At 31.0% G+C, this 175,219-nt stretch carries 171 protein-coding genes and 5 pseudogenes; 49 read left to right on the forward strand and 127 right to left on the reverse strand.

Features of this window, described 5'->3' with window-relative positions; translation table 11 throughout:
* Nucleotides 1-370: 370 nt before the first annotated feature.
* Nucleotides 371-502 (forward strand): hypothetical protein, encoded by a 132-nt coding sequence (locus CLHOM_RS18845; protein ID WP_278321744.1) that lies wholly within the window; start codon nt 371-373, stop codon nt 500-502.
* 23 nt (nt 503-525) lie between these two features.
* The gene (locus tag CLHOM_RS18565; protein ID WP_175478665.1) at nt 526-672 is read left to right on the forward strand and encodes a CPC_1213 family protein; all 147 of its coding nucleotides are present in this window, start codon (nt 526-528) and stop codon (nt 670-672) included.
* Between the two features lie 60 nt (nt 673-732).
* Here the strand turns inward: CLHOM_RS18565 and CLHOM_RS14170 are convergent, their stop codons facing one another.
* The 15 genes from CLHOM_RS14170 to CLHOM_RS14240 form a co-directional block, all read right to left on the reverse strand.
* Nucleotides 733-1,197: a chemotaxis protein CheX gene (locus CLHOM_RS14170; protein ID WP_052222340.1), complete on the reverse strand. Its 465-nt coding sequence runs from the start codon at nt 1,195-1,197 to the stop codon at nt 733-735.
* Nucleotides 1,188-2,051 (reverse strand): response regulator, encoded by an 864-nt coding sequence (locus CLHOM_RS14175; protein ID WP_052222341.1) that lies wholly within the window; start codon nt 2,049-2,051, stop codon nt 1,188-1,190. Before CLHOM_RS14175 ends, CLHOM_RS14170 begins: the two co-directional genes overlap by 10 nt.
* Before the next feature lie 217 nt (nt 2,052-2,268).
* Nucleotides 2,269-2,997, reverse strand: a complete 729-nt coding sequence (locus tag CLHOM_RS14180; protein WP_052222342.1) for a CoA-transferase subunit beta — start codon at nt 2,995-2,997, stop codon at nt 2,269-2,271.
* Complete coding sequence (locus tag CLHOM_RS14185) at nt 2,997-3,830, reverse strand: CoA transferase subunit A (protein ID WP_052222343.1); 834 nt, start codon at nt 3,828-3,830, stop codon at nt 2,997-2,999. Before CLHOM_RS14185 ends, CLHOM_RS14180 begins: the two co-directional genes overlap by 1 nt.
* A 15-nt stretch (nt 3,831-3,845) precedes the next feature.
* Nucleotides 3,846-5,177 (reverse strand): CoA-disulfide reductase, encoded by a 1,332-nt coding sequence (locus CLHOM_RS14190; protein ID WP_052222344.1) that lies wholly within the window; start codon nt 5,175-5,177, stop codon nt 3,846-3,848.
* Between the two features lie 11 nt (nt 5,178-5,188).
* Nucleotides 5,189-6,331, reverse strand: coding sequence for an extracellular solute-binding protein (locus tag CLHOM_RS14195; protein ID WP_200903916.1), 1,143 nt, complete (start codon nt 6,329-6,331; stop codon nt 5,189-5,191).
* A gap of 28 nt (nt 6,332-6,359) precedes the next feature.
* Nucleotides 6,360-6,614 carry a EutN/CcmL family microcompartment protein gene (locus tag CLHOM_RS14200; protein ID WP_052222346.1) on the reverse strand — a complete coding sequence of 85 codons (255 nt, stop codon included), beginning with the start codon at nt 6,612-6,614 and terminating at the stop codon, nt 6,360-6,362.
* A 16-nt stretch (nt 6,615-6,630) separates the two neighbouring features.
* Nucleotides 6,631-7,275: a phosphate propanoyltransferase gene (pduL, locus tag CLHOM_RS14205; protein WP_082204450.1), complete on the reverse strand. Its 645-nt coding sequence runs from the start codon at nt 7,273-7,275 to the stop codon at nt 6,631-6,633.
* 20 nt (nt 7,276-7,295) lie between these two features.
* A complete protein-coding gene (locus CLHOM_RS14210; RefSeq protein ID WP_052222347.1) occupies nt 7,296-7,571 on the reverse strand; it encodes a BMC domain-containing protein in 276 nt (91 codons plus the stop codon).
* 46 nt (nt 7,572-7,617) lie between these two features.
* Nucleotides 7,618-7,890 carry a BMC domain-containing protein gene (locus CLHOM_RS14215; RefSeq protein ID WP_052222348.1) on the reverse strand — a complete coding sequence of 91 codons (273 nt, stop codon included), beginning with the start codon at nt 7,888-7,890 and terminating at the stop codon, nt 7,618-7,620.
* 34 nt (nt 7,891-7,924) lie between these two features.
* Nucleotides 7,925-8,335, reverse strand: a complete 411-nt coding sequence (locus CLHOM_RS14220) for a BMC domain-containing protein (protein WP_052222349.1) — start codon at nt 8,333-8,335, stop codon at nt 7,925-7,927.
* Between the two features lie 49 nt (nt 8,336-8,384).
* Nucleotides 8,385-8,651, reverse strand: coding sequence for a BMC domain-containing protein (locus CLHOM_RS14225; protein ID WP_052222350.1), 267 nt, complete (start codon nt 8,649-8,651; stop codon nt 8,385-8,387).
* Nucleotides 8,652-8,675: 24 nt separating this feature from the next.
* Entirely contained in the window at nt 8,676-8,999 is a 324-nt protein-coding gene (locus CLHOM_RS14230) for a BMC domain-containing protein (RefSeq protein ID WP_052222351.1), read from the reverse strand.
* 15 nt (nt 9,000-9,014) lie between these two features.
* Nucleotides 9,015-10,574, reverse strand: a complete 1,560-nt coding sequence (locus CLHOM_RS14235; protein ID WP_052222510.1) for an aldehyde dehydrogenase family protein — start codon at nt 10,572-10,574, stop codon at nt 9,015-9,017.
* Between the two features lie 18 nt (nt 10,575-10,592).
* The gene (locus tag CLHOM_RS14240; RefSeq protein WP_200903917.1) at nt 10,593-11,378 is read right to left on the reverse strand and encodes a class II aldolase/adducin family protein; all 786 of its coding nucleotides are present in this window, start codon (nt 11,376-11,378) and stop codon (nt 10,593-10,595) included.
* A gap of 286 nt (nt 11,379-11,664) precedes the next feature.
* Here CLHOM_RS14240 and CLHOM_RS14245 point away from each other — a divergent pair, with 286 nt between their 5' ends.
* Nucleotides 11,665-12,426 (forward strand): DeoR/GlpR family DNA-binding transcription regulator, encoded by a 762-nt coding sequence (locus CLHOM_RS14245; RefSeq protein WP_052222353.1) that lies wholly within the window; start codon nt 11,665-11,667, stop codon nt 12,424-12,426.
* A 50-nt stretch (nt 12,427-12,476) separates the two neighbouring features.
* On the opposite strand, the gene mtnA is transcribed toward CLHOM_RS14245, so the two are convergent.
* From mtnA to aguA, 22 genes are all read right to left on the reverse strand, one after another.
* Entirely contained in the window at nt 12,477-13,535 is a 1,059-nt protein-coding gene (mtnA, locus tag CLHOM_RS14250) for an S-methyl-5-thioribose-1-phosphate isomerase (RefSeq protein ID WP_052222354.1), read from the reverse strand.
* Nucleotides 13,536-13,546: 11 nt separating this feature from the next.
* Nucleotides 13,547-14,770 (reverse strand): S-methyl-5-thioribose kinase, encoded by a 1,224-nt coding sequence (mtnK, locus tag CLHOM_RS14255; protein ID WP_052222355.1) that lies wholly within the window; start codon nt 14,768-14,770, stop codon nt 13,547-13,549.
* Between the two features lie 18 nt (nt 14,771-14,788).
* Nucleotides 14,789-15,778: an ABC transporter permease gene (locus tag CLHOM_RS14260; protein WP_052222356.1), complete on the reverse strand. Its 990-nt coding sequence runs from the start codon at nt 15,776-15,778 to the stop codon at nt 14,789-14,791.
* Nucleotides 15,779-15,780: 2 nt separating this feature from the next.
* On the reverse strand, nt 15,781-17,295 hold the full coding sequence (locus tag CLHOM_RS14265; RefSeq protein WP_052222357.1) for a sugar ABC transporter ATP-binding protein: 1,515 nt from the start codon (nt 17,293-17,295) through the stop codon (nt 15,781-15,783).
* Between the two features lie 79 nt (nt 17,296-17,374).
* Nucleotides 17,375-18,496, reverse strand: coding sequence for a sugar ABC transporter substrate-binding protein (locus CLHOM_RS14270; protein WP_052222358.1), 1,122 nt, complete (start codon nt 18,494-18,496; stop codon nt 17,375-17,377).
* Between the two features lie 356 nt (nt 18,497-18,852).
* Nucleotides 18,853-20,199 (reverse strand): DUF6398 domain-containing protein, encoded by a 1,347-nt coding sequence (locus tag CLHOM_RS18010; RefSeq protein WP_074782888.1) that lies wholly within the window; start codon nt 20,197-20,199, stop codon nt 18,853-18,855.
* Between the two features lie 320 nt (nt 20,200-20,519).
* Complete coding sequence (locus tag CLHOM_RS14285) at nt 20,520-21,548, reverse strand: 3-deoxy-7-phosphoheptulonate synthase (RefSeq protein ID WP_052222360.1); 1,029 nt, start codon at nt 21,546-21,548, stop codon at nt 20,520-20,522.
* A gap of 86 nt (nt 21,549-21,634) precedes the next feature.
* Entirely contained in the window at nt 21,635-22,585 is a 951-nt protein-coding gene (locus CLHOM_RS14290) for a D-2-hydroxyacid dehydrogenase (RefSeq protein ID WP_052222361.1), read from the reverse strand.
* 276 nt (nt 22,586-22,861) lie between these two features.
* Nucleotides 22,862-23,641 (reverse strand): short-chain-enoyl-CoA hydratase, encoded by a 780-nt coding sequence (locus CLHOM_RS14295; protein ID WP_052222362.1) that lies wholly within the window; start codon nt 23,639-23,641, stop codon nt 22,862-22,864.
* A 39-nt stretch (nt 23,642-23,680) separates the two neighbouring features.
* Nucleotides 23,681-24,697 (reverse strand): electron transfer flavoprotein subunit alpha/FixB family protein, encoded by a 1,017-nt coding sequence (locus tag CLHOM_RS14300; protein WP_052222363.1) that lies wholly within the window; start codon nt 24,695-24,697, stop codon nt 23,681-23,683.
* A 16-nt stretch (nt 24,698-24,713) separates the two neighbouring features.
* The gene (locus CLHOM_RS14305) at nt 24,714-25,499 is read right to left on the reverse strand and encodes an electron transfer flavoprotein subunit beta/FixA family protein (RefSeq protein ID WP_052222364.1); all 786 of its coding nucleotides are present in this window, start codon (nt 25,497-25,499) and stop codon (nt 24,714-24,716) included.
* Between the two features lie 76 nt (nt 25,500-25,575).
* Nucleotides 25,576-26,709, reverse strand: a complete 1,134-nt coding sequence (locus CLHOM_RS14310) for an acyl-CoA dehydrogenase family protein (RefSeq protein WP_052222365.1) — start codon at nt 26,707-26,709, stop codon at nt 25,576-25,578.
* Nucleotides 26,710-26,799: 90 nt separating this feature from the next.
* Nucleotides 26,800-27,222 (reverse strand): MaoC family dehydratase, encoded by a 423-nt coding sequence (locus tag CLHOM_RS14315; protein ID WP_423230642.1) that lies wholly within the window; start codon nt 27,220-27,222, stop codon nt 26,800-26,802.
* Between the two features lie 61 nt (nt 27,223-27,283).
* Entirely contained in the window at nt 27,284-28,123 is an 840-nt protein-coding gene (locus tag CLHOM_RS18850; protein ID WP_052222366.1) for a methyl-accepting chemotaxis protein, read from the reverse strand.
* 77 nt (nt 28,124-28,200) lie between these two features.
* The gene (locus CLHOM_RS14325) at nt 28,201-29,769 is read right to left on the reverse strand and encodes an acyl CoA:acetate/3-ketoacid CoA transferase (protein ID WP_052222367.1); all 1,569 of its coding nucleotides are present in this window, start codon (nt 29,767-29,769) and stop codon (nt 28,201-28,203) included.
* Between the two features lie 238 nt (nt 29,770-30,007).
* Nucleotides 30,008-31,444, reverse strand: a complete 1,437-nt coding sequence (locus tag CLHOM_RS14330) for a sigma-54 interaction domain-containing protein (RefSeq protein ID WP_139205650.1) — start codon at nt 31,442-31,444, stop codon at nt 30,008-30,010.
* A 269-nt stretch (nt 31,445-31,713) separates the two neighbouring features.
* Nucleotides 31,714-32,895: an acetyl-CoA C-acyltransferase gene (locus CLHOM_RS14335; RefSeq protein ID WP_052222368.1), complete on the reverse strand. Its 1,182-nt coding sequence runs from the start codon at nt 32,893-32,895 to the stop codon at nt 31,714-31,716.
* A gap of 13 nt (nt 32,896-32,908) precedes the next feature.
* Nucleotides 32,909-35,236 (reverse strand): 3-hydroxyacyl-CoA dehydrogenase/enoyl-CoA hydratase family protein, encoded by a 2,328-nt coding sequence (locus CLHOM_RS14340; protein ID WP_052222369.1) that lies wholly within the window; start codon nt 35,234-35,236, stop codon nt 32,909-32,911.
* A 387-nt stretch (nt 35,237-35,623) separates the two neighbouring features.
* Nucleotides 35,624-37,060 (reverse strand): sigma-54 interaction domain-containing protein, encoded by a 1,437-nt coding sequence (locus tag CLHOM_RS14345; RefSeq protein ID WP_200903918.1) that lies wholly within the window; start codon nt 37,058-37,060, stop codon nt 35,624-35,626.
* 343 nt (nt 37,061-37,403) lie between these two features.
* Nucleotides 37,404-38,789 (reverse strand): GntP family permease, encoded by a 1,386-nt coding sequence (locus tag CLHOM_RS14350; RefSeq protein WP_052222370.1) that lies wholly within the window; start codon nt 38,787-38,789, stop codon nt 37,404-37,406.
* Nucleotides 38,790-39,204: 415 nt separating this feature from the next.
* Nucleotides 39,205-40,083 carry an N-carbamoylputrescine amidase gene (gene aguB / locus CLHOM_RS14355; RefSeq protein ID WP_052222371.1) on the reverse strand — a complete coding sequence of 293 codons (879 nt, stop codon included), beginning with the start codon at nt 40,081-40,083 and terminating at the stop codon, nt 39,205-39,207.
* A 39-nt stretch (nt 40,084-40,122) separates the two neighbouring features.
* A complete protein-coding gene (gene aguA, locus CLHOM_RS14360; RefSeq protein ID WP_052222372.1) occupies nt 40,123-41,151 on the reverse strand; it encodes an agmatine deiminase in 1,029 nt (342 codons plus the stop codon).
* A gap of 273 nt (nt 41,152-41,424) precedes the next feature.
* On the opposite strand from aguA, the gene CLHOM_RS14365 reads away from it, so the two are divergent.
* Nucleotides 41,425-42,942 (forward strand): hypothetical protein, encoded by a 1,518-nt coding sequence (locus tag CLHOM_RS14365; RefSeq protein WP_052222373.1) that lies wholly within the window; start codon nt 41,425-41,427, stop codon nt 42,940-42,942.
* Between the two features lie 40 nt (nt 42,943-42,982).
* Here the strand turns inward: CLHOM_RS14365 and anfO are convergent, their stop codons facing one another.
* The 5 genes from anfO to modB all read right to left on the reverse strand — a co-directional run bounded on the left by anfO (nt 42,983) and on the right by modB (nt 47,890).
* The gene (anfO, locus tag CLHOM_RS14370; protein ID WP_052222374.1) at nt 42,983-43,600 is read right to left on the reverse strand and encodes a Fe-only nitrogenase accessory protein AnfO; all 618 of its coding nucleotides are present in this window, start codon (nt 43,598-43,600) and stop codon (nt 42,983-42,985) included.
* Nucleotides 43,601-43,657: 57 nt separating this feature from the next.
* Nucleotides 43,658-44,617, reverse strand: coding sequence for a hypothetical protein (locus tag CLHOM_RS14375; RefSeq protein WP_242846785.1), 960 nt, complete (start codon nt 44,615-44,617; stop codon nt 43,658-43,660).
* A gap of 532 nt (nt 44,618-45,149) precedes the next feature.
* Nucleotides 45,150-45,977 (reverse strand): molybdate ABC transporter substrate-binding protein, encoded by an 828-nt coding sequence (gene modA / locus CLHOM_RS14380; protein WP_052222375.1) that lies wholly within the window; start codon nt 45,975-45,977, stop codon nt 45,150-45,152.
* A gap of 138 nt (nt 45,978-46,115) precedes the next feature.
* The gene (locus CLHOM_RS18395) at nt 46,116-47,201 is read right to left on the reverse strand and encodes a sulfate/molybdate ABC transporter ATP-binding protein (RefSeq protein ID WP_052222376.1); all 1,086 of its coding nucleotides are present in this window, start codon (nt 47,199-47,201) and stop codon (nt 46,116-46,118) included.
* 2 nt (nt 47,202-47,203) lie between these two features.
* Nucleotides 47,204-47,890, reverse strand: coding sequence for a molybdate ABC transporter permease subunit (modB, locus tag CLHOM_RS18400; RefSeq protein ID WP_052222377.1), 687 nt, complete (start codon nt 47,888-47,890; stop codon nt 47,204-47,206).
* A gap of 335 nt (nt 47,891-48,225) precedes the next feature.
* Between modB and CLHOM_RS14395 the strand changes: the two genes are divergently transcribed.
* Entirely contained in the window at nt 48,226-49,215 is a 990-nt protein-coding gene (locus CLHOM_RS14395) for a substrate-binding domain-containing protein (RefSeq protein ID WP_052222378.1), read from the forward strand.
* A gap of 79 nt (nt 49,216-49,294) precedes the next feature.
* On the opposite strand, the gene CLHOM_RS14400 is transcribed toward CLHOM_RS14395, so the two are convergent.
* From CLHOM_RS14400 to CLHOM_RS14415, 4 genes are all read right to left on the reverse strand, one after another.
* Entirely contained in the window at nt 49,295-50,959 is a 1,665-nt protein-coding gene (locus CLHOM_RS14400; RefSeq protein WP_052222379.1) for a ribonuclease J, read from the reverse strand.
* A gap of 141 nt (nt 50,960-51,100) precedes the next feature.
* Nucleotides 51,101-51,532 (reverse strand): MarR family winged helix-turn-helix transcriptional regulator, encoded by a 432-nt coding sequence (locus tag CLHOM_RS14405; protein WP_052222380.1) that lies wholly within the window; start codon nt 51,530-51,532, stop codon nt 51,101-51,103.
* Between the two features lie 20 nt (nt 51,533-51,552).
* Complete coding sequence (locus tag CLHOM_RS14410) at nt 51,553-52,098, reverse strand: GNAT family N-acetyltransferase (RefSeq protein WP_052222381.1); 546 nt, start codon at nt 52,096-52,098, stop codon at nt 51,553-51,555.
* Nucleotides 52,099-52,166: 68 nt separating this feature from the next.
* Nucleotides 52,167-53,063, reverse strand: coding sequence for a DUF2156 domain-containing protein (locus CLHOM_RS14415; RefSeq protein WP_052222382.1), 897 nt, complete (start codon nt 53,061-53,063; stop codon nt 52,167-52,169).
* Between the two features lie 255 nt (nt 53,064-53,318).
* Between CLHOM_RS14415 and CLHOM_RS18720 the strand changes: the two are divergent.
* The 9 genes and pseudogenes from CLHOM_RS18720 to CLHOM_RS14455 all read left to right on the forward strand — a co-directional run.
* Nucleotides 53,319-53,414, forward strand: a pseudogene (locus CLHOM_RS18720) (lactoylglutathione lyase); the annotation flags it as partial.
* A 10-nt stretch (nt 53,415-53,424) separates the two neighbouring features.
* Nucleotides 53,425-54,135 carry an MBL fold metallo-hydrolase gene (locus CLHOM_RS14420; RefSeq protein WP_052222383.1) on the forward strand — a complete coding sequence of 237 codons (711 nt, stop codon included), beginning with the start codon at nt 53,425-53,427 and terminating at the stop codon, nt 54,133-54,135.
* A gap of 31 nt (nt 54,136-54,166) precedes the next feature.
* Complete coding sequence (nudC, locus tag CLHOM_RS14425; RefSeq protein WP_052222384.1) at nt 54,167-54,955, forward strand: NAD(+) diphosphatase; 789 nt, start codon at nt 54,167-54,169, stop codon at nt 54,953-54,955.
* Nucleotides 54,956-54,986: 31 nt separating this feature from the next.
* On the forward strand, nt 54,987-56,036 hold the full coding sequence (locus CLHOM_RS14430; protein ID WP_052222385.1) for a DNA polymerase IV: 1,050 nt from the start codon (nt 54,987-54,989) through the stop codon (nt 56,034-56,036).
* A 71-nt stretch (nt 56,037-56,107) separates the two neighbouring features.
* Nucleotides 56,108-56,899 carry a 3'-5' exonuclease gene (locus CLHOM_RS14435; protein ID WP_052222386.1) on the forward strand — a complete coding sequence of 264 codons (792 nt, stop codon included), beginning with the start codon at nt 56,108-56,110 and terminating at the stop codon, nt 56,897-56,899.
* Nucleotides 56,900-57,163: 264 nt separating this feature from the next.
* Nucleotides 57,164-57,601, forward strand: a complete 438-nt coding sequence (locus tag CLHOM_RS14440; protein ID WP_052222387.1) for a LytTR family DNA-binding domain-containing protein — start codon at nt 57,164-57,166, stop codon at nt 57,599-57,601.
* Nucleotides 57,602-57,636: 35 nt separating this feature from the next.
* Nucleotides 57,637-58,083 carry a DUF3021 family protein gene (locus CLHOM_RS14445; RefSeq protein ID WP_052222388.1) on the forward strand — a complete coding sequence of 149 codons (447 nt, stop codon included), beginning with the start codon at nt 57,637-57,639 and terminating at the stop codon, nt 58,081-58,083.
* Between the two features lie 51 nt (nt 58,084-58,134).
* A complete protein-coding gene (locus CLHOM_RS14450; protein ID WP_052222389.1) occupies nt 58,135-59,019 on the forward strand; it encodes an ABC transporter ATP-binding protein in 885 nt (294 codons plus the stop codon).
* The gene (locus CLHOM_RS14455; protein WP_052222390.1) at nt 59,020-59,835 is read left to right on the forward strand and encodes an ABC transporter permease subunit; all 816 of its coding nucleotides are present in this window, start codon (nt 59,020-59,022) and stop codon (nt 59,833-59,835) included. It begins immediately after the preceding gene.
* Nucleotides 59,836-59,904: 69 nt separating this feature from the next.
* Here CLHOM_RS14455 and CLHOM_RS14460 read toward each other — a convergent pair whose 3' ends face one another.
* The 3 genes from CLHOM_RS14460 to CLHOM_RS14470 are packed head-to-tail and all read right to left on the reverse strand — an operon-like array spanning nt 59,905 to nt 64,518.
* Nucleotides 59,905-62,376, reverse strand: a complete 2,472-nt coding sequence (locus CLHOM_RS14460; protein ID WP_052222391.1) for a bifunctional diguanylate cyclase/phosphodiesterase — start codon at nt 62,374-62,376, stop codon at nt 59,905-59,907.
* Between the two features lie 16 nt (nt 62,377-62,392).
* On the reverse strand, nt 62,393-63,388 hold the full coding sequence (locus tag CLHOM_RS14465) for an NADH:flavin oxidoreductase (RefSeq protein ID WP_052222392.1): 996 nt from the start codon (nt 63,386-63,388) through the stop codon (nt 62,393-62,395).
* A 2-nt stretch (nt 63,389-63,390) separates the two neighbouring features.
* Nucleotides 63,391-64,518 (reverse strand): DEAD/DEAH box helicase, encoded by a 1,128-nt coding sequence (locus tag CLHOM_RS14470; protein WP_052222393.1) that lies wholly within the window; start codon nt 64,516-64,518, stop codon nt 63,391-63,393.
* Between the two features lie 207 nt (nt 64,519-64,725).
* Here CLHOM_RS14470 and CLHOM_RS14475 point away from each other — a divergent pair, with 207 nt between their 5' ends.
* On the forward strand, nt 64,726-64,962 hold the full coding sequence (locus tag CLHOM_RS14475) for an alpha-crystallin domain-containing protein (protein WP_052222394.1): 237 nt from the start codon (nt 64,726-64,728) through the stop codon (nt 64,960-64,962).
* Nucleotides 64,937-65,068: an Hsp20 family protein gene (locus tag CLHOM_RS18725; RefSeq protein WP_242846786.1), complete on the forward strand. Its 132-nt coding sequence runs from the start codon at nt 64,937-64,939 to the stop codon at nt 65,066-65,068. Before CLHOM_RS14475 ends, CLHOM_RS18725 begins: the two co-directional genes overlap by 26 nt.
* A 99-nt stretch (nt 65,069-65,167) precedes the next feature.
* Here CLHOM_RS18725 and CLHOM_RS14480 read toward each other — a convergent pair whose 3' ends face one another.
* Together CLHOM_RS14480 and CLHOM_RS14485 are read right to left on the reverse strand one after the other, a co-directional pair.
* Entirely contained in the window at nt 65,168-65,986 is an 819-nt protein-coding gene (locus CLHOM_RS14480) for an EFR1 family ferrodoxin (protein WP_052222395.1), read from the reverse strand.
* Nucleotides 65,987-66,171: 185 nt separating this feature from the next.
* A complete protein-coding gene (locus tag CLHOM_RS14485; protein WP_242846790.1) occupies nt 66,172-66,651 on the reverse strand; it encodes a universal stress protein in 480 nt (159 codons plus the stop codon).
* Nucleotides 66,652-67,430: 779 nt separating this feature from the next.
* Between CLHOM_RS14485 and CLHOM_RS14490 the strand changes: the two genes are divergently transcribed.
* The 3 genes from CLHOM_RS14490 (at nt 67,431) to CLHOM_RS14500 (ending at nt 68,733) form a co-directional block, all read left to right on the forward strand.
* Nucleotides 67,431-67,658 carry a hypothetical protein gene (locus tag CLHOM_RS14490; protein WP_052222397.1) on the forward strand — a complete coding sequence of 76 codons (228 nt, stop codon included), beginning with the start codon at nt 67,431-67,433 and terminating at the stop codon, nt 67,656-67,658.
* Between the two features lie 194 nt (nt 67,659-67,852).
* Nucleotides 67,853-68,272 carry a bacteriohemerythrin gene (locus tag CLHOM_RS14495; RefSeq protein WP_052222398.1) on the forward strand — a complete coding sequence of 140 codons (420 nt, stop codon included), beginning with the start codon at nt 67,853-67,855 and terminating at the stop codon, nt 68,270-68,272.
* The gene (locus CLHOM_RS14500) at nt 68,272-68,733 is read left to right on the forward strand and encodes a chemotaxis protein CheX (RefSeq protein ID WP_052222399.1); all 462 of its coding nucleotides are present in this window, start codon (nt 68,272-68,274) and stop codon (nt 68,731-68,733) included. The genes CLHOM_RS14495 and CLHOM_RS14500 overlap by 1 nt, the downstream gene beginning before the upstream one ends.
* A gap of 105 nt (nt 68,734-68,838) precedes the next feature.
* Here CLHOM_RS14500 and CLHOM_RS14505 read toward each other — a convergent pair whose 3' ends face one another.
* From CLHOM_RS14505 to CLHOM_RS14520, 4 genes are all read right to left on the reverse strand, one after another.
* A complete protein-coding gene (locus tag CLHOM_RS14505) occupies nt 68,839-69,207 on the reverse strand; it encodes an MmcQ/YjbR family DNA-binding protein (protein ID WP_052222400.1) in 369 nt (122 codons plus the stop codon).
* 114 nt (nt 69,208-69,321) lie between these two features.
* Nucleotides 69,322-69,660 (reverse strand): hypothetical protein, encoded by a 339-nt coding sequence (locus tag CLHOM_RS14510; protein ID WP_139205651.1) that lies wholly within the window; start codon nt 69,658-69,660, stop codon nt 69,322-69,324.
* Nucleotides 69,661-69,688: 28 nt separating this feature from the next.
* Nucleotides 69,689-70,258, reverse strand: coding sequence for a DUF5643 domain-containing protein (locus CLHOM_RS14515; RefSeq protein ID WP_161803228.1), 570 nt, complete (start codon nt 70,256-70,258; stop codon nt 69,689-69,691).
* A gap of 104 nt (nt 70,259-70,362) precedes the next feature.
* Entirely contained in the window at nt 70,363-70,863 is a 501-nt protein-coding gene (locus tag CLHOM_RS14520) for a sigma-70 family RNA polymerase sigma factor (RefSeq protein ID WP_161803229.1), read from the reverse strand.
* A 170-nt stretch (nt 70,864-71,033) separates the two neighbouring features.
* Between CLHOM_RS14520 and CLHOM_RS14525 the strand changes: the two genes are divergently transcribed.
* The gene (locus CLHOM_RS14525) at nt 71,034-73,178 is read left to right on the forward strand and encodes a DUF5050 domain-containing protein (protein WP_052222404.1); all 2,145 of its coding nucleotides are present in this window, start codon (nt 71,034-71,036) and stop codon (nt 73,176-73,178) included.
* A 124-nt stretch (nt 73,179-73,302) separates the two neighbouring features.
* Here CLHOM_RS14525 and CLHOM_RS14530 read toward each other — a convergent pair whose 3' ends face one another.
* The 9 genes and pseudogenes from CLHOM_RS14530 to CLHOM_RS14570 all read right to left on the reverse strand — a co-directional run bounded on the left by CLHOM_RS14530 (nt 73,303) and on the right by CLHOM_RS14570 (nt 80,673).
* The gene (locus CLHOM_RS14530; protein ID WP_052222405.1) at nt 73,303-74,124 is read right to left on the reverse strand and encodes a Cof-type HAD-IIB family hydrolase; all 822 of its coding nucleotides are present in this window, start codon (nt 74,122-74,124) and stop codon (nt 73,303-73,305) included.
* A 123-nt stretch (nt 74,125-74,247) separates the two neighbouring features.
* Nucleotides 74,248-74,904, reverse strand: a pseudogene (locus CLHOM_RS14535) (nitroreductase family protein); the annotation flags it as partial.
* A gap of 12 nt (nt 74,905-74,916) precedes the next feature.
* On the reverse strand, nt 74,917-75,801 hold the full coding sequence (locus CLHOM_RS14540) for an SPL family radical SAM protein (RefSeq protein ID WP_052222406.1): 885 nt from the start codon (nt 75,799-75,801) through the stop codon (nt 74,917-74,919).
* Nucleotide 75,802: 1 nt separating this feature from the next.
* Nucleotides 75,803-76,429: a GyrI-like domain-containing protein gene (locus tag CLHOM_RS14545; RefSeq protein ID WP_052222407.1), complete on the reverse strand. Its 627-nt coding sequence runs from the start codon at nt 76,427-76,429 to the stop codon at nt 75,803-75,805.
* 69 nt (nt 76,430-76,498) lie between these two features.
* Nucleotides 76,499-77,401 (reverse strand): helix-turn-helix transcriptional regulator, encoded by a 903-nt coding sequence (locus CLHOM_RS14550; protein WP_052222408.1) that lies wholly within the window; start codon nt 77,399-77,401, stop codon nt 76,499-76,501.
* A 114-nt stretch (nt 77,402-77,515) separates the two neighbouring features.
* Complete coding sequence (locus CLHOM_RS14555) at nt 77,516-78,154, reverse strand: NUDIX hydrolase (protein WP_052222409.1); 639 nt, start codon at nt 78,152-78,154, stop codon at nt 77,516-77,518.
* Nucleotides 78,147-78,335 (reverse strand): type II toxin-antitoxin system antitoxin, encoded by a 189-nt coding sequence (locus CLHOM_RS14560; protein WP_052222410.1) that lies wholly within the window; start codon nt 78,333-78,335, stop codon nt 78,147-78,149. The genes CLHOM_RS14555 and CLHOM_RS14560 overlap by 8 nt, the downstream gene beginning before the upstream one ends.
* A 25-nt stretch (nt 78,336-78,360) precedes the next feature.
* On the reverse strand, nt 78,361-79,398 hold the full coding sequence (locus CLHOM_RS14565) for an SPFH domain-containing protein (RefSeq protein WP_052222411.1): 1,038 nt from the start codon (nt 79,396-79,398) through the stop codon (nt 78,361-78,363).
* 165 nt (nt 79,399-79,563) lie between these two features.
* The gene (locus tag CLHOM_RS14570; protein ID WP_052222412.1) at nt 79,564-80,673 is read right to left on the reverse strand and encodes a helix-turn-helix domain-containing protein; all 1,110 of its coding nucleotides are present in this window, start codon (nt 80,671-80,673) and stop codon (nt 79,564-79,566) included.
* Nucleotides 80,674-80,890: 217 nt separating this feature from the next.
* On the opposite strand from CLHOM_RS14570, the gene guaD reads away from it, so the two are divergent.
* From guaD to CLHOM_RS18405, 13 genes are all read left to right on the forward strand, one after another.
* Nucleotides 80,891-82,189 carry a guanine deaminase gene (gene guaD / locus CLHOM_RS14575; protein ID WP_052222413.1) on the forward strand — a complete coding sequence of 433 codons (1,299 nt, stop codon included), beginning with the start codon at nt 80,891-80,893 and terminating at the stop codon, nt 82,187-82,189.
* Between the two features lie 163 nt (nt 82,190-82,352).
* Nucleotides 82,353-83,462 carry a DUF362 domain-containing protein gene (locus CLHOM_RS14580; RefSeq protein ID WP_052222414.1) on the forward strand — a complete coding sequence of 370 codons (1,110 nt, stop codon included), beginning with the start codon at nt 82,353-82,355 and terminating at the stop codon, nt 83,460-83,462.
* Between the two features lie 303 nt (nt 83,463-83,765).
* Nucleotides 83,766-84,767 carry a 2-hydroxyacyl-CoA dehydratase family protein gene (locus CLHOM_RS14585; RefSeq protein ID WP_052222415.1) on the forward strand — a complete coding sequence of 334 codons (1,002 nt, stop codon included), beginning with the start codon at nt 83,766-83,768 and terminating at the stop codon, nt 84,765-84,767.
* On the forward strand, nt 84,764-85,525 hold the full coding sequence (locus CLHOM_RS14590; RefSeq protein ID WP_052222416.1) for an acyl-CoA dehydratase activase: 762 nt from the start codon (nt 84,764-84,766) through the stop codon (nt 85,523-85,525). Before CLHOM_RS14585 ends, CLHOM_RS14590 begins: the two co-directional genes overlap by 4 nt.
* A 22-nt stretch (nt 85,526-85,547) precedes the next feature.
* Nucleotides 85,548-85,979 (forward strand): 6-carboxytetrahydropterin synthase QueD, encoded by a 432-nt coding sequence (gene queD / locus CLHOM_RS14595; RefSeq protein WP_052222417.1) that lies wholly within the window; start codon nt 85,548-85,550, stop codon nt 85,977-85,979.
* Nucleotides 85,980-86,645: a putative 7-carboxy-7-deazaguanine synthase QueE gene (gene queE, locus CLHOM_RS14600; RefSeq protein ID WP_052222418.1), complete on the forward strand. Its 666-nt coding sequence runs from the start codon at nt 85,980-85,982 to the stop codon at nt 86,643-86,645.
* 3 nt (nt 86,646-86,648) lie between these two features.
* Complete coding sequence (gene folE, locus CLHOM_RS14605; protein WP_052222419.1) at nt 86,649-87,236, forward strand: GTP cyclohydrolase I FolE; 588 nt, start codon at nt 86,649-86,651, stop codon at nt 87,234-87,236.
* A 26-nt stretch (nt 87,237-87,262) separates the two neighbouring features.
* Nucleotides 87,263-87,919, forward strand: coding sequence for a 7-cyano-7-deazaguanine synthase QueC (gene queC, locus CLHOM_RS14610; RefSeq protein ID WP_052222420.1), 657 nt, complete (start codon nt 87,263-87,265; stop codon nt 87,917-87,919).
* Between the two features lie 82 nt (nt 87,920-88,001).
* Nucleotides 88,002-88,859 carry a YitT family protein gene (locus tag CLHOM_RS14615; RefSeq protein ID WP_052222421.1) on the forward strand — a complete coding sequence of 286 codons (858 nt, stop codon included), beginning with the start codon at nt 88,002-88,004 and terminating at the stop codon, nt 88,857-88,859.
* 269 nt (nt 88,860-89,128) lie between these two features.
* Entirely contained in the window at nt 89,129-89,470 is a 342-nt protein-coding gene (locus tag CLHOM_RS14620; RefSeq protein WP_052222422.1) for a PadR family transcriptional regulator, read from the forward strand.
* Nucleotides 89,463-90,131, forward strand: coding sequence for a permease prefix domain 1-containing protein (locus CLHOM_RS14625; RefSeq protein WP_052222423.1), 669 nt, complete (start codon nt 89,463-89,465; stop codon nt 90,129-90,131). The genes CLHOM_RS14620 and CLHOM_RS14625 overlap by 8 nt, the downstream gene beginning before the upstream one ends.
* On the forward strand, nt 90,124-90,999 hold the full coding sequence (locus CLHOM_RS14630; protein WP_052222424.1) for a DUF4097 family beta strand repeat-containing protein: 876 nt from the start codon (nt 90,124-90,126) through the stop codon (nt 90,997-90,999). Before CLHOM_RS14625 ends, CLHOM_RS14630 begins: the two co-directional genes overlap by 8 nt.
* A gap of 247 nt (nt 91,000-91,246) precedes the next feature.
* Entirely contained in the window at nt 91,247-91,420 is a 174-nt protein-coding gene (locus CLHOM_RS18405) for a hypothetical protein (RefSeq protein WP_161803230.1), read from the forward strand.
* 245 nt (nt 91,421-91,665) lie between these two features.
* Here CLHOM_RS18405 and CLHOM_RS14635 read toward each other — a convergent pair whose 3' ends face one another.
* The 16 genes from CLHOM_RS14635 to CLHOM_RS14710 form a co-directional block, all read right to left on the reverse strand.
* On the reverse strand, nt 91,666-92,997 hold the full coding sequence (locus tag CLHOM_RS14635; protein ID WP_052222425.1) for a DVU_1553 family AMP-dependent CoA ligase: 1,332 nt from the start codon (nt 92,995-92,997) through the stop codon (nt 91,666-91,668).
* A 21-nt stretch (nt 92,998-93,018) separates the two neighbouring features.
* Nucleotides 93,019-93,612 carry a histidine phosphatase family protein gene (locus CLHOM_RS14640; RefSeq protein ID WP_052222426.1) on the reverse strand — a complete coding sequence of 198 codons (594 nt, stop codon included), beginning with the start codon at nt 93,610-93,612 and terminating at the stop codon, nt 93,019-93,021.
* A 4-nt stretch (nt 93,613-93,616) separates the two neighbouring features.
* Nucleotides 93,617-94,714 carry a DVU_1551 family NTP transferase gene (locus CLHOM_RS14645; protein ID WP_052222427.1) on the reverse strand — a complete coding sequence of 366 codons (1,098 nt, stop codon included), beginning with the start codon at nt 94,712-94,714 and terminating at the stop codon, nt 93,617-93,619.
* Complete coding sequence (locus CLHOM_RS14650) at nt 94,711-95,739, reverse strand: XdhC family aldehyde oxidoreductase maturation factor (protein ID WP_052222428.1); 1,029 nt, start codon at nt 95,737-95,739, stop codon at nt 94,711-94,713. The genes CLHOM_RS14645 and CLHOM_RS14650 overlap by 4 nt, the downstream gene beginning before the upstream one ends.
* Before the next feature lie 17 nt (nt 95,740-95,756).
* A complete protein-coding gene (trsS, locus tag CLHOM_RS14655; RefSeq protein ID WP_052222429.1) occupies nt 95,757-97,070 on the reverse strand; it encodes a radical SAM (seleno)protein TrsS in 1,314 nt (437 codons plus the stop codon).
* A 30-nt stretch (nt 97,071-97,100) separates the two neighbouring features.
* Nucleotides 97,101-97,538 (reverse strand): DVU_1555 family C-GCAxxG-C-C protein, encoded by a 438-nt coding sequence (locus CLHOM_RS14660; protein WP_052222430.1) that lies wholly within the window; start codon nt 97,536-97,538, stop codon nt 97,101-97,103.
* Between the two features lie 12 nt (nt 97,539-97,550).
* Nucleotides 97,551-98,273 carry a DVU_1556 family methyltransferase gene (trsM, locus tag CLHOM_RS14665; RefSeq protein WP_052222431.1) on the reverse strand — a complete coding sequence of 241 codons (723 nt, stop codon included), beginning with the start codon at nt 98,271-98,273 and terminating at the stop codon, nt 97,551-97,553.
* Nucleotides 98,270-98,476, reverse strand: coding sequence for a DVU_1557 family redox protein (locus CLHOM_RS14670; RefSeq protein ID WP_052222432.1), 207 nt, complete (start codon nt 98,474-98,476; stop codon nt 98,270-98,272). Before CLHOM_RS14670 ends, trsM begins: the two co-directional genes overlap by 4 nt.
* Nucleotide 98,477: 1 nt before the next feature.
* On the reverse strand, nt 98,478-100,748 hold the full coding sequence (locus CLHOM_RS14675; protein ID WP_052222433.1) for a pyridine nucleotide-disulfide oxidoreductase/dicluster-binding protein: 2,271 nt from the start codon (nt 100,746-100,748) through the stop codon (nt 98,478-98,480).
* A 101-nt stretch (nt 100,749-100,849) separates the two neighbouring features.
* Nucleotides 100,850-103,579: a molybdopterin-dependent aldehyde oxidoreductase gene (locus tag CLHOM_RS14680; RefSeq protein WP_052222434.1), complete on the reverse strand. Its 2,730-nt coding sequence runs from the start codon at nt 103,577-103,579 to the stop codon at nt 100,850-100,852.
* A 102-nt stretch (nt 103,580-103,681) separates the two neighbouring features.
* On the reverse strand, nt 103,682-104,701 hold the full coding sequence (locus tag CLHOM_RS14685; RefSeq protein WP_052222435.1) for a molybdopterin-binding protein: 1,020 nt from the start codon (nt 104,699-104,701) through the stop codon (nt 103,682-103,684).
* A gap of 239 nt (nt 104,702-104,940) precedes the next feature.
* Nucleotides 104,941-106,869, reverse strand: a complete 1,929-nt coding sequence (locus CLHOM_RS14690; RefSeq protein ID WP_052222436.1) for a sigma-54-dependent Fis family transcriptional regulator — start codon at nt 106,867-106,869, stop codon at nt 104,941-104,943.
* Nucleotides 106,870-107,150: 281 nt separating this feature from the next.
* Nucleotides 107,151-107,411 (reverse strand): Txe/YoeB family addiction module toxin, encoded by a 261-nt coding sequence (locus tag CLHOM_RS14695; RefSeq protein WP_052222437.1) that lies wholly within the window; start codon nt 107,409-107,411, stop codon nt 107,151-107,153.
* Nucleotides 107,404-107,676 carry a type II toxin-antitoxin system Phd/YefM family antitoxin gene (locus CLHOM_RS14700; protein WP_052222438.1) on the reverse strand — a complete coding sequence of 91 codons (273 nt, stop codon included), beginning with the start codon at nt 107,674-107,676 and terminating at the stop codon, nt 107,404-107,406. The genes CLHOM_RS14695 and CLHOM_RS14700 overlap by 8 nt, the downstream gene beginning before the upstream one ends.
* A 122-nt stretch (nt 107,677-107,798) precedes the next feature.
* Complete coding sequence (locus tag CLHOM_RS14705; RefSeq protein WP_052222439.1) at nt 107,799-109,592, reverse strand: ATP-binding response regulator; 1,794 nt, start codon at nt 109,590-109,592, stop codon at nt 107,799-107,801.
* A gap of 42 nt (nt 109,593-109,634) precedes the next feature.
* Complete coding sequence (locus CLHOM_RS14710) at nt 109,635-110,966, reverse strand: FIST signal transduction protein (RefSeq protein ID WP_052222440.1); 1,332 nt, start codon at nt 110,964-110,966, stop codon at nt 109,635-109,637.
* A 288-nt stretch (nt 110,967-111,254) separates the two neighbouring features.
* Between CLHOM_RS14710 and CLHOM_RS14715 the strand changes: the two genes are divergently transcribed.
* Nucleotides 111,255-112,370: an MBL fold metallo-hydrolase gene (locus CLHOM_RS14715; RefSeq protein WP_052222442.1), complete on the forward strand. Its 1,116-nt coding sequence runs from the start codon at nt 111,255-111,257 to the stop codon at nt 112,368-112,370.
* A gap of 4 nt (nt 112,371-112,374) precedes the next feature.
* Here CLHOM_RS14715 and CLHOM_RS18015 read toward each other — a convergent pair whose 3' ends face one another.
* From CLHOM_RS18015 to CLHOM_RS14745, 6 genes are all read right to left on the reverse strand, one after another.
* Entirely contained in the window at nt 112,375-114,561 is a 2,187-nt protein-coding gene (locus tag CLHOM_RS18015) for a M56 family metallopeptidase (protein ID WP_082204444.1), read from the reverse strand.
* Entirely contained in the window at nt 114,561-114,938 is a 378-nt protein-coding gene (locus CLHOM_RS14725; RefSeq protein ID WP_052222444.1) for a BlaI/MecI/CopY family transcriptional regulator, read from the reverse strand. Before CLHOM_RS14725 ends, CLHOM_RS18015 begins: the two co-directional genes overlap by 1 nt.
* A 290-nt stretch (nt 114,939-115,228) precedes the next feature.
* Complete coding sequence (locus CLHOM_RS14730; protein WP_052222446.1) at nt 115,229-115,456, reverse strand: hypothetical protein; 228 nt, start codon at nt 115,454-115,456, stop codon at nt 115,229-115,231.
* A 22-nt stretch (nt 115,457-115,478) separates the two neighbouring features.
* On the reverse strand, nt 115,479-116,375 hold the full coding sequence (locus tag CLHOM_RS14735; RefSeq protein WP_052222447.1) for a cell division protein FtsX: 897 nt from the start codon (nt 116,373-116,375) through the stop codon (nt 115,479-115,481).
* Nucleotides 116,375-117,049 (reverse strand): cell division ATP-binding protein FtsE, encoded by a 675-nt coding sequence (locus CLHOM_RS14740; RefSeq protein ID WP_052222449.1) that lies wholly within the window; start codon nt 117,047-117,049, stop codon nt 116,375-116,377. The genes CLHOM_RS14735 and CLHOM_RS14740 overlap by 1 nt, the downstream gene beginning before the upstream one ends.
* A gap of 23 nt (nt 117,050-117,072) precedes the next feature.
* A complete protein-coding gene (locus tag CLHOM_RS14745; RefSeq protein ID WP_052222450.1) occupies nt 117,073-118,203 on the reverse strand; it encodes a coiled-coil domain-containing protein in 1,131 nt (376 codons plus the stop codon).
* Nucleotides 118,204-118,311: 108 nt separating this feature from the next.
* Between CLHOM_RS14745 and CLHOM_RS18935 the strand changes: the two genes are divergently transcribed.
* Together CLHOM_RS18935 and CLHOM_RS18940 are read left to right on the forward strand one after the other, a co-directional pair.
* Entirely contained in the window at nt 118,312-118,533 is a 222-nt protein-coding gene (locus CLHOM_RS18935; RefSeq protein ID WP_052222452.1) for an NAD(P)-binding domain-containing protein, read from the forward strand.
* Nucleotide 118,534: 1 nt separating this feature from the next.
* The gene (locus tag CLHOM_RS18940) at nt 118,535-118,732 is read left to right on the forward strand and encodes an NAD-binding protein (protein WP_052222454.1); all 198 of its coding nucleotides are present in this window, start codon (nt 118,535-118,537) and stop codon (nt 118,730-118,732) included.
* 86 nt (nt 118,733-118,818) lie between these two features.
* Here the strand turns inward: CLHOM_RS18940 and leuD are convergent, their stop codons facing one another.
* Together leuD and leuC are read right to left on the reverse strand one after the other, a co-directional pair.
* The gene (gene leuD / locus CLHOM_RS14760; protein WP_052222456.1) at nt 118,819-119,415 is read right to left on the reverse strand and encodes a 3-isopropylmalate dehydratase small subunit; all 597 of its coding nucleotides are present in this window, start codon (nt 119,413-119,415) and stop codon (nt 118,819-118,821) included.
* A gap of 15 nt (nt 119,416-119,430) precedes the next feature.
* Nucleotides 119,431-120,834: a 3-isopropylmalate dehydratase large subunit gene (gene leuC, locus CLHOM_RS14765; RefSeq protein WP_052222457.1), complete on the reverse strand. Its 1,404-nt coding sequence runs from the start codon at nt 120,832-120,834 to the stop codon at nt 119,431-119,433.
* Between the two features lie 184 nt (nt 120,835-121,018).
* Between leuC and CLHOM_RS14770 the strand changes: the two genes are divergently transcribed.
* The 4 genes from CLHOM_RS14770 (at nt 121,019) to CLHOM_RS14785 (ending at nt 124,802) form a co-directional block, all read left to right on the forward strand.
* Nucleotides 121,019-121,897 (forward strand): LysR family transcriptional regulator, encoded by an 879-nt coding sequence (locus tag CLHOM_RS14770; RefSeq protein WP_052222458.1) that lies wholly within the window; start codon nt 121,019-121,021, stop codon nt 121,895-121,897.
* 88 nt (nt 121,898-121,985) lie between these two features.
* A complete protein-coding gene (gene gltS, locus CLHOM_RS14775; protein WP_052222459.1) occupies nt 121,986-123,218 on the forward strand; it encodes a sodium/glutamate symporter in 1,233 nt (410 codons plus the stop codon).
* A gap of 201 nt (nt 123,219-123,419) precedes the next feature.
* The gene (locus tag CLHOM_RS14780; RefSeq protein WP_052222461.1) at nt 123,420-124,070 is read left to right on the forward strand and encodes a TetR/AcrR family transcriptional regulator; all 651 of its coding nucleotides are present in this window, start codon (nt 123,420-123,422) and stop codon (nt 124,068-124,070) included.
* A gap of 21 nt (nt 124,071-124,091) precedes the next feature.
* The gene (locus CLHOM_RS14785) at nt 124,092-124,802 is read left to right on the forward strand and encodes a flavodoxin family protein (protein ID WP_052222462.1); all 711 of its coding nucleotides are present in this window, start codon (nt 124,092-124,094) and stop codon (nt 124,800-124,802) included.
* 117 nt (nt 124,803-124,919) lie between these two features.
* Here the strand turns inward: CLHOM_RS14785 and tlp are convergent, their stop codons facing one another.
* Nucleotides 124,920-125,147, reverse strand: a complete 228-nt coding sequence (gene tlp, locus CLHOM_RS14790) for a small acid-soluble spore protein Tlp (protein ID WP_052222464.1) — start codon at nt 125,145-125,147, stop codon at nt 124,920-124,922.
* A 307-nt stretch (nt 125,148-125,454) separates the two neighbouring features.
* On the opposite strand from tlp, the gene CLHOM_RS14795 reads away from it, so the two are divergent.
* From CLHOM_RS14795 to CLHOM_RS14805, 3 genes are read left to right on the forward strand one after another with little or no spacing between them, the layout of a single operon-like run.
* Entirely contained in the window at nt 125,455-126,072 is a 618-nt protein-coding gene (locus CLHOM_RS14795) for a TetR/AcrR family transcriptional regulator (RefSeq protein ID WP_052222466.1), read from the forward strand.
* Between the two features lie 55 nt (nt 126,073-126,127).
* Nucleotides 126,128-126,700, forward strand: coding sequence for a flavodoxin family protein (locus CLHOM_RS14800; RefSeq protein ID WP_052222467.1), 573 nt, complete (start codon nt 126,128-126,130; stop codon nt 126,698-126,700).
* Entirely contained in the window at nt 126,697-127,353 is a 657-nt protein-coding gene (locus CLHOM_RS14805) for a hypothetical protein (RefSeq protein WP_052222468.1), read from the forward strand. The genes CLHOM_RS14800 and CLHOM_RS14805 overlap by 4 nt, the downstream gene beginning before the upstream one ends.
* Before the next feature lie 119 nt (nt 127,354-127,472).
* Here the strand turns inward: CLHOM_RS14805 and CLHOM_RS14810 are convergent, their stop codons facing one another.
* The 19 genes from CLHOM_RS14810 to CLHOM_RS14900 form a co-directional block, all read right to left on the reverse strand.
* Complete coding sequence (locus tag CLHOM_RS14810; protein WP_052222469.1) at nt 127,473-128,078, reverse strand: ABC transporter ATP-binding protein; 606 nt, start codon at nt 128,076-128,078, stop codon at nt 127,473-127,475.
* Between the two features lie 17 nt (nt 128,079-128,095).
* Nucleotides 128,096-128,845, reverse strand: a complete 750-nt coding sequence (locus tag CLHOM_RS14815) for an ABC transporter permease (protein WP_052222470.1) — start codon at nt 128,843-128,845, stop codon at nt 128,096-128,098.
* Nucleotides 128,817-129,842 carry an ABC transporter substrate-binding protein gene (locus CLHOM_RS14820; RefSeq protein WP_052222471.1) on the reverse strand — a complete coding sequence of 342 codons (1,026 nt, stop codon included), beginning with the start codon at nt 129,840-129,842 and terminating at the stop codon, nt 128,817-128,819. Before CLHOM_RS14820 ends, CLHOM_RS14815 begins: the two co-directional genes overlap by 29 nt.
* Nucleotides 129,843-129,989: 147 nt before the next feature.
* Entirely contained in the window at nt 129,990-130,451 is a 462-nt protein-coding gene (locus tag CLHOM_RS14825; RefSeq protein WP_052222472.1) for a redoxin domain-containing protein, read from the reverse strand.
* 185 nt (nt 130,452-130,636) lie between these two features.
* Nucleotides 130,637-131,998, reverse strand: coding sequence for an alanine/glycine:cation symporter family protein (locus CLHOM_RS14830; protein ID WP_052222473.1), 1,362 nt, complete (start codon nt 131,996-131,998; stop codon nt 130,637-130,639).
* Between the two features lie 77 nt (nt 131,999-132,075).
* Nucleotides 132,076-136,512, reverse strand: coding sequence for a coiled-coil domain-containing protein (locus CLHOM_RS14835; RefSeq protein WP_052222474.1), 4,437 nt, complete (start codon nt 136,510-136,512; stop codon nt 132,076-132,078).
* Entirely contained in the window at nt 136,496-137,248 is a 753-nt protein-coding gene (locus tag CLHOM_RS14840; RefSeq protein ID WP_052222475.1) for a DUF6063 family protein, read from the reverse strand. Before CLHOM_RS14840 ends, CLHOM_RS14835 begins: the two co-directional genes overlap by 17 nt.
* A 6-nt stretch (nt 137,249-137,254) precedes the next feature.
* Nucleotides 137,255-138,745 carry a hypothetical protein gene (locus tag CLHOM_RS14845; protein ID WP_052222476.1) on the reverse strand — a complete coding sequence of 497 codons (1,491 nt, stop codon included), beginning with the start codon at nt 138,743-138,745 and terminating at the stop codon, nt 137,255-137,257.
* The gene (locus tag CLHOM_RS14850; RefSeq protein ID WP_052222477.1) at nt 138,745-139,770 is read right to left on the reverse strand and encodes a Wadjet anti-phage system protein JetD domain-containing protein; all 1,026 of its coding nucleotides are present in this window, start codon (nt 139,768-139,770) and stop codon (nt 138,745-138,747) included. The genes CLHOM_RS14845 and CLHOM_RS14850 overlap by 1 nt, the downstream gene beginning before the upstream one ends.
* Before the next feature lie 119 nt (nt 139,771-139,889).
* On the reverse strand, nt 139,890-140,126 hold the full coding sequence (yaaA, locus tag CLHOM_RS14855; protein ID WP_052222478.1) for a peroxide stress protein YaaA: 237 nt from the start codon (nt 140,124-140,126) through the stop codon (nt 139,890-139,892).
* A 26-nt stretch (nt 140,127-140,152) separates the two neighbouring features.
* Complete coding sequence (locus tag CLHOM_RS14860; RefSeq protein WP_052222479.1) at nt 140,153-140,449, reverse strand: hypothetical protein; 297 nt, start codon at nt 140,447-140,449, stop codon at nt 140,153-140,155.
* 523 nt (nt 140,450-140,972) lie between these two features.
* Nucleotides 140,973-141,674, reverse strand: coding sequence for a hypothetical protein (locus tag CLHOM_RS18730; protein WP_052222480.1), 702 nt, complete (start codon nt 141,672-141,674; stop codon nt 140,973-140,975).
* Nucleotides 141,675-142,117: 443 nt separating this feature from the next.
* On the reverse strand, nt 142,118-143,494 hold the full coding sequence (locus tag CLHOM_RS14870; protein ID WP_052222481.1) for a HAMP domain-containing sensor histidine kinase: 1,377 nt from the start codon (nt 143,492-143,494) through the stop codon (nt 142,118-142,120).
* Nucleotides 143,495-143,506: 12 nt separating this feature from the next.
* Entirely contained in the window at nt 143,507-144,172 is a 666-nt protein-coding gene (locus CLHOM_RS14875) for a response regulator transcription factor (RefSeq protein WP_052222482.1), read from the reverse strand.
* 169 nt (nt 144,173-144,341) lie between these two features.
* Nucleotides 144,342-145,142 (reverse strand): GumC domain-containing protein, encoded by an 801-nt coding sequence (locus tag CLHOM_RS14880; RefSeq protein ID WP_052222483.1) that lies wholly within the window; start codon nt 145,140-145,142, stop codon nt 144,342-144,344.
* Between the two features lie 22 nt (nt 145,143-145,164).
* Nucleotides 145,165-145,557, reverse strand: a complete 393-nt coding sequence (locus tag CLHOM_RS14885) for a hypothetical protein (RefSeq protein ID WP_052222484.1) — start codon at nt 145,555-145,557, stop codon at nt 145,165-145,167.
* Between the two features lie 248 nt (nt 145,558-145,805).
* Entirely contained in the window at nt 145,806-147,644 is a 1,839-nt protein-coding gene (locus CLHOM_RS14890; RefSeq protein WP_052222485.1) for a sensor histidine kinase, read from the reverse strand.
* Entirely contained in the window at nt 147,619-148,320 is a 702-nt protein-coding gene (locus CLHOM_RS14895; RefSeq protein ID WP_052222486.1) for a response regulator transcription factor, read from the reverse strand. The genes CLHOM_RS14890 and CLHOM_RS14895 overlap by 26 nt, the downstream gene beginning before the upstream one ends.
* Before the next feature lie 86 nt (nt 148,321-148,406).
* A complete protein-coding gene (locus CLHOM_RS14900; RefSeq protein WP_052222487.1) occupies nt 148,407-148,691 on the reverse strand; it encodes a hypothetical protein in 285 nt (94 codons plus the stop codon).
* A gap of 202 nt (nt 148,692-148,893) precedes the next feature.
* Between CLHOM_RS14900 and CLHOM_RS14905 the strand changes: the two genes are divergently transcribed.
* A complete protein-coding gene (locus CLHOM_RS14905; RefSeq protein ID WP_052222488.1) occupies nt 148,894-149,142 on the forward strand; it encodes a CPF_0552 family protein in 249 nt (82 codons plus the stop codon).
* Between the two features lie 166 nt (nt 149,143-149,308).
* Here CLHOM_RS14905 and msrB (CLHOM_RS14910) read toward each other — a convergent pair whose 3' ends face one another.
* The 10 genes and pseudogenes from msrB (CLHOM_RS14910) to CLHOM_RS14950 all read right to left on the reverse strand — a co-directional run bounded on the left by msrB (CLHOM_RS14910) (nt 149,309) and on the right by CLHOM_RS14950 (nt 157,107).
* A complete protein-coding gene (gene msrB / locus CLHOM_RS14910; protein ID WP_052222489.1) occupies nt 149,309-149,761 on the reverse strand; it encodes a peptide-methionine (R)-S-oxide reductase MsrB in 453 nt (150 codons plus the stop codon).
* Nucleotides 149,762-149,835: 74 nt separating this feature from the next.
* Complete coding sequence (locus tag CLHOM_RS14915; protein WP_052222490.1) at nt 149,836-150,135, reverse strand: DUF1016 N-terminal domain-containing protein; 300 nt, start codon at nt 150,133-150,135, stop codon at nt 149,836-149,838.
* A 466-nt stretch (nt 150,136-150,601) separates the two neighbouring features.
* Nucleotides 150,602-151,177 (reverse strand): RQC-minor-1 family DNA-binding protein, encoded by a 576-nt coding sequence (locus CLHOM_RS14920; protein ID WP_052222491.1) that lies wholly within the window; start codon nt 151,175-151,177, stop codon nt 150,602-150,604.
* Nucleotides 151,178-151,212: 35 nt separating this feature from the next.
* On the reverse strand, nt 151,213-151,491 hold the full coding sequence (locus CLHOM_RS14925; RefSeq protein WP_052222492.1) for a hypothetical protein: 279 nt from the start codon (nt 151,489-151,491) through the stop codon (nt 151,213-151,215).
* Between the two features lie 108 nt (nt 151,492-151,599).
* Complete coding sequence (locus tag CLHOM_RS14930; RefSeq protein WP_242846788.1) at nt 151,600-152,127, reverse strand: DUF4351 domain-containing protein; 528 nt, start codon at nt 152,125-152,127, stop codon at nt 151,600-151,602.
* A 485-nt stretch (nt 152,128-152,612) separates the two neighbouring features.
* The gene (gene hcp, locus CLHOM_RS14935) at nt 152,613-154,316 is read right to left on the reverse strand and encodes a hydroxylamine reductase (RefSeq protein ID WP_052222494.1); all 1,704 of its coding nucleotides are present in this window, start codon (nt 154,314-154,316) and stop codon (nt 152,613-152,615) included.
* A gap of 126 nt (nt 154,317-154,442) precedes the next feature.
* Nucleotides 154,443-154,952: a peptide-methionine (R)-S-oxide reductase MsrB gene (gene msrB, locus CLHOM_RS14940; protein ID WP_052222495.1), complete on the reverse strand. Its 510-nt coding sequence runs from the start codon at nt 154,950-154,952 to the stop codon at nt 154,443-154,445.
* 75 nt (nt 154,953-155,027) lie between these two features.
* Nucleotides 155,028-155,367: pseudogene (locus tag CLHOM_RS14945) on the reverse strand (hypothetical protein).
* Complete coding sequence (locus CLHOM_RS18575) at nt 155,367-155,531, reverse strand: hypothetical protein (protein ID WP_175478667.1); 165 nt, start codon at nt 155,529-155,531, stop codon at nt 155,367-155,369. Before CLHOM_RS18575 ends, CLHOM_RS14945 begins: the two are co-directional and overlap by 1 nt.
* 1,054 nt (nt 155,532-156,585) lie before the next feature.
* On the reverse strand, nt 156,586-157,107 hold the full coding sequence (locus CLHOM_RS14950) for a prolyl-tRNA synthetase associated domain-containing protein (protein WP_052222516.1): 522 nt from the start codon (nt 157,105-157,107) through the stop codon (nt 156,586-156,588).
* A 416-nt stretch (nt 157,108-157,523) separates the two neighbouring features.
* Here CLHOM_RS14950 and CLHOM_RS14955 point away from each other — a divergent pair.
* The 3 genes and pseudogenes from CLHOM_RS14955 to CLHOM_RS18735 all read left to right on the forward strand — a co-directional run.
* Nucleotides 157,524-157,901: pseudogene (locus CLHOM_RS14955) on the forward strand (phospholipase D-like domain-containing protein); the annotation flags it as partial.
* Between the two features lie 227 nt (nt 157,902-158,128).
* Nucleotides 158,129-158,809 carry an HAD family hydrolase gene (locus CLHOM_RS14960; RefSeq protein WP_052222497.1) on the forward strand — a complete coding sequence of 227 codons (681 nt, stop codon included), beginning with the start codon at nt 158,129-158,131 and terminating at the stop codon, nt 158,807-158,809.
* Nucleotides 158,810-158,992: 183 nt separating this feature from the next.
* A pseudogene (locus CLHOM_RS18735) lies at nt 158,993-159,091 on the forward strand (IS982 family transposase); the annotation flags it as partial.
* Between the two features lie 201 nt (nt 159,092-159,292).
* Here the strand turns inward: CLHOM_RS18735 and CLHOM_RS18740 are convergent.
* From CLHOM_RS18740 to CLHOM_RS14975, 3 genes are all read right to left on the reverse strand, one after another.
* The gene (locus CLHOM_RS18740) at nt 159,293-160,366 is read right to left on the reverse strand and encodes an RpnC/YadD family protein (RefSeq protein WP_052222498.1); all 1,074 of its coding nucleotides are present in this window, start codon (nt 160,364-160,366) and stop codon (nt 159,293-159,295) included.
* 447 nt (nt 160,367-160,813) lie between these two features.
* Nucleotides 160,814-161,194 carry a retropepsin-like aspartic protease gene (locus CLHOM_RS14970; protein WP_052222499.1) on the reverse strand — a complete coding sequence of 127 codons (381 nt, stop codon included), beginning with the start codon at nt 161,192-161,194 and terminating at the stop codon, nt 160,814-160,816.
* Nucleotides 161,178-161,441, reverse strand: coding sequence for a hypothetical protein (locus tag CLHOM_RS14975; protein WP_052222500.1), 264 nt, complete (start codon nt 161,439-161,441; stop codon nt 161,178-161,180). Before CLHOM_RS14975 ends, CLHOM_RS14970 begins: the two co-directional genes overlap by 17 nt.
* Before the next feature lie 254 nt (nt 161,442-161,695).
* Between CLHOM_RS14975 and CLHOM_RS14980 the strand changes: the two genes are divergently transcribed.
* A complete protein-coding gene (locus CLHOM_RS14980) occupies nt 161,696-161,887 on the forward strand; it encodes a hypothetical protein (RefSeq protein WP_052222501.1) in 192 nt (63 codons plus the stop codon).
* 146 nt (nt 161,888-162,033) lie between these two features.
* Entirely contained in the window at nt 162,034-162,282 is a 249-nt protein-coding gene (locus CLHOM_RS18745) for a DNA methyltransferase (protein WP_052222502.1), read from the forward strand.
* 306 nt (nt 162,283-162,588) lie between these two features.
* On the opposite strand, the gene brxL is transcribed toward CLHOM_RS18745, so the two are convergent.
* From brxL to CLHOM_RS15015, 6 genes are read right to left on the reverse strand one after another with little or no spacing between them, the layout of a single operon-like run.
* Complete coding sequence (brxL, locus tag CLHOM_RS14990; RefSeq protein WP_052222503.1) at nt 162,589-164,004, reverse strand: BREX system Lon protease-like protein BrxL; 1,416 nt, start codon at nt 164,002-164,004, stop codon at nt 162,589-162,591.
* A 17-nt stretch (nt 164,005-164,021) separates the two neighbouring features.
* On the reverse strand, nt 164,022-166,379 hold the full coding sequence (locus CLHOM_RS14995; protein WP_052222504.1) for a PglZ domain-containing protein: 2,358 nt from the start codon (nt 166,377-166,379) through the stop codon (nt 164,022-164,024).
* Nucleotides 166,380-166,381: 2 nt separating this feature from the next.
* Nucleotides 166,382-170,482 carry a hypothetical protein gene (locus CLHOM_RS15000; protein WP_052222505.1) on the reverse strand — a complete coding sequence of 1,367 codons (4,101 nt, stop codon included), beginning with the start codon at nt 170,480-170,482 and terminating at the stop codon, nt 166,382-166,384.
* Nucleotides 170,475-170,936, reverse strand: coding sequence for an AAA family ATPase (locus CLHOM_RS15005; protein WP_052222506.1), 462 nt, complete (start codon nt 170,934-170,936; stop codon nt 170,475-170,477). Before CLHOM_RS15005 ends, CLHOM_RS15000 begins: the two co-directional genes overlap by 8 nt.
* A complete protein-coding gene (locus tag CLHOM_RS15010) occupies nt 170,927-171,742 on the reverse strand; it encodes a DUF4007 family protein (protein ID WP_052222507.1) in 816 nt (271 codons plus the stop codon). The genes CLHOM_RS15005 and CLHOM_RS15010 overlap by 10 nt, the downstream gene beginning before the upstream one ends.
* A 4-nt stretch (nt 171,743-171,746) precedes the next feature.
* Nucleotides 171,747-175,019 carry an Eco57I restriction-modification methylase domain-containing protein gene (locus tag CLHOM_RS15015; protein ID WP_052222508.1) on the reverse strand — a complete coding sequence of 1,091 codons (3,273 nt, stop codon included), beginning with the start codon at nt 175,017-175,019 and terminating at the stop codon, nt 171,747-171,749.
* Nucleotides 175,020-175,219: the final 200 nt, after the last annotated feature.

Consider the following 175,219-nt stretch of genomic DNA (forward strand, 5'->3'; position numbering starts at 1 on the left):
ATAAAAAGACTGGCTCATCACCAATCTTTTTGTAAACCAGGATGCAACCACCTGGGCATATGTAATTAATCTAACTTTATAGCTTAATTTAAATTCGGAAGGGTTGCATTTCGATTTTCAATTAAGGATAAAATTTATGAAAATACATAAGAATTCCTAAATTACCTATACTATTTGTGAGAAATATAAGAATTTTACGACGTAAAATTCTTAGTGACCAGTAACCAATTCCCAGTAACCAGTTTTATTAATCCTACTGGCAACTGGTCACTGGTTACTGGTTACTGGTTACTGGTTACTGGTTACTGGTTACTAAAGAAAAATGCGTCGCATTTTTCATCTATTGTAAATAAAAAAGGTGGTGATTAAAGTGGGAAACAAGAAGCCTAAAGATAGTAAGGCTATGGATAAAAGGACATCAAAACCACAAATTATCCATGAGGATGAAATGAAAAAACATAAATCTAAAGGTGTAATAAGAGATACTAATGGAACAGTATAAAATATAATTATGAGGAGATAAATATGGCAAATAATAAGTTAAACAAAACCCACAATGATAAAAAAGAAGATGGTAAATTTAAAAAAGTTAATATAAAGCATGGTCAAGCTGAAAGTACAAGGGCAGTATTTAACTCTCGTAGTCCTAAGAATATGGAAGATTTAGATTAAATTAAAGACTGTAAATTAAAAAAATCCTTGCTACAATTATCAATTATAGCAAGGATTTTTTTAAAGCTTCTCAAAGGCAGTATTAATTTCAATTGGAATATCATCTACTAAAATATTAATGCAAATAACTTTATCTGTATTCATTTTAGCCTCAAAATCATTCCCAAATATTAATGTAGGTGTTGATATGTTAATATTAACTCCGCTTTCTGAAAAATTTGTGCTAGCATTTGCTGTAAGCATATTGGAAAGCTCTGATATGGCACTTTGAGCCATATCATCTAATTCAGTTACTGGAAAACCCATCATCATTGTAGAAGCAATTTTCTTAGCACCTTCTATGTCTAAGCAGTAAACTACATTTCCTTTAATATCTCCTACTATACCAATATTCAACATTACTCCTTGGCTTTTTAAGTTTTTCCCCTTTAAACTAACGTTTTGCTTTTTTATTTCTTGAAATCCAAGTTGAGGCATTACGTTTAAGAAAGCATCAACAAATGGATTTATTAGTTTTACATCCATTCTCCTTCACCCCTCTTAAAGCCCACATTTAAGTATACTTGTCCAAAAATAGTTTCTGAAACTACTTCTTTTGATTCCACTATAGTTCTCGATATATTTAAAGAATTACCATGAAAAATACTTGGAGGAGCTACCCTAAATCCAAAGACTTTATTTTTTCTGTTTAAAATAGAGCAGGCATTTCCTGATACTATATTAGAAAACTCTCCCATTACAGCTAATGCTTCTTCTCTACTTTTAATATCTCTTTTTAACACATGCTTCGCTATATTTTCTACTGTTTCATATGAAGCATCTAAAATCATGCTTCCAGAAAATTTACCGATTATTCCTACAACTATCGATACTCCTCTTGAATGATGATTTTCCTTTGTAACCTTTTCTTCTAGACACTTTGGAACAGTTTTGGTCAATCTATTCATATTATCTAAAAATGCTTCTTTAAATACATTAAAATATATTTCTTTTAATTCATTAAATAATTCTTCTCCAGATATTATTCTTTCAATGGCTGTAGTAAGTTCTTCTGGGTCTACTGGTTTTTGTATGTAGCCTGATACTTTGTTTTCTCTGGCTTTTTTAACTATTTCTTCATCCATCATAGAGCTAATAACTAAAACTTTAATATTGGGATCAATAGAGTGAATGGCTCTAGTACACTCTAAACCATCTGTTCCTGGAATAGTCATGTCCATAGTTACCATATCTGGCTTTGTATCTTTAACAACCTTAATGGTTTCTTCTAAGGACCCTGCTTCTCCAACCACATCGTATCCCTTCTCCAATAATATATCCTTAATGATGCTAATAGAAAATGGTGAATCATCAACAATTGCAATTTTAATTTTTCTCATAACAACCCATCCTCTGCATATTAATATTTTTTTATGTAACAATAATTATATTATACCTTAGTTATCCAACTTTATCATTAGTATCCTTAAAAAATTTCAAATTTTAACATTTTTTTAGTATAAGAAGTATAAAAGGTGCCAGTCACCGGAGAAAGGAGAATTTCTTAAATTCTCCTTTCTCCGGTGACTGGCACTTATTTTACCTATTTTACTAAAATTACTTAGATCTTAAGTCATAAGGATCTATTCTTTTCAATGCCTTAAGCTCTTCCTCAGAAGGCATTGGAGTATACTTAACTTCATCATAAACTACCTTAAATTCAGTATTTTCAATAACTTCTTCTAAAGATGAGGTTGGGTGAATGCTATCAAGCTTTAAGCTTCCATTCTTAAATTCGAAAACACATAGGGGAGTAACTATCTTCCACAGATTTCCTCTTGTAGTTACAAAATCAACTTTTTCTACAAAGGTTCTTTTATCGTGCTTAGTTCTCCATATTATTGCTTTTTTTGCTGTTGGTATAAGAACTGCACTTCCAGCACCTCCAGGAAGTCTTACCTTTGGTTTATTGTAATCTCCAATCACCGAAGCATTAACGTTTCCACTTACATCAAACTGAACTCCACTTAAAAATGCTACATCTAATTTTCCTCTCATAGATAAATCAAAAACTTCACTTAAAGGCAAAACAGCCTCTGAACCTTTAAAAAGCTCTTGACCTGCTGAAGAATACTCAGCATCTTTAATGGACTTTGGATTCACTCCTCCAGGTATGTTTAGATGCACAATATTAGGTCCATGAGTAGCTTTAGCTAAAGCAATAGCAACCATAGGCATATGAGAAGATACTCCGTGAAATACATTTTCTCCATCCTTAAGAAGTCGTGATAAAGCACAGGTCATTATGTCGCTTACTCTTGCATTATTATCTATTGATGTCTTCATTACCTTGCCCTCCTTCCAAGAACTTTTCTATCCTTTGCTTCGTAGGACTTTATGTAGCTTTCAATTTCTTCTATTTTCTTCATTGAAGTAAAGCTCTTTAAAACTTTTTTATCAATATCATATTTATTATAGCAAGAACAAGGGGCAGATCCACTAGGCACATGTACAATAGCTTCAACTAATATGTGTGGTATATCTACCATATCAGGATTCATTCTCATTTTACTTTCTGGAACTATTTGTTCAGTTGTTACTATAAGCTTTTTTGAAGCTCTGCTTATAAGTACATCATCAAATTTGGGTCCATATATTCTGCAATTCCCTTTTTCATCACACTCTTGCACATGAATAACTCCAATATCCGGTACAATTGCTTCTACAATACCGACAGTTTCTCCGCTAAAAGGATCCCTTACCATTTTAAAATAGTCATTTGCTTCAATTAAATCTCCATACATTAATCCCTTTACTGGCATGAAGGGTACTCCATAAGCAGCTGCTCTAAGGGCACTTATTACAGTGTAGCAAGCATGCTCATTAGCTTTTACCACTCCTTTTTCAATAGCTTTTCTATAATTATTTGCAAGACCGTATTCTGTTTCATAACTTATGAAGCCAGCATCAACACTTTCTGCACATCCAGCAGCACAAAGCAAATCCACTTCATGTGCTCCGGCAGTTTTTATAAGCTTAAGCTTCCTTTTCTTTTGCCTTGCAAGTTCTCTTGTAAAAGCCATAGGAGCTCTGTGAAGCACATTGCCTCCAAAGGCAACTTTATCTCCATCTGATACTAAACTTACTGCTTCCTCTATAGTTATAATTTTATTTAACATCAAATATCACCACCATTATTTTGCTGCATTACATGCTATATGAACTGCATCCCATACCCCTGCAAAAGGAGGTGCATAGCATAAATCAGTCATACCTAAATCCATTGTTGTCATGTTATTATGAATAGCAATAGCAAACATATCTATTCTCATAACCGCTCCCTTATTACCTATTGCCTGAGCTCCTAATATTCTATTTGTTTTATCTTCATAAATAAGCTTTATCCATATTGGAGTAGGATTAGGGTAATAAGCTGGATGATCCTGAGCCATTACAAATACTGATTTATAATCTAAAGCTAAATTTTTAGCCTCATTTTCTGAAAGACCAGTTCTAGCTAGTTCATAATCTAAAATTTTAATTGCAGCACTCCCTAAGGTTCCCACATATTTTTTGTGTTTTCCAATTATATTTTCTCCAGCTAACCTTCCGCATTTATTAGCGGTTGTACCTAAAGGAATAAAAGAATTTTCTTCTTTCACCTTATGATAAACCTCTGCACAATCTCCAGCTGAATATATATCTTCTATATTTGTTCTCATTTCTCTATCAATTATTATTGCTCCATTCTTAGCTAGCTCAATTCCTGAACCCTTAAGAAAAGCTGTTGCAGGCCTTACACCTATAGCTAAAACTACTAAATCTGCTTCGTAAAAACCTTTGTTTGTCCTTACAGCTTCTATATAACCTGTTCCTACTAATTCTTCTACCTTTTCATTTAAGTACAGATCTACTCCCTTTTCTAACAAGTGCTTTGTTGCAATTTCAGTTATTTCTATATCAAAGGGCTGTAATATTCTAGGTGCAAATTCCACCACCTTAACATTTTTGCCAATATGATTTAAGGTTTCAGCAACCTCTATACCTATGTATCCTCCACCTACAATCACTACATTTCTAACCTGAGGTGAACTTACAGCTTTATTTAATATTAATCCATCTTCTAAGGTTTTAAGTACATAAACTCCCTTTAAGTCTTTTCCTTTTATAGGAGGTATCACAGGTAAAGTACCGGTAGAGATCATGAGCTTATCGTAGGTATCTATGAATAACCTCTCGTTCTCTAAATCCTTAATCATAACTTGCTTTTTATCTGGTACTATTTTAACAACTTCATGTCTTAAGTTTATTTTCATTCCTGTTTTTTCAAATTCTTCTTTTGTTCTTGCAATCATTTTAGTGTAATCATTATTTATGCCAGCTGCATAATAAGGAAGTCCACAAGCACCATAGGATAAAAAAGAACCCTTTTCATATACTACTATCTCTGAATCCTTATCTATTCTTTTTATTTTTGAAGCAGCTGACATACCAGCAGCTACACCACCTATTACTATGACTTTCACCAGTGCACCTCCTATAGCTTTAACATCTTTTCCTCTGCAGTTTTTAATGCTTCTTTTATGGTAACTTTCCCTTCAAAAGCTTTCCATAAAGCTTCATATAAGGCTCCGAATTTCTCTCCTGCATTGTTAATTTGAGGAAGAGGCTTTGCATATTTTTCGATTAACTCTAAATGCATTCTATACCATTTATATTTATCCATATCTGTAATATATGTTGATTTTCTAACTGGTGACCCTGCATAAGCACCAATTACTCTATCTACACTTTTAGAGCTTATATATCTTAAAAATTCGTTTGCTTCTTCTTTTTTATCTGATAACTTATTTATTCCAAAGCTCCAGGTTACATTCCAAGAGGTTTTTAATGCTAAAAATCCCACATCTTCCTTATGTAAACAATCATCATCTAAAACTACTCCTATTTGCCCACCCCAAGTTACAGCAAAAACACATTCATTGTTTTGAAAGGCATTTTTAACTTCATCATTGCCATAACTACTTGTATTTTCAGGTGCAAAGGCTTTAAGTCTCATATATTTTTTTAATGCTTTTTCTCCCATTTCATTATTGAAGGCAGGTTTATGTGTAATTGTATCTACTGCGTCAACTCCTTCATTTCTCAAATAAGGTAAAAAATCTAAAAATATTTCACTCTGGTGAGCCTTCAATACAATTCCCTTCATACCATTATATCCATTACAGGAAGAAGCCATATAAATGAGTTCATCCGTTGATATTGCCTTTTTCTCGCATTTTCCTAAAACATTTTCTACTACTGATTTTCTGTACAATACTACATGCCCATCACAGAAGGATGGATAAAGATATGGTATATTATCTATCTTCACTTCTTCTCTAATAACTGGAAGAATGTCCTCATACTCATAATCCTCATTAAAGCTAGAATCTATTGGAGCTAGATATCCTTTATTTACAAAATCTTTAAGCCACAAATGACCTGCTACCATGACTACATCATAATCTCTTTTACCTTCAAAGGCTGCCATCATTTCTGGATAATATTCTGTAAAGGGTACAATTTTAAATTCAACTGAAAAATCACTTTTAAAGTTTGACAGTATCCCATACTTTTCATCTGTATAAGCGTATACTGCTGGATCTCCTACTGCTAAAACTTTAAGATTTTTACACATAATCATCTCTCCTAACAAAAGCTATTTTTTAAATGCTAGGTTCCCTGTCAAGTATACCAACAACTAGTGCATCTATAGGAGCATCCTTTTCAAGAGCGTATTTGGTTGTATCTCCTGTAGTTATAAGTACTAGTTCTCCAGTCCCCGCTCCTATAATATCTGCTGCTACAAAACATGTTTTATCATCTCCATAATAAGGCTCAATTACAAGGAGCTTTAATCCCTGAAGACTATCATATTTTCTTGAGGATACAACTGTATTTACAACTCTTCCAACTATCATATTAAAAACCTCCAAATTACTTAAGTATTTCTAGCATATCTCCGTTGCTTATATCAAAAGCATTTGCCTCATCTACATCTATATGCATATCTAAAGCATAATCTTCCCTTACTCTTATTACCACATTCATAAAGACTCCTCCACGATGTCCTTCAGCCTTCACATTTACCTTTTGCCCATCTATAACGCCAAAAACTTTGGCATCATGAGAAGTCATATGAATGTGTCTTTCTGCAACCAGGCAGCCTTTATCTATGTTTATCGTTCCTTTTGGACCTATTATTGTAATTCCAGGAGTACCCTCTAGATTTCCGCTTTCACTTATTACTGGTTTAATTCCTAAGGCTCTTGAATCCGTAATACTTATCTCTACCTGAGTTTCTTTTCTTAAGGGACCCAGTACTCTAACATTTTCTATTTTCCCTTTACTTCCAACAAGAGTAACCTTCTCTTCAGCTGCAAATTGACCAGGTTGAGAAATATCCTTTACTTTAGTTAATTTATGATCAGCTCCGAATAAAGCTTCTAAATGCTCTTTGCTTAAGTGAATATGCCTTGCAGATATACTAACAGGAACTTTATTAACTTGGATTTCTCCAGATTTTAATTCTTTTAAGACTAAATCCGTAATTAAACTTACTAAATCATCATTTTCTAGCATATTCATTTACAATCACCTTACTATTTTAATATTGGAAGAATTTTTTCTAAATCTCCATTTGGTCTAGCAATAACATGTGAAGCTACAAGTTCTCCAACTCTTCCAGCTGCTTCTTCTCCCACTTCAACAGCTGCTTTAACTGCTCCAACATCACCTTTTACTATAATAGTAACAAGACCTGAACCTATCTTTTCCATTCCTACGATTTCAACACTTGCTGCTTTAAGCATTGCATCTGCCGCCTCTATTGCTGCTGTTAATCCTCTTGTTTCTATAATTCCTAATGATCCGTTCATTTTATTATCCTCCTTTTAATTTTCATTAATAATTAATCTTTATTTGCTATTTTAAAATAGGTAATATTTTTTCAATATCTGAGTGTGGTCTAGGTATTACATGAGAAGCTACTAACTCTCCAACTCTTCCAGCTGCTTCTACACCAACTTCAACTGCTGCTTTAACTGCTCCAACTTCACCTTTAACTATTACAGTTACAAGACCTGAACCTATTTTTTCTGTTCCAACTATTTCAACATTTGCTGCCTTTAGCATTGCATCTGCTGCCTCTATTGCTGCTGTAAGTCCCTTTGTTTCGATTATTCCTATTGAATTCATTTATTATTCCTCCCTTGAGAATTATTCTATTTACTTAATTTTCATTAACATTTCTTCTTGTTCTATTCTTTTTTGGCTTTTCTTCAGCTTGAACTACTTCTTCTTTAATTACTTCTTGTTGAGCTACTTCTTTTTCATTTTCTAATTTCTCATTTTCCTCATGGTTTCCTATTATAAATTTCATAATTTCCTCATGAGGCTTTGATATCACTATTGCTCCCTTTAAAAGTTGTTCTCTACCTTGGCAGGAAAGCTTTGCAGCTTCAACTGCAGTCTTTACATCTCCAATAGAGCCTCCAACTATAATGGTTACAAGTCTTCCACCAAGCTTTTTTTCACTGGATAAAAAGGTTACCCCTGAGGCCTTACACATATTATCAAGTAATTCTAAAGCTGTGGTAAAATGTTTGGCTTCAACTATTCCTATGGCATCATAATTATTCATCTATAACATCTCCATTTTGCTCACATATTGCTTATGCTAGCGAATTACTTTAAAGCACTTCATGTTTTAAATCTAATAAGGGTTTTGCAATGGAATGTATTCCTATTAATTCTCCTGAACTCCTTGCAGCTTCTGCCCCAACCTCAAGGGCAACCTTTACTGATTCTATATCTCCTTCAATGATTGTAGATACTAGCCCTGAACCTATAGTTTCTATTTTTACTATATCTACGTAAGCCATTTTTAGCATCATATCTGCCGCTATTAAAGCTGCTGTATATCCCAATGTTTCTATAATACCTATAGACTTATTCATAATTCCACCTCAAAGTTTTTTAGTTTACTTTTTATTAACCTTTCCAATCTGAAGAAGCTTTTCAAGTTCTTCATCGTATAATGCTATAGAGGAGGTAACAATATCTTCCCTTGGAATATACTCTAAGGCTGCTTCCTTAGCTATTTCTAGGGCTATCTTAACATCACTTACACTTCCAACAAACTTTACCTGAACCACTAAAGGTATGTTTGCCTTGTCTCCTGCTTTCGGGTTATTGCAGTCAATAGATTTTATTTCAATCTCTGCAGACTTACATGCCTTGTCCATCACTGCTAAAGCTACACTATATCCTTGAACCTCTAACAAACCTAAAGCTTTTTTATTCATAATCTTCACCTGTACCTAAATTATTCTAAAACCGCCTTCAGCAAGTACACATCTACGTTTTCTTGTAAAGTTCTTTGCAGAAGTTAGTCCTTCACCTGTAGGTCCTGCTATAGACATGGTAGTATACCCTTCTCCATTAGCTCCAACTCCAGCTAAAGATGCAGCATTCTTAACAAAAATAGTTGTTCCTATTGCTCTTGCAAACTTAGTAAGATTATCTACATTCTTTGAATGCATCATTGCAGTATGCCTATTTCCGTGCTCAGCTTCAACTGCCATTTCTATTGCTTCATCTATATTGTTAACTCTTACAATAGGCATTATTGGCATCATTTGCTCTAATTGCACAAAAGGATTATTGAAATCTGTTTCAAAAATTAATAATTCAATTGGCTTTTCTGTTTTTACACCTATTTTCTCTAAAAAAAGCTTAGCATCCTTTCCTACCCAATCTTTTGAAACATGGTATTCTCTCTTATTATCTAATGAGCATCCTCTAGCGGCCATGGCAACGTTTTCCTCAAGGGCAAACTGCTTAATCATCTCGATTTCCTTTTTAGACAGCATGTATGCACCATTGTTTAGCATATGGAAAATTAGTTCTTCAGCCACTTCCTTAACTACAAAAACCTCTTTTTCTGCAATACAAAGAATATTATTGTCAAAGGAAGCTCCCTTAATTATTTCCTTTGCTGCATTCTCAAGATCAGCTGTTTCATCAACTATTACAGGAGGGTTCCCTGCTCCCGCTCCAATTGCTTTTTTACCTGATTGAAGCAAGGTTTTAACAAGTCCTGGTCCACCTGTTCCCATTAGCATTCTTATTTTAGGGTGATTTGCTAAATCATTTAAAGAATCCATTGTAGGATCTTTAACCATATTAATTAAATTTGCTGGACCACCAACCTTTATAATTACGTCATTTAACAGTTCTACTATGTATGCACAGGATTTTTTTGAAGAAGGATGTACATTGAAAACAACAGAATTTCCTGCAGCAAGCATTCCAATAGAATTGTTTATTATGGTCTCAATTGAATTTGTTACTGGTGTAACTGCTCCTATAACACCGAAAGGACCCTGTTCAACTAATGTAAGTCCCGCATCTCCTGAAAAAGCTTCTGGTTTTAAATCTTCAGTTCCTGGTGTTTTAGCTACTACTAAGTTTAGTTTTTCTATTTTATGTTCATATCTACCAAGTCCTGTTTCCTCATAAACCATTCTTCCTAAAGTTTCTTTGTCTTCTATTACAACATTTCTTATAGCTGAAATAATTCTTTCTCTATCTTCTAAATTGAAATTCTTAATGTAATTTTTTTGTGCTCTGTCTGCATATTCAATAGCTTCATTTATATCTTCAAATACCCCATTATTTCTTGAAGGTAAATTGCTGTATAAATTTGAAGTTGAATATACAGCATCTTTGACAGCGTTTACTTTTATCTCACTTAAAGTTTCTACTATATTTTTATTACTGAACTTTTCTTCATTAGTATTCTTGGGAATTTCCACTTGAGAAATGTTTTGAATTACTTCTTCTACAATTCGTTTTAAATCCATTTCTGTTATGTCCATTTTCAAGAAGTACACCCCCTATTTGTTCAAATTTTTCATGACTTGTTCTGTTACTTTCTGTACAATTGCTTTAATGAATTCTTCTTTGCTTTCTTCTGTTTCTTCTTTCTTTTCTTCAACTCTACAAGGAGGAATTCCGCCAGTTGTTATACCCATTCTTTTTCTGATTTCAAGCAATTTTCCAACTTGGTTGCAGCTGAGTTCATTTGACTTATTGATTATTTCACCTGTATACATAAGTATAGTAGCGTAATGTTCAAGAGACTCCATTCTATGATATGCTTCTATAGGGTCACTTCCCCAAGTTAAAGCCCCATGATTAGCTAAAAGAACTGCGTTATAATCCTTACAATAAGGTGCTATTGAATCAGGTACTTCTTGAGTTCCCGGGGTTGCATAAGATGCCACCGGTACATTTCCAAGTAGAATTACAGCCTCTGGAAGTACTGCCTTATCTAGTTGAATTCCAGCTATAGCAAAAGAAGTGGCTATTGGTGGATGAGCATGTACAACTGCATTAACTTCTGGATTTTCATTATAAACTCTAAGGTGCATCTTTACTTCTGACGAAGGTTTTAGCTTTCCAGAAATCACATTTCCCTTTAAATCCATTTTCACAAGCATATCTGGAGTCATATAACCTTTACTTACACCTGTTGGAGTACACCAAATTGTATTAGGTCCTGTTTTAACAGTGATATTTCCGTCATTGGCAGCCACATAGTTTCTTGCATACATTCTTTTTCCTATTTCACATATTATCTTTTTTGCTTCAAAATCTGAGTAATATTTATTTTTTATCATTATTACCCCCCTCTCGTTAATATTTTAAGTTGCCTTTTATTTTATTCTCTAAATTTTAAAATTCTATTCTTTAATTTAGAGAATTAGTTTATATCTTATATATTTATATTATTATTTTCCTACTTTTAATTGTATTTGTCAATATTTTTTTGGTTTTACTTTTGTTTTATTGGTTTTAAACAAAAATAAAACCAATAAAAAAAATATTTTATCTGTATTTACTGCTAACATTCAAAAATGATATAATTAAATACAGAATAAATTAAAGATGTAAAGGTGATAAATTATGATACCAATGGCTAGAAGAAACAGAATAAAAGAAATTATTAACGAAAAAAAAAGCGTTACAGTATCTGAACTTGCAAAAACTTTTAAGGTTACAGAAGAAACTATAAGAAAAGATCTACAGCTGTTAGAGGAAGAAGGTATCTTAACCCGTACTTATGGAGGTGCTTACATTTCTTACGGCGTGGAAAATGATGTTGATATAAACTTAAGAGAACATATCTATGTAGAAGGAAAAGAAAAAATAGCTAAAACCTGTTTAAAATATATAAATAGCGGTGATTCAATATTTTTAGACGGATCAACCACCTCCCTTCACATAGCTTCAAATTTAAATGATAAAAGAATTACAGTAACAACTAATTCAATTAAAATCATGGATATTTTATCAAAAAATCCAAATGTAAAATTAATCGTTATAGGCGGAAGAATTGAACATCCTTCTTTATCCGCCTTAGGTAGAAATGCAGAATCTAACATTCGCAATTATTTCTTTGATACTGCTTTTATATCTTGCAGAGCTTTAAGCATGATTAATGGAATCACAGATTCCAACGAGCAGCAAGCTGAGATAAGAAAAATAGCAATGGAGCATTCAAATCATACATATCTAGTTGCAGATTACACTAAATTTGATAGAACTGCTTTTACTAAAATATGCAATTTTGATAAAATCAATTCTCTTGTTGTAGATAAATCAATTTCTCCTGAATGGCATAACTTTTTAGAAAGTTACAATATTAATTTAATTGAATGTGAATAAAATAATTAAGCTGCAAACATCTAAAGTGTATGCAGCTTAATTATTTAAATTTATTTGAATATTTTAGGAAGATTTTTATCATATGGAGGGTAGATAATGCCCTTTTCTGTTACTATTGCAGTAATTAAGTTGTGGTCAGTAACATCAAAACAAGGGTTATAGGTTTTTACCCCTTCTGGAGCCATAGGCTTTTCATACCACTTTGCAGTAATTTCTTCATCCGGTCTAAGTTCTATGTGTATATCATCCCCAGTAGCACATTTTAAGTCTATTGTAGACAACGGCGCACAAACATAGAAAGGTATTCCATAGTGCTTAGCTAAAATCGCTACTCCAGAAGTTCCTATTTTATTGGCAGTATCCCCATTAGCTGCGACTCTGTCGCATCCAACTAATACTGTTTGAATTTTTCCTTCCTTCATAACTATGGAAGCCATGTTATCGCAAATTAAAGTAACATCTATTCCAGCTTCATTCAACTCCCAAGCAGTAAGTCTAGCTCCTTGAAGTAAAGGTCTTGTTTCATCTGCATATACTTTAAAGTTGTAACCTCTCTCAACGCCTAAATAAATCGGTGCTAAGGCAGTTCCATATTTAGCTGTAGCTATGGTTCCAGCATTACAATGGGTTAATATTCCCATTCCATTTTTTAAAAGTGTTAAAGCATTACCGCCAATAGTTGCACAAATTTTTTCATCTTCTTTTCTAATAGCTTCTGCTTCATCTCTAAGAGCATCTTTAACTTTTTGAGCACTTTTGCCTTTTTCATCTAAAAATCTCTTTTCCATTCTATCAAGTGCCCAAAAAAGATTTACTGCTGTTGGTCTTGAGGATGCTAAGTATTCTTTAACCTTTTTAAAATCTTCATATAATTCTTCATAGCTTTCTGCAGTTGATTCCTTTGTTCCTAGGTAAGCTCCATATCCCGCTGCAATACCAATAGCAGGTGCTCCTCTTACTCTTAGAGAGTATATTGCTTCCCAAATTTGATTTTGACTAGTTAATCTTAACAACTTTTTTTCATTAGGAAGTAAGGTTTGATCCAATATAATAAGTGTACTGTTTTCATCATCTAATATTACAGATTGTATTACTTTTTCTTCTGACATGTTTTCCACCTCTATTTTTTAAAAGCTTCTATTAACTCTAAGTAATTCTTTCCTTCTAGCATATTTTCTCTATTCATTATAAGTTCTTTTGCTACATTTAAACAGAATTTTTCAGCTTCAGCTCTCTTAGTTTCATCTTGGATGCTTGTTATATCCTTTACGTGTGCTAGACCAATAATTCTTCTTGCAAGTTCAAGTCCAGTAACTGCAGCTGTATCTCTTAAAACCCCATTTAAGTAGTATTCTTTAAAGCCTTCATATTTTGCAACTCTTTCAGTTGCTTTTTCTTCCCACACTTTATTAAATTTTTCTTTGAACATATCTATTACATTTGCAATGGTTTCTTCAAGCCAAGATATATATTCCTTCTTTTCTTTTTCTTCTGTAATTGTAGCGTTTCCATTTGCTAATGCAAATATGCAATGAGCAACAACATTTCCTATATCATACCCAGCAGGACCATAGAAAGCAAATTCAGGATCTATAACCTTTGTAGAATTTTCTGCAACAAAAATTGAACCGCTGTGTAAATCTCCATGAATTAAACATTGAGCATTTGTCATAAATTCAAACTTTAATTTTGCAGTTTCTAGAATAAACTTTTTATCATCCCATAATAGTTCTTTTGCAAAAGCTTTTGTAGCTTCAAATATATCATTTCTTTCACAATCATAGAATGGTTCAGTATAAACTAAATCCTCTGATATCTCACAAAGCTCAGGATTTATAAAGGTTTTTACTAGTTCCTTCTTTTCTTTGTGTTCCATAACTACATCAGTTGTTAAAAGAAGTGTGTTTACTAAGAAAGTTGTAATGTGATCAGCAAGTAAAGGAAATTCTTTATGTTCTAAAAGTGCTGTTCTAAGTATTGTGTGATCAGATAAATCCTCCATTGAGCAGCAGTTCATAATTGAATCATATTTATATACCTCTGGAACTAACCCTGGTGCTAAAGTTCCTTGAATCTTTAAAATTTCACTTTCAATTCTATTTCTATCTGGTGATAATTTAAATTCATCTGAAATTCTAGCTACTGGTCCAGCTTGCTTTATTATAACAGATTTTCCACTTTTCTCGTCGAAAACTTTAAATACATAGTTTAAGTTTCCATCTCCAATTTCTTTGCAATTTAATTCTGCACTTTCATCGAAGAATTTTAGAACTGTTTTTGCATATTCTATAGCATGTTCTTCCTTCATAGAAAAATATTCTTTAGTAAAATCTGTATTTGACATAAAATAACCTCCTTTAAGCTAACGTTTTTTATAATAAGTTAATGCAAGTGCAAAGGCAAGTACTGTACCCTTAACTATATCCATTGCATAGTAAGGAACAGAAAGCATTACAAGTCCATTTTGAAGTATTCCTATTAATATAGCTCCAACTAAAGTACCGATGGCATTAGCTTTACCAGCCCCTCCTACAGAGAATCCTATATAAGCTGCAGCAACAGCATCCATTAGGTAAGGTGCTCCTGCATTAATTTCTGCTGTCATTACACGAGAACCAAGAACTATTCCACCAATACAAGCAAATAATGCTGATAGTAAATATGCAAGCACTCTATATCTGTCAACCGGTATACCTGATAACCTAGCAGCTTCCATGTTTCCACCGATAATATACATATATCTTCCGTGCTTTGTATAAGTTAGAAAAACATGAACAATAATAACAACAATTATCATGATGATGATGATTAATGGAACTTTACCTATTTGCGCAAAACTTTTACTAATAACTCCTTGAGCTGTTTCTCCATTTGCCATAACCATATTTTGAGATATAACCGCACCCCTTGTATAAGTTAAAGCAATACCTTGGAATACAAACATAGTTGCAAGAGTCATTAACATGTCCTGAATTTTTATTTTAACTATCATGAAGGCATTAATTGCCCCTGCAACTAAAGCTATAACTAATGCTACAGCAATAGCTACAAAAGTATTTTGCTGATACCAAACGAACATTGATATTACCACAGCAACTGAGACAGATGCAACAGAACCAACCGAAAGGTCAAAGCCACCTACAGATAATGAAATTGTTATTCCTATAGCAATAATAGTAACAATTGAGATAGACCTCAAAATATTTATAATATTTGTATGAGTCAAGAATCTGTCTGAGGAAGCACTAAAAAATACAAGTAGTATTATTATTGTTAACACCGTGCCATATTTATATAAAAAATCAAATAAACTAAAATTGGTTTTCTTTTTAATTTCCTCCTGTTTTGACATGCTTATTTACCTCCTGTGGAATAATAAAGTATTTCTTCTTCACTGGTTTTTGATGTTTCAAGTTCTTTCGAAATTTTACCATCGTACATAACATAAACTCTATCAGTAACTCCTAATATTTCTGAAAGTTCACAGGAAGCGTAAATTACTGCCTTTCCTGCCTCAGCTAAATTGTTTATAAGTTGAAAAATATCTTTTTTTGCACCTACATCTACTCCTTTTGTAGGTTCATCAAAAATATACACTTCTGAATCGGTTACTAGCCATTTACCTATAGCAACCTTTTGCTGATTTCCTCCCGAAAGATTTTGGACCTTAGTTTCATGACTAGGAGTCTTTATGCCTAGACTTTCTATCATCTTTTTAGCTTGATTTTTCTCACCCATAAAGTCTAAAAATGATCCTGCTTTACAAAATCTCTTTAGATTAGAAACAGTTATATTTATAGCAACGGATTCACTGACTAATATCCCTTCTTTTCTTCTTTCTTCTGGAACAAGAGCAATAGCTTGTCTCACCGCATCATAAGGGTCTTTTACATTAAGAATTTTATCCTTTAATATTCTTTCTCCAGTAACATTTTGAGTTACTCCGAAGATAGCTTTACATAATTCAGTTTTACCTGCACCAACCAATCCTGTAATTCCTACAATTTCTCCTGCATTAACATGAAAATTCACTTCAGATACTAAATTTCCATCACTTAAATTTTTTACTTCAAACAACTTATCTCCAATCTTACTATCTCTTGGAGGAAATTGTTCATCCATCTTTCTTCCTAGCATATACTCAACAACTTCGTTTTGATTTGTTTCTTTTATGTCTTTTTTTATTACGTACTGTCCATTCCTCATTACTGTAATCTCATGGCATACTTGAAATAGCTCTGGCAGCCTATGAGAAATAAATATTACTCCTACATTTTTATCTTCTAATTCTTTTACTATTCTGAAAAGTTCCTCAGTTTCAGCATTACTTAAAGGAGCAGTAGGTTCATCTAATATTAAAAATTTACACTCCTTTGAAATAGCTCTAGCTATAAGAACCATTTGCTTTTCTGCTAAGGTAAGTTCACTAACAAGCTTTCTTGAAGAAATTTTTACTTTCATACCATCTAGTATTTCTTGTGCCTTCTTATACATAGAACCCCAATTAATAAAGGTCCTTTTATCTTCTGATTCCACCATATCATTAAGCATTATGTTTTCTGCAACTGTAAGGTAGTGAATAAGAGCTGTGTCAACTTCCTGATACACAATTTGCACTCCATATTGCTTAGATTCCTTCGGAGATCTTATATTCGCTTTTTGTCCATTAAAATATATGTCCCCAGTATAATGGTTGTAAGCTCCTGATAAAACCTTCATTAATGTTGATTTACCAGCACCATTTGCACCAATTAGAGCATGAGACTTTCCAGTTTCCGTAGTAAAACAAACATCATCTAGTGCTTTTACTCCAGGGAACTCTATGGATATATTTTTCATTTCTAATACTGTTTTTTCCCTAAAATCCATCACAATCACCTTACCTTGGGATAATTTACAGAGAACACATTTTATTGTGTTCTCTGTATTGTAATATTGCTATTATGATTTATTTTTTAAATAATCCTTTTAATTCAGTCATCCAAGCTTCTTGGAATGCATCTGATTTTCCCCAACCTGGAACTATTTCAGAAAGGCTTTCCATATTTACAGCTTTTCCAGCTTTCTTTAATTGTTCTTGGGTAATTAAGCTAGCTTCCAATTTATAAGTTGCTGGTGTTTCTTCTCCAGCTATCTTTTTAGCTAATATTCTTAAATCAACTGCACCAATAAGTTTAGGATCTACAGCAGCTGTAGCAACCCATGGACTATTTTCTTCTTGCATTATTTGAAGGTCAGCATTAGAAACGTCTATACCAACAATCTTAATGTCATCTCTGTTTGCTTCTTTAACTGCACGAGCAGCTCCAATAGCGAAAGCATCCCATGTTGCAAATACTGCATTTAATTTACCTTTTGGATATTTAGTTAACATTGCTGATACTGCATTTTGAGTTTGAACAGAAGTATCTGCAGCAGCTACTCCGAAACGATCCACTTCTTTTATTCCTGTATTATCTTTTAGGAATTGTTGATAAACTTTGTTTCTAGATACCATTGGAGGGAATCCATCAACCCAAAGATATGCTAAATTTCCTTGTCCAGCTGTAACCTTCTTTAATTCATCTAAAGCTAATTTTGCTAATAATTCATCATCTTGAGAAGTCATTGTAACTCCTTGAACATTTGCTATTCCAGCATTTGAGTCGAAAGTTACTACCTTAATTCCTTTTTCAGTTAGCTTTTTAACATCGTTAACTGTAGCTTCATCATCACCATGAGAAATTATTACTCCATCATAGCCTTTTTCAATAGCTTGACTTATAGCATCATGGAACTTTGCTGTATCTCCATTAGCACTGAAGGTATCTACAGTAAAGCCCATAGCTGTGCCTTCTTGTTTTGCACCTGCTAAGAATTGAGCTGTATGGTCGTCTCCTCCGATCTTACGGATAACCATAATCTTTACTCCATCTTTGTCAGTCGCAATTTTTTCTGGGATGTTCTTAGAGTATTCTACTTTTTTATTTTCTGAACTTGTTTTTGACCCAGAATTAGAAGAGCAACCAGTTAACCCAATTACTAGAGACATAGTAACTGCTAAAGTGAGAGTTAAAAATCTTTTTTTCATAATTGTTCCCCCTTATTTATTATTTTTTTGTATTTTATGTAATTGTTACACATTTATTGGTATTTGTTTGTATTTTTATAACTATATGTGAATTAATAACGTTTACATACAGAATAACAATAAAACAAATTTGAAATAGAATTAAAACAAAAAACATATCAATAAAAATCAATTTTTATATACTCATAATATCATATAACCATATTTATTTCAATATTAATTTGGTTTTTAACTTGATTTATTTTGTTTTATTTTTGTTTTGGTTTGTTTTCAATATTGTTCAACTTAAAATAAATATAAAACCCGGAATTAAATGTATGCAAAGCTATTTTTATACATTTAATTCCGGGTTCATTTTACGTTAATTCTTTATGAAATTTTTCATCTAACCATTCTATAGCCCCTGGAATACCATACCACACTTGAAATGCATCATATACGTAAGCAATAGCCTCATTTTCATCTCCGAATCCTACATATTCAGGTAAAACCTCAGGCATATCTTTAAATTGCAATAAATATAAAGGAACAAATTTGTTTTTCTCTATTGCTTCTTCCAAAGCTTTTGAAGCTTTTTGGAAATCACCTTTTCTAAATAAAAATAAAGCTTTGCTATATGCCATACTAGAAAGAAAATCATCTTTATAGTCATTTAATAGTGTTTCAGCCTGTTTACATCTGTTCCTAAGAATTAACCAATTTATCAAAATACCTCTTACCCCTTGGTCATCATTAGGATTAAGCTGAATCATTTCTTGACAATGTTTTATAGCTTCCTCAGTTTCTCCCATTTCCCAAAGCATATTAGCCAGTTGAAATTTAGCCCTCATATAAGGCCTGGTTTTAGGAATTTCCCAAAACTTGCCTTTACATTTTTTTAAATCTCCTCTGCCAATAATATCTTCTCCAGCTTTAAGTGCCTTTTCATACAATTCTTTTTTATCTTCATCACATAGGTCAGACTCCTGAGCAATTAAAATATATGCATCTGCACAATACTTAGATAAACCTATAGCTTTTCTAGCAAGTTCTATTCTCTTTTTTGGATTTATGGTCTGCCATGCCTCAAACATTAAGGCTTGAGCCATTTTATACTTTTCTTTCCTATCAATTGTTTCATTTTCTATTTTATTTGCTCTTTTAAATGGAATTACATTTCCATAGATGCTATAATCTATTTCCTGTTCTTCTTCTTCCTCTTCCTCTTGATCCGGAATATATGGTATTAACCCTTTACTAAAGGCTATTTGTTGCATCTCTCTAGTGGCATGGCGAATATCTATAGGTGTGCCATTTAAGTTAACTATCCAAGCCAAAGGATTTTCATTCATTTTACTTGGTATTGTCCATTCAGTGTCTAATACTGTCATTTTCATCATATCCCTAATCTCCTTAGACTTTGATGATCCAGTATTATTACACACTCCAAACCTCTCATAAAGTTCTCCTGCCTTCATATGCGGTGTTTGAGTTGAATCAAATAAAAAATTTACCATACCTATTGCGTGAATAATTCCACATGCCCATATATTACTTTTACCCTTTAAAAGAGGAGAAGGTCTTTTCCTGCTTAAAGCAGCAGTAAGCTTTGAACTCATTTCAATATATTCTTCATTTAAATATCTCTCTGAAAAATCCACAATCAATTTCATTATTTCTTCATACTTTTGATTCATAGTCTTCGGAACTTTATGCTGGTTCATTTTTCGACTCCCCATTAATACTTTGTAATAAATCCCCATTTATTTCTCGATTATTTATTATCTTTATTATACACTTTATTTTTATTTATATAAAGGTGCCAGGCACCGGATAAAGGAGAATGTATTCTCATTTATCCGGTGCCTGGCACCTTTTTTATACTGCATCTTCATTTTCTATATTTTTTATAGATAAATACGCAGCAAACAATCCTAAAATTTCTAAAATTATTGGTACTATTAATATTGTTCCAAAGGAAAATCTATCAAAATAGGAACCTATAAAGTTACAATTAATATAAATAACATTTTTTATTATATAATTAACAATTATCAGCACAGAAATATATAAGCTTTTCAGTATCCTCCCACCCAATACATGGGTCTGTAATAGATTTACCGAATATATTTTCGCTGGCATCTTGTTTGCCATCTAAAAGATAGCTTTCAATCATTAAGCCCTTTATTATTTTCTTTAAATCACTGTTATATTTTCTGCTCATTAAGACTTCTCTCGAAATTCTTGGTTGCTCATAATGCTTCTTAAGTGAATTAGCATGATTGCAATCTATAATTAACGTAGGATTTTCTAAATTCAGATTATTGTATTCAGCCATTACATTTACTAAATCTTCATAATGATAATTAGGGATATTCCTTCCATAGGAATCAACTGCACCTCTAAGTATTCCATGAGCCAGAGGATTACCACTGGTTTCAACTTCATAGCCATTGTATATAAATGAATGGCTTAGCTGTGCTGCTTTTATAGAGTTAAACATTACTGATATGTCTCCACTAGTAGGATTTTTCATGCCAACTGGTACATCTAGTCCACTTACTGTTAACCTGTGTTGTTGATTTTCTACTGAACGCGCCCCCACAGCAACGTATGCAAGCAAATCAGACAAGTAGATGTAGTTCTCCGGATATAGCATTTCATCTGCAGCTGGCATATTATAATCAGTTACAGCTTTTCTATGTAATCTTCGGATAGTTTTTATTCCCTCTACTACATCTGCTTTTTTATTTGGGTCTGGCTGCAGCATCATACCCTTATAACCCTCTCCAGTTGTTCTTGGCTTATTTGTATATATTCTAGGAATAAGTATTAGCTTATCTTTTACAATCTCTTGCATTCTAGCAAGCCTTTCTAAGTATTCACAAACTGGTTCCTCACTATCAGCAGAACAAGGTCCTATAATCAATATAAATTTATCACTTTTCCCTGTAAAAACATCACTAATTTCTTTATCTCTTCTTTTTTTTCTTTCCGCTGCTTCACTGTCTAAAGGTATAGATTCTAAAATTTCCTCAGGACTTGGAATTTTCTTTATATATTCAATACTCAAATTAATCCCTCCACTATAATTATAATATTATTTTGTTTTTAAACTTTACTCGAAACCTCTTTTCTCCGGTGCCTGGCACCTTCTAATTATACTAAATTAACAGGCTCCCCTTTTAAAAAGGCAATAAGATTATTAACTGCAATATTCATTAGTCTTTGTCTTGCTTCTTTAGATGCCCAAGCTATATGAGGCGTTATGAAGGCATTTTTGCATTTAAGCAAAGGATTGTCTTCTTTAATTGGCTCAGTTGACACGACATCTATCCCTGCTGCATATACTTTACCGCTAATTATGGCTTCAGCTAAATCTTCTTCGTTAATTAATGGGCCTCTTGAAGTATTTATTATTATAACCCCATCCTTCATCTTAGCAATGGTATTTTTATTTATAATTCCCTTTGTGTTTTCAAATAATGGACAATGAAGACTTATAATATCTGATTTTTGTAATAGCTCGTCTAAACTAGTGTATTTCATTGTTTCACTTTCAAATTCCTTATTTTCATGGTTAGCATAAGCAAGAACCTTCATGCCAAAAACCTCAGCTATTCTTCCAGTTGCTCTTCCTATTCTGCCATAGCCTATTATTCCAATGGTTTTACCTACAAGCTCAATTTGTGGGTAGTTCCAAAAACAAAAGTCCAAATTATTTGTCCATTGTCCTTCTTTTATAGCTGTATTATGTTCAGAAACATGATGACAAATATTTAGAATATGTGCAAAAACCATTTGAGCTACTGTATCTGTACCGTAGGTTGGTATATTTGTAACAGATATACCCTTTTCCTTTGCTGCACTTATGTCTACAACATTATAGCCAGTAGCAAGCACCCCAATATATTTTATATTAGTTTTCTTTAATATCTCTTTAGTTATCTGAACTTTATTAGTAAAGATAATTTCTGCATCTCCTATTCTCTCAATGACCTTATCTTTCTCTGTTCTATCATAAACCTTTAACTCTCCAAGTTTTTCAAGGTCTTCCCAAGATATATCTCCTGGGTTTAAAGTGTACCCATCTAGCACTACAATTTTCATTTATTCACGCCCCTTATACTTTTCTATTTTTTATATTTTATCATTTTTATTCTCTTTTACCAAACATAATAATTTGGAAATTAGATATATATAAGAAATTATATGCACTTTCTTTTTGCTTTTCATTTCTATGTCTATCCAACTGAAGCATATGGCAGAATAAATAAAGTAGGTTCACATTATAGCGACTCCCATTACCGCTACTAGTGAACCTACTTACAATACTCTATTTTATACAAATAAACATTCCCTACAAAAATACCCTATAAAATATTCTTATTCCCCAATAAAGTGAGCTTTTCTCTTTTCAACAAAAGCAAACATTCCTTCTTTTTGGTCTTTTGTTGAGAAACACATTCCACAGAAATTTGATTCCATACTTAAAGCTGTATCCATGTCAACTTGCATTCCTCTGTTAATTACCTCTTTGCCGTATGCTACAGCTATCATACTATTTTTAATTATTCTAGAAGCTAAAGTTTTTGCCTCATCCATTAAATTTTCAGGTTCAACAACTTTATTTAGAAGCCCTAAGCTTAAAGCTTCTTCAGCACCAATAATATCACCTGTATAAATTAATTCCTTAGCCTTTGTAACTCCAATTATCCTAGGCAATCTTTGTGTTCCGCCGTGCCCTGGTATAATTCCAAGACCTACTTCTGGTTGACCAAATTTAGCCTTAGTCGAAGCAATTCTTAGATCACATGCCATAGATAGCTCGCAGCCACCCCCAAAGGCAAATCCATTTATAGCTGCAATTACTGGCTTATTTAGTAACTCAATTTTTCTAAAAACCCTATTGCCGTGTGCAGAAAATGTAGCTCCTTCTCCAGCTGTCATCTTGCTCATTAACACAATATCAGCACCTGCAACAAAGGCTTTTCCTTCTCCAGTAAGTATTACAACCTTTACACTAGAATCATTTTTGATGTCATCAAAAATCCACTCTAATTCACAAAGTACCTCTTCATTAAGTGCATTCAAACTTTTAGGCCTATTAATTTTTATAACACAGATTCCCTCATTTTTTTCTACTATCAAATTATTATATTCCATATTAACGTACCCCCTAAATTAAATATGGCGTACCCTTAATTATTTAGCACTTTTATATTTCTTTATTTCTTCTGTTAAAGCAGGTACTATTTCAAATAAATCTCCAACTAAACCATAATCAGCAATATCAAATATTGGAGCATCTTCATCTTTATTTATTGCAATTATAGTATCTGAAGATGACATTCCAGCTAAATGTTGAATTGCACCAGAAATACCACAAGCAATGTATATTTTAGGTCCAACTGTTTTACCTGTTTGACCTACTTGATGTGCATGTGGAATCCAACCAGCGTCAACTGCAGCTCTTGATGCTCCTACTGCTGCCCCAAGTGCATTAGCAAGTTCTTTTATAATTGCAAAGTTTTCAGGTTTTCCTAGTCCACGTCCTCCTGATACTATTATTTCTGCTTCTTCAAGGTTAACAGCATTATCTCCTACTGTTTTAACAACCTCAAGAATTGTTGTTCTTATATCAGCTGCTGGAGTAGATATATTTTCTCTTATTATTTCAGCTTTTCTATTTAAATCTAGCTGAATTTTCTTAAATACGCCTGGTCTTACTGTACCGATTTGTGGTCTAGTATTAGGACATAATATTGTAGCCATAAGATTTCCACCAAATGCCGGTCTGGTCCATGCTATATTTCCTGATTCTTCATCTATACCAAGGGCTGTACAGTCTGCTGTTAAACCAGTTTTAAGCCTGCAGGATACTCTAGGTCCAACATCTCTACCATTATTTGTTGCACCTATCAAAATAACTGAAGGCTTATATTTTAATGAAAGCTTAGTTAAAGCATTGGCATATGCATCTGTAGTATAATCCTTATATTCTGGTCCTTCAACCAAAAGCACCTCATCTGCACCATAGGCAATTGCTTTCTTAGCTACTTCCTCAACATTTTGGCCAATTACAACAGCTACTAATTTTTCTTTATTAGCATCTGCTAACATTCTTCCTGGATTGAGAAGCTCAAGTCCTACACTTTTCGCTGCTCCATTTTCTGTTTCAATATAAACCCAAAGGTTTTTATATTCTTCAAATGTATTCATTTTCTACTCCTCCTCCCTATATAAGCTTTGCTTCATCAAGCAAACTTACTAATTTAGCAGCAGATGCTGCACCTGTTGCCTCTTTAATTTTAACACCTGACTTCTTAGCTGAAGGTGTAAAGCTCTTTTTAACTTTAGTTGGTGAACCCTTTAATCCTGCTCTTGATAGATCAAGTTCAATATCTGCTGATGTTAATGTAGGAATTACTGCTTTATTAGCAGCCATTTTGCTCTTTATTGTTGCATATCTAGGCTCGAATTGAGTTTTTACTACAGTTACAAGAGCTGGAATTTTAGTCTTTATCATCTCATAGCCTGTCTCGGTTTCCCTCTTAACGATAACATCTCCATCTTTAACATCTATATCAAGAGCATATGTAACCTGAGGTAAACCTAAATGTTCTGCTATTTCAGGTCCAACTTGAGCAGTATCACCATCAATAGCTTGTTTACCGCATAAAATTAAATCAAATTTTCCTAATTTTTTTATTGCAGATGAAAGTATATAGCTTGTTGCTAATGTATCTGAACCACCAAATGCTCTATCACTTAATAAAATTGCCTTGTCAGCACCTACTGAAAGACACTCTTTTAGAGCTGCCTTAGCTTGTTCTGGTCCCATTGATAATATTGTAATTGTTCCCCCATATCTTTCCTTAAGCCTTACTCCAAGCTCAAGGGCAAAAGCATCAAATGGATTAACAATACTTGGCACCCCAGCCCTAATTAATGTATTTGTTTCTCTGTCTATTTTAATTTCTGTTGTATCAGGTACTTGTTTTACGCATACTAAAATATCCATAGGATTACCTCATTTCCTTTAAAATTTTTATGTGAGGAAGCTTTGGGCACTTCCTCACAAAAGTGGAGAGTAGGTTTTATTTCAAGAGACTTCCCGAAATAACGATTCTTTGAACTTGGTTTGTTCCTTCAAAGATTTGGAATATCTTTGCATCTCTAAGTAATTTTTCAACAGGATACTCTCTGCTGTAACCGTATCCTCCTAATATCTGAATTGCATCTAATGCAACTTTAACAGCAACATCACCAGCGAAGCATTTTGCAATTGCTGCTTCTCTTGAGTATGGTAAACCTGCTTTAACTAAATTAATAGCATAAACTACTGCTTGACGAGCAGCCTCTATTTCAATATCCATATCAGCTAGCATAAATTGAATAGCTTGGAAGTTAGCAATTGGTCTTCCAAAAGTAACTCTTTCCTTTGCATATTTTACAGCTTCATCAAGAGCTCTTTGAGCTATACCAATAGCACAAGCACCAACAAATGGTCTTGATAAATCAAGAGTCTTCATTGCTATTTTAAAGCCTTCTCCTTCTTTTCCAAGTAAATTGCTTGCTGGTATTCTTACATTATCAAAAACTACATCTGTAGTATTTGATAATCTAATTCCCATTTTATCTTCTTCTTTACCTACAGAGATACCGCCTCTGCTCTTTTCAACTATAAATGCTGATAATCCTTTTATTCCTTTACTCTTATCAACAGTTGCAAAAACAACATAAATATCAGCAACTCCACCATTAGTAATAAAGCATTTTGATCCGTTTATTACATATTCGTCTCCTTCTTTAACTGCAGTTGTTCTTACTGAAGCAGCATCTGATCCTGCATTAGGTTCTGTCAAACAGAATGCTGCGAAGTTACCAGGTATTACTATATCAGCAAACAACTTCTTCTGTGCTGCATTTCCAGCTATTAGAACAGGTTTTAATGCTAAGCTTGATGCTGTTATTCCAGTTGCATATCCAGCATCAGCTTTAGCCATTTCTTCTGAAATAGCTGCAACTGTCATATAGTCAACTCCGCCGCCACCAAACTCTTCAGGAATATCAAGGCAGTGTAATCCCATTTCAAATCCTTTTTTATAAAGTTCTATAGGGAATTCGCCAGTTTTATCGTATTCTGCAGCATAAGGTTTTACTTCTTTTTCTACAAAATCTTTTACCATTGCTACTAATTCTTTTTGATCTTGATCTAATAAATATCCCATTTTAGTTACCCCCTAATAATTGTTATAATTTTTATTTTGCATTTATAGACTTAATAGACTTATATGAATTTTATTTATTTTATATGAATTTTATTTCTTTGGAGGCATTCCTGTAGCTTCTCCATCGATAACCATCTTTCCATGTTGATTAAAGCATCTAGTGCTTAATTTAACTCTATTTTTTTCTACATTTATCTCAGTAACTTCTACTTCAGCAGTAATTGTATCTCCAAAGTGAACAGGAGCAGTAAACTTTAGATATTGATCAACATATATAGTTCCTGGTCCTGGAAGCTGCATTGCCATACAAGCTGAAAGAAGTCCTGAAACTAAGATTCCATGTGCAATTCTTCCCTTGAACATTGTCTGCTCTGATTGTTTTTGGTTAACATGAGCTGGATTTAAGTCTCCTGTAATTCCAGCAAATAAGTATACATCTGATTCAGATATGGTTTTTTCGAAAGAAGCTTTATCTCCTACTTTAAGTTCATTAATTGATTTTCCTATTATCATTTTAATACCCCCTTAATTAATAACTCTTTTAATTATTTGCTTATGTGAAAATAGCATTTAATTACTGATTAATGTTTTCTGCAAGCTGTTGGAGTTTAGATGATAATTGACTAAGTCTTTCACTTCCGTGAGCAATATGTTCAGCTTGTGAAGCTTGATTTTCACTTGTAACAGTAAAATCTTTTATAAAACTTATTATATTATTTACATCTTTTCTTACAGCCTTTAGCTTTTCATTAATCTGACTTACGGACTGTTTACTATCAGTTGCAAGTTTTCTAATTTCACCTGAAACAACTGCAAATCCCCTTCCATGTTCTCCTGCCCTTGCCGCCTCTATTGCAGCATTTAGACCTAGTAAATTTGTTGTATCTGCAATACTTTTAACATACCCAAGTATATCATTCATACCATTAATTCCCGTTTCGGTATTAATTATTAGCGAATTAACACTTTGAGTATTAGCGGATAGCTCTTCTGTAGAACTTGCTAATTCTTCTGATGATGCTGCTAAATCCTCTGAAAAATTTTTTAATTCATCAGCCATCTCAATTACGGCATTTTCTTTTTCTAAAGATACGGTATATGAGATTGTACCTAATATATTACTAGTATAATTGTTGATAATCGGCACACTATATGCCATAACAGGATGTCCAAACTCCTCCTTGGAATAGCGTTTCATATGCTTTTCCTTAGTTTTTATTGTTTTCATAGCTGCACTATTAGGATCTAGCAGCTTTCCTTCCCATACGTTCACTTGAAAGGCTCTAGCTTGCTTTACCAAGACATATTTTTCTTTATCAGTTATAGTAAATGCTACTTCCGAAACAAATAAACATGGTAGTATATCAAATACTGCTTTAAGTGCTGAAAAATATTCTTTATCATTTAAGCCCATTTTAAATCCACCTTGTAATGAAAATATATATTTCTTAATTTATTTAGTTTCACGTTTATGTCAATTGTTAACTCACGCTACTTCAAAATCTTTTCTTTTAAATTTATTAATCCATCAGAGAAAATTGATGCATCCATAGGTTTAATGTCTTTAGATAATATAGGTCTAAAATCCATGTTAGCTAATATATCTTTTTCCAAATCTATTCCTGGAGCAACCTCAGTTAACATAAGCCCATCTTTAGTTAATTGGAATACTGCTCTTTCAGTAATATATAATACTGTTTGTCCAGTTTCAGCTGCATATTCACCGCTGAATGTTACCTGCTCAACATTTTTAACAAATTTCTTAACTTTACCTTCTTGTAAAATCTCAAGTTTTCCATCCCCAATTTTTAATTTTAATCCTCCTGCAGTAAAGGTTCCGCAGTAAATTACCTTTTTAGTATTTTGAGAGATATCTATAAATCCGCCACATCCAGCGATCTTTGGACCAAACTTACTTACGTTTACGTCTCCTTTTTGATTAGTTTGAGCTAATCCAAGGAAAGTAACGTCTAGCCCTCCTCCATTATAGAAATCAAATTGTGAAGTCTGATTAAGAATAGCCCAAGAGTTTATTCCAGCTCCAAAACTAAGTCCAGGTGCTGGTATTCCTCCAGTTGGTCCAGCCTCTACTGTAAGAGTTAACTGATCTCCCATACCTTCTTCTGCAGCTATACTTGCAACACTTTCAGGCATACCAATACCAAGATTAGTTATTGCTCCTGGTACTAATTCCATAGCAGCCCTTCTTCCAATAACCTTTCTTTCTCCTAATTCCATTGGTTTTAGTGAGTCTACTGGAACTTTTATGTGACCTGCATATACTGGACTATAGTATTCTAACCATGTTTGACGATGATATTTTTCAGGATCACTGCATACTACTATTGCATCTACAACAGTGCCAGGAATTCTAACTTCTTGAGCATCTAATGTTCCTGCTTTAACAAAGTTTTTAACTTGAACTATTACTTTTCCGCCAGTTGCTTTTGCAGCTTGAGCTAATTCTAAGCCTTCTGAATATATAGCTTCATCTTCCATTGTTATATTTCCTAGTTCATCAGCAGTTGTAGCTCTTATTATGGCAATATCAATCTTCATAGATGGATATAATAACCATTCTTCATCGTTAATGTGAATTAATTTAACTAAATCTTCCTTAGTAACATTATTCATCTTTCCACCTTGTAAACGTGGATCAATATAAGTTTTTAAACCAACCTTGGTAATTTCTCCGGGTTTTTTAGCTGCAATTGCGCGATACAAATGACATATTACCCCTTGTGGAAAGTTGTAAGCTTCTAATTTATTTTCATTCATTAACTTTACTAATCCTGGACAAGTATCAAAATGTCCACCGATTACCCTTTTCAATAAACCTTCATGAGCAAAGTGCATAATAGCTCCATCTTTCCAGTTTCCTTGCCCTGCAGCAAAAAGACTAGTTAAATCCTTTGGTTTTCCTGTTTCTAAAAACTTCTTTTCAATAGCAATTAGTATTTCTTCAGGAACACATGCTCCCGCAAAACCTGTTGTTGCTACTGTATTACCGTCCTTAATCATTTCAACCGCTTGTTCAACTGTTATTAACTTTGAATTCATTTTATATCACCCCTAAACTATAACTTATAATTAACCCATAACCATCGCCCATACACTCTTTTATAAAAGCAATAACTATGCCAACGTTTACAACCAACTTAGTTATATATAAAATCAAGCATTAGAGTCATTTTTATTAAATTTGAAAATATAAGAAAACGCATGTGAACCAATTATAGTTCACATGCGTTTTCTTATATTTGTAAAGTCATATAAATAGAGTCACTAAAATGATTTATTAATGGTTCTCTTGAACCAACTTTGGTTCAAATTTAAATTTGCTTTCAGCCTCTTTAAACTTTCTTACTACAGATGTCTGACTAATGTTCAAAGCCTTAGCAGCTTCTCTTGTTGAATTACACTGCTCCATGGCTAAGTTAATTAATTGAGTTTCTACCTCATCCATAAGCTCCTTTAGAGGAACAATCTCTTTTATAATAATATGAAATTTATGATCACATTTTGCACTAGAAATAAATTCAGGTGGTAAATCTTTCTCAGTAATTAAATCATTGGGGGTAATAACTATTAATCTTTCTATAACATTTTTTAATTCTCTTACATTTCCCGGCCATTCATATGCCTCAAAGCATTTTAGTGTATTTACAGAAATCTCTTTCTTCCTATCATATTTTTTATTAAAATATTTTAAATAATGCATTACTAGTGGAATTATATCTTTTTTCCTTTTTCTAAGAGGTGGAATATATAGGGGAACTATTCTAAGTCTGAAATACAGATCTTGCCTAAACAGTCTATTATCTATCATCTCTTGAAGATTTTCATTTGTAGCTGTAATTAGCCTAAAATTTACTTTATGCGATTTTACTGAACCTACCCTTGAAACCTCAAGAGTTTCAATAACTCTCAAAAGTTTACCTTGTAAGTTCATAGATAATGAGTTAATTTCATCTAAAAAAAGGGTACCTCCATCTGCTAATTCAATTTGACCAGCCTTTCCGCCTTTTCTTGCCCCTGTAAAAGCCCCTTCCTCATATCCAAAGAGTTCAGCTTCAAGTAAGTTTTCCGGAATTCCTGCACAGTTTATACATATAAATGGGCCATTTCTTCTTGGACTCATTTCATGAATAAACCTAGTAAACACCTCTTTACCAGTTCCAGATTCTCCTTCAAGTAATACCGTAGAATCAACTTGAGCCATACGGTATGCAAGCTGCATTAACTGCTTTGTCCCTTCACTCTCAGCAATTATTTTTTCCTTAATATTTTTCTCCATAAGTAACTGAGAATAGTATTGCTTAGAAAGTAATTTAGCTTTGCAGCACTCATTTTCTAAATGAATTAAATCAGTCATATCTCTTAAGTTTGCTACAACATACTCTACTTCTCCGTCTTTATTTAATATAGGTGTTGCTGTAACCATGACTTCTTTTATTCTGTCTGCTTTTATTCGTTGGTTTATAGTAATTCGTTCTTTAGCTTCAATTGCCATCTTCACAACTGAACGGTCAATAATTTCATTTTCTACTAAATCCGTAGTATAGACACCAATTAAGTCATCTTTTTTTAATCCAGTTATCCTTTCTACTCCTTTATTTACATTTAAAAATAGCCCTTTCCCGTCTGTTATGTAAATTCCATCATAGCTAGATTGTAAAATTGCGTTTAATTTGGCATTTACAATTTCAAATTTCTTTTCTTCATCTACCACCATATTATCTCTCCTCTTACTTTTTAATATGTAATCATTTTCATTTATAGCAAGATATATACGATGAAGTTATATTTTTATAATATAAGTTTGTTTTTTGTTATTATAAAAAATATTTTGTCTATTATAATTATTTTAAATTATTAAATTTATTGTGTCTATATCATATTAACTAAATTAGTATAGTATTTAAATTTAATAAATATAAAAAGATTCAGGCAGTAATTTCTTACCTGAATCCTCTTATATTTTAATTTTTCTTTAATCTTCTATTAGTAAAGTAATTCAAATACAGCTGCGGCTCCCATACCGCCACCGATACACATACTTACTATACCGTATTTATTATTTCTACGTCTCATTTCAGATAGAAGTTTGGCTGTTAAAAATGAGCCTGTACATCCTAGTGGATGCCCTAATGCAATAGCTCCTCCATTTGGATTTACTTTTTCCTTATCAAGACCTAGTTCATTAATGCAAGCTATTGCTTGTGCAGCAAAAGCCTCATTTAATTCTATTAAATCTATATCATCCTTCTCTAAACCTGCAATTTTTAAAGCCTTAGGAATGGCTTTAATTGGTCCAATTCCCATAACTTCAGGTGGTACACCTGCAACTGCAAAGGATCTGAATACAGCTAGAGGTCTTATTCCTAATTCTTCTGCTTTTTCTCTTGACATTAGTAATACTGCTGCTGCACCATCACTCATTTGTGATGCATTTCCTGCTGTTACAGTTCCCTTCAATTTAAAAACTGTTTTTAGCTTTTCTAAATTTTCTATAGTTACATTTGCTCTGACTCCCTCATCTTTACAAAATATGAAAGTTTCATTTTTTACCATACCTGACTCATCTGTAACAGGTCTCACTGCTTCTATAGGAATTATCTCATCATCAAATTTACCTTCTGCTTGTGCCTTTGCAGCCTTTTTATGACTTTCTACTGCAAATTCATCTTGCATCTCTCGTGTTACATTATATCCTTTTGCAACCTCTTCAGCTGTTAATCCCATGGCCATGTAAGCTTCTGGCTTATTTTCCATAAGATATGGATTTGGAGTAATAATATTTCCTAGCATTGGAACTGTACTCATGAATTCCAAACCACCAGCTAATACCACATCTGTTTGACCAGCCATAATACTATTTGCTGCAATAGCAATAGTTTGTAGTCCTGATGAACAAAATCTATTTACAGTTTGAGCTGGAACAGAGTCTGGCAATCCAGCTCTCATAGCAACAATTTTGCCTACATTGAATCCCTGCTCTGCTTCTGGGAATGCACATCCTAGAACAAAGTCTTCAATCTCTTCAGTATTTAATTGTGGAACCTTTTGTAGAACCCCTTTAATAACTTGAGCTGCAACATCCTCTGGTCTTGTATACATTAATTTTCCTTTTGGAGCCTTTCCAATAGGTGAACGTCCAAAAGCTACAACAACTGCTTCTCTCATCTTAACACCTCCATTAATTCCTTAGTTGTTTTCCATTACACAACATATATTGTATTCTCTGTTTAGTTTTTTCTTCTCCACATAGGCTTAAGAAAGCTTCTTTTTCTAGTTCAAGAATCTGTTCCTCAGTAAGTATCACTCCCTTAGAAACATTTCCTCCAGTAAGAACATACGCAACTTTATTAGCAATGTGAGCATCGTATTCAGTGATAAATTCACCCTTTAGCAAGGAGTATGCATCAGACTCTAATGCCGCTCTTCCTGTGACTCCTAGAACAGTAATTCCCTTCTTTTGTAATGGCCTAAATCCTATATCAGCAAGATAAATTACCATTTTCTTAGCTTCGTCAATAAGATAATCTTTGTTCATTACTATCAAATCAGAATTTTTTATATATCCTTTTTTCATTGCATCATGTGCACTTCCTGATACTTTCTTCATAACAATTGTATTCCATGCTTTACGTAAACTAGATAGTATTTCTCCTATTGACGCATTACCTGCTTCCTGTATACTTCGAGTTAGTAGTTCCTTAGTACCTCCACCTGCTGGAATAAGACCAACTCCAAGCTCAACTAGCCCCATGTATGTTTCAGCATGAGCTGCAATTTTATAAGTATGCATAGTTATCTCAGCTCCACCGCCTAAAGTCATTCCATATGGCGCGGCTACTACTGGCTTACTACAGTATTTCAATGCCATATTAGCCTTTTGAAAAGCATCACACATATTTTCTATTGATTTCCATTCTTTATTAGAAATCCACTTTTCTATATCTGCAAGATTTGCACCTGATGAAAAATTCTTACTTTGATTGCCTATAACCAATCCTTTGTAACTTTCCTCTACTTCTTCTACAGCTAAATTAATCATTTCAATTACATCATCTGTTATTGTATTACCTTTAGTTTTGAATTGAAGACATGCAACTTCTTCACCAATATCAACTAAAGCTGCACCTTTATTTTCTTTTACTACTAAATTCTTAGGAGAAGAAATTAGTATATATGGAATATCAAATTTATTTGAATCATAGAATTTAAATTTACCATTATCTAATCTTTCTTGAATCCATTTAGGAATATTATCTCCTTCTTGTTTCATTCTTTTAATTGATTCTTGAAAACCTATAGTATCCCAAATAGCAAAAGGTCCAAATTCCCAGTTAAATCCCCACATCATAGCATTGTCTATTTCTCTATAATCATCTGCTATTTCTGGAACTTTTCTAGCACTATATAATAAAACATTTTTTATTAATTCCCATGCGAATTTATTTTCTTCAGTCTCTCCGAAAACTAGAGCTTTAAGCTTATTATCTTCCTGCATAGCTTTTTCTATAGCTTCAACCTTATCCTTAATTACAGGAACATAATCCTCTTTCTTTACATCCCAAACTAAAGTATGTGCTCCATTTTCTGTCTTCACCTTCTTATAAAATCCTTGTTTTGTTTTATCGCCTAAGTATCCCTTTTCAATTAGTTCTTCAACAAATTTAGGAATAATTAGTTGTTTTTTTTCTTCTTCATCATCAATATTATTAATAACATTGCCAACTACATGATAAAAAATATCTAATCCAACCATATCTATAGTACGGAAAGTGGCACTCTTGGGTCTTCCTATTATTGGTCCAGTTAATTGGTCAAGTTTAGGTATATCGTACCCATGCTTGTCCATTAGTTGTATTACATTTTCTAAAGCATAGGTTCCTATACGATTTGCTACAAAATTTGGAGTATCCTTAGCTAAAACTATACCTTTACCTAATCTCTCAGTTGCAAAATCAGCCATAAATTGCACTATTTCAGGTAAGGTATCTTTCCCTGGTATAAGTTCAAACAATTTCATATAACGAGGTGGATTAAAAAAATGTGTTCCTAAAAAATATTGTTTAAATTCTAAAGGCATATCCTCTACAATCTTGTCTATTGATACTCCAGAAGTATTAGAACTTACAATACTGCCTTTTTTTCGGTATTCATTAATCTGCTTCATAAAATTCTTTTTCACTTCTAAATCTTCAACTATAACCTCAATAATCCAATCGCATTCTGTAAGCATATCCATATTATCAGCAAAGTTGCCAACTTCGATCATATCTCCTAAAGTTTTGTCATAAATGGATTTGTTTTTAGGATCAGTTACTCTTTCTTTCCCTGCAATAGCAAAACGATTTCTAACTCCAAAACTATCTAAAGTTAATCCTTTGGCTTTTTCTTTTTCTGTTAACTTTTTTGGTGCAATATCTAAAAGACATACTGGGATTCCTGCTCCAACTATATGTGCAGCTATTCCTGCTCCCATGGTTCCTGCGCCAAGTACACATACCTTTTTCATATTAATTAACCTCCAAAAATTATATTATTTCCTATTATCTAATGATCTAATGGTTTAGGTTATGTCTTAGAATACAGCTCATCCATAGAAGTTGCTTATTCTTCATATGATGCTACTTTATTTTCCATCTTACTATTTCACTATATTTTTATCTCCTCCCTAAATAATAATTTGAAATTTGCACACCTAAACTGCATTTACAAACTATAAGAAGAGCAATATCCGTGCCAACGTTTACATGTAATTTGTGTTGGCTTAAAGCCAAAATATACTCCATTTAATGTCAATTTATTAAATATAAAAAAACGCATATGAACTAATTACGGTTCACATGCGTTTACATTAATGTCATAGGCCTTATATATACATAGTTTTTAATATGATTTGCTATAGATTCTTTTGAACTAAATTTGGTTCGCGCTTAAGTTTACTTTCAACCTCTTTAAATTTTCTTACCACTGATGTTTGACTAATATTCAAAGCCCTAGCAGCTTCCCTTGTAGAACCGCATTTCTCCATAGCTAAATCAATTAACTGAGTTTCTACCTCTTCAATTAGCTCTTTTAAAGGAACAATTTCCTTTATTATAATATGGAATTTATCATCACTTTTTATACTAGTTATGAATTCATGCGGCAAATCCTTCTCAGTAATTAAATCATTAACTGAGATAACTACTAATCTTTCTATTACATTTTTTAATTCTCTTACATTTCCTGGCCATTCATATGCTTCAAGGTATTTTAATGCATTTATAGAAATTTCCTTTTTATGATTATACTTTTTATTAAAATATTTTAAATAGTGCACTATTAGCGGTATGATATCTTTCTTTCTCTTTCTAAGAGGTGGAATATACAAAGGAACTATTCTTAATCTAAAATATAAGTCTTGTCTAAATAACCTATTATTTATTAATTCTTGGAGATTTTCATTTGTAGCTGTAATTAATCTAAAATTTACTTTATGCGATTTTACTGCACCTATCCTTGTAACCTCTAATGTTTCAATAACTCTTAATAGTTTCCCTTGTAAATTCATAGGCAATGAGTTAATTTCATCTAAAAATAAAGTTCCTCCATCTGCCAGCTCTAATAGGCCAGCTTTACCTCCTTTTTTTGCTCCTGTAAAAGAACCTTCTTCATACCCAAAAAGTTCAGCTTCAAGTAAGTTTTCTGGAATTCCTGCACAGTTTATGCATATAAATGGGCCATCCCTTCTTGAACTTATTTCATGAATAAACCTAGTAAATACCTCTTTTCCAGTACCAGATTCTCCTTCTAGTAGAACACTAGAATCTACTTGTGCTATACGATATGCCAGCTGCATTAACTGTTTAGTCACTTCACTCTCAGCAATTATTTTTTCCTTGAAATTTTTCTCCATAAGTAACTGAGAATAATATTGCTTTGAAAGAAGTTTAGCTTTGCAACACTCATTTTCTAAATGGATTAAATCTGTCATATCTCTTAGGTTTGCTACAACATAATTCACTTCACCTTCTTCGTTCAGTATAGGTGTAGCTGTAACCATGACCTCTTTTAGTTTTTCAGCTTTTACATTTTGGTTAATTGTAATACGTTCTTTAGATTCTATAGCCAGCTTCACTACAGAACGATCAATTACTCCTTTTTCTACCAAATCTTGAGCATAAGCACCTAACAAAAATTCCCTCTTTACTCCGGTAATTCTTTCAACTCCACTATTTACATTTAAAAATAACCCATTTCCGTCCGTAATGTATATACCATCATAGCTTGATTGTAAAATTGCATCAAGTTTGGCATTTACAGTTTCAAACTTTTTATCTTCCTCTACCATCATAGTATCTCTCCTCTTAAATTCAATCTAGCGTATTAATTTTCATCTATTGTTAGAAATATACGATGTAGTTTTATTCTCGCCATTTAAAGATGCTTTTTATATATTTAAGTACTATTTTAAATTATTAAACTTACTGTGCCTATATCATAATTAACCGAAAACAATCTATAACATATTATATAATCATTCATCTTGAAATTAGTAAAAAAGTAGATATATATCATAATTTGATTTATACCTACTTTTTAATTGGTGATATTTAAATGAATTTTGAATTACATATCAATCTTATTAATTGCCTAGAAGTTAGTACATATTATCCACAGAATCTAATCGATAAACCCTATACTACTCCCATAGTCGCTAATATAAGTACAATAACAAGCGTACATATTGGGATTACAACTGTTATACAACCAAGATCTGCGTAGGACTCCTTATGAGTTAATCCGCAAATACCTAGGGTTGTTATAACCGCTCCATTATGTGGTAATGAATCAAGACCACCGCAGGCTATAGTTGCTATTCTATGAAGAACTTGAGGATCAATTCCTTGTTGTATTGCAGCATCTAAATATGTCTTACCTAATACTCCAAGTGCTATTGACATACCACCAGAAGCTGAACCAGTAATACCTGCAAGGACATTAACTGATATTGCTTCAGAAATAAGTGGGTTACTTGAAACTCCGAGTATTGCATCTTTTATTACTATGAAACCAGCAAGGCTTTGGATAACATTTCCATATCCAACCTCTGAAGAAGTATTAACTACTGCAAGAAGTGAACCTATTGCACCTTGATTGATACTCTTCTTAGCATCTGATAACCTCTTTTTATTAAGTATAATTGTAATTACGATTGCGATAACAAGGGCTATAACTAAGCTCCAAGTTCCTCCAACAGATGATAGCTTTGTACCATAATCTTTTAAATAATCCCCATTATATTTTCCAGCAACATAAACAAATTTTGAAAGTATAAAGTTAATAACAAGTACTAATATTATTGGTATTAAGGCAGATCCAAATGACGGAAGATTACTTTCATCTAATTGAACTATATTTTCATCAGGGTGATTTCCATAGCCTTCACCTTTTGCCATAGCTTTTTTAGATCTTGTAGTTAACCATAACAAGCCACCACCAAACATTATTACAGATGCTATTAAACCAAGTACAGGAGCTGCATAAGCATCAGTTCCAAAGAAAGGCATTGGGATAGCATTTTGAATTTGTGGTGTACCTGGAAGAGCTGTCATTGTAAATGTAAATGCTCCTATACCAATATTTCCTGGTATAAATCTCTTAGGTATACCTGCTTTTTTATATAATTGCACTGCTATTGGGAGTAATGCAAAAGTAACAACGAATAGAGATACTCCACCATAGGTTAAAATAGCACCAGCTATTGCAATTGATAATATTTCTTTACCTTGTCCTGCTTTTTTAGAAATAGTAATAGCGATTGCCTTTGCTGACCCTGAATCGTCCATCAACTTTCCAAATATTGCTCCAAGCAAGAATATTGGGAAATAAGACTTACAATATCCTGCAAAAGCTTTCATGAATATTTCAGTATATGTAGCCATTAAATGGGCATCTCCGCCCCCTCCAACTAATGCTGCAAATAATGCTAAGATTGGTGCTAAAACTAAAACTGTAATACCTCTGTATGCAAGGTACATTAAAAGACCAAGTGAAATTATTATACCTATTACTCCTACCATATTATTACCCCTCCATCTTTTAAAAAATTTATATTTTTAGCTAATTATTTAAATCGTTTACAATTCCACCTCCTCATTATTTATTTTTTATATCTCATTCCCCCTTACTTTGAATTTCTTTGATATATGTATTAAGCAACTACTATGCCAACTGATTTTATGCTCTCAACATATTGATTTTACTTAAAATTCATAATTTCTAGCTAATAAAAAAATAAGTCGAACCTATTTAGGTTCAACTTATTAATGTTCAGTTAAACGTTATCATACTAAACTAATATATACTGTTGATTTATAAAAAACTCACCCTGATTCAAAAATGAATCGTCCCTTTTCTCCTTTCTCCGGTGCCAGGCACCTTAGAAAAATAAAAAATGGCAGATAAATGAAATCACTTATCTGCCATTCTAATTATTTATCTTTGCCTTTTTTCTCCATCATAAGTCAAAATTACCCCATACATATCAGGTCTTCTGTCTCTAAATATTCCCCAAGCTGAACGTTTCACATCTATTGCATCTAGATCAAATTCATGTACAAGAACAGTTTCTTCTGTTCTGTCAGCTTCCTTTACTTTAGCGCCAGTACAATCAGCAATGAAAGAGGAACCATAAAAAGTTATAGTTGAATCATCAATGGTTTCAGTTCCTATTCTATTGGAAGCTATTACTGGAACTAAATTTGCTGCAGCATGGCCTTGCATACATCTTTGCCAATGATCCTTTGAATCAATACTAGAATCCTGCGGCTCAGATCCTATAGCTGTAGGATAGAATAGCAATTCAGCACCCATTAAAGCAAGACATCTAGCTGTTTCAGGATACCATTGATCCCAGCATATCCCTATACCAATTGTTGCGTATTTAGTTTTCCATACCTTAAAACCTGTATCTCCATAATTAAAATAATATTTTTCCTCATATCCTGGTCCGTCAGGAATGTGAGTTTTTCTGTAAACTCCAAGAATTTCTCCATCTGCATCTATAACAGCTATTGAGTTATATTTAGCCTTATTTTTCTTCTCAAAAAAGCTAATAGGAAGTACTACATCTAATTCCTTAGCAATTTCTCTAAAGTGCTTAACTGCCTTATTATTTTCCAATTCTAAAGCATAGTCAAAGAAATCTGGTTTTTCTTTTTGACAAAAGTACAAAGTTTCAAAAAGTTCCTGTATGAGAATAATGTTTGCTCCTTGAGCTGCTGCCTCTCTAACAAGTTTTTCAGCTTTAGCAATATTTTCTTCTATATTAATACCACAACTCATCTGAGTTGCTGCTACTTTCACTTTTCTCATCAATTTTTCTCCTTTTTTTTATTGGTTTTATTTATTTTATTATACTGTAAATCCTTTAGGCATCTGCTGAGTTATACAATGTACATTTCCGCCACCTTTAATAATAGTTGTTCCATCTACCGCAACTACCTTTCTATACGGATAAATTTCTTGCAGAGTTTCTATGGCTTTTTTATCCGTTTCCTCAGCATCACCGCCAAAAACTGGCAGTATTACTCCTCCATTTACTAAATAATAATTAAGGTAGCTTAAGGTTAATCTCTCTCCATTTAAGTATCTCACAGGAGGCTGCTCAATATGTATCACTTGTATCTTTCTTCCCTTTGCATCTGTCATATTTTCTAAAAGCTTCAAATTGTCTTGTGTTATTTCATAGTTAGGATCTTCCTTATCATTACATACTTGAAGAACTATTACTCCTGGCTTTGCAAAGCATGCTACATTATCCACATGACCATCTGTTTCATCACCATAAAGTCCTTGCTTTAGCCAGATAATTTTTTCTACTGATAAATAATTTTTAAGAGCTTCTTCTATTTCTTCTCTTGTCATTTCTTTATTTCTATTTTTATTAAGTAAGCATTCTTCTGTTGTTATAAGAGTCCCTTCGCCATCTACATGTATAGAACCACCTTCAAGTATTAAAGGAGCATTAAAACTCTTTACATTATATAAATCTAGAACTATTTTAGCTACTTCATTATCTTTATCAAAGGGTTTATACTTCTCCCCCCAAGAATTGAATTTCCAATTTATTCCTGCAATTTCCCCTTCATCATTAATTATAAATGTAGGCCCATTATCTCTCATCCAAGAATCATCGTGCTCTATAGAAATGACCTTTACCTTAGTACCACACATTCTTTTTGCTTCTTCTACCATTTCAGGCTTTGCAATCATAACAATTTCCTCAAAATCTGAAATTGCTTTTGCTACATTTGAATATCCCTTTTTAGCGTCCTCTAAGCCATCTGGCCATATTTCTTCTCTTACTGGCCACTCCATAAAGGTTCTTTCATGCTTCTCCCATTCTCCTGGCATTCTATAGCCTAATTCCTTTGGTAACATTAACTATGTCCTCCATCCCTTTGAAATATAAAAACTTCTATATAATTTATAACATCTTTTTATGATTAGTTGTATACTATTTTTTATATTTTTTGTATCTTTTTTATTATTTCCTTTTGAAATTAATGTATTCTAAAAAATATTGTCTATTCTCTAATAATAAGCTTCTTTTCTCCTTTCTCCGGTGCCTGGCACCTTATACTTGTAATAAATCCTTTGGGATATTATAATTAACATTATCTAGCAAACCTTGTGTAGAAGAGGTGTTTACAAATGAATATTGAGACTTTTTCTAAATTGATTAGTGAAAAGTGGAATACAAGCCCTGATATTATTAAAAATTATATTTTGGCGAATATAAGCATTGGATTAACTAGAAACAATGAAATGAAAAAAGATATAAATAAATTATATCTTATGGACAAATTAAAATATTATAATGCAGTTTCTAATTCTAATTGTATAAATCATGTTATTATGACTAAAGGTTCTCTTGAGCAGGAAATATATGCAAGAAAAGCATTGGGTATACTTTTGATTGCAGAAGTTGATGCTAATTTAAGAAACACTGTTATTTCTTTATTACGTAAGCATAATCCTTTAGTTTTTAATGCAGTAAAAAAATGTGATAAGAAATTTTTGATAAAAAAATATACACAATTAGATGAAGTGACCAGAAGAATAGAGGCTCGATTAGATGCAGCTGTATATTTTTATTTTAGCATGTATCGTTCTGCTGATTCAGTAGATCAAGGTTTTATAAAATCTATTATGGAAGATATAAAAAACTTCGAATTTTATGATCCTATGTCAATAGATATTACTAAAGAGCTAGAAATGAACAAATCCAAAATACAAGAAATTAAAGCTGTAATTAAGAGAGATTATGGTAAAATAAATAACTTTAAAGATGTTTTAAACAGCGATAATGAACATATAGAAGAACTAGGAGTTATACTACAGAATCATTTCATTATAAATAAATTTGATATAAACAACCTCTTCTATAATTCTGATTTTTTGAATATCGATGAAATAATTCTCTCTTATTTAAAGCTAAACTATAAAAGTTTAGATATTGACTTAATAATTCAAAGCCTTATTACAGGTATTTTTATTAAATCACTAATTAATGAATATAAGAAAGCAAAAAGCCAATATTTTGAAAACAATCAAGAAACTTTATTTTTCAAAATAGACTCTTTAGAAGAAGATTTAAGCAAGCTACAAAACGAAACCAAGCAATTGCATATTAACCTCGATATACTTGAGAAAGAAAAATCCATGTTTAATGAAACTCTAGAGAGCAATATAAATAAATTAAATAAAAATCATAAACTAGAAATTAATAATCTTCAAAATAAAATAAAGGAACTTGAAAATCAGTTACTTGAAGAAAAAGAATATAGAAGTGAATTAAATGCTTTAAGAGAATACATTTTTAAAGTCAATAATAACTATGTTCCTAGTATTTGTACCGAAAAATTAGAAGACTACATTTCCAATATGCAAATATTAATCATCGGCGGGCCTAGGGAGTGGAGAAGAAAATTTAGAGAAAAATATCCTGATCTAAAAACTTTAAATGGCTTTAATGAAAAATTTGAAATAAGTATTTTAAAAAATGTAGATTTTATTTTTTTCTACACTGGCTTTATGAATCATGCAACTTATACTCGAGCTATGAATTTCATTAGACTAAATAAAATTAAATTTGGATATATAGGAAAAACAAATATTGAACTTGTAGAAGAGGAAATTATTGAAGAAATAAAAAAATATAGTGAGTAAATCACATTACACACTATATTTTTTATTACTTTTTAAGTAATTAATAATTAGAATATACCTTAATATTTAATTCATTCTTATTTATATTTTCAATCTCCCATCGAAATCCTAATTTTTTAAATTCTCCTTCAAACCACTTTGGTACATGTCCACATCGAATTTGCAGTTCATTAAATTTAGTCTTATGAAGGAAAGGCAATAAAATTTGTTTTGAAGTTACCATTTCATTGCTTTCTAATATTATTTTTAAATCAATATGATAATTTCCATTCTCGTCGTTTTTTACTGGCATTGGTACTGTTTTATTATTTTTGTTAAGATTATTTATTCTTTCTTGTTCTTCATTTTCTAATACATGATCTAAAAATTCTGAAGGAACTCCTTCTATCTTCCAGAGGTTAAAGCCCATACTTTCAAAAATTGTATATGGTATTCCAATCATTTCCGCTGCTACAAATACTCTACATTTGTTCAAGTTATCAGCCATCTTCCTAATAGCTTCACGAATTTCTTTTAAGCTTTTTAGATGATTAATTCCAAAGGGTATTTCCTTTATTACTTTCCATTCTGTATCATCCTTTAAATAAACTCTAACTATTCCATTCTCATTAAATGTTGTGGTTTCACCTTTATAATTTAAAAATACTGCAATCTCCATACTTATACTTTAATTATCAGATACCACTAATATTCTGATAATCTTACCCTCCCTTCCTTAACATCCTGAACAACTTGAACAACTTGAACAGTTGGTACATGCTTTCTCAGCTTTCAGAGAAAACTTTGATATTTTAAATTCACATTTGCTAATATTATACTCATCTTCCTCATTATTAAATCTTACTTTATTATAATTAAACTCTATTTTCATTGGAATTATATCAATAGCCATCTCATCTATTTCACTTCTTCTTATTTGTGGTTTATAAATTCGCTTAACTCCATCTTTATTTACTACTTCAACTTCATTTAAAGAAGTCTTTAAAATTTCCAATTTCCCACTTTCTGAAAACTTCAAAGAATTAGAATCTGCATGAATACCTATTGCTTGATTATCATAAGCCATTATTAAACCTATAGGGGTTTCTAATTCAATAGGTTTAAAAGGTTCAAAAGATTTTATCTTTCCGCTAGAATACATTGAAAATCCTATTCTTACCTCTGCAGAACCTACAGGAGTTTCTAAGACTACTTTATCTTTTGGCCATAGAGTAATGCTTTTTGCTTCTCCACTTTCATAAAAGCTAATTCCAATTACTTTCTCTCTAAATTTACCGAAAGAAAAATTAAAATCATACTTTTCTGCGAGTTTATATTCATCTTCTTCACTCCAATAGCCAGTAATCTTACCATTTAGGGGAAATAAACGTTTGATATTGCCTGTTTTATAAAAGGTTAAATATTCTGCTTGGAATACTCCTAAATTAGTCTCTATACTGGTCTTTTCCTGTAAGGAAATACTTTTTAAACATCCATCATTGTAAAAGGACAGTGATATATTACACTTTCTTCTCTCTCCGCTATCTTCATACTGTGGTATTAAATATCCATACTTTGTTTTAATTATATTTCTCTTGTTTAAAACGCAATCTCTAATATTTCCATTGGAATACTGGTCCATTAGATATATCCCTTTGATGGTTTTATATTCTTTTGTTATTTCATTCATATCCATACCACCTCCTAAAAATACCTTTCTTTATGAGAAACTATATCATATCAAATAAGAATTTTCAACTTTTTATTAACAGTTTAATAATATTATATATTATTTTTTAATAATATGCTAATAAAAACACTGTAATATTAATGATTTCTTAATGTAGCATTTCATTAACCTTTTTGTATAAAAATAAAACAAGTAGATTTTATGATTAAATCTACTTGTTTCATTGTGTGTGTGTATTTATATAAAATTTAAGGGTCTGCTAATTATTATTTAATTTTATAACTACACCTGAATAAACTATATCCTTATAAGAAACTATATCATATTCTGAACGAATTTTCAACTTTTTATTATCAATTTAATATTATTATATAGACTTTTTTGATAATTTGTCAAATATGCTATTATTTTTTTATCAAATATTTATTTTTTTATTTTCACACATCTTATTTAGTCCAAAAATAAAACAAGTAGATCTTGTGATTCAATCCACTTGTTTCATTGTGTATACATATAAGATTTAATGGTATATTAATTACTATTTAGCTATATCAAATCCGTATTTTTCAAATATTTTAGTTGCTTCTTCTCCAGATAAAAATTTAAGAAATTCCTTTGAAGCCTCTATATTTTTGCTTGCTTTAATAACTGCTCCTGGATAAACTATATCCTTATGAGACCCTTTTGGTGCTTCAGCTGCCACTTTTACTTTATCTGAGACCTTAGCATCAGTTTTATAGACAATACCTGCATCCACATTTCCTGTTTCAACCCAAGCTAATACCTCGCGCACATCCTTTGCATAAACTGATTTAGAACTTATTTTATCAAAAATTTTTAAAAATGCTAGAACTTCTTTTCCGTATTGTCCTGCTGGAACACTTTCAGGTTCCCCAAGACCTATTTTCTTAACTTTTGCCTCTGCTAAATTCTCAAAGTTTATATTATCTTTAGAATCCTTAGATACTACTAAAACAACTTCATTTTCAAGTAAATTTTTATATGTATCTTCAATTATTAATCCTTTTGTTTTTAATGCATCTACCTGCTTTTTTCCTGCAGATAAAAATACGTCTGATGGTGCCCCCTGTTCAATTTGTGTTTGAAGAGCTCCTGATGAACCAAAATTATAATTAATTGTTACATTACTCTTTTCTTTTTTATAAAGTTCTTGAATTTCTGTAAGAGCATCTTTTAAGCTGGCTGCAGCTGATATTGTTAAGTTTACAGCTGCTTCTGATTTTGTGTCTGAAGCTGATTTTTCACTAGTGGAAGGTTTTACCGCTTCTGTTTTTCCACAAGCAGTAAATACTACTACAAGAAATAAAGATAATAAAATAGCACAGTTTTTAAATAGCTTTTTCATATAATCTCCCCCTTATTTAATAGACTCCTCGACTACAAATTTACATTATGTCTTGTAATGTTTTGTTAAGTTACGTTTATTTTTGTTAAGTATGATTATATTTCAATTTTGTTAAAAATACAATATATTTTAATGAATTTATTTTTCCATTAAAATTAATCTTTCTTTATTAAGCTTTACCGGCAGCATAAAATAACCGTTTTTATACGCATAATTATCTTTTATTTTGTCCCATTTTTCTTTTCTCATTTCCAATTGAATATCATAACTAATAGAGTTAATTAGAGGTTCTTTAAAACTTATATACAAAGTAATTTTTTGTGGACTTATAAGTGTGTCTACTACCCATCCTCTAAACACATTTTCTTCATAAAAACTTTCTGCACAATCAATATGATCTTCTCTAATACCAACATATTTTAATTCCTTATTACATTTTGTAGACATATTTAATCTACATCCCCATTCAATTGCTTCAATTTCATAATCATCAACAATTTTTAATAAAGATATATTTTTACATCCTGTTAATCTTGCAGCAGTCCTTGTATGAGGATTATTAAAAATTTCTTCTTTTTCACCTTCAGCCTCCACCTTTCCTTCTGATAAAATAACTAATCTTTTGCAAACTCTATATACTTCCTCCATGTTATGAGAAACAAAAATACTTATTCCATTATAATCACTCAAAGTTTTAATAAGCTGTTTTTCAAGATGATTTCTTAAATGATTATCTAATGCTGAAAAAGGTTCATCAAGAAGCAACACTTCCGGTTCAATAGCAAGAGCTCTAGCAAGGGCTACTCTTTGTTGTTGACCTCCCGAAAGCTGATAAGGATATCTATTTTCAAGGCCCTCTAATTGGATCATACTAATTTTTTCCGCTACTTTTTCCCTTAATCTATCTTTTGAAATATTGTTTAGAGCAAAACCTATATTTTCTGCTACAGTCATATTAGGAAACAAAGCATAATTTTGAAATAAAAATCCTACCTTTCTTTTTTGACAAGTCAGATTAATACGTTTTTCAGAATCAAACAATACTCGTCCATTTAATACAATTCGTCCTCTATCCGGCTTTTCAAGACCAGCAATACATCTAAGAGTCATACTCTTTCCTGAACCTGAAGAACCTAAAAGTCCAAGGGTATTTTCATCAGCTGTAAAGGCTACTTTATAATTAAAACCCAAAAATTTTTTTTCTATATCTACTAAAAGGTTCATATTTAATCCCTCCTAGAATTTGATGTAAATTTTAATTGATAATCTGACCACAGGTTAGTCAAAACTATTACTATCATAGAAATACCTACAATTAGTAGTACTAATTTAAGTGCCTTATCCATTTCACCATTTGCCACAGCAAAATATATAGCAATAGGTATGGTTTGAGTTTTACCTGGAATATTCCCTGCTACCATTAAGGTTGCACCAAATTCACCTAAGGCACGTGTAAAAGCAAGAATTCCACCAGCTGCCATTCCTGGCCAAGATAAAGGTATCATGATATTGCAAAAAATTCTCCATTCAGCAACTCCTAGGGTCCGTGCCGCATTAATTACATTTTGATCTATTTGTTCAAAGGCTCCCCTAGTAGTTTTATACATTAGCGGGAAAGCAACTACTGTTGCAGTTATTACCTCTGCCTGCCAAGAAAAAATAAGGTTTTTATCAAACTTAATTAAAAATTCTCCTATAGGTCCATTTCTACCTAATAAAATCAACAAAAAAAAGCCAATTACAGTAGGTGGAAGTACAAGAGGTAAAGTAAGAATAGCATCCAATATTCCTTTCATTTTTCCTTTATAATCAGTAATCCACTTTGCAGCTAAAATTCCTAAAATCACCGTGATAATTGTTGCTATAAAAGATACTTTTAAGGATATCCATATAGGTGAACTATAAAATTCCATATCTAGCCTCCCAAAAACTTTTCTACTATATATTAAATTTAAATTCCTATTCTTCATATTTTACATAATAACTTGACATTTTTTAACACCAATATTACTATATAGTATAGTGTATATTTGAATACTCTTTTATCATCATTCATTATCTTATATTTGTTTTTATATGGTTTAATTTAGTTTTATTTATTTATGTTGTGTTTTATTATATATAATACTTATTTAAAAATCAATGCAATGAATAATTTTTTATATAATACTCTTATCACTATTGTCAGAGGAGTAAACCAATATCACCCAATATTTTGGATACATGATTAGGAAAGGAGGATTTATTAATGAATAACAATACTACTTTAACTCCCCAAGAAGTTGCAGACATATTAAAAATAGCAAAAAATACTGTATACGAATTAGTAAAACGTGGAGAGCTAAATTCATATAAAGTAGGGCGAAAATTAAGAATAGATCTTCAGGATGTAGAAAACTATAAAACTAAATCAAAAAATAAAACTGTGCACATTAATTCAGTAGTTGATCCTGTTATTACCACAACTAAAATTGAAAATCCAATAATTTCACCAATGCCTAGGACTATTATGGCAGAGGATATTAAATATAGTAAAGGCTTTGTAATTTGTGGGCAAGATATAATTTTAGATATTTTATCAAGCCACTTAGAGCATAAGCTTAACGGAATACCTGCTTTAAGATCCTACGTTGGAAGCTACAATGGATTATATGCACTATATCAAGGTACCGCTCAATTAGCTACAACACATCTATGGGATGGAGATACAGGAAAATATAATATTCCCTATGTTAGAAGGATGCTCCCTGGAGTTCCATCAGTTATAATTCGTCTAGTTTCTCGTATGCAAGGTTTTTACGTTAAAAAAGGAAACCCTAAAGGCATTACTGATTGGAAAGACTTATTGCGCTCAGATATTTCTATAATAAATAGAGAAAAAGGCTCAGGTACTCGTGTTCTTTTGGATGAACGCTTACGTCTTATGGGAGTATTCGGCTCATCTATTCAAGGCTACTCTCGTGAAAGCTTCTCACATTTTGCTGTTGCAAGCACAGTAGCTAGAGGTGGAGCAGACCTATCTTTAGGTATCGAAAAAATTGCTCTTCAAGTACAAGGAATTGATTTTATACCTATGCAAGAAGAACAATATGATCTCGTAATAAAAAAAGAAGATATAGAAAAGCCAGAATTTGAAACTGTACTAAAAATCATAAATTCCAAGGAATTTAAAATGGAACTTCAAGGTATAGGCAGTTATAATATAACTGAAACCGGCAAGGTTATTTCAGAAATATAAAGCTAGTAAGAACCAGCTGACTAATCAGCTGGTTCTTACTAGCTTTATGCAAAAATTTTATATACTTAGAAAATAAATCTTAAATTTCCATTATAATAGGAAGAATAATAGGCCTTCGTTTTGTGTTTTCATACACAAATCTTTCTACTGCCTTTTTCATGTTTGTTTTCAATATATACCATTCAATTATTCTATTATCTAAGCAATTATCAAGTTCTCTGCGAACAATTGCTTTTATTTCATTTATCAATTCTTCTGATTCCTTTGCATACACAAAACCTCTGGTAATAATATCCGGTCCTGCTAAAATACTATAGGATTCTCTTTCTAAAGTAACTACAACAGTTAACATACCATCTTCTGCTAAGTACTTTCTATCTCTAAGAACTATATTACCAACATCTCCTACTCCAAGTCCATCCACATATACAGATCCAGTAGGAACACTTCCTGATATACTAGCTTCATCTTCTGAAACTTCTAAGACCTGACCTGTTTCGAGAGTAAATATATTTTCATCTTTCATACCCATCTTCTGAGCTAAAGCAGCATGGTGTTTCAAATGTCTATATTCGCCGTGAACTGGCATAAAAAATTTTGGATGAACTAATGTATGAATCAGCTTTAATTCTTCCTGGTAGGCATGACCTGATACATGCACTTCTTCCAAATCATCATAAATTACCTTTGCATCTTTTTTAAATAATTCATTAATTACCCTAGAAATAAGCTTCTCGTTTCCTGGGATTGGAGATGCCGAAATAATAAACAAATCCTTTGGCTCAATTTTAATTTTTTTATGAGTAGAGAATGATATTCTAGCAAGAGCAGCCATTGGCTCTCCTTGACTGCCGGTGGTTATAATAGTAATCTGTTCATTAGGATAATTTTTAATTTCATCTACACAAATAATCTGTCCATCTGAGATATGGAGGTAGCCTAATTCCATTGCTACTTGCGAAATATTCTCCATACTTCTACCGCTAAAGGCAACTTTTCTTCCATACTTTATAGAAGCATTTATTATTTGCTGCATTCTATGAATATTCGAAGCAAAAGTAGCTACAATAACTCTTCCTTCTGCCCCTAAAAAAATCCTATCTAAAGTTTCTCCTATAGCTTTTTCAGATATGGTATGCCCTTGTCTTTCCACATTTGTGCTGTCTGCTAAAAGTAAAAGCACACCAGACTTACCTAAGCTGGAGATTCTCTCTAAATCCATTACTAATCCGTCAATAGGAGTATAATCTATTTTAAAATCACCAGTATGTAAAATAACACCTACAGGAGTATGTATAGCAAGGCAGCAAGAATCGGCTATACTATGTGTACATCTAATAAATTCAACCTTAAGGTTTTCTATGGTCACTGTTTCTCCAGCCTTTACACAATTGAGAGTACAATCTGATACCATATTTTCCTCTTTCAACTTATTTTCTATTAATCCTAAGGTCAACTTTGTTCCATATACGGGCACATTTAATTGCTTTAAAATATAAGGTAATGAACCAATATGATCCTCATGTCCATGGGTTATAAATATTCCTTTTACCTTATCTTTATTATTTATTAAATAAGTTATATCAGGAATTACTAAATCCACTCCATACATATCCTCATCAGGAAATGCAATACCACAGTCAATAACTACAATTTCATTCTGATATTCAATTGCTGTCATGTTTTTTCCTATTTCTCCAAGTCCCCCAAGAGGTATAACCTTTACTTTATCTGCGTTTTTCATCAAATTCTCCCCTTTTTATTTAAAAATATATTATTAGAGCTACTTCTTTATTTTGCCTAATTTTTATAATTTTAATACTTTATGCCGGGAAAATTGTTTATTTTGAGAAGATTTAACTTAAAAGTGCTTCATATTTCCCAATTATTCTTTCTCAAGTCTTTTAATAATTTCATTAAGTTCAGTGATAATTTTATTTCCTTCTTCGCAGCTAATTTTCTTTGAATATCTCTTATAAAGATTGTCCCATGCTTTATCTATACATGTTTGAACTTCTCTTCCTTTTTCTGTGGAATATATATAAGAATTTTTCCCATCTATTTTTCTCTTCACTAAATCTTTACTTTCTAGCTTATCTATAAATCTTGTTATGGTTGATGGAGTCATGTGAAGAGCCTCTCCTATCTCTTTTTGACTTGCACCCTCTTTCTTATTTACAATAGTCACTAAGAAAGCATAAGTTGGAGATATTCCTGTTATCTTAAATTCCTCTTCAGCTATTTTACCCATTATCCTTGATAGTTTATTTGCTGTGAAATAAAGGCAATCACATAATAGTTCATTTATATCTTGCATATATCCTCCTCCTGCTTTTGCTATTCCCTTTCAATCCATTCTTTTTTTAGAATTCCGTACAAATACAAATCAAATCTTTTATTATCTCTATTAATAAATTCTCTTTGAGTACCTTCCCTTATAAAGCCTAAGCTTTCATATAACTTTATTGCCGGAAGATTATATTCTATAACAGTTAAGTAAATCCTATGAAAATTAAATTCTTCAAAGCCAAATTCCATAGTTAGCTGCATAGCTTCTTTTCCTATGCCCATACCTCTATATTTTTCATTACCTATTCCAATGTATATTAGTGCTGTACCATTATTCCAAAGTATGTTTTCAAAGCCTGTAACTCCAATGAATTCTCCACTCTCAATATCTCTAATTGCAAAAATGTATTTATCTCTTGCTCCTTTTATTTCCTTTATCATATCTTCAATTTGTTCATTATTCATAGGTACTGCACTTATTACATCATAGTTTCTCATAAAGCTTGTGTCATTGTACCATTTGGTAAATTGAGGTATATCATCTTTTTCTATAGCACTAAGTCGTACTCTTTTTCCTTCCAATAATTTTTTCATAATATCATCCTTTTTTATAACAAATTAACCTTCAAACAGAATTTCAATTCCATTTGAAGGCCATATTTTTAGCAACAGACTATAAATTTCTTTTCTAATCTAATTGGGTGATAAGAAAGTTTAACTTTTCTAAGACCTTCTATACCTAGATCCTGTTCTCTATTTATTATTTTTACATCACTAAAGCACATGTCTATAAATGTTCTATTTATAAAACTATAAACTCCTCTATAATTTGTATCGCCTTTTTCTATATGAATAACAGCTAATTTATCATTTAATTTTTCCCCTAAACTAAAAGCAACTACTTCATTGTCAACATAAACTGCTATTCCTTTTAAATTGAATAACTCCATATTTTCTACAAGCTCTTTGATAGCTTTCATTTCATGATAAATTATTCTATCATTTTTGCCATTTTCTATATACCATTTTTCAGCGGCTACTATTACATCCTTTATAACATCTTCTCCCTGTATTTCTTTAACTTCATAATCATATTCACGAACAAAATAGTTGTAGTGATTCTTTTGTCCATGAAGCTTTTTGCCTGAAAGTTTAATAAGCTTTTCTGCCTCGTACAAGTAGTCAAAATTATCTCTATCTTCTTTGATATAAATTTCCTGATCTTCAATTGATAAGGACTTTATTTTTTCTATAAAGTCTTCTTCTAAATCTTTAAATACATATCTCATATTGTTTTCACTTTTATACTGCCAAAGATGATCTAATATTTCCTTAAGGTCTTCTTCCTTATACCCTAACGGCTGCATGAAGTGATAATTTCCTTCAAAATCCATTTTCTTAATAATTAATGCGTCTTTATATAATGCGTACTGAATATCACAAAGATCTTTCCATATATATAATGTAGTAAAAGAATATTCACAACTTAAAAATTTATAAGGATGTATATATTTATTTATCAGCTCTCTATCCTCTAAGGTAAGCTTTCTAAAAATCATTTTATCAACCTTTCATATATTATTTCATATACTTGATTATTACATTTAAATATGATATTTGTATATACAAATAATATATCATATTAAGCAAAAAGTCAATATCGCCAATTTTAATTATTATTTAATAATTATTATGATTTGACTTAAGATTATTTTTATGTAATTCTATTATTAAAATATTTATTTTATATGATGAGGAGTGAATCATTAATGCATTTTACATTCGTTCACAATAACATTAACGTTTTAGATTTAGAAAAGAGCTGCATTTGCTATGAAAATAAGGAAATGGGCTTATATTTTATAGTTGATCCAGATGGATACTGGACAGAAATATTACCTGTAAGATAGGGGTGAATTTATGAGTAAAATAAATATACATTATTTTTTGCATAGTGGTTTTTCTGTAGAAACTACTGATTGTATTTTAATTTTTGATTTCTATAAAGAAGTTCTTTGCAATAATGAAAACTCTACTAACCTAAAGCAATTACTTTTAAAAGGAAAGCCAGCTTATGTTTTTGTGTCCCACAGCCATCCTGACCACTTTAATAAAAAAATACTTACTTTGGAAGACAGCAATATAAAATATATAATAAGCGATGACATAAAGTTAAAGGAATCCAAATCTAACTACACTTTCGTTAAAAAGAATGATGTATTCACTTTAGACAATTTGGCTATAAAAGTTTTTGGTTCAACAGATGCTGGAGTTTCTTTTTTAGTAAGTGTTGACGATTTTAATATATTCCATGCTGGAGATCTAAATTGGTGGCATTGGAAAGAAGATAGTGATGAGGATAATCTAAATGCTGAAAAATGGTTTAAAGAAGAAATTTCATTAATTAAAGGCGAAAAAATAGATTTGGCTTTCTTCCCAGTGGATACAAGATTAGAAGAAAACTTTTATTTAGGCGGAAAATATTTCATCGAAAATGTGCATGTAAAATATTTTATTCCAATGCATATCGGTAATAGCTCCGTAGCGAAAGTCATTGAAGCATTTAAAAATGAAATTCAAAGCTCTGATGTGATTTTAATTGATGCTTCAGAAAAAGATATTGAATTATAATTATTACTACTTATAGAAAAGATGTGAATATATGAACGATAATAAGATCTATTTAATTTTTAACGAAGACCGTATACTAATAAAATTATCCAGTGAAAAAGTATTATTTCCTAATGAGGATGATGTACAATTTCTTAATCTGTCCTTAAAAAATATTGATACTTTAGCTGTAAAGGATAATATAGAATTTATGTACGGGAGAGTTTATGAAACTAATGAGCTGCCAGATTCTTATAAATTATTGCACATAAGATCTTTAATAGGCAGCTTAGACGCAGAAACCTTTAATTTAGCAGCAAAAGCTTTTCATTTAATGAATTGGAATGAAACTCATAATTACTGCATAAAGTGCGGAACTCTCGTAAATTTTAAAAGAGATGAACAGGCTAAAATTTGTCCTAGCTGCAGTCATATTAGTTATCCAGCTATTTCTCCTGCAATAATAACAGCAATAATTAGGGATAATAAGATACTTCTTGCTCATAACTCTCAATTCCCAAAAAATTTATTTAGTGTTATTGCTGGATTCTTAGAACCTGGAGAAACCTTTGAAGCCTGCGTCAAAAGAGAAGTTTATGAAGAAATCGGCATTCAGGTTAAAAATATAAAGTATTTTTCAAGCCAACCTTGGCCTTTCCCAAATTCCTTGATGGTAGCTTTCACATGTGAATATGAAAGTGGTGAAATTTCTGTAGATGGAGCTGAAATTGAAGAAGCTAACTGGTACTCCCCATCAAGTATTCAGAATGTACCTAGTATTCCTGTTAAGGGCACTATTGCTAGGAGGCTAATCGACTGGTTCTTAGAGAGCCATAAATAAAGTTTCAACACAACATTTTGGAGGAATAAGTTTGGAAAAAGTTATAATGCACGTAGATATGGATGCCTTTTTTGCAGCAGTTGAAGTCCATGATAATCCAAAGCTAAAGGGAAAACCTGTAATAGTTGGAGGTACTTCCGAAAGAGGAGTTGTATCCACCTGTTCTTATGAGGCAAGAAAATACGGTGTAAAAAGTGCTATGCCAGTTTATATAGCTAAGTCAAAGTGTCCTAATGGAATTTTTCTTCCACCTAGAATAGGCAGATACAAAGAAGTATCTAAAGAAATATTCAGTATTTTGCGCAGCGTAACCCCCTATGTGGAACCTCTAAGCATTGACGAAGCTTATCTGGACATTACAAATTATACAAAGAATTCTGTTTCTACATCTAAATTTATTAAAGAGGCCGTTATGAAAAAAACCGGTCTTACTCTTTCAGTAGGTATATCTTACAATAAATTTTTAGCTAAGCTAGCTTCCGATTGGGATAAACCTAATGGACTAACTATAATAAGAAAAAATATGATGCCACAAATTCTTTTTCCATTACCTATTAGTAAAGTCTATGGTCTTGGAAAAAAATCTGTTAAAAAACTTAACGACATAGGTGTATTTTCAATTGAGGAGCTTTACAAGCTTCCAAAAGATATTTTAATAGAATTTTTCGGCAAGTACGGTATTGAAGTTTATGACAGAATAAGAGGAATTGACAATAGAACTGTGCAAATCCTAAGGCAGACAAAATCAATTGGGAGAGAAAACACTTTAAAAAGGGATACGGATGATAAGAATGAGCTAAAAGAATATTTAAAAGCCTTTTCCATTTCAATCTCCAAACAGTTACTTAATAAAGGCTTTAGCGCTAAAACTGTAATACTAAAAACAAAAACCTCCTCCTTTGAAAATCACACCAGAAGCAAAACCTTGCCTTCCTATATTTATAAACCTGAAGATATATATCAGGAGGCTTGTGAAGTACTAATGGAAATAACATTAACAGAAAAGGTACGACTTATTGGCTTGTCTGTCTCTTCTTTAAAAGAGAATAGCCTTAAACAAATAAGTTTATTTGATTCTTAATAATTTACGTATTTATTTTTCTAAGCTTTTGTTCATAATATAATTACAAAAGGGAATTTAGGAGTAGAGAAATGAATTATATAATATTTGATTTAGAATTTAACCAAAGCTATGATTCTACTAAAAGAAGATCCATAATCAAGAAAGCCTCAAATAAAGAATGTCCATTTGAAATAATTCAAATTGGAGCAGTGAAATTAGATGAGAAGCTTGAATTAATTGACAAGATGGATAGATTAATAAAGCCAGTAATCTACCCAGAAGTTAACCCTTTTGTTCAAGAACTTACTGGCATTACTACAGAAATGCTAAAACTTGCAGCTCCCTTCTATGAAATTTATAATGAATTTACTGAGTTTTTGAAAAGTAATAGAGCCATTCTTTGTGTTTGGGGTAAAGCAGACATAAAAGAGCTGTTTAGAAATGTTAAGTATCATAAACTTGATCTATCCTTAATTCCAAAAGAATATATAAATCTTCAGAAGCATGCCTCAAAACATTTAAATTGCCCAAAGGGTACTAGTATTGGTCTTAGCAACGCGGTAAATTTATTAAACATTCCCTCAAAAGATGAATTTCATAATGCTTTTATGGACGCTTATTATACTGCAGAGATCTTTAGGAAGATTTATAATGATAGTATGAAACCTAAAATATATAATATAAATGAAAATAGAAGTTCAAACAAGAGAAACTCTAGGATGCCTTCCATTGATACTGAGGGGTTATTTAAGCAATTTGAAAAAATGTATAATAGAGAAATCACTGAAGAAGAAAAATCCATGATTAAGCTATCCTATATGATGGGCAAAACTAGACAATTCCAAATTGAAATTCCTGATAATAAACCAACTATACAGTAAATCCAGCAGTTTAAATTTTCACTGCTGGATTTATTATTTTATGAGTATCCTATATTAGTTTTTTTCTTTTCTCAGGTGCCTGCCACCGGAGAATTAAAAATTCTCCTTTCTCCGGTGACAGGCACCTGAGTATAATTAAAATTTTTGTAACTTAGTATATAAAATTTGCAACTTAGTATTAACAATATTTACATTATTTTGTTGTTAACATATAGTTAAAGTATAAGAAATTAAATAGCATTTTCACCATGGGGGTGTATAGACTTGAAAATAACAATTGATGAGTCTTCTGATAATAAAGAAACTGAAATTGTAATTAAATGCAGTGCTTTAGATGATAATCTAAAAAGGCTAATAGAAATTATTAAAAATAGTGATGAGAGAATTATTGGAATTATTAATGGTACATCTAACTTAATTTCTCCAACGGATATCTACTACTTTGAAAGTGTAGATAAGAAGACCTTCATCTACACAGAAACTCAGGTTTTAGAGACATCAATGCGTTTATATGAGATAGAAGAAAAGTTGTCCAAGTATGACTTTTTTAGAGCAAGTAAATCAACAATAATAAATATTTCAAAGATAAAAAAACTATCTCCTAAATTCAATGGCAGATTAGATGCCTTATTAGAAAATGGTGAGAAATTAATAATTTCAAGACAATACGTACCAGTTATAAAAGAGATATTAGATCTATAAATAATTCTTTAATTAACATAGAGAGGAGTAATTTAATGAAAAAAGCTATGGAAGTTATAGTTCAGGTAAAATTCGTATGGGGTCTATTCTTTGCTGCATCAGTTATTATATATACTATTATAAATATGTTACTTGGTAATACTTCGATTGAATTAATTGCAGTATGGCAGCTTTTATTACTAACCATTGTTATTGTATTTATTCATTACTTAATTTTTGGAGAGTTCATCCTCACAGACTTATCAATCAAGAAAAAAATATTCATCCATTTTCCTTTATGTTATTTAACTATTCTAGTATTTATAAATCTTTATGGATGGATTAACATTACTAGCTTCAATACAATATTAACATTTTCTGGAATATACTTATTTTTCTATCTATCAATAGTAAATTCACTATACTTGTACTATAAAATAACTGGAGAAGAATTAAATGCTAAGCTTGCAATATATAAGCAAAATAAAAAATCTTCAAAATAGATATTTATTTAATAACTATTAAATATAAGAAATATACAAGGAGGCATTTCCATGAATATTATTGAAATTAAAAATCTTACAAAAACTTATGGAAAAAATCGAGGAATCGACAATGTAAATCTTACAATAAATGAAGGAGAAATTTTTGGTTTTATTGGTCCTAATGGTGCTGGTAAATCTACTACTATCAAAACTCTATTAAATCTCATTTTCCCAACTAGCGGTGAAGCAAAAATCTTTGGTCTCGATTGTGTTACAGAAACAACTAAAATAAAAGAAAATATAGGTTATGTACCTAGTGAAGTTAGATATTATGATGATATGACTATAAAAGAAATAATAGATTATGCAAAATCCTTTAAGAAAAACATAGATGAAGAATATGTAGATAGATTAATCAAGCTTTTTGACATGGAACTTTCAAAGAAAATTTATCAACTTTCTCTAGGAAATAAAAAGAAGGTATCAATTATACAAGCCTTGATTCATAAGCCAAAATTATTGATTTTAGATGAGCCTACAAGTGGTCTTGATCCGCTAGTTCAAAAGCATCTGTTTAATGAATTAACAGCTCTAAATAAACAAGGATCAACAATATTTTTATCCAGTCACAACCTAACAGAAATTGAAGAGTTTTGCCATAGGGTTGCAATTATAAGAGAAGGTAAAATTATTGAAATTAAAAAATTAGATGACTTTGCACACAGAACCTTAAGAAAAGTATCCATAACTGTGGATAAAGATATTGCAAAAGAAATAAAATCTCTGGGTGGCTTAATAGTAGGACATGAAGAAAATACAATTATATTTAATTATGATAAAGATATAAATGAATTAATTTCACTAATAAGTAAATATACCATATCTAATTTAATTATTGAAGAAAGAAGATTATCAGAAGAATTTATGACTTATTACGAAATGGAGGAAAAATAAATGAATATTTTTAAGATGGAAGTTAAAAAAGGTCTTAAATCTTTATCAGTTTGGAGTATTGTTTGTGTAGCTTTAACCATTTTATTTATGTCAATGTTTCCTTCCATGAAATCTAGCGGAATGCAAGAACTAGTTAATACAAAAATGGATGCATTACCTCCTGCAATTTTAGAAGCATTTAACTTGAAAGATATGCCTGACTTTACTAAATTAAATCAATACTTTGCATATGTATTTCAATATATCGTAATCGCCGGTTGTATTTATGCAGGTATGCTTGGTGCTAAATCTCTAATAAAGGAAGAAAGCGAAGGAACTATAGAGTTTCTTTATGCTCAACCTGTAAGCAGAGCAAAAATTGTAACAATGAAGATATTATCTTCTCTTGCTCTATTCTATATATTTATTATGATCATGTCCATAGCTTCCATCTTAATATCTTTAATTGTAAAACCAGAGGATTTAGAATTAATTGACATGATAATGGACATAAAGATGTTATGTGGCGGATTTTTCTTAATAGGTCTTGTATATATGGCAATTGGCTTCTTACTTTCAGTATTGATTAATAGCTTGAAGCTTGCAATGCCATTATCAACAGGAATCTTCTTTATTACTTATCTTTTGGGTATTTTTGCAAATATGATAGATAAACTTGAATTTTTAAAATATTTTTCACCTTTTCATTATGCAGTCCCTGCAGATTTACTTAAGACTGGACTTGATAAAGTAAATATAGTGTTATCAATTGTAATAATTATCATTAGTTTAATTTCAACATATATAATTTATAATAAGAAAGACTTTAACATCTAGTTTTGAAAAGTGACAGGCACCGGAGAATAGAGGTAATAAAACCTCTATTCTCCGGTGCCTGTCACCTTATTATAGCTTAGCCTTAGGTTCTGAAAAATAGTAACCTTGAGAAAAATCTATATCAATGCTCTTTACCTTATTATAGATTTCCTCTTCAGAAACAAATTCTGCAATAGTTCTAATTCCAAGCTCCTTTGCAAAAGTAACAATTGTCTTTGCTACTACTTCCGCTGCCCTATCCTTACGTACATCTTTTATTATAGAACCATCAATTTTTATATAATCTACGTTTAATTTCATAAGATAACTAAAGTTTGAATATCCTGTTCCAAAATCATCAATGGCAACCTTAGCTCCCATTTCTTTAACTTTATCAATAAACTTACTTACTTCATCAAATTTTTCTATTCCCTCTGATTCAACTATTTCGAATACTACCTTATTGGGATTTTTTGCTTCTTTAAGCTTTTGAAAAATAAGGTTTCTTGTTTCTTCATTATCTATATCCTCTAATAAAAGATTTATAGAAAATTCGTAATCTGAATTTTTAAAAGCATTAAAAGTCTTTTCAAGCATTATTTTAGTTAATTGACTATATAAATTTGATTTTATTGCTTTGTCTAGAAAGTAATATGGTGCAATTGCTCGTCCATCTTCATCAATCATTCTAATTAAAGCTTCGTATTTTTCCACATTTCCACTGTGATTGTTTACTATTGGTTGAAAAAATGGTGCTATTCTATCTTCATTTATAGCATCTTTTATTTTCTTTATCCAAGTTAAATTTTCTTCTATATCCTTAGATAAATCAGAATTTTCATTATAGATTTGTATAGATTTCTTATTTCTTTTTGCATAATTTAATGCCATTTCAGCTTTTTCTAATAACCTTTCTTCATTTATTGCTACACCGATTGTACTGCTTAGAAAAATTTTAAACTCTCTATAGTAAAAACACTGTTCGTCTATTATTTTATGCAAAATTTCTATTTTCTCTAAAAAATCTAAATTGAACTTCTCTCTTTCTAATGCCACTGCAAATACGTCAGAATTTAGTCTAAAGCATTGTAAACTTACTTCATCACTATAGATCTTAATTATTCTCCCAAGTTCAGCTAATACACTATCCCCTACGTTGTTTCCATAAAAATCGTTTATTCCTTTAAAATAATTGATATCTATTAAAGCAAGCTTGCTATATTTATTATTACATAAATCTTTTGTCAGCTTGTTTCTATTCTGTAAACCTGTTAGGGAATCTGTGAAATACTGAGATTTTAACTCTTTAGTCTTCTCGAGCACTTTCTCTTCAAGTCGTAAATTTATTTCCGTTAATTCTTCTCCTGTAGTCTTTATTAAATTATATAGAATAGTTTTTTCGGTACACGAAGAAATAAGAGCCCTTTGGTTTATTGCGCTATGTATTTTTATCCTTTTATCTTTATTTTCAGAGAGAGTAAGTATGGTCATTGTATCAGTAAAAAGCATATTAGCATTATTTATATTATTAAATTCTCCCTTCATATAAAATCCGCTGGTAGAAGAAGAACTACATAAAGGTGATATTTCTACATCAGCTGTCTTTTTAAGAAAGAATCTTCTTGAAGTTGAAGAATAAATAAATAAACTTTCCACTGGTGTATTATTTATGCTTTCATATAAGGTATCAGAACCTTTGATAATTTCCGACATGTCTCCATATCCTAATCTAATTTTTTCACCAGTATTAATTTTAGATGTTAGAATTATTCCTTGATCTTCAGTAAATCTTACTACAGTTCTTGATAAATAAATATTTTTTTTCTTTACCATTAGAGGAAATCTAGCACCTATTCTGCTCACTTTATTTTTATTTGTAATACCTATATACTTTTTATAAAAATCTGTTGCAGGAATATTATCTATGGATTTTATAATTTTCCCTTCAGCCTCTGTAACTACATATTCTTTTCCAATTGGTATCCAATTAAAATTACTGAAGTTATTTACCCATAATTCTTCTCCCTCCAAGGATATAGCTACTACAGCTTTGCTTTCTATTCCCTCTTCTGTAAAAACATACTCCTTATCCTTAAACTTTGCTCGTCCAGCTACTCCTCCTGCAACTACAACCTCACTATTTACAGAATTTATTCCATCCAAAAACTCTTCTCCGTCAATTTTTGAACTTATGAAAGAAATTATTGCTTTAACCTTAGGTGATATTAATTTTTTTCCAAGAAGTAAGCCCTTACTGTAATCAGAAATATCTTCTTTTATAATAATGGATTTTACTTTTGTTTTCTCAAATACAGTTATTGATAAAATCAAGCTTTCTCCAACAGTTTTTCCATCTAATATTCCTGCTGAAGATGTAGCGCCTATAATTTTAGCTTGCGGTAATATTTCTTTTAAACTTTTAATTACTTCTGATAAGAGCTTTTTATTAGATATATCCGAAAAAATCTGAATTAAAATATTTCCATTTTTATCAATTTCATTTTCTCTAATGTACTTATCTAATGCATCATAATCTGAGTATCTTGTATTATAAGTCTTCATAAATGCACCTCATGATTTAAGATAAATTTTCTATTGCCTCTCTTGCCCATGTAGAATCCTTAAGTATAGCTCTTGCAACTCCAATAAGATCTGCCTTTCCTTCAGCTAATAGACTTTTAGCCGCTTCCGGTTCCTTTATTCCGCCTGTTAGGATAACTGGAATAGAAATAACTTTCTTTATAGCCTCAGTTAGTTCTCTAAAATATCCTTGGCTTTTATCTCCTGGTTTAATAAACCCAAATAAACCACCGGTGATATCTAGAATATCTATTCCTGCTTTTTCAAATTCTACTGCTGCAATTAAACTATCTTCAATTGTACTTCCGCCTTCTTTATAATCACAGGCACCAAGCCTCAATAATATTGGAAAATCTTCTCCCACTGCCTCGCGTACAGCTTTGATTACTTCAAGATGAATCCTTATTCTGTTGTGCACATCTCCACCATACTGATCATTTCTCTTATTTGTAAGTGGAGAGAAAAATTGATTTAAGAGATATCCATGAGCAGAATGAATTTCCACTCCGTCAAAGCCTGCTGCTTTAACACGTAAAGCTGCATTTCTGAATTCTTCTACTATTCCTTTTATTTGTTCTACTGTAAGTTCTTCTGGTATAACATCTCCTTCTCTAGGATTTACTACAACTGAAGGAGCAACAACAGCTTTTCCGGTGATCTCAGTTCTTGCTAAACTTCCGGCATGATTAATTTGCATAATAGTCTTAGAGCCATTTTCATGAATCAAATTAGACAACTTATTTAATCCTTCAATTAAACTATCCTGTGCAACTGAAAGCTGATTTTCACTTGCTTTTCCCTGCATACTAATGTAGCTGTGTTCAATAATTACTAGTGAAATATACCCGCCTTTGGTCTTTTCATCATAATAATCTAAAATAGCTTTACTAACTGAACCATCTTTCTCTGCCTTTGCAGTAGCCATAGGGGGCATTATTAAACGATTCTTTAATTTCAACTTACCTGTTTCTAATGGTTTAATTAGATTATTCATAATTAACTCTCCTCCCTGACTTCAATGGGTATTTTCCTTGTAATCTTTAATTTTATTTCATTTTCTATAAGTTCTAAGGTTTTCTTATCCTTCGGGTCCACAAATAAATATGCATATCCTTTTCCTCCAGCTCTACCAGTTCTTCCTATGCGATGAATATAGGCTTCAGAATTTTCAGGAATATCATAGTTATATATATGAGTTACTCCAGTGATATCAAGACCCCTAGCAGCTACATCAGTAGCAATTAAGTATTGAATATCACAATTTCTAAATGACTTCATTATTCTTTCTCGTTTTGATTGAAGTATATCCGAATGAAGCTTTTCACAATTGTATCCTCTTCTGTGTAATGCCATATCTAGATCATCAACTCTTCTTTTAGTTCTACAAAAAATTATAGCCATAAATGGATTAGTCTCATCCAAGATTCGACATAGATCATCCTGTTTCCTTCTATCAGTGGTCTCTATAAGATATTGTTCAATATTTTTGAGAGTTACTTCTTCTTTTTGAATCACTACTATTTTTGGATCATTAGTATATCTATATGCAAGTTTTTTTACATCTGAACTAATAGTTGCCGAAAAACAAAGGGTTTGCCTATTTTTCGATGTTTCTTTAATAATAGTCTCAACTTCATTTTTAAAACCCATCAAAAGCATTTGGTCAGCCTCATCTAAGACTAAAATTTTTAATTTGCTTAAGTTAATTGTGCCTCTTTTCAAATGATCTAATAGTCTTCCTGGAGTTGCTATTATTAAATGAATATTCCCTTTTAGTTTTTTTAGCTGCCCGCCTATATCTTTACCACCATAGGCAGCTAATATATTTAAATCTTTTGCTTCTTTTAACTTAATAGCTTCTTCAGTTATTTGAATAGCCAGCTCCCTTGTAGGTGTTACAATTAATCCTTGAATTGCATCCACATGAGGTGACATCTTCTCAAACATTGGTAGAAGAAATGCAAGGGTTTTTCCAGTTCCTGTTTGTGCTTCTGCAATAACATCTTTCCCATCCATTATCAAAGAAATACTTTCCTGCTGGATTGGAGTTGGCTCACTAATTCTTTGTGCTTTAAGAATACTTAATATTTCATCACTAAGTCCTAAATCTTTAAATTTTTTCATTTTGTTTACCTTTCTACTCTAAAATATCCCAAATATTTAGTAGGTCTTATAAGTATATCAAAGATTTACTTCTATAAAAAGCATTATCCATTAAATATAAATTTATACTAAATAAAATAAAAAAACTAACTTATATAAACTTATAAATTAGTATTCTTTATGTGAAGATTCTAATTTAAAAATTTAATATAAAAGGAGTTGTCGACAATGGCTGGATTAGTACCTTTCAATAAGAAAAAAGGTGACTTACTAAACACAGGTTTCAAGGACTTCTATAATATGCTGGATGACTTTTTCACAGATAATTGGCCATCTAGAAGGAGTCTGGAAAGAGATACCTTTAAAGTTGATGTGCAGGAAAAAGATAATGAATATTTGATTGAAGCAGAACTACCTGGAGTTAAGAAGGAAGAAGTAAATGAGCAGAAGCATTTACTTAGCTGATGCAAAGACAGAAGATATTAAAGCAAAACTTGATACCGGAGTTCTTTCTATAAACATACCAAAAGTTCCAAGCACAAGTAATGCTAAAAAAATTGATATTGAATAATGTTTCTAATTTGCATTTTGCATTGCATATATTAGAGCACATGGGAAATCCCACGTGCTCTTTATTATAGAAATCAACAATCTCTTAAAACATAGCTATTTAAACAAATAATTCTGGTTCTCTTCTATCAGCAAATTCAATTTCTAATTCAACTTTATGTCTTAAGTAATCTTCATCATCGTAATACTTTGCATTAGTTGGACACTTTTTAACGCAAGCCCCACATTTAATACAAATTCCATCTAATTTAGTTACATCATCATAGTTTATAGATCCCATAGGACACACCTTAACACATAACTTACAATCAGTACACTGACTATTTGTCTTAGGCGTAACCCTCCTAATATCAACAGGAATACCTTCTTCATTTTTAGGCACATAATATTTCATGTATGGCTTGTTTCCTTTTACAATAATAGCATCAAGCTTATGTTCAATTTCAATTTTATTATATATTTGATCCCCAAAATTAGCTACAATGGACATGTCTTTTTCGTCAGGTCTGTTTTTAGCAAGAATTTTAGAAAATGAGTGTTCTCCAATAAATGCTCCTGCTGCAATAACCTTAAAGCCATCCAATTCAAGAATATCTTTTAATTCTATTAAGGCGTCATCATAATTTCTATTACCATAAACAACTACAGCTATTGCTAAAGCTCCATTTCCTCTAATAAAATTCAAATACTTTAATAGTACATTTGGAACTCTACCTGCAATAACAGGTGTCCCTAAAACAACTATATCTTCTTCAGTAAAAGCAAGTTCTTTTTCTCTTTCATGTGGCAAAGTAAAATCAAATTTACTAATTTCAGTTCCAGCCTTCATATCCTGTGCAATTTTTTCTGCAATTCCCTCTACTACTTTTCTAGTTGTATCAGTGGCACTAAAATATACTGCATTTATTTTTTTATCCATAATTATGTAGCCCCCTAATATATAAGTTACAAATACAATTTATTAAATACATTATATCATAAATTTTATGTATGTATAAATAAAAAAAGAGCACCTATATGGGTGCTCCTGCAAATACTACGCTAATCATTTTATATAAAATTTATTGTTTACTTCCTACAGTGCTCCTATCTATCTAAATATTTTTAAGGAACAACAAGTACTACAGTTTCTGCATCTTTAACTACCTTACTTGTTACTGATCCTAACATCCTTGATAATCCTTTTTTATTTGACTTAGACATAATTATCATGTCAAACTTATCCTTCTTTGCTTTTTTCACAATTCTATCTGCAGCATAGCCTATGTCAATAAATTTTTCCACATTAAAGTCTTCAATTTCTTCTAATGCCTTATCTAATATTGGCTCATATCCTTCTTTTAGAGCTTTAATTGATGAGACTGTGGTGCTGAAATCTTGATTTATTACAATCTCTCTAACCTCATCACCATTAGCATTTCTAGCCTTAGGCATATCATCTTGCTCTAACATTTCACCAGTGATAATAATTTCTGCTACATACATCAAAGTGACATCAACATTATCTGCATTGAAAAGCTTCTTTAACTGTCGAAGTGAGTGCATACTAGTTTCTGTTCCATCAATTGGTACAAGAACCTTCATTTTTTTCAATTATAACACTTCCTTCCACTATACTAGCATTAGTTTTATAGATCTAATACTATATAGTATATCTTCGACAAATTATGTTTTTTTCCTTCTTTTTTTAGAGCTATTTTTATATTTTCTCCATAAGAAAATCCTGATACCTTATTAAATAAAGTACCAGGATTTCCGGTTTTACAGATATATATTTGTATCTGTTTTATAACATAGGTCTTCCTAAAGATACTACCTTTATAGAACAAATGTTAAATTCAAAGAACATAACAATCTAAGTTGCACTAATATAGATAGCTTATTACCTTATTATAATCTTTCGACTATAATAAAGCAGGTCACAACCTATAATAATGGTTTCCTCGACTATATAGCATATATGATAAACCTTATAAAATCTTTCGACCTTATAAAACCTATTTCAATACATTATATAATCTTAACTCGACCCTATACCATAAGTTTCAACCTCATTATAATAAGCTTATTTTTCAAAGCCTACTATAATAAAGCTTTACCTCACAGTATACGATCTTCTCTCTGACCTTATATAAACCTGCATAGATCTATATAAGATCTTTGACCGACTTATATACACCCTAAAACCTTAAGAGCATATATAAATCTTGGCTCAACTGTCATGTCCCTTATGCTATTATTGTGTCTTTTTGTAGAAATGTTATTCAATAATTCAGTAAATAATTTTGGATTAAAATTTTGTAATATTACCAATATTTCATCATAGTATTTATTAATAATAATTAATATTGGAGGATGAAATAATGGACTATGAAAATATTATGCAGGCCATAAATGACGTAAACCAGAGACTAGAATGTGAATTTAGTACATGGAATATAACTGATGACTCTTACATAATTGAAGAATGCATATGGATTATTAAAGGATTAGAGACGAAACGTAATAATTTATTTATTCAAGCAAAAAAACAAAACATTTCTATTGACGCTCCATTTGGCATCTCATCCATTGAAAATCAAAAGTTATAAGCAAATTTCTTAAACATACTACAGTTTATATGATAATTCATTTAATATCTAATTTTCGCCATAAATTTCCATAAAATCATCAGAAAAAATTAACATTATGTTATATAATGTAACTAGTTATCATAAATTACTATTAAGGTTTATTATAATTAATTTAACAAAATATAGCTTGATGTATAGGAGTTGGTTTCTAAATGATGTGGAAAGATAAATATAAAGTTGGTGTATCCCTAATTGATACTCAACATGAAGAATTATTTAAGCGTGTATCTGAATTTATTGAAGCAGTTCAAAGTAATGATAATTGGGAAGCTAAACTTGATAAAGTAAAAGAAACTATGGTTTTTATGCAAGAATATGTTGTAATTCATTTCAACGCTGAAGAAGCTTATCAAGAAAAAATAAACTATCCCGATATAGAAAACCACAAAAAAATTCATAGGGATTTCAAAAAAATGATTACGGACTATATAGCCGTATTGAAACAAAATGGCTATCCAGAAAAAATAGTACAAGAACTAGGCGGCAAGCTTATGGCTTGGTTGATAATGCACGTGGCTAAAACAGATCAACAAATTGGGGAATACGTAAAAAGCCAAGGAGGGGAAATCTAATGAAAGCGGAATATGTAAATTCTTTCTTTCAAGCAACTAGAGATGTATTTCGCTTAATGCTTGATTTAGATATAGAGAGAGGAACTTTAGCTTTAGTAGAAGGTATGGTTGGCAGTAAGGATGCCAATGTTATCCTTGGTGTAACCGGTGATCTAAAAGGATCAATTCTTTTTAGTTTTCCAAAAGCCATGACTTTGGAAATGATAAAAATAATGTGCGGAATGGAAATGCAAGTAATAGATAGCTTTGTATCCTCTGCTCTAGGTGAAATAGCTAATATTATTGGCGGTAACGCATTGACACTTTTAGCTTCTAATAACTACATATGTGATATTGTGCCTCCTCAAATTTTTGTAGGTGAATACAAATCTTATTCTATGGCTAATGAAAAAACTTTACTTTTACCACTTAATACCAAAATAGGTACCTTAGACATATACATATTCTTAAAAGAAAAGTAGCTTAGAAACTTTTCGGACAAGTTGTATTGGGAAAAGTAAGTAAAATTATATGCTGTCATTTAATAAAGGTATAGTCTATTTTATAATAGCTATACCTCTTTTATATTACTTATTTCTATTTAAATATAGAATTTCTTCTTTTTCTGTTCTCTTTAATCCCTTAAATACCAAATCATATGATATATCGATAAGCATTTTTATAGTCTCATCATCTATTGAACCATCTATTTCTACAGTATTCCAATGAACCTTATTCATGTGATATCCTGGTTTTATTGCTTTGTATTCACGCCTAAAATCTTCAGCCATCAAAGGATCACATTTTAGATTCACCTTTAATTCTTTTTCATTAATATTTGTAAGGACAAACATTTTGCTGCCTACCTTAAATACCAATGTTTCATTATCAAAAGGAAAATCTTCGTAAGCTCCCTTCTTATTTAGGCAATATTTCTTTAATTCTTGGAAATTCATCACTAAACCCCTCTCCTTCCATTTGTATATATTATACAAAAAAGCTATGCTGTATCATATATACAAATAGCTCTTTTGTTTTCTCCTTTCGACCGTGCCTTCCACCTACTAATACTACTTAATCTTAATATTTATAGGTTTAAGCAATCCTTTATTGGCATATTCTACTTTTAATTTTAATATTTCTGGGGGAGTTTTAACATTAAAAATATTAACTCCACTTGTTATGAATTCTTCACCAGTTTTTAAGTCCTTATTATCACTAGAATATTGCCTATCAAACTTTTCATACTTATGATTTTTTTCATCTGTGATTTCAGAATAAGCAACGCCTCCAAAATTGCCTCCTGGTAAATTACTCATTTGAAGGATTTCTTTATCTTTAACTTTAAATACTACATTATAGCTTTTTTCATCACCTGAATTTTCAAATCCACTGTACATAAGTTCCATATCAAACCCACAATTGTCTATAATTTTTTTATTTTTTATATCTACTGTTACATACATGTCTTTTTTTAGGTATAAAAAGTGCCCCATCAGCCTTAAAATTCAGTGTCTTTGTTTGAGTAAAGTAGGTGCTTTCACAAATCATAGTTATTTCTGAATCATCTACTGATCCCCATCCACCTCTCATCTTATATTCTAAACCTCTGTCGTCTACAAGTCTTGCATTAACAAATCCTATAAATTTATAATTCTTATTACTTCTAAGATCAAGTTTTATTTCTCCACTAGTAGGATAAACTGTACACTCTTTCATAAGTATATTAACTTGACCTATATGGATGTTTTTATTTATTAGATAATAGTAAGGTTCTCTGTTGGCAACCTTACTATCAATATTAAAATTGATTGTCCACTCTCCATCTATCGCATCATTTTTGTAAACCTGCCCTTTATAGTAACCCTCCTGCAGTTTTCTTATTTTAATAGTTAAACTTTCAGGAATTTCTGACATTTCATGAAAGGCAACTGATATTATCCCTTCTTTTTTCCCTGTATTTTTAAAACTTTCATCTGGTGAACTACTTGATTTGATAGTATACATAAGATTTTCATTTTCGTAATCTATTATCTCAAAGGCATCCTTCTCCATATAAAGATTTAGGTCATTATAGCTCTTATCTGTTGTCTCTATTGCATAGGCAATTATTATATTTTTCTTATCAATATTTTAAGAGCCTTATGAATATAATTTTTCACATTGCTTTCCGTACATTCCATTACCTCTGCAACTTCCGATATTTTAAGATTATTATAATACTTCAATATAATTACTGTTTTGTATTTTCCCCGAAGCTTATCTACTGCATTATAAAGATCAATTTTAAGTGATGAATCTTGAAGTACATATTCAGTATCATAATTATCATTTAATAAAATTACCTTCTTTCTGTATCTTAATAAATCCACAGAAGCATTAATAAGAATTTTTGTAAGCCATGTATTGAAAAAGTTAGGATTCTTTAATTTTTTTATTGATAAATATGCATTGTAAACTGTTATATCAACTATTTCTAATGCATCCTGTTGATTTTTAATATAGAGAAATGCAGTTCTATATAGCATGTCTTTTCTGCCTTCAATAAGTTCAATAAAAGATTGCTTATCTCCATTAACTGCTTTCTCCATTAGGTCTGAATAATTCTTCAAAAGCTTTACCTCCTCTTTACCTTTTACACCCATTAGACGTGGTAATAGAATAAAAGTTTTTTGTAGTACAAATTTCTAATCAATAACATCCTTTCAAATATTATAATGTATTATTTAATTAAATTAAATATTGGTATATAATATATTTAATAACAAAAGGAGGATTCAACATGGAAAAACTATTTAAATCTTTAAGTGTTTGCTTTATTCTTACACTATTCTTTAGTAATACAACTTTTGCTATTAGTGAAAGTGGATCAAAATCCTTTGATAAAAGAATAAATATAGACCCAACTAAACAGTGGTTAATAAAATTAAGTCTTGAATTAGATTCTAATAGTATTAAAGATAATATTAGTGTGCTTGATAAAAATCATAACAAAGTAGATGTAACTACCGCCATAGATAAAGACGGAAAATCAATTATTGTACAAGCTCCCCAAGGAGGCTACAAGTATGGTGAAACTTACTCTTTAGAAGTAAAATCTTCTGCTAATGGCATTAAATCAAACTCTGGTAAAGTTCTGAATCAAGATGCAGTAATGCAATTTACTATTAAAGATGACCCAAATACAAAGGTTGTAGATGAAATTAGAGGAAATACTTCTGGAAACCTAAACAATAGTGGAAAAATGATTCAAGTTGGTGATTGGATTTATTTCAATGGAGTTATTTACAATAAAGATATTCAAGGATTTTATAAAATGAAGCTGGATGGATCTTCTAAAACCTTATTAAATGATGATGATCCATATGACATTAATATAGTAGGCGATTGGATTTATTACTATGATTTTAAAGATGATGTATTTTACAAGATGAAAACTGACGGTTCAAATAAAAGTAAATTTATTGAAGATAATGGATCAAATTTAAATATTGTAGATGGGTGGGCATATTACATAAGCTTTAATAAAGACACTTATGAACATGTATGTAGAGTAAAATTAGATGGATCTTCCAAAACTAGTGTCTCTCAAAAAAGAGCATATTACTATGATGTATATAATGGATGGGTATATTTCTCATATGTCTATGATAACTCTCTTTATAAAGTTAAGTCTGATAGAACCGGACTGTATAAGATTGCTGACAATGCTAATGAAGTAATGGTTTCAAAGGGATGGATTTATTATACATCTATGTCTGATACAGATAATACTAGCCTTTACAAAATTGATACTGATGGAAACAATAAAACAAAGCTTTCAGATAACAATGTATACAATATCAATATTATAGGCGATTATATATATTATATTAGGTTTAGCAATGAAAATAATGATAGGATTCTAAGCAGAATAAAAGTAGATGGTTCAGAGGAAAAAGCTATTGATAACTCAGGAATATACTTTTTCTATTCTTCAGGTCAATGGATTTACTGCCAATCTTATGAGAAAAAAAATTTTAAATTGAAGTTAGACGGCACTGAAAAACAGTCGCTATACATGCCACAAGAAGATGTCAGAGGAAATACTGGTGGTAACAAGATCAATTATGGTAGAATGGCTAAGAGCGGTGATTGGATTTATTACGGTGCTCCAAATTCAGATGAATTCTATAAAATGAAAACTGATGGAAGCTCTAAAACCTTACTTAATAAAGACAATCCAGCAAGTATAAATGTTTTAGGAGATTGGATTTACTACAATAATCAAAATGACCTGGGACTTTATAAGATGAAAATTGATGGCACTAGCAATACAAAGATAATGGACGAAGAGGTTATGGATGTTTTGGTAGTTAATGATTGGATATACTATCTTAGCCTTTCTTATGATGGTCAAGAATATCTTTGCAAAGTTAAATTAGATGGAACTTCAAGAACAGTACTTAATGTCGGAAGAACTTTTGATTACGATGTATCTGAAGGATGGGTATATTATAACGTATATGATGATAGCACTGGTTTATATAAGGTTAAAACTGATGGAACTGGAAAGACTACTCTACTAGATGAATTACAACCAACTAAGCTAGAAGTCTCAAATGGATATATTTATTATTATGATAGATCCGATCAAGACAGATTATACAAAATCTTAATTAATGGCAATGAAAAACTTAAATTAACTAATAATAATGTGTCTAAGCCGAATGTAATAGGAGACTATGTATATTACATTAACTATGCTTTAGATTCGAGCCAAAGAGTACTATATAGAGTCAATATTGATGGTACTGGAGATAAAGCTTTAGATAATACAGAAATAAACACTATAATTTCTGCTGGAGAATGGATTTATTGCTATGGTTATAATGGCATCATGTTTAAAATAAAACCTGATGGAACAGGCAAGCAATATATTGAGTAAATTTAGTTTCTTATTAATCTCTCTAATAAAAAAGCTACGCTATTAAATTAAACATGCGTAGCTTTTTCCCTTTTTATAGTGGCATTTAGTCTTTTCTCCGGTGCCTGTCACCTTTAACGCTTTACTACAGTAAAAAATTATTTATTGCGTAGGCAATACCAGAATTATCATTTGATTTAGTAACATACTTTGCCACCACTTTAATATCTTCAACGGCGTTTTCCATGGCTATAGGCATACCAACACACTGAAACATCTCCATATCGTTGTAATTGTCTCCGAAGGCAATAACTTTATTTAGATCAACTGCTAGCTTTTCTGATAATACTTTTAGTGCATTTCCTTTAGAAATATCAGAAGCCATTATATCAAGTAAGCCATTCATTGAGCTTACTGCAGTTAGACTGCTATATTTTGAGTACTTCTTTTCCATTAGTTCAACTTCTTCATGATCCTTGCAAACCAATAAGATTTTTAAAGTTTCTATATGATCTATAATTTCAACATTTTCTTTATCAATATACTCTATAGGTAGTTGCATATCATCTGATAGGATTTTATTAAGGTTTTCAAATTTTTTAATTCTAGGATTATTTTTATCTGAATATACAGTATCCGTTGTATATATTAAAAAACTTATGCTACGATCCATGCAATAGTCTATTATTTCTCTTACAGTGAATTTGTCAATAATCTTTGAATATAGTATTTCTCCTGTTTTAATATTTCTAATTAGTCCACCATTACAGGATATAACATGTCCCTTTAAATCTAATTGCTTAACAAACCGCTTTACCATTAGATCAAGTCTTCCTGATGCGATAATTACTTCAGTTCCATCTTGTTGAAGCTTTTTTAATGCTGCTTCATTTTCTTCTGATATAGTATCTTTTGAATTCAATAGTGTCCCATCCATATCACATACGCACCACTTATATTTAGTCAATTGTATCTTCTCCTGTCCATCATATTATAATTTTATTTTTTCTTTAGTTGAGTATAACCTTAACTACAATTATAGCATTCTAAAAGTCTTATTAAAACAGTGAATGGTAAGCTTTTTTGCATGTTACTTTGATGAGAATTTTTTCAAGTATTCTGCTGCTGAACGATTCATTTCTAAAGCAAAGTCTGACATGTATTTACGATTGCAAAAGGCTTTAATATTTTCATTAGTATTTCTATTTTCAAAGTCCTCCTTCTCATATCTGGACTTATGCATCTCTGTATGTTCTTCTTTAGTAAGCCTATGATATTTATTTTCAAATACTATGTATTTATCGTCAAAGCGTGCTGGCTTCTTTCTATTCTTTTGAGATTCTACTGGATAACCATAAACCACCATGGCAGCTGGTAATACATAATCAGGTAATGCTAATAGCTCTCTTACAGATTCACAATTTTCTATTATATCACCAATATAGCAGCTTCCTATTCCTAAGGACTCTGCTACTACAACTGTATTTTGAGCAGCTATTATAGCATCAGCACAAGCAAGTAAAATATCTCCTTCTCCTGGCTTCCTAGGATTACAGCCTTCATAGTAAAAGGAATCATACCATCTTTGATAATCTGCTAGAAATATAAGAACTAAAGGTGCCCTAACAATAAATGGCTGATCATCGCATAACACTGCAAGTCTTTTCTTTGTTTCTTCGTCAGTAATATCTAGTATTGTGTAAAGCATCATGGCACCTGCCGTTGGTGCTTCAAATGCAGCATTCAGGTGCCTGGCACCTTATAAAAAAGAAAGCTGCTCCTTTTTATACTCTTGCTTATACGTTTTAATGATATCACTCATTTTATAGAGGATTCTTAATCTGCGGCATTCACCTTGAAACAAATTCCACAATTCTTTAGCTTTGGGAGAGCGGCATTCATAGGCATTTCCAAATTGCTTAATATACTTTTCTTTAGTGCCAGGAAAAAGCTCATCCAATTTTCTAAAATACCAATCCCTTTGATTTTGCCTTAAGGTCACACCGAAAGCAGGATATATAAAACGTGCTCCATTTTTATGGGCAAGCTCAATAATTCTCATAATATTATCCTGGTTGTCCTGAATAAATGGAAGCACTGGCATTAATAATATGCCTGTAAAAATGCCTACCTCTGTCAATTTTTTTATTGCAACGAATCTTTCTGAAGATAAGGCTGCATTTGGTTCGATTTTTTTACACATATTATCATCAGCAGTAGTTATGGTTATCTTTACCAAAACTGGAGAATGTGAAGAAATCTTTTTTAAAACATCTACATCCCTTTCAATTAAATTGCTCTTGGTTGCAATAGATACCCCAAAACCATAACGGTGAATAAGCTCTAGGGCACCTCTTGTTAGCTTAAGTTCCTTTTCAAATGGATTATACGGATCACTCATTGCCCCCATTCCTATTACACCAATTTTACGTTTGGATTTCAGATCACGTTCAATTAAGGCAAGAGCATTTTCTTTTGTCCTTACCTCATCAAAATTTTCTATATGATAACATTCACTGCGGCTATCACAATAAATGCACCCATGACAGCAGCCTTTATAAATATTCATATTGTAGTTATTTCCAAACCAAGAGTTATTTTCACTATATCCCGAAACTATTGTTTTCGCCTGAATAAATTTCATTTTATTTTCCCTCAGCTTCTACCTTAAACCTTAGTACTGTTTTTAACTTTTCAGGCTTTGTTTTTCGTGGGTCTGAAAGGTATATCTCCCTATGAGTAAGATGTGTTCTTCTATATCCGTTATCTTTACAGAACTGTTCCATCATCTCAAAGCTCGCTGGTTCATCGTCATAGCTTCCTATATGAAGCATTTGGCAGCATAAACCTTCTGATATTGTACCAAATTCTAATTTATCAAGGTAAATATTTGGCTTTTTCCTTTTAGTTTCATATAAAAAGCGTTCAAATAATTCAGGAGTTAAAAAATCTGGCTGACGTATCATAATTTTATATTTTAAATTATTTTTATCTGTATGAGATAAAGTCTTATCTATCAGATCCCATACTCCCTCTAATGGAAATACTGTGTAATCATAATATCCAGCTGGAACATTATCGATTTTGTAGGACATCTTAACCGCATAAGTTAAACTGTATAATGCAGCAGTAGCAAGAGCAAATTCTTCGCCATTTGGATTTCCTTCTCCCTCAAGCATAATGAAATTCATAGCTGGAACTGTTATTATCACTGGACTTTTCTTTGGCAAATATAAGTCTTTAAATACTTTTTTATAATCTACCTTTTCCATTATAAATACCTCTTTTCGTGTTTTAATAAAATTAGTATAGCAGTTGTAACTTGACAACTGTGTGTCATATTATAGATACTTTTTCAAGCCTTCTTCAAATTTTCTTTTTATAATTTCCCTAATATACTTTGGCTCCAAAACCTCTGCATAATTCCCATATGACAGCACATATCCATAAACCCACTCATCCTCTGGGAAGGTCATAGTAACAGTAAAACTTCCATCTAGATTTTTTAATATATCCTTTTCATCAAACTCGTCATAAATTCTATATGCCATGCGCTCTTCAATTTTTAATATGACTTTTATCATTTTATTATTGTAGTCTTCTGTAGTACTCCAACTATATTTTGGTACTTCTCTTATAAATGTCTCATTGGAGCAGCTTAGATTTTTCATTCTAGTAACTTTGAATATTCTAAAATCACCTTTATCCTTACAAAAACCATAGACATACCAGCTTTGTCCTTTAAATAGAAGTTTCATTGGCTCTATAGTTCTTTCTGTTATTTTCCCATAAGAACTAAAGTAATTAAAAGAAACAATATTTCTATTGAGTATTGCTGTTTTAAGTAAGTTGAACTTGTCAATATTATCTGAGTTGCTGCCCCATTGAGTTAAGTCAACTTCAATCCAATTTGTATTCTTCTTATGAAACATGGTAGAAAGCTTTTTGAGCACCGGTTCTACATCTACAGCATTTAGAGCATTAAATCCTTGTAGTGAGGATAAAATATCAATTTGTTCTTTTTCTGAAAGCATAGATTTGTTAATCACAAAGTTGTCCAGCAAACTAATGCCTCCACCTTTGCCCTTATTAGTGTAAATAGGTATACCTGCTGCACTTAGCGTATCTATATCACGATAAATGGTTCTCTTTGAAACCTCAAAATGCTCAGACAATTCTTTAGCCGTTACTATCTTTTTATCAAGTAAAATATATATAATTTCTAGAAGTCTATTAATTTGCATATTCCATCACCTATGTTCATTTTATCATATAAACATGACAACGTTATGTCATATTATGGTTATATATAAAAAGCAAAATTCCAGCAGCTATATTAACAACTACTGGACATGTCTTTAGAGTTCTTTAAGTACCTCTTCAATTTTACTAAATACATAATTATAATACTCATTCCCATGAGGAACAAAATCGTCTAATTTAAGATATTTTTTCACGGGATTACTTTGTCCATGCTCATCATATTCAATTCCTTCTGATAAAACCTCATGTATATCTCCATTAAAAAGTTTTATAACGTCCTTTAATGGAATCTTAACAAGAGCGGTTAATTCATCTAGCTGAATTGTATACTCCTGTAGGGGCTTATCACTTATATATAGATATAACAAATTGAACTCTTTATCTATATAATTTTTATATCTAGTAACATTTTTTATGACCCCAAGAGGGATTAGCTTTTCAAAGGACACATCAATTCCTAACTCTTCCTTTAATTCACGAACTCCATCCTCTGTATCTTCATCATGCTGCAAATGACCGGCTGAACTTATATCATAAAGATTTGGGTTTGTATCCTTTTTAGGATGTCTCTTTTGAAAAAGTAAATAATATTGATCTTCTTCTTTTTTTACAATCCAACATTGAAAAGTTTTATGCCATAATCCCTTTAAATGTATTTCACTTCTTTCCGCTTTTCCTATATTATTTCCTTCTTCATCATAATAGTTAAGAATTTCATTATCACATTTATTCATCATGCTGATCTCCTACACTCTTTTTGCCCTTTTTACGCTGCCTTACACACTCTGTCAAAAGATATTCAATTTGTCCGTTTATTGAACGAAAATCATCTTCCGCCCAGACTACTAATTCCTGCCAAAGGGACGGTGATAATCGCAGCAATACCTGTTTTTTATCTTTTCCTTTACTATCCATTTATCACCATCCCACCTTTCTTTTATTAGTAAATAGATCCACTATTAACAATTGGTTGAGCATCCTTGTTGCCGCAAAGTACCACTAGTAAGTTGCTAACCATAGCTGCCTTTCTTTCCTCGTCTAAATGCACAACATCATTTTCATTTAACTTTGAAAGTGCCATTTCCACCATACCAACTGCACCTTCTACTATCATTTGTCTTGCGTCAATAATTGCTGAAGCCTGTTGTCTTTGAAGCATTACTGCTGCAATCTCAGGCGCATAAGCTAAGTGTGTTATTCTTGCCTCTAAAATTTCAAGACCAGCTATTTCTACCTTTGATTGTATTTCTGCTTTTATTTTTTCTGCTATTTCTTGGCTGCTGCCTCGTAGTGATTTTTCATTATCTTCACTAGATGCATCATAAGGGTAGAGCCTAACAATATTTCTAAGAGCAGAGTCACATTGAATAGATAGATATTCAGTATAGTTATCCACATTAAATACTGCCTTTGCAGTATTCACAACCTTCCAAATAACAACTATTCCAATTATTATAGGATTTCCTAATTGATCATTTATCTTTTGCTTATCATTATTTAATGTCATAGCTTTAAGAGAAATTTTTTTATTTACTAATCCTACGTTTGCTGTATGCACTGTGTTCTTTCCAGCAGCAGTGGGATGTTCAATCGCAATTGCACCAGTTGATGTTGCTGAAGTTGCTGGATTTACAGCAGTAACGAAAGGATTTACAAAGAAAAATCCTTCTCCTTTTAGTGTACCATAATACTTTCCGAAAAATGTAAGCACAAGTGCTTCGTTAGGTTTTAACACTTTTAAACCAGCAAAAAGAATTGGACCTACTATTAAAAAGTATAGAGCACTTACAATTATTAAAATTACTGGTAGGGCAATACTATGGCTTTTATTTACAAGAATGATTCCAAAAACAAATCCAACCACAGAAAGAATCATAAGAGTAATATTTAGGAGTAAAATTGCCATACCATTTTTAGCTTTTAGTTCAATTTCTTCAGAATGAAGTTGCTTTTCTTTTGTATTTATAATATCTGACATTTTAGAACCCCCTTTGTATTTTTATCAATTAATTATTATTATGATATTATTTTAATATCACTTTTATATTATTCCTAAATGAAATATTTGTCAATACTATGTCCTTAAAAAATAAAAAAAGAGGAAGTACTTTTTAGCAAGTTTTCAATACCACCTCTTCTATACCTATCTTGAAATAGATCTTTTTTCAATATCCTTTAAATCCTTCACTATGTCAATAAAATCATCACTTTCCCTAATTAAATCAAATTCTTCTCCTTCAAAAATCTTAAACATATTTTCATATAGATTCATTGTTATTGTACGTTCTCCATCTTTTATTTCATTAAAGCACCAAACATCATTAAATTTTCCTGGCCTATTTATATCATTTCTTTTCATATCTTCTATCATTTTCTTTAGCATCTCAATAGCTTTTTCTTTTTCATTAAATTTTAAATAGCTTTGTGCAAAATTAAGGTACTCAGTTGAAAGCCCTATTACTGAAGCAGCTTCTGGGAGAAATGCTTCTTTAATTTTAATAGATAAATTATAATATTTCTCTACTAAAATTAGATTTTTTTCATTCTTACTATGTGAATTTGCTAATGCCATACAAATCAGTGATATATCATGTATACTCTTATAAAGCTTACTTTGAAACAGCTCTCTACCCTTTTTAAGTTCATTTTTCTGAATATAAATACTTGCAAGAATATCATTGGGGTCGCACTGACTTTTATTAATCTTATTTAAAGCCTCAATCGCCTTATCCTCTTCTCCAATCCCTGAATATAAAGCACCTAGCTGAAACAAAGCTGCCTCCACCAGCTCCATTTTGCTGCAGTTTTTAGCTAAATCTTCAAATAATTCAATGGCATAGACTATCATATTCATGTATTCCTCTTCCCCTTTTCCTTTCCATGAATACATAGTAAATAAAAAACCTATTCTAAGTTTTAATAAATAGCTTCCTGGATACTTTAATACATAGTTTTTGCTCAAATCTATAGCCTTTTCTAGATCACCAGTGCTAAATTCAGCTTCACACTGACTAAATATTTTCATAACCTCTCCATCAGAGATTTCAATGTTATAGTTCAAAAGCATATCTATTGATACATTAAAAAATGTTGCAAGAATAGGCAGCAAAGTTATATCCGGATATGAAATTCCGCTTTCCCACTTTGAAACTGCCGCTGTTGAAACACCTATAAAATTTCCTAATTGATCTTGAGTTATATTTTTTTCTTTTCTTAATTTAAAAATCACTTCACCTATTGGTAATTTATCCATAATATATCACTCCATAGTTTTATTTGAGGCCCCATGAATAAAGTATACCTTAATTCAACTCTATCACCAATGGATGCATAGTTGAATATTAGAGTTAAAATTTAACCGTTAGTTAAGTTTTTATTCCTTTATATGTTAACTATGCTAAAATGTATTTAGACTGAATATTAATATTTTAAATAAATCCGCCTATCCTAATATAAGGAGTGTAAACTAGATGAGTATAATAGATTCTACTAAAATTTTTAAAGGAAACATTATTTTCACACCAACTCCTAATGAATTTTTTACTATAGAGAATGGCTATATAGTAATTGTTAATGGTAAAGTAAAAAATGTATATAAAATATTACCTGAAGAATACAATGATTTTAAAATAATAGACTACAGTAATAAATTGATAATTCCTGGCATGAATGATCTCCATGCCCATGCCCCTCAATTTAGACACCTTGGAATGGCAATGGATAAAGAACTGCTTCCTTGGCTAAATGATTATACCTTTCCTGAAGAGTCCAAATTTAAAGATTTAGATTATAGCAGAAATGTTTATGAAAGATTTATTAAAGAAGTTTGGAAGCAAGGTACTACTAGAATAGCAGTATTTGCAACTATTCATAAAAATGCATCAATGGATTTAATGGAGCTTTTTATTAAATCAGGTCTAGGAGCATATGTAGGTAAGGTTAACATGGACTTAAACTCTCCTCCTTATCTATGTGAAACATCAGAAGATTCACTTATGGATACAGAAGAAATAATAGTTAAATATAAAGATAAATCCCCTATTGTAAAGCCAATAATTACTCCAAGATTTGTACCCACTTGTAGTAGTGAACTTTTGAAGGGGCTTGGAGAATTAAGTATAAAATACAAGGTATCCGTTCAATCCCATCTTTCAGAAAATAAAAATGAAATAGCCTGGGTAAAAGAACTTCATCCAACCTCAAACTTTTATGGAGAGGTTTATAATAAATATAATCTTTTGGGTCAAAGTCCAACTTTAATGGCTCATTGCAGCTTTTCTTCAAGAGAAGAAATGGCTTTAATGAAAGAAAATAATGTGATTGCCGTTCACTGCCCAAGCTCTAATTTAAATGTTGGAAGCGGCATGATGCCTATTAGAAAATTCCTTGATAATGATATAAGAGTTGCCTTTGGCTCTGATATAAGCGGAGGCCATACCTGCTCTATCTTCAAAACCATGATATATGCCATTCAAGTATCCAAGCTGTTTTGGGCAAATTCCAATAAAGAAATTCCATTCCTTTCTAATTCTGAAGCTTTTTATATTGCTACAAAAACTGGCGGCAGCTTCTTTGGAAAGGTAGGAAGCTTTGAAGAAGGTTACGATTTTGATGCTCTAGTTATTGATGATTCTGAACTTAATTATTTTAACTACTCCTTAGAAGAAAGACTTGAAAGATTTATTTATGTTGGAGATGATAGACACATTCTTCATAGATATGTTTGTGGTAACTTAATAGAAGAACCCAGAAGTTTAATCCAATTATAGGATATATATTTTGCAGCTCTGCATACTTCTGTTGAATTATACTTAAAAACATTATAAAATGTTACTAATACAGAACTAATAGTACTATGTCTTTGTAGATTTATTTCTACAATGTATATAATCATAGTATTGCGTCTATTTTAATTATCTAAGGAGGATCACAATGGAAAAGTCAAAGGTATATTTTACGGATCTAAGAACTAAGCCAGGTTTTAATTTATTAGACAAGCTTGAGAAATTAGTTAAGACTGCAGGTATTGAAAACATTGATTTTAATAATAAATTTGTAGCAATAAAAATTCACTTTGGAGAACCAGGAAACTTAGCTTATATAAGACCTAACTATGCTGCAAAAATAGTAAAGGTTATTGAAGCTCTAGGTGGGATACCTTTTTTAACAGATTCTAATACTTTATATACTGGAAGAAGATCAAATGCAGTTGACCATTTAACTGCTGCCTTTGAAAATGGCTTTAATCCATTAACAGTTGGCTGTAATATAATTATTGCTGATGGCCTTAAGGGTACTGAATATAGAGAAATCGAAGTTAATGGCAAGCACTGTAAAACTGCAAAAATAGGTTCTGCCATTGCTGATGCTGATGTAATAATCTCTATGAATCATTTTAAAGGTCATGAAATGACTGGATTTGGTGGAGCTATAAAAAACCTAGGTATGGGTTCTGGTTCAAGAGGTGGAAAACTAGAAATGCACTCTGCTTCACAACCTAAGATTAAAGAGAAAAAATGTGTAACCTGCGGACAATGTGTAAAGAGCTGCTCTCAAAAGGCTATAAGCTTTAACGAAAATAGAAAAGCTTCTATAGACTACATCAAATGTATAGGCTGCGGTCAATGTGTTGCTGTATGCCAGTTTAACGCAGCACAGGTTATATGGAATGAGTCAGCGGATACTGCTAATGAAAAAATTGCTGAATACGCTTATGCAGTTATAAAGGATAAACAAAATTTTCATATAAATTTCATAATGAATGTTTCTCCAGATTGTGACTGCTTCAACTCAAATGATATGCCAATTGTACCTGATATAGGGATAGCTGCTTCCTTTGATCCTATTGCTCTAGATATGGCTAGTGTTGACTTAGTAAATAAAGCTCCAATTATGCTTGGATCAAAAATGACTGATCACCATTATCACGAAGGGGAAGATAAATTCAATCATATTCATTCAAATACAAATTGGGAAACTGGTTTAAAGCACGGTGAAGAACTTGGTTTTGGTTCTCTTGACTATGAATTAGTAAGAATTTAAGATTTTAAAAATTTCAAAAGGCACAGCCTTTATCTTAAGGTTGTGCTTTTTTACTAATAAGCAATTAACTACAACTATGAACTTTATAAACATTATTATCTTTTTATAGATAAAACTTCAATTGACTTACTTTGCACCCTATAGTAAACTATAAAGAGACTTAAAATACAATAGAGACAGTTCGTTTGAACCATCCTGTCTATAAACAAAACTAGGTCATACTACCGAGTTAGGTAGCTTTTTTTGTTTAGGGCACTTTGTGCCCTTTTTTATTTTTATTAAATATTATCGGGAGAAAATAAAGTGAAAAAAATAGGATTAACAACAACAGTACCAATAGAAGTTCTTATTGCAGCAGGATATACTCCAATAGATTTAAACAACATTTTCATAACCTCAAAAGAGTATACAAAATATATAGATATGGCTGAAAGAGATGGATTTCCTAAAAGCATGTGTGCTTGGATTAAAGGAATTTATGGAGCATGTCTTCAAAACAATATAAAAGATATTGTTGGTGTCATGGAAGGTGATTGCTCTAATACTAAAGCTCTTATTGATGTATTTAAGTTAAAAGGAATTAATATCCATCCCTTTTCCTTTCCTCACAGTCATAAGAAGGAGGATGTAAAAAAGGAAATAAACAAATTTATGGATATATTTCAGGTAGAGCTTGAAGAAGTTGAAATAATTAGGGAAAAGCTAAACTCTCTAAGACAATTAGCAAAGGAAATTGATGAACTTACCTATAAACAAAACAAAGTCAGCGGCTTTGAGAATCATCTATATCAAGTAAGCCTCAGTGATGCTAACGGTGATATGTCCGCCTTTGAAGCTGACCTTAAAAAGGCACTTAAGGACATGAGGAAAAGACAACCTGTAGTAAAAAAAATCAGATTGGGCTATATAGGAGTTCCTCCTATGACTGGAGATATATATGAATTTGTTGAAAAATTCAATGCACATTTTGTATATAATGAGGTCCAAAGAGAATTTGCCTTTCCAAGAGCAGATATTGCCTCAAATATTTATGAACAGTATTACGATTATACTTATCCTTATGATATGGAATATAGAATTAAAGAACTAGAAAAACAAATTAAAGAAAGAAAATTAGATGCAATCATCCACTACACTCAGGCTTTTTGCTATCGTTCAATAGATGATATTATCTTAAAAGAAAAGCTTAATATTCCTATATTAAATATTGAGGGAGATAAATTAAATACTCTAGATGCTAGAACTAAGCTTAGATTAGAAGCTTTTCTTGATATGCTGCTAGATTTAAAGGAGAGTAAAGAATGAGAGTACTTGGCATAGATCTTGGAAGTAGAGAAGTTAAGATTGTCTTAATGGAAAATAATAAAATAATACAAAAACAGAAAGTCAGTACCATGAGCTTTTACAAGGATTACTGTAATTTTCACGGCAAAATTGTTGTGGATTTAGAAAAGCTAAACTTAAAAGAAATTGACAAGGCTGTATCTACAGGCTATGGAAGAAACAATACTGATTTAAAGTTATTTACACCAATTAATGAGATAAAAGCTCATGTCTATGGAGCAATTTATCAAACTCAGTTAAAAGATTTTATACTCTTAGATATAGGTGGGCAAGACCTTAAGGTTATAAAAGTAGAAAAAGGAATTACTACTGATTTAGAACTTAACGAGAAATGTGCTGCCTCCTGCGGTAGATATTTAGAAAATATGGCTAATGTCCTTGAAATATCTATTGATGAAATGAGTAAGCACTCAGAAAACCCTGTGGAATTAAATTCAACCTGTGCAGTATTTTCCGAGTCAGAGTTAATAGGTAAGATAGCTGAAGGTATCTCTATTGAACGTTTATGTGCTGGGGTAAACTATTCTCTATATAAAAGACTTCATCCTCTAATAAGTAAATTTAAAGGAAAGAATTTAGTTTTAACTGGCGGTGTTGCCAGTAATACTTCAATAAAAAATTTTCTAAGAAGAGATTATGAAAATATTGTACCTATTAGTGAGCCTCAATTTAACGGAGCAATTGGCTGCTGTTATTTTGGTAGCAAGATTTTAAAGTAAATTAACATAAGGAGGCATTTACATGTATATTTTAAAAACAGAACACTACTTTGATAGTGCTCATTTTCTTGCTGACTATGAAGGAAAATGCAGCAACATCCATGGACATAGATGGAAGGTAGAAATTGAAATACAATCGGAAACATTAGAAAAAGGCGGTCAGCTTGATGGTATGATAGTTGACTTTGGAGATTTTAAAGAAGATGTTAAAGCTATGGTGGATTATTATGACCATGTGTTGATTATACAAAATGGAACCTTGAGAAAAGAAACATTGAATTGTCTTATGGAAGATGGATTTAATTTAATAAGTGTAGATTTTAGACCTACAGCTGAAAATTTTGCAGCCTTTTTCTTTAATACTATGAAAAACAAAGGATACAACGTAAAAAGAGCTACAGTTTTTGAAACCCCTGCTAACAGTGCTGTATATGAAGAAAGTGAGGCAAACTAAATGAATTTTAAGATAGTTGAAAAGTTTGTTAGCGTCAACGGAGAAGGCCCACTATGTGGTCAGTTAGCCGTATTTATAAGATTTTCAGGCTGCAATTTGAACTGCAGTTACTGTGATACAGCTTGGGCTAATAAAATAGATATACCTTATGAGTTAATGACTGATAAAGATATCTATGACTATATAAAATCAACTGGGATTAAGAACATAACTTTAACTGGAGGAGAACCCCTGATTCAAGAAGGAATAATAGAACTGTTAAAGAGACTTTCTAAAGATAGAGAACTTCATGTTGAAATAGAAACTAACGGCAGTGTTATTTTTGACAAATTTTCTCACATTGAAAATCCACCTAGCTTTACTATGGATTATAAGCTTCCTTCTAGTAATATGGAGAATAAAATGGCACTAGATAATTTTAAATATTTATCTAAAAAAGATACAGTTAAATTTGTATCCGGGAGCATTGAGGATTTAGAAAGAGCTAAAAATTTAATAGATACCTATTCCCTTGTGGATAGAACTAGGTTATATATAAGTCCAGTCTTTGGAAAAATATCTATGGATAAAATTGTAGAGTTTATGAAATATAATAAAATGAATGGAGTTAACCTTCAGCTACAGCTTCACAAGGTTATTTGGGATCCAAAAAAGAGAGGCGTATAAATTATGGCAATAGATATAAAATCAATCGAAGAACATATTAGAGGTATTTTAATAGCTTTAGGAGATGATCCTGATAGAGAAGGACTAAAAGATACCCCTAATCGTGTAGCTAAAATGTATGAAGAAGTCTTTAAGGGAATGTGTTATACCAATGATGAAATTGCTGAAATGTTTAATAAAACCTTTGAAGAGGATTTATTATTAGATGAAAACCCTCAGGACATGGTGTTAATAAAAGACATAGAAATATTCAGCTATTGCGAACACCATTTAGCCCTAATGTATAACATGAAGGCAGCAGTAGCATATATTCCAAATAAAAAAATCATTGGTTTAAGCAAAATTGCAAGAATAGCTGATATGGTAGGTCGCAGGCTGCAGCTTCAAGAAAGAATTGGAGCAGATATAGCAGAAATAATGCAGAAAATAACTGACTCAGAGGATGTGGCTGTTATTATAGAGGGTGAACATGGCTGCATGACTACAAGAGGTATACAAAAACCAGGTACAAAAACAATATCCACAACCTTTAAAGGAAAATTTATTACTGATTCAATGTTGAATAATAAATTATTAACTCTTTACAAATAAAATTAAATGGATGGTGAAATAAAATTATGAATAAAGAAAAGGCAGTAGTAGTTTTTAGCGGAGGTCAAGATAGTACAACTTGTTTATTTTGGGCAAAAAAGAAGTTTAAAGAAGTTATAGCAGTTTCTTTTGATTATAATCAAAAGCATAAATTAGAATTAGAGTGTGCAAAAGACATATGCAAAAAGCATAAAATAGAACATCATATTCTAGATTTAAGTTTACTAAATCAATTGGCACCAAATTCATTAACTAGACAAGATATTAAGGTGGATACTTCTGCTCCTGTGAATGGTGTTCCTAATTCCTTTGTAGATGGTCGAAATATGTTATTCTTAACCTTTGTTGCAGTATTTGCAAAGCAGCGAAGAATAAATACAATTATAACTGGAGTATCTCAAAGCGACTTCAGCGGATATCCAGATTGTAGAGATGTGTTCATAAAATCCCTAAATGTTACATTGAACTTAGCTATGGATTATCAATTTGAAATTTTAACACCTTTAATGTGGATTAACAAAGCAGAAACATGGAAAATGTCTGAGGATTTAGGAGTACTTGATATAATTAAAGAAGAAACCTTGACATGCTATAACGGTATTAAAGGCAACGGCTGTGGAGAATGCCCTGCTTGTAAATTAAGAAAGCAAGGATATTTAGAGTTTAAAAAATATAAAAAATAGTTATCCTATTACACACTCCTCATATATTATAGAAGAAATATTAACTATTTTATGATATATTATTATTGCGAGGAGGGATTTTATGAAGGGCAAAAAAAGTATAGTATATTCCATTTCTAGCAAAATGATTTTTATGATTATAGGTGCCGCTCTCTACTCAATTGGACTAGAGATATTTTTAATACCAAACAAAGTAATTGATGGTGGAATTGTTGGTATATCAATAATGATAAGTCATTTTACTAGTGTTCCTCTTGGAGTACTTACTTTCGTACTTAATCTTCCATTCTTTATTTTCGGGTATAAACATATCGGAAAAACCTTCACCCTATCAACCCTTTTTTCAGTAATATGCTATTCAATAGGAGTATCTGTTCTTCATCCAATCCCTGGTGCTACACAGGATATTCTTTTAGCATCAGTTTTTGGTGGAATAATAATTGGTCTTGGAATTGGAATAATAATTCGTACTGGCGGATCAACTGATGGAACTGAGGTAATTGCAATTATTCTTGATAAAAGAATCAGTTTTTCTATTGGTCAGATTGTAATGTTTTTTAACTTTTTCATATTGACCTCAGCAGGATTTTTATTTGGCTGGGATAGAGCAATGTACTCTCTTATAGCCTATTTCATAGCTGTAAAAGTTATTGATATTATCGTAGAAGGTATTGATGAATCCAAGGCTGTAATGATTATTTCAGAGCAGCACAAAGAAATAGCTGAAGCTATAATGGACAGACTTGGTCGTGGTCTTACATACCTCGATGGTAAAGGTGGATACAAGGAGGTGGAGACCAACGTAATATACGTTGTTGTTTCACGTCTTGAAATTGCGAAAGTAAAAAATATTGTTCACGGCTTTGACGAATATGCTTTAATGACCATTGGAAATGTGGATGTTTCAGGAAAGAAATATAAAAAGAAACCTATCCATTAGTCTTACTACAATTTAGGAAGATTATTTTCTGCTCTTTATAGCTTATGGCTATAAAGAACTTATGCAAACTTTGGTTTGCATTTTTTTTATGCTTAAAATAGAAATATTTATAAAAATTACACCTATTATTTTGTTAAAAATACATTAACCATATTATTTCATTAAAAAATATATATAATTTTTTAATATACCTTGACAGATGAGGTATATAAATATATAATAAAGCTATAAATTGGAAATTAACCAAATATATTGATAGGAGTGAGGGTATGTCTATAGCTTCAGATATCATAAGAGGTCATACAGAAACTATCATTTTAGCTCACTTAGCCGAAAAAGATAGCTATGGCTACGAAATTAATAAGTCCATTAAAGAAAAAACAAATAATCAATATGAATTAAAGGAGGCAACTTTATATTCCGCTTTTAGACGCCTTGAACAAGGGGCTTTAATAACATCTTATTGGGGCGACGAAACTACAGGAGCAAGAAGAAAATACTACTCTATAACTTCCCTGGGAAGAATCTCTTTAAATCAAAATAAAAGAGATTGGAATGAAGCTAAAGAATTGATTGATAAATTAATAAATGGAGGTAATGAAAATGATTGAAAAATTACGAAAAAATGTAGAAGATTTATTTGAAGCTGCACCAAAGACTCATAGAGCTTATGAATTAAAGGAAGAGCTTTTATCTAACCTAATAGATAAATATAATGACTTAGTATCTTCTGGCAAAAGCGAAGAAGAAGCTTTTAAAAGTGTTATGTCTGGCATTGGAGACGTTGATGAATTAATAAAAGGTTTAAAAGATCAAGATGTTTTAAATTACGAAGAAATTCAGAAACGTCGTGAAAAAAGTGCATTAGTTTTATCTGTTTCTGTAGGCTTATATATCATGAGTGTAGTTGTACTACTAATATTTAATGAAGTTTTTCAAGTAAATGAAGTTATAAGCGTAAGTCTTATGCTTACAATTGATGCTATTGCTACTGGACTTATCATATACAATGCAGCTTCTCGTTCTAAATATATAAAAGCTGATGATACTTTAGTAGAAGAGTTCAAAGAATGGAAATCTACTACCAACAAAGAAAAGGAACTGATTAAATCTATAAAATCAATAGTGTGGCTTATAATCTTAGCTCTTTATTTCATTATTAGTTTCACTTTTGGGATTTGGGCATTCTCATGGGTAATATTTATCATAGGAGCGGCTGTAGAAAAAGTTATAACATTAAGCTTTGAATTGAGGAAATATAAAAATGAATAAACGTATTATAAAGATATTAATATCAATATGGTTAATCATTGCTCTTTTCCTTTCAGCTGCTTTAATTTATGGCATTGTTTATGCTAGATCAAATGGAGGTATATTCGACATTATAGCCTTTAATATTGGTCCCCTTAAAATTCAAAAGGAGGAGACTTTATCTATAGAAAATTGTAATGAAATAAAATTAGACTTTTCTAGTGAGGATATAATTATCTACTCAACAGATGATCCTAAATTAAAAGTTGTTCAGAAATCCAGCAATAAGCTTAAAGAAAATGAAAAATTCACTGTTAATACTGAAAACAATAAAATAAGTATTGGAAAAGCTAAAGCTAGTAGAAATATAAATATATTATTTTTCGGGTACAATAGAAGATTAATTGAATTATACATTCCTAAAAATTATTTAAAAGATTTAGATATAAATTTAAGTTCTGGTGACATTGTCTTTGATTCTGATATTAATTTAAATAATTTCAAGTGTCACCAAAGCTCTGGAGATTTTAATGCAAAAAATTTAAAAGTAAACTCTTATAATATACGAACTTCCTCTGGTGATATAGATATAAATAATCTTTGGGGTACTGGAGAAGTTTTAGTAACATCAGGCGATATAAAAATTGCCTATAAAGATATAAGTGAATATACTAAGGTTACTACAACCTCTGGTGACATAAAATTAACTATTCCATTAAACTTAAGTTTTGAGTTTCATGGACAATGTACCTCAGGTGATATAAACTCAAATTTTCAATTAAATTATGAAAATAAAAGAGGAACTAAGGCAAATGCTAAGGTTGGAAATGGACCTTATAAAAAGATAGATGTAACTACTACTTCTGGAGATATAAAAATACAACAGTAGCTATAATGCAGCTTATTGTATGTTAAAATCCCGACAAAATTTAGTCCACTTTTCATATACCCCATTTAAATTTAATTTCTTTAATTTTAAAATTATTATGTATATCAAAATAAAATAGCACTATAACCCTGTTAAATTAATAATTATCCTGTTAATATTTTATTTATATTCCATCTCAAATATTTCTTGCATATAATATACGTATATAGGGTATACTGCTTTATATGAAAATGAAGGGGTGGATTTTATGAATATTGTAAAATACTTTTTAAATGAGAATTATAGAGAAATACAAAATAGACATTATACTAATGAAATTTGCGAAAAATTCTATAACCATGAAAATCAGCAAGAAGAAATATTTAATTCTGCTCTTACTAGTATGAACAGAAATCATAATATCTATGAAGAAAATGCTTAATGCTGCCAGGTGCTAATCCATTATCCAGTTCGTTTAGCCAAAATAAATATCCGTATGCTGGATTCAAATCATTGCAGAGTTTTAGTGCCTTTTCTAAATACTCTTTAATCACAATCTGTTCTCCATTCCAGCTAGCTCTTCCCCTTTCAGACTTATAGAATAATATAAAAAACAGATTGCTCTTAGAATAAAGAGTAATCTGTTTTCTGCTGTCTTTTTCAAAAGGTAGCCTCCTATTTGGTACATCATTTAACTTGCTCTTCAAAAACTATCTTTCTCTTCGCCATTCCACTGCTAATATCCATATTTTCTAAAACACCTGAAAATTCAATATCTATCAAGCTGTTTTTTAATAAGTTACTAAAATAATCATGTCTATTTGCAGCGTATAAAATATCTGACAGGTTAGTTTTTATATGATTTTCAAGTAATTTTATCCATATTTTCAAAATCTTCTTATTACCTTTTGTTAATACTGCCTTATAGTCAATTACATTTTCAATTCCAAGTATTATTTCATCCAGCATGCTTATTGATATATAACTTTCTTTATCAAGAAAGAGCCTTTCGGATATTCTTTCCTTAATGAAATCCAATCTTTTAAAAGCATCACAGCAATCACATTCTTTTAGCAAGAATCTTCCAATGTCTCCTGTCCTATATCTTATAAGAGGCATACCTTCTCTTTTTAAAGTAGTAAAAACAATTTCTCCATATTCGCCTTCTCTTACATCCTCCCCTGTTATTGGATCTACGATTTCAGTGTATAAATCCACTTCTCTCATGTGATATCCATTTACAGCCCTACAGCTAACTCCCCCGCCATATCCCATTTCAGTCATACCATAATGAATAAATACATGGCATTTAAAGGCATTTTCAATAATTTTGTTCATAAATTTTGAAATATGGTCTGCACTTAGTAGAATGCTGCTTAAAGTAATATCCTTATATTCTTCGCAATTATTTTTAAGTTTTGCAAGATAGTACACCTGAATAGGTATCCCAACAATACAATCAACCTTTTCCTCTTTAATACACTTTAAGACATCAAATGGATCACGAACAGGTCCATATATGATGCTTTCACAGCCTGCCTTTGAAAGTGCTTCTTCTAGAAGCTTTCCTATACTTGAAGGAGTTCCCCCTGACATTAAAATCAAAACTTTTTGCCCTTCACTTACCAGGTTAAGCATTCCATATCTGAAAAATTCCACTGTAGAGTTGAGATCATTTGAAGTGAAAAATATTCTTTTAGGCTTTTCCGTAGTACCTGAGGTGTTTAGAGTTACAACTCTTTCAATTTCACTAGGTGGAACAGCTAAAAAATCATGTGGATTTTTACTAATATCCTTTGCGGTTGTAAAAGGAAGCTTCTTAAAGCTGCTAAAATCTTTTATATCCTCGCTTTTAAAGTTTTCTAATTTTTCACTATAAAATCTGCTGTTTTTAGCTTTATTTATGACTTCTTTTATTTTTTGCAATTGATATACAGCTAAATCTTCACAGGTTAATTTTAAATTTGCTTCCTTTGAAATAACATCTTCCATCCATTGTTCATATTGAGTATTATACATATTATCACTCCATAATTTAGTCTACAGATTTTTAACATTTATTGCTTCTACTGAAATTTGGTCTTCTTGAAATTTTATAATATTAATACACCCGTAATCCTGTTTTATATTAAAAATATAATCTAAATCTTTATTTAATAGCTTACAAAGAAGTGCTCTTATAAAACCTGCATGGGTACATATTACAACGTTATTATTTGTTGACTTAACTATATTATAAAATACTTCAACTGCTCTTTCTTGGCACTGGGTAAAAGATTCTCCTTTAGGTGGAGCAAAGGATACGATGTTTTCTCCTCTTTTTTTAAATTGCTCCGGTTCTCTTTTTTTGATTTCTTCAAAAGTTAAGCCATCCCATTCTCCCATATTTATTTCCCTTAAACTTTCTAAAAATACAACTTTTCTTTGTGGAAAAACTATATTTATTGTGCTTTTGCATCTTATAAGATCACTGCTGTATATATGCTCTATTGATTTATCTCTAAAAGCCAAATGTAATTTTGCAGCATCCAGCAGCCCATTTTGTGAGAGTTTACAGTCAGTATACCCTAAATATCTTTTTTCTTTTCCGTACTCTGTTTCTCCATGCCTTATAAGGTATATATATCTCTTCAAGGCTTCACCTCAACATTTCTACCCTTTTTCCAATAACTTCTTCAATTTTTTCTTTTATCTTTTTTGCATCTGATAATTTATTATTAACCTCATCGAAAACAGCCGGTACATTTTTATATCGGACTAGTGCTTCCTTAAATCTTTCTTCAAGAGTAACATATTCAGTCCCTTTTATAAGTTTATCGCAAATATATACTATTTCCTTTTCTCCTATTAACTCGTTGGTACCAAGCTTCATATGCTGACTTACTATTTCTTTTAAACATCCGTAGCCAAAATCTTCAAGAATCTCTGCTCCTTTTTTTGCATGTGCTTTTTCCCCCTTAGCAACATCATGAAGAAGAGCCCCTGAATATATAGCATTTTCATTTAATCTATAACCATTTTTATTAAGTTCCTGTGCTACCTTCAAAGTGTATTTAGAAACTGCCTTCATGTGAGCTGCAGCATCACTTCTTACCTTACAAAGTTTCAAAATTTCTATACACTCATTTTCATCTGGATATGGATCTTTTGAAACATGTTCTAGCAATACTTCAAAATCTTCTTTTGTATCCATATCCAAGAGAATTCCTCTATCTGCAACCTTCTCATAATTCCAGTATTCTTTGTGATTATTTAAAATCTCTCTTAAACCTTCTTTAGGATCACTATTTAATATTTCCTCTGAGAAACAGTAAGACATTAATACAGGATGACCTTTTTCCTCTGAAAATGTTGGAAATAGGATTCCTTTTCCTATTTTCTCAAAGCTATTCATCATCTTTTTAATGGTGTGACTTTTTACAACTGGTATGTCAGCAGGTAATATAAAGAAGGCCTCTGTGTCTCCTGGGAGGGCTATAACTCCAGCTTTAATTGATGAATACATTCCTCTATCATAATCCTTATTAAATACTACCTGACATCTATCACTGCACTGACTTTTTATAAGTTCATTTAAGTGCCCTGTAACTACTATGATATTATGTACTCCGCATCTCTTAAAAAGATCAATATCTCTTGATATTGGTGTTTTACCATACATGTCCATAAGCGGCTTAAAGCTACCCATTCTTGAAGAATATCCTGCAGCTAAAATTATGGCAGAGTATTTTTTCATAGTTTCTGCTCTTTTCTTACTTTAATAAGTTCTGCAGCAATTGAAATAGCTATCTCTTCTGGTGTTTCTGCACCAATTTCAAGTCCTATTGGATTATGAACCATATTAAAATCCCCACGAGTAAAACCTTCAGCCTTAAGTGCAGAAAATACAGCCTCCCTTTTTCTTTTGCTTCCTATCATCCCAATGTAATATGCATCTGTTTTAAGAGCTTGCTTCAGTACTGTTAAATCAAAAAGATGTCCTCTTGTTAAAATTACTATATAACTATTACTATTTATAGAAATGTTTCTAAAACAATTTTCAAAGGATTTTGGATTTATTATTTCATCAGCTAATGGAAATCTTTCGTAATTTGCATAATCTTCTCTGTCATCAACAACTATAGTCATAAAATCTATTCCCTTAGCTAGCTTGGCTAGACTTTGTGAAATATGTCCAGCTCCAAATAGAAATAATCTTGGCGTACTGAATATTGGTTCTACAACTATAATTGAACTTTTTTCTCCTACTATGAAAATGTATCTATTTTTTATGTGCTTTACATATTCTTTTATATTCTCTATTTCTATATCAGGAAATACATTATTTTTGTCATAATAATAATTGTTGTTTTTGCCATCTTTATTATATTTTCTTATTATAAATGCTTCTTTACCCTGCTCAATAGCTTTAAGTGCTTTTTCGTATATCTGAACATCTTTAATACTTTTCCCATCTACATATTCCATAACTACACTTACATCTCCGCCACAGTACATGCCAATTCCTTGGTTTTCAGTTTCCAGCAATCTATAATCTTTGAGCCTAGTGTGTTTTGTTTCAAAAATTTCTTTTGCTTCCTCAATTACTAATGCCTCTATTTTTCCTCCGCCTACAGTTCCAATAATAGAACCATCTTTTTTAACAATCATCTTTGCACCAAAGGCCCTTGGAGCAGAACCTTGACTTTCATAAATTGAAGCCAATACAAAGCTTTCATTATTTTTTAAAAGTTCAATTCTCTCTTCAAAATACTCTTTCAAGCTATTTACCTCCAATCCTATCTATATAAACTTGTATTATTACATGATGTAACATTGTAGGCACAAAAAGGTATTAAATTTCCTTCTTGACTTACTACATGAATACAGCAATCCTTTAGTCTTTCAATATCAAGATTCCATGCATCTTGGAATGCCATGGCAGAAACAGTGAAAAATCCGTTTTGTAATTTTAGTGCTAGCTCTTCAAAGGAATTTTTAGGTGGTTTATATTTTTCTATCTTTGCAGCAGACCAGTTCTTTTTTACAAACTTGATATTTTTATTTGCTCCCTCTTTACCACTTTCAACACAGCGGCAATTGTTTGTTTTGCTGACAGAAATTATTTTTTCATCAGCATAAATATAATTGGCATGGAAAGAACAATAGGAATTCTCACATCCCGATGGAGCAAAATCTTCAAATTTTATAACATGATTACTTTGCTCCACAATCTCATTCATTAATTCAGGCAAAGTAATTCTATCTGAATCTTGTGGAATATCAGGAATTCTTCCAAAATAGCTTACGGGCTGAAAATGTACTCCTCTAACTGCTGGAGAATTCTTAAGTCCAAAATCTATAATACTCCATAAGGAGTTATCATTAATATTAGGTACAACTGTACAAACTAGCACTACTCCAATTCCTAATTTTCTGCTGTTTTCTATTGCTTTTATTTTTTCATTTATTATATTTTTACCCCTAAGCTTTGATAAGATCTCTCCATCTAATCCATCAAACTGTAAAAATATTGATTTAAGTCCTGCTTCTTTTAGCTTTCTATAATAATCTATATCACCAAGTCTTATTCCATTGGTATTCAGCTGAATAAAGTCAAAGCCCATTTTTGAAGCTAGTTCAATTACTTCTGGCAGATCATCTCTAACAGTAGGTTCTCCCCCTGATATTTGAAGATTTTTATACCCTTGTGCCTTAATTATTCTGCTGTACCATATTTCTATTGTTTTTATATCTGGGTCTTCACAAGAACCCTTTGCATCTGCAAAGCAAAATTTGCAGTTCAAGTTACACCTAGAAGTAACCTCAACAAGTGCTGTACAAGTATTCTGACGATGTTCACCGCATAATCCACAATCATGTGGGCAGCCTTTTGCAACCTTTGTATATGGAATTTCAGGATGTGCTGGAGTTTTTTTTCTTAACCAGCTTTCATAGGTCGGATTTCCTCTCCATACTACCGTTTCAAAATGACCGTGTTCTTCACAGTCCTTCACTAGATAATAATCCTCAGCCTTTTTTACTATATTTGCAGCAAGTGTTTTCAAACACACTGGACATATGCTTTCAGTGTTTTTTATTATAGACCTCATATTCTTATCCTCTCAATCTATACTATAATTTTATATATACCCATAATCTTGTAGGATACTATTTATTTTATTGTATGATTTTTGTATTATACTGCCGCATCTTGTAGGATAAACTTCATGTTCATTAATATCCTTAAGAACATCTACACTTACAATATCTACGCACTCTGTTCCTTCAAACTCTTCCTCAAACCAATCAGTAAATTCTTTAATCATCTTTTTTAAGTTATCATCTTTAAGCTCTGCACCTTCACCTTTTCCAGCATACATTCCAAGAATACATGCTCCAGCAGTTACAACACCACAAGTTTTTCCTAAATTCCCAACGCCTCCACAAAGTGCAGCCATTGCTTTTACAGCAGGTACATTTTCCAAATTATTTTCTTTAAGATAAAAAATCATCATTATCTGGCTGCAGCAGTATCCTGCACTTGCAAGTCTAAAAATTTCAAAAGCATCTGCTCCCATTTTATCCCCCCGTTATTTTTTTCTTAAAATCATCAAGAAATATCCTGGTCTACATAGTGAAAGTATCTGTTGAAAATTTCCACAAGATGAAGATGTACTACAAGTTGCTATTCCCCAAAACCTAGACATAGAACCATATTTAAATATTATTTTTACCATGAGGCTTTTTAGAAGCTCTGTACACTCTTCAAAATAAACCATTTCAAATCCTGAGTTTAAAGCAAAATTTTTCAGTTTCTCAATATTTAATAAACCTCTCATACAGCTATTAATGTTGCTTTCCTGTAATTCATCTACATATTCTGGTCTTCTTGCATATACATCTGAAATTATAAAAAATCCTTCTGATTTCAATACCCTTTCAGCTTCTAACACTACCTTCTTCCAATCATCCATAAGAGACATAGTACATTCAGCAAAAACACCACTAAAGAAGGATTCTTCAAAAGAGAGTTCTTCACCTTTTCCCTGGCTTATTTTAATATTCTCATATTTACTTTTACCAAGTTCTAATAGTTTCTCTGATGGGTCAATTCCAAAGGAATCATAATTATAAACTTTATTTAGTCTATTAACCGTTTCTCCAATTCCACAGCCAATGTCTAGAATCTTGTCCTTTTGTTTAAAATTACAAACTTTAATTGCTTTATCCGTAAGAAGAAAGCCTCCTGGCCTTAAGGTATCCCCTGTTACCTTTCGCATATCTCCATTTTCGTAAACATTACAACTTTTCATTTGTCCTCCAAACTCTTCTCAACTTCAAGCATTTTTCCTTCAGCAAGTTCTTCTGTAATAAGGACATTTTTGCAGGTGGGGCATTCTAATAGTTCAATTTCAAAATTTCCTCCAAGATATACAGCCTTTACAGGTCCTTCTTTTAGCGGTCCTCCACACTTCGAACAAAACCATTCACATTTTGAATTTTTATCCTGCTCCATATTACACCCCCGCAACATCCATTCTATGGCTATATGCATTAATTATTTTATAACCCTCTTCTGTCTTTTCATATTCTACCCAAAAGGTTATATTGATAACTCTATTAAATGCTAAAATATGGCTATTATTTGGATTATAGAAGCTATTTTTAGTTTTTTCAGCATTATATATTACTCCTTTTATATCGCTGTCTAAAATAAGCTGTTCTTCCATTTTATCTCGTAGATTTTGGTCTAAAATTATTTTTATATCATCATGTTCACTATTTATTTCCATTTTTTCACCCCATAAGGTCTCAAGCATGTATTTTTTCATCCTAAGACGATTTACACGTCTTTCAGACAAGGTTGGTACATTCATTTCAGAAATTTCATTCTTATCATTTCCAAATAAAATGTCTAAAATATGATAAGATTTCTTACCATTTAAAACAAATAAGTCTCTGCACATTGCACAATATACAAGGAAATCATTTTCGCTGTCCTTTATTCTATCCTTGGAGACCTCTCTTGAAAACTGCTTGTTTGAAAAGAATACATTTCCCCCAAATCCGCAGCATTTAGTTGTTTCCTTTGTATAATGTGGTTCTTCTATTTTATAATCTAAATTTTCAGCAATTTTTCTGATACTCTCATGGATTTCCTTTTCTTCTCTTGTTGTACAGGCATCATGAACCATTAAGGTTTTTCCATTCCCTCTTTTAGCCTCTTCTGGAATTCCTTCTTCAAGGAAGATTTCCCACAGAGACCTTATTCTACTGTTTTTAAGTCCCTTACTAAAATTATTAAAACATGTTGAGCAAGCTGTTATTACAATTGGATTTCCCATCTTTTCAAGGTTTTCCTGGATTTTTCCCATAGTAGAATCAAACAATTCCTTTTGTCCTGCCCAATCAGCTGGTGCACCACAGCAGCCTAAATATAATCCTACACTGCCAGGAAGTTTCTCAGTTAAATAAACATAGGTTTTAACAACCTCTTCTGAGTAGCTGGCACTTAATTGACATCCTGGGAAAAATATATAGGTACTTTTATCATGATTCGATTCATGCTTAACAAGTTCAAAATATTCGCTATTTGTAAATTTCATGTCCTTCAAAGCAAAATCATGAGCTGATAATGGCATCTTACCCTTTTCTACCATACTCTGTCTTGTTTCTTTAATAATATCCGCCATATTAATGGAAGATGGGCAAACGGAGCCGCAAAGTCCACACATAGTACAAGAGTTTATTGTCTTGTTTGCATAATGGTTACCAAGAATAATTCTTTCATTTTGGTTTATTGTTCTAATATAAGCTTTAGGGTCAAGCTTTACTGTTTGAAGGTGCTTGCAGGCTTTTACACATTTATGGCATTCACACTGTATACACCTTGAAGCCTCAGCTACTGCTTCTTCTTTTGAATAAACCCTGGAATGCTTTATTCTATGCGGTTTTTCTATATAATCATAGCTCATTAAGAGTTTGCTTTCATATGGACCCTCATTTGTTCTAAGTGCAGTTAAGGATTTTTCATTTACAAATCTATCTATTGATACTGCTGCACACCTTCCTGTAAAAACTGATTGAATTATAGAATTACATTTGCTAATTATCTTACCGCCAACAAAAATATTTTCCCTTTCAGTCTGGAGAGTTGCTGGATCAACATTGAATTCTCTACTCCAATTACCTGTTCCAATATATATTGCTCCAAATTCATTAGAAATATTATCTAAATCTTCCTCAGTTATTGGATTACTTAATCTTATTTCAATTCCTTGCTTTTCTAGCTCACTTATCTCTTCCTGAATTGTATTTGAATCTAGCTTGTGGTCAGTAATATTTAAAAGTGATCCTCCTGCAGTAGCTTCTTTTTCAAAAATAACAACCTTATATCCCTTTTGATTTAGATCAAAAGCACAGGTTAGTCCGCTTATTCCGCCACCAATAACTGCTATCTTCTTGTTATTTTTAGGTATTGGAAGTACTTTAATCTTTGCTTTTTTTCCATAGGTAACAACTGCTCTTTCAAGCTCATGAATAGCTATTGCCTCCCCATCCTTTGAAATTACGCAGTGTTTCTCACAAGGGTGATCACATATCATTCCAATTAAATTAACTAGAGGAATCCTTTTTTTAATTATTCTATATGCTTCTTCAAAGTTTTCTTTTTTAACTTCTCCTATAAATGCCTTTACATCTACGTGTATCGGACATTCAGTGATACAGGCTGGAGGATTATCATTTATACACTTATCCTGAATTGAAAGAAGTTTTTCTAGATCCATATATTCTCCTCCTTTTGTTTTAATAAGAAACCTAAAATGAATATATATGTTTCATTTTAGGTTTCAATTTTATTTGAACATAAATTTTAAGACATTAATTCTTATTTGTTTAACATTTTAAGTCCTTCTAAAACTTTCTCAGGATATGCAGGAAGTTTAGTAATCCTTACTCTACAAGCATCATATATTGCATTTATAATAGCTGCATGAGGAGCAGAAAGAGGCATCTCTCCAGCACCTGCTGCACCATAAGGTCCAAGTGGTCTTGGAGTTTCTTGATATAGTAAAGTGATATCGTCAGTTACATCCTTAATCTGTGGTATACCGCATTTAGTAAGTGTAGTATGCTTCTTCAAATCTTCAAAGTCTTCATAAAGTGCAAGACCTATTCCTTGAACAAGGCCACCTAAGATTTGTCCGTCTACTACAAGTCTGTTAATTATAGTTCCTACATCAGAAACAATTGTAAGCTTAGTTACTTTAGTTTTTCCAGTTTTTAAATCAACTTCTACTTCAGCAAGTAAAACTCCATACATATAAACTGGGAATGGATTTCCCTGTCCTGTTTCAACATTACAGTCAGTACATGGTGCTGTCCATTTGCCATCATATTTAAGAGGTTTATTTTCAGCTACCATTTCTTCATAGGTTCTATAAGTTCCGTCCTCTTTCTTCATAGCATCTAATAGGTTTTCACAGGCTACTCTTGTAGCATTTCCAGTAAGAACATTTGATCTACTTCCACCCGCAGGACCACTGTTAGGAGTAAAGTTCATATCATTTAGAATTAATTTTATATCTTCAGGTTTGTAACCTGCTTTTCTTAAGGTTTCATGTGCCATAGCAAGAGATCCCATATCAGCACCTTGTCCATGATCTTCCCATGAGTTTCCTATGGTCACGCCATCTTTAGTAATTTCTGCCCAAGCTTCTGATGAATCAGCACCATCAAGTCCGCAGCCATATATAAGAAGTGATATACCTGCACCATGTTTTACATCTTCACTTGTTTTATTAAAGCTTGCTGCATCTACCTTAGCTTTTTCATAATATGGTTTTATTTTATCTAGTAAGCCTTCAAGACAATATACATCTGGCTTACATCCATTAGGAGTTACATCTCCCTCTTGATAAATATTTTTATATCTGAATTCAAGAGGATCCATCCCAATTTTAGCAGCCATTTCATCTACTAAAACTTCTGATGCAAATAAGCTTTGTGGAGACCCATATCCTCTAAATGCGGAACCCCATGCATGATTTGTAGCAACAGTTCTTCCTGCTCCTCTTATATTGTCAATTCTATATCCAGCCCCCATGAATTGTGATCCTCTCATAGTAACTAGGTCACCAAATTCGCAGTATGGTCCATGATCAACTGACCAATCTGTTTCTAAAGCTTGAATCTTGCCATCTTTATCAGCACCCATCTTAAGATGCATAAAGAATGGTGATCTCTTTCCAGTATATGTGATTTGTTGGAACATATTAAACTCAAGGTAAACTGGCTTTCCTGTATCAAGGGCAGCAACACCAAGTAATGCTTCAATAGTTGGACTAAATTTATATCCAAAAGTACCACCAGTTGGATTCTGAACAATGGCAATTTTATCTACAGGTAATCCTACACCATCAGCTATCATTAAAGCATGGAAATGAAGAGCAACGCTTTTTGAATGAATTATAAGCTTACCATTTTCATCTAAATACGCAAATCCAACATCTGGCTCAATAGGAAGATGAGGTTGTCTACCTACATAAAAATCATCTTCTACCACATATTCAAGCTTTTCCATTAATGGTTCTGTATCTTCCCCTTTTACAACCTTTGTTTCAAAATATATATTAGGTGTACCAGGGTGGATTTCTATTGCATCTTCAGCCATAGCTGCAGGAGCACTCATATATGCAGGAAGTTCTTCAATCTCAACTACAACCTTTTTAGCTGCTTCTTCTGCATTTCTTGGAGTATCAGCAAGTACCATAGCAATGGCATCACCAAATTGGAATATTTTTTTATCGTTCAATATTGGTCTTTCAAGTCCATCACCTTTGTTAGATGGGAATGCTAAACCATTTATTCTATTAGTTCCTTTTACGTCCTTATAAGTTAAAACTCTATATACACCTGGCATTTTTTCTGCTTCTGATGTATCAATTGATATTATATTGGCATGTGAAACTGTTGCTTGAACAAGTTTTATGTGTAGTGTATTCTCTGGAAGTCTTAATCCTAAATCTGCTCCAAATTCCCATGTTCCTGTTACCTTTGCACAGGCACTTGGTCTTATGGTTTTTGTTCCTAATATACTTGCTCCTTCAGGAAGTTTTACCCATAGGTCTTCTTTTTTGATTTCGCCCCTGATAAGTCTTGCAGCCTCCATTACAGCATCCACTAGTGGTTGATAGCCTGTACATCTACAGACATTTCTATTAGCTTGGAACCATTGTCTTACTTCTTCTCTAGTAGGATTAGTGTTCTTATCTAAAAGAGCTTTGGCAGTAACTATAAAACCTGGAGTACAGAAACCGCATTGTGCAGCACCATGAACCATCCAAGCAATTTGAAGAGGATGAAGATTGTCTTTAGTACCAAGTCCTTCAACTGTTAAAATTTCTGCACCATCTGGTACCCTTTTCATTCTTGTTATACATGACTTAACAACTTTACCATTCATAATTACATTACAAGCTCCACATTCACCTTTGCCGCAGCCTACCTTAGTACCTGTAAGAAATAACTGTTTTCTTAGTACATCCGCAAGAGATACTTCAGGATCACAAACAATTGATTTTTCATTAGAGTTTATATTTAGAACTAACTTTAACATTTTAACTCCCCTTTCGTTTGTTTAACTTTGTTTACTGAACTTTGCACTACAGAAATTATCACTTTTGATTATTTGCTTTCTAAAAGTGAGAGGAAAATAGTATTACTTACCAAAACCACATTTTGGAAAAGTACATACAGGGCAATTAAGACACAAACCTCCATGTCCCAATTTTTTTATATCTTCCTTTTTAATAACTTCACCAGTTAAAATTCTAGGCAAGACAAGATCAAATATTGTTACATCATGATACATAACACATCCAGGAAGCCCCAAAATAGGTATGTTATTTTTATAAGCTATTAAAAACATTGAACCTGGTAATACAGGTGCTCCATAAGATATTATATTTGCACCTGATTCTTTTACACTAGCAGGAGTAACATCATCAGGATCTACTGACATTCCGCCAGTAATAATAATCATTTCTGCGCCATTTTGGAGCAAATCATCTATAGCATCAACAATCATAGGAATGCTATCTGTAGCAAATATCTGCTTAATAACTTCACTACCAACCTGAACAAGCTTTTGTTTAATAACAGGTCCAAATTTGTCTTCAATTCTCCCACTGTATACCTCACTGCCTGTTGTAATGATACCTGCTCTAACCCTCTTCAAATTATCAATCCAAATAATAGGTCCACTTTGTTTACATATTTCTTCAATATTCTGAATCTTTTCTTCATCAATTATAAGTGGTATTATTCTTGTTCCTGCAACTGTGCTTCCTTCATCAACAATAATATTCTTATTTAAAGTAGCAACAATTGCTTCGTCTGTACTATTTATTTTTTCTAGAGCTTCAGTATTTATTCTCAGCAAACCTTTACAAGCAGCTTTAAGGCTTACCTTCCCTTCATTAGGTTCAGTAAGATATATTCCTTTACCAGTTACTGCTTTTGCTATCCTCTCTCCTGCCTCATTTTCATGAAGCATTTCATCATTTACTTCCCAAACATAAATGTTTCTTTTTCCAATATTAAGTAACCTAGGTATATCCTCTTCCTTAATAATATGGCCTTTTTTAAATGCAACACCTTTGAATTTACCTGGAATGATTTCAGTTATATCATGACATAACATCATTCCCACTGCCTTTTCAACTGGAACAGCAATCATTCTCATTCCTCCCACCGTCATTAAAACTAGAAGACATAATTAATCGTTTGCGATAATTTATCCATTATTAATACAACTATAGAAAAAAACCTCCTTATATTTGTTTTTAAATATAAGGAGCATATTTTGTGCCAAAATTAATATCCTACTTCAAATGGCAGTGTTGCTTAAGAGGAGTTCTATTTATAATGTTAAGTAATTTTTCCCTTTTAAAAATACGTTCTGTTTCGATACGTTTTTCACTCTAAACCCCGTTCTATTTCAGAACTGCGTTCTATTATAGAACGGTCTAAATGATATTTCTCCATTTTCCTATATAAAGTATTTCTGCCAATGTTTAAAACTTTTGCTGCTAAAGTAAGATTGCCTTTTGAATCATTAATAATTCTCATAATGTGTTGCTTTTCTATTGCATCCAAGCTAAGATCTGGAGTAAAACTATCATAAGTTTCTTGAATTCTAATAGTTTTCTCACTAAATTCTAATCTAATTTCTTCAGAATTTATCATTAGTTCCACTACATTTTCAAGTTCTCTAACGTTACCGGGCCAATCATATTCTATAAGATATCTCATGTGCTCTTCTGTAAGCTTAATTTCTTTTTTATTTAACTTTTCAGAAGTTTTTTTCATATAGTAATTAATAAGTTCCTCTATGTCATCTTTACGTTCTCTAAGAGGAGGTAAATATATAGGTAGCACATGCAGCCTGTAATAAAGATCCTTTCTAAAGTTTCCTCTTTCAATTTCCTTTTTCAAATCCTTATTGGTTGCTGCAATTATTCTTACATCGATAGGGATTGTTTTTGAACTTCCTATTCTAGTTATTTTTCCCTCTTCAATAACTCTCAATAGTTTTGTTTGCATATCTATTGGCATTTCTCCTATTTCATCAAGAAATATGGTGCCCCCCTCTGCAATTTCAAATTTCCCTGCATTTCCACCTTTCTTTGCTCCCGTAAAGGAGCCATCTTCATATCCGAACAATTCCGATTCAATTAAGGTTCTAGGTATAGCACCACAATTTAATGCTATAAATGCCTCATTTTTTCGATTGCTATAGTTATGGATTGCCTGTGCAAATACCTCTTTACCTGTTCCACTTTCTCCTGTAATAAGAACCGTTGATCTGCTGCTAGCTATTTTCTTAGCATAATCTATAGTTTGCATAAGATTTTTATTTTTTCCTATTACCTCGTCAAAGGTATAGACAGCCTGCCCACCTAAAATTTTACCTGCTATTTTTCTGCTAAATTTAAGTTCATTGATTAATAGTGTTATTTCATGAAGCTTCATAGATGAATCATAAATTGGGTATATTGTAAGAGTGTACTGAAGTTTATTCCATCTACCTTTAATGTAAGTATCCTCATTTATCACATTCACATTGTCATCTATTCTACTTTCTATATCACTCCAATTTTCAATAAAGTCATATATTTTCATTTTTCTTATATCTAATTCACTATATCCTAAAATTCTGATTACTTGCTTGTTCATTGAGATAATATTTCCCATCATATCGCAGGTTAAAATTCCTGATGAAATAGAGTGAAAAGTAGTTTCAAGTCTTTTATTTGAAAGCTGAAGCATTTTATTATATTTATTTATTTGAAGCATTTTTTCTATAGCATTTGCAGCGGCCACAACCATTCCTAAAGTATGCTTATGAACATTTCCTACATACCCTGTTAAATCAATTATTCCAATAGTGCTTCCAAAGGAATCTCTTATAGGAGCAGCACAACATGTCCATTTATGATATACACTAATAAAATGTTCCTCTCCCGAAATCTGAACTGGTACTTTTTCTGATATGGCAACGCTCATTGCATTAGTACCAATATGAATTTCATCCATATATGCACCTTTAATCATTTTTAACTTTTCTGCTTCGCTTAGTATATTTTCATCTCCAATAGAATTTAATATACATCCTTCTGAATCACATAATAATGAAAAAAAACCTGATCCTTTTACAAAATCATACAAATGGTTCATAAATGGAGCAGCTATTTGTATTAGTTCCTTATTTATATCCAGTACCTGCTTTAGTTCTTCACCTTCTATTATTTTTGAGCTAAATGGATTATCCTGTACAATTCCTTTGGAAATGCATCTTTCATGAGACAACTGAACCAGTTTATTCAAGATTCCTTCCTCCTTCACCTTCCTTGTAAAAACAGAAGATATATCTTTTATAACCTATCTATTATTCACATTTATAAGAAATCGTTTTCATTTTTCGTGAAACATTCTTATTTTATAACTAATCTTATATTTGATTCAATTATAACTTATGAACCATTATGTAATCAATATATGCTTATGTTGTAAAATAATACACCGATGCTAATTAAGGATATAGAGATATTTAAATTATAGAAAAGCTTTTTAGATAAAATAAAAAAACAGATCTCTCTTAAAATTAAGAGTTATCTGTTTTTTTATTATTCCTCATAATGTCCTTTACAGCCAATTATATAGATTGCTTCGTTACCAATTCTATATATTAACCTATCTTTGTCTGTTATTCTTCTGCTCCAATATCCTGTTAAATGATGTCTCAAGGGCTCCGGTTTCCCCATTCCTTCATAACCATTTCGTTCAATATCTTTTATAAGCTCATTTATTTTTTTTAGTATTTTTTTATCTTCTATTTGCCATTGGGTATACTCTTGCCATGCGAAATCCGAAAACACCTTATTCATTAGTCATTCCTTCTAATTCTTCGGTTGACTTTTTTACTATCTCGCCACGTTCAATCTGCTTTCTGCTTTCAACCAAACGGTCATAGTATTTTTTATTGCTCATAATATAAAGATTTTCCATAAGATTATTGTATTCATCTTGAGAAATCATAACAACATTCTTGTTATCTTTTCTAGTTATAATAATAGTTTCATAGTCATCATTTACCTTATCACAATAGGTTTTAAAATTTTCACGCATATTTGTAAAATTCACAGCTAACATTCTATCACCCCTTATTGTACATTATTCTGTACTTATTATTGTACATTATTATTATATGCAAATCAAGAGGTTATAATACTATATGTTAAATATCTTATCATTATGAATATCTAGTTCCATTCTCAGTTATATATATCAGAGAATTCTATATTTGTTTTTTCAATACAACTTCCACTTTTAACACTAATATATGTAATATCATTAGAAACTTCACCGCCTACTAATTTACATGGAATATATATAATAAATTCAGTTCCATAGCCCTCCTTACTTTTTACTGATATTGTTCCATCATGTAGTTCTACTAGATATTTCACAATCGAAAGCCCTAGTCCACTTCCCTCATGATCCCTTGCAAGAGATTTGTCAACTTGTATAAAACGTTCAAATATAGAATTTAGTTTATCTGCTGGAATTCCTCTTCCGGTATCTTTTACCCTTATGCAAATGTTTTCAATACCGTCCTCTATATTAACCATAATATTGCCACCACAAGGAGTAAACTTTACTGCATTTGATAATAGATTTAAAATAATTCTCTCAATTTTTTCTGGATCACAGGCAATAATTTTTTCCTCTACCTCTGTATCAAATATTAATGATAATCCTTTATTTTCTATATAATCAGCTACAGAAGTAGTTATATCTTCTACGAGAGAAATTATATCACTATTAATTTCATTAATATCTAAATAACCTGAATCTATTTTTGTTATGTCAATTAAATTATTAACCAATCTCAAAAGGCGATAACAATTTTGTTTCATTATCTTTGTATATTTAAATATATCTGCGTATGCATTTGGGAATTCACAGTCTTTTAGTCTAAGCTCATGTACCTGTAGAGCAGAGAAAATAACATTGATTGGAGTCCTTAACTCATGAGAAATATTTGAAAAAAACTCTATTATAATCCTATCATATTCCTTAATCTCATTTAACCTTTTTCTTTCTTCATCAACGTTTTTTTGTAATTCTTCCATATGTTTTCTTTCAGTTATATCTATGGCTACTCTCATAAACAACTTATGTCCATCCTGCAATTTTCCAATATATGCTGAATAAAAATCCCAAATTCGAAAATTTCCATCCCTTGTTCTTATAGAGTATTCGCCATCATTTTGTCTTTTCTCCAAATTAAACAGTCTGTTTACAGTAGTACGCTCTAAGTCTTCAAAAAATACATCTGATATTTTTGCCAATTCAGAGGTTGTTGGAATATCCTTAATTGTATATCCTGTAATATCTGTCCATGTTCTATTTAACTTTTTTATTTTTCCATCCTCAGTATATAACATTACAGGTAGCGGAGCTTCCTCTAAAGAATACCGGAATTGTCTTTCACTTTCTTTTAACGCTTCCTCAGTTTTGGTGCGCTCAGCAATTTCTTCTTCTAGTATAATATTGAATTCTTTTAGTTCCTCAGTTATCTCTTCTAGTTGTTGCGTTCTCTCCAGCACCTTGTTTTCCAAATCAGTATTCACTTTTATCAATTCTTCGTTAAATTTCTTCATTTCATCATGAGATTTTTTGAATTCAAGCTGAAGGGCACGAAGTTTTAGCTGTGTCTCAATACGAGTAAAAACTTCTCTATCATTAAATGGCATAGTTATATAATCAACACCCCCAACAGTGAATACTTTATCCTTGTCAATAGTCTCGTAGCATTCACTAATAAAAATAATAGGGATGTCCTTAAGATTCTCATCAGCTTTTAGAATCTCACAAACATGATATCCATCTATATCAGGTATATTAATATTAAGCAAAATCACATCAGGTGCCATTTCCCTTACAGACTGCAATGCTAATTCACCACTTAATGCATTTCTGACATTATATCCTCTTTGCTTAAGTATCCTCATCAACATTTTAACGTTGAAGGAAAAATCATCTACAATAAGTATATTATCCATTACTTACCGCTCCATTTTAGAATATTTTAACCAAAAATCAACTCATACTTTTGACCTAAAAATCAGCATAGTAGCTGTCTGGTTCATATGACCAATAAATTCTTCACCATAAGTTGAGAAACCTATGGTGGGAATATTACTAAATATTTCACCATACTGCTTTTCAAAATTTTTTTTCTCCAATTCAAGTGTACGCTCTATACACTGAAAATTTATGATACCATCAATTCTTCCAAATTCATTTATTTTATTTTCAACAGCTTTCTTAGTATCTTCAACTATATTTGTAGCCTGTAGCAGTCTGACTTCCATGCCCTCAAGTATATTGCAATAAAATAATATACTTGTCCCCTTTGTTTGTTGGGGACTTCTTATGAATATATCATTTTCTCCAACTAATAAACCCACGGGATTGGTATTAAAGTATTTTGGAGCATCTTCAATGGAAGCCGCCCCTACTGCATCTGCGTAAGTCAAAATAGCAGGCTTGTTATTAAACTCAATGACTTCTCTAGCTTCTTCATTAACCTTATTTGCAGTAAATATTTGATCCAAAGCTTTGAAGCTTTGTGTTTTAATAATACTAAATTCAGCATTATCGTTTATTTTCAACATTATAAGAGCTGCTGAATCTGTGTATGCCTTTCCATTTGCACAAACATACGTTTTTAAAAATTTAAGATCATCTCCTGCAGACCCACCAACAAAAAAAACATTAGTCCTATTACCGATTAAATCCATAAGCTTTTCTTCTTTTCTACTTACACCATCAATTAAAACTATACCAACAAATTTTGTTGCATCCATTGTATATAAACTCTCATTAAAGTATTTCTCAAAAGATGTAAATGCTGCTTCTAAGCTTAGATTTTCTTTCATATGTTCAATTACTTCCACTTTAGCATCAGAAACAATATTTGAATTAATAGCCATAGCTACAACAGAATTTTTCAATAATTCTCCACTTACTATTTCTCCAGCAGTAGAACATCCCACTACTATGCAATCCTCAAAGGCTTCTTGTAGCAGATTACTCAACTTATCTTGGTCAAAATTAGAGGAAGCGAAGAATACTAATAACTTTGCATTGCAACGATTTAACTGACTTTTAATATCTAATACAACTTCTTCTTCTAAGGATTTTGTTGAAAACACAGATTTTATATTTTCTTCCATTTTTCTTACATTAAATTGTTTAGCAATGTTAAGAAGTTTTTCAATAATTTCCGGGTCATCAGCGGAGTAACTATCAAATTTATTGGGATTCAGTCCTTTGAGAATTAATTTGGCTATAGTCATTTCTCTAATGGCCGGATTGCCTTTAGCCCGTTCTTCAATAATCTGATTGATCATTTCCTTTATTTTACCAGCCAAAATAATCATTTCCTTTCTTTATATTCCCATCCTTGAGTTTTGGCTTTAGAATTTAATTTGTTTTATATTAAAAAATAAAATTTCTGTTCCTAATAGTATTAATTTTTCGTACTAAAATATAACATTATTATAACATATAATTCCTATTATTTACTTAATTTTCATTAAATAATTAAATTATTTGTGACATCTGTTTTAATCACTTTTTTCAACTTCCTTCTTGATTATTTATTTTGATATAACTAAAATGGAAATAATACATAATAAGATAATGGGAGAAAGTATAAAATGAAGAAGCTATTTAAAATATTATCAATAATATTTACAATTATTATTTTAATAGTTATTGGAGGATACACTTTTATGCAGCAGCCACAGTTTGGGAAAAATCCTGAGGGAGAACGGTTAAAAATAATCCAGAACTCCCCTAATTATAAAAATGGTGCTTTTCAAAATCTTCCGGAGGCTTCCGAGCCTAGAGAAGCTATTAGTCTATCTACAAAACTTAACGATTTTTTCTTTAATAAAAGTAAAAGAAATAAGCCCTCTTCTACTCTTCCATCTGAAAAAACTGATTTAAAGAGTATAAAACCAACAGAAAATGTTATGATTTGGTTCGGACATTCATCATACTTTTTGCATATTGACGGTAAAAAAATTCTGATTGATCCTGTACTAAGTGAAAGCGCCTCTCCTGTAAAATTCTTTAATAAGAGTTACGAGGGCAGCAATATATACACTGTTGATGATATTCCTGATATAGATTATCTTCTAATTTCCCATGATCATTATGATCATTTGGATTATGATACTGTTACCAAATTAAAACCTAAAATTAAAAAAGTTATTACAGGTCTTGGAGTAGGTTCTCATTTAGAATATTGGGGATATGATAAAAACACTATAATAGAAAAGGATTGGAATGAAACTGCAGTTTTAGATGATGGATTTGAAATCACTGCTACTCCAGCAAAGCACCGTTCTGGAAGAGATTTAAAATCAAATCAAACCTTATGGGTGTCCTTTGTTATTAAAACACCTAATGAAAAAATTTTCTATAGTGGAGATTCAGGCTATGGTGCTCACTTTTCTGATATAGGTAATTCTTATGGACCTTTCGATTTAGCACTTATGGAGTGTGGTCAGTATAGTAAGTATTGGCCAAATTCTCACATGACTCCAGAGCAAGTAGTTCAAGCTACACTAGATCTAGAAGCAAAAAAACTAATGCCTGGACATTGGTCAAAATTCTCACTTTCCATACATGATTGGGATGAACCAATCATCAAAGTTATAAAGGAAAGTAAGAATAAAAGCCTACCAATGCTGTATCCAATGCTCGGTCAAAAAGTTGATGTAAAAGAAACTGCTACTTCTGTAGCTTGGTGGGAAAAGGTTAAATAGATTATCATTCTACAAGCTTTGGCTCACCCCCAACTATCTTATACTTATACTCTTTAACTACAATTCCATCCTCTTTTTTCTTTGTGAAAATTATTAAGTCGTACCCATCACTAGTTTTACTTTGTGAGGTTTCATATATATATCTTACTCCATCTTCCACTTTTTCTATTGTACCTAACCAATACGGAAATTTATTAAGCTCTTGATCAAATTTAGTATATTCTGAAAAAAGCTTATTTGATGCCTGAACATTAATATTGGCTAATTTTCTTTCAGTATAGTTTGAAATTACCTCTGCTTTTCTCCCAATACTTTCAAGATATTTTGTAGCCTGCTCCTCTTGCTGTTTTCTAATTTCAGGGAAATTATTGGGATTAAGTACTTTATCCCATAACTTTTTAGGGAACATATCCTTTATTGAATTTGTATAATATGATCCATCCATAGGCTCTTTGTATTCTTTTAATATATATTCATTATTATTATTCTTTTTAAAGACAATAACTGTAGGAATAGATCCACTTCCACTTACAAAGGTAAATACTCCATTCTCAAAGCCAAAGGCACCATAACTAGCAACAGTATATACTTTTACAATTCCATCTTTTTCTTCACTATCAAGTATTACATGTCCTTCTGTAGCTACCTTTCCTTGCTTATAAGCGCTGGCTCTTCCAATTATAGCACTGCTTACAGCCTTATCTATTGTTTTTGGATAGTCTATTTTAGTTTGTGAATTAGTTCCTATTATAATGCCTTCATTAGGAACTACAGCATAAAATCCATCCTTAAATACTATAATTATTTCCTTTTCAGCTATTACATTGTGGTTTTCATTATAAACTTCTATTCTAACTGTGGCTTTATCTCCCTCTTTTCCTAGACCCTCCTCTATTAATGGTAACCAATATACTGGAATCCCATAAGTTAAGGTGAGTTTTTTCCCATATTCTTCAACTTTACCTGTACTAATATCCAAACCTGCGAACTTACCTTCAGAGGTATAATACTGTATAGTTTTAGCCTCTCCCACAAATTCTGGTTGAAGCTTTATGCCTATGGTGCTAGACATAGTTAAAGCATATTTTTCTGGGGAAACTAGTATTTTAAAAGTTTGGCTATCCATAAAAGCTTGAAACTTATTTATATCTTTTTCATCTTTTGTTTTACCACTAGTTAAAAGTAATAAACCCATAATCACAATACACAGAAATCCTATGATAAAAGCAATAGGTCTTTTACTTTTAAAAAAGCCCCCCATTTTTATCATTTTAATCCTTTTTTCCATATTCTTTTTATCATCCACTATACCTATAAGTCTTGGAGAAAATCTGGTGGAGCTTAAGCTTTCAAGAACTTTCAATAATACCCTTCCATACTCCCTATATTCATTGCCCTGTAATATACTTAACACCTTTTGATCAGTAGCCAGTTCCATATCATCACGTATTCTTTTAAAGCAAAACCAAATTATAGGATTAAACCAGTGTATGCTTTGAAATATAAGTAGTATATAATTAACCAAAATATCTCTTCTCTTATAATGTGCAAGCTCATGAAGTAATATATATGAAATTTCCCTATCACTGAAATCTAAAATTTCAATTGGAAGTATTATTTTAGGTTTAAATAATCCAAATAGTGATGGTGTATTAACTATAGGTTGAAAAATAATTTGAATACTCTTATTTACACCCATTTCACTTTTAACTTCCTTAAAAATCATATCTACTCTTTCATTTAAATTTCCACTATATTTTTTAAGCTTTAAATATAAAGAATAGTTTGTGTATAATAGAGCACATATCAATAGTAGTGCTCCAAGTAACCATACATATGAAAGATAAAAATTAATAGAATATTTTTTGTTCCCATTATCTAAAGTAATTTCGGAAGGATTTGTATTTGTTTGTTCATTTAAAGTTTGTTTATTTTGTATAGTATTTATTGCTTCACCGGAAACATGAGTAATATTTACTCCAGTTATCACAGAAGGTACTTTATTAAATATACTAATAGTACTTTCAGGACCAAAAGGAATAATTAGCTTTATAACTAATATAATCCAAATGATATAATGCCACTTAGGACTTATTCTATTTTTTAATAAAGTTTTAATAATAATAATGCTTATACCTACTATGCTAGAATAAAAAGATGTTACTAAAATTATCTGAAACATTCTTTCCATTATTCTATCTCCTTATCAAGAATATTTTTCAGCTCCTCAATATCTTCTTTTGAAAGCTTTTGTTGCTTTATAAAGCTTGAAAGCATTAAATTTAATGAACCGTTATAAACTCTTTGGAGAAAGGATTTATTTGCATAGTTTTTATATTCTTCATCAGATACCTTTGGAATATATATATAAGACTTTCCATCTAGCTTTTCCGCAATAATGGCTTCCTTTGACACAAGTCTAGTAATTAATGTATGTATAGTCTTTGGTTTCCATTCAGAAGTTTTTAAAAGTTTTTCTACTATTTCTGAACTTGTAGCTTTTTTTAGTTCCCATAAAATCTTCATAACTTCAAGCTCTGCTTCTGAAATTTGAGGTATATTTTTCATTTAAATCACTCCTAATATTTAGATTACATTTGTAAGATTTATTATATATTACACTTGTAAGATATTTTTGTCAACCCTATAAAAAATAAAAAAATACACTCTTAGAATATTCTAAATACAAAATATCTAGGAGTGTAAAATATAAATTATTTTAATGCTAATTTGATGTCATGACCCCCGTGGTGCAATTTTAAAATTCACAGCTAACAATTTAATTAATTTTTTCAACAATACCTTTTGCCCATTCAATAACTTCTGCTTCTAAAGACTGAAGGTTTTTAGTAACATTTTTACATAGTATCATAATCATCTAAATTTACACCTATTGGCAATAGTTTAGGTTTTTTCCCTATTATTACTTGACTACCACCCCAAATGAACTTACTAAAACCTTTTGATTTAAGCTCATTTACAGGCTTTACTTCTTCTAACTTTGCATCAATATTTTTTGCAATTATTTCGGCAATTTTTTTTGTACTTCCTTCAAAAGAATAATATAAAACCAGTATTTTAGACATTTGTTATTATCTCCTTCTTAATTTAATTATTGTGCTCTAAGTTTTTTATAGAAATTAACCCCAAAATACTTCCCAGTACACCTAGAGCAATACTAATAGTCATAATTAGTATAACTATGCTGAAAATCAATTCCCCTCTCGGTGGTAACGGCATAAAAGGCAACAAACTCATCTCACCATATACTCTATTTATTAAGAACATTGCAAGAGAGGATGCTAATATACCTCCTATTAAAGTTAATATTAACCCGACTAAAACAAATGGGAATCCAATAAAACTAATGGGTGCTCCTAAGAGTCTTAAAGTATTAATTTGATCCTTATTATTATATATACCCTGTCTAATCATGTGAGATACTATTACAATAGTGGTAATGCCTACTGCTGCCACCACTAAGAAGCCTAAAACCTTTAATCCTTCTGTGATATTTTTAAGTTGTCCTAGTACTTCTCTATTGTCTCTAACATAATCAATTCCTTTTATACTTTTAACCTTATTTAATACATTATCCATTTGATCCAATTGGATTCTTACCTCAATAAATTCCTCAAATGGATTTTTGTCTAAAAGCTCTAATATATGTGCTTCCTCAACTAAAACTTCCTTCATTCTATTGTAAGCTTCTTCTTTTCCAATCAGTCTGCAGTCCAATACACCATCTATTTTTTTTATGTCTTCAACTAAGTTCTTTCTTTCTACAGAATCAATATTCTTATTAAAAAAAACACTGATTTCTGCCTCTCCTTGCAGCATATTAACTAATCTATCGCTGACAGTAAAGCCAGATACAACCATGCCTAGAAGAAACAGAATAAGTCCTGTTCCGATAATAGATAATATGTTAGACAGCAGATTTAGTCTCATTATATTCTTTGCTTCTATAAAAAAGTAACCCAAATTATAGAATATACTCTTCATTACAATTCACCCCGTCGTTCTATAGAAATATTCCCCTCTTTTACATGGATGAAGGTCACATTCCTTTCATTTTGAATCAAATGTGTAGCATGGGTAGTAATAATTACTGCTGTATCTTTTTCTTTAAAAGAAGTTAAAAGCTCTAATATATTCAAGGCATTTTCATGATCTAAATTACCTGTAGGTTCATCTGCCAATATTAATTTTGGTTTTCTTGCTATGGCACGGGCTATGGCTACTCTTTGACACTGGCCCCAAGACAGGTTCTCTACCTTTGAAAGAGTCTTATTTGAGAGGCCAACTCTCTCCAGGGCATTGCTTGCCTCTTCCTTCATATGCTTTAAAGGAATACCTAGAAACCTTATTCCCATCATAACATTTTCCAAAGCTGTTCTTCCTTCGATCAGTTTAAACTCTTGAAATACAGGTCCAATTTCTCTTCGCATCCTTCTAATCTTTCCACTTGCACCTTTTTTTATAGGCTGATTAAGAACATTTAATGAACCAGAGGTAGGGTACTCTATCCCTAGGAAAAGCTTTAAAAGACTGGTTTTCCCCGAACCACTAGGCCCTACAATATACACTAATTCTCCTGGATTCACTTTCAAATTAACATCTTTTAAAGCTAAGGTTCCATCTCTATAACTTAAAGAAACATTTACCGCTTCTATCATCCTATACATCCCCCTGTTTTTTTCTAAGCTCCCACTTTAACTTCAAACTCTAAATAACCTTCCTTCATCTTTATAGACTGAACATAAATATCAAATATCAACTTATCTCCTGCTAAGTCCTTAATATCAATTAACAGATCTCCATTTTTAAATAATTCCTCAATAGAGGAAGTTTCAAGCGGAATTCCATAAAAGCTGCCTTTATCTACCTTAAGTTTAAAAGCAGTCTTTCCCTGAATTACAAATTTCCCATCTAAGACTAGATGCTTATCTGGTACTTCTATTACTACCTTATCTTGATAAAAATGAAATACCATATTAGGAAGATTAGAGTGGTTTTTTATCACATCATTAAATGTTTCCTCATATAAAGCACCTTTTATAATAGGTAATTTAAAACTTAAGTTCAATTTGCTTTGTGGGAAATATCCTTCTTGAACAATTTTTCTAAAATCTTTTACAATATCAGAGAAAATAACTTTTATCTCTTTCCACATTTGTTCTAAACCTTTTAATTGGGTCTCGTAATGTGCTTTGTCTTCCTTAAAAGAATCTAGATAAGCCTGCTGCTCTTCCTTTAGCTTTCGTTTTTTATCTAGTGATTCTTGTAATACTTTATTTTTATTATCTATAACTGAAATTTTCTCTGTTAACTTGTCTTTCTCCTCAGATAATTTCTTTCTCCCTTCATCTACAGAATCCAAAAGTTCTCCTACATTTCGCGAGAAATCTCTTATTATATTTATACTTCTAATAAAACTAGTTAAATTTTCAGCTTTCAAAAGGGTCTCTAAATATGATGCTGGTCCACTTCTTTGATAACTAACAAGAACCATTTCTAAAACCTTCAGCTTATCATCGTACTCTTTCTGCTGCTTCTGTATTTTGCTTTCCAACTCCTTAATTTCTAGCTTCAGAGCTCCTATTTCACTATTAGCTTTAGCTTCTTCTCTCTCCATGTCTTCTACCTCTTGGGTAAGCTTAAAAAGATTTTCGAGTACACTTCTCTCCTTTTCAGAAATTCCTTTTAACTTATTCTGAACTTCCTCAATAGGCTTTACATCTGCAGAAACTCTGTTTTCAGCTCCAATAAAAGAGAAAGTAAGGACTACAATTAGTATAAAAATTAATCTGGAATGTTTTTCTTTAACCATGTTCCACCCCACTTTATTTATGCTTGCCCCATAAACGTCCTATATTTATCTATATTTTGCCATTATAATTATATTATATAGAATTATTATTAAAAAAGGAGGATACTAATGAAAAATAATACTATTGGTTTTATTGAAACTGGTGTTATGGGTTCAAGTATGGCCTCACATATTCTAGAGGATGGTATAATTAACAATGCAAGACCAGGTACTTATGTAATTGATATGACCACCTCTAAACCTAACCTAGCTAAAATAATTTATGAAAAGGCTAAAGAAAAAGGTATATATTCTCTTGATGCACCAGTTTCTGGTGGAGATATTGGATAGAATGATAAAAGGTGATTTTGAACCTGGATTTTATGTAAAACATTTTGTAAAGGATATGAATATTGCTATATCAGAAGCTAAAGAAATGGGGATTAGTGCTCCTGGTCTTGAGCTATCAAAATCTTTGTATGATAAATTAGTAGAAGAAGGTAAAGAAAATAAGGGAACTCAAGTTTTATTTGAATTGCTGGATAAATAGATTAACATAGGTGCCAGGCACCGGAGAAAGGAGTTTTTATAAAAAACTCCTTTCTCCGGTGCCTGGCACCTGTTATAGTTTTATTATTAAATATATATTTTATGTTGTTTTTCAAATGCATCAATTTTATCTTTATGAAGAAGAGTTAAGCCTATTTCATCTAATCCATTTAATAGCTTATGTCTAGCGAAGTCTTCTACTTCAAAGTTGTATTCAAGTCCTTGGTTATCTCTCACTTTCTTTGCTTCTAAATCTACTTCAAGTTGGTATCCTTCAATGCTTTCTGCTCTTTTGAAAAGCTCATCTACTTGTTCAACTGTAAGCTTAACCGGAAGTATTCCATTATTGAAGCAGTTGTTGTGGAAAATATCTGCAAAGCTTGATGCGATAATTACTCTAAAACCAAAGTCAGCTAATGCCCAAGGTGCATGTTCTCTTGAAGATCCGCATCCAAAGTTTGCTCTAGATAATAGAATATTCGTTCCTTTGTATTCATCTTTATTTAACACAAAGTCTTTAATTGGATTCCCTTGTTCATCAAATCTAAATTCATAAAATAAGAATTGACCAAAGCCACTTCTTTCTATTCTCTTTAAAAATTGTTTTGGTATAATTGCATCCGTATCAACATTAACTCTATCAAGAGGTGCTACAATTCCTTTTACCTTAACTAATGGTTCCATTCCATTCACTCCTTACTATTTATCTAAATTTCTTATATCTACAAAATGTCCAGCAATAGCTGCTGCCGCTGCCATAGCAGGAGATACAAGATGAGTTCTTCCGCCTCTGCCTTGACGTCCTTCAAAGTTTCTGTTTGATGTTGAAGCACATCTTTGACCTGGGCTTAAAACGTCTGGATTCATCGCAAGGCACATACTGCAGCCAGATTCTCTCCATTCAAAACCTGCTTCTGTAAATATTTTGTCTAATCCTTCTTCTTCGGCCTTTGCTTTAACTCTTTGTGAGCCAGGTACAACAATAGCTGTTACATTAGTATTTACTTTTCTGCCTTTAGCAACTGCTGCAGCTGCTCTCATGTCTTCAATTCTTCCATTTGTACAAGAACCTATAAATACATAGTCTACTTTTATTTCACTCATTGGAGTTCCAGGAGTTAATCCCATATATTCTAATGCTTTTTCAGCTGCGCTGCGTTTATCTGCATCTTCAAAATCCTCTGGATTTGGCACAACATCATTTATTGAAGCTCCCATTCCAGGGCTAGTTCCCCAAGTAACTTGTGGTTCTAAAGCAGATAAATCGAACTCTACAGTTGCATCATATACCGCATCAGGATCTGAAGGAAGCTTCTTCCACTCTGCTACTGCTTCATCAAATTCAGCATCCTTAGGAGCATATTTTCTGCCTTTCACATATTCAAAAGTAGTTTCATCTGGAGCGATTAAGCCTGCTCTTGCACCAGCTTCTATAGCCATGTTACATACAGTCATTCTTTCTTCCATAGTAAGGTTTTTAATAGCATCTCCAGTAAATTCAATAACATAATTAGTTGCAAAATCTGTGCCGTACTTTCCAATTAAACCAAGAATCAAATCTTTAGCTGTAAGTCCTGGATTTAATGTCCCCTTGAATTTAACGTTCATTGTCTTTGATTTTTTTTGAGCAAGACATTGTGTTGCAAGTACATGCTCCACTTCACTTGTACCAATACCAAAAGCTAAAGCTCCAAAAGCACCGTGAGTTGCAGTATGGCTGTCACCGCAAACAATAGTTTTGCCTGGAAGACTTAGTCCAAGTTCTGGCATAGTAACATGAATAACCCCTTGATCATCACTGTATAAATCGTAAAGAGTTACCCCAAAATCTTTACAATTTTTACAGATAGCATCTATTTGAGCTTTTGATATAGGATCAGTAATATTGAATCTGTCTTTTGTAGGAACATTATGGTCTATAGTTGCAAAAGTTAAGTCCGTTCTTCTTACTTTACGACCTGAAAGTCTTAATCCTTCAAAAGCTTGAGGTGATGTAACCTCATGAAGTAAATGAGTGTCAATATAAATAATGCTTGCCTTACCCTCTTCAGCATGCACTACGTGCTTATCCCAGATTTTTTCATACATTGTTTTCCCTGACATATATTAAATCCCCCTCTTTATATTAAAATAACTACTAGTCAATTCGCCCCTTTGAATTTTTCTAGTGCCCCAATTTAACAATAAAAAACTTTATAATATGTTATTTTATAGTTGAATTATACAGCAAAGAGTTATATAATTCAAATGCATATAAATTATAGTTGATATAACGAGGAGTTATGACATGGATAATAATTTAGAATTATATAAGATTTTTTATACTGTAGCCTCCTGTGGAAATATATCTTTAGCTTCAGAAAAGCTCTATATAAGTCAGCCTGCTGTAAGTAAGTCCATAAAAAAGCTGGAAGCTGCTTTAGGAATCACTCTTTTTTCACGAAATTCTAGAGGAGTTAAACTGACAGAAGAGGGAATGGTATTTTATCAATATATTGAAAGAGCTTTGAATGAAATTAATGTTGGAGAAAAAGTTATAGATAAATTAAAAAATAAAGAAGCGGGGATAATTAAGCTAGGAGTAAGTACCACCTTGTGTAAGCACTTTCTTATACCAAAACTAAAAAGATTTATTAAGGAATATCCTCATATTGAAGTAAAGATAATCAATAAAACCCCCTATGAAACTTTAAAAATCTTAGAAAATGGTGAATTGGACATGGTTATAATCAGTGAACCACCTGAAAAGGATTTTTATAATTTTATTGAACTATATGAAATACAGGATATTTTTGTAGCAGAGAAAAATTATTTAGAATCATTAAATATAAAAAATTACAATGATATTTTTCCCTTTGCCACCTTGATGCTTATGGAAAGCGGCAACATTTCCAGAGGATATATAGATAAGTATTTTAAAAATAATAATATAGTAATCAAACCTGAAATTGAAGTAAGTAACATGGATTTATTAATAGAATTTGCAAAGATTGGCCTAGGGGTTACTGCTGTAATAAAAAACTTTATAAAAAATGAACTGAAGGAAGGAAAATTAGTTGAAATTCCAATTACTCCACCAATACCAAAAAGAAACATAGGTGTTGTTTATCATAAAAATATCCCACTATCAGTTGCAGCAGAGACTTTTTTGAAGTACCTAGTGTAATATAAATTGTGTTTGTCGGGCAATATATAATAGTAAAAATACCTGTTTACACAAGAGATCAAGAATAGTTATTTTATAGGAGTAATATATGATTATTAAAGTAGATATGCTTCAAGCAGTAGGCATCGGAGTTATAATGTTCTTAATAGGTGATTTTATAGTAAAAAAAGTGAAACTATTGCAAAAATATTGTATTCCAGCTCCCATTGTGGGTGGGCTAATTTTTGCTTTAATACATACAATTGGAGTAAAGACCGGAACATTTACTTTCCAGTTTGATCAAACATTAAAAAATTTCTTTATGATTGGATTCTTCTCAACAATTGGATTTACAGCTAGTTTTAAAATTATTAAGCAAGGTGGAATTGCAATTGTTATTATGCTTTTTATTTCAGTAATTATGTTAGTTATACAGAATATATGGGGAATTACTATTGCTAGAGCTTTTAAGTTAAATCCTCTTATTGGCATGTGTGCTGGTTCTATATCTCTTATGGGTGGAGTTGGGACTGCAGCTGCACTGGGGCCTGTTATAGAAGCTAACGGGGCTTCAGGAGGACTTACTATTGCAGTTGCTTCAGCAACCTTCGGACTAGTAATGGGTGGAATAGTATCCGGTCCAATAGCAAAATATCTTATAGACAAAAAAGGACTGATTAAAAAAGCAAAAGAAGAAGAGAAATCTGAAAATGGAAAAGAAAAAGACTTTTCAGAGCATCATATAGAAAATGATAATCATGATACCATTAAAACCAATGATTTAAGTAAAGGCTTCATTCTTATTATGCTGGCTATGAGTATAGGTTCTGTAATTTCTATTTTAATCAATAAAACTGGCTTAGTTTTCCCCGCATACGTGGGTGCAATTTTTGCTGCTGCAATAATTCGTAACTTAGCTGACTTAAGAAAAATATCATTACCACAAAAAGAAATCAGTGCAGTAGGAAGCGTGTTTTTAAATATATTCCTTGCAATGACAATTATGTCCTTAGAAATATGGAAGATTGCAAGGATGGCACTGCCTTTAATAATAATATTATTAGGACAAATGATTTTACTTGCTCTATATTCCATAATAGTGGTATATAATTTTACAGGTAGAAATTATGATAGTGCAGTAATGAGTGCAGGTTTTTATGGATATGCCATGGGAGCTACCCCTAATGCACTGGCAAGCATGACTGCGGTTGTTGATAAATATAACAGACCGTCACCCAAAGCATTCTTTACAATACCAATAGTTGGTGGATTCGCCATCGATTTGACCATGGGAATAATAGTTATTGGACATATGAACTTAATTTTATCTGGGTCTTTATAGATTTGATTTTGTAAAAAAGTCGCTGAAGAATTCATCAATTCTTCAGCGACTTTATACTTATATAAATTATTAGTAAACTTTATGTTCATTTTTACTAGGCTTAAAAAATTTTATAACTATTGACAAACTAACAACTGTTAGTTAAAATTAAACTAACAGTTGTTAGTTTTGCTTTATGCAAAAATTACGAGGAGATAAATTATGAATACACGTGAAAAAATTTTAATTGAATCACTTAACTTGTTTTCTATTAAAGGATATGATTCTGTTTCAGTAAGGGATATTTCAAAAGCTGTAGGTATTAAAGAAAGCTCTCTTTATAATCACTTTAAGAATAAGCAAGATATTTTTAATACAATCATAAATGAGTATTCCCGAAGAGGAAATGAATTTTTCCATGGTATGCGAATAACTGATGAGGATATGCAATTTGTAGTGGACGATAGAACAATCACTATGTACCGCAATATGACAAGAGAGCAATTTTTGGTGATTGCAGGTCAGATTTTTGAATTTTACTTTTTAGATGAAATCAATGTAAAGCTAAGGAAAATGCTTACTATTGAACAATACCGTAATGCTGAAATCAATACACTATACAGGAATTTATCATTTGATGATGCATTAAATTTTCAAGCAAAGTTGTTTACTGGGCTCATGGAGATAGGAAGTTTTATTAAGACAGATCCATATATGATGGCAATGGCGTTCTTTGCTCCGATTTTTCTTATCTTTTATAAATATGATAACAATGAGCATAGCCTGGCGGAAGCTAAAGAGTTGTTTAACCGCCATATTTTTCACTTTAACGAAATTTACGGAACAAGCAGTAGCTGCCAAGACCTTAAATAATATTTTGAAAGGATGTTTAATATGAAAGTCATAGTGATTAATGGTAATAGTCGTCACGGAAGTACATGGAACTGTATGAAACTATTCATACAAGAACTTTCCAAATATAAAACCGTAGAAATAACAGAGTTTACTTTACCAAAAGATATGCCTCATTTTTGCAACGGCTGTTTCTCATGCTTTTATAATGGAGAAAATACATGTCCCCACTCTTTATATGTAAATCCAATTGTAACTTCATTGACAGAGGCAGATTTAATTTTAATCACATCACCTGTTTATGCAATGGATGTTTCAGGTCAGCTAAAGGCATTGCTTGATCATCTATGTTTTATGTGGTTAAGTCATAGACCAAACCCAAAAATGTTCAATAAAATCGGGCTTTCAATTACTACCACTGCTGGAGCAGGTCTTGGCCATACAACAAAAACCATTAAAAATAGTTTTAAGTTCTGGGGTGTGAAAAAAGTGTTTTCATTTAAAAATCCTGTTTCGGCAATGAAATGGTCTGACGTTTCCCTAAAAAAACAGGAAGCTATTCAAAAAGAGATGGCAAAATTGGCGAGAAAAATAGTAAAGGCTGCTAAAAGTATAGATTCACTTCCAAAGCCTATTTTCAGAAGTCTCATGTTTTTCTTAATGAAAGGAATGATGAAGAAGAACACCTGGAACCCATATGATAGAAAACATTGGGAAAACCAAGGATGGCTCAGTGGCAGCAAACCTTTCTAATTCAGCTGCAGTCTTGCCAACGAGAAATCATATATACACCTATATAGAAAAACCGTATTAGATTTCTCTAATACGGTGACTGTATATTATTAATTTTGTATCTATTAAAAGTAATTTTTACTTATATCCATTTTGTTTATCTATTGCTTCATCTTTAATTTCTTCTCTCATACCTTTAAGTGCATCTCTTCTTCTCTCATTTTTTTCTTCTATTGTATTTTTCATTTTATTATCGTCTGTTTTTGCAATCATCTCTTCTGCAAGTTCAATGTTATGAATAGTATTGCTAATATTATGCTGAATTCTATCTACATTATCTCTTCTATCGTCTGGTTTGTTTTTCATAATTTACATCTCCTTTTCCATTAAGTTTTTTTGTTGAATTTGACCTATTACACAGTCACTATCAATTATTTTCTTTGATATCTTTTAATTTTCATTTTCGAAAATTAGTTTTAGCGCAGAGCAAAATTTTTATTCAAATAATATAAATTGCTGTTCTCCATTTAAATCTCCTTTCTCCGGTGCCAGGCACCATTTATTTATTTTCTATTTATTATATTTCTTCCATATTGACAAAGAAATAATTTCCAAATAAAATATTAACTATAGTAAATTATTTTACTATAGTTAATATTTTGGAGAAGATAATATGAGTCAGAATAAATTTACCTTAAGAGAACAAAAATTTGGAGATAAGAGAATTGAAATTTTGAATGCATTTATTAAAGAGTTGGAAACAAAGACCCTTCATTCTATTTCTGTTGACAGCATTTGTGAAATTGTTAAAATCTCTAAAGTTACTTTTTTCAAGTACTTTGAGTCCAAGGAACAGGTTTTATATTATTTCATACACAAATGGCAGTACGCTTTAAGCTGCGATATTGATGCAAAAAGATATTCAGGAGCTTCAGGAATATATCGTGTTTTTAAAGCTGTAACTGAAAGAAAGTATTCAGTAAATATAATGCTGGCTATTGCACAGTATTTTATTAAGCTTGAATCTACTCCACAACCAATGAATATAAGCGACTATGAGTATTATCTATTTAGCCGAGAAGCTTATGAACTAAATTCTCCAAAGCGGAGCTTATGCGATATACTAGTATACTACTTAGAATCTATGAACTGCAAAGCTGTAAATTCTACACTTGAAAACTTATTTTCTGTTTTTTATGGAGTTCCAATTGTAGTACATATGATGGGCAGTGAGGAAGAACTTTGGGACAAATACCAAAATGCATTAAATGCAATTTTAAGTAATTGTTAGACTAAAAGAATAATTAATTAATTGAATAGTTATTAATAAAAAAGGAGTTAATATTATGAAAACGCTTTTATTATACGATGAAGCTAGCAAAAACTTTAATGGTGTAAATCTAGTTGAAGAAGTTACAAGTTCCTTGAACAGTAAAGGATTTACTACTAAATTAAGGAAAATTATTGATTCAGAATTTAAGCCCTGCATAGGTTGTTTTGGTTGTTGGGTAAAGACTCCTGGATTGTGTGTTTTGCAGGGAGATGAAGCTAATGAAATAAATAATTATGTAATTAATTCACAACTATTAGTGATACTCACCCAAATTCAATATGGAAGCTACAGTAAGGATATAAAGAAATATTTAGATAGACAAATTCCTAATATATCCCCTTTCTTTACTATTATAAAAGGGGAAACCCATCACCAAAAGAGATATAATAGTTATCCTTGTTTTGTTGGTATTGGCTACAGTACAAATGTTAGTGAAACTGAAGAAAAGACTTTCAAAACTCTAGTAAAGCGCAACAGTATCAACTTACATACTCCTAAGAGCCTGTCATTAGTTATAGGAAATGAAAAAGATGTTTCTAAAGAAATGACTGAGTTATCTAATTTTTTAGTGGAGGTGTCATCATGAGTAAATTTGTTGCCATAATTGGCAGTCCAAAACTCAAAAAGAGCTCATCAAGTGCAATAGTTCACCGTATCTCAGAGATATTACATACAGATATAGCACAATATCGTGCTTTAGATATTATCAATGCTCCTAATAAAAATGTAATTGAAAATGACATACTACAAGCTGATATTTTACTATTTGTTTTCCCACTATATGTGGACTCACTACCTGGGTCGCTAATGGAAGCTTTAGTTGGCTTAGAAAAAACTCTGCAAAATTCAACTAATAGCTTACCAAAGGTATATGCTATTTGCAATTGTGGATTTTATGATGCAGAACAAACTGCTGTTGCTCTAGATATTATTCAAAACTACTGCAATAAAACAGGATTGGATTGGCAATATGGAATTGGCATAGGCTGTGGAGGAATGATCGCAGAAGAACCTTCAAATTTAAAGGCAAATGGTCCTCTTAGAAATATTTTTAAAGCACTTTCAGAACTCTGCGCAGACATGCTACAAGGATATAATGATAAGAAAGAGAATATTTTCGTTAGAGCAAGTATTCCACGCTTTCTTTATCACTTTGGTGGTAATATGGGTTGGAATATAAATGCGAAGAAAAACAATGCAAAAAAAATGCTTAGAGCGAGACCTCATGAGATTATATAAAATATATTGTCAAATCAACTGAAGGATATAATAAAATTTAATCAAATGGACTAGGTGATTGTGGACTTGTAGCCTAGTCTGTTAATTCTCCTTTCTCCGGTGCCTGGCACCTAACTTTCTTATAGAGTATAAATTTCATCCCCTAAAGCTTCTGCTTCTTTAATATCATGAGTTACTAATATAATGGTCCTCTTATCTTCATTATGAATTTTTAAAAACTCTTCTATAATTTCATTTTTTAATTTCTGATCTAATCCTTTAAAAGGCTCATCCATTAATAAGAGCCTGCTTTTATATGCAAAGGCTCTAGCAATGGCAACTCTTCTTTTCATTCCTCCACTTAGCTTCTCAGGAAACATATCCTTATAATCCATTAGTTTAACAAGACTTAAATATGTATTTACTGTTTTCTCAGTCTCTTCCTTGCTCATTGTAGATTTCAATACAAAAGCTACATTTTCAAAAGCTGTAAGATTCGGTATAAGCCTATCTTCTTGAAATATGTAAGAAATGCTGCTATCCCTTAAAATTACTTCTCCACCGTACTTTCTCTCAATACCACTAATAATATTTAGCAGAGTAGTTTTCCCACAACCTGAAGGTCCTAAAAGAACAGTAATTTTATTCTTTATAAAATTCAAATTCAAGTTATCAAAAACCACATGAGTTCCATAGGCCTTATATAAATTCTTTATCTGTACTTCATAATCATTTTTAACTTCCATAAATATCACCTAACTTGCTAAGTCTCTTTGTCCATTATTTTTATATAGTTTTTAAATATAATTTCAAAAATAAAGCTCAATAAAATTACTACAATGGTCCATGCAAAAAGCTCCGATGTTTCTAACATGGATTTAGAATTTAATAAATTCAAGCCTATTGAATATTTAGGTGTGCTTAAGACTTCAGAGCTAACTGAAACTTTAAAGCCTAAACCTAAACACATTAATATACCCGAAACTATGTAATGCTTTATACTTGGTAAATAAATATCTTTTATTATATATTTTTTCTTCACTTTATATATATTAGCCATCTGAATTAACTTTATATCTACAGATTTTATGCCATGCAATACATTTGTATATATTATAGGAAAGCATGTCAATATTGCAGTAAATACAGATACATAATAAGACTTAAACCAAACAAGAGCAAGAATTATTATTGACATAACTGGAATAGCTCTAATGCATACAATTAGTGGATTTAATAGTTCTTCTATAAACTTATTAAGTCCTGCAGTAATTCCAATTATTATTCCTATAACTATTGATAAAAAAAGTCCTAATATTACCCTAGAGATACTGCTAAAAACACTTTTCCAGAAATAATCATCTCCAATAAGTGTCATCAATACCTTTAAGACCTCAAAAGGAGAAGGAAGGAAAAGTGGCTGATTAATAAAAAGGGAGCAAAGCTCCCAGATTAGTACCCAGAATATTAATATAGTTATTTTTCTACTTTTCTTTATAATAGAAATTTTCATCTGGAAGCTTTCCTCCAATAGATTTAGGGTCATTATCTTTTAAAACAGTATAAAACTTATTCAAAGATTCTTTTCCCTCTTGTGCACTGATAAGTACTATATTGCATTTTGGAATAGCAATTTCTGCTACTTTAGCATTTGGTAATATTCCATTTTTCTCTATAAGTTTTCCTGCTTCAGCTGCATTTTTATTTACAAAGTCTACAGAGTTTTTGTATTTAGTTAAAAACTCATTCATTTCCGCGCCTCTTTTATCTAAGAAGTCTTTTCTAAATACTAATGCTCCCATTATTAACTGGCTAGTATCTTTTGATACCTTATCCCATTCTTTAGTTAAATCAATTACTATCTTCATATCCTTATCTTTCATCTGGGTTGTTGTTACAAATGGTTCAGGTAAAACAGCAATCGAAGCTTCTTTTGACGCTATTAATGAAGCAACATCACTGTGTTGTGCTTTGAATTCAATTTTAACATCTTTATTTGGATCTAACCCATTTTGCTTTAATATATAATTTAAAACAAACTCTGGAGTAGCACCTTTTCCGCTTATATAAACGGTTTTACCTTTTAAATCTTGTATGCTTTTAATAGTGCTGCCATTTTCAACAATGTAAAGAACTCCTAAGGTGTTAATTCCAACTAATTGAACTCCTCCATTGGTTTTATTATATAAAATTGGTGCTAAGTTAGAAGCTATTGCTACCCCATCTACATCACTATTTACAATTTTTGATACTATTTGATCAGGTGAATCATATAAAGAAATATCATAACTTTCTTTATCTTCTTCCATAAGCTTTACTATTCCCATACCTGTTGGCCCTTTTAACACTGCAATTTTAATCTTTTCTTTTGCAGTTTCATTTGTAGTTTTATCAGTAACTGTATTTTCAGGTTTTTGAGCATTTTTTGATTCCTTTGAGCATCCAACAAGAAGCAGTGCAGAAATTGAAAACACCAATGCAGTAATCAATATCCCTAATTTTCTTTTCATAGTACCATCTCCATATATGCAAATTATTGTTAATATAATTAAATATTATTATATCATAAAATAATAGACTACTCTTAAGTTTTCATGAGTAATCTATTAATCTGATTTATTACATTATCTATTTATTTCTCAATACTGCTGACTCTGCTACATATTGGACAAAACTTGTATAACCTCATTTATATCAGGCAATTGTTTAGGAGGGTAAACCTTCACCCATTTAACTTTTCCATTTTCGTCTACTATAACATTTGCCCGTTCTGATACTCCTTCCATCTGGTTAAATAAACCATAATCTTGAGTAACCTTTCCATGAGGCCAAAAGTCCGAAGGAAGACTTACTGTATTAACTTGAATTGATGTTGCCCACACTTTTTTACAAGGTATAGGATCAACACTAAATCCAAGAGGAATGGTGTTGAGTTTCTGAAATGTTTGCCAGTTATTTTCTAGTGCCCTCATCTGATCAGTACAAACTGGTGTCCAAGCAAGTGGATGCCAGGAGAGCAATACTTTTTTCCCTCTATAGCTAGATAAACTTATATTTTGATCATGATTATCTTTTACAGTGAAGTTCGGTGCGTCATAGCCTACCTTAATAAGTGCCATTACTATTAGCCTCCTCTCTGAAATATACATATATAGAATCCCTTAGTTTAGTATCTTTTATGCAATCTTCAAAATCTTATTAATACACTTAAACATTTATTGTAAGCTAAGTCTAATAAAGTGCCTCTCCACTGTAATCAGTAAGTCCATTTATTAAGGCTGTAAATTTACACTATAACTTAAATTTATTTTTTATCTTGCTGTAGTTCTTTAAAATATTGTTTTGTCTCATTTATTATTATTCCACTTAATCCAACTATAGCTATAAGATTTGGTATTGCCATAAGTCCATTTACTATATCTGCAATAATCCAAATTACTTCTAATTTTATGAAAGCACCTAAAGCAACTAATGCTATATAAACTATTCTATAAGGTTTTATTCCTTTAACACCAACTAAATATGCCATACATCTTTCACCATAGTAATTCCATCCTATTATACTTGTAAATGCAAAGAATATAAGTCCAATTGTTACAATCATTTCACCTACAAAAGGCATTGATGATAATCCAGTTCTAAATGCAGCATTAGTCATAGCCGCTCCTTTTAAATCTGAACTCCACACGCCAGTTGATATTAATACAAGTCCAGTCATGGTACAAACTATTATTGTGTCAATGAAAGTTCCTGTCATAGATATTAGTCCTTGGCGCACACAGGATTTTGTCTTAGCTGCTGCAGCTGCAATAGGTGCACTTCCAAGCCCTGACTCATTAGAGAATACCCCTCTTGCTACACCGCTTCTTAAGGCAAGCATTACTGTCGCTCCTGCAAAGCCTCCTGCTGCTGCAGTTGTAGTAAATGCTCCTTCTATTACCATTTTAATTGTTTCTGGCAATGCACCTGCATTAACAATTAATATAGCTATAGATCCAACAATATAGGATATTGCCATAAAAGGGACTATCTTTTCAGAAACAGCAGAAATACTCTTGATTCCTCCAAGCGTTACCATAGCCGTTAAAATTGCTATTACTATTCCAGTTACACCTACAGGTATATTGAAACTTATATTTACTGATTCGGTAATAGAATTTACTTGTGCAAAGGTTCCAATTCCAAATAAAGCTACTCCAACTCCAAAGATAGCAAACATTTTCGCTAACCATTTGCTCCCAAGTCCTCTTTCTATATAGTACATAGGACCCCCTGCCATTTGACCATTTTCATCAACTACTCTATACTTTATTGCAAGTAAGCCTTCTGCATATTTTGTAGCCATTCCCACAAATGCTGCCATCCACATCCAAAATAATGCTCCCGGTCCTCCTAACTTAATTGCTGTTGCAACCCCTACTATATTACCTGTTCCTATAGTTGCTGAAAGTGCCGTACACAATGCTCCAAAACTTGATATATCACCTTCCTCATCTAATTCAGCATCTTTTCTAAATGCATACTTTAGAGCTAAGGGCAATTTTAAAACTTGTAATAGACCAAGTCTAATAGTAAGATAAATCCCTGTACCCATTAACAAAATTAATAAGGGCGGTCCCCATACTATGGAATCAATGCTGTTTAATACTTCTAATAATTTTGACATAAGATCGTCCTCCTGTGATTTTTTATGCAGTTTGACTTTGTTTTCTCCATTCTCCGGTGCCAGGCACCTTTAATTATTTAATTAAACAAAGACATTTGCTCTGCGGCATTAAGTCTTAAAAGGCTTTGTGGTTCTTTGTCCATAAAGAAGGCTTGTTTTATTTCTCTTTCCTTTGAAATAATTTGACTTTCTCCATTGGCCGCATATCTTAGCTTACAGCTGTACACTACAGGGAAATATTTTCTTATGAAGGCTCCTTCTGCATGAGCTGTTAGTGCTATTATTTGAAAGCCTAATTGTTCGGCTATCATAAATACTGGATCTAAAACATGGTCACTAGAGGCTTTTCCAAAGGGGTTATCTAAAATTACAGTACGATGTATCTTTCCCCTATTTGAAATAAGATTCCTTTTTTCTGCTAGATAATTAAGCAGTCCCAGGAATAGTGTCATATTTTTGCTCCACTTTTCTCCTCCGGACCAGGAATTTGAGGTTTCCCAAGTGAAGGAAGTTGAGCTTATTGTACCTTCATTTCTTACCTTTCTGCATCTTATCTTGATTTCTTCATTTTTAAGGACATTTCTTAGCAGCTGTTTTGTTCCAAACCACTTTTCTATTTCTTTTCTTATTAAATTAGTGTTTTCTCTTCCATCTTCACTTTTAAATTTATCTTGTTCTAGTTGATTTAATATCCAATTGATATGCTTTCTAAGTTCACTCTTTCCCTCAGTTTCATTCCACGTAGGTATATTAAATATATATACCTCTTTCCAATCCTCTTCAACCTTTATTCTTGTCTTTTTAGGTATTAATTTCATCTCTTCAACTATATTAGTTAAATAGCTATGAAGATGCTCTATAAATTGTTCTAACTCCTTGTCATGTTCTCTTATATCTTCCTCTAGCATTTGTACAGTTCTATTAATTCTATCTTGCATATTCTTTTGCCATTTAATCACGTCTTCATATCCCTTGTTGTAGTCAATACCATTTAAACTCATCTGTCTCATTTTAATATCTTCTATTTTACTATTGCAAAAGTTTCTAAAATCATTTCTATTTCTATTGACATTTTCTTCTGAGGAAGTGAGATTATTGCTTAAAGCTTCTACATCGGCTATTAAGTTATTCACATATTTTTCTCTCTCATATGAAAAATTATTTAGTTCTTCTCTCAAAATAGCTACTTCTTTAACAGACTCTTTTAAAAAGTCAAATCTCTCATTTTTCTTTTCTAGCTCATATAGTGAATTTCGAACCTTTGTCAATTCATTTTTTAGCTTTTCTGAGCTCTTTAAAAGCTCTTCTTCTAAAGTTTTAAGACTTTTCTTTTCCTCTAATAACTGCTGATTTACAGTTATTAATGGTATATTAAAGTCATACAGCCGATCATATCTCTTATAGAACTCATTCTTTTGATTTTCTATTTTGTACCCTAGTTTTTTTAATTCTTCATTCTTTAAATCATATGCTGAATTTGCAGCCTTAAAGCTTTTCTCCAGTTTTTTCACGTGGACTATTAAAGCTTCAATTTCTTTTTCATAGAATTCTTCGTACTCTATGTCTATTATGTCATATTTAGCCTCAGATGATTTTATGTTTAAATCTCTTTCAAGTTTACTTATGTCCCTTTGGGTTTCTTTTATTCTGTCCTCTATTCCTTTTCTGTCTTTCTGAATTTCATGCAGCTGATCTTTTAGTCCTTCTATTTCTGTCTTTAATATACTTTTAGCCTTATTTCCAAACTCAGGCTCAAAATCTTCAATCTGCTTATAATAAGAATCTGCCTCTAATACTTTTATTTCTGTTGAAACAGCTGTTGCCTTTTTTTCTTCCTCTTTTATTGCCTCTTCTTTTGCCTTTATTATGTTGTTTACTCTATAAATCTCTTCATCTAGATTTTTAACTTTATTTAACAGCTCTTGAATGGAAATATTATAATTATCTATACTTTTTTTCTTTTGAATACAATCTTGAGCTGATATGAGCTTTCCAGAAATATTGTCTAAATTTTGTTCAGCTTCCTTTAGCTTTAGACTAAGCTCTCTCTCTTCCTTCTCTAACTCTTCCACTTTTAATTCTTTATTTCTAATATTACTTATTATCTCATTGTAGAGCTGTGTTAAGTTGAGTATACAGTTTTTTACTTCTAAATAATATTCATGAGGATATTTATTAAAGAATCCTTTTGTGCTGTTTAATATATTTTCAAAATAGGATATTTCGCTTTCCTTATTTTGTCTAAGCTCTGTAACTGTTTTAGCCTTTCCCTCTAGAGATTGCTTCCATGATATAAAGTAATCTTTAGAAAGATTGTTTTTCCATATATTAGGATATATAGTTTTATGCTTATCCTTTTCGCTGAAATTTCCTGAAGCTATTTCCCTAGCTTCTTTTTCCTTTAAAATAACCATAGGAAATACAATATTTTCACCTAAGTCTTTTAGTTTTTCTAGTAACTTATTTTCTTCTTCTTCATCTACAATTAAGCTATTTACCCAATAAGGGTAATCCTTGTATAAAGCCTCAATTTCTCTTTCCAGTACTGCAGAAGCTCTTTTTACATACATTGCTCCTATTTCTAAGGTAGTTATGCTGCTTTTTAAATTTTCATATATCTTATACAGAAATGGATCTGCTGTATAATAGGAGTTTTCTTTATAATCGTCTAAGAATCTGTAAACAGCTCTTTCCTCAAATATTAAGTTTTCTTTTTCTCTTTTTAAAGCCTCTACCTTAGCTTCCAAACTGCTTAATACGCTGGATTCTTTTAAATATATATCATCTTTTTCTGAAAGAACTATACCTGTAGAAATTAGTTTTCCTGTAAGTTCTGTTCTTTCCTTAGAAATTGTATCAAATATAGTATTATAATTATTTAACTCTCCTTGAGAAGTTTTTTCTTTTTCCCTTAATGTTTTTAATTCCGCTTTTAGCTCTTCTCTTTTGTGTCTTAACTCTGGAATTTGCTGCTGGTAACTGGAGATTCCACTATTCAGGCTTACTATATTTTCCTTCCATTTTTCCATTTCTCTTTCTAACACATCTGTTGTAGGACTGCTGAGTATTCTATTTTTTATTCTCTCAATATCTTTTTCTAAATTGCTTATTGTAGTTTTTAGTTTTATAATTTCTCCATTTAAGCTATTTTTCTCTTCAATTTTCCTTTTTAATGCTTCAGCTTCACTTTGTTTTTCTTTTTCAAGAGTATTTATCTTTTCTTCATGATTGCCTTTAAGCTTTTCTAAGGCCTCCTTCTCCCCTACAAATACTCCTTTTAAAAGGCTGCAGCTTTTATTTAAATTTATTTTTATTTCTTCTACAGTAAAATTTTTATCCAGGTTTTCTAATTCCTCTTCTAAATATTGCAGCTTTTGATTTTTTTCATTTATGTTATGCTTTATCCTGGATATCTGCAGATTTTGAAGCCTCTCATCAGCTTCTTCATATACCTTTTTCTTTTCATTAAGCTCATCCTTATATTGATTACAAAGCTTCTCTAAATCCTTAAACTCCTCCTCTAAAACAGCTATATCATAGGACAATTCTTTTCTATGCAATTCACTTTTATTTTTTTCACACTCAATTATATCCTTCTCTGCCTTTCCAAGCTCATCTTCCAGAGAAGTTTTTTCTTCTTTTATATAATTATTCAAAAACTTAACTCTTCCCTTTTCAGTATTCAATTCCTCACTTAATTTATGATACTTAGAAAATACCTCTACATACTTATTTATTTCTTTATCAATAAGCTTGCTCTCATTTATTCTCCCTTTTAGCTGCTTATAGTTCTTAAAATGTTCTCTCTGATTTTCAAATATATCTGCAAAATCCTTAGCACCACGTCCAACCATTGCTTCTTCAATAACTGGTATTAAAAGATTATCAACAAGCTGCGTAGTAGTCTTGCAGTTGTCAAAAAAAGCTTCAACTCCACCCTCACCAGCATTTATTCTTGCTATACTTCTCCATTCAGCATGGTATATTTTAAAATTCTCCTCTAGGTGTTTGTGATATTTCCTGTTAGAATCGAACAACTGAGCATGCATATGATTTTTAACCATATCAAGATAATATTCATGAATTTCCTCTTTGCCAGAGGCTCGTTTAGTGCCATTACTATTTTCCTTAACAAAAGGAATATTTTCTATTGAATTTTTATCATCCTCACTGTACTCATAAGTATATCTATAAAAATCCACTCCATTACTTCCCATAAATAAGGTTACTGCAGTTACACCATATCTTCTCGGATTATTATTAAGTATCCATTCAATAGCTATATGAGAGGCGTTACCCGTAAGCACAAGAGTGTCCTTTATCTTCCTATCAGCTACTTCAATATTTGGAATTATAGCTTGAAGTGCAGTTTGTATAAATACAGTCTTTCCTCCGCCATTTTCCAGCAAAAAGGCTCCATTATACCCTTCATAATTGAAAATATCATCATTATATCTTTTAGCTCCACCTTCATATATAACATTTGTAAATCTTATTTTAGATATGGCTGGCATCTAAATCTCTCTCCTTATCCTTCTCTATACTATAGATAAATTCTAATATTCCTCTGTTATAATCCACTTCCATATAATATTTTTGAATTATAACCTTAGCCTTTTCTGTAAGTGCTATTTCATCATTTCCTATGTCCTCTATAAGCTTCTGATCAATCAAAAATTGCTTTACAATAGTTAAAAAGCTTTTCCTGCTTATAGTTCTTGCATCCTGAACTTTTACTTTTTCATTTATATCATCCATAGCCTCCCATTTTTCCATAATGGCAACCCAATTATATTCCTGTTCTTTGCACATGTTTTTCAACTTTTCTGAATCATGACCTTTTAAGGATTCGATTTTCTCATTGATGCTATCCAGCCAGCTAGAGATAGATAAAAAATCTCTAGTTGCTTCTCTAGTTTGATAACTATCATAAAATTCTCCAAATAAAACTATTATAGAGAAATACATTAAATAAATATCTAGATTATTAGCTCTATTAGGTAGATGATTTCGTTTTATGCTTTCATTCGATATGTGAAATGGAGAATCTACAGCAAGAGGTATCATGTAAATATACTCTCCAGACTTAAATATAGTGCAATCTACTTCTCTTGCAAATTGTTCTACTAAAGCCCCTATATGATCTTCTGCTAAAAATGCCCTTAAATCTTCCTTATCAGCATAACCATTCTTTGCTAATACTGAGTATATTTTAAAGGCTCCAATTACATCATCATTACTATATTCCATAGAAACCTACTCCTCCAATTTTATAATCATATTACTTATAGTAAACTTATTGTTTACCTTTATGTAAGTGTTACTTTCTACAGCTTCTAAAGTCCTATATCTATTTTTTAAAAGCTCTAATCCATGACTTAAAATATTTTCTTCCTCTATTTCTCCAATATTTATAGGTGATTTTTGGTGAAGAATCATGCAAAAACTATAAAATATTCTGTTATTAAGTATGTAATTAACTTCATTATCTTTTATGTAATCTACTATTTCTCCTAAGGCAATCTTATTTTTATCCCCTATAACCTGAAGGATTAATTCCATAAGCCTTTTAAAATCCTCTTTTAAATGTAATAACTCTTTCTTTATATTTTCCTCATCTATATCTAAAAAGTAATCCTCTTTATCAATATTTTTATCATTACTATTAATTCTTTGAGGAGAAAAAACACTTAATGGGGACCAGCTTTTGTTCACTTCTAAGCTTAAGAATGGGTTTACTATTCTTCTTGATGCCTCAAGGGGCAATGGAGAAGCAGTAAATCTTGCTGCAACTTCTTGATTAAAATTAAAAGATTCTATACCTGCATAATAAAGAGATTCTTGTGCCGATTGCAGCGCTGTTGTTTTTAAAGCTATACTTTCTTTTAAAAGTGTGCTGTGTTCATAATGAACCTCTCCTAATTCTTTATCTATTTGTATAACAAGTTCATAGGTTTTCCTATCCTTCTCACTCTTAAACTCATAGCTCATCTTTTCTCTAGTTTCTCTTACAAATTCCCTAAGTTCTCTAAATTCTTCACTTTCAATATTTAGTCTAAGATTTATATCCTCAACTGTATTCTTATATCTCTCGTAGGTTTCATCTGAAATTATATTTCTCTGTATTTCATGCTTTATTTTATATATTCTCTCATAAAGGTTGCTTACACTTAATCTCATCTCATCAATTTGCCTTAAAGCTCCTACAAATTCTCCCTTTTCCAGCTGTTTTCTTAAAACCAGCTGATTTATTGATATTTGGAATTCAGAAAAGTATTCTTTAGTTGCAAATATTAGATCTAATCCTTGCTCATCTAACATATAATACTGAGTATTGCTTTCATTATCCCACATACTGGCTTTTAAAATAGAATACTGAACAACTTCACTTCGCCTTGTATCCCAATTATAAAAAGTCTTACTATTTCTCTTTCCACTTGGTGGTCTAAAGGCTTCAATAATTGTCCTTGCCAGCTCTTCAAAACCCTCACTGCTTAGATTCACTTCTTCTTTATTTATAGCTTCAAAAAAACTTCCTAGTTCCTTAACTCCATTTTTCTTATTTCTCATAAGCATATTTTCAAAGAAAAATAAAAGAGTAATTAGTCCAAAGCTAAAACAATCCACTAGATTTCCATTACCATCTTTGAATCTTTTATCCTGCAATTTATATAGTGGTTCAAATAGTGCAATTCTTTTTACTCTTTCATCATAGTCCTTAGTAATATCCTTTATGCTTAAATTCATTAAAATCCCCCAAATCTATCTTTATAAGAATTTAGTATTTCACACAAATCCTCTTTTTTTAATGCTTCCTGTGGATAATATTTTCCCTGCTTTAATACCTGTGAAATCTGTTTTTTATAGCTATCTTGAAAATTATCTAAAAAGCTGCTTAAAGCTTTAATATTTTTTTGTTGATTTGTTTTTCCATCTAGAGGCTCTTGTAATAATAATTTCTCATAAAATATTTCAGCTAGCTTTACTGGATACTTGTCTTTTAAATTGTTCCAGATAGCTATGCCCTCAAAATCCAGATCACCAAAGTAAAAAATTTCATTTTCGCTCTCTTCTATCCCTAATTGTTTTTCCAGGTTGTTTATATTAGATACTATTTTCCAGCCGCAGCCATAAGTAAGGGAAGTAAATACACTTTCCCTCAATAAATCTAACAGCAGGTAAAAAATACTTTTATTCTCTACTATAATGTGATACTTCTTATTTTCATTAAACAACTTGGGATTAACCGCTATCATTAGTGGTTCAGGATTATAATTTATTCTAAGCTTATGCCACAACCCCATTCTTTCTAAAATAGCTTTTCCTCCCTTTTCATCTATCCATTTTTCATCACCTATTATTTGAAAAGAACGTTCTGGTGAAGTAGCATCCTCCCTTGGAATACCATTTTCTTTTATGTAATCATTTATCTTAATGATATAAGGAAAATCTTTACGCCAATATTGCTCATCTTTATTTAGATAGAAGCTTAGATTTATCTCTATCTCCATCTTTAATAAATATTTTTTAATCTCTTCTTCACTGTCTCTATGCAAGGCTTCTTTATTTATCCTATATTTGTAGCATAAGGGGATCTTTTTTCCATTATTATTTGATGAATTTATTGGAATTAGTAATCCTTCTTCTACTAAATTCAATATTCCTCTTGCAAAATCCTCGTAGGAACAGCCCCCTCCAATAATATTTTCTAAATTCTCCAAATTCACCGTTTTTCTTTTTAAGTTTTTTATGTAATTGATAATTATATCCATATTTAATTCTCCTCGGGATTATATAAAAATAAGCCCTGTTCTTTCCATGGCTTATTAAACATTTGACTGCCTTTGTTTTCTCTTTTCTCCGGTGGCATGCACCTTTTATAGTAGGCACCTTAGCTAATATAGCCTGCTTTCCATTTTTCTATGCTCCATTTAAAATGCATATTTAAGCTTTCCTCTGCAAGTTTACTATTTATCTTCATTAAACTCTCTAATTCAGGTGGAGTATATTTTTCAAGTTCTTTCATTAGTATTCCAGCATCTTTTAGAAATACAGGTTTTGTATATAAGTCAGTATTAGTTGCTTTCTCCCTATTAAGAGTTTTTGCTGGGGACAATATGGCTATCATTTATGCCTCACCTCATTTTATTTGTTTTAAATTATAGTATAGGAATTTCCATAGGCTGGATAAATCTTTGCTACTTTATAATCTTTTATTAACTTCCAACTATCTCTAATTACCTGGTCGTTATAGGCTTCCATTAGAGCAAATTCTGGAAGATCGCCTGTAAATGCACAACATCTATCAATAATTAGAGTTATGCTATCATCTGTATGACCAATCTTACTCCTAAATTCTTTAGGTCTTGTACAATACCTGCATGATCTGGATGGAAATGTGTTACAAGCAGATATTTTATATGGCTTATTTTTTATATCATGCTGTTTCAATGAGTACATTAAGCTATAAATATAATTGCCTTCATTACTTGATTACCACGCTTAATTTGTTCCACAGGGAATTGTCTCACCCTTTCTATCACGAACTAACTATCTTTTATCATATTTTAATTTAAAAATTACAAATGGTAGTAATCCTAAAAGAAAAGAATACTTTTTATCAATATATCTGTTTGTTAATCCTCTATGAATTGATATTTTATCAGGCAAAATTGGCATTAATAAAAGCATTATAATTACAGGTATTGTTAGGATTAAAATATCTACAAATATACTTTTTTATTAAACTTCATTTTATAATACATCCTCTCTTTATTTAAATGGCTCATGATTTTTTCAATTGTAAAATAAAAAAATAAGTTCTTATATAGCAATTATAATATATTTTTCAAGTAAAATATCGAATATTTATTGTTCGGCTAGGAATTCTAAATATAAAAAATAGATAGCCCTTTATGATTTTCTTGCTTAAGAGACTATCTTATGAAATCTCAATTCTCCGGTGCCTGGCACCTTAATGCTTTCCACGTGCTTCTATAAGCTTCTTTATTTCCGCAATATCTTTATCTGAAACACCTGTATATTTCTTTATTTTTTCTTCTGATTCCCCATCAATCAGCATATTCTGAGCAACATCAAATTTTGCTTTTTCTATACCTTTTTCTTCAATTCTTGGATCATAAAAGCTTTTTACCATACTCTCTACCTCCAAATCAAAGTCCCTATATTTTCCATACATATTCATAAAATATGAGTTAAGATTTTCAATAACTATATTCATTTCATCATATAGCCGAAACATTTCAAACTTTTTTATTTCCTCTGGCTTTTTGCTATAACTAACTTCATTCATTTTCTTTCTAAGCTTAAAAATCTGAAGTGGATAAAGAAGATACATATTTTCATTATAAAGTTTTTTCAAATCGTAGGTCCAATACTTAAGTACTTTTATGTCATAATTAAAAATGACACCTTTACCAAATTCCATTTCTAGTTTAATAGTATCCTTTACTCCTTCTATCTCTTCAATAAGAATAATATAAGGCTCTGGCATTTTTAACTTTATACTTTCCTTCGCATTTGAATAATCTGCTAATTTCACAGCCCTTTCAAAGCTATACCTAAAAACTCTAACAGCAATTTCCTTATCAAATATTGTTTGAAACTCTAAAGCATATTCATATACATCATTTCCATCTGTTATAGTTATGTACATATCCGCGTAGAAACTTATTAGCTTATTAGAATTATTTTTTCTATTAATAATCTCTTTATCGCTATAAGTAACCTTGGCATTATAGCTAATATTATCTCCATAGATTGAATTTAAAAAATCAATAATAGGTATTGGATTTTTTATGCTGAAAAGTTTTTCATTATAGCATCCATCTGTAAATAGCTTTTATATTCCACCTTATCCTCATTAATAAAATTAGTGTTGTAGTAAAAGTTGTTAAATATGTTCATCTTAGTTCAGCTCACCTCATATGTTAGAGTACTTACATTAATATTATAGCCAATTAATTCATTTTTCAAACATACGTTCGCTAGGTTTTATAAATGTATTTTTCATACCGCTTCTGAAATTATGACATTTTACGAGCTAAACCAAGTCTATTTGATTTTCTTAGTTTTCTCCTTTCTCCGGTGCCTGGCACCCTATACCTTGTTTAGAGTAATTATAAAGGATACTCCAATATTTTGATTTTCAGCCTTTATAGTACCATTGTACATAGTTACTATTCGCTTTACAATATCTAGTCCAAGACCAAAGCTGCCACCTTTATCCTTATGAAAAGTACCGAAAATACTGTGAAGTTTATCATCAGGAATTTTCTCACCATCATTATATATTATAATGTATTGATAACTATTATCTTCATATGCTTTAATTCTAATTAGGGTTTTTGCATATCTTAATTCATTATCAATTAAATTTTCAAGAACTACCGTCCATTGCTCTTCATCACCATAAACAATTAAATCATCAATATTAACTTCAAATTGAATATTTTTTTCATTATATGAAAAACTATCAACAATTTCTTCAATTAAATTTTTTATATGAAATTTTTTAGACTCATTTTTATGCTTAGACATATATCTAAGTTTGGTTAAGTAAAGAAGGTTTTTGATTCTCTTTTGCATTCTTTCAGCTTCAGAATCAATGACATTCATGGTATTTTTTAAATCTCCCTTTGGATAAATACCATCCTCTACGGCTTGAACATAGCTTCTTATCACCATTAACGGTGTTTTTAAATCATGAGAGGCTTGCTGCAGCATAGTTTGTTCATATTCATCCTGTTTAACTAGTTCTTTTCGCATTTCTTCTATAGATTTTGAAAGTTCTCCAATTTCATCATTGCTATTTATATTAATACTTTCATGCCACTGCTTTTTACCAATTTTTCTCACTTTACTTTCTAATTCTTTTAAGGATGTTACAAGCTTTTGTGATAAATATTTTGCTGCTATTATACTTAAGATTAATGCTATAATCATAACAGAAAATAATTTTCTCATTAAAGCAGTAGAGAGAGAATTTCTATAAGTATCCCACATATACGATACAAGGAAGGTTCCTTTTTTGTTATTACGGTTTATGGTAACCACATATAGTATTCTTCCTGAATTTGTTCTTTGAATATATCTTTTAGTAATATCAGTTTGATTTTTAACCTGATTCTCTAATTTTTTTAAGAAAAGTTCAGCTGTAGTTTCATTAGGGATGATTTTTTCTATTTTTTGTAAATCTGCCGCATTATTATTGTAACTGAGCTTTATATGCTTAACTTCTCGTATATCATTGTTTTCACCTGTGACACTATTATCTTCAGTTGAAATTGATTTATTAGTGTTTTTTAGAATAATATTTTTTTGTGCAGTTTCAATGGTTTTATAGGTTTCCTCTGTAAAAAATCTTTTTATTGCTAAAGTAAAATATAAGGACAGTAAGATAAATATAACTAATATAACTGAAGTGAATACTAGCCATATTTGTAGCGCTAAAGGCTTATTTTTTCGGTTTTTCATAATATATCCTTTCTAAACGGAAAGTCTGTACCCATGACCATATATGGTTTCCAATTTTAATTCAGGCATTTTTTTTCTTAGCCTTCGAATTAAATCATCGACTACTCTATCACTTCCAAAATAGTCATTACCCCAAAGAGCATTAAGTATTTGTTCTCTTGTAATTGCACCTCCTTTTCTATTTATAAGAAGCGTAAGTAAATCGAATTCTTTAGAAGTTAAAGGTATTTCTTTTTCATCAAGCTTTACTATTCGTTTATTTGTATCTACATTATATCCTTCTATAATTAATAGTGAATCATTTTTATTAGCGCTATAGACTCTTTTTAGGAGCTTTTGAACTCTAATAACTAACTCTCTTGGCATGAAGGGTTTAGATATATAATCGTCACTTCCCATCTCAAGTCCAATAATTCTATCGATATCCTTATCACGAGCAGAAATAAATATTACTGGAATATCCTTATCTTTTTCCTTTATTTCTTTTAATAGTTCAAATCCATCTACATCAGGAAGCATAATATCTAATATCCATAAATCTGGTTTATTATCTATACTATTTCTTGCTAATTCCCCATTAAAAAATGCTGTAACTTGAAAGCCTTCTTTTTCTAAATAAGAGCGTAATATGTCATTTAAATTTTCTTCATCTTCAACCAAATATATTTTATAACTCATATGTAAACACCTCCTTGCAAATCCTAATTGAATTTCATTCTATTTATATAATTATATCAATATTTTGTGTATTCAATAAAGATATATTAATACATAAAGCAAATGCATGGCTTTAAAGTTTATAATTTAAAGTCATGCATTTTACCGGAAAACAGAGAGGTTATTTATCTTAGCTTAGAGATGTAAGCACTTGATTTAATATAGTACCTCTTTTCTTGATATTATCTAATATGGAAGCTTTCTTATTTAGTATTGCTTGAAAAGTTGTTCCTGCTGCTTGGTAATCCTTATTTTTTATATTTTCCTTGTAAGTATTCCATAATTGTGCTTTTTCTTTTTCCTGAGATTTTATAGTTTCACCTATTGCCTTAGCTTGTTCAAGTTGATTTTTTACACTATCCTTCAATTGACTATTTGTATCTTTTATATTTTTAAGCTCATCTTTTAGAGGAGCAACCTGGGTTTTAATTGAAGAATATTGGTCCTTAAGGCTGCTTACTTGATTATTTAAATCTAATATTTGCTGTTCAATGCTTTTCATTTTATCCACATCTTTTGCTTTAACTGCTTCTTTATATTGACTTCTTAAGGAAATTCTTTGTTGATTTAATTGTTTAACTTGTTCTACTAAAGTTTTTCTTTGGCTTGCTAAATCCTTTAATTTACTTACATTATCTGTATTTAATGTAGTTTTTGCCTTTACTGCATCTTTTATTTTCTTTGCCACTGTATTATTAGCATCTACAGCTTCTTTTGTTTCTTGTCTAAGTGTTACAAGTTGATTCATATCATCAAAATGTTTATTAAGGTAGGCCTCTCTTGCTTGCTGCTGCTCTGGAGTAAGGTTTGCACTTTGAGTAGTTTGAGTAGTTTGAGTAGTTTCAGTTGTGTCAGTACCTTCAGCAAAGGCAACTGTTGAAATACTTAAAGCTAATGAAATTGAAAGTATAAGTGACATGATTTTTTTCATTTTTTAATCCTCCTTAAAATAATTATTTAACACTAAAATGTGATGGAATACTATTTAAATCACTATTATCATTTAGAAGCGAATCTATTTCATCTTGAGTAAGCTGCTCTGATTGAATATATAGTGAATCTAACTGAGAAGTAGAGTCGCTTTTATCGGAATTTAGTAAATCACTATCTGTAATATTTCTTGCATTTTTATTTACAGTTGATATGTTATTTGTAGATAAAGAACTTTCATCAGATGAATTATCATCTTTAACAGAAGTATTTTCTGTTACTAAGGTATTTGTAGATTTTTGTGCATTTGATCCAGTGTTATCTCCAAAATTATTTCCACCCTTTGAACAACCAGTAAATAGTAAAGTTATTATTGTTAAAAAGCCTATTAATCTAATGACAAATTTTCTTTTCAAAATGATCACCTCTCTGTTTTGTATAGCTTAATTATAGAAATATTTTGTGGTAGAATTATTAAATAATTATGTGAAATTGTGTAAACTACAAATAAAAACAGACTACCCTTAGTTTAGAGTAATCTGTTTTATTAACTGATAATGTTTAATTCTTGGATCATATAATTCTAAAAAGTCTGGATTTCTCAAAAATTTAATTCACTGAAATTTCAATTCTCCTTTCTCCGGTGCCTGGCACCTTTAATTAATTAATTCTCTAAATTAAAACAAATTGTAACTTTAAATAAATCTCCGTCTATATCTACCTTAAAATCCCCACCACATACATTTGTAAAACTTTCAGCTATTGATAGACCTAATCCACTACCCTCAGTATTCCGTGATTTATCTCCACGATTAAATCTTTGAAGTATCTCATCAGCAGTAAAGTCCATTTCATATCCTGCTATGTTTTTTATAGTTGCTACAGCTTTTCCGTTAACTTCTTCAAGTTCAACAAAAACTCTTGTTCCAATAAGTGAATATTTTAGTGCATTATCCATGACATTCTGAAAGACACGATATAGCTTTTTACCGTCTGCAATAATATTTACAGGTCTATCAGGAAATTTTGTTTTAATTTGAATTTCTGACTTTTCTATTTCATCTGCCATATCTGCTAAGGTTTGCTCTATTAACTTTTTTATATCAAGCCTCTCTAAATCCATGACAATATTCCCACTTGTGCTTTTAGCAAGATCAAAAAGATCTGAAACAATTTGTTTAAGTCTATTGGATTTTTCTACTAAAATCTTAACGTAATCAGCTGCAGTCTCAGACAGTTTCTCTTCCTTTGATAATAAATCAATATAGCTTATAATTGAAGTTAGCGGTGTTTTAAGATCATGAGAAACATTTGTAACTAGGGCAATTTTCATTCGTTCTGCCTTCATTTGTTCTTCTAAACTCTCATTAAAGCCTTTGTTAATATCCTCAAAGGTTCTGTTATTACCTTTGATATACCAGTAAATAATTACAATTTCTAGAATTGGAGGAATTATTAACAACGGTGGCGCCATTAAAAATAAAAATGTTAAAAATACTAAGGCTGCACTTGATGATATAAATACAAGTTGTCTATAAAATAGGGATTTTGTTAATGGATATTTTGCAAATACTCTTCCATCAAATAGGCTTTTGAAAAAGTCATAAACCCTATAGCAAACTGTGAATATTAGGCTGTGCTTCAGCATCTTCCCTGACTTTATTTTGCGCACAAGTGATAGCAGTATTACTCCACCGATTGATGATATAGCAGCTGTCAAAACTTCAATATAAATCATAGAGTAAATTTGAACCCTGCCTAGCCTTGTACCTAACTGCCTAACATTAGGAAGTACATTTGATAAGTTTTCTAAGTATATGGCTAAAAGTAATATTAGGGCAGCAAATAATATATCTGAATAAATCCTATCCAGCTTTGATAAATGAATTTCTTTATCTTGTGGCTCTCTACCAGTTACACATATTAAAAATATTATTAGGGCTAATGCTAGAACAATACTAATTGTCATTATTGTGGCAATTTGAATAGTCTCTGCCCTCATCCCTTGCCATTCCTGCTGCCTTGCTTCCATAAATTCATCCTGAAAAGCAATATATAAGGTAATCTTATTAAAAGTATTATTTGCATTAACATAGCTATATAATGAATCTGAGGGATTTGTATTCTTACCAAAGGACAATAGCCCCTTCTCATTAATATAGCAAGCATTGCTATACTTCTCAAAAAAGCTTTTATTGGCATTTTCAGTGTTTGAGAATGTTTTAGTTCCATCAGTAACATAATAGTAAAATCCGCTGTTCTGTGGAATCGTATTTTCACTTCTTAATAAGTCAGTTGTTTGATGAAATGTATTTAAAACACGATTAGTTACAAAGTCTTCACTATCCTTATATTCTTTAATAAATAAGGATTCAATTTTAATATCTCGATATATAAACCTCTGCACTTGCGCCACTGATGCCGTGATAAAAATTACAGCCAAAATAAATGCTGCAATTTTTGTTGCAGTATTTGTGCTAATATTTCTCAATTTTGTACCCAATACCCCACACCACCTTTAAATATTTAGGCTCTTTAGGATTTATTTCAATTTTTTCACGGATACGCCTGATATGAACCATTACGGTATTTTCAACAGAATAGGCAGTCTCATTCCAAACTCGTTCATATATGTTTTCAGCAGAAAAAACAACTCCAGCATTGATCATAAGCAGCTCCAATATTTTAAATTCCTTTGCAGTAAGCTTAACAAGTTCCCCGTCAACTGTAAGCTGTTTAGCATCTGTATCAAGGCTTAGTCCTCCAACTACAATTTGAGATGATCGTGCTATATTTCCCATATCACCAAGGTGCATATACCGCCTTAATTGACTTTTCACCCTTGCAAGAAGCTCTTGTGGATTAAATGGCTTTGTTACATAGTCATCAGCTCCCATGGAAAGTCCTAAAATCTTATCGCTGTCTTCAGATTTTGCAGATAAAATAATTATGGGAATATTTTTGCTCTCACGAATTTTTAAAGTAGTAGAAAGACCGTCTAGTTTTGGCATCATAACATCAAGCAATATTAGCTGAATATTGTTTGTGACTATAGCATCAAGAGCTTCTAACCCATTGTAAGCTTGAACCACTTCATACCCTTCTAAACTAAGAAGTTTATCAATAGCTTTAGCTATTTGCTTATCATCGTCAACCACTAAAATCCTTGCGTTGTCCATTAGTCGTATCCTCCTTTCCCTTAGCCTTTATGTATATTGTAGTGTAGTAAACTTAAAATAAACTGGACTTAATTCTTACAAATTTCTTAACAAATGCCAACTACAGAATTTAAAACATCAGGATTTATTACATAAGCAATGGTAAATATAAACATAATAATTGATGCTATTAATACTCCTAGTCCTACAATCTTTATTTGATTATGATAGTATTCGTTCGTTGAAATTTTATATCTAGGTATATAAAAAAATTTGCGTTTAATCCAATAACATTCTCTACCAATTATACTTGGCTTATAAATTGATACTATGCCAAATATCATGAATAATATTGCTGTAATTCCTAGAGCTAAAGCTGTTACTATGTTCAAGGTAATTCTCCTTTCGGCCGTGCCTGGCACCACCATATTCTTCCCATTTGCAGGTATAATAGAACCTTTCCTGATGAATCATATTAAAGAATTCTACAAAATTATTTGATTTCCCTTTATATGTGAATAATATATTTTATAAAATATCTTAGAAGAATTATGGGAATATTATATATAAAACAAAAATTAGGAGGACTTATATATGGAAACAACTATAATGGCTGTAGCTATAGACCCTAGATCTGAACATGCTCCACAGGTTCAAACCGTACTTACCAAACACGGTTGTATAATTAGCACCAGATTGGGACTTCATGAAGCAAGTAAAGATCATTGTTCAAACAGAGGATTAATTATTCTCCATGTTAATGGTGAAACAGAGCAATTTTCCGATCTTAAAAGAGAGCTTGAAGATGTAGAAGGGGTAAAAGTAAAGCATATGACAATATAAGGCTAGAGCTATACTTAATGAGTTTGATAGAGGAGAGGGATATTCCCTCTTTTTGCTCAACTATATAAATATTATAATCTGGATTCACAAAATTAAATACTTGCTCAAATAGTAGATCCTCTAAAATAAATAAAATAAAAACCGTAGGATAACTAAGCATCCTACGTTATTTAAAGTATTTTAGGTATTCTCCATACCCTTCTTCTTCTAACTTATCCTTTGGTATAAACCTTAAGGCAGCACTGTTTATGCAGTACCTAAGTCCTCCCTTTTCTAAGGGACCATCAGTAAATACATGCCCTAAATGAGAATCGGCCTCTTTGCTTCTAACTTCAATTCTATGCATATTATGACTGAAATCAGCCTCGTCTTTTATTGCCTTTTTCTCTATAGGCTTTGTAAAGCTGGGCCATCCACAGCCTGAATCAAACTTATCATTAGATGTAAAAAGCGGCTCTCCTGATATTATATCTACATATAGTCCTTCTTCTTTGTGATTCCAAAACTCATTTTGGAATGGCCTTTCTGTGGCATTTTCTTGAGTTACACTGTATTGAATGTGGTTCAACTTCTTTTTTAACTCTTCCTTGCTTGGTTTTTGATATTCTTTATTTCCCATAGTTAACCTCCAAATGGAAATCTGTAAATTTACCGTACACATTTATAAAATATTATCTTAAATTTTCAATTACTTTATTCATTTCTTTCAAAATAGCCACTATCTAACTGTCTTTGAAGCTCTCTTTTAGAATATTTTTCTTTTATACAAAGCTTTAAGTAAAATCCCTTTTCTTCACTGGATTTTTTTGATGATAAAATTAATAAATGGTTAGTCCAACTAATTTGTGTCACCAGTGGTGACACAAATTTATTATCCTTATAAGTCTCATAAAACTGCTTCATTCTATAAAGCCCACGTCTATTAAACCCTTTAATTTCTGGACAATTTACTGATATAAACTTTGCTAGTTGATTAATATATAAATTTGCCAACTTTTAATTCTCCATTTGTTCTGAAATATATTTGCCAACATTCCAGTTTCGAAATACACTTTCACAAGTTACCATACTTCTATCTATCCGATAAGATAAGGTTGCTTCTTTTTTTATAAATTTATAGACTCCATTGCCTTTTTTAATACTGCATCCTCAACTTTATTATAATCCATAGTAATCTTCTCTTTCTAGTGGTTTATGTTACTTATCAGTTCCAACCAAAAAGAGTTTATGAAAACACTTATTCGTGCATTTTCTACGATTTAATTTTCGATACCCATTTAAATTAATAGCTTTATTATGCCATCTATAAAAAATAATAATAGCTGATATATTAATTTTATAAATAATAAAAAATAAATAGTCCCTTATGATTTTGCTCTAATGTTATTCTCAATCCTCTATATTTAATATTTTTACGTACCTACTTTAAATTAGAACACTCCACTTTTATACATACCACTTAAACAGATTTTAATTTAGAAATAGCACCATTTATCATATAGCGTACTTTTTTCACTTCAACTAATCCCCATTTATTTAAAAATCTTATAAACCCAATATTCTTACTTCCTCCAATTTTTAATAAAAGTAGCTTTACTACTTCTCTATTAGTTAGCTTCAACTGTTCTATAAGATCATTACATATAGCTTCATTCACATTTAGAATATTATTATATAGCTCATCCACATAAAAAGGCTTATACGTTTCCCAACCCTTTTCTGAAAATATTATCATGGGAAGCCTTCCATTATAATTAATATCCAAATAATTGTGTACAATCATCCAGTCTATTATTTTCGTTATTTCTTCAATTGACAGTTGGCTATAGTAACTATAGCTAGGACAATGATCAAGCTCTTTTTCTAATAATTTCTTATCTTTTGAGCCCTTAAGTATTTTTGCCAGCATTGTTCTCCCTGCTACAAAAATAATTTCATCTGCTGCCCTAAGGATATTTCTCATATCTTCTTCAGATGGCTCTGTTTGTCCTCTTAAATCATTTAGTTGATATTGTACTGTTGATTTTCTGCTCATAGCTAAAATCCTTTCTCAAGCTTACTACTTCATAACTAAAATGGTAATTCATCATCTGGTTCATTATGATTATCATCTTTCTCTACTATGTATGTTTCTATCTCTTCATTAAACAAACCATATGGCATCCCATTCTCTGTGAATCCAGCTATAAATTCCATACCATATATTCCTTTTAAATACTCTTCATATTGTTCCTCTGTCCATACTTCAACATTTTTATTTGTGCGCTTTTTAGACTTTTTCATTTTACTCATATTTAGTATAGGAATAATATCATCATATATTTTTATATTCGCTGACAGATTTATCACCATCCTTTTAATAAATAAGCATATATAATAACTAATGCTTTTGATTTTACTTCATTATGAAATTTCAATTATCCTTTCTCCGGTGGCAGGTACCTTTTAAGGCACCTTTTAAAAATATTTTTCTATTTCTTCAGCCTTATCAATTTCAAATATATCAGTAGCTATAACATCTATAGTTTCTTCTGGTAATTTTCTTATTCTTTCTTTATATTCTTCAGGTACAGATTTAAACTTTTTAATAAGTAGTTTTATGAGCATCTCTGACTTACCTTCTGCTTTTCCTTCTTTTTTACCTTCTTTTATTCCTTCCTGAATTCCTTCTTTTAATGCCTCATCTCTTATCATTTTACCTATTTCAGTCATACTGATTACCTCCTTAAATTTACTCTTTGCTTTTTCATCTCCGAATTTATCAAGTAATGCATATAGTAACGTTAAGCATTGTAATTTCTCATTACTTTCTGGAATTTTCTCTGCTAAGGTTATACTTTTTAAACTTCTGTCACTGCTGCTTTCTTTTCCACTCATAAGTGGTATTAATGTTAAAGCTAATATGTCTTCCGATGTCAAGCTTTTACCCTTAGAGATTTTTTCTCTCAGATACTCTAACTTTTCATCACCATTTAAGTTTTTCATATAAAAAGCTTCTATGTTATATTTTATTGTTCCACCATCTATGAAGGTTTCTACATTCTCTATTTCTGAAGAATATATTACGATTGTTCTTACTTTTCTTCCCTCTTTACAAAACAGAGATACATCATAGTAGAGAAATCTCTTTAGATCGTCTCTTTTATTTGTAGTTTGAAACTCAAAGTGAAGATATCCTTATCCTCAACTTTATTATAATCCATACTTATCTCCTCTTTCTAGTGGTTTATATTACTTATTCTTTCCAAATAAAAAGAGGTTATGCGAACTTTTGTTCGCATTTTCTGTATTTTGCTTTACGCTCCCAATATAAATCAATAGCTTTATTATGCTATTTGTTAAAAACAATAATAGTTGCTACATTGGAATTTTACATATAAAAAATAGATAGCCTCTTATGATTTTCTTGCTTTAAGAGGCTATCTTATAAAATCTCAATTCTCTTTTCGACCGTGCCTGGCACCTTAATATTAGCTTTCCATAAACATCTTCATATCATCTTCTACATTAGTTATTCCACCAATTCCAAAGTTATCAACTAATACTTTAGCAATATTTGGTGAAAGGAATGCTGGAAGAGTTGGTCCTAAATGAATGTTCTTAACACCCAAGTGCAATAATGCTAATAATACAATTACAGCTTTTTGTTCGTACCAAGCTATGTTATATGATATTGGTAGTTTATTTACGTCATCTAATCCAAATACTTCTTTAAGCTTAAGTGCTATAACAGCTAATGAATATGAATCATTGCATTGTCCTGCATCTAGTACTCTTGGAATTCCACCAATATCGCCTAAGTTTAGTTTATTGTATTTATATTTAGCGCACCCTGCAGTTAATATAACTGTATCTTTAGGTAGTTTTTCTGCAAATTCTGTGTAGTAATTTCTTGATTTAGCTCTTCCGTCACAACCTGCCATTACAAAGAATCTCTTTATAGCACCAGTTTTAACAGCTTCTACAACTTTGTCTGCAAGTGCTATAACTTGGTTATGAGCAAATCCACCAACTATTTGTCCCTTTTCTATTTCAGTAGGCGCTTTGCACTTCTTAGCCATTGCTATAAGCTTAGAGAAATCTTTTGTTCCATCAGCCTTAGCTTCTATATGAGCACAACCTGGCATTCCTGTAGCACCTGTTGTAAATAATCTATTTTTATAAGAATCCTTTGGAATAACTACGCAGTTAGTAGTCATAAGTATTGGTCCATTAAACTTTTCAAATTCTTCTTTTTGCATCCACCATGCATTTCCGTAATTACCTGCGAAATGTTTATATTTTTTAAACTTTGGATAGTATTGTCCAGCAAGCATTTCTCCATGAGTATAAACATCTACTCCAGTTCCTTCTGTTTGCTCTAATAACATTTCTAAATCCCTTAAGTCATGTCCAGAAATTAATATTCCTGGATTAGTTCTAACCCCAATATCTACAGTTGTAATTTCAGGATTTCCATAACTTTCAGTATTGGCCTTATCAAGTAAAGCCATACCATCTACCCCATATTTACCTGCTTCTAATGCTAAAGCAACTAATTCATCTACTATTAAACTATCATCTAAAGTTGCAGCTAATGCTTTAGCCATGAATCCATGGATCTCTTCATTGTTATATTTTAAATTCATTGCATGCTTCATATAAGCAGCTAATCCTTTTAATCCATAAGTTATAAGTTCTCTTAAGCTTCTTATATCTTCATTTGCTGTTGAAAGAACTCCAACTTTTTCAGCCTTAGCATCAAATTCTATTGCATTATCAGCTGTCCAAGCTACTGCATCTGGCATTATTGTTTCCTTTGTTTGCTTTCCAAATAACTTTTTAAAGAAACCTCCAGTTATTTTTACTTCTCCAACTTGTCCACCAGCTTTAACTACTCTAGTTTTTAATTCTTCTCTTAATTTTAAAGTTTCTCTTACTCTATTTAAAATTGAATCTCTATCAAAATTAGCGTTTGTAATTGTTATAAATAGATTTTCTGTTATATATTTATCTACCTTACTATCAATCACATTAACCTTTCTTCCTTCATTACTTACTATAGCAAGTCCTTTAGTTACATATATTAATAAATCTTGAGCCTTTGCTACAGATTCATCTTTACCGCAAACACCTTTTACAGTACAACCTGCACATCCAGCAGTTTCTTGACATTGATAACAAAACATTGACATATTATGTCCTCCTCTTTTTTAGTATAAAATTAATAATTTCTTGTTTTTATTTCTTTACTTCAATGATATAAAGTTTACTATATTCTGCTCACTATTTCCGTAACTTTTGTTACTCATTTGAAATTACTAATTTATTGATACAAAACAAAAAGTAAAAAACGTAGGATAACTAAACATCCTACGTTTTTTAAAGTATTTTAGGTATTCTCCATACCCTTCTTCTTCTAATTTATCTTTTGGTATAAACCTTAAGGCAGCACTGTTTATGCAGTACCTAAGTCCTCCCTTTTCTAAGGGACCATCAGTAAATACATGCCCTAAATGAGAATCTGCATCTTTGCTTCTAACTTCAATTCTATGCATCTTATGGCTGAAATCAGCCTTCTCTTTTATCACCTTTCTCTCTATAGGCTTTGTAAAGCTGGGCCATCCACAGCCTGAATCAAACTTATCATTAGATGTAAAAAGCGGCTCACCTGATATTATATCTACATATATTCCTTCTTCTTTGTGATCCCAAAACTCATTTTGAAATGGCCTTTCTGTGGCATTTTCTTGAGTTACACTATATTGGATTTGATTCAACTTCTTTTTTAGCTCTTCTTTACTTGGTTTTTTATATTCTTTATTTTCCATAGTGTTAACCTCCAAATGGAAATCTCTATATTTTCCGTACACATTTATATTAAATTGAATTCACAAAGTGAATTTTTACTCCAAAATTGAAGAAATCCACAATGGTATAATATCTTTTTTCCATACAATTATTCCATCTGTAATAAAAGCTATATGTGTAAATTTACTGGTATTATCATATATATTAACTTCATCACATAATTCTAAAACTTATTTTAGATTTTCTAATGATTCATAAAATCTTCTCTCTAGCACATTTCATTTGAAGATTACTGTCCTTCCATGATCCAACTCTTTCTACCATTTCATCAGTATTTATTCTTTTTTCATCCTTATTTTTTTCATAATATATAGTATTGTATATGGAGGTTTTTCCTGCACCATTTACTCCTGCGAAGATAGTATAAGTAGGCATTATCTTTTACCAATCACTTCTTGTTGTTTTTTTTGTAAAACTATATCTGATAGCAGCATATAAAAGTCCTTTTCTTCTTTAGTCTTAGCACTCTTAAATAGTTCTTTTAAATCATAATATGAATATTTTAAGAATTGTTCATATAAATCACTTTTCTTATCCATTTTTATTTGCCTCCTTTACAAAAAAACATCCTTTACTATATTATAACCTATTAATCAACACTAGTTAACTAACGGAATTTTGCCGCTCCTGTCTTTATAATTATTGATTTTAATATTTTTATGAAATTAGGTTTGAAACATCACGATTTATTACGTAAGCTATATAAGAAAAATAAATGAAATTTCAATTCTCCTTTAGACCGTGGTAGGCACCTTATAGGCATAATACCAAGTAATTTGTGCAAGCGCCTCTTGCACTAAATTGTGTTTCTTTTTCTATAGATTTTATTAATTTCTCTAGCTGAAGCTCTAATTCATGAAGTTCTACTCCCTTATCTTCTTTAAATTCTAGGTTATCTATTATAAACTTTATTATAATCCATAGTTATCTCCTCTTTCTAGTGGTTTTCTATTACTTATTCTTTCCAATTAGAAAGAGATTATACAAACATTTGTTTGTATTTTCTTTTATTCTTAAATATCTTATGATAACTTCCAGCAATCTCCTATGGGATCTGACCCCATGCCATATTTTTTATCCATAAATTTATTATTTATGTTAGCAAAGTTTACCCAAAACAAATCAGCTAGATTCTGTATATGATACCAGATGAATTGAGAAGCATGAACAAGTATAAGCTTAATTCCTTAATTTTTGAATTCCAAAATTCTTAGGAATTTTTATTCTTTTGTTCTTATATTTTTGCATTCTTAAATTCTTTAAGAAAGTCTTCTCTTATGTAACTATACAAACCATTAAATTTAATAAAAAAGAGATAGGCACTTAAACTTTAGGTTAAGCAGCTATCTCTTACAGGCTAACAACTTTTGAAATTGTGACACTTTGCGAGTAGTTCCAGCCACCTTGCCGTAGGAGTGAAAGGACTCCGCTTGCTAATTTTCCTATGAAATTAGAAGGTAGTTCTCCTTTCTCCGGTGCCTGGCACCTTTTAGGCACCTTTTAGGCACCGCTATCTCCTCGCTCAAATGTATTATTGTATCTTTACAATATTCATAGTATTCCAAACCCATTAAAGAATTTTGGGCATCCTTACTAGCATTGTATCTTTACAATATTCATAGTATTCCCTTGATACTGTAAAAACTTATTGAGTCCTTTATAAGAAACAGTAATAGTTGCTGTGTTAGTATTAGGATGAAAGTTTATTTTATCTAAACCAACTAAATCACTATCTAAAAGCACTATTACTTCCCTTTCTAGGTCATTTACAATCCCGAAAGGAGTTACAGACCCCGGTATAAGCTTAAGGTATTTATATAGTCTCTCATTACTTGCAAAAGATAATCTTGTGCTTCCTATATCTCTTGCTAACTCCTTAAGATCTGCTTTTTTTGACTCCTGTATTATTAGAAGGTAATGTACATCTCCCTTACTGTTTCGCAAAAACAGGTTTTTACAATACTCCCCTTCAAACTTCATATCCAAATCGCTGATATCTTCCATATTAAAAACTTCCTTGTGCTTATATAACTTATGTTCAATTTCTAATTTTCTTAAAAGACTCAGTAACTTCTCTATAATAATATCAGTATTCTCTTTTATAACATTATCCATGTATATCCCTGCCTTCTCTTTTGAAAAATTACTAATTATTATAGACCACATTCTATAACATTCTTCTGGTGGAAACAAGTACCTTTGCGAAGGAGTGTAGGAGTGAGATAGCTATTTAACATACCAAATTACAGAAATTATTATTTTTCCTTATAGGAAACCAATATATACCTTTCATTCCCCTCTTCTAAAACCTTCTTTATTTTAGCTGTCATCTTTTTCTGCAATGAAGGAACATCATATTTTCTTCATATAGTTATTTCAAATCATAAGTCTAGTACATAAGTACTTTTATATCTTAATTTAACTAATTAATGATTTGCCCAAAGTTTGTAAGTAAAAATTATACATATATGTTATAATATTAAGCGAAATATAGCTAATATTGTTGCAAGAAACATTTAAGGAAGGATAGTATGGAGAACTCAACTGAAATAGATAATATACCGTTCCTAGAATCGGATATAAATATTAAATCCATTGATACAGACTCACCTAAGGAATCAATACTTGCTAAAGATATCTTAACAGCAAGTGAAACTGAATTAATTAATAATTTAGTAAATTCAAATTTAGCATTGAAACCTAAGCTTATAATAAATGATTACAGTAAAAACAGGAAAGTTTTAAGCGATGTTGCTTCGGAACTTGTAAAATGTGATGAATTCATAATGTCTGTAGCTTTTATCACTAGCGGCGGTGTAACCCCTCTCTTAGAAACTTTAAAGCATTTAGAGAGAAAAGGTGTCAAAGGCAAAATTCTAACAACAGATTATCTAAACTTTAGTGAACCAAACTGGACAGTCAGGAATTTATCTTGGTATTTCCACAGTTGCATGGGGAATTGGTGGATGTCTTGGAAGTTTAATAGGCGAAATAGGATTTAATTTCTTTTTAAAGCAAAACAACATTGAATTTTTCTGGCTGAGTATTGCTATAATGGGTATTACTACTGCTATGGCTATGACATACTTTAGATACTTTGTTTTGAAAAAAGATGGTAAATTGGAGGAAATACTTAATGTTGGCAACTAATGCAAACAAATATGCAATTATTTTTGATTTTGATGGAACAATACTTGATACAGAAATGGCTGAATTTTTAGCTTGGAATGATATATATAATCAATTTGATATCTCTTTAGAACGAAGCCTTTGGGAGCAGCGTATTGGATTAGTTGGAGAAAACTCATTTAATCCTCTTACACATCTTCAAACGATCGTAAAGGAAACTATCGATATTTTTTCGCTTCAACAGAAGCGACGTTCCATACTGAGAGAATATGTATTAAGTTTAAAACCACGCTCAGGCGTTTTAGAACTGATTGAAGCAGCTCAAGAGAACAATATTTCCTTAGGAATTGCTTCAAGTTCGCCAAGTAAATGGGTTAAATCTAATTTATCTCAAATGGGCATTGCTGATGTATTTAGTACAATAAAATGTGCCGATGATGTGAGATTTGTAAAACCTGATCCAGAGTTGTATATTTGTGCATTGAAGGATATGGGTGTTTCTCCTAAATTATCCATAGCTATTGAAGATTCGCCACCAGGTCTACTTTCAGCAAAGCGTGCAGGAATGTCCTGTGTATGTGTACCTTGTGAATTATCAAGAACATTAGATTTTGCTTTAGCAGATGTTGTATTTGAGTCTCTTGCTGAGTTTTCAATTGAAGCTGCATCTCATTTATCTTTATGGTGACTTCAAATTTATTCAACCAAGATATTTAATGCAAATAAAAGTACATTTAATATTCTTTTAAATATGGAGAATTGTTTTATAAAGTTAATGTAGAGATATATGCAGAATTGCCAATTTAAGTTAATTGGCTAGTTATGTAAAAAAATAGCTATAGAATAGTACCTAACGGAATTCAAGTGAATAGATCGTAGAAATATTAATCATTCAATAATGAGCGATAGTGAAATAATTACAGTTTCGCTTGTTGGTGAACTTATGTCATTTAATTCGGAGAATGCTTGGTAGAGCAAGGTTTCATTAGGAAGGAGATGATTGGAAGTCATCTCCTATGGGGTCAGACCCTATGCCATAGATTGGGAACGTAGTGGACAATCTATGGTTGCTTATTAATTACTCTATGCTTATCTATCTTCTTTACAAATAAAAACAGACTACACTTAGTTATTTTAGAGTAATCTGTTTTATTAACTGATAATGTTCTGTTTAATGTTCTCCTTGAGTTTCTAACATTTTCTTTATTCTCTCAATGTCCTTGTCAGTAACCCCTGTATATTTCTTTATTTTTTCTTCTGACTCCCCATCAGCTAGCATATTCTGAGCAACATCAAATTTTGCTTTTTCTAACCCTTTTTCTATTCCCTTGACCATCCCTTTTGCCATGCCTCTTTCTTCAACTCTTGGATCATAAAAGTTTTTAACCATACTCTCAACCTCCAAATCAAAATCTCTATATTTTCCGTACATATTTATAAAATATGAACTTAAATTTTCAATTACTATATTCATTTCATTATAATCGCCTATTTCTATTTTACCATCTTCATAAGCCTTATCAATAGCTGTAAGTGTATTTTTTAAAAGGATTATCATTTCCTCATATAATTTAAACATCTCAGATTTTTTTACTTCTTCTACTTTATTGCTAATACTCACTTCATTCATTTTCTTTCTAAGTTTAAAAATCTGAAGAGGATAAAGAAGGTACATATTCTCCTCATAAAGTTTTTTCAAATCATAAGTCCAGTACCTGAGAACTTTTATATAATACTTTAAAGTAACTCCCTTACTAAACTCCATTTCTAATTTAATAGTGTCCTCTATTCCACCAGCCTCCTCAATAAGAATAATATAGGGTTCTGGCATTTTTAGTTTTATGACTTCCTTTGCCTTTGAATAATCCGCTAACTTTACAGCTCTTTCAAAACTATATCTAAAAATTCTGACAGCAATTTCCTTATCAAATATAGTTTGAAACTCTAGGGCATACTCATATACCTCATTGTCATCTGTAATAGTTATGTACATATCAGCATAAAAGCTTACTAGCTTGCTGGAACTATTTTTTCTATTAATTATTTCTTTATCACTATAACTAATTTTAGCACCATAGCTTATGTTATCTCCATAAATTGAATTTAAAAAATCAATAATAGGTATTGGATTTTTTATGCTGAAAAGCTTTTTCATTATAGCATCAATCTGGATATAGCTTTTATAGTCCTCCTTATCCTCTTTAATAAAAATTGGTTCGCAGCAAAAGTCCTGATAAATATTCATCCCATTTCACCTCTTATAGTAGAGTGCATTACATTAAAAGTATTACCAATTTTTCTAAATTCAAACATATGTTCGATAATAGTTTTAGGTCACCCCTCATGTCTATAAACAAAAACAGACTACTCTGAGAATTAAAGAGTGGTCTGTCTTCCGAATTATGAATTGAAATTTTCCCGTAACTTCCCTTATGTAACTATATAAACTATTAGATTTAACAATAAAGAGATACTCACTTAAACTTTAAGTTAAGCAGCTATCTCTTACAAGTTAACGACTTTTGAAATTGTGACACTTTACCAGTGATACCTAGTACATTTGCGAAGGAGCGAAGGGATTCACCTTGCTATCATTTATGCCTCACCTTATTAGAAATTATGTTGTCCTAATTATAACTTTTAAGGAGATTTAGGCAATATCAGTACCCTTACAGAATATTAATATGATAATCTATTGAATGCTTAATGTAAAATTTTTTAGATCTATATTAACATTTAGATTTAGCAAAATATCTAATCCTAGTAATCCATTAATTTTCCCATAGTCATCTACTAACCCAAAATCAATTTTTATATCCTTTAATTCATGGTTACACATTTTTATACCTTCTATGGATTTTCTATAAGCATATTGTTCTCCACCAATTCCATACATAGTTACAAATTCATCTTGGCCTTCTGGCTCAACATCTAATTCTATGACTGCATCTGGAGAAATTATTGTATGTGATGCTCCTGTGTCTATAATCATATCATTGACTATTTTTGTTTTTCCTTTATATATTATTTCTAATGAAGTATGTAAGAGTTCATTCTTAAATGCTATTTTCATAATTATTTATCCCTCTGTAAACATGATTTTGTACAATAGTCAGACTTAATTCATCTTTTGATGTATGAAAAACAAATGTATCTCCCTTACTTCTTATAAGTATTTCATTTGCTTCTTTAGGATTTTGTATTATTTTAACTAAAGCTACCTCATCTACTATCTTTTTATTTCCATTCACATGGCTTTTTAAGGCTTTTAATAGCACAAATTTATTAGGATATTTTTCTCTTATTTCATTCCATTTCATATATATCACATCCTTTTCATAAATTTATAAGCTTCACTGCCTTATTTAAAGAGAATCTTCAACTTTATTATAATCCATAGTTATCTCCTGTTTCTAGTGGTTTCGTATTACTTATTCTTTCCAATTAGAAAGAGGTTATGCAAACACTTGTTTGTATCTTCTTTTATTCTTAAATATCTTATTATAATGATCTAAATAAAAGATAATGAAATTATATTTAAGTATTAATACGAATGATAAATGGAGGAAAAAACATGAATAATAATGCAACTTTAGCTGATAAAATTTGGGACATATTAAAATTAGAAAAAAGAGAAATGACAATCAAAGAGATTAAAAATATGATACCTGACAAACCCGAATCTACTATAAGGGGAAGGTTAAGAGATAAAATGAATGCTTTAAATATACAATTGATGACTTCAAAGAAAAAGCCAGAGTACTAAAACCAGGTGCCTTTCTTGTTGAATTCATTCCTGAAGAAAATGCTAATAATTATGATTATATTTACCATATAAAAAAATTTGCTGAGGAATGCGGTTTAATATATTATGCATGTGTGCCTTGGAAAAAAGGTAATTTTGTATCGAACATGGGTAGAAAAGCTAAAAATAAAGTGAATTTATTTAAAGCTATTTTAGAAGCTATAACTTTGCCTGGAGAAATTGTTTTGGATCAATTCGCTGGCAGCGGAAATTTAGGAATAGCAGCCAGTATTACTGGTAGAATAAGTATTTTAATTGAGAAGAGCAAGGAATATGTTTGTAAGATACTAAAAAATATTAATGATAATGGTTTTAGAACTTGTTTTGATAGTGAGCAGGTAGGGTGGGAGCTGTAAAATTAGGTAGCTTTGATTGGAAGTTAAAAAGAGAGCTGATTAGGAAGGAGATGACTGGAAGTCATCTCCTATGGGGTCTGACCCCATTCCAGGGATTGGGAACGTAGTGGAGAATCTCTGGTTGCTAAAAATATTCTCCCAAGCTACTCCTAATAATTTGTTCATTATATCCTCCCAAGTGCTATAACCTTCTGTATAAAATTACATAATATACTCTATAGTTATTGTTCTAGTAAAATTCTTAATCATATTAATTATCTCAATTTCTTATAAAATATTTCTTACTTTAAATTCTTTATATTGGTTCTATGATTCTATTTCGATAGTTACCCTTTCATATTCTTTATCCATTTTATGCAACTCATCTCTCACTCTTTGTCTAAGCTCAACTGCAGGCTTTACACAAAATTTTATAAATTCCTCCTGGGTTAAATTTAGATCAGGGAATAAAATTTTCAAGTAAGCGCTTGCCAATCTTGTTACTGCTTTCCTATCTCTTAAATCCTTACAGCCTGTTAAATACATATTTAAATTAACATAATCAGTGAATGCCACTTCACTGCGTAAACTGTGTAAGACTTCTGAGAAGAAATCACCCTTAAATCCCAATGTTTTTGAAGGAGTTTCAGCAGAAATTCTGGGCATATCCCAACCTGGAATTATACCATGTATTCTATCAATAAAAGCAGTTTCTTGTAAGAAGTTAGGTATCTCTTTAAATATACCTTCGTCTTGATAAGCTGGCTGTCTATTTTCATTTAGCGTAATATTGCCAAGCATAACAAAGCCAGCTTCTGCAGTTGCCTCTGTGTTTCCTCTACTAAACTTACCAGACTCAAGATAAACTTTTAAACCAGCTATCAACTCACCTGTACTATCACCTTGAATACTTTGTATCTCATCGAGCACAACTAAATCATATTTTGAAATAAGCCCAGGAGTACTTGTAGTCAAATTATAGAACATAACAGCTGGTGAAACTTTCCCTCCACCAACAACTCTTGTATACCTTGACACATTATCATAAACAAATGACTTACCTGTACCTTTTGGAGCCAATTCTACAAGATTAACTCTGGGTTCAACCATTGGCAGCAACCGTGTGATAAGAATTTGCTTTTGTCTATCATTATATATTGACGGATTAAATCCCATACTTGAAATTATAAGTTCTATCCATTGATTTATTGTAAAACTGCTTCTACATTCTTTATAATATTCAATATCAACAAATCCCACTTGAAAAGGCTTAAAATCTCTCATCCATACTTGACCAGGTTCTCTTGGTGAAGTTGGTGGTACAAAAAACAACTCACCAACTCCCCACACACCACTTGATAAAAGCAAGGAGTTTTTCTCAACTATATCCTCCGAAACATAAGCATCTTTTTTATCTAAAAAAGGAATATTTAAAGTTCTTTTACCAGTCTTGAGATTAACAGAAACATTATAGTCATTAAGTAATCTTACTGTTTCCATATTTATAAGTCTATTTTTAACTTCTTCTTTTTCACCTTTTTGAGGTAGATATTGTGTTATAAATTTAGATATTTTAGTTCTAGCCTCTTCAGTAAGCTCTCCATCCTCTAAAAAATTATAAAGAATCCACTCCCCTACATATGTAGGTATAGCTCTTGATGAGAACCCTGCCTTTTGAATAAGGCTTTTATTTATAATTACATCTCCATAGCAGTTATAAGCTATTTGTTCAAACTCTTCCATCATTTCTCCCACCTTTGCTAAAACAAGTCATTCAAATCAAATTTACTTTCCTGTATTGATTTAATATTAAGCTCAAGTATTATAGTATCTGAGTACTTTTTGCCGACAAATTCGTAGTCTAGTTTTAATTTAAGATATTGAGTAACTTCTTTGTTGTTGGTTATCCTAGCATTACCTATAATATATTCCTTAGATTTATAGGATTCTATATCTCCAACCGCATAAACATCATCTTTAACTTTTATATTGTCATTTAAAATGGTAATAGATAAATTATTAATTTCATAATCATTAAAATTTTTAATTTCGAGTACAAAATTAGCTAAAGTATTAAATCTAAAGTTATTATTCTTTAAGCCAACAGTAGGTCTATTAATAGTTACATTTACTTTTTCAAATTTAAGAAGCGGAATTATATGCTCCTCTGGTGAAATTCCTCCATGAACATATGTGTCTTCATTAATCTTTAAAAATCTGTTGTATGATTTAGCTATCATATAATTATACTTAACACCATACCTAGCCTTATCCATGGGGTAACATAAATTACCTATACCATCTTTATATATGCTGAATTTGCTATCATCAAGTTTAATATATTTATATCCTGCATCATCAGATTTATCTTTGTGAAATTTTTCTGGAATAAGATTATCCTGACCACTAATTATTCTTGTACTTCCATGGTCTGATATAATATATATTTTTATTAAATTATCTACTCCCAGCCTATGTATGAATGCTAAAACTTTGTCCACCATAGCACTTAGCTCAGCTTTGATCCTCTGCCTTAGTGGAATAGCTGAATCTTTGGAATTATCGTGAAGTACCTTGTCTAAACTTAAATAATTTAATATATACACATCTGCATCCTTTTCATAGGTATTTTCCAAGGAATTCAAATCAGGCAAGTACTTAAATCTTTTTTCCAACATACTTTCCCACTGCTTGCACAATACAGAATATTTTTTATCAAAACTCTCAAATGGTTCACCACTAAAAAATGCATATTTAGATACCTCAGTAGCCGTAGGTAACATACTTAATGTTGGTGTATTTTGTGTTAATGCAAATCCTTCTTTAGAAAAAAGCTCTTTGCTATAATTTACGTACTTATAATTAAAATTGTCTATCATAATAATCAGTGAAGTATTATCAGTTTTAAGATTTGAGCTTATATTTTTCATAGTTTTATATATCATTTTTGATTCACTCGATATTAAGCTACTATAGTTATTAAATACCCAATCCCCATACTTTTCTGAATACTTATCAATGCTCAAATCAAAAGTATCTGTATCTTCCATCCAGAATCTATATGGTAGATATGAGCTTATAGCCCAATTAATCCAGTCATCAATACTATTATTTTTTTCTGGATCTAATACATAATTTGGTGGTATCAAATTTGATAAATATTCTTCAAAATTACTATCAAATATATTAGTACCCTCAAACTTATCTATTATCTTGTTTATTATAGATTTATTAATGGTAGAATTATTTTTGTCTAAAAGCTTTCGCACAAATTGAGCTTCCTCATTTAAATGTCCTGAAAGCATATCAATATACTCAATCATTTCTGACTGACTTAAATCTGTAATATTGATATCATTTAAAAATAACTTTATGTGACTCTTTAATTCCTGAATATCAATACTATCTAATATAAATGTATCTATCTTTAAGTTAATCTTATTTAGGGCTTTAGTAATATCTCCTATAACTATGATTTGTAAACTAATAGGATACTTCTTTAACACCGAATATTTTGATAAAATATCAAATAATTTACTAGGATTACTAATAAATTCAGATATAATATTCTCTTGGATACCATTGGTGCAATTTTCATTCCATTGTCTTAATTTATTTTTATAAACCTTGTTAAGCACTCTATATTTTTTTATATTATCTATTAGACTAAAGTCCATACTATTTAAAAGATCAAATATATTATAAAAAGGAAATTGTTCCTGAGTAAAATATATTCCAAAATAGTGATTTAATAAATTATCTTCAAAACTTAAATTTTTACTAAATATGAATTTATCCGCATTAGGAATAAACTCATCCTTAGCTATATCATCATCACTAACATAATCAGGAATATTAATACCTATTATTTCTTGTAAATTAGTTTTAGGCGAATACTTAGTAATCTTGATTCTATTTTCAAGATATTGTATTTGCATTTTTTTTAACCAATTCATACAATGTTTGTCTCTTACAACAACAACTAATTCTAACCCTTGATATATTGCATTTAAAATTGAATTATATCCATCCACATAGTCATTAACCTTAGATACTAGAACATCATATTTTTCTTGATATGTTTTTTCAAAATCTTCTATTAATATTACTTTACTCATATTTACTCCTGAAGTTCTCTAATAATATCATTAAGAATATTAATAACTTCTTTCTTATTTATTGAATATTTATTTTCTGTTTCGTTTAATATGCTATTCAAACAAGTTTTTAAACTTGAAGTGTCTTTAGGCAATACAACTGAAATTTTATATTCCTCACTAACCTTTTCTTTGTTAAATAGGTTAGTTTGTTTTGGTTTTATATCATATTTTACTACGTATTTATTATCTTGATTTATAAATTCAACTCTTATAGTTTTGCTAAACTTCCCTTCGTTATCAAAAGCACAAAACTTTATTGGTTTATCGTTCGTAACCTTAATAGTTATTTCTTTGCTATCTTCTTCCCTTTGAATTTCTTCTTTACTTGGTTCTTCATCATTAGACGTAGCATAAATAACTTTATGATTTGAACCAGCAGTAATTTTTATAATAGCCTGTTGCCTATATTCGACCTGAATATTAGAATCGCTTAACTTTATTTCGTTCTTATTTAAAGCATCTATAGAATATATTGGAGGCTCAACTAAAAATACATTTTCTTCAATATGCTTTTTTGCCTCTCTAACTTTACTGATATATGATTCTGTTTTATCAGTAGTCCATTCACTAATCTTATTTAGCGAGTAAGCTATTGGCAGCTTATCAAGTATAAAGTCTTCATGAGAGGTACTTTTTCCAATGTTCATTACTAACTGTTTACTTTCAGTTGTTTGTAAATCATTGTTATAACTCTTTTGAATATCACTAAGTCCTTCAAACCACTGTATTAAAATATCATCCAATGCTTTCATTGTTGATATTTCTTGCTCAAAAACATCTCCGAATCTCCTTATTATTTTATCTATAAGTATCTGATAACCACTTTCTATCAACACTTTGTCCTTAGCAAACTTTTCAGCTAAATCCTGCACCTTATCCTCTAAAATTAAATCGTCTTTATCATATCCATAAATAGTCTTAAATTCTTCAAGTATAAAATCTCTAGATTTTATATTTTCAATTTTATTAAACACCTCAATAAGTTTATCTAATTTCCCTTCGTAAATAGATTTAACCTTTTGAATAGGCATCAATCCCTTATACCAATTAGAAAGTAGAGAATGTACCCCATCTAGAGTTGCATCTTTTGATACTTCTAATTCATCAGGATTAAAGATTTTTTTCAAAGCTTTTATTAATGCCTCATCGTGCGTTTCAATCTTTTTATATTCTATTATCGTATTTTTGTGTTTTTTATTGTATAAAAGATCTAATAAAGAGTCATAGGATGTAATATTTAAAATACCTATTTCGCCAACATTAGATATAGTCAAACTATCTCTAAAATATCTTTTTACCATAGCAAAGAATAATATTGCAGAATTATATCCAATGCCATATTCTTTCATGACTCCCTCAACAAATCCACTTGGACTTAGTTTCAGGTGAAATTCATTATCTAAAATCACATTTATCATTTCTGCAAGTGCAGGAAGTGTAGACTTATACTTGTTAACATTGCTCTCAACCTCACAGATTATACTTTGACCAACTGTATGTGTCTGTTTAATAACCCCATTTGCATATAAAACATTTTGGAGATATCTTTTATCTCCACGGTCAGCAGCGTAATCTTTTCTAAATGCTAATTCCTTATTAGCATCAAGTAAAATTTCTACAGCTTCCTTTAGCGCTGAGTTACCTTTATCTTTAAATTCATGAGACTTATTTAAATCCTCATGTCTTATTTTGTTTCTCTTGCTTTCATAAATGGTCTCAAGTACTTTAGCTATAGCTGCATCATCCTCATTGGCTGAATTTGTAAGCAAATCTCCATCCTTGCCATAGTAATTGAGATTTTTACTTGTATTATATTTTGTAAGCGACTGATTTATTGCATTATCATACTGTCTAATAGTTTCCTTTAAAACTCCTTGATCTTGAGTTGAAAATTCACTTACATCTAGCTTCAAAGCAGCTCTTAATGAAAATATAACATCATACATAGGTATTTCTTCATTAGTAACACCAACAATAATGCGTTCAAAATAATTATGCTTTACAAGTTCCTTAGCCTTCTTTACTTCATCTTCAGATTCACATATAACATAAAGCGCTATTCCTTCAAAGCCCTTTTTAAAATCATCTTCATTATCTATGAGTTTATTTAAATTTTGAAATATAGCCTTATTTTCAATATCCTTTACCGTTGCGTATTTTTTCAAAAATCTCTTATCTTCTGAAAATGTATAGTTATATCTTTTAGCATCAAGATAAATATTTGTTTTTAAGAACTTACTTAATTTATCAACTTGGATATCCTTCGCTAATGCTTCTAACTCTTTTATAATATCTAGAGGAGCATTATTAGGTTCTGTTTTATATTCATTTATAAGCGCTACAACATCAACAGCATCGCTTCTTCTAAATTCGTAAGACTTATTTTGATCATTGTAATAGATTATTTTTTTGCTGCATGCAACCTTTATAGAATGTTGTAATTCCTTTATTTCAGTTTCACTATTAAGATATAAACCAAATTTTAAAGTAACTTCATTTATGGCCATACCAATTATTTGATATATAATCATTACTCTTAAAATCTTTTCATATATCTCATTATCTAACTCATTAATTAATACGTTTGCTCTTTCTGCAACCTTATACTTATTAAGTTCTTTCAATGAAGTTTCAAAATTTCTTATTAAATCTCTAATTGTGCTTCTTAGCTCACCGTTGTCTGATTTAATTCTATCCTTGAAAAATTCAAATAAAGAAGCTACAGAATAAAATTGTAACTTACCGTTTTTATCTAAGATATCGTGATTATTAATATACCAGCTAAATGAACCTAGATATTGTTTTTCATCAGCAAAAAAGGTTACAACTGAACGATTATTAGATCCTAGATCAGAAGCCAACTTAAGCAAAGAGTATGTTGCCATTGGATGCATAGGGTATATATTTTCAACTATTCTCTTTTTTATTTTAGGACTAGATAAATTGAAGATTTTTAATGAGGAACATTCATTTGAAATCGTACTAAGCATAGATAAATTTGGAACAATATTTTCTTTCCACGAATTTGAATTCTTTTGAGGATTTACAACTGCTGATATTATTTCCTCAATTCCTTCTGTCTCTAGTGGTATTTCCCTAATTCTATCACTTACCGTTGAAAAATCTTCAGAATTATATGTCGTTTTATAAGATACAAATGATCTATGAGTAGATGCAACAAAAATAATGGGAAAATCGTCCATTATCGAAGCTGCACACATTTGAGCAAATTTTTGAAACTCATCTAAGTCAAATCTTTTTCCCTTCAACTGATAATCGAATTCATCATATAAAATAACAAGTCCAGCAAAATTATCTCTAATAATTTTGCTCTTGGTCATCTCTTTTATTATTTCCACATAGTTATCTTTGTCAAATTCAAATTCTGAAGTTGTAACAATTTTATGTAACTCTTTAAAAATATCAATAGCATCCTTATTGTACTGTTTTAACTCACTTATTAATTTATTTATAGTCCATTCAGAATATCTATTTTCTAGTTCTTTCTCTAATTTTTCATAATAATATTGATCTTCGCTATCACCCCAAAGCCCTATCTTTTTTACTGCCTCCAGATAGTAGCTGCTCATCTCTTCAATAGATATACCTTCTCTATTTAAAGCTTCCTCAATAGCTTTTAATATATATGTTTCAAATTTATTTGTTCCATAGTTACTTATAGCTACTATATATCTATTTTCCTTTCTTATAGTTTTTAAAAGTTCGGCTCTCTTGTCTAATTCCTCTGATTCAGATTCAGCATAATTTTTAAAAAACTCTATCATTTCATCGGTATCAGATTGACTTTCAAAATAATTAGCCGCCATAAGTAGTAAATGGGATTTACCTGTTCCGTAAGATCCTGATAATACAAAACATCTTTTTGATGTAGTAGTATAAGCTCCCTCTGCTATAATCTCAAAAGCCTTTCTATGCGACTTAATCGGCTTATATTTTGACATTCTGTCTTTCTTTAAAGCTCTATCATTAAATTCTCTATGTAAATCTACCTGATTTGAATAACTACTTTTAATATCTAGTAATTCTTTAATTTTAGTCATTAATATCACCCCTTAAATTAACAACATTAAACATCCTATGAGTACCTTTATCACTTAAACTAATTAACTCTTCCTTCTCTAAAAGCTTATGAGTCTGCATTACAAAAATATAACAGCTCTCTGATTGGTTTTTATCAATAAACACCATAAAATCTCTTACTTCACTATCGGTCCAAGTGTTTATTAAAAAATCAATCTGATCAACAACCATTAATTTATCATTTTCTGTAATATCTTTAATATATTGAATTAATCTTGAAGGTCCAAATATATCTATGTTATCTTTAGCCTCTTTATTATTTATCAATAACTCAAGTAAAGAAATGTATTTACACTGATACTTTTCACAAATTCTTCTAGCTAATTCAGTCTTACCACTTAGTGCAGGTCCATGTATTAAAAAGTTTTTATATCTCTCATTCAGTTGGACATTAATTAGAGTTTCTAGTTCCATTCCTTCCCTCCATAATACACTTCAATAATATCTTCAAAACTCTTATTCGTTTTTATTCTTATTTGGTCTAAATCAGCTCTTGATTCAATTCCTATATATCTCCGATTTTTTAGTTCCTCAAGTTTCTGCCTAAAAACGTGCTCATCAATAAAGAAAATCCTACCTGGAGAATTTTTTGCAGTTGCTATTTCATTAATAGAAATTGATGTAGCTCCAGGGTAATTTATATCTTGGTATCTTTTTATAGCGGCTAGTAAAATTAGATTAGGTACTTCAGGGTTTTTGTTAACTTTATATTTTTTATTCTGTTCTTCAATAATATATAAGTTAGAAAATCTCTGATTCGTATATGCATCTATTATAATCCTTATCTCCTTGCCTATATGATTTTTATAAGTATATTCGCCTATTTGAGTTTCTAAATCTACGAATAATTCCAGTAAATCCTCTCGTGTAAATGTATCTACATTACCCAAAAAGTTTAGCAATCTATTCCATATAATTACGTAATCATTAGTTCCTTGCAAATAGTGCATGATCCACAATGTACCTTTATCTTCTAAAAAATCATCATACTTATGAATTAGTCTCCCTAACTCAGTGGATTTGAGTGATGCTTTTTGACTTAACCCTAGATCAGCAAGGTAATTTAATATAAGTCTAGCTTTTCTTCTATTTAAACCTGTTATTTCAGCTAATTTATCAAGGTTTATATCCTCGTCAGTATCATATTTTGCTTTAAATACGTTCACTACTTGATCAAAATACATTTTAAAGCCATTTAGACTTTGTATCTTATAATTCATATTTTTAATCTCCATCATCAACTCTAAACTTAATATCATAATTTATTAAATAATTAATTTCATCTGTGGTTAATCCATAATAACTTCCCAAAATAAAATCAACCTTATCAAAAACCTTTTTCGAATATCTTGGTCTAAATAGCATATATTCTGTATCACCTTTAGCTTTTTTATATAATACTTTTTCACCATTTTGATATAAAGACTGTTCTATTTCCTTATAAATGCTTTCAAACTCATCACTAAATTTGTAAAGTTCTTCCAGATCAATATTTAATCTGCTGAAATCCTTCTTTGTAAAGTTATAACAATCAGAATATACTGTCCAGAACCAGTAAAATAACGAACTATAGAAAACACAAATAGCTGCATACTTAGATATATCTTTATTTAAGCAAATAGTTTTAAGCGTTGATGAAACTTGCTGTACTCCATTTACCTTAAATAAAGGAGGTTCATTAAAGGCATATCCATAATATGTCATACCTAACGTTCTATAAAAGAAATAATTATCACTATTGTTTTCTGACATGAAATCACTCATATTTTTTTTAGTTTTAGTTAGTATTTTGTGTAGTATCGTTTTTTCAATATCATAAGATACTTTAGGAATTATATTTTCTACCATAATATTATTTTCTATATCTGTATACTTAATTGTTTTAAATATATACTTTCTATCTCTAGCAAAAAATTTAATATAATCGGTTGTTCTAATTATACTAGAACTATCAGTTTGTTTATTATTAGAAACAGTAAGTATTGTTAGTCTTAAAATAAGATTATTGAATAAAGTTCCAGGATGTGTAGAACTATCTATATTTAAAAAATTAACATTACTGTACCTTTTCTTTAAAATATAGTTTCTCAAGCTTGTCATACGTTTTGAACAAACTAATGATAAAGGTACAATATAACCTAACTTGAAATCTTCTTTTACAAATTTTAAATTATTGTCTATCATATATGAAAATAAATTAGTAGTATCTACATTAGTGATGACTGAATGCTTATATTTTTCCACTGATACATCTACATAAGGTGGATTTCCTATTGCAATATCAAACCCTCCATTTGAAAATACCTGTGGAAATTCTAACTCCCAATGAAAAAATTTATTTTCTCTTGCATATTTTATTAGAGGTTCTATTTCTGGCTTTTCAAAATCTTCTATACTTCCAAATCTCATAATCTTTATATATTCATCTTCATCTGATATGCCACCAGCATATTTTGTTGATAAATAGTAGTCAAATTTTGTCTTAATAAGATTTAATTCCCCTTCAATTTGTTCGTAAATAGCTTTCTGCATTTCAACGTCATATTTAGTTGAGCTTCCAATTTCTTTAATTCTATTAAATTTTCTAATGACATGATAAAGCATTGCATCTGGCAAAATATCGAACATCTTAATAAGTTTTTCATCAGACACATGCTTTACTTCTGCTTTTGTTGAACCTATTATACTATCCCCTGTTTTTAAGTGGTGGTCTATAAATGACAATGCCTTATCATTTGACGCAGATATTAACCAAAGCGAAAGTCTTGCCAATGCAACTGAAAGATCATTTATATCAATACCATAAATACAGTTTTCTACCACTTTACGTATCCATTCTTTTATATCTACAGGTATCTCATCTAAACTCTTCCAATCATTATCTGATAATATCCCTACAATCTCATTTGCTACTCTATAAGCTGCATTTACTAAAAAATGTCCACTTCCCATAGCACTATCTATTATTGATAGTGATAATATCTTTTCATTTATAAATTCAAGAGTAGTTGTATCTATGGTATTTTGTATTGTTCTTTTCCCTTGATCAGTTGGTTCATATGTTAATTCTTCATAATATGGTTTTAATTTCTCTCTTAGTTGTTGCCTTAACTCACTTATTCTTTTCCCTACAGTATTTTCAACGATATATTCAACAACATCCTCAGGAGTATAGTAAGCTCCAGTTTCCTTTCTTTCCATAGCATCCTGAGATAGATAAATTCCACCAACTTCAATAATATTTTTTAAGTCTGATGTTTTTAATATAGTTTCAGATGCTTTTATGTAAGAAATCTTATTTTTATTCTTTCTTTGTACCATTCTTTCTTCAGCAATAAATAAGCGGTACTCAAGTAGTCCCTCATATATTGCACCTAGATTTCTTACCGATAGATCCTTATAATGAATTTTAGAAGTATACTTTTCATTTTTATCTTTGTTATATGAAATCTCAGCTAAACATTTTACTAAATGATCATTTGCAATTCTATAATCTCTTAATATAAGCTTATCCTGGTTATGAAACAAACCACCATTATAACTATTATCTACATACACTCTTAAATGAGAGTCTAATCTTTCCCAAAACTCAAATCCATCCTTTATGCTTGGAAGTTGTCCTAAATTCATAACTTCCTTAGCATCAAAACAAAGTTTTTCAAAGCTATCAGTATAATCAGGGTCATCATTTATAATTGGTAATAAGCCTCTGGATTCTGCATATCCAAAGAATAATAGCCTGTAAAGCAGAATTATTGCATCATTATATATATTTTTTCTATCCTCTTCTGAATAAACTTGTTTATTCATATTTTCTTTTAAACCATAACAAAGATCCTTTAATATTTCTTCTGATTTACCTCTTAAGAATTCTTCAATAGTCTCTGCTATCTTATCAGACTCATGTTTAATTTTCTCAATCTTTAATTGTCCATCTTCTGTATAGTAGGTACTTATATTAAAAAACAAATTAAAGAGTTGAAAAGCCTCATTAGGCACACTGTTTTCTTTAATACTAGACTCTATATCAATTTCAAAATAAAATTCAAAAGGACTAATATTTTCTGTATTATAAATTCTCCACTTATAACCGTTGGTAAGTAAAGCCCATTCAACGTCGTTTTCTTTAGCAGCTTTAACTGCATTATAAGCATAATATTTACCTTTAACTATTGATGCTACCTCTTCTTCTTTATCAATTGCATAACAGATTGCCACTGGCTTCTCAACATTGGTTATAGGATTAGTATATAATACCCTCACATTTCCTTTAGTATCCTTATGTTGAAATCCTAATACATCAAGCACTGTATCAATATAAAACTCCCATGGATCATCCTTATAATCACCCATTGTATACTCTTTATTCCAATCTACTATATTAGTAAATAGGTTTATTAAGTTTTCATCCTTAGCAGCTGATTTTTTATTATTTTCTTTTATATACCTACTAAGATATGTTTCTGAAAATAAAAACTGATTATCAAAGTATTTCATATTTCCTCCTTGTATAATCTAGTCATAACATTCAATAGAAAACTATCCATATTTGTAATGAACATTAAGACTTATTTCTTTTTTATTATTCGTAAATACGTTACCCGACAGGGTAAACTTCTCTACTCTAACTTAGTTTTCTATTTTCCCTTAATGGGAAACCAAATTAGTAAATATTGATGTATAATATCTCCTGAATA

Origin of the sequence: Clostridium homopropionicum DSM 5847, from assembly GCF_001263795.1 — a bacterium.
GTDB classification, from domain to species: domain Bacteria; phylum Bacillota; class Clostridia; order Clostridiales; family Clostridiaceae; genus Clostridium_H; species Clostridium_H homopropionicum.

Coding starts and splice junctions, on each gene's coding strand:
- CLHOM_RS14725 (WP_052222444.1), bottom strand. CDS start 114,938: ATGAAAAATATACCTCAAATTTCAGAAGCAGAGCTTGAAGTTATGAAG.
- CLHOM_RS14615 (WP_052222421.1), top strand. CDS start 88,002: ATGAAGGGCAAAAAAAGTATAGTATATTCCATTTCTAGCAAAATGATT.
- CLHOM_RS14220 (WP_052222349.1), bottom strand. CDS start 8,335: ATGAATAATTATGATGCCATAGGAATAGTTGAAGCCAAACATTTTACC.
- CLHOM_RS14825 (WP_052222472.1), bottom strand. CDS start 130,451: ATGGCACTTATTAAGGTAGGCTATGACGCACCGAACTTCACTGTAAAA.
- CLHOM_RS14730 (WP_052222446.1), bottom strand. CDS start 115,456: ATGTCTAAAATACTGGTTTTATATTATTCTTTTGAAGGAAGTACAAAA.
- CLHOM_RS14960 (WP_052222497.1), top strand. CDS start 158,129: ATGTTGGCAACTAATGCAAACAAATATGCAATTATTTTTGATTTTGAT.
- CLHOM_RS18395 (WP_052222376.1), bottom strand. CDS start 47,201: ATGAACCTTTTAGTAGATATAGAAAAAAAATTTTTGGGTTTTAATTAT.
- CLHOM_RS14195 (WP_200903916.1), bottom strand. CDS start 6,331: ATGTGTAAAAATCTTAAAGTTTTAGCAGTAGGAGATCCAGCAGTATAC.
- CLHOM_RS14800 (WP_052222467.1), top strand. CDS start 126,128: ATGAAAACGCTTTTATTATACGATGAAGCTAGCAAAAACTTTAATGGT.
- CLHOM_RS18730 (WP_052222480.1), bottom strand. CDS start 141,674: ATGTACATAACTATAACAGATGGAAATGATGTATATGAATATGCTTTA.
- CLHOM_RS14875 (WP_052222482.1), bottom strand. CDS start 144,172: ATGAGTTATAAAATATATTTGGTTGAAGATGAAGAAAATTTAAATGAC.
- CLHOM_RS14445 (WP_052222388.1), top strand. CDS start 57,637: ATGAAAAAAGCTATGGAAGTTATAGTTCAGGTAAAATTCGTATGGGGT.
- CLHOM_RS14540 (WP_052222406.1), bottom strand. CDS start 75,801: ATGAAATTTATTCAGGCGAAAACAATAGTTTCGGGATATAGTGAAAAT.
- CLHOM_RS14265 (WP_052222357.1), bottom strand. CDS start 17,295: ATGGATTTTAGGGAAAAAACAGTATTAGAAATGAAAAATATATCCATA.
- CLHOM_RS14590 (WP_052222416.1), top strand. CDS start 84,764: ATGAGAGTACTTGGCATAGATCTTGGAAGTAGAGAAGTTAAGATTGTC.
- CLHOM_RS14515 (WP_161803228.1), bottom strand. CDS start 70,258: ATGTATACTATCAAATCAAGTAGTTCACCAGATGAAAGTTTTAAAAAT.
- CLHOM_RS14485 (WP_242846790.1), bottom strand. CDS start 66,651: ATGAAGGTTCTTGTACCAATTGATGGAACAGAAACTAGTATGCACTCA.
- CLHOM_RS14225 (WP_052222350.1), bottom strand. CDS start 8,651: ATGAATAAGTCTATAGGTATTATAGAAACATTGGGATATACAGCAGCT.
- CLHOM_RS14510 (WP_139205651.1), bottom strand. CDS start 69,660: ATGGAACTTATGTACAGTGGATTTGAAAATTCAGGTGATGAAAAAAGC.
- CLHOM_RS14785 (WP_052222462.1), top strand. CDS start 124,092: ATGAAAGTCATAGTGATTAATGGTAATAGTCGTCACGGAAGTACATGG.
- tlp (WP_052222464.1), bottom strand. CDS start 125,147: ATGAAAAACAAACCAGACGATAGAAGAGATAATGTAGATAGAATTCAG.
- CLHOM_RS18015 (WP_082204444.1), bottom strand. CDS start 114,561: ATGGAAAGAATGTTTCAGATAATTTTAGTAACATCTTTTTATTCTAGC.
- CLHOM_RS14645 (WP_052222427.1), bottom strand. CDS start 94,714: ATGAAAAAATACTCTGCCATAATTTTAGCTGCAGGATATTCTTCAAGA.
- CLHOM_RS14880 (WP_052222483.1), bottom strand. CDS start 145,142: ATGAAAAAAATCATGTCACTTATACTTTCAATTTCATTAGCTTTAAGT.
- CLHOM_RS14185 (WP_052222343.1), bottom strand. CDS start 3,830: ATGTTAAATAAAATTATAACTATAGAGGAAGCAGTAAGTTTAGTATCA.
- CLHOM_RS14815 (WP_052222470.1), bottom strand. CDS start 128,845: ATGAAAATTTCTATTATAAAGAAAAGTAGAAAAATAACTATATTAATA.
- CLHOM_RS14420 (WP_052222383.1), top strand. CDS start 53,425: ATGAGTAAAATAAATATACATTATTTTTTGCATAGTGGTTTTTCTGTA.
- trsS (WP_052222429.1), bottom strand. CDS start 97,070: ATGAGGTCTATAATAAAAAACACTGAAAGCATATGTCCAGTGTGTTTG.
- CLHOM_RS14305 (WP_052222364.1), bottom strand. CDS start 25,499: ATGGATATTTTAGTATGCGTAAAACAAGTACCTGATACAACAGAAATT.
- CLHOM_RS14340 (WP_052222369.1), bottom strand. CDS start 35,236: ATGAAAAAGGTATGTGTACTTGGCGCAGGAACCATGGGAGCAGGAATA.
- brxL (WP_052222503.1), bottom strand. CDS start 164,004: ATGGAAGAGTTTGAACAAATAGCTTATAACTGCTATGGAGATGTAATT.
- CLHOM_RS14845 (WP_052222476.1), bottom strand. CDS start 138,745: ATGAATTTAAGCATAAAGGATATTACTAAGGACTATGATGAAAGAGTA.
- aguA (WP_052222372.1), bottom strand. CDS start 41,151: ATGTTACCAAAGGAATTAGGCTATAGAATGCCAGGAGAATGGGAGAAG.
- aguB (WP_052222371.1), bottom strand. CDS start 40,083: ATGAGAAAAGTGAAAGTAGCAGCAACTCAGATGAGTTGTGGTATTAAT.
- yaaA (WP_052222478.1), bottom strand. CDS start 140,126: ATGATAGCCATATTGTCCCCAGCAAAAACTCTTAATAGGGAGAAAGCA.
- CLHOM_RS14770 (WP_052222458.1), top strand. CDS start 121,019: ATGGATAATAATTTAGAATTATATAAGATTTTTTATACTGTAGCCTCC.
- CLHOM_RS14180 (WP_052222342.1), bottom strand. CDS start 2,997: ATGAAGACATCAATAGATAATAATGCAAGAGTAAGCGACATAATGACC.
- queD (WP_052222417.1), top strand. CDS start 85,548: ATGTATATTTTAAAAACAGAACACTACTTTGATAGTGCTCATTTTCTT.
- CLHOM_RS14465 (WP_052222392.1), bottom strand. CDS start 63,388: ATGAATAATCTAATTAAACCATTAGAAACAGGTAAGTTGAAATTAAAG.
- CLHOM_RS14480 (WP_052222395.1), bottom strand. CDS start 65,986: ATGGATAAAAAAATAAATGCAGTATATTTTAGTGCCACTGATACAACT.
- CLHOM_RS14975 (WP_052222500.1), bottom strand. CDS start 161,441: ATGAAATGGAATGAAATAAGAGAAAAATATCCTAATAAATTTGTGCTA.
- CLHOM_RS14460 (WP_052222391.1), bottom strand. CDS start 62,376: ATGAAGACTTATAATACAAGATACTCAGATTATGATGCATTAGATAAG.
- queC (WP_052222420.1), top strand. CDS start 87,263: ATGAATAAAGAAAAGGCAGTAGTAGTTTTTAGCGGAGGTCAAGATAGT.
- CLHOM_RS14200 (WP_052222346.1), bottom strand. CDS start 6,614: ATGATAGTTGGAAGAGTTGTAAATACAGTTGTATCCTCAAGAAAATAT.
- CLHOM_RS14290 (WP_052222361.1), bottom strand. CDS start 22,585: ATGAAAATTGTAGTGCTAGATGGGTACACTTTAAACCCAGGAGATATA.
- CLHOM_RS14345 (WP_200903918.1), bottom strand. CDS start 37,060: ATGATGGTAGAGGAAGATAAAAAGTTTGAAACTGTAAATGCCAAACTT.
- CLHOM_RS14630 (WP_052222424.1), top strand. CDS start 90,124: ATGAATAAACGTATTATAAAGATATTAATATCAATATGGTTAATCATT.
- CLHOM_RS14415 (WP_052222382.1), bottom strand. CDS start 53,063: ATGATTTTTAGAAAGCTTACCTTAGAGGATAGAGAGCTGATAAATAAA.
- CLHOM_RS18725 (WP_242846786.1), top strand. CDS start 64,937: ATGAGCAGAAGCATTTACTTAGCTGATGCAAAGACAGAAGATATTAAA.
- CLHOM_RS14300 (WP_052222363.1), bottom strand. CDS start 24,697: ATGAATACATTTGAAGAATATAAAAACCTTTGGGTTTATATTGAAACA.
- modA (WP_052222375.1), bottom strand. CDS start 45,977: ATGAAAAAGCTATTTAAAAACTGTGCTATTTTATTATCTTTATTTCTT.
- CLHOM_RS14820 (WP_052222471.1), bottom strand. CDS start 129,842: ATGAAAAGAAAATTAGGGATATTGATTACTGCATTGGTGTTTTCAATT.
- gltS (WP_052222459.1), top strand. CDS start 121,986: ATGATTATTAAAGTAGATATGCTTCAAGCAGTAGGCATCGGAGTTATA.
- msrB (WP_052222495.1), bottom strand. CDS start 154,952: ATGGAAAATAAAGAATATAAAAAACCAAGTAAAGAAGAGCTAAAAAAG.
- CLHOM_RS14335 (WP_052222368.1), bottom strand. CDS start 32,895: ATGAGAGAAGCAGTTGTTGTAGCTTTTGGACGTTCACCTATTGGAAAG.
- CLHOM_RS14950 (WP_052222516.1), bottom strand. CDS start 157,107: ATGGATAATGTTATAAAAGAGAATACTGATATTATTATAGAGAAGTTA.
- CLHOM_RS18850 (WP_052222366.1), bottom strand. CDS start 28,123: ATGGGCTTAAATGATAAAGAATATTTTTCAGCACTTAAAGCAGTATTT.
- CLHOM_RS14470 (WP_052222393.1), bottom strand. CDS start 64,518: ATGAAAAAATTTAAAGATTTAGGACTTAGTGATGAAATATTAAGTATT.
- guaD (WP_052222413.1), top strand. CDS start 80,891: ATGAGTATAATAGATTCTACTAAAATTTTTAAAGGAAACATTATTTTC.
- modB (WP_052222377.1), bottom strand. CDS start 47,890: ATGGAATTTTATAGTTCACCTATATGGATATCCTTAAAAGTATCTTTT.
- CLHOM_RS14555 (WP_052222409.1), bottom strand. CDS start 78,154: ATGAATAAATGTGATAATGAAATTCTTAACTATTATGATGAAGAAGGA.
- CLHOM_RS14175 (WP_052222341.1), bottom strand. CDS start 2,051: ATGAGAAAAATTAAAATTGCAATTGTTGATGATTCACCATTTTCTATT.
- CLHOM_RS14330 (WP_139205650.1), bottom strand. CDS start 31,444: ATGGTGGTAGATGAAGAAAAGAAATTTGAAATTGTAAATGCCAAATTA.
- CLHOM_RS14505 (WP_052222400.1), bottom strand. CDS start 69,207: ATGAATTTCCAAGAATTAAAGAAATATTGCCTAAATAAGAAGGGAGCT.
- nudC (WP_052222384.1), top strand. CDS start 54,167: ATGAACGATAATAAGATCTATTTAATTTTTAACGAAGACCGTATACTA.
- CLHOM_RS14435 (WP_052222386.1), top strand. CDS start 56,108: ATGAATTATATAATATTTGATTTAGAATTTAACCAAAGCTATGATTCT.
- CLHOM_RS14850 (WP_052222477.1), bottom strand. CDS start 139,770: ATGGATATAATTATCAATTACATAAAAAACTTAAAAAGAAAAACGGTG.
- CLHOM_RS14395 (WP_052222378.1), top strand. CDS start 48,226: ATGAATAACAATACTACTTTAACTCCCCAAGAAGTTGCAGACATATTA.
- CLHOM_RS15000 (WP_052222505.1), bottom strand. CDS start 170,482: ATGACTAAAATTAAAGAATTACTAGATATTAAAAGTAGTTATTCAAAT.
- CLHOM_RS14560 (WP_052222410.1), bottom strand. CDS start 78,335: ATGGATAGTAAAGGAAAAGATAAAAAACAGGTATTGCTGCGATTATCA.
- CLHOM_RS14260 (WP_052222356.1), bottom strand. CDS start 15,778: ATGTCAAAACAGGAGGAAATTAAAAAGAAAACCAATTTTAGTTTATTT.
- leuD (WP_052222456.1), bottom strand. CDS start 119,415: ATGGAACCATTAGTTAAGGTAAAAGGAATTGTAGCACCTCTTGATAGA.
- CLHOM_RS14475 (WP_052222394.1), top strand. CDS start 64,726: ATGGCTGGATTAGTACCTTTCAATAAGAAAAAAGGTGACTTACTAAAC.
- CLHOM_RS14375 (WP_242846785.1), bottom strand. CDS start 44,617: ATGGATATGAATGAAATAACAAAAGAATATAAAACCATCAAAGGGATA.
- CLHOM_RS14705 (WP_052222439.1), bottom strand. CDS start 109,592: ATGGATAATATACTTATTGTAGATGATTTTTCCTTCAACGTTAAAATG.
- CLHOM_RS14315 (WP_423230642.1), bottom strand. CDS start 27,222: ATGATAATAGGAAAATCAATTAATGAACTTAAAGTAGGAGATAAAGCT.
- CLHOM_RS14625 (WP_052222423.1), top strand. CDS start 89,463: ATGATTGAAAAATTACGAAAAAATGTAGAAGATTTATTTGAAGCTGCA.
- CLHOM_RS14295 (WP_052222362.1), bottom strand. CDS start 23,641: ATGGAATATAATAATTTGATAGTAGAAAAAAATGAGGGAATCTGTGTT.
- CLHOM_RS14805 (WP_052222468.1), top strand. CDS start 126,697: ATGAGTAAATTTGTTGCCATAATTGGCAGTCCAAAACTCAAAAAGAGC.
- CLHOM_RS14735 (WP_052222447.1), bottom strand. CDS start 116,375: ATGAAGAGTATATTCTATAATTTGGGTTACTTTTTTATAGAAGCAAAG.
- mtnA (WP_052222354.1), bottom strand. CDS start 13,535: ATGTCAGAAGAAAAAGTAATACAATCTGTAATATTAGATGATGAAAAC.
- CLHOM_RS14920 (WP_052222491.1), bottom strand. CDS start 151,177: ATGAGCAGAAAATCAACAGTACAATATCAACTAAATGATTTAAGAGGA.
- CLHOM_RS18745 (WP_052222502.1), top strand. CDS start 162,034: ATGGGTAGAAAAGCTAAAAATAAAGTGAATTTATTTAAAGCTATTTTA.
- CLHOM_RS15015 (WP_052222508.1), bottom strand. CDS start 175,019: ATGAAATACTTTGATAATCAGTTTTTATTTTCAGAAACATATCTTAGT.
- CLHOM_RS14170 (WP_052222340.1), bottom strand. CDS start 1,197: ATGGATGTAAAACTAATAAATCCATTTGTTGATGCTTTCTTAAACGTA.
- CLHOM_RS14270 (WP_052222358.1), bottom strand. CDS start 18,496: ATGAAAAAAAGATTTTTAACTCTCACTTTAGCAGTTACTATGTCTCTA.
- CLHOM_RS14490 (WP_052222397.1), top strand. CDS start 67,431: ATGGACTATGAAAATATTATGCAGGCCATAAATGACGTAAACCAGAGA.
- trsM (WP_052222431.1), bottom strand. CDS start 98,273: ATGAAAAGTTGTAATGTTTACGAAAATGGAGATATGCGAAAGGTAACA.
- CLHOM_RS14310 (WP_052222365.1), bottom strand. CDS start 26,709: ATGGGATATTTATTAGATCAAGATCAAAAAGAATTAGTAGCAATGGTA.
- msrB (WP_052222489.1), bottom strand. CDS start 149,761: ATGGGAAATAAAGAATATCAAAAACCAAGCAAGGAAGAGTTAAAAAAG.
- CLHOM_RS14350 (WP_052222370.1), bottom strand. CDS start 38,789: ATGGTAGGAGTAATAGGTATAATAATTTCACTTGGTCTTTTAATGTAC.
- CLHOM_RS14230 (WP_052222351.1), bottom strand. CDS start 8,999: ATGAATAAAAAAGCTTTAGGTTTGTTAGAGGTTCAAGGATATAGTGTA.
- CLHOM_RS18565 (WP_175478665.1), top strand. CDS start 526: ATGGCAAATAATAAGTTAAACAAAACCCACAATGATAAAAAAGAAGAT.
- CLHOM_RS14215 (WP_052222348.1), bottom strand. CDS start 7,890: ATGAATTCAATAGGAATAATCGAAACAAAGGGACTTACAGCAGCAATA.
- CLHOM_RS14970 (WP_052222499.1), bottom strand. CDS start 161,194: ATGAAAATAGCATTTAAGAATGAACTCTTACATACTTCATTAGAAATA.
- CLHOM_RS14410 (WP_052222381.1), bottom strand. CDS start 52,098: ATGAAAAAATTATTGGAAGGAAAAAGAGTACGACTTAGTGCTATAGAA.
- CLHOM_RS14780 (WP_052222461.1), top strand. CDS start 123,420: ATGAATACACGTGAAAAAATTTTAATTGAATCACTTAACTTGTTTTCT.
- queE (WP_052222418.1), top strand. CDS start 85,980: ATGAATTTTAAGATAGTTGAAAAGTTTGTTAGCGTCAACGGAGAAGGC.
- CLHOM_RS14675 (WP_052222433.1), bottom strand. CDS start 100,748: ATGGATCTAGAAAAACTTCTTTCAATTCAGGATAAGTGTATAAATGAT.
- CLHOM_RS14905 (WP_052222488.1), top strand. CDS start 148,894: ATGGAAACAACTATAATGGCTGTAGCTATAGACCCTAGATCTGAACAT.
- CLHOM_RS14325 (WP_052222367.1), bottom strand. CDS start 29,769: ATGAATTCAAAGTTAATAACAGTTGAACAAGCGGTTGAAATGATTAAG.
- CLHOM_RS14450 (WP_052222389.1), top strand. CDS start 58,135: ATGAATATTATTGAAATTAAAAATCTTACAAAAACTTATGGAAAAAAT.
- CLHOM_RS14895 (WP_052222486.1), bottom strand. CDS start 148,320: ATGGACAACGCAAGGATTTTAGTGGTTGACGATGATAAGCAAATAGCT.
- mtnK (WP_052222355.1), bottom strand. CDS start 14,770: ATGTCAAATACAGATTTTACTAAAGAATATTTTTCTATGAAGGAAGAA.
- CLHOM_RS14620 (WP_052222422.1), top strand. CDS start 89,129: ATGTCTATAGCTTCAGATATCATAAGAGGTCATACAGAAACTATCATT.
- CLHOM_RS14245 (WP_052222353.1), top strand. CDS start 11,665: ATGATACCAATGGCTAGAAGAAACAGAATAAAAGAAATTATTAACGAA.
- CLHOM_RS14400 (WP_052222379.1), bottom strand. CDS start 50,959: ATGAAAAACGCAGATAAAGTAAAGGTTATACCTCTTGGGGGACTTGGA.
- hcp (WP_052222494.1), bottom strand. CDS start 154,316: ATGTCAATGTTTTGTTATCAATGTCAAGAAACTGCTGGATGTGCAGGT.
- CLHOM_RS14405 (WP_052222380.1), bottom strand. CDS start 51,532: ATGCAAGATATAAATGAACTATTATGTGATTGCCTTTATTTCACAGCA.
- CLHOM_RS18935 (WP_052222452.1), top strand. CDS start 118,312: ATGAAAAATAATACTATTGGTTTTATTGAAACTGGTGTTATGGGTTCA.
- CLHOM_RS14500 (WP_052222399.1), top strand. CDS start 68,272: ATGAAAGCGGAATATGTAAATTCTTTCTTTCAAGCAACTAGAGATGTA.
- CLHOM_RS14235 (WP_052222510.1), bottom strand. CDS start 10,574: ATGGACATAACAGAAATGGATTTAAAACGAATTGTAGAAGAAGTAATT.
- CLHOM_RS14210 (WP_052222347.1), bottom strand. CDS start 7,571: ATGAACGGATCATTAGGAATTATAGAAACAAGAGGATTAACAGCAGCA.
- CLHOM_RS14835 (WP_052222474.1), bottom strand. CDS start 136,512: ATGCCAGCCATATCTAAAATAAGATTTACAAATGTTATATATGAAGGT.
- CLHOM_RS14545 (WP_052222407.1), bottom strand. CDS start 76,429: ATGGAAAAGGTAGATTATAAAAAAGTATTTAAAGACTTATATTTGCCA.
- CLHOM_RS14660 (WP_052222430.1), bottom strand. CDS start 97,538: ATGGGAGCAGATGCTTTTGAAATTTTTAGACTTGCAAGTGCAGGATAC.
- CLHOM_RS15010 (WP_052222507.1), bottom strand. CDS start 171,742: ATGAATTATAAGATACAAAGTCTAAATGGCTTTAAAATGTATTTTGAT.
- CLHOM_RS14980 (WP_052222501.1), top strand. CDS start 161,696: ATGAATAATAATGCAACTTTAGCTGATAAAATTTGGGACATATTAAAA.
- CLHOM_RS18010 (WP_074782888.1), bottom strand. CDS start 20,199: ATGAACCAGCATAAAGTTCCGAAGACTATGAATCAAAAGTATGAAGAA.
- CLHOM_RS14745 (WP_052222450.1), bottom strand. CDS start 118,203: ATGGTTAAAGAAAAACATTCCAGATTAATTTTTATACTAATTGTAGTC.
- CLHOM_RS14795 (WP_052222466.1), top strand. CDS start 125,455: ATGAGTCAGAATAAATTTACCTTAAGAGAACAAAAATTTGGAGATAAG.
- leuC (WP_052222457.1), bottom strand. CDS start 120,834: ATGTCAGGGAAAACAATGTATGAAAAAATCTGGGATAAGCACGTAGTG.
- CLHOM_RS14635 (WP_052222425.1), bottom strand. CDS start 92,997: ATGTATAATACTCAATATGAACAATGGATGGAAGATGTTATTTCAAAG.
- CLHOM_RS14695 (WP_052222437.1), bottom strand. CDS start 107,411: ATGAATAAGGTGTTTTCGGATTTCGCATGGCAAGAGTATACCCAATGG.
- folE (WP_052222419.1), top strand. CDS start 86,649: ATGGCAATAGATATAAAATCAATCGAAGAACATATTAGAGGTATTTTA.
- CLHOM_RS14495 (WP_052222398.1), top strand. CDS start 67,853: ATGATGTGGAAAGATAAATATAAAGTTGGTGTATCCCTAATTGATACT.
- CLHOM_RS14565 (WP_052222411.1), bottom strand. CDS start 79,398: ATGTCAGATATTATAAATACAAAAGAAAAGCAACTTCATTCTGAAGAA.
- CLHOM_RS14810 (WP_052222469.1), bottom strand. CDS start 128,078: ATGGAAGTTAAAAATGATTATGAAGTACAGATAAAGAATTTATATAAG.
- CLHOM_RS14995 (WP_052222504.1), bottom strand. CDS start 166,379: ATGAGTAAAGTAATATTAATAGAAGATTTTGAAAAAACATATCAAGAA.
- CLHOM_RS18740 (WP_052222498.1), bottom strand. CDS start 160,366: ATGAATATTTATCAGGACTTTTGCTGCGAACCAATTTTTATTAAAGAG.
- CLHOM_RS14240 (WP_200903917.1), bottom strand. CDS start 11,378: ATGATAAAAAATAAATATTACTCAGATTTTGAAGCAAAAAAGATAATA.
- CLHOM_RS14525 (WP_052222404.1), top strand. CDS start 71,034: ATGGAAAAACTATTTAAATCTTTAAGTGTTTGCTTTATTCTTACACTA.
- CLHOM_RS14700 (WP_052222438.1), bottom strand. CDS start 107,676: ATGTTAGCTGTGAATTTTACAAATATGCGTGAAAATTTTAAAACCTAT.
- CLHOM_RS14830 (WP_052222473.1), bottom strand. CDS start 131,998: ATGTCAAAATTATTAGAAGTATTAAACAGCATTGATTCCATAGTATGG.
- CLHOM_RS18940 (WP_052222454.1), top strand. CDS start 118,535: ATGATAAAAGGTGATTTTGAACCTGGATTTTATGTAAAACATTTTGTA.
- CLHOM_RS14570 (WP_052222412.1), bottom strand. CDS start 80,673: ATGGATAAATTACCAATAGGTGAAGTGATTTTTAAATTAAGAAAAGAA.
- CLHOM_RS18575 (WP_175478667.1), bottom strand. CDS start 155,531: ATGGATAAGAAAAGTGATTTATATGAACAATTCTTAAAATATTCATAT.
- anfO (WP_052222374.1), bottom strand. CDS start 43,600: ATGGAGATTGCAGTATTTTTAAATTATAAAGGTGAAACCACAACATTT.
- pduL (WP_082204450.1), bottom strand. CDS start 7,275: ATGCTAGAAAATGATGATTTAGTAAGTTTAATTACGGATTTAGTCTTA.
- CLHOM_RS14365 (WP_052222373.1), top strand. CDS start 41,425: ATGAATATTGAGACTTTTTCTAAATTGATTAGTGAAAAGTGGAATACA.
- CLHOM_RS14930 (WP_242846788.1), bottom strand. CDS start 152,127: ATGAAAAACTTAAATGGTGATGAAAAGTTAGAGTATCTGAGAGAAAAA.
- CLHOM_RS14680 (WP_052222434.1), bottom strand. CDS start 103,579: ATGTTAAAGTTAGTTCTAAATATAAACTCTAATGAAAAATCAATTGTT.
- CLHOM_RS14870 (WP_052222481.1), bottom strand. CDS start 143,494: ATGAAAAACCGAAAAAATAAGCCTTTAGCGCTACAAATATGGCTAGTA.
- CLHOM_RS14740 (WP_052222449.1), bottom strand. CDS start 117,049: ATGATAGAAGCGGTAAATGTTTCTTTAAGTTATAGAGATGGAACCTTA.
- CLHOM_RS14685 (WP_052222435.1), bottom strand. CDS start 104,701: ATGATTGCTGTTCCAGTTGAAAAGGCAGTGGGAATGATGTTATGTCAT.
- CLHOM_RS14670 (WP_052222432.1), bottom strand. CDS start 98,476: ATGGAGCAGGATAAAAATTCAAAATGTGAATGGTTTTGTTCGAAGTGT.
- CLHOM_RS14455 (WP_052222390.1), top strand. CDS start 59,020: ATGAATATTTTTAAGATGGAAGTTAAAAAAGGTCTTAAATCTTTATCA.
- CLHOM_RS18405 (WP_161803230.1), top strand. CDS start 91,247: ATGAATATTGTAAAATACTTTTTAAATGAGAATTATAGAGAAATACAA.
- CLHOM_RS15005 (WP_052222506.1), bottom strand. CDS start 170,936: ATGGAACTAGAAACTCTAATTAATGTCCAACTGAATGAGAGATATAAA.
- CLHOM_RS14580 (WP_052222414.1), top strand. CDS start 82,353: ATGGAAAAGTCAAAGGTATATTTTACGGATCTAAGAACTAAGCCAGGT.
- CLHOM_RS14550 (WP_052222408.1), bottom strand. CDS start 77,401: ATGCAAATTAATAGACTTCTAGAAATTATATATATTTTACTTGATAAA.
- CLHOM_RS14840 (WP_052222475.1), bottom strand. CDS start 137,248: ATGGAATATAGTAATGATGATGTAATTGGAGCCTTTAAAATATACTCA.
- CLHOM_RS14715 (WP_052222442.1), top strand. CDS start 111,255: ATGAAGAAGCTATTTAAAATATTATCAATAATATTTACAATTATTATT.